General features: G+C 34.2%; 216 protein-coding genes, 5 tRNA genes, 6 rRNA genes, 1 other RNA gene, 3 pseudogenes, 1 riboswitch and 1 other annotated feature (2 of these 233 cut by a window edge). Of the genes and pseudogenes, 108 read left to right on the top strand and 123 right to left on the bottom strand.

What is annotated here, in order from left to right; translation table 11 throughout:
- Together htpG and BJL90_RS04845 are read right to left on the bottom strand one after the other, a co-directional pair.
- A protein-coding gene (gene htpG / locus BJL90_RS04840) for a molecular chaperone HtpG (protein WP_070964789.1) crosses the window boundary here: on the bottom strand, window positions 1-494 show its beginning. The gene continues 1,390 nt to the left of window position 1, outside the view; the window shows 494 of its 1,884 coding nt (coding positions 1-494); it begins with the start codon at window positions 492-494; its stop codon lies beyond the left edge, outside the window.
- A gap of 245 nt (window positions 495-739) precedes the next feature.
- Entirely contained in the window at window positions 740-1,393 is a 654-nt protein-coding gene (locus BJL90_RS04845; RefSeq protein WP_070964792.1) for a stalk domain-containing protein, read from the bottom strand.
- A gap of 450 nt (window positions 1,394-1,843) precedes the next feature.
- Between BJL90_RS04845 and BJL90_RS04850 the strand changes: the two genes are divergently transcribed.
- Window positions 1,844-2,026, top strand: a complete 183-nt coding sequence (locus tag BJL90_RS04850) for a heavy-metal-associated domain-containing protein (RefSeq protein WP_070964795.1) — start codon at window positions 1,844-1,846, stop codon at window positions 2,024-2,026.
- Between the two features lie 138 nt (window positions 2,027-2,164).
- Here the strand turns inward: BJL90_RS04850 and rarD are convergent, their stop codons facing one another.
- From rarD to BJL90_RS04870, 4 genes are all read right to left on the bottom strand, one after another.
- Entirely contained in the window at window positions 2,165-3,085 is a 921-nt protein-coding gene (gene rarD, locus BJL90_RS04855; protein WP_070964798.1) for an EamA family transporter RarD, read from the bottom strand.
- A 127-nt stretch (window positions 3,086-3,212) separates the two neighbouring features.
- Window positions 3,213-3,971, bottom strand: a complete 759-nt coding sequence (locus BJL90_RS04860; RefSeq protein ID WP_070964801.1) for a class I SAM-dependent methyltransferase — start codon at window positions 3,969-3,971, stop codon at window positions 3,213-3,215.
- A gap of 286 nt (window positions 3,972-4,257) precedes the next feature.
- A complete protein-coding gene (locus BJL90_RS04865) occupies window positions 4,258-5,019 on the bottom strand; it encodes a hypothetical protein (protein ID WP_070964804.1) in 762 nt (253 codons plus the stop codon).
- The gene (locus BJL90_RS04870; protein ID WP_205684274.1) at window positions 5,003-5,551 is read right to left on the bottom strand and encodes an RNA polymerase sigma factor; all 549 of its coding nucleotides are present in this window, start codon (window positions 5,549-5,551) and stop codon (window positions 5,003-5,005) included. Before BJL90_RS04870 ends, BJL90_RS04865 begins: the two co-directional genes overlap by 17 nt.
- Window positions 5,552-5,911: 360 nt before the next feature.
- Between BJL90_RS04870 and BJL90_RS04875 the strand changes: the two genes are divergently transcribed.
- A complete protein-coding gene (locus tag BJL90_RS04875) occupies window positions 5,912-6,859 on the top strand; it encodes a 2-keto-3-deoxygluconate permease (RefSeq protein WP_070964806.1) in 948 nt (315 codons plus the stop codon).
- Window positions 6,860-6,906: 47 nt separating this feature from the next.
- Window positions 6,907-8,181 (top strand): nickel-dependent lactate racemase, encoded by a 1,275-nt coding sequence (gene larA / locus BJL90_RS04880; protein ID WP_070964809.1) that lies wholly within the window; start codon window positions 6,907-6,909, stop codon window positions 8,179-8,181.
- 93 nt (window positions 8,182-8,274) lie between these two features.
- On the opposite strand, the gene pdxA is transcribed toward larA, so the two are convergent.
- The 4 genes from pdxA to BJL90_RS04900 all read right to left on the bottom strand — a co-directional run bounded on the left by pdxA (window position 8,275) and on the right by BJL90_RS04900 (window position 13,545).
- On the bottom strand, window positions 8,275-9,270 hold the full coding sequence (gene pdxA / locus BJL90_RS04885; protein ID WP_070964812.1) for a 4-hydroxythreonine-4-phosphate dehydrogenase PdxA: 996 nt from the start codon (window positions 9,268-9,270) through the stop codon (window positions 8,275-8,277).
- A gap of 6 nt (window positions 9,271-9,276) precedes the next feature.
- Window positions 9,277-10,563 carry a four-carbon acid sugar kinase family protein gene (locus tag BJL90_RS04890; protein WP_070964815.1) on the bottom strand — a complete coding sequence of 429 codons (1,287 nt, stop codon included), beginning with the start codon at window positions 10,561-10,563 and terminating at the stop codon, window positions 9,277-9,279.
- A 246-nt stretch (window positions 10,564-10,809) separates the two neighbouring features.
- Entirely contained in the window at window positions 10,810-12,156 is a 1,347-nt protein-coding gene (locus BJL90_RS04895; RefSeq protein ID WP_472235177.1) for a sodium-dependent transporter, read from the bottom strand.
- A 441-nt stretch (window positions 12,157-12,597) separates the two neighbouring features.
- Window positions 12,598-13,545, bottom strand: coding sequence for a vanadium-dependent haloperoxidase (locus BJL90_RS04900; protein WP_236905022.1), 948 nt, complete (start codon window positions 13,543-13,545; stop codon window positions 12,598-12,600).
- Between the two features lie 180 nt (window positions 13,546-13,725).
- Between BJL90_RS04900 and BJL90_RS04905 the strand changes: the two genes are divergently transcribed.
- Window positions 13,726-14,076 (top strand): molybdopterin-binding protein, encoded by a 351-nt coding sequence (locus tag BJL90_RS04905; RefSeq protein ID WP_070964817.1) that lies wholly within the window; start codon window positions 13,726-13,728, stop codon window positions 14,074-14,076.
- Window positions 14,077-14,349: 273 nt separating this feature from the next.
- Here the strand turns inward: BJL90_RS04905 and BJL90_RS04910 are convergent, their stop codons facing one another.
- The 8 genes and pseudogenes from BJL90_RS04910 to BJL90_RS04945 form a co-directional block, all read right to left on the bottom strand.
- Window positions 14,350-14,757, bottom strand: coding sequence for a DUF2000 domain-containing protein (locus tag BJL90_RS04910; RefSeq protein ID WP_070964818.1), 408 nt, complete (start codon window positions 14,755-14,757; stop codon window positions 14,350-14,352).
- A 67-nt stretch (window positions 14,758-14,824) separates the two neighbouring features.
- Window positions 14,825-15,613, bottom strand: coding sequence for an AraC family transcriptional regulator (locus BJL90_RS04915; RefSeq protein WP_070964821.1), 789 nt, complete (start codon window positions 15,611-15,613; stop codon window positions 14,825-14,827).
- A 178-nt stretch (window positions 15,614-15,791) separates the two neighbouring features.
- Window positions 15,792-17,180, bottom strand: coding sequence for an MATE family efflux transporter (locus tag BJL90_RS04920; RefSeq protein WP_070964823.1), 1,389 nt, complete (start codon window positions 17,178-17,180; stop codon window positions 15,792-15,794).
- Between the two features lie 774 nt (window positions 17,181-17,954).
- Window positions 17,955-19,127: an RNA-guided endonuclease InsQ/TnpB family protein gene (locus BJL90_RS04925; RefSeq protein WP_472235180.1), complete on the bottom strand. Its 1,173-nt coding sequence runs from the start codon at window positions 19,125-19,127 to the stop codon at window positions 17,955-17,957.
- 27 nt (window positions 19,128-19,154) lie between these two features.
- A pseudogene (locus tag BJL90_RS04930) lies at window positions 19,155-19,391 on the bottom strand (MerR family transcriptional regulator); the annotation flags it as partial.
- 749 nt (window positions 19,392-20,140) lie between these two features.
- A complete protein-coding gene (locus tag BJL90_RS04935) occupies window positions 20,141-21,502 on the bottom strand; it encodes a GntP family permease (protein ID WP_418219419.1) in 1,362 nt (453 codons plus the stop codon).
- A gap of 42 nt (window positions 21,503-21,544) precedes the next feature.
- Window positions 21,545-23,260 (bottom strand): dihydroxy-acid dehydratase, encoded by a 1,716-nt coding sequence (gene ilvD, locus BJL90_RS04940; protein ID WP_070972974.1) that lies wholly within the window; start codon window positions 23,258-23,260, stop codon window positions 21,545-21,547.
- A gap of 305 nt (window positions 23,261-23,565) precedes the next feature.
- Window positions 23,566-24,270 (bottom strand): FadR/GntR family transcriptional regulator, encoded by a 705-nt coding sequence (locus tag BJL90_RS04945; protein ID WP_070964831.1) that lies wholly within the window; start codon window positions 24,268-24,270, stop codon window positions 23,566-23,568.
- Between the two features lie 365 nt (window positions 24,271-24,635).
- On the opposite strand from BJL90_RS04945, the gene BJL90_RS04950 reads away from it, so the two are divergent.
- Together BJL90_RS04950 and BJL90_RS04955 are read left to right on the top strand one after the other, a co-directional pair.
- On the top strand, window positions 24,636-25,172 hold the full coding sequence (locus BJL90_RS04950; RefSeq protein ID WP_070964832.1) for an RNA polymerase sigma factor: 537 nt from the start codon (window positions 24,636-24,638) through the stop codon (window positions 25,170-25,172).
- Window positions 25,159-26,592 (top strand): hypothetical protein, encoded by a 1,434-nt coding sequence (locus BJL90_RS04955; protein ID WP_070964835.1) that lies wholly within the window; start codon window positions 25,159-25,161, stop codon window positions 26,590-26,592. The genes BJL90_RS04950 and BJL90_RS04955 overlap by 14 nt, the downstream gene beginning before the upstream one ends.
- 235 nt (window positions 26,593-26,827) lie before the next feature.
- Here the strand turns inward: BJL90_RS04955 and BJL90_RS21790 are convergent, their stop codons facing one another.
- Together BJL90_RS21790 and BJL90_RS04960 are read right to left on the bottom strand one after the other, a co-directional pair.
- Complete coding sequence (locus BJL90_RS21790; protein ID WP_156778707.1) at window positions 26,828-26,995, bottom strand: hypothetical protein; 168 nt, start codon at window positions 26,993-26,995, stop codon at window positions 26,828-26,830.
- A 132-nt stretch (window positions 26,996-27,127) separates the two neighbouring features.
- Window positions 27,128-27,946: a sigma 54-interacting transcriptional regulator gene (locus tag BJL90_RS04960; protein WP_236905023.1), complete on the bottom strand. Its 819-nt coding sequence runs from the start codon at window positions 27,944-27,946 to the stop codon at window positions 27,128-27,130.
- Between BJL90_RS04960 and BJL90_RS04965 the strand changes: the two genes are divergently transcribed.
- From BJL90_RS04965 to BJL90_RS04975, 3 genes are all read left to right on the top strand, one after another.
- Window positions 27,938-29,401 (top strand): trimethylamine methyltransferase family protein, encoded by a 1,464-nt coding sequence (locus tag BJL90_RS04965; protein ID WP_070964839.1) that lies wholly within the window; start codon window positions 27,938-27,940, stop codon window positions 29,399-29,401. The two genes, BJL90_RS04960 and BJL90_RS04965, sit on opposite strands and share 9 nt — an antisense overlap.
- 96 nt (window positions 29,402-29,497) lie before the next feature.
- A complete protein-coding gene (locus BJL90_RS04970; RefSeq protein ID WP_070964841.1) occupies window positions 29,498-30,781 on the top strand; it encodes an MFS transporter in 1,284 nt (427 codons plus the stop codon).
- Window positions 30,782-30,891: 110 nt separating this feature from the next.
- Window positions 30,892-32,340, top strand: a complete 1,449-nt coding sequence (locus BJL90_RS04975; RefSeq protein WP_070964844.1) for a sodium:solute symporter family protein — start codon at window positions 30,892-30,894, stop codon at window positions 32,338-32,340.
- A gap of 275 nt (window positions 32,341-32,615) precedes the next feature.
- Here BJL90_RS04975 and BJL90_RS23260 read toward each other — a convergent pair.
- The 6 genes and pseudogenes from BJL90_RS23260 to BJL90_RS05005 form a co-directional block, all read right to left on the bottom strand.
- Window positions 32,616-32,798: pseudogene (locus BJL90_RS23260) on the bottom strand (IS982 family transposase); the annotation flags it as partial.
- A 235-nt stretch (window positions 32,799-33,033) separates the two neighbouring features.
- On the bottom strand, window positions 33,034-33,279 hold the full coding sequence (locus BJL90_RS04985; RefSeq protein WP_070964849.1) for a pentapeptide repeat-containing protein: 246 nt from the start codon (window positions 33,277-33,279) through the stop codon (window positions 33,034-33,036).
- A gap of 47 nt (window positions 33,280-33,326) precedes the next feature.
- Window positions 33,327-34,424 (bottom strand): DUF4179 domain-containing protein, encoded by a 1,098-nt coding sequence (locus tag BJL90_RS04990; protein ID WP_070964850.1) that lies wholly within the window; start codon window positions 34,422-34,424, stop codon window positions 33,327-33,329.
- Window positions 34,417-34,983: a sigma-70 family RNA polymerase sigma factor gene (locus BJL90_RS04995; protein WP_070964854.1), complete on the bottom strand. Its 567-nt coding sequence runs from the start codon at window positions 34,981-34,983 to the stop codon at window positions 34,417-34,419. The genes BJL90_RS04990 and BJL90_RS04995 overlap by 8 nt, the downstream gene beginning before the upstream one ends.
- Window positions 34,984-35,666: 683 nt before the next feature.
- Window positions 35,667-36,332 (bottom strand): hypothetical protein, encoded by a 666-nt coding sequence (locus BJL90_RS05000; protein WP_081562220.1) that lies wholly within the window; start codon window positions 36,330-36,332, stop codon window positions 35,667-35,669.
- 24 nt (window positions 36,333-36,356) lie between these two features.
- Window positions 36,357-37,313, bottom strand: coding sequence for a DMT family transporter (locus BJL90_RS05005; RefSeq protein ID WP_070964860.1), 957 nt, complete (start codon window positions 37,311-37,313; stop codon window positions 36,357-36,359).
- Window positions 37,314-37,435: 122 nt separating this feature from the next.
- On the opposite strand from BJL90_RS05005, the gene pdxR reads away from it, so the two are divergent.
- Entirely contained in the window at window positions 37,436-38,845 is a 1,410-nt protein-coding gene (gene pdxR / locus BJL90_RS05010) for a MocR-like pyridoxine biosynthesis transcription factor PdxR (RefSeq protein ID WP_070964862.1), read from the top strand.
- Window positions 38,846-39,098: 253 nt separating this feature from the next.
- Here the strand turns inward: pdxR and BJL90_RS05015 are convergent, their stop codons facing one another.
- From BJL90_RS05015 to drt3a, 8 genes are all read right to left on the bottom strand, one after another.
- On the bottom strand, window positions 39,099-39,731 hold the full coding sequence (locus BJL90_RS05015; protein ID WP_335617819.1) for a class I SAM-dependent methyltransferase: 633 nt from the start codon (window positions 39,729-39,731) through the stop codon (window positions 39,099-39,101).
- Window positions 39,732-40,077: 346 nt separating this feature from the next.
- On the bottom strand, window positions 40,078-40,839 hold the full coding sequence (istB, locus tag BJL90_RS05020) for an IS21-like element helper ATPase IstB (RefSeq protein ID WP_070963417.1): 762 nt from the start codon (window positions 40,837-40,839) through the stop codon (window positions 40,078-40,080).
- Window positions 40,836-42,419 (bottom strand): IS21 family transposase, encoded by a 1,584-nt coding sequence (istA, locus tag BJL90_RS05025; RefSeq protein WP_070963420.1) that lies wholly within the window; start codon window positions 42,417-42,419, stop codon window positions 40,836-40,838. The genes istB and istA overlap by 4 nt, the downstream gene beginning before the upstream one ends.
- Window positions 42,420-42,752: 333 nt before the next feature.
- Complete coding sequence (tnpC, locus tag BJL90_RS05030; protein WP_081562221.1) at window positions 42,753-44,381, bottom strand: IS66 family transposase; 1,629 nt, start codon at window positions 44,379-44,381, stop codon at window positions 42,753-42,755.
- A 73-nt stretch (window positions 44,382-44,454) separates the two neighbouring features.
- Window positions 44,455-44,805, bottom strand: coding sequence for an IS66 family insertion sequence element accessory protein TnpB (tnpB, locus tag BJL90_RS05035; protein WP_070964865.1), 351 nt, complete (start codon window positions 44,803-44,805; stop codon window positions 44,455-44,457).
- Window positions 44,799-45,137, bottom strand: coding sequence for an IS66 family insertion sequence element accessory protein TnpA (gene tnpA, locus BJL90_RS05040; protein ID WP_081561990.1), 339 nt, complete (start codon window positions 45,135-45,137; stop codon window positions 44,799-44,801). The genes tnpB and tnpA overlap by 7 nt, the downstream gene beginning before the upstream one ends.
- Window positions 45,138-45,469: 332 nt before the next feature.
- Window positions 45,470-47,005: a P-loop ATPase, Sll1717 family gene (locus tag BJL90_RS05045; RefSeq protein ID WP_156778709.1), complete on the bottom strand. Its 1,536-nt coding sequence runs from the start codon at window positions 47,003-47,005 to the stop codon at window positions 45,470-45,472.
- Window positions 47,006-47,214: 209 nt separating this feature from the next.
- Window positions 47,215-48,519: an antiviral reverse transcriptase Drt3a gene (gene drt3a / locus BJL90_RS05050; protein ID WP_070964869.1), complete on the bottom strand. Its 1,305-nt coding sequence runs from the start codon at window positions 48,517-48,519 to the stop codon at window positions 47,215-47,217.
- A 234-nt stretch (window positions 48,520-48,753) separates the two neighbouring features.
- Between drt3a and BJL90_RS05055 the strand changes: the two genes are divergently transcribed.
- A complete protein-coding gene (locus BJL90_RS05055) occupies window positions 48,754-50,703 on the top strand; it encodes an RNA-directed DNA polymerase (RefSeq protein ID WP_070964872.1) in 1,950 nt (649 codons plus the stop codon).
- Window positions 50,704-51,073: 370 nt separating this feature from the next.
- Here the strand turns inward: BJL90_RS05055 and rlmH are convergent, their stop codons facing one another.
- Entirely contained in the window at window positions 51,074-51,553 is a 480-nt protein-coding gene (gene rlmH, locus BJL90_RS05060) for a 23S rRNA (pseudouridine(1915)-N(3))-methyltransferase RlmH (RefSeq protein WP_070964875.1), read from the bottom strand.
- Window positions 51,554-51,645: 92 nt separating this feature from the next.
- Entirely contained in the window at window positions 51,646-52,128 is a 483-nt protein-coding gene (locus BJL90_RS05065) for an IS200/IS605 family accessory protein TnpB-related protein (RefSeq protein ID WP_236905024.1), read from the bottom strand.
- A 100-nt stretch (window positions 52,129-52,228) separates the two neighbouring features.
- Here BJL90_RS05065 and BJL90_RS22305 point away from each other — a divergent pair, with 100 nt between their 5' ends.
- Together BJL90_RS22305 and BJL90_RS22690 are read left to right on the top strand one after the other, a co-directional pair.
- Complete coding sequence (locus BJL90_RS22305; RefSeq protein ID WP_169824191.1) at window positions 52,229-52,387, top strand: ribbon-helix-helix domain-containing protein; 159 nt, start codon at window positions 52,229-52,231, stop codon at window positions 52,385-52,387.
- Between the two features lie 105 nt (window positions 52,388-52,492).
- Complete coding sequence (locus tag BJL90_RS22690) at window positions 52,493-52,600, top strand: transposase (protein WP_236905025.1); 108 nt, start codon at window positions 52,493-52,495, stop codon at window positions 52,598-52,600.
- 333 nt (window positions 52,601-52,933) lie between these two features.
- On the opposite strand, the gene BJL90_RS05070 is transcribed toward BJL90_RS22690, so the two are convergent.
- The 11 genes from BJL90_RS05070 to BJL90_RS05120 all read right to left on the bottom strand — a co-directional run bounded on the left by BJL90_RS05070 (window position 52,934) and on the right by BJL90_RS05120 (window position 63,990).
- Window positions 52,934-53,479, bottom strand: coding sequence for a phosphatase PAP2 family protein (locus BJL90_RS05070; RefSeq protein WP_070964878.1), 546 nt, complete (start codon window positions 53,477-53,479; stop codon window positions 52,934-52,936).
- A 129-nt stretch (window positions 53,480-53,608) separates the two neighbouring features.
- Window positions 53,609-53,776, bottom strand: coding sequence for a CxxH/CxxC protein (locus BJL90_RS05075; RefSeq protein WP_070964880.1), 168 nt, complete (start codon window positions 53,774-53,776; stop codon window positions 53,609-53,611).
- Between the two features lie 220 nt (window positions 53,777-53,996).
- Complete coding sequence (gene htrA, locus BJL90_RS05080; protein ID WP_081562222.1) at window positions 53,997-55,223, bottom strand: serine protease HtrA; 1,227 nt, start codon at window positions 55,221-55,223, stop codon at window positions 53,997-53,999.
- A gap of 12 nt (window positions 55,224-55,235) precedes the next feature.
- Window positions 55,236-56,036 (bottom strand): MBL fold metallo-hydrolase, encoded by an 801-nt coding sequence (locus tag BJL90_RS05085; RefSeq protein WP_070964883.1) that lies wholly within the window; start codon window positions 56,034-56,036, stop codon window positions 55,236-55,238.
- Between the two features lie 40 nt (window positions 56,037-56,076).
- A complete protein-coding gene (locus tag BJL90_RS05090) occupies window positions 56,077-57,330 on the bottom strand; it encodes a UDP-N-acetylglucosamine 1-carboxyvinyltransferase (RefSeq protein ID WP_070964886.1) in 1,254 nt (417 codons plus the stop codon).
- Between the two features lie 268 nt (window positions 57,331-57,598).
- Window positions 57,599-58,474, bottom strand: a complete 876-nt coding sequence (gene yycI, locus BJL90_RS05095; protein WP_070964894.1) for a two-component system regulatory protein YycI — start codon at window positions 58,472-58,474, stop codon at window positions 57,599-57,601.
- A gap of 15 nt (window positions 58,475-58,489) precedes the next feature.
- Window positions 58,490-59,905: a two-component system activity regulator YycH gene (gene yycH / locus BJL90_RS05100; protein WP_070964897.1), complete on the bottom strand. Its 1,416-nt coding sequence runs from the start codon at window positions 59,903-59,905 to the stop codon at window positions 58,490-58,492.
- Window positions 59,906-59,925: 20 nt separating this feature from the next.
- Entirely contained in the window at window positions 59,926-60,435 is a 510-nt protein-coding gene (locus tag BJL90_RS05105; RefSeq protein ID WP_070964900.1) for a hypothetical protein, read from the bottom strand.
- Between the two features lie 114 nt (window positions 60,436-60,549).
- Window positions 60,550-62,352 (bottom strand): ATP-binding protein, encoded by a 1,803-nt coding sequence (locus tag BJL90_RS05110; RefSeq protein WP_070964902.1) that lies wholly within the window; start codon window positions 62,350-62,352, stop codon window positions 60,550-60,552.
- Window position 62,353: 1 nt separating this feature from the next.
- Window positions 62,354-63,043 (bottom strand): response regulator YycF, encoded by a 690-nt coding sequence (gene yycF, locus BJL90_RS05115; RefSeq protein WP_070964905.1) that lies wholly within the window; start codon window positions 63,041-63,043, stop codon window positions 62,354-62,356.
- A 143-nt stretch (window positions 63,044-63,186) separates the two neighbouring features.
- Window positions 63,187-63,990, bottom strand: a complete 804-nt coding sequence (locus BJL90_RS05120; protein WP_070964908.1) for a peptidase MA family metallohydrolase — start codon at window positions 63,988-63,990, stop codon at window positions 63,187-63,189.
- A gap of 263 nt (window positions 63,991-64,253) precedes the next feature.
- On the opposite strand from BJL90_RS05120, the gene BJL90_RS05125 reads away from it, so the two are divergent.
- Window positions 64,254-65,546 carry a S8 family peptidase gene (locus BJL90_RS05125; RefSeq protein ID WP_070964910.1) on the top strand — a complete coding sequence of 431 codons (1,293 nt, stop codon included), beginning with the start codon at window positions 64,254-64,256 and terminating at the stop codon, window positions 65,544-65,546.
- 28 nt (window positions 65,547-65,574) lie between these two features.
- On the opposite strand, the gene BJL90_RS05130 is transcribed toward BJL90_RS05125, so the two are convergent.
- Entirely contained in the window at window positions 65,575-66,969 is a 1,395-nt protein-coding gene (locus BJL90_RS05130; RefSeq protein WP_070964913.1) for a M23 family metallopeptidase, read from the bottom strand.
- A gap of 216 nt (window positions 66,970-67,185) precedes the next feature.
- Window positions 67,186-68,667 carry a M1 family metallopeptidase gene (locus tag BJL90_RS05135; protein ID WP_236905072.1) on the bottom strand — a complete coding sequence of 494 codons (1,482 nt, stop codon included), beginning with the start codon at window positions 68,665-68,667 and terminating at the stop codon, window positions 67,186-67,188.
- A 254-nt stretch (window positions 68,668-68,921) separates the two neighbouring features.
- On the opposite strand from BJL90_RS05135, the gene BJL90_RS05140 reads away from it, so the two are divergent.
- Together BJL90_RS05140 and BJL90_RS05145 are read left to right on the top strand one after the other, a co-directional pair.
- Window positions 68,922-70,004, top strand: a complete 1,083-nt coding sequence (locus BJL90_RS05140; protein WP_070964919.1) for a DnaD domain protein — start codon at window positions 68,922-68,924, stop codon at window positions 70,002-70,004.
- A gap of 12 nt (window positions 70,005-70,016) precedes the next feature.
- Window positions 70,017-70,988: an ATP-binding protein gene (locus BJL90_RS05145; RefSeq protein ID WP_070964922.1), complete on the top strand. Its 972-nt coding sequence runs from the start codon at window positions 70,017-70,019 to the stop codon at window positions 70,986-70,988.
- 168 nt (window positions 70,989-71,156) lie between these two features.
- Here the strand turns inward: BJL90_RS05145 and BJL90_RS05150 are convergent, their stop codons facing one another.
- The 24 genes and pseudogenes from BJL90_RS05150 to BJL90_RS05260 form a co-directional block, all read right to left on the bottom strand.
- Window positions 71,157-72,920 (bottom strand): ABC transporter ATP-binding protein, encoded by a 1,764-nt coding sequence (locus BJL90_RS05150; RefSeq protein WP_070964926.1) that lies wholly within the window; start codon window positions 72,918-72,920, stop codon window positions 71,157-71,159.
- Between the two features lie 87 nt (window positions 72,921-73,007).
- On the bottom strand, window positions 73,008-74,771 hold the full coding sequence (locus BJL90_RS05155) for an ATP-binding cassette domain-containing protein (RefSeq protein ID WP_070964929.1): 1,764 nt from the start codon (window positions 74,769-74,771) through the stop codon (window positions 73,008-73,010).
- A 310-nt stretch (window positions 74,772-75,081) separates the two neighbouring features.
- A complete protein-coding gene (locus BJL90_RS21800; protein ID WP_156778710.1) occupies window positions 75,082-75,279 on the bottom strand; it encodes a hypothetical protein in 198 nt (65 codons plus the stop codon).
- A 74-nt stretch (window positions 75,280-75,353) separates the two neighbouring features.
- Window positions 75,354-76,391: a radical SAM/SPASM domain-containing protein gene (locus BJL90_RS05160; RefSeq protein WP_070964932.1), complete on the bottom strand. Its 1,038-nt coding sequence runs from the start codon at window positions 76,389-76,391 to the stop codon at window positions 75,354-75,356.
- 15 nt (window positions 76,392-76,406) lie between these two features.
- Window positions 76,407-76,691 (bottom strand): PqqD family protein, encoded by a 285-nt coding sequence (locus BJL90_RS05165; RefSeq protein ID WP_070964935.1) that lies wholly within the window; start codon window positions 76,689-76,691, stop codon window positions 76,407-76,409.
- Window positions 76,692-76,913: 222 nt separating this feature from the next.
- Entirely contained in the window at window positions 76,914-77,579 is a 666-nt protein-coding gene (locus tag BJL90_RS05170; RefSeq protein WP_169824192.1) for a LytR/AlgR family response regulator transcription factor, read from the bottom strand.
- A 22-nt stretch (window positions 77,580-77,601) separates the two neighbouring features.
- Window positions 77,602-77,856 (bottom strand): accessory gene regulator B family protein, encoded by a 255-nt coding sequence (locus tag BJL90_RS05175; RefSeq protein ID WP_070964941.1) that lies wholly within the window; start codon window positions 77,854-77,856, stop codon window positions 77,602-77,604.
- The gene (locus BJL90_RS05180; RefSeq protein ID WP_070964943.1) at window positions 77,834-78,700 is read right to left on the bottom strand and encodes a sensor histidine kinase; all 867 of its coding nucleotides are present in this window, start codon (window positions 78,698-78,700) and stop codon (window positions 77,834-77,836) included. The genes BJL90_RS05175 and BJL90_RS05180 overlap by 23 nt, the downstream gene beginning before the upstream one ends.
- A gap of 12 nt (window positions 78,701-78,712) precedes the next feature.
- Complete coding sequence (locus BJL90_RS05185; RefSeq protein WP_070964945.1) at window positions 78,713-79,177, bottom strand: hypothetical protein; 465 nt, start codon at window positions 79,175-79,177, stop codon at window positions 78,713-78,715.
- Window positions 79,178-79,464: 287 nt separating this feature from the next.
- A tRNA-Glu gene (locus BJL90_RS05190) sits at window positions 79,465-79,539 on the bottom strand.
- Between the two features lie 60 nt (window positions 79,540-79,599).
- Window positions 79,600-79,675 (bottom strand) — tRNA-Lys (locus tag BJL90_RS05195).
- Between the two features lie 99 nt (window positions 79,676-79,774).
- Window positions 79,775-81,058 carry an adenylosuccinate synthase gene (locus BJL90_RS05200; protein WP_070964947.1) on the bottom strand — a complete coding sequence of 428 codons (1,284 nt, stop codon included), beginning with the start codon at window positions 81,056-81,058 and terminating at the stop codon, window positions 79,775-79,777.
- A gap of 470 nt (window positions 81,059-81,528) precedes the next feature.
- Window positions 81,529-81,738, bottom strand: coding sequence for a DUF1858 domain-containing protein (locus BJL90_RS05205; protein WP_070964949.1), 210 nt, complete (start codon window positions 81,736-81,738; stop codon window positions 81,529-81,531).
- Between the two features lie 202 nt (window positions 81,739-81,940).
- Window positions 81,941-82,576: a GNAT family N-acetyltransferase gene (locus BJL90_RS05210; RefSeq protein ID WP_236905026.1), complete on the bottom strand. Its 636-nt coding sequence runs from the start codon at window positions 82,574-82,576 to the stop codon at window positions 81,941-81,943.
- Window positions 82,554-83,897 (bottom strand): replicative DNA helicase, encoded by a 1,344-nt coding sequence (gene dnaB / locus BJL90_RS05215; RefSeq protein ID WP_070964952.1) that lies wholly within the window; start codon window positions 83,895-83,897, stop codon window positions 82,554-82,556. Before dnaB ends, BJL90_RS05210 begins: the two co-directional genes overlap by 23 nt.
- A gap of 172 nt (window positions 83,898-84,069) precedes the next feature.
- Entirely contained in the window at window positions 84,070-84,516 is a 447-nt protein-coding gene (gene rplI / locus BJL90_RS05220) for a 50S ribosomal protein L9 (protein WP_070964954.1), read from the bottom strand.
- Between the two features lie 99 nt (window positions 84,517-84,615).
- Window positions 84,616-86,517 carry a DHH family phosphoesterase gene (locus BJL90_RS05225; RefSeq protein WP_236905027.1) on the bottom strand — a complete coding sequence of 634 codons (1,902 nt, stop codon included), beginning with the start codon at window positions 86,515-86,517 and terminating at the stop codon, window positions 84,616-84,618.
- Window positions 86,518-86,540: 23 nt separating this feature from the next.
- The gene (locus tag BJL90_RS05230; protein WP_070964956.1) at window positions 86,541-87,476 is read right to left on the bottom strand and encodes a YybS family protein; all 936 of its coding nucleotides are present in this window, start codon (window positions 87,474-87,476) and stop codon (window positions 86,541-86,543) included.
- Window positions 87,477-87,497: 21 nt separating this feature from the next.
- On the bottom strand, window positions 87,498-87,821 hold the full coding sequence (locus BJL90_RS05235; protein ID WP_236905028.1) for a MazG-like family protein: 324 nt from the start codon (window positions 87,819-87,821) through the stop codon (window positions 87,498-87,500).
- Window positions 87,822-87,977: 156 nt separating this feature from the next.
- Window positions 87,978-88,999, bottom strand: a pseudogene (locus BJL90_RS05240) (FUSC family protein).
- A gap of 149 nt (window positions 89,000-89,148) precedes the next feature.
- Complete coding sequence (locus tag BJL90_RS05250; RefSeq protein ID WP_205684275.1) at window positions 89,149-89,415, bottom strand: pro-sigmaK processing inhibitor BofA family protein; 267 nt, start codon at window positions 89,413-89,415, stop codon at window positions 89,149-89,151.
- Window positions 89,416-89,585: 170 nt separating this feature from the next.
- Window positions 89,586-89,885, bottom strand: a complete 300-nt coding sequence (locus BJL90_RS05255) for a YaaL family protein (RefSeq protein ID WP_081562227.1) — start codon at window positions 89,883-89,885, stop codon at window positions 89,586-89,588.
- 267 nt (window positions 89,886-90,152) lie between these two features.
- Window positions 90,153-90,323 (bottom strand): aspartyl-phosphate phosphatase Spo0E family protein, encoded by a 171-nt coding sequence (locus BJL90_RS21360; protein ID WP_081562228.1) that lies wholly within the window; start codon window positions 90,321-90,323, stop codon window positions 90,153-90,155.
- A 6-nt stretch (window positions 90,324-90,329) separates the two neighbouring features.
- Window positions 90,330-92,387 (bottom strand): EAL domain-containing protein, encoded by a 2,058-nt coding sequence (locus BJL90_RS05260; RefSeq protein ID WP_070964963.1) that lies wholly within the window; start codon window positions 92,385-92,387, stop codon window positions 90,330-90,332.
- Window positions 92,388-92,692: 305 nt separating this feature from the next.
- Between BJL90_RS05260 and BJL90_RS05265 the strand changes: the two genes are divergently transcribed.
- Window positions 92,693-93,253, top strand: a complete 561-nt coding sequence (locus BJL90_RS05265; protein ID WP_070964966.1) for a tyrosine-type recombinase/integrase — start codon at window positions 92,693-92,695, stop codon at window positions 93,251-93,253.
- 959 nt (window positions 93,254-94,212) lie between these two features.
- On the opposite strand, the gene BJL90_RS05270 is transcribed toward BJL90_RS05265, so the two are convergent.
- The 9 genes from BJL90_RS05270 to BJL90_RS05310 form a co-directional block, all read right to left on the bottom strand.
- Window positions 94,213-94,998, bottom strand: a complete 786-nt coding sequence (locus tag BJL90_RS05270) for a DUF6602 domain-containing protein (protein ID WP_070964969.1) — start codon at window positions 94,996-94,998, stop codon at window positions 94,213-94,215.
- 73 nt (window positions 94,999-95,071) lie between these two features.
- The gene (locus BJL90_RS05275) at window positions 95,072-96,688 is read right to left on the bottom strand and encodes a hypothetical protein (RefSeq protein WP_070964972.1); all 1,617 of its coding nucleotides are present in this window, start codon (window positions 96,686-96,688) and stop codon (window positions 95,072-95,074) included.
- Window positions 96,689-96,780: 92 nt separating this feature from the next.
- Complete coding sequence (locus BJL90_RS05280) at window positions 96,781-98,814, bottom strand: ATP-dependent nuclease (RefSeq protein ID WP_070964975.1); 2,034 nt, start codon at window positions 98,812-98,814, stop codon at window positions 96,781-96,783.
- 166 nt (window positions 98,815-98,980) lie between these two features.
- The gene (locus tag BJL90_RS05285) at window positions 98,981-100,711 is read right to left on the bottom strand and encodes a TnsD family Tn7-like transposition protein (RefSeq protein WP_070964977.1); all 1,731 of its coding nucleotides are present in this window, start codon (window positions 100,709-100,711) and stop codon (window positions 98,981-98,983) included.
- Window positions 100,708-102,255 (bottom strand): ATP-binding protein, encoded by a 1,548-nt coding sequence (locus BJL90_RS05290; protein ID WP_070964980.1) that lies wholly within the window; start codon window positions 102,253-102,255, stop codon window positions 100,708-100,710. Before BJL90_RS05290 ends, BJL90_RS05285 begins: the two co-directional genes overlap by 4 nt.
- Window positions 102,248-104,374, bottom strand: coding sequence for a Mu transposase C-terminal domain-containing protein (locus BJL90_RS05295; protein WP_070964983.1), 2,127 nt, complete (start codon window positions 104,372-104,374; stop codon window positions 102,248-102,250). Before BJL90_RS05295 ends, BJL90_RS05290 begins: the two co-directional genes overlap by 8 nt.
- The gene (locus tag BJL90_RS05300; RefSeq protein WP_070964985.1) at window positions 104,371-105,216 is read right to left on the bottom strand and encodes a heteromeric transposase endonuclease subunit TnsA; all 846 of its coding nucleotides are present in this window, start codon (window positions 105,214-105,216) and stop codon (window positions 104,371-104,373) included. Before BJL90_RS05300 ends, BJL90_RS05295 begins: the two co-directional genes overlap by 4 nt.
- A 7-nt stretch (window positions 105,217-105,223) precedes the next feature.
- Window positions 105,224-105,502, bottom strand: a complete 279-nt coding sequence (locus tag BJL90_RS05305; protein WP_070964987.1) for a hypothetical protein — start codon at window positions 105,500-105,502, stop codon at window positions 105,224-105,226.
- A 110-nt stretch (window positions 105,503-105,612) separates the two neighbouring features.
- Window positions 105,613-105,810, bottom strand: coding sequence for a hypothetical protein (locus BJL90_RS05310; RefSeq protein WP_070964990.1), 198 nt, complete (start codon window positions 105,808-105,810; stop codon window positions 105,613-105,615).
- Between the two features lie 229 nt (window positions 105,811-106,039).
- On the opposite strand from BJL90_RS05310, the gene BJL90_RS05315 reads away from it, so the two are divergent.
- Window positions 106,040-106,327, top strand: a complete 288-nt coding sequence (locus BJL90_RS05315) for a hypothetical protein (RefSeq protein WP_070964992.1) — start codon at window positions 106,040-106,042, stop codon at window positions 106,325-106,327.
- A gap of 9 nt (window positions 106,328-106,336) precedes the next feature.
- Here BJL90_RS05315 and BJL90_RS05320 read toward each other — a convergent pair whose 3' ends face one another.
- Window positions 106,337-107,089: a DUF1444 family protein gene (locus BJL90_RS05320; RefSeq protein ID WP_070964995.1), complete on the bottom strand. Its 753-nt coding sequence runs from the start codon at window positions 107,087-107,089 to the stop codon at window positions 106,337-106,339.
- Between the two features lie 144 nt (window positions 107,090-107,233).
- On the opposite strand from BJL90_RS05320, the gene BJL90_RS05325 reads away from it, so the two are divergent.
- Window positions 107,234-107,512 carry a hypothetical protein gene (locus tag BJL90_RS05325; protein WP_070964997.1) on the top strand — a complete coding sequence of 93 codons (279 nt, stop codon included), beginning with the start codon at window positions 107,234-107,236 and terminating at the stop codon, window positions 107,510-107,512.
- 67 nt (window positions 107,513-107,579) lie between these two features.
- On the opposite strand, the gene BJL90_RS05330 is transcribed toward BJL90_RS05325, so the two are convergent.
- The 4 genes from BJL90_RS05330 to BJL90_RS05345 are packed head-to-tail and all read right to left on the bottom strand — an operon-like array spanning window position 107,580 to window position 110,186.
- Window positions 107,580-108,266 (bottom strand): hypothetical protein, encoded by a 687-nt coding sequence (locus BJL90_RS05330; protein WP_070965000.1) that lies wholly within the window; start codon window positions 108,264-108,266, stop codon window positions 107,580-107,582.
- Window positions 108,267-108,271: 5 nt separating this feature from the next.
- Window positions 108,272-109,399 carry a DUF7669 domain-containing protein gene (locus BJL90_RS05335; RefSeq protein WP_156778712.1) on the bottom strand — a complete coding sequence of 376 codons (1,128 nt, stop codon included), beginning with the start codon at window positions 109,397-109,399 and terminating at the stop codon, window positions 108,272-108,274.
- A 31-nt stretch (window positions 109,400-109,430) separates the two neighbouring features.
- A complete protein-coding gene (locus BJL90_RS05340) occupies window positions 109,431-109,712 on the bottom strand; it encodes a hypothetical protein (RefSeq protein ID WP_070965003.1) in 282 nt (93 codons plus the stop codon).
- Window positions 109,713-109,730: 18 nt separating this feature from the next.
- A complete protein-coding gene (locus BJL90_RS05345; RefSeq protein WP_070965007.1) occupies window positions 109,731-110,186 on the bottom strand; it encodes a hypothetical protein in 456 nt (151 codons plus the stop codon).
- Window positions 110,187-110,520: 334 nt separating this feature from the next.
- On the opposite strand from BJL90_RS05345, the gene BJL90_RS05350 reads away from it, so the two are divergent.
- Window positions 110,521-111,414, top strand: a complete 894-nt coding sequence (locus BJL90_RS05350; protein WP_070965011.1) for a tyrosine-type recombinase/integrase — start codon at window positions 110,521-110,523, stop codon at window positions 111,412-111,414.
- 82 nt (window positions 111,415-111,496) lie between these two features.
- Here BJL90_RS05350 and BJL90_RS05355 read toward each other — a convergent pair whose 3' ends face one another.
- Entirely contained in the window at window positions 111,497-113,116 is a 1,620-nt protein-coding gene (locus tag BJL90_RS05355) for a hypothetical protein (RefSeq protein WP_070965014.1), read from the bottom strand.
- 144 nt (window positions 113,117-113,260) lie between these two features.
- Between BJL90_RS05355 and BJL90_RS05360 the strand changes: the two genes are divergently transcribed.
- A complete protein-coding gene (locus BJL90_RS05360; RefSeq protein ID WP_070965017.1) occupies window positions 113,261-114,166 on the top strand; it encodes a helix-turn-helix transcriptional regulator in 906 nt (301 codons plus the stop codon).
- A gap of 254 nt (window positions 114,167-114,420) precedes the next feature.
- Here BJL90_RS05360 and brxL read toward each other — a convergent pair whose 3' ends face one another.
- From brxL to BJL90_RS05390, 6 genes are read right to left on the bottom strand one after another with little or no spacing between them, the layout of a single operon-like run.
- Window positions 114,421-116,469 carry a protease Lon-related BREX system protein BrxL gene (gene brxL / locus BJL90_RS05365; RefSeq protein ID WP_070965021.1) on the bottom strand — a complete coding sequence of 683 codons (2,049 nt, stop codon included), beginning with the start codon at window positions 116,467-116,469 and terminating at the stop codon, window positions 114,421-114,423.
- A gap of 22 nt (window positions 116,470-116,491) precedes the next feature.
- Window positions 116,492-119,047, bottom strand: a complete 2,556-nt coding sequence (pglZ, locus tag BJL90_RS05370; protein ID WP_070965024.1) for a BREX-1 system phosphatase PglZ type A — start codon at window positions 119,045-119,047, stop codon at window positions 116,492-116,494.
- Between the two features lie 15 nt (window positions 119,048-119,062).
- Entirely contained in the window at window positions 119,063-122,647 is a 3,585-nt protein-coding gene (gene pglX, locus BJL90_RS05375) for a BREX-1 system adenine-specific DNA-methyltransferase PglX (protein WP_070965026.1), read from the bottom strand.
- 19 nt (window positions 122,648-122,666) lie between these two features.
- Window positions 122,667-126,248, bottom strand: coding sequence for a BREX system P-loop protein BrxC (brxC, locus tag BJL90_RS05380; RefSeq protein ID WP_070965028.1), 3,582 nt, complete (start codon window positions 126,246-126,248; stop codon window positions 122,667-122,669).
- Window positions 126,249-126,268: 20 nt separating this feature from the next.
- Entirely contained in the window at window positions 126,269-126,847 is a 579-nt protein-coding gene (locus BJL90_RS05385; RefSeq protein ID WP_070965031.1) for a DUF1788 domain-containing protein, read from the bottom strand.
- Window positions 126,848-127,444: a DUF1819 family protein gene (locus tag BJL90_RS05390; protein WP_070965034.1), complete on the bottom strand. Its 597-nt coding sequence runs from the start codon at window positions 127,442-127,444 to the stop codon at window positions 126,848-126,850. It abuts the gene before it with no gap.
- A gap of 225 nt (window positions 127,445-127,669) precedes the next feature.
- Here BJL90_RS05390 and BJL90_RS05395 point away from each other — a divergent pair, with 225 nt between their 5' ends.
- Window positions 127,670-127,954: a hypothetical protein gene (locus BJL90_RS05395; RefSeq protein WP_070965036.1), complete on the top strand. Its 285-nt coding sequence runs from the start codon at window positions 127,670-127,672 to the stop codon at window positions 127,952-127,954.
- Window positions 127,955-128,031: 77 nt separating this feature from the next.
- On the opposite strand, the gene BJL90_RS05400 is transcribed toward BJL90_RS05395, so the two are convergent.
- The 4 genes from BJL90_RS05400 to BJL90_RS05415 form a co-directional block, all read right to left on the bottom strand.
- A complete protein-coding gene (locus BJL90_RS05400; RefSeq protein ID WP_070965039.1) occupies window positions 128,032-128,592 on the bottom strand; it encodes a hypothetical protein in 561 nt (186 codons plus the stop codon).
- A 132-nt stretch (window positions 128,593-128,724) separates the two neighbouring features.
- Window positions 128,725-129,834 (bottom strand): hypothetical protein, encoded by a 1,110-nt coding sequence (locus BJL90_RS05405; protein WP_070965042.1) that lies wholly within the window; start codon window positions 129,832-129,834, stop codon window positions 128,725-128,727.
- A 38-nt stretch (window positions 129,835-129,872) separates the two neighbouring features.
- Window positions 129,873-130,466 (bottom strand): hypothetical protein, encoded by a 594-nt coding sequence (locus BJL90_RS05410; RefSeq protein ID WP_070965045.1) that lies wholly within the window; start codon window positions 130,464-130,466, stop codon window positions 129,873-129,875.
- 66 nt (window positions 130,467-130,532) lie between these two features.
- The gene (locus BJL90_RS05415; RefSeq protein ID WP_156778713.1) at window positions 130,533-131,111 is read right to left on the bottom strand and encodes a hypothetical protein; all 579 of its coding nucleotides are present in this window, start codon (window positions 131,109-131,111) and stop codon (window positions 130,533-130,535) included.
- A gap of 218 nt (window positions 131,112-131,329) precedes the next feature.
- Between BJL90_RS05415 and BJL90_RS05420 the strand changes: the two genes are divergently transcribed.
- Window positions 131,330-132,457 carry a helix-turn-helix domain-containing protein gene (locus BJL90_RS05420; protein ID WP_081562229.1) on the top strand — a complete coding sequence of 376 codons (1,128 nt, stop codon included), beginning with the start codon at window positions 131,330-131,332 and terminating at the stop codon, window positions 132,455-132,457.
- A gap of 313 nt (window positions 132,458-132,770) precedes the next feature.
- Entirely contained in the window at window positions 132,771-133,091 is a 321-nt protein-coding gene (locus BJL90_RS05425) for a hypothetical protein (protein ID WP_070965054.1), read from the top strand.
- Window positions 133,092-133,137: 46 nt separating this feature from the next.
- On the opposite strand, the gene BJL90_RS05430 is transcribed toward BJL90_RS05425, so the two are convergent.
- Together BJL90_RS05430 and BJL90_RS05435 are read right to left on the bottom strand one after the other, a co-directional pair.
- Window positions 133,138-133,419 carry a hypothetical protein gene (locus BJL90_RS05430; protein WP_070965057.1) on the bottom strand — a complete coding sequence of 94 codons (282 nt, stop codon included), beginning with the start codon at window positions 133,417-133,419 and terminating at the stop codon, window positions 133,138-133,140.
- 5 nt (window positions 133,420-133,424) lie between these two features.
- Complete coding sequence (locus BJL90_RS05435; protein ID WP_070965060.1) at window positions 133,425-134,348, bottom strand: ParM/StbA family protein; 924 nt, start codon at window positions 134,346-134,348, stop codon at window positions 133,425-133,427.
- A gap of 319 nt (window positions 134,349-134,667) precedes the next feature.
- Here BJL90_RS05435 and BJL90_RS05440 point away from each other — a divergent pair, with 319 nt between their 5' ends.
- A complete protein-coding gene (locus tag BJL90_RS05440) occupies window positions 134,668-134,952 on the top strand; it encodes a hypothetical protein (protein WP_070965063.1) in 285 nt (94 codons plus the stop codon).
- Window positions 134,953-135,169: 217 nt separating this feature from the next.
- Window positions 135,170-135,568 carry a four helix bundle protein gene (locus BJL90_RS05445; RefSeq protein WP_070965065.1) on the top strand — a complete coding sequence of 133 codons (399 nt, stop codon included), beginning with the start codon at window positions 135,170-135,172 and terminating at the stop codon, window positions 135,566-135,568.
- 800 nt (window positions 135,569-136,368) lie between these two features.
- Here the strand turns inward: BJL90_RS05445 and recR are convergent.
- The 6 genes from recR to BJL90_RS05475 form a co-directional block, all read right to left on the bottom strand.
- Window positions 136,369-136,968 (bottom strand): recombination mediator RecR, encoded by a 600-nt coding sequence (recR, locus tag BJL90_RS05450; protein ID WP_070965069.1) that lies wholly within the window; start codon window positions 136,966-136,968, stop codon window positions 136,369-136,371.
- An 85-nt stretch (window positions 136,969-137,053) separates the two neighbouring features.
- Entirely contained in the window at window positions 137,054-137,398 is a 345-nt protein-coding gene (locus BJL90_RS05455) for a YbaB/EbfC family nucleoid-associated protein (RefSeq protein ID WP_070965072.1), read from the bottom strand.
- Window positions 137,399-137,455: 57 nt separating this feature from the next.
- Window positions 137,456-139,093, bottom strand: coding sequence for a DNA polymerase III subunit gamma/tau (gene dnaX, locus BJL90_RS05460; RefSeq protein ID WP_070965076.1), 1,638 nt, complete (start codon window positions 139,091-139,093; stop codon window positions 137,456-137,458).
- 103 nt (window positions 139,094-139,196) lie between these two features.
- On the bottom strand, window positions 139,197-139,880 hold the full coding sequence (locus BJL90_RS05465; RefSeq protein ID WP_070965079.1) for a CvpA family protein: 684 nt from the start codon (window positions 139,878-139,880) through the stop codon (window positions 139,197-139,199).
- A gap of 10 nt (window positions 139,881-139,890) precedes the next feature.
- Entirely contained in the window at window positions 139,891-141,003 is a 1,113-nt protein-coding gene (locus BJL90_RS05470) for a DUF5711 family protein (protein ID WP_070965082.1), read from the bottom strand.
- Between the two features lie 121 nt (window positions 141,004-141,124).
- The gene (locus tag BJL90_RS05475; RefSeq protein WP_070965085.1) at window positions 141,125-142,216 is read right to left on the bottom strand and encodes a YkvI family membrane protein; all 1,092 of its coding nucleotides are present in this window, start codon (window positions 142,214-142,216) and stop codon (window positions 141,125-141,127) included.
- Between the two features lie 127 nt (window positions 142,217-142,343).
- On the opposite strand from BJL90_RS05475, the gene yyaC reads away from it, so the two are divergent.
- Window positions 142,344-142,931: a spore protease YyaC gene (gene yyaC, locus BJL90_RS05480; RefSeq protein ID WP_081562231.1), complete on the top strand. Its 588-nt coding sequence runs from the start codon at window positions 142,344-142,346 to the stop codon at window positions 142,929-142,931.
- 427 nt (window positions 142,932-143,358) lie between these two features.
- Here the strand turns inward: yyaC and BJL90_RS05485 are convergent, their stop codons facing one another.
- From BJL90_RS05485 to BJL90_RS05505, 5 genes are all read right to left on the bottom strand, one after another.
- Window positions 143,359-143,619, bottom strand: coding sequence for a YkuS family protein (locus BJL90_RS05485; RefSeq protein WP_070965088.1), 261 nt, complete (start codon window positions 143,617-143,619; stop codon window positions 143,359-143,361).
- A gap of 64 nt (window positions 143,620-143,683) precedes the next feature.
- Entirely contained in the window at window positions 143,684-144,232 is a 549-nt protein-coding gene (locus BJL90_RS05490) for a DUF4446 family protein (protein ID WP_070965090.1), read from the bottom strand.
- Window positions 144,233-144,546: 314 nt separating this feature from the next.
- Window positions 144,547-145,689, bottom strand: a complete 1,143-nt coding sequence (locus BJL90_RS05495) for an aminotransferase class V-fold PLP-dependent enzyme (RefSeq protein WP_070965093.1) — start codon at window positions 145,687-145,689, stop codon at window positions 144,547-144,549.
- A gap of 301 nt (window positions 145,690-145,990) precedes the next feature.
- Window positions 145,991-146,872, bottom strand: a complete 882-nt coding sequence (locus tag BJL90_RS05500) for a ParB/RepB/Spo0J family partition protein (RefSeq protein WP_070965095.1) — start codon at window positions 146,870-146,872, stop codon at window positions 145,991-145,993.
- On the bottom strand, window positions 146,873-147,646 hold the full coding sequence (locus BJL90_RS05505; RefSeq protein WP_070965098.1) for a ParA family protein: 774 nt from the start codon (window positions 147,644-147,646) through the stop codon (window positions 146,873-146,875).
- A gap of 343 nt (window positions 147,647-147,989) precedes the next feature.
- Between BJL90_RS05505 and BJL90_RS05510 the strand changes: the two genes are divergently transcribed.
- The gene (locus tag BJL90_RS05510) at window positions 147,990-148,259 is read left to right on the top strand and encodes a TMEM165/GDT1 family protein (RefSeq protein ID WP_070965099.1); all 270 of its coding nucleotides are present in this window, start codon (window positions 147,990-147,992) and stop codon (window positions 148,257-148,259) included.
- An 86-nt stretch (window positions 148,260-148,345) separates the two neighbouring features.
- On the opposite strand, the gene BJL90_RS05515 is transcribed toward BJL90_RS05510, so the two are convergent.
- The 9 genes from BJL90_RS05515 to rpmH all read right to left on the bottom strand — a co-directional run bounded on the left by BJL90_RS05515 (window position 148,346) and on the right by rpmH (window position 155,593).
- Complete coding sequence (locus tag BJL90_RS05515; RefSeq protein ID WP_070965102.1) at window positions 148,346-149,143, bottom strand: ParB/RepB/Spo0J family partition protein; 798 nt, start codon at window positions 149,141-149,143, stop codon at window positions 148,346-148,348.
- Between the two features lie 132 nt (window positions 149,144-149,275).
- Window positions 149,276-149,992, bottom strand: a complete 717-nt coding sequence (gene rsmG / locus BJL90_RS05520; RefSeq protein WP_070965105.1) for a 16S rRNA (guanine(527)-N(7))-methyltransferase RsmG — start codon at window positions 149,990-149,992, stop codon at window positions 149,276-149,278.
- A 3-nt stretch (window positions 149,993-149,995) separates the two neighbouring features.
- A complete protein-coding gene (gene mnmG, locus BJL90_RS05525) occupies window positions 149,996-151,891 on the bottom strand; it encodes a tRNA uridine-5-carboxymethylaminomethyl(34) synthesis enzyme MnmG (protein WP_070965108.1) in 1,896 nt (631 codons plus the stop codon).
- A gap of 26 nt (window positions 151,892-151,917) precedes the next feature.
- Window positions 151,918-153,303 (bottom strand): tRNA uridine-5-carboxymethylaminomethyl(34) synthesis GTPase MnmE, encoded by a 1,386-nt coding sequence (mnmE, locus tag BJL90_RS05530; RefSeq protein WP_070965111.1) that lies wholly within the window; start codon window positions 153,301-153,303, stop codon window positions 151,918-151,920.
- A 191-nt stretch (window positions 153,304-153,494) separates the two neighbouring features.
- Window positions 153,495-154,115: an RNA-binding cell elongation regulator Jag/EloR gene (gene jag, locus BJL90_RS05535; RefSeq protein ID WP_070965114.1), complete on the bottom strand. Its 621-nt coding sequence runs from the start codon at window positions 154,113-154,115 to the stop codon at window positions 153,495-153,497.
- A 2-nt stretch (window positions 154,116-154,117) separates the two neighbouring features.
- Window positions 154,118-154,771 carry a YidC/Oxa1 family membrane protein insertase gene (locus tag BJL90_RS05540; protein ID WP_070965117.1) on the bottom strand — a complete coding sequence of 218 codons (654 nt, stop codon included), beginning with the start codon at window positions 154,769-154,771 and terminating at the stop codon, window positions 154,118-154,120.
- Window positions 154,772-154,790: 19 nt separating this feature from the next.
- A complete protein-coding gene (gene yidD, locus BJL90_RS05545; protein ID WP_081562232.1) occupies window positions 154,791-155,003 on the bottom strand; it encodes a membrane protein insertion efficiency factor YidD in 213 nt (70 codons plus the stop codon).
- A 34-nt stretch (window positions 155,004-155,037) separates the two neighbouring features.
- Window positions 155,038-155,379, bottom strand: coding sequence for a ribonuclease P protein component (gene rnpA / locus BJL90_RS05550; protein ID WP_070965123.1), 342 nt, complete (start codon window positions 155,377-155,379; stop codon window positions 155,038-155,040).
- Between the two features lie 79 nt (window positions 155,380-155,458).
- On the bottom strand, window positions 155,459-155,593 hold the full coding sequence (rpmH, locus tag BJL90_RS05555) for a 50S ribosomal protein L34 (protein WP_070965126.1): 135 nt from the start codon (window positions 155,591-155,593) through the stop codon (window positions 155,459-155,461).
- A gap of 593 nt (window positions 155,594-156,186) precedes the next feature.
- Here rpmH and dnaA point away from each other — a divergent pair.
- The 24 genes from dnaA (at window position 156,187) to BJL90_RS05670 (ending at window position 184,302) form a co-directional block, all read left to right on the top strand.
- Window positions 156,187-157,527, top strand: coding sequence for a chromosomal replication initiator protein DnaA (dnaA, locus tag BJL90_RS05560; protein ID WP_070965127.1), 1,341 nt, complete (start codon window positions 156,187-156,189; stop codon window positions 157,525-157,527).
- A 236-nt stretch (window positions 157,528-157,763) separates the two neighbouring features.
- Window positions 157,764-158,867 carry a DNA polymerase III subunit beta gene (gene dnaN, locus BJL90_RS05565; RefSeq protein ID WP_070965130.1) on the top strand — a complete coding sequence of 368 codons (1,104 nt, stop codon included), beginning with the start codon at window positions 157,764-157,766 and terminating at the stop codon, window positions 158,865-158,867.
- Window positions 158,868-158,925: 58 nt separating this feature from the next.
- The gene (locus BJL90_RS05570) at window positions 158,926-159,135 is read left to right on the top strand and encodes an RNA-binding S4 domain-containing protein (RefSeq protein WP_070965134.1); all 210 of its coding nucleotides are present in this window, start codon (window positions 158,926-158,928) and stop codon (window positions 159,133-159,135) included.
- Window positions 159,136-159,268: 133 nt separating this feature from the next.
- Window positions 159,269-160,381: a DNA replication/repair protein RecF gene (gene recF / locus BJL90_RS05575; protein ID WP_070965137.1), complete on the top strand. Its 1,113-nt coding sequence runs from the start codon at window positions 159,269-159,271 to the stop codon at window positions 160,379-160,381.
- An 80-nt stretch (window positions 160,382-160,461) separates the two neighbouring features.
- Window positions 160,462-160,761 (top strand): extracellular matrix regulator RemB, encoded by a 300-nt coding sequence (remB, locus tag BJL90_RS05580; protein ID WP_070965140.1) that lies wholly within the window; start codon window positions 160,462-160,464, stop codon window positions 160,759-160,761.
- A gap of 54 nt (window positions 160,762-160,815) precedes the next feature.
- On the top strand, window positions 160,816-162,741 hold the full coding sequence (gene gyrB, locus BJL90_RS05585; RefSeq protein WP_070965144.1) for a DNA topoisomerase (ATP-hydrolyzing) subunit B: 1,926 nt from the start codon (window positions 160,816-160,818) through the stop codon (window positions 162,739-162,741).
- A 15-nt stretch (window positions 162,742-162,756) separates the two neighbouring features.
- The gene (gyrA, locus tag BJL90_RS05590; RefSeq protein ID WP_070965147.1) at window positions 162,757-165,201 is read left to right on the top strand and encodes a DNA gyrase subunit A; all 2,445 of its coding nucleotides are present in this window, start codon (window positions 162,757-162,759) and stop codon (window positions 165,199-165,201) included.
- Between the two features lie 232 nt (window positions 165,202-165,433).
- Entirely contained in the window at window positions 165,434-165,751 is a 318-nt protein-coding gene (locus tag BJL90_RS05595) for an STAS domain-containing protein (protein WP_070965150.1), read from the top strand.
- Window positions 165,752-165,790: 39 nt separating this feature from the next.
- Window positions 165,791-166,216 (top strand): ATP-binding protein, encoded by a 426-nt coding sequence (locus BJL90_RS05600; RefSeq protein WP_070972993.1) that lies wholly within the window; start codon window positions 165,791-165,793, stop codon window positions 166,214-166,216.
- A gap of 32 nt (window positions 166,217-166,248) precedes the next feature.
- Entirely contained in the window at window positions 166,249-167,013 is a 765-nt protein-coding gene (locus tag BJL90_RS05605; protein WP_070972995.1) for a SigB/SigF/SigG family RNA polymerase sigma factor, read from the top strand.
- A gap of 412 nt (window positions 167,014-167,425) precedes the next feature.
- Window positions 167,426-168,955, top strand: a 16S ribosomal RNA gene (locus BJL90_RS05610).
- A 181-nt stretch (window positions 168,956-169,136) separates the two neighbouring features.
- Window positions 169,137-169,213: transfer RNA gene (locus tag BJL90_RS05615), tRNA-Ile, on the top strand.
- A 62-nt stretch (window positions 169,214-169,275) separates the two neighbouring features.
- Window positions 169,276-172,338: ribosomal RNA gene (locus BJL90_RS05620) — 23S ribosomal RNA — on the top strand.
- 260 nt (window positions 172,339-172,598) lie between these two features.
- Window positions 172,599-172,715: ribosomal RNA gene (gene rrf, locus BJL90_RS05625) — 5S ribosomal RNA — on the top strand.
- The 16S, 23S and 5S rRNA genes sit together here with 1 tRNA gene alongside, the layout of an rRNA operon.
- A gap of 167 nt (window positions 172,716-172,882) precedes the next feature.
- Window positions 172,883-173,725 (top strand): fumarate hydratase, encoded by an 843-nt coding sequence (locus BJL90_RS05630; RefSeq protein ID WP_070965153.1) that lies wholly within the window; start codon window positions 172,883-172,885, stop codon window positions 173,723-173,725.
- A gap of 13 nt (window positions 173,726-173,738) precedes the next feature.
- Window positions 173,739-174,281 (top strand): FumA C-terminus/TtdB family hydratase beta subunit, encoded by a 543-nt coding sequence (locus BJL90_RS05635; protein ID WP_070965155.1) that lies wholly within the window; start codon window positions 173,739-173,741, stop codon window positions 174,279-174,281.
- Window positions 174,282-174,385: 104 nt separating this feature from the next.
- On the top strand, window positions 174,386-174,541 hold the full coding sequence (locus tag BJL90_RS23035; protein WP_081561857.1) for a MerR family transcriptional regulator: 156 nt from the start codon (window positions 174,386-174,388) through the stop codon (window positions 174,539-174,541).
- Between the two features lie 110 nt (window positions 174,542-174,651).
- The gene (locus tag BJL90_RS05640) at window positions 174,652-175,851 is read left to right on the top strand and encodes an IS200/IS605 family accessory protein TnpB-related protein (RefSeq protein ID WP_070965158.1); all 1,200 of its coding nucleotides are present in this window, start codon (window positions 174,652-174,654) and stop codon (window positions 175,849-175,851) included.
- A gap of 458 nt (window positions 175,852-176,309) precedes the next feature.
- Window positions 176,310-176,828, top strand: a complete 519-nt coding sequence (locus BJL90_RS05645) for a transcription repressor NadR (RefSeq protein WP_070965161.1) — start codon at window positions 176,310-176,312, stop codon at window positions 176,826-176,828.
- 102 nt (window positions 176,829-176,930) lie between these two features.
- A complete protein-coding gene (gene nadA, locus BJL90_RS05650; RefSeq protein ID WP_070965164.1) occupies window positions 176,931-177,854 on the top strand; it encodes a quinolinate synthase NadA in 924 nt (307 codons plus the stop codon).
- Window positions 177,855-177,868: 14 nt separating this feature from the next.
- Window positions 177,869-179,386, top strand: coding sequence for an L-aspartate oxidase (gene nadB, locus BJL90_RS05655; protein WP_070965166.1), 1,518 nt, complete (start codon window positions 177,869-177,871; stop codon window positions 179,384-179,386).
- Between the two features lie 22 nt (window positions 179,387-179,408).
- On the top strand, window positions 179,409-180,251 hold the full coding sequence (nadC, locus tag BJL90_RS05660) for a carboxylating nicotinate-nucleotide diphosphorylase (RefSeq protein ID WP_418219420.1): 843 nt from the start codon (window positions 179,409-179,411) through the stop codon (window positions 180,249-180,251).
- 34 nt (window positions 180,252-180,285) lie between these two features.
- Window positions 180,286-181,335: a PTS sugar transporter subunit IIC gene (locus BJL90_RS05665; protein WP_070965171.1), complete on the top strand. Its 1,050-nt coding sequence runs from the start codon at window positions 180,286-180,288 to the stop codon at window positions 181,333-181,335.
- A 222-nt stretch (window positions 181,336-181,557) separates the two neighbouring features.
- Window positions 181,558-184,302, top strand: a complete 2,745-nt coding sequence (locus tag BJL90_RS05670; RefSeq protein ID WP_236905029.1) for a UPF0182 family membrane protein — start codon at window positions 181,558-181,560, stop codon at window positions 184,300-184,302.
- A 62-nt stretch (window positions 184,303-184,364) separates the two neighbouring features.
- Here BJL90_RS05670 and BJL90_RS05675 read toward each other — a convergent pair whose 3' ends face one another.
- Complete coding sequence (locus tag BJL90_RS05675; protein WP_070965174.1) at window positions 184,365-184,568, bottom strand: hypothetical protein; 204 nt, start codon at window positions 184,566-184,568, stop codon at window positions 184,365-184,367.
- 182 nt (window positions 184,569-184,750) lie between these two features.
- Window positions 184,751-184,965 (top strand) — a binding site (T-box leader).
- A 40-nt stretch (window positions 184,966-185,005) separates the two neighbouring features.
- Here BJL90_RS05675 and serS point away from each other — a divergent pair.
- The 23 genes from serS to BJL90_RS05790 all read left to right on the top strand — a co-directional run bounded on the left by serS (window position 185,006) and on the right by BJL90_RS05790 (window position 201,358).
- Window positions 185,006-186,283, top strand: coding sequence for a serine--tRNA ligase (gene serS / locus BJL90_RS05680; protein WP_070965177.1), 1,278 nt, complete (start codon window positions 185,006-185,008; stop codon window positions 186,281-186,283).
- A 185-nt stretch (window positions 186,284-186,468) separates the two neighbouring features.
- Window positions 186,469-186,545: transfer RNA gene (locus BJL90_RS05685), tRNA-Arg, on the top strand.
- 286 nt (window positions 186,546-186,831) lie between these two features.
- Window positions 186,832-187,281 (top strand): tRNA adenosine(34) deaminase TadA, encoded by a 450-nt coding sequence (gene tadA / locus BJL90_RS05690; protein WP_156778715.1) that lies wholly within the window; start codon window positions 186,832-186,834, stop codon window positions 187,279-187,281.
- 4 nt (window positions 187,282-187,285) lie between these two features.
- Window positions 187,286-187,374: transfer RNA gene (locus BJL90_RS05695), tRNA-Ser, on the top strand.
- A 20-nt stretch (window positions 187,375-187,394) separates the two neighbouring features.
- An RNA gene (ffs, locus tag BJL90_RS05700) (signal recognition particle sRNA large type) lies at window positions 187,395-187,659 on the top strand.
- Window positions 187,660-187,903: 244 nt separating this feature from the next.
- Window positions 187,904-188,506: a sulfurtransferase-like selenium metabolism protein YedF gene (yedF, locus tag BJL90_RS05705; protein WP_070965178.1), complete on the top strand. Its 603-nt coding sequence runs from the start codon at window positions 187,904-187,906 to the stop codon at window positions 188,504-188,506.
- A gap of 13 nt (window positions 188,507-188,519) precedes the next feature.
- A complete protein-coding gene (locus BJL90_RS05710) occupies window positions 188,520-188,786 on the top strand; it encodes a putative Se/S carrier protein (RefSeq protein ID WP_081561858.1) in 267 nt (88 codons plus the stop codon).
- A 12-nt stretch (window positions 188,787-188,798) separates the two neighbouring features.
- Complete coding sequence (locus BJL90_RS05715) at window positions 188,799-189,671, top strand: mechanosensitive ion channel family protein (RefSeq protein WP_081561859.1); 873 nt, start codon at window positions 188,799-188,801, stop codon at window positions 189,669-189,671.
- Window positions 189,672-189,700: 29 nt separating this feature from the next.
- Window positions 189,701-189,892 carry a DUF951 domain-containing protein gene (locus BJL90_RS05720; RefSeq protein WP_070965181.1) on the top strand — a complete coding sequence of 64 codons (192 nt, stop codon included), beginning with the start codon at window positions 189,701-189,703 and terminating at the stop codon, window positions 189,890-189,892.
- Window positions 189,893-190,207: 315 nt separating this feature from the next.
- The gene (gene rpsF, locus BJL90_RS05725; protein WP_070965184.1) at window positions 190,208-190,492 is read left to right on the top strand and encodes a 30S ribosomal protein S6; all 285 of its coding nucleotides are present in this window, start codon (window positions 190,208-190,210) and stop codon (window positions 190,490-190,492) included.
- A 22-nt stretch (window positions 190,493-190,514) separates the two neighbouring features.
- Window positions 190,515-190,940, top strand: a complete 426-nt coding sequence (locus BJL90_RS05730) for a single-stranded DNA-binding protein (RefSeq protein ID WP_070965187.1) — start codon at window positions 190,515-190,517, stop codon at window positions 190,938-190,940.
- Between the two features lie 18 nt (window positions 190,941-190,958).
- Window positions 190,959-191,192: a 30S ribosomal protein S18 gene (gene rpsR, locus BJL90_RS05735; RefSeq protein ID WP_044826336.1), complete on the top strand. Its 234-nt coding sequence runs from the start codon at window positions 190,959-190,961 to the stop codon at window positions 191,190-191,192.
- A 250-nt stretch (window positions 191,193-191,442) separates the two neighbouring features.
- Window positions 191,443-192,525 carry a YibE/F family protein gene (locus tag BJL90_RS05740; protein WP_070965189.1) on the top strand — a complete coding sequence of 361 codons (1,083 nt, stop codon included), beginning with the start codon at window positions 191,443-191,445 and terminating at the stop codon, window positions 192,523-192,525.
- A gap of 104 nt (window positions 192,526-192,629) precedes the next feature.
- Window positions 192,630-193,046, top strand: a complete 417-nt coding sequence (locus BJL90_RS05745) for a hypothetical protein (RefSeq protein WP_070965192.1) — start codon at window positions 192,630-192,632, stop codon at window positions 193,044-193,046.
- 159 nt (window positions 193,047-193,205) lie between these two features.
- A complete protein-coding gene (locus BJL90_RS05750) occupies window positions 193,206-193,805 on the top strand; it encodes a 50S ribosomal protein L25 (RefSeq protein WP_070965195.1) in 600 nt (199 codons plus the stop codon).
- 110 nt (window positions 193,806-193,915) lie between these two features.
- On the top strand, window positions 193,916-194,494 hold the full coding sequence (locus tag BJL90_RS05755; RefSeq protein ID WP_070965198.1) for a 50S ribosomal protein L25: 579 nt from the start codon (window positions 193,916-193,918) through the stop codon (window positions 194,492-194,494).
- 158 nt (window positions 194,495-194,652) lie between these two features.
- The gene (locus BJL90_RS05760) at window positions 194,653-194,835 is read left to right on the top strand and encodes a hypothetical protein (protein ID WP_070965202.1); all 183 of its coding nucleotides are present in this window, start codon (window positions 194,653-194,655) and stop codon (window positions 194,833-194,835) included.
- Between the two features lie 177 nt (window positions 194,836-195,012).
- Window positions 195,013-195,219, top strand: coding sequence for a hypothetical protein (locus tag BJL90_RS05765; protein WP_070965205.1), 207 nt, complete (start codon window positions 195,013-195,015; stop codon window positions 195,217-195,219).
- A gap of 357 nt (window positions 195,220-195,576) precedes the next feature.
- Window positions 195,577-197,106, top strand: a 16S ribosomal RNA gene (locus tag BJL90_RS05770).
- A gap of 128 nt (window positions 197,107-197,234) precedes the next feature.
- Window positions 197,235-200,297: ribosomal RNA gene (locus tag BJL90_RS05775) — 23S ribosomal RNA — on the top strand.
- Window positions 200,298-200,489: 192 nt separating this feature from the next.
- Window positions 200,490-200,606, top strand: a 5S ribosomal RNA gene (rrf, locus tag BJL90_RS05780).
- Window positions 200,607-200,739: 133 nt separating this feature from the next.
- Window positions 200,740-201,042, top strand: a complete 303-nt coding sequence (locus tag BJL90_RS05785) for a metal-sensitive transcriptional regulator (protein ID WP_070965209.1) — start codon at window positions 200,740-200,742, stop codon at window positions 201,040-201,042.
- Between the two features lie 100 nt (window positions 201,043-201,142).
- Window positions 201,143-201,358, top strand: coding sequence for a heavy-metal-associated domain-containing protein (locus BJL90_RS05790; protein WP_070965212.1), 216 nt, complete (start codon window positions 201,143-201,145; stop codon window positions 201,356-201,358).
- 128 nt (window positions 201,359-201,486) lie between these two features.
- Here the strand turns inward: BJL90_RS05790 and mltG are convergent, their stop codons facing one another.
- Entirely contained in the window at window positions 201,487-202,503 is a 1,017-nt protein-coding gene (gene mltG, locus BJL90_RS05795; RefSeq protein ID WP_070965215.1) for an endolytic transglycosylase MltG, read from the bottom strand.
- Window positions 202,504-202,676: 173 nt separating this feature from the next.
- Between mltG and BJL90_RS05800 the strand changes: the two genes are divergently transcribed.
- From BJL90_RS05800 to BJL90_RS05915, 25 genes are all read left to right on the top strand, one after another.
- Window positions 202,677-203,690, top strand: coding sequence for a ThiF family adenylyltransferase (locus tag BJL90_RS05800; protein WP_081561860.1), 1,014 nt, complete (start codon window positions 202,677-202,679; stop codon window positions 203,688-203,690).
- Window positions 203,691-203,714: 24 nt separating this feature from the next.
- Window positions 203,715-204,380, top strand: coding sequence for a TVP38/TMEM64 family protein (locus BJL90_RS05805; RefSeq protein ID WP_070965218.1), 666 nt, complete (start codon window positions 203,715-203,717; stop codon window positions 204,378-204,380).
- A 118-nt stretch (window positions 204,381-204,498) separates the two neighbouring features.
- Window positions 204,499-204,680, top strand: a riboswitch (cobalamin riboswitch).
- Window positions 204,681-204,794: 114 nt separating this feature from the next.
- Window positions 204,795-205,178 carry a sirohydrochlorin chelatase gene (locus BJL90_RS05810; RefSeq protein WP_070965221.1) on the top strand — a complete coding sequence of 128 codons (384 nt, stop codon included), beginning with the start codon at window positions 204,795-204,797 and terminating at the stop codon, window positions 205,176-205,178.
- A 21-nt stretch (window positions 205,179-205,199) separates the two neighbouring features.
- Window positions 205,200-206,456, top strand: coding sequence for a glutamyl-tRNA reductase (gene hemA / locus BJL90_RS05815; RefSeq protein WP_070965224.1), 1,257 nt, complete (start codon window positions 205,200-205,202; stop codon window positions 206,454-206,456).
- Window positions 206,457-206,562: 106 nt separating this feature from the next.
- A complete protein-coding gene (locus BJL90_RS05820; RefSeq protein ID WP_070965227.1) occupies window positions 206,563-207,201 on the top strand; it encodes a precorrin-2 dehydrogenase/sirohydrochlorin ferrochelatase family protein in 639 nt (212 codons plus the stop codon).
- Between the two features lie 48 nt (window positions 207,202-207,249).
- Complete coding sequence (gene hemC, locus BJL90_RS05825; protein ID WP_070965230.1) at window positions 207,250-208,170, top strand: hydroxymethylbilane synthase; 921 nt, start codon at window positions 207,250-207,252, stop codon at window positions 208,168-208,170.
- Between the two features lie 14 nt (window positions 208,171-208,184).
- Window positions 208,185-209,690: a uroporphyrinogen-III C-methyltransferase gene (gene cobA / locus BJL90_RS05830; protein WP_070965232.1), complete on the top strand. Its 1,506-nt coding sequence runs from the start codon at window positions 208,185-208,187 to the stop codon at window positions 209,688-209,690.
- Window position 209,691: 1 nt separating this feature from the next.
- Complete coding sequence (gene hemB, locus BJL90_RS05835) at window positions 209,692-210,669, top strand: porphobilinogen synthase (protein ID WP_070965235.1); 978 nt, start codon at window positions 209,692-209,694, stop codon at window positions 210,667-210,669.
- The gene (gene hemL, locus BJL90_RS05840) at window positions 210,669-211,967 is read left to right on the top strand and encodes a glutamate-1-semialdehyde 2,1-aminomutase (RefSeq protein WP_070965238.1); all 1,299 of its coding nucleotides are present in this window, start codon (window positions 210,669-210,671) and stop codon (window positions 211,965-211,967) included. Before hemB ends, hemL begins: the two co-directional genes overlap by 1 nt.
- A 1-nt stretch (window position 211,968) precedes the next feature.
- Window positions 211,969-213,348: a cobyrinate a,c-diamide synthase gene (locus BJL90_RS05845; RefSeq protein WP_070965241.1), complete on the top strand. Its 1,380-nt coding sequence runs from the start codon at window positions 211,969-211,971 to the stop codon at window positions 213,346-213,348.
- Between the two features lie 11 nt (window positions 213,349-213,359).
- Window positions 213,360-213,863 (top strand): ECF transporter S component, encoded by a 504-nt coding sequence (locus tag BJL90_RS05850; protein ID WP_070965244.1) that lies wholly within the window; start codon window positions 213,360-213,362, stop codon window positions 213,861-213,863.
- A complete protein-coding gene (locus BJL90_RS05855) occupies window positions 213,863-214,606 on the top strand; it encodes an AIR synthase related protein (protein WP_070965247.1) in 744 nt (247 codons plus the stop codon). The genes BJL90_RS05850 and BJL90_RS05855 overlap by 1 nt, the downstream gene beginning before the upstream one ends.
- Before the next feature lie 317 nt (window positions 214,607-214,923).
- Window positions 214,924-215,814: a GHMP family kinase ATP-binding protein gene (locus BJL90_RS05860; protein WP_070965251.1), complete on the top strand. Its 891-nt coding sequence runs from the start codon at window positions 214,924-214,926 to the stop codon at window positions 215,812-215,814.
- 27 nt (window positions 215,815-215,841) lie between these two features.
- Window positions 215,842-216,462, top strand: a complete 621-nt coding sequence (locus tag BJL90_RS05865) for a precorrin-8X methylmutase (RefSeq protein ID WP_070965254.1) — start codon at window positions 215,842-215,844, stop codon at window positions 216,460-216,462.
- Window positions 216,463-216,475: 13 nt separating this feature from the next.
- A complete protein-coding gene (cbiD, locus tag BJL90_RS05870) occupies window positions 216,476-217,591 on the top strand; it encodes a cobalt-precorrin-5B (C(1))-methyltransferase CbiD (protein ID WP_070965257.1) in 1,116 nt (371 codons plus the stop codon).
- The gene (gene cbiE / locus BJL90_RS05875; RefSeq protein ID WP_070965259.1) at window positions 217,588-218,208 is read left to right on the top strand and encodes a precorrin-6y C5,15-methyltransferase (decarboxylating) subunit CbiE; all 621 of its coding nucleotides are present in this window, start codon (window positions 217,588-217,590) and stop codon (window positions 218,206-218,208) included. The genes cbiD and cbiE overlap by 4 nt, the downstream gene beginning before the upstream one ends.
- Complete coding sequence (gene cbiT, locus BJL90_RS05880) at window positions 218,201-218,794, top strand: precorrin-6Y C5,15-methyltransferase (decarboxylating) subunit CbiT (protein ID WP_070965262.1); 594 nt, start codon at window positions 218,201-218,203, stop codon at window positions 218,792-218,794. Before cbiE ends, cbiT begins: the two co-directional genes overlap by 8 nt.
- A gap of 58 nt (window positions 218,795-218,852) precedes the next feature.
- Window positions 218,853-219,566 carry a precorrin-2 C(20)-methyltransferase gene (gene cobI / locus BJL90_RS05885; RefSeq protein WP_070965265.1) on the top strand — a complete coding sequence of 238 codons (714 nt, stop codon included), beginning with the start codon at window positions 218,853-218,855 and terminating at the stop codon, window positions 219,564-219,566.
- Window positions 219,559-220,317, top strand: coding sequence for a precorrin-4 C(11)-methyltransferase (gene cobM / locus BJL90_RS05890; RefSeq protein WP_070965268.1), 759 nt, complete (start codon window positions 219,559-219,561; stop codon window positions 220,315-220,317). The genes cobI and cobM overlap by 8 nt, the downstream gene beginning before the upstream one ends.
- Window positions 220,318-221,358, top strand: coding sequence for a cobalt-precorrin 5A hydrolase (gene cbiG / locus BJL90_RS05895; RefSeq protein WP_070965270.1), 1,041 nt, complete (start codon window positions 220,318-220,320; stop codon window positions 221,356-221,358).
- Window positions 221,359-221,362: 4 nt separating this feature from the next.
- Window positions 221,363-222,094, top strand: a complete 732-nt coding sequence (gene cobJ, locus BJL90_RS05900; protein WP_070965273.1) for a precorrin-3B C(17)-methyltransferase — start codon at window positions 221,363-221,365, stop codon at window positions 222,092-222,094.
- The gene (locus tag BJL90_RS05905) at window positions 222,091-222,861 is read left to right on the top strand and encodes a cobalt-precorrin-6A reductase (protein WP_070965276.1); all 771 of its coding nucleotides are present in this window, start codon (window positions 222,091-222,093) and stop codon (window positions 222,859-222,861) included. The genes cobJ and BJL90_RS05905 overlap by 4 nt, the downstream gene beginning before the upstream one ends.
- A gap of 176 nt (window positions 222,862-223,037) precedes the next feature.
- Complete coding sequence (locus tag BJL90_RS21805; RefSeq protein ID WP_156778717.1) at window positions 223,038-223,187, top strand: hypothetical protein; 150 nt, start codon at window positions 223,038-223,040, stop codon at window positions 223,185-223,187.
- A 287-nt stretch (window positions 223,188-223,474) separates the two neighbouring features.
- Window positions 223,475-223,684: a hypothetical protein gene (locus tag BJL90_RS05910; protein WP_070965279.1), complete on the top strand. Its 210-nt coding sequence runs from the start codon at window positions 223,475-223,477 to the stop codon at window positions 223,682-223,684.
- 64 nt (window positions 223,685-223,748) lie between these two features.
- Complete coding sequence (locus tag BJL90_RS05915) at window positions 223,749-223,973, top strand: sigma factor G inhibitor Gin (RefSeq protein WP_081561861.1); 225 nt, start codon at window positions 223,749-223,751, stop codon at window positions 223,971-223,973.
- 49 nt (window positions 223,974-224,022) lie between these two features.
- Here BJL90_RS05915 and BJL90_RS21810 read toward each other — a convergent pair whose 3' ends face one another.
- Window positions 224,023-224,193 (bottom strand): hypothetical protein, encoded by a 171-nt coding sequence (locus BJL90_RS21810; protein WP_156778718.1) that lies wholly within the window; start codon window positions 224,191-224,193, stop codon window positions 224,023-224,025.
- A gap of 228 nt (window positions 224,194-224,421) precedes the next feature.
- Here BJL90_RS21810 and BJL90_RS05920 point away from each other — a divergent pair, with 228 nt between their 5' ends.
- The 8 genes from BJL90_RS05920 to rsmI all read left to right on the top strand — a co-directional run.
- Window positions 224,422-225,864 (top strand): aminotransferase class I/II-fold pyridoxal phosphate-dependent enzyme, encoded by a 1,443-nt coding sequence (locus BJL90_RS05920; protein ID WP_070965284.1) that lies wholly within the window; start codon window positions 224,422-224,424, stop codon window positions 225,862-225,864.
- 42 nt (window positions 225,865-225,906) lie between these two features.
- Entirely contained in the window at window positions 225,907-226,539 is a 633-nt protein-coding gene (gene tmk, locus BJL90_RS05925; protein WP_070965287.1) for a dTMP kinase, read from the top strand.
- The gene (locus tag BJL90_RS05930) at window positions 226,536-226,865 is read left to right on the top strand and encodes a cyclic-di-AMP receptor (RefSeq protein ID WP_070965290.1); all 330 of its coding nucleotides are present in this window, start codon (window positions 226,536-226,538) and stop codon (window positions 226,863-226,865) included. Before tmk ends, BJL90_RS05930 begins: the two co-directional genes overlap by 4 nt.
- Before the next feature lie 17 nt (window positions 226,866-226,882).
- Window positions 226,883-227,878, top strand: a complete 996-nt coding sequence (holB, locus tag BJL90_RS05935; protein WP_070965293.1) for a DNA polymerase III subunit delta' — start codon at window positions 226,883-226,885, stop codon at window positions 227,876-227,878.
- Window positions 227,879-227,966: 88 nt separating this feature from the next.
- Entirely contained in the window at window positions 227,967-228,866 is a 900-nt protein-coding gene (locus tag BJL90_RS05940; RefSeq protein ID WP_070965295.1) for a PSP1 domain-containing protein, read from the top strand.
- Between the two features lie 5 nt (window positions 228,867-228,871).
- Window positions 228,872-229,405: a TlpA disulfide reductase family protein gene (locus BJL90_RS05945; RefSeq protein ID WP_070965297.1), complete on the top strand. Its 534-nt coding sequence runs from the start codon at window positions 228,872-228,874 to the stop codon at window positions 229,403-229,405.
- 34 nt (window positions 229,406-229,439) lie between these two features.
- Window positions 229,440-230,207 carry a tRNA1(Val) (adenine(37)-N6)-methyltransferase gene (locus tag BJL90_RS05950; protein ID WP_070965301.1) on the top strand — a complete coding sequence of 256 codons (768 nt, stop codon included), beginning with the start codon at window positions 229,440-229,442 and terminating at the stop codon, window positions 230,205-230,207.
- Window positions 230,155-230,686: the 5' portion of a 16S rRNA (cytidine(1402)-2'-O)-methyltransferase gene (gene rsmI / locus BJL90_RS05955; protein WP_236905030.1), read on the top strand. 359 nt of this gene lie beyond the right edge of the window; 532 of the gene's 891 nt are visible here — the first part of the coding sequence; its start codon is at window positions 230,155-230,157; its stop codon lies beyond the right edge, outside the window. The genes BJL90_RS05950 and rsmI overlap by 53 nt, the downstream gene beginning before the upstream one ends.

Consider the following 230,686-nt stretch of genomic DNA (forward strand, 5'->3'; position numbering starts at 1 on the left):
CTACTGTTTTCCATTTCAAACTCTGTTCTGCCGTCGCAACGCCATTTAACTGCTAGAGCATCTTGCTTATAGGACAAAGTATTAATTTCAACAGTTTCTGCTACCATAAAAGAAGAGTAGAAACCAAGGCCAAAATGCCCAATAATTTGATCTACATCACCTTTGTCCTTATAGGTTTTTAAGAAATCCTCCGCTCCCGAGAAAGCAATTTGATTAATATATTTTTTCACTTCCTCCTCCGTCATACCTATACCATTATCAATAAATTTCAAGGTTTTAGCTGTTTTATTTAAGACAACCTTTACTTGAAAATCTGTATTATCACCTAAATCTGCTTCTCCTAAGCTGCTTAATCTTTTCACCTTGGTGATAGCATCACAAGCATTTGAAATTAGCTCTCGGATGAAGATATCCTGATCTGAATATAACCATTTTTTAATGATAGGAAAAATATTTTCGCTGTGAATTGATAAATTTCCTTTTTCTTTATTCATATAATATCCTCCTTATCACTTCATATGATTTATGTAACGATTTATTTATAGATACAAAGTACAGCCTCGATTCTTTGTACAAATCTATATTACAACTATATGAATTTTTAGTCAATAGAAAATTAGCACTCACTTAGACTGAGTGCTAATTTTTCATTCGCTTCTTATAAAAATAGAAGCCTATCCTTATTAAAGGTAAGCTTCTATAAAAGAAGTATTATTTAGCTATTATGTTTTATTTTAAATTAGTATTTATAAACCCCTCTATTAAGAGCATCTCTAACAGCAGAGATAACTTTTCCAGATCTAAGGGTAGCCCCTGTAAAAGCATCTACATCCTCTGTAACAACATTCCCTGGTTCGTATAAATGATGTAAGCTTTCACGAATATCCTTCCCAACAAGATGGTGGATCAACTGTTCGTATTGTCCTCTTAAGCCTATCATGACTTCATCTTCTTTTTCTGTTCGATAATCCTTGCCACCGTGGTAGAGTTGCCTAAAACTAATGTCTGTCACAATATTGTTTTCAAGCTTAAACTCAACAGAGACCTGAATATCACCTCTATCTGCAAACATTCCTCTATAAGTTCCATCTTCATAATTATGTAAATGATTTATCTGTGTTTCTGTTGCCACCGTCTTCCCACCAATATGAATAGAAGAAGTATCTCCATCCCATTTTACTTCTTTTCCAAGAGTTTCTGATACAAACTTTAATGGTACATAGGTTCTTCCGTTGTAGATAAATCCAGCTTGGTCGGTAGGTGGTGCTTTTTCTATGCCATCAACATAATACTTTAGTGGTCGAAAAGAAACCTCTATTTGTGTTCCAGTAGCATAAGCTATGCCTGTCATCAAAGTAACACCTACCATTAAACCAGAAATAAACTTTTTCATCTGAATCCTCCTTTGCTGTCATCAAGTACTGGTTTGCACTTTAAATCTACTCCATGTAATCACATATTTCTGTGTTTTTTTCTTTTTTAGCAACCCCCTTTTTGAAAATATATAATATATGATAATGATAACCGTTGTCATATATTATATATTTTTGTTTCTCTGTTGTCAATATTTGTGTATATTTTAAAAATAAAAAAATTTTAGATGGTCTCTATTTTTATTTTATCAGCTTTAAGTAAATTCCCTTTTGTGCTTATTTACAAATTTCTTTTTTGAAGTTCTGTCAAGTGCGTACTTTCCACTTATTTCTATTTGGTTAAAATAATGCCTTTTCAACTACTCTGAATGCTCACCTAGTTTTTGAAAAAATTCTTAATATTTCTAGTTGAATAGATGATAGTAAATTTTTTTAAAAGTAAATACTATCTAAAGAGAGGAGGTGATACAATGAAAGCTGAAAAATTTAAGTTCAAAGGTGACGCAAAAGCTAAAGGTAAAGAGATTCATAAGTCAATTGCAGCGTTAGACGGAGTAAAGGCTGTAAGAGTAGATTCTTTTGCCAATACTGTAACTGTAGATTACGATGAAAATAAAATCTCATCATCAGATATAAAGTCTAAATTAACATAAAACAAATTTTTCCCAATAAGTAGCGATTCCTTTCTGACAGGACTTATAAGTCTAGTCAGAAAGGAATACTTTTACAATCATATCCTTAAAAAGGTTATTGGTATAAGAAAACATATGACCGTCATTATATTACAGTTTTTAACTGTGTAGCTCTTCTGGTTGAAGCTTTTTCATTCCTGCTATTTGAGATAAAGAAAATAGCAGCAATCCAGCCCAAATAAATCCAAAACTAATAAAGTGTGTCCTAGTAAATTCTTCATGGTATAGAAAAACACCAAGAATTAGGCTAATAGTAGGTGTGACATATTGAAAAAAACCCATCACAGATAACGGTATTCTTTTAGCCGCCTCTCCAAACATCATTAGAGGCGTAGCCGTAGCAACCCCTGCAAGAAAAAGAATCATCAAAGTATTAAAGGGAACCACTCTTAGAGAGCCTATTCCATGATATTCTTTGAAGAGAATATATCCAAGTGCTATCGGCATAAGCAACAAAGTCTCTAGCATGAGTCCTGTCAAGGAATCTGCTTTTGCCAACTTCTTGCACAAACCATAAAGTGCAAAACTTATAGCCAGCATCAAAGAAACCCAAGGCACTTGTCCGTATTGTATCGTTAAAATAACTACGCCTACCGCTGCCGCCATAATGGATACAGCTTGCCACTTATTTAACTTCTCCTTTAATACTACCGTCGCTAAAGTTACCACCACTAAAGGGTTAATATAGTATCCCATGCTGGCCTCTACTAAATAGTCAGAGTTAACAGACCATATGTACAGACCCCAGTTGATAGAGATTGTAACAGCACCCACCGCCACAATCAGCAAATTCTTTTTGTTTTCAGCCACTTTTTTGATGTCGGAAAGTTTTTTCTGATACGCTAAAATACAAAATAAAAAGGCACAGGACCAGAAAACTCTATGAGCTAATATCTCATCGGCGGGAATTTCCTTTAGCAGTTTCCAATAAAGAGGCAAAAGTCCCCATAACACTACAGCACCAAATGCCAAAAGCATTCCCATAAATCTTGTATTCCCTGTTATTTGCTTACTTTCCATAAAACATAACCTCCCACCATCTATTGTATAATATATCAATTATACTGCTGAAATATATTTTTGCAAAGAAGGAAGGGGCATGATATTTAAGTATCATGCCCCTTCCTTCTTTGCATATGAAACAAATTTACTTTTCTCCTGCAACCATAAACATAGGTGTAGAACCATAGTTTACAAGTTCTTCTTCATCCCATACTTTAGCGCCAATTTCTGTATCTATCATAATCTTTTTAAAACCAATTTTAAGGAGTTCTTTTGCATCCCATGCTGGTCTATGTTCCCTGCTCAAAGGAAGGTTTCTTGCTATAGCTTCCATTGCCTCCGTATTTGTACTGGTATAGTGATCCTCAAAGTTTTTTTCCAGTGTATTCCTTCTATCCTGTTCATATTCTTTTCTTTTCTCAGCATCATGCACATGTAGGTACCAGTTGGCATCAAAATTTAATAACTTTCCTCCCTCTGTCAGTACCCTATGCCATTCTCTATAGGCCTCCTGAGGTCTTTCAAGATTCCATGTTAAATTTCGAGTAATGATTAGATCAAATGTGTTGTCTTGAAATTCTAAACGATGGGCATCCATTCTTTTAAATGTAATGTTATCCCTATAGACACCTGCATTATTTTTAGCTCTTTGCAGCATTGTTTCCGTATAGTCAACAGCAGTAACTTCATAACCGCAGCTTGCCATGATGATTGCAAAAAAACCAGGTCCAGTACCAATATCTAATACCTTTAACTTTCTTTTTCTTATCTTTGGTGCATATTGATTAATTAAATTGATCCACGCTTCTCTTTTAAAGCTATTGAGTTCACTCAAATTTACTTGACAATAACCATCCGCTCTTTTATCCCAATACTTTTCTACTTTTTCTAAAAGTTCTCCCATGCGCTCTCCCCCTAGTTCATGTTAAGTAAAAGCCTCAAAGCAAATAAAAAAACCACGAAAATTAGCCGCAATACTTCTGTATCGCAGTAAACCTTCATGGTTATATTTCTCAATTATTCTTTTATGTATGGTTGATAATATAGAAATCACGAATATTGTAAAAACAGAATAAAACCTTCATTGCTTTATTCTTTATTAAAATTTTAACATAGTATTACAGAAGTGTCAACTTTAATCAACAAAAAAGACCAGCTTAGAATAAATTTCTAAGCTAGCCTACAAAAAACTATTCCTCTTCTGTAACAATTTCAAATTCCTTTAACATATTATAAAATCTATGTCCAAAGCCTTCTGCTGCCTCTAGAAAGTATTGCTGTTTGATGATAAAGGTCCCCCCTTGTGTATTATCCACCAAATAACATCTTACAACAATGTCATCCCAATTTTTCCCTTTCGTTCCATGTAAGACAATGCCTTTTACAGGGTCTTCCACCTCTTCTATATTGATAGTAATTCCATACTCTTCTTCTAAAGCATTTTTTATTTCTGGCGCAAGATTCTCAATCGTTTTTCCTTCTATCTGTTCTATTTCCATGAATACTTCCGGTACATAATCCGCTTGTTCTTTTGGAGCAATTTTATCTTTACCATCTATCGTTTCTAACACATATCTTTCCTCATCAAAATAAATAACATAGCCTAACTTACTCTTTTGCAAACTTACATCTGTCTGCTCTTCTTGGCCTTCTATCTCTTCTACAATGGTTTTCTCTGGCACAAATAATTCCTTAATCCTATCAATAGTAGCATGCCCTGGTGCCGTCCCTGCTAAAAACATCACAATCAGTGCAGCAGCAATTGTTCCTAAACCCCAAAATCTTTTTTTACTTGGTTTTTGCTTTTTCACGATCCCATGTTCCTCCTTATTGGCATTATTCTTATCAATGCTTTTTTCAATTCTTTTCCATATTTCCTCTTTAAGTTCTATAGATGTATCAGTCTGTTTCACCAGTGTTTCCTTTATTTTATCCTCAAAGCTTTTTTTCATTTTGGTTCCTCCCTTCATCAAATTTTCTCATCATCTTTCTTAACTTTTCTCTGCCTTTAAACAATCGAGACTTTACAGTATTTACATTAAGCTCTAATATATTTGCAATTTCAAGCTCTGTAAATCCTTTTAAATATTTTAATACAATAGGCACTTTATTTATATCCTCTAGTCCCTTGATGGCATCATATAACTCCTCATATTCCTGGAAATGATAAGCATCTTCTTCTATGATTGGAGGATGACTTTCTAAGTAGTTACTTATAGGGATGGTTTTTGATTGATTTTTTAAAATTCGATTACACTCGTTAATAAGAATTCTATAAAGCCAAGGTTCAAAGGGTTTATCTTCATCAAAACTATGAATATTGCTATAAACACGAATAAAGGCTTCCTGCACTGCATCTGCCGCATACATTCTATTTTTAGTAATCACTGTAGCCACCCTCAGTGCATAATCTGCATATTGATCGTATAGCATTCTAAAAGCTTCTTTATCTCCAGCTTTTATCTTTCTTATGTTTTCTTTCACTAAATCACCACCTTTTTTATCTCTTTATATAATATACCCTCCAATTAAGATAAAAGTTTTTTGAAACAAAATTTTTTTATGTATGTATCTTAGGAAAGCTTATCCTATTTTATAAAACGCTACAGAAAACGATTTTTGGAGATTCTCGTTATATTTTAAAGCAAAATAGATATATTTGATTTAAAAGCATAAAAGCTTTTCTTCTAGGCCAAAATACGGTAAGATATTAATAGAAAAACATGGTTAGTAAAAAGAAGAAAAACAAGAAAAATAAGTAAGGGGGAATATGCTTTAAGAAAGTAGCAGAAGAAAAAATCTATGATTACTGATATTTAGCGACAAAATAGGAGGAGAGAAAAAATGAAAATCTTAAAGTTTGTCAAAAAGGTTCCGGGCGGTTTAATGGTGGTTCCGCTTTTGCTAGGTGCACTAATTAATACAATTTTTCCCCAGGCATTAGAAATAGGTGGATTTACAACAAATCTCTTTAAGACAGGTGCAATGCCTATCTTAGCAGTATTTTTATTTTGTAATGGGGCACAAATTAATGCTAAACAAGTAGGTTCTCCCTTGGTAAAAGGTGTAGCTTTAACAGCTTCAAAGGTTCTTATCGGTGCTGTATTAGGTGTTCTTGTTAATAATTTATTTGGAACAGCAGGCGTTTTGGGGATTTCTTCCCTTGCAGTAATTGGTGCATTAACAAATTCAAATGGAGGACTTTATGCAGCTTTAGCTGGAGAATTTGGTGATTCAACAGATGTTGGTGCGATCTCCATACTTTCCTTAAATGATGGACCCTTTTTTACTATGTTGGCATTTGGTATAACAGGAATAGCTACTGTGCCTATTATAGCACTTGTGGCTACGATTATTCCGATATTAATAGGATTTATTTTAGGTAACCTAGATGAAGACTTAAGAGAATTCTTAGCACCTGGAACTGTTTTAATCATACCGTTTTTTGCTTTCCCATTAGGCGCAGCATTAAACTTTGGACAGATTATACAGGCAGGTATTCCTGGTATTATTTTAGGTGTTGCTTCTACATTATTAACCGGTATCGGAGGATACTTCACAATGAAGCTTCTTAAGGCTAAGCGTCCTCAAATTGGTGCAGCTATTGGTACAACAGCTGGAAACGCAGTTGCAACACCAGCAGCGCTAGCAGCAGTTGACGAATCCTTAGCAGCTATTGCCCCTACAGCAACCGTTCAAATTGCTGCTGCAATCATTGTTACCGCAATATTATGTCCTATCTTAGTAAACTATTTACATAAGAGAGAAGAAGCAAAAGCAGCTATACAATAGTAACTATAAATAAGCATATCTAGACTAGAGAATTGGAGGAATAAGTTATGACAACGATTAAATTACCCTATGGAAAAGAATACCTTGATGTTGAAATACCAGAAGAAAGACTCAATGCCCTTCTAGTATCTGAGATGCACGAGTATAAACCCCAGCTAAGCCAAATAGAACAGGTGCAACAAGCCATTGAAAATCCGATAGGTACCCCAAGGTTAAAGGAAATGGCAAAGGGTAAAAACAAGGTGGTTATTATCGCAAGTGATCACACAAGACCAGTACCAAGTAAGGTTATCATGCCTTTAATGCTGGCAGAGATCAGAAAGGGTAACCCTGATGCTGATATTACAATATTAATCTCAACAGGATGCCATAGAGAAACAACGAAAGCTGAACTGGAGGCCAAGTTTGGACCTGAAATCATAGCGAATGAAAAAATATATGTTCATGATTGTGATGATGAGAGTATGCTGGTTAACATAGGCGTGCTTCCTTCTGGTGGTTTATTAATTATAAACAAACTAGCAGTAGAAGCAGATCTCCTTGTTTCAGAAGGATTTATTGAGCCTCACTTTTTCGCTGGTTTTTCTGGTGGAAGAAAGAGTGTATTACCTGGAGTCGCCAGCAGAGCTACCGTTATGTATAATCATAATGCAGAGTTTATAGATAATGAAAAAGCAAGAACTGGTATCATTGATGGCAACCCTATCCAAAGGGATATGCTTTATGCTGCAAGAGCTGCAAGATTAGATTTTATCGTAAATGTTGTCATTAACTCTGAGAAGGAAGTCATTTTTGCAGTAGCTGGGGATTGTGACTTGGCTCATAAAGAAGGCTGTAAGTTTTTAAATGATTACTGCAAGGTTGACAGTGTTCCTTCAGACATAGTAATTACAACAAATGGAGGTTATCCTCTAGACCAAAACATTTATCAGGCAGTAAAGGGCATGACAGCAGCAGAGGCCACTGTCAATAAAGGTGGCGTCATCATCATGGTTGCAAAGTCCAATGACGGTCATGGTGGAGATCACTTTCATAAGACATTCAAGGAAGAAAAGGATGTACATAGGATGATGGATGCCTTCTTAGCCACACCAAGTGAAAAGACGATTCCTGATCAATGGCAGTCTCAAATCTTTGCTCGAGTTCTAAAAAATGCAAAAGTTATCTATGTATCAGATGCTCCAGACGAAATGGTTTCTGATTTACATATGATTCCTGCACATTCTGTAGAAGAAGCAATTGCAAAGGCAGATGAAATTTTAGGCAAAAAAGATTCAAAGATTACTGTTATACCTGATGGCGTATCTGTAATCGTTCTTTAAACTGTCAAGCAATTTATTGCATTTCTTCTAAACTAATAAAAAAAGTCACCTTCTGTTTTTTCATCAGAAGGTGACTTTTTTTAGGATAAGAACTTACTTACCTGACAATATTTTGGCCAATTCAATAGACTGTAGCATGCTTTCTTCATTAGCGATTCCCTTCCAGGCAATTTCGAAGGCAGTACCATGATCTACTGATGTTCTTATTATAGGAAGTCCTGCGGTTACATTGACGCCACTATGAAACCCTATTAACTTAAGAGGAATATGTCCTTGATCATGATACATAGCTACTACAATATCATATTCTCCTTGCTTTGCTCTTAAAAAGATAGTATCTGGTGAAATAGGTCCTTCTACACTTATTCCCTCACTACGTTTTCTATTGATAGCAGGTATAATTTCCTGTTCTTCTTCGTCTCCAAATAATCCACCTTCACCGGCATGAGGATTAATTCCTGCCACAGCAATTCTTGGATTTTCATAACCCAGCTTTTTTAAGGTTTCATGAGCAATATCAATAACAGAAGCTATACGCTCTTGGCTTAAGGTATCAATAGCTTTCCTCAAAGAAATATGGGTAGAAACATGAATTACTTTTAATGCCTCATCATAAAGCAACATCGCGTAATTTTTAGTGTTTGAATAGTGTGCTAGAATTTCTGTATGCCCTGGAAAGTTGTGGCCTGCCGCCTTCATGGCCTCTTTATTTAGCGGTGCTGTTGCAATAGCATCTATTTCCTTGTTTAAAGCCAGTTCCACTGCTTTAACTACATATTCAAAAGCAGCATTTCCTGCCATAGCTTGTACTTTCCCTGGAAGAAGCTCATGAATTTGAATATTATCAAGATGCAGTACGTTGAGCACCCCCTCTTGAAACTTTGCTTCCGACACCTGATTCACTTTATTTAACTGAATACCTTCAATACGAATAATATCTTTCACTTTGTTCATGACATCTATATTACCAATGACTACTAAGTTACAATCTTCTACTTTGTTATGCTTAAAGCTTTTTAAGATAATCTCAGGACCTATACCTGCTGGATCTCCCATTGTGATTCCAATAACTGCTTTGTGTTTTGTCATAACATATCACCCTTTCTTCAAAGACGCGATAATTTTTGAAATTGCGTCCTCTTCTCCAAATCCACCTGCTTTTGTTACAATAGCTATATGCCCATATTCCTTACTAATAAATTTTCCTACGGGGATAGCAGGTAGTAATTCATCTTCAATTAATGTCCCAGAAACCTCCATAAGTCTTGCTGCTTTAATAGCAATGTCTCCACCTGTTAATAATAATCCTTTTATTTTTAATTTTTTACAAAGGTCCTTTGTGACTTCTCCTAAAAACTCAGCAATCTCTCTACTTATATCATTATTCGTCCACCCTTTTTCTCTGCCTACTTGCCGAGCATATTCAACATCTTTCCTGGTTTTAGCTGATCTAATAATAACATCCTTCTCTTCTTTTATGTAATTATCTATCATTTTCATTATTCTTATTTTTTCCTCTTTAGGATGATCAAAGGCATTTTTTATATTAATATCAATCACCTCTACAGAAGGGTCTTTGGCAGCAAAATTCACCTGTGCTCTAGTAATGTCGCTGACACTTCCTGCAACAACCACAACATTCCCCTTTTTCATCTTTAAAGTATCTTTCCTTACTATGCCTAAAGCATCAGGAAGAAATTCGGCTAGCCCAGCAGAACCAGCAAAAATAAGCTTCTTCTCTATTCCTGCGGTTGCAGTAGAAATGTTTATTAAATCTTCACTACTGATAGCATCTATAACAATAATTTCAATGCCTCTTTCAGCAAATTTTTTAATCTTTTCCATAATGGCCTCAGGGCCTTTTAATACATTTTGAAGATGAATAATTCCTATTTTCCTATCCGTCTGTAAAGCAATAATATCTGGAATATAGGAATAATGTACTGGATTCATAGGATCTTTAGCAAATTCTGTTTTTTCTAGGGGAACATGTTGAACTAACTGGATCCCCCCCACAACAGTTCTGCCGTTTTTGGGTAAGCTAGGAACCACGATAGCTAGATTTGTCTCAGTAGCTTGCATCACTGCTTCAATCTCTGCCCCAATGTTTCCTCTAAGGGTAGAATCTAACTTTTTATAAATATAATCAATCTGGTTAGCCTGTAGTACCTTAGCCACCTTGTTTACTTTTTCATAAGCTATTTCTTTTGCATCAAATCTACTTTCCGTATCTACCACTACTACATCTAAGTCCTCAAGAGCCTCTTTAATGTTATCTATATTGGTCAGAACACCGGTCTTTAAACCCTTTTTTGTGAACTGGACCCCTGTGTCATTAGATCCTGTAAAATCATCAGCAATAATGGCGAGTTTTTTATTCATTCTATCAGCTCCTAATTCTTCATCTTAATAATTTTACCATATTCGTATACATATTATCTATTCTATTGTTATCCTATTTTCTCCTCCCTATGCAAAGACCAATTGGATCAGACTTAGTAGCATACTTTGCGAAAACTATATTCTAAATACACCCATAAATAAAGAAAGCAGGCACAGACCAATTTCCTGCTTTCTTATGAAAACCTAGATAACTGTCATTTAACTAAACAAAAAATTTAAATCTAACTAACCAATACCTCCATACACAATCCCTAAAATAATCACGATAACTGAAACCAGCACAAATACATATTTCGCTAAAGGTTCAAACCACTTACCTAAAGGTTTTTCTGCTCCACAATTTATTTCATTTCTGACCTTCTCAATACCATATACCCAGAAGAAAGTTACCGCTGCAATAAGTGTTCCTAATGGAGCTATATAAATCGTAACAATATCAGAAAAATTTCCAAATAGATTCATGTTTAAGCTTAGAGGAATAGCTATGAAAAAAGATATTATTCCTATGAAAATCACGCTCTTCTCTCTGCTCCATTTAACTTTTTCCATAAAGGCTTCCGAAGTTGCCTCCATCATGTTTATCGTAGAAGATATAGCTGCAAATACAATGCTTCCAAAGAATATAGCACCAAATAAATGTCCTCCTGCCATAGATTTAAATATGGTAGGTACTGTTATAAATAAAAGCGTTGGTCCTGCAGCTGGATCCAAACCAAAAGCAAAAGCTGCTGGTATGATAATAAAAGCTGCTAATATTGCTGCTAAGGCATCATAAAACACTGTATTAAATGCTGATGATGGTATATCTAAACTTTTATCTGCATAGCTCCCATACACTACCATGCCTGCCCCATTTAAAGATACAGTGAAAAATGCTTGTCCCAATGCCATTACCCAAGTTACTGGATCTAGTAGATAAGACCACTTAGGTATTAACAAATATTTAATTCCTTCAGATGCACCCGGCAATGTCAGTGCCCTTATTAACAAAACGATAAACACTAGAAAAAGAGTGGGCATCATGACATTGTTAGCCTTTTCTATACCTTTACTTACGCCAAAGGTTAATATGATGGTTGTTATCGTTATAGCTAATGCAAGCCAAACAATGGTCTGGTTACTTCCTAAAAAGCTATCTAAATAGGTTTCTACATCTATATTTCTAAAATTATTAACAACACTCATTGAAAAATATTTTAGAACCCATCCTACTACTACATTATAAAATAAAAAAATACCGCATACACCCAAGGTAGGTATTATAGATAAAATAGATGCTCCAGCAATTTTTTTATCATCTAGTATTTCCTTAATCCCTGCCATAGAACCTTTGCCTTTAGCTCTACCTAATGCAAACTCACCCATAAGTCCTGTTGTTCCTAGTATAAAAACAAATAGTAGATAAGGTATAAGAAAAGCAGCCCCTCCATACCTGCCCAATCTCCAGGAGAACATCCATACATTTCCTAATCCTACTGCTGAACCTACGCAGGACAGTATAAATCCAAGTTTACTATTAAACCCCTCTCTTTCTTGAATTTGATTGATTCCCTCGGTTTCAGTAACTTTCATTTTACTAGCCTCCTTATTCTATTTATAAAACAAAAAAACCACACAGACTTTATATCATGTGGTTTAACCTTCTCATAATAAAAAACCACATAGAAGAATCTACGTGGTTTTTTGCACTACCAATATACCATCATAGATACAAACCGTATTTTAAAAACAATTTACAAGTTTGCATCTATGAATTTTTTCATTTCAGCAAACTTTATCTATAATAGTAATAATAATATTTATTTGTATACATTACATTCAACATAGTGACCATAGTAAAACTCCTCCAGCAAATAATGAGTAAATTATATCATGACCGCAAAAGAAATACAATCAAATTTTATAACTGAATTTATCTGCCATATTATGCAATAGCAGTTGCTCCGAAACCCATTGAAACGAATGCCCTAAACGCTTTCTTCAGAGAATCAAACTGGTTTTGCGGGTGGTTTCTTATTCCTCTGGCAAAAGTGGTAAATCACACGCTCTAACTCTAGCAGGATAGGGAATAACCTGATCATATGGCGGTGGATTTAAATTAGCATATAAATCCTGTTTTACCGGTATATCTATAGGATTTCTGTTGCTATCCAGCTGATTTCTTAAAATATCTACAATAAACCTTCCGATCTGCCGTCCAAGTCGCAGCCCCTCGCTTAAATCCACTGAAAAATGTACACCTCCATATAGACGTGAAATAGAATTCTCTTCTGCTAATTTTTTTAATCTTTCAGCTTCTGGAGGAAAAAAGTAGCTTAGAATAACCTCAGCTGTTCCTGATATAACAGAATGTCCTGATGGATAAGCAGGAAATTTTGGCGTACAAATCGCTGTAAGAAGTTTTTTGTCCAACTGATTTGGGCGGGGAACATCCCAAAGGTACTTATAATACCAAGTGATTACAAATGCATCGCTAATTCCTGCCTGAACTGCTGCAAGTACACGAGCCGATTGTACTGGAGTAAACTCATAGGTGTCCAGCAGCCGATCTATAATAGGTGTCCATTGTTTTGTGGCTGGACCCTCCCCCCAATATTCTGCAATCTTTCTTTGCTGCAAGGTAATGTTATTTAGTACATCCTTAACAATGGATAACTCTTTACAAAAATCTATGTTACCTGGATGTTGTATAGTAAATCTAATGTTCTTTCCGTCTAGCGAAACAAATTCTCCACCTCTACTTCTTTTCATGAAGTATAACGGCCCTGAACCAGCAGTTGGGTCAATTCCCTTAGGGAGTTCTACTTCTCCAGCATAAGGTAATTGGGACCACTTTTTTTGAAACTTCTTTTGCTCTTTTTGATTGTTGTATTTATTTATCTTTGCATCTTGTATGTTTTTATTATGAAATCTTATATATTCTACCACTTCACTTGAATATACATATATTGCTTTCTTCACAATGACTCCCCCATTACTATATAACCTGATTATTATAGTATATGAAGGAGAAACGATTTGCGTTACCTAATAAATATTTTTGCGAGGTTAAACTGTATCTTTACATGTAAAATTATTTATACACTCACTTAGTTATATAGAATGTTTAACCGCTAACCCTGCAGCATATCCTATAAGTGCATGGCAATCAAAACCTCCCCAATACAACAACCATTGGACTATTCCATTTTAGATACTGGGGTGCATGAAATTTTTGGAATTGCCTGGACAGGTCAAGGAACTATATACGAAGTTGAAATAAGCCTAAATGGTGGAAACAGTTGGGGACAAACTACGCTACAGCATAATATAAAAGAACCTTACTCTTGGGTTTTTTGGACATATACATGGAATGCTGTCAACCCTGGGGAATATTTAATAAAAGTTAGGGCAAAGGACACCACAGGAAGAATTCAACCCCCTGTAGCAGAATGGAATCGAAAGGGCTACGGCTATAATGCTGAGACAACCTTGAACCTCAAGGTTGAATAAATTTATGATCAATACGACAGCAATGCAAAGGAACGGTTTTTGCTGTCGCATTGGCCTATTAAATATTCATAAAGTCTTATCAGGTACTGATTTCCAATCGCATCCTAAACCTTCTTCTAAGTACTTAATAAAATTTATCCTTTGATGTATTGCTAAAACCCCACTTCTAGGTCAACAAACTAAGTGGCTGACACCAAATCAAAGTTTTGGGTTATCTACTTATACAGGTGGGAGATCAAGCACTACATCCTCCAAATAAACTCGGCTACCCTATCACCTTAGCATTTTTAGGTTGCCTGTTAATTTATTAATCTTTTTCTTTGGCCCATAGAGACATAAGCCTAGATAGTTAATTAGATTTTTGTTTGTTGAAGATAGCTTTATTTCGTAATCATCATAATTTAAAGATTTCTGTGCCACCTCACTGAAACCAATGACCCTAATGTCCGGATCATTATTTTCTAGCAAAATATCATATTCTTTCTTAATTTCTTCTCTAGATAAAGTTAGTATAGGAATAGGTATGTTTGTAATACCTTCATGAATCCTACCATCCCTATCTACCACTTTCTTACCGATTAACTCCCTTGCTTCACTAGCTAGACTAATTCCTAATGCTGCAGTGGTATTTGCGATTATACCCACTGGTAAACTTCCATCAATAATCATCACACATTTCATATATAAATACCTCCTTTATAAAATGATTATAGAGGTATTTTCTATTTCTTTATTGTATAATATTGTCTTATAATTTTAACGATTTATGATATTGAAGGGGGGTTATCCCATAGGCTTTTTTAAATTCCTTTGTAAAATGAGCTTGATCATAAAAACCCGATCTTAGAGCAATATCCACTATATTGCTGCTACTTTTTAAGAGATATTTTCCATAATCAATTTTAAGCTGTAACTGGTAGGCATTAGGAGTAGTATTAAACTTATCCTTAAAACCTTTGATTAATGCAAATTTATTAATGCTAAAACGATCCTCTATATCCTTCAAGTTTAATGATTGAAGAAAATGTTCCTCTATGTAATTTTTGATTATATTGATTTTTCCATTACTTTTAAGTTTAATAGCCACATCACATGTGGTGAATAGCTGAAGAAGTGTGTTTATCAGTTCAATTTCCTTATCAAACCTGCTGACATCACTTTTTAGAACATCAGCAAAATGTTTAATCTGATCAAATTCGTGCTTACCTAGCTTTTTTATACCAATGGAATGCTTTCTATCTAGATCATCAAATATCTCTTTACAAAACTCATTCTCTACATAGATCATCGTAAATTGCCATTCATTAATATTTAAAGGCTGGCACTTATGGCTTACATAGGGATATATAATCACTGCATCACCAGCCCTAATGTCATAATTTTTTCCGTTTACATGTAATACTGTTGCTCCTTTTTCTATATAGCCTATTGATAATTCTTGATGAATATGATCTTTATATGCATGTACATCATTAGCACAGGTTTTAATCTCAACCATATTACATGCCTTTGCTCGATAATAATGTATACCTTTCATAAACACCATCCCACATAAAGTATATAATTTATTATATCACTGATTTAGCCCTTTGAATTATAAATCATATCAGATTAGCGGAGTTGAAGAATCTTAGAATTAAGAAAATGGCAGTTGGCGAGGGAATCTTAGAAATAATAGGGTTAAGTTAACGCCTATGATTAAAGTTTAGTCTTTTCTATGGTAATTGTTTTTTACAACCATATCTTTTAGAAAAAAAGTATAAAAACCAGTATCTAGACACAAACCCAAAAAATATGTTTGAAATAGATAATCCCAGCCATATTCCAATGGTTTCAAGCTTAAATAAGTAGGCTAGTGTATAACTTAATGGAATAGCTAAAATAAAAAAACGAATGGCTGTTGTTATAAACGTAGGTATTCCTCTTCCAATTGCTTGGAAGGAGGCATTACTTACCATTCCCATCCCTATAAAAATATAGCTTAGAGCCATGATGCGTAGATAGCTTGTACCTTGCCTTAATACTTCGCTAATTCCATCTCCAGAGTCCTCTAGAAAAATCATTAATAAGGGCTTTGGGAAAATCCAGACTAAAACTGCCAGTCCTCCCATCACCACCACCGCATAAACCGTTGCTTTTCTAAAGATACCCTCTACCCTATAGTAGTTTTTTGCACCAAAATTTTGTCCTAGCATAGCAATGGTAGCTCCTCCAAAGGCTACCCCCGGTAAAATAGTAATACTATCTATTCGAAAACCTAAAGCATAGGCTGCAACCGCCTCCTGAGAAAAATCCATGGCGAATTTATTAATAAATACCATTGTAAAGGCTATAGCTCCCTGTGCTACAGAAGAGGGTAGCCCTACTGCTAAGACATTTCTTATATACTCCCATTTCCATCGGAAATGATAAGATTTTAATATTATACTGCTTTTATTCTTTAAAATAAATAGAATACCTATACTTACTCCCACTGTCCAAGCAATTGCTGTTGCTATAGCAGCACCAGCTACTTCTAGCCTGGGAAAAGGGCCTATACCAAAAATAAGTAAAGGATCTAATATAATGTTTACAACTGAACTGCTTATTAAAGCAACCATGGAGAGCTGTGTTTTTCCTTCCCCTCGAAAAATACCATCAATGGCAGCTAACAGAAACTTAATAGGCATAGTCATAGCTATAATCATTATGTAGATTTTTGCCATCCTAAAAACTTCCCCTTCTGCTCCAATAAATCTTAACATGGGATTTACAATCGTTATACCGAAAACAAAGAAGAACAATCCCATGGCTACTGCTAGTAGCAATCCATTAGCTGCTGCTAAGAAACTTTTTTCTCTCTCCCCCGCCCCTATATTTCTAGCTATTAAAGAGCTAATCCCTATGGACACACCTGACCCTAAAGATATGCTTAACATAAAAATAGGAAAAGTCAATCCCATTGCCGCAATAGCATCTGTTCCTAATCTTGACACAAAATAAGTATCGACAATATTAAAAAAGGTCTGCATTAACATAGCCATTAAGATCGGTATGGCAAGCAAAATGAAAGTTTTCCCAATCTTACCCTCTAATAAATCTAAGGTTTTTCTTTTATCCTCCACTTTATTCACCCCTAGAGATGCTATAATTTTCTTGTCTAAATTCAAGAAGCCTTACGAATACCTTGTATACCTTTTTCAACGAGAAGCCATTCTTCTTTATCCTTGTTTTTTCTATGTATTCTCATGAAATATTATGTGCCCTTCATTTTACTAAGCCTTCTATATTTTACTATTTAACTCAAAAACCTCGAATCTGCCTAGTCTAGTCAAGTTATTTTTTATCTGTACCTAGCACTGCTATCTTTTTAATTATTATATCCTCTTTAGAGCTAGATACTTCTCCAGAATAAGAATTTAGCTCTAAAGGTATATCTGCTATTTTCTCTAGGGTTGCTTCTCTCTATTTAGCAAATATATATTTTTATGCAATATAGGAAGATATTAGGCCCAACAAAACTGGGGTTTAATAACAAACTGTTTCCTATTTTGATATATTCCCACTTTCTGTTTTAAAAAACATACTCCCTCCGATACGAAAAATATATACATTTCTATGAAAATGTAGACATTTATACTATGGTATGGCTTATATCTTTCAATTTTCGCTTCATACCTTCCTGCTTCTGCGAGTCTAGTTTTGCATAAGCTACTCCTATTTGATATAACTCTGGGTGAACCAACAAAGCGATTCACTCAAAAGCAAAGCTTTTGGTTCTAGATGAACCAACTAAGTGACTGACACCAAATCAAAGATTTGGGTCATCTACTTATCTGCTTTTCCACAGGCTTAAATTCCGCAGTATCGTTGCGTACACATTCAAAGCTTAGTTAGGTTTAAGCTCTTTGAATTTGATAATTTGCTAAGTTAATGCTTGCGTTTAAATCTCTATCTATTTTAAAACCACATTCACAAAGGAATAGTCTATCTTTTAGTTTTAAATCAGATTTGATTTCTCCGCAACAAGAACAAGTTTTAGATGATGCAAACCACTTATCAGCTTCTACAAATTCGATTCCATATTTTTCACATTTGTACTTGATTTGTCTTTTAAATTCATGTAGTTTTTGTTTCGCAATAGCCTTAGCTAAGTGTCGATTTTTCATCATTCCTTTTACATTCAAATCTTCCATTACAATTCGAGATGGCTTGGTTTTCACAATCTCACTTGAAGTTTGGTGTAAATGATTTGTTCTAATATTATTAAGTTTTTTATATAAATTACGAATTGTTTGATTTTGTTTTTGAATGTTTTTCATGTTTTTTAAAGGCTCTTTATAGATTGGTTTTCTATTCTTGTCATAATTTTTTGTGTTGTCTTCAAGTTTACGGCTTAATTTACGCTGTTCTCTTTTTAGCTTTTTCTCTAGGCGTTTAATATTTTTTGTTTTGTTAATGTTTTTCTTAAACTGACTATCAGAGCAAACCGCTAATTCTTTCAATCCAACATCAATACCAAGACTTTTACCAGTTGATTCAAGTGGTTCAAATTCCTGCTTATATCCAATAGATAAAAACCAGTTTCTCCCATCAAAACTAATCTGGGGGTTTAAATATATTTGACCATCTTGCAATTTTGGTAATGGTTGATATGTTTTTACTATGCCAAGTTTTTCACCTCTAAATCCTTCTTTTGTTTTCTTCAAACTTTCATAATTTACATAAAAACTGATTTTGCTTCTTCGTCTGTTTTTGAAACTTGGTTTTTCTGAAATACCTTCAAACCATCTTTTTCGAGCCATATCAGCGTCTTTTACAGCCCGTTTCATTACATTGCTCCCAACTTCACTTAGCCATGTATGTGTGGTCTTTTTTAGGACATTGTTAATATGCTTTCTGACTTCCCTCTCTTTGATAGTTTTTGTATCTCTATTACCTTTAAGATATTCGTTATAATGATTTTGACTTTCTGATAGAAAGTAATTATAAGCCCATCTTGCAACCCCAGCAGACTTCCAAAACAAAACTTCTTGTTCTTTAGTTGGGTTTAGTTTTATCTTTGTCGCCATGATCATTATTTCTCACCTCGTCAATCAAACCTTATTTTCTAAATCATCTTTTTGACTTGGTGTACTAACACGACAGTAACCAATAACCAACTTTTGTACGTTTGATGTTTTACTGAATTGTTTTAATTGTTCAGTAGAATAGTATCTTGTCCCACCAGAGGATACATGGGCTGGTGTAAATTCACCCTTTGCCTCCATTCTTCTTAACGTAACAACATTTACACCAATACGCTTAGCAAATTTACCAATAGACATTAATTCCATGTGTATCACCTCTCTTAATTAATGATATAATATCACTAATTAAGAGATATGTCAGCATTCTTTAGTTTTGTATATATTTTTCTTGTTCACTATAAGTCGCAACCTTATAGCAGTCTTTCTCTTGCGAGTAGACCTCTCATGCTTTCACATGAGCGCAGACTATATCTTCATCTCAATATCTTTGAGATGCGGCATTTTTCTTCCACCATTAGCTTGTGGCTTTACTCTCCCTCAAGGAGATAGTCGTTGAAGGTTTTCCTTATCTACTGACTTAGGGCTTTCCCTGCTAAACATCCATTATCTAAGCACTTAGCGCCCAACGTTTCCTATGTGTCACGATTATCCATTCATAGGTTCTAATTGGATTTTATTTCAGCTTATGCCATCCTTACTGTTTTTTCTGCTTTCGCACCTTTACGTCTACCGTTTCCAGTTCCGCTTTGGTCGTAAGGCTTTAGGAGTTAAAAGCAATTAACACCGAGTCCGCACCGCTCACACGATACGGAGGGTATCCTGTTGAAAATCTATACTTCTATATAGATTTGTATAGTTTTGTTTAAATTTATCGTAACAGTTTTGTTGCCCAAATTCTTTGCACCATTATAATATAACGTTGGAAGGGGCCTGTAAAAGTCTCTTCCTCCATTAAAATCCAAACCCTCCCAATGGATATAGAAGACACTTTTACAGGCCCTTTTTATTTTTATATTCACTTATGATTTAAAAAATTAATCTATAGGTCTTTTCTATTATGCAAACAGAGAAATAGTAAGGGCTATCACGAATCCTACGCCTCCAACCAATGTTTCCATAACAGTCCAAGATTTAAGCGTGGTTTTTTCATCAATATCAAATAAAGACTTGACCAGCCAAAAACCTGAATCATTAAAATGGCTCATAATCGTTGCTCCACCGGCTATCGCTGCAACCATTGCTGCCAAATGAATCTGGGAAAGGTTTGCAATCTCCGGCATAGAAGCCATAACTCCCGCTGCCATGGTCATCGCAACCGTTGCAGAACCTACAGATATTCTAACCAGCGCTGCTACAATGAAAGCCACAACAACAAGAGGCAAGCTGCTTACAGTTACCATGTTACCAATCATTTCTCCAAGACCTGAATCCTGCAGCATCCATCTTAGTACGCCCCCTCCTGCCGTAACAAGTAAAATCATACCTGTAGGTGCAAGGGATTTTGTCATAATCTTTTCTAACTCTTCTTTTGTATAACCGTGCTTGATGCCAAGAATCAGCATAGCCACAAGCGTAGATATAGTTAATGAAATAAATGGTGTTCCTACAAACTTAAAGAATGGTGCTACACCAGAAAGAGCTGGCACTACTCCTGAAACGGTATTTAATAAAATAAGCACAAGCGGAATAAATATAATCCCTACGACTGTCCCAAACTTAGGAAGCTTGGATTCATCATAATCCGGTGTCTCTTCAACACTTTTAGGCACAGGCACATGTATTTTGTTTCCTATATACTTACCAAACATAGGCCCCGCTACAATCATCGCACAGGTCCCAGTTATTAATCCAACAGCAATAACTATTCCTAAATCTACATTCAACATTGTCGCCACCAGCACAGGCCCTGGCGTAGGTGGAATAAAAGCATGGCCTACAGCAAGACCTGCAAGCAGCGGAATACCATAGTAAAGCGTTGATTTTTTCGTGCGTTTTGCAAGGCTAAATGCAAGAGGAATCAAAATAATAATTCCTGCATCAAAGAATACCGGCATAGAAATAACAAGTCCTGTAATACCTAACGCCCATGCTGCTTTATTTTCTCCAAACTTATTAACCATTGTTAGGGCAATACGCTGGGCACCCCCGGATATCTCTAAAATTGCCCCAAACATTGACCCAAGTCCTACCAACAAAGCAATTCCCTGTAGTGTGCTCCCAATACCTTTTTCAATCGTTGCCGTAATCATAGGATACGGCATTCCTACACTTACTCCAATTACCACAGCACTAATAACAATCGCAATCACTGCCTGCATTTTGAAAGCAATAATAAGTATCAATAATACAGCCATGCCCAATAATGCTGCCATAATTAATCTCTCCGGCGATGCTACAAACTCCTGTACCATATTCATTCCCTCTTCCTTTCATGATTATTTAGCTATCTCATCTATGCTCTACTTCATATAACCACCCTTCATTGGTGATACCGCATGTTTTGCAAAGATATTCAATACACCAGAAGTGTATTTTTCTGGTTTAGGCTGCCACTGTTTTTTACGGGCTAATAACACTTGTTCTACTTCCTCAGGCGTTTTTTCCAAACCTTTGATTCCAATAATCCGTAAAATTCTTTTTTTAATATTAATCTCAATTAGATCGTCTTCCTCGACCAATGCAATCGGTCCTCCCTCTGCCGCCTCTGGAGAAATATGACCAATAGCTGGCCCCCTAGAAGCACCTGAAAATCTCCCGTCTGTCAGAAGCGCAATCTGTTTTCCTAACTCTTCATCTGTTGAAATTGCCTCTGTTGTATAAAACATCTCTGGCATACCACTACCCTTTGGTCCTTCATACCTAATAATCACCGCATCCCCCGGACGAATGACTTTTTTAATAACTGCCTCAAGAGCCTCTTCTTCCGAGTCAAAAGGTTTTGCCTTTAAAACAGCCTTATGCATCTCTTTTGGGACTGCACTATGTTTAACAACAGCACCATCTGGAGCAAGATTGCCTTTTAGAATAGCCACTGTTCCGTTTTTTCCGATCGGTTCATCAAAGGGGCGAATCACATCTTCCCGCTTTAAGCCTACTTTTTCAAGGTAAGAGTTGCACTTTTCATAAAATCCGTTTTTCTTTAAATCTTCCAGATTTTCACCAAGGGTTTTTCCTGTTACGGTCATCACATCTAAATGAAGCATACTCTTAATTTCCTCCATAATAGCTGGAACGCCCCCTGCATAATAAAAATACTCCGCTGGCCATTTACCTGCCGGGCGAATATCTAGCAGATAGTGTGCATTTTGATGAAGTTTATCAAACATCTCTGCATCCAACGCTAAACCGAATTCATGGGCAATGGCTGGTATATGGAGTAATGAATTTGTTGAGCCAGAAATAGCTGCATGTACCATGATGGCATTTTCAAAGGATTTCATTGTCACCATGTCCCTTGGTTTTAAACCCATTTCAGCTAATTTAACGGCTTGAGCCCCCGCCCTTTCTGCTATTAGGTTTAAATCCTCACAGGTTGCCGGCATCAGTGAACTTCCTGGCAGCATCAGCCCCAGAGCCTCTGCCATAATCTGCATTGTGGCAGCTGTTCCCATAAATGAACAGGCTCCGCAGGACGGACAGGCGTGATGCTTATAGTAGGTTAGCTCTCCCTCTGTAATTTCACCCCTCTGCTGCATGGCACTGTATGCCCCGATCTGCTCCAATGTCAAAAGGTTAGGGCCAGCTTCCATGACGCCGCCGGTAATCATAACAGTAGGAATATTAATTCTGCCAATAGCCATAAGATGTGCTGGAACGCCTTTATCACAGCTTGCTACAAATACTCCGGCATCAAACGGCGTTGCTCCTGCGTGAATCTCAATCATGTTTGCAATTGTGTCCCTAGATACAAGGGAGTAATTAATACCGTCATGTCCCTGCGCTATTCCATCACAAATATCTGTAGTAAAATAACGAGCGGCTTTGCCCCCAGCTTCATAAACAGCCTTGGCTGCAGTATCTACAAACTTCAGCAAATGAGCACTTCCAGGGTGGCTGTCTCCAAATGTGCTTTCTATAATAATTTGAGGTTTAGCCAAATCTTCTACTGTCCAGCCCATTCCTATTTTCAGTGGATCCATCTCTGGTGCAATTTTCCGTACTTTTTGACTATGCATAGCTACTCTCCTTTTCTCAGCATACATTTTTATATCATCGTTTTCAAAATACATCAGACGTATTTTATGTTGTTATCATACCACCTTTCTTACTTCAAGTCAATAACAGGTCAGTTTTTTCCTATTTATAGAGCATTACCCATTATTGCATTATGGTTCATTCCTCTTTTTTCCTCTTATCCTCGCATACTCATCACACGTATTTTGGATTTTACAGTTAATTTTAAAGTTATAGAAAGTTATAGAATGTTAAAAGCCATCAGATGACTTAGTCGTCTGATGGCTTTTAACATTCTAAACTATTCTTATCTATTGTAATCTAACATTCTTTTCTCTAGACTTCTTCGGTTATATGCTAGATGCAGAAGCATCGCATCATGAGCCTTATTGGGCTGATGTGCCTTGATAGCTTCAAGAATTTCCCGATGGGTCTGGATGGTTTCCTGTTTTAAAATACTATGGGTTAGATCTATAAAAAGAGCAATAGCCGTATTAATAATCGGAATCAGATTCGGCATTACTAAATTTTTACTGCTGCTTGCAATACACGTATGAAACTCTACATCCTTAGCCACATGATTTTCGCCGGCATGAATAAGCATTTCAACCTCATGGCACAATTTAGTCATGCACGCTATCTCCTCATCGCTGGCATTCATGGCTGCCAGAGATGCGATACGCGGTTCTATCATAAAACGAATCTCTATCAAATCTAGTGCCAGCTTATGTTTATCTTTAAAAAAGGTCAGCCCAAGGGGATCATCAGCTACTCCCAATTTCTGGGATACGAAGGTTCCAGCTCCCCTTCTGATTTCTAAAACATTTCGCGATATCAGGGCTTTAATAGCTTCTCTTACAGTACTTCTTCCTACACCAAGTTTTGCTGCCAACTCAAACTCATTAGGCAATTTATCTCCTACATTTAGATTTTCATTTATAATAAAATTGATAATTTCCTCAGAAACTGTTTTTGCCAGAGACTTACTGCTATGGTTTATTCCTTCAGCCATTCTCCCACCTCACTTCTATCTCTTATTATATCGAAATACCATACAATTACAAGAGCCTCTTGTATTCCTTGATATTGAAAAATTTCTTTTCATTTTTTATTATCTGTATTGGGTAAAATGAAAACTCCATTACAAGCAGACAGAAAAAAATATTACTCTTTTAGTTATCTAGGCTAAAGGAAGGATAAAGAATGGAACAAATATATCCTAATTAAAAAGAAAAAATGTCTTAGATATGATACAATGGCGCATGAAATAAAAACTCATGAAAAATATTTATTAGTTTGAGATTTTATGTCACAAAACGGTTATTTAAATTGTTATAAGGGTACAGTCGGCTGATAAACAAGCAAAGGAGGAAACGCATGAGCGATACAGATCTGGGACGGCGGTTCGCCACCGGCGGAGAGGATGAACTGGAAGAAATAATTAATCTCTACGGCGAAAAACTACTTCGCTATGCTACCGCAATTTTATGCGACTATCAGGAAGCGGAAGATGTGGTACAGGATGTTTTTCTTTCAGCCTATCAAAACCGCACGGCTTTTGACGGCGAGAATCTGTCCGCCTGGCTATATAAAATTACTTATAACCGAAGCCTAAACCAACTGAAAAAACGCAGAGTACTTTATTTTAGCGAAATCCGAAATGAGGCGACTTCGCCTGCTGAAGATATAGGTCTGAGTGATGAGACACTCCGCGCCCTGCGACGACTCAAGCCAAAAGAGCGGGCGCTGCTTTATGGACGGATTATGGAAGGGCAGAGTTATGAGGACCTCGCTCTCCTCTCTGGGCGCTCGCCCGTCGCCCTGCGCAAACAATACCAGCGGGCAAAAAAGAAGCTGGCGGCCTATCTGACCGCTGGGCACTATGGAAAGGAGCAGAAACATGAGTACATTTGACCGAGACGAGCAGAATATACATGAAGCGCTTTCCCAAATAACCGTTGACGCAGCCGGGCTTGCTGGGCAGGTTAAAAACCGGCTGAATAAAAAAACCTTCTACGCAACGCCACGACGGCAGGTGCGCTGGTCACTGGCCGCAGCCATAATTGTAACGATGTCTGCGTTGTTGGTCATCACTGCGGCGGCTGCAGCACTGGGGAGCTTTGATTGGCTTATTAAGAAAATCAATCCTTTCTTTGGTGAGATCGTCGAATTGGTTGAGGTCTATTGTGAAGATCAGGAAATACGCATGGAGGTCATCGGTGCCCAAAAGTATGCCAATATGGCGATTGTCTACCTGTCCCTCCAAGATATAAGCGGGCAGAAGCGATTGACGAAGCAGACAGACTTCCGCGATGGGTTCAGCGTAAAGATGAACCCGCAGACGCAGAAGACAGACGGGCAGTCAACCGAGGAAGCCTTCAGTTTCGGGTGGGGGCAAAAACTGCTTTATTTTGACGAGGTAACCAACACTGTTTACTACGAGTTTAATATTACGGCCGATTCGAATTCTCCGCTGTCTGATCCACTGGAATTAAGCAGCTTCCTTATATACTTCGATGAAAAAAAATATGAGTATGAGCCGATTTCTCTGTCGCTGTCCGACCTTGGGGAGGCGGAAACCACTCCCATACAGCAAAAGCATATTATCGGCGGTACGAATGTCCCGGATAACCTCAGCGAGCTGACAGCGATCCTTACTCCAGGCCATTATGCCCCTATGCCCCATGGAGAAGACGATCAGTGGATTTCGAATATCGGTATCTTGGACGGAAAGCTGCATGTTCAGATAGGTAACGCTTTTAATAAAGAGTTTGGAAGTAATGATGCATCTCTCTTTCTTATGACCTCAGACGGCAAATTGATTGAATACGACTATACATTGATGTTCCTCAGTGATGAGGATCATCACCTGCTCAATCTCGAAGAAAACGGTTATGTTGACGCGGTTTACAAATACAGTGAAGCTGTCTTTACTGTAAATACTGAAGAACTGAGTGGCTACACCCTTTGCTTTACCGGTTCAGTTCATTCCGGTGTTGAAGGCCGCTGGAAGGTAACGACAAATCTAAGCGACACCAGCCAACAGATGCGTATATGGACAAATGATGTTTCTGTTGAAGGTCATCTCTTTGAGCATTTGACCCTCAGTCCTTTAGGGCTTCAAGTCATCGGTACCTACGAAGGAGAAGAGTGCATGGCGAGCAAAATGTCTCTGGCAGTTGAGACTGTCGATGGCATTATTCCATTGAGAGGTGGTGGCGGAAGCTATACTCAAAAACAGTCCTTCAATTTGCATTGGAACACAGAAACCCCTCTTGATGTTACAACCGTTACTGCCGTCATTATAAATGGTACTCGTATTCCGGTCGAATAGCAAAGATGTCACCGGACTACTTATAGCGGAAAAGCTGAAACCTCTTATTTATCAAAACAAACAGAGGAAATAGGAAAAACCTATTTTCTTCAGAATCTTGCTTGATTTTTTGATTATTAGGATTGTCCACACAAAACAGCAGGACTGCTCTAACCAAATAGTCCTGCTGTTTTTACACCCATTCCGATGAGACGATCTTTTTAAGCCAAGGGGACGTTTTGTTTGCCACCTTTGTTTATCTAGGTAAGCCAAGGGGACGTTTTGTTTGCCACCTTTGTTTATCTAAATTTTGTAATACAGAGATATCATCTACTAATAAAGAGATTATTTCTTTTAATCTCTCATCGATATATCTCTTCTTAGGATCGTATTCTAAACACTTATCCGTTGTTTTTTCTTTCATATAAACTTCAAATTTTTGTATGACTTTAAACCTATTTAAATATATATGCCTTGATAATAAAATAGAGACTTAAAAACAGATAGAATAGCAGTAATACCATCCTATCTGTTTTATTTTATTTGAAAAACGTGTCTAATCTTCTTTATCACAGTATTTTCTAATTAACCGGCTAGCCTTTGACTGAGAGATACCGAGCTCTTTGGCAACGGCAATCGATGTTTTTTTACGGCTGTAGCTATCCTGTATAATATAATTCTGTACTTGATCTAACAATTGATCATACGAATAGTAGAATTTTTCGTCTGTTTTTGGAACGTGCATCCTTATTTCTTCTGGAACCTTGCTCTCATAGATAATTGAACCGGTGGTTAAAACATACATGCGTTCAATAACGTTTTTCAACTCGCGGACGTTTCCAGGCCAGTCATAGTTTACAAGGGCCAAGAGCGTTAAAGGATAAAACACTTTATTCGTACCATATTTTAAATTCTGTTTTTTCAAAAAATGCAGCGAAAGCGGGATAATATCCTCCTTGCGTTCCTTGAGCGGCGGAATATAGCTAATAAAGGATCCGATACGCCAGTAAAGGTCTTCTCTAAATGTTTTTTCAGCCATAGCGGTTTTCAAATCTTTGTTTGTTGCGGAAATGATCCTGACATCCACATGAATGGGTGTAGTCCCGCCTACAGGAAGAAAGGCTTTATTTTCGATGGCATGCAGTAATTTAACCTGAAGATTTAATGGCAAATCACCAATTTCATCTAAAAAAACAGTTCCCTTGTCTGCTGATTCAAGCAATCCCTTTTTTCCGCGGCTGCTTGCTCCAGTTTTTGCTTCAATAAAACAGCAAGTAATCGGAATACCGATACTTCCGTATTCTGCAGAATGATGGAAACAGTTAAAGAATAAGTAACGAGGATAGAGGGTAAAGGAGGAGAAAGAATGTACCAAAATCGTAATTTGTTTGAAAAGTATGTTACAAAAGATGAAATTGAGTTAATGCATGAATATACCTTGAAAGTTTTATCAGAAGTGGGTGTCATTATTGAAAGTGACATTGCTGTTGAAACTTTCAAGAAACACGGTGCGCGTGTGGAAGGTCAGAAAATTTTTATTGATGAAGATCTATTAAAAAAGGCTTTGTCAACAGCGCCGAAGGAATTTGATATTTACAGTCCTTCCGGTAAAATTACCTTAGGTGAAAGCGCTCCAACCATATGTGCGGGTCCGGTTGCGCCAACGACCATCCAGGATTTTGCAAAAAAGATCTACCGCCCAGCTAACCTGAAGGATGTTGAAGAATACTATATTTTACAGGAAACCAGCGCTGTGATCAATATGCCGACACATGCCTGCCAGAATACGGATGACCTGGACAAAAGCGGGGATGACTTCCATACACCGCAAGTTGCCATGGGACTCAAATACTGTCAGAAACCAATCTATCAAGGAAACACCATTACACCGATTAACTATAAAAAAGGTTCTTTAGTCGAAGCAAACCGTAAGTTAATCAAGCTCCACCAGGAATTTTACGATATCTGGGATAAACCAGTCACCATGTCAAATTGCTGTGTGCTTTCCCCGCTAGCCATTGGTGGTGAAGTTGTTGATACCATTATCGCAGCTGCTGAAGAAAATCAACCCGTTGTCATCATTGCCTGTTCCATGACCAATTTAACCTCTCCGCCGTCACTTGCAGGCGCTATTGTACAGGATAATGCCAATATTCTTGCCGGAATCGCCCTGGCACAGCTGATTAAACCTCGTGTCGGTACAGTTTATGGCTCGGTCACCTCTCCCACCGATATGCGGACTGTCCAGCTTGCGACGGGTTCGCCAGAGGCAGTTCTCATGCAGCTGGGGTTAACCGCCATGGGAAGGTACTACAATTTACCGGTGCGTTCAGGTGTTTCAGCAACTACTGCTATTGACCTTGATTTCCAATGCGGAGCTGAATCCATGATGACTTTGATTACAGGCATGCTTGGAAAAACTGATTTTATTTTAAACGCAGCCGGTAGTTACGGCGGATATAATTTAGGTTCCCTTGAAAAATTTGTTCTAGATGAGGAAAATATCGCTTATTTGAGACGCCTTAACGAAGGGCTGAACATTACGGAAAAGAAACTGAATTTTGACCTGATCAAGAAAACAGGCCCAAGAGGCAATTATTTAAGCGGACGTACGCCGCAGGATTACAGACAGGAGCATTATTTATCGAAGGTGTATGTCCGTGAAGGTGGATCACCCATTGATATTATTGAAAAGAACGGGGATCTTGTAGCGCGTGCCCGAAAGATCATCAATGAACGACTTGAAAGCTATCAGTTACCGGATGTCACAACCACTCAGAAAAAAATATTAAATAAATATTTGCCTGAAGGATACAAATACGAACTCTAATAAGCATGTGGATACATTATTTTCAGAAGCGTCTGCCGGCGGTATCCGGAAATATACGGAGGCAGGCTCTTCTGCTACCCATTGAGGAGGTATAATATGGAAAAGAGTAAAGGGAAAACCGGTATTATATTTTTGATTTTAAGCTTTTGCGCTGGTATGGCGTACTTTACACCGCTTTTAAAATTTACTTTTTATGATCAAATGATGTCGGCTTTAAGTCTTGATGATATTCAGATCAATATGTTGTCATCTGTATATGCTCTGGTGAACACACTTGTATATCCGGTGTCTGGTGTGCTTGGCGACAAGTTCTCTGCTAAAAAACTGATTGCCATTTCCATGTTTGGCCTGGCGGTGTTTACCGTTTTCTACGCTTTAACAACTGACTATGTAACACTGATCATCATCCACGCATTCTTTGGTATTTTTGCTGTCGGTACCTTCTGGGCAGCTTATATTAAATCAATCCGAAATCTTGGTCCTGAAAAGGATCAGGGCAAGCTGTTTGGTATGAGTGAAGGAACAAGAGGAATTGGCCAGGCAGTGGTTGGTTTTATCGCTGTCTGGATTATCGGTATGTGCACTGGCATTTCTCAGGGCTTCAAGGCTATGCTGCTTTTTACTGCAGTTGTTTATGCCCTACTGGGGATTTTAGTATTGTTTTTTGTCCCGGATACAAAAGCAGAAGTAAAAGAAAAAGCGGCTGGAAAGAAAGAAAATTCCTTTATTACGGCTTTTAAAATACCTGGAACCTGGATTGCAATACTCCTGCTGATGAGCGGATTTTCCCTCTGGCTGCTGGCGAACACCTATTTAACCACCTACTCTGTTCGTGTTCTGGGTATTTCACAGCAAACAGCAAGCACGCTTGGAATTATAAGAAGCTATATTATTGTATTGGCTGCCGGGTTTGTGGGTGGTTGGTTAATGGACAAATTTACCTATAGAGGAAAAGTCTTTTTCGTAGTCTTTGGTCTTTGTATTATGACCATTGCTGGGATCATGGGGACCAGCCAGCTGGTGACATTATCGATTGCACTGACCATTGTGCTGACGCTGATTACCAATATTATCAAGTCTACCTATTGGTCAATTTTAGGACAGGCCGGCATTCCGCCGGAAATGACCGCCATGTGTACGGGAGTTATTTCCTTCGTGGCCTTCATTCCGGAAGCGATCATCACCGTTATCTGTGGTTCTTGGCTAAAATCAGCTGAAGCGGCCGGCAACATTGGCTCTGGATTTACAAAGATCTTTACCTTCATGGTCATGTGGGCCGTTCTGGGGCTTATTGCCGGTATTTTATTAACAAGACGTACCAAAAAATTAAAAACAGCCGATATGCTTGAAGAAAAAAATGAATGTACAGAAATATCCTAATTGATTTCAATCAATTAGGGCATTCCCAATTATCGTAAAACGCTTTTTTAGAATAAGTGGCTGGGCGATCGTCCAGCCAGAAAAAATGTTAAAGTAAGGAGGGAGGAAATATGGAAACCAGGTTTGTTATTATTTCAGGTGCTTTAATTATTTTAGATTTAATTATCTGCGTTTTTATCGGGGTTCGGACAAAGGGTAGTGCCCGTAACACTGAGGATTATTTTATTGGCGGTAAAAAAATAGGATCAGTGCTGCTTCTTTTAACAGCTTGGGCTAGCTTCAGCGGCGCCGGCAATTTTATCGGCCAGGCCGGAAGAGGCGCAATCTATGGCCTGGAAGCGTACTGGCTCTGGTTTGGAGAGGGGTTGCTTGGCGGTATTGTAATGGGATTTATTTTAGCGCCTTATTTAGCTCGCTTTAAGTATGTTTCCATGCCCCACTATGTTTCTGATTATTTGTGCGGCGGCGACCATTATGTCAGAAGAATCGGAGGACTAGCAGCTCTGATGCCAAATGTTGTCTGGCCTGGAGCACAAATCATGGGTGTTGCCTATGTTTTAGCTGAGGTTTTTAGCATTGATTACCGGATTGCGGTTATTGCCTGCGGTATCGTATTTGTTTTTTATACGGTCAACGGAGGATTGAAAGCGGTTATTTACGCCGATGCGCTTCATGGGAGCATCCAGATGTTTTTTGCAGGTTTTGTGATTTTCTTTGGACTCAAGATGGTTAACTTTGACTTTAGATATCTTAGCGAGCAGATTTCTAAGATTGCTCCTGAAAAATGGGATTTGTTTGTTGATAAACCCTCTGTAATCATTACAAGCTTTTTGACAGGGCTGGTAGGAGCAACATCAAATCCGATTTTTTGGAACCGGGTCTTTGCGGCAAAGGATGTTAAAACCGCCCGAAAATCCTATGGTTTGACCTTCTTTTTTAACATTTTAATGGTGTTTTTAATTATTGCCATTGGTATTGCCACGCTGATTTACAATCCGACGGTTGGTGACCAGGCTCTGCTTTGGACGATCTTAAACAAAATGCCGCCCTTTGTTGGTGTATTCCTGGCTGTCGGTGTAGTAGCAGCCTGCATGTCCTGTGCGGATACACATCTTAACTGCGCAGCTGCGAATATTATTTCAGATATTCTTGACCCGGAGGAAAAGCTGCCGCCGGAAAAGGGTGTCAAATACGCTAAAATTGCAACCTTGATAGCAGGTATCATCGCAATTTTTTCAGGACTTTACGCACCCTATATTTACGCGTTGGGAACTTATGGCTATACCATCTGCGGAGGCGTTTTAATACCCATGTTTGTGGTTGGTTTAATCATGCGTGACCGGCAATCCGATGTATCCAAATCAGAAATGGATATCCGGTCAGCCAGAATCGGCATTACCATTGGCGTCATTCTGACGCTGGCCTTTGAACTCATTCCCTTATGGAAAGCGGTATTCGGCGGCGGTGTCATTCCAGCAATTATCGGTACAGTGTTAGGGATTATTATTCCTAACTTTTTCTACAAAGCTGCCTTAAATAAAAATGATCTATCTTCCTAAAAATCACAAAGAGACAAAGTATCTGCTAAATTATAAGCATTGATAAACAACTGCTCTTTCAGATACAAGGCAAAATAAATATTTTAAAAGGAATATTATGTAAGTCAAGAAAGCTATAATATTCTTTAAATCCCAGGTTACTTTAATTGAATGGATATCTTATCTAAATATTAGGTCTTTAATCTTTGCTGAATCATTGGTTTTACCTAGCACGCTATTCATAAAATGAGAAAGATTATAAACTAAAACCTTTGTTTTGATTCTTGTGGTCAATCCCCATAGGCTGCACCATGCCCCCTAAAGACTTTGTGAAAATGGGTTCTGCCAAACTTGCAGACAGGCATTGGAATACTATTGATAATTCTGCAAGAATTATTAGTAAAATCAAGCATAGTAGCAATTTTTTTACGGATTTCATTAATTATTGCATGTAATCCCCTACGAGTTCTGTTGAAACGCAAACTATTTCCGCACCTGCAGCTGCTTTCATCGTAGCAAGTTCAGAATAGCTGTTTATTCCAAGTTCATTAGAATTTTTATCACCTATTCGAATTGCATATTTTATACAAGTTGACGGTTTTTTCATTTGCTTTCAAAAAATCGCCGTTACTTATGGTAAGGTTCCCCGTATCAATGTATCTATGGTCCTGTACTTAATGTGCCATATTTAAAATTTTCTGAGTATGTACTATATTACTTGAGCCAAAACTTTGGATAATCTATCCATACCGGTAGCTTTGTGTTAGAGTCTCCCTTCACAGTATTAACTTGAGATTGTGTAACAAATAGGCTTTCTCTAAGATTTGCCCCTCTGATATCTGCATCACGCAAATCAGCTCCAATAAGATTTGTACCGTTCAAGTTACTTCCTCTTAGATCTGCTGCAATAAGAAACGCTCCTCTTAAATCCTCTGCCACCACAGGCTGGACAGTCATCATCTGCATCTCCCCTTGTAGGAAATTATCGTTTGTTCAGCAGTCTCTAATTATAAAACTATCTTTGTATCATTCAAGGTTATGCTTTTTACTTGATCCACATCAATCAACTTTTTCATCTGCATATTGAGCACACATTTTGTCCCCCTCGTAGAAATGCCCCACATAGATGCATCCTTTTGTGTCAGCACAGTACCATCCTTTAATTCAATTGCTGTAATTTGGATCAGTTCCTCTATTCCAGGCTCTAGGGGCTTTAAGTCATGCTTCTCAATATAACTTCCGCTTATTTGTACATTTAATGCAATCGGCGAAATAGATACTGAATCGATATTAACTGTTTCTCCATCTACCATCAAAATTTTCTCTATGGAATACTTTGTTGAAATATCTTCATAATCCAGCTTCCATTTCAGATTCCATTCACCTTCAATATCCGTAACCCAATCTCCGTTTATATAATGTCTTAAATCTTTAAACTTAAGGCTGATCATTTTTCCATTATTTATTTTTTCATTGGCATCCATATATACCAAGATAGTTGCCTTATTGTCATTGTCATTTTCATTATCGTCATCTAGCATGTCAAAACTGTATCCGAGACTTGTAGCCCCTTCAACCTGAAGATATAACGCATCAAATCCTGTATTCGGATAGATAACCTTATCTTCAGGAGCCGTAATATCAAGTAAAATGTACAAATTATTTGCATCACCAATTGTTTGAACTGCTTCGATGGTCACTCCATTATTTTCAGCACTTATACCAACATTCATTCCGCCACCTGACAGGTCTGCACTATTGTACTCTTCTATCCCAAAGTAGTTGGAAATTCGGGCATCCCACTGAAATATCTCCGCTGCAAAAGCTGTCGTTACAAAAGCAACTATTGCTATTAATGCGACAGTTAGAATTTTTCTTTTTTTCTTTCTTGGCTGAAGAGATATTGTATTTTTGTCTTCGCTCTCCACTCCGATCTTTCCAATTGCCATTTTTAATATCCTCTCCTTTTCCTCTTTTATAAGATCATCCTGTAAAAGGTCTGAACCATCCAGGATGTTCATAGTCTCCGTTTCAAGGATCTCACTGAACATTTTATCTATATGGTATTCTCCTTTTTTTTGATTCGTTTCATTGTTATTATTCACACTGGACACCCCTTCCTAGAAGCTCCCTCTTTAGCTTACTCTTTCCTCTGTACAAATGGTTTTCTACAACCTTTGGTGTCAGACCAAGCCGCTTTGCAATAGCATTTACCTTTTCATAATAAAAATATCTCAGAATGAAAACCGATCGTATAGGCTCTTCCATGCTATTTACAGAATCATGGACAATATTCTCATTAAGCTTTTTTACATAATCGCATTCCAAATCAACCGCGGCTTCAACAATTACTTCTTCCACCGGTAGTACAAAGGTCTCCTTCTTCATCACTCTTCGTTTATCAAGTGCAGTATGCCTCGCTATCCCGTAAAGATAACTTTTCAGTGAGTAATTCCCGTTGCTCTTAAACTTGTCAATAGATTTCCATAATCCTACGAAGCTGTCTGCCACCGCTTCCTCAATATCCTCCCGACTGCAATCGAATAAAATGTTTTTACAAATTGTTTTTACAGCACCGCCATATTTATCTATTGCCATACTGATTCCTTCACCCGGGGATTTTTTCAGCATAAGCAGGATACGTTCCTCATTAATATCTTGCATTCTAACTTCCTCACAATTCTTTTAATCTATATTGTTGTTTTATATTTGAAAAACGTCTTTCATAATACTATTCGTAAGATTGTAGGTTTTTCACTCAAATTAATTTTTATTTCACAAGTTATATTTTTGTCTGCATGTTTTCTGTTTCAACTAAAAATATACCAATTTTTTAAACTGTTATGAGCAATTAGGTGACCTAGTATACATCAGAAGATAGTATTCTTTTTTTGTACAAATGACTTTACGATTATTTATTCCAAGCATTCTGCATTCTAAGTATTTTTCCAAGCTTATGAATCAGTTCATAAAGAGACCAATGACTTTTTATTTAATCACTATTAACAACTAACTGTACCATCTTTTATCTTTATAATTTAATCAGAAACATATACGATTCCTACCACCACTTCTCTATGCTCAACATATGTATTGAAAACAAGGTTCCTTTACTTGCCTACGATTAGCTAGCCGTATGTTTTGAAAATGCTTGATTTTGTAGAAAACTGCTGTCATTTTGGTACGATTCGCTGTAAGGGGTATAACGGCGGTTCTCAATATCTAACTTGGAGGGGTTAACAATTAATGCTACAATATCTACAACTGGGACACTATACCTGTCCTCTTGTCCCCATATTTTAATTTTTCCTCAATACAATTTCATAAACAGGTAATAGATTTTCATTCTATGAAAAAACCTGCAACAATTCTGTCCTTGAAAAAGGCGCAAAAGCTCCGATTCTCTTTTCCAGCTTCTCAAGATTTACTTTAATATAATTACCATCAACGAATGGAGGTGCATAAATCGAAAACAAAAATTCCATGGTTGCTGATGTGATACGGCTATTATAATCGGGGCCCCGCAAAATGCTGGATATTGTGCTGCTACTGTCGCACAGCATCATATCTCCATTTACTGTAGTCACTTCCTTACCGCAAATTGATTGGTAGACCTCCGTACCGGTTGCGATTTTTAATTGTAATGGCAACCGAAGCTTACTTAAATCATGGCCTGCGGTAAGCAGCATACTCTCAAGTTCCGAAAAAAACATTGCCCGTAACACCCCAGATTTCGTATTCAGTGATTTTTTCCCTTTTAATACCGATTCCAGTTGTGCCAAAAGATGATAGCTTTGTCCAAATTTCTTGTAATAAGCGACATAAGTATTAATAGGATTTCGCTCTTTTAGTTCTTGTCTGTTGAAGTGGCCATATCTATGTTGCAGTTCATCCAGGAATTCCGCTGTGTCCCATTCCTCGTATGAACCAGGGCAAGAAACTTCTTTCATGACCAGAATTCCCATTTTTGTTCCGGGATAGGCAGTACTAATACTTTTATCAATTGTAAACATAATAACCTCCTGAATTCTTATACTTTATTTGTTGTGGATAGGTGAAACGGCAATTGCTTTTTCTTCCTTGGCGCCTTGCTTTCTTCCAAACAACAGCATGCTGAGGATAATCAAAAATCCCCCGCCCCATTGGGTATAGCTTATCGATTCTTTCAAAAGAAACAACGACAGGAGCATGGAAGTCAAAGGAATCATCCCAGAAAACGCGGCAATCGTATACGCATCGCAGCGTTTGACACCTGCATAGAAAAACACAAAGGCCAAAGCTGTTACAATCAAGCCGTACCACACCAAGGCTAACCATTCCTTCAGCCCGATCATTTGTAACGCCGCAAAAGACTGTTCCCCAAAAGCCGGTATGATGGATAAAGTAAAAGCGATTGCGGATACCAGCAAGGTTTGTACCATCGGATGAATTTGTATATCTGTATCATACTGTTTCTTGGCTCTGTGCCTTCTTGAAATGATGTTAAAGGCAGACTCACTTGCCGCAGCACAGAGAATGAACACATTTCCTCCAATATGCTTTATAGAGAACTGAAGAAAACACAGGTTAACTTCCTGTAACAGAACAATACCGAAAACGGTACAGACAATGCCAAGCGCCGCCCAACCTGTAAGTTTTTCTCTAAGAACAAAGAAAGCCAGAATGGATGTAATCGCAGGTGTGGTTCCGGTTAGGATTCCTGCCTCCACGGTACTTGTTAAGCCCACTCCTAACAGCAGGAATGTGCGGAATAAAAAGATTCCAAATACGGCTTGCAATATGAGCATTTTCCAATCACTTTTTTTGAGCAAATGAATTGTGTTTACTGTTTTAGCTCCGTAAAATGGAGATAAACACAACAGCACGATTCCTAAACTAACGGCGGTTATTGTAAAGTTGTTTAACTTTTCAGAAAGAATATATCCTGTAATTACCGAAGTTCCCGCCAATGAAAAAGCAAGTAGCAAGTATATTTTTCCCTCAATATTTTTCATTTTTGACCTCCTTCCACGGTATTGTAATAAAGCTAATATTTGTTATAATTATATCGTGGAAACTGGATTGTTTTAAGTGCCACTTTGTCTATATTTTTAGAGGGCCAGTTAAAGGAGGAACTATGTGGGGAATTGAATTACAGAAAAGGAATAAAATCAGTCTGGCACGTCAAATTTTTTTATCACTTAAACAGAGTATCCTCATGGGACAGATTTCCCAAGGGGAAGTGCTTCCCTCCACACGAGAATTGGCAAAGGGCTTAGGTGTTTCCCGTAATACCGTTTGTGATGCGTATGATATGCTTTTGACGGAGGGTTTTATTGTCAGTCGACAAGGTGCGCCATCGCACGTTGCGGAAGGGCTACATATTACACAAAAAGAGGTTGTGTCTCCAAAGGAACATAAAAGAGAACGTCCTCCTATTCGATGGGATTTTAAAACGGGTCAGCCGGACTTATCTCTTTTCCCATGGCCGCTATGGAGTCAAATGATTCGTCGTGCAACCAACACTCTGTCTGCCCAACAATTGGAGTACAGTGGCCCTAAAGGCTACGAACCCTTATGTGAAGAAATTGCCCATTGGTTGATGCGCAGCAGGAGTATGGACGTAAACCCGGAAGATATATTCATTACGTCAGGTGCGACACAGGCCTTTCATTTACTCGTGGATATTCTTCACAAAGAGGGTCATGCTTTCGCCTTGGAAAGCCCGTCTCACCCAGGAATCCGCACAGTCATTCAGGACAGAGGGCATCTATTGCAATGGATGCCAGTGGATCAGCAGGGTGCGGACATTTCATGTATTAGGGACAAAGACATTTCCACAGTTTATGTTACCCCTTCCCATCAATTTCCACTGGGTGGTATTTTCCCTGCCACACGTCGTGCGGCACTGATACGCCTTGCATCTGAAAAAGATTTTTATATCATTGAAGACGATTATGACAGCGAATTCCGCTATTCCGGCGCTCCTGTCAGCCCTATCTATTCCATGGATTCTTCGCGGGTGGTTTATGTGGGAACTTTCAGCAAAACACTTTTCCCTTCTCTTCGGATAGGGTTCACGGTACTGCCCAAGCCTTTGCAAGCCAAATGGAAACATTACAGAAATTTTATGGATGTACAAAACCCTGTTTTAGAACAAGTTGCTCTGACTGAATTCCTGCGTAAACGGAAAATGGATAAACATATTCAGCATATGCGGCGAGTATATGCTGAAAAAAGAAATGTTCTATTGAATGCCATAGAGCATTCTTTTTCCAATGCTGTACAGTTTTGGGGGGATGCCTCGGGCTTACATGTGGCACTTCAATTTCCAGGGATGGAATTCGGAAAGCAATTTATGTTGAACTGCCGAAATGCAGGCATAAGAATACAACCTGTATCGCAGTATTGCTCTGTACAGGATAATCATAAAGATAAACTCCTGACGGGCTATGGGCATTTAAGTGATACACAGATTCGGGAGGGAGTTCAGGCCCTATTTGAATTGATTGCAAAAAATAGCAGTGGAAGTTTAGAGTTCAAATGATTTCATTGCCCAAATAGAACAGATAAAGAGACAGTTTGTCCATCTTTTATTGTCGGTATTCCAAGGGGTCGTGTTTTTCCATTTCCCTTTGGTATATTGACTCTTTTTACCAGATTTTCTTAGCACACTAACGTTCCTGAAGTTTACGAAGTTCATGAACCTTAGATAGCTCTTATCTTAGATTCATGAATTTGGGTGTCGCGACAGCGGAACCGTAAACCTTCATATTAGATGAAGTTCTTCCACTCCCGCTTTAAATTTTCCCTATATAATTAAATCCATTAGACTTATTTCCATTCATAGTGGTATATACTACTTTTTCATACTCTAATGTATGAAAACCTTTTGTCAATTCTTCAATTCTTTTTTCATCATAGTGTCTTAATATTGCTCCTTCATCTAATTCAAATACTCCATAACAATTATATTTATCTTTAAATTTATTATATCTATTTATATTTCTTTCATCATCATTAATCAAAAAGTCATTAATATAAATAACACCACTTGGTTTTAATACTCTTTTTATCTCCTGTATTATCATTTCTTGCTCTTCATTATTAATTACACAAGTTAGTACTGCTAATAATAAAACAGCATCAAATGAATTATCTTCAAATTCTAACTTGTTTTGCTTTATAACTTTATACTGCATTGAGGGGTTTTCTTCTTTAGCTCTTTCTATCATTTTTTCTGACAAATCAACACCGAACAAGTCTAGATATCCGTTTTTCCTTAAAAGGTTTAATGTTCTTCCATATCCGCATCCATAATCTAAAATTTTATTATTCTTCTCAACATGATTTTCAAATAACTCTAACTTAAATGGTGTTGTAAATTCTTTTTCATATGCTACTTTATTCCAATATTTATCTTGCTGTATCACTTTTGATCATCTCCTTGTTTAATCTTTTATTTTAGACAATTTCATCTAACCTTCCCGTGTTTACAGCGTTCCTAAACCGAACCCACAAAGCTATTCTTCGCAGGCGGTGCTTGCTGCCCGATGAAGGAGTGTGGCAAGTCCTTGTGGGAAACTCCGAGAAGCCTAGACACCACGAACGGTGTCGCCCTTAGCAAAACCTTTACAATCTCCTATCTCTAAAACTCTGTGCGGCTAAAGCCGACAGATTCTTAAGTGCTAAAAAGCTACCAATTATTGTATTGATGTATTTGTCAATCCAAAATTCCTCTATATACTAATTGAAATTTCCCCTAGGGGAGTAAAAAAATTATTGTTCCTCAAGCCATCGTTTGGTTTCTTTTAATCTGTAAGAATTACCATTCATATTTACTATATAAGATTTATGGGTTAATCTATCTATCATAGCTGCTGTCATAACTGGATCTTTAAATATTTCATCCCACCTTTCAAAGGAAAGATTGGTTGTGATAATGGTTGATTTTCTACCCGCTCTCAAAGATAAGTATGTGAAAAGTAGCTCGGAAGCCTCCTTATCAAAGGAGATATATCCTAATTCATCGGCTATGATTAAATCATACTTTTCAAACCTTTTTTCAAAGGCACGAAGGTTTTTTTCTGACCTACTTTCCTTTAATTCATTCACCAATAGGGGAATGGTAGTGAATAGGACTTTATAGCCTACATTACAGGCTTTTATGCCCAAACCAATAGCCATATGGGTCTTCCCCGTGCCTGGGTTACCTGCAAGGATAATATTTTGACCCGTTTCAATAAATTCAAGGGTTGAAAACACCTTCACTTTATTTCTTGCATCTTCTGGCAAATCTTCTATGATTAAATCTTCAAGGTATTTTTTATATGGAAATCTTGCACTTCTAATCCTGCTCTTCCTCCCATTGTCTTTTCTAAGGTCATATTCTTTTTCTAAAAGATCGTAAAGGAAAGTGTCATAGGTTTTAGAGTCTTTATTGGCTTCGGTAAGTTCTTCTTTAAAATGCCTTAGAATATATGGCAGCTTAAGTTCTTTAGAAAACAATGCTATTTTTTCATAGATGTCTTTATGGTTCATATGATTTTCGCCTCCTTCTTAAAGGCTACACAGGAACCTTTAAGAAGATTACCATAATGGCTTAATATTAATTTAGATTGTTCTTCTATTTGAGTAGTCCTTTCGCGATTAATGACTTTTCCTTCGTCTTCATTTCTGTTACAAAGCATTTTTATCTTCTCTGTATTAACTCCTATGGGACTGAGCTTTTCCAAATCTTTAATGATATTCTCAACTTTTTCTAATCCTTTTTGACCAATTAATTCAAGAAGGTCTATGAAATCCTTAGGATTTTCGGTATAATATTTATTGTATATGGTTTGAAGCGTGGGGTTCATTTGTCGCATGGCTGTGCTGGAATGAAGTGACCCAGGCTTCTTTTTTATGGTTTTTATGTAATGCTCTATCTTAATATTCCAAGTGTGAACACCATAGTTTCTGTTATGCTGAGCTATGAGCTTATTTTGATGGTAGACAAAGATTGTTTCTGGATATATTTTTACAAAGACGAACTTACCTACTAGATCATCGGGAACAGAGTATTTGTTTTCATCAATGCTTATGACAGAATATTTATTGACTCTAAGCTCTGCCGTTCTAGCGGTATCATAACTAGGCATTAATTCAAGAAGATATGGTTTCTCTTCCTCAAGGACATCTCTAGGACTTTTACCATCGTTGTACTCTGTTATGCGGTTATTCAGTTTAACTAATACTTCTTGAAGATATTCATTGGCTTCATCAAGGTTTTTAAAGGTATCTCTTTTGCCAAAAACCTTTCTCCTTATGTACTCGATACTTCTTTCCACATGACCTTTTTCATTGCCGCTACAGGTATTGCAAAATCTATATCTAAACCCGTAATACAAGGATAACTTCAAAAGATCTTCTGTAGGTTCCTTTTCTGTTTTACTGACAAACCTTTTTACAGCTACCTTCATATTGTCATAAACTACTGTTTGATAAACCCCTTCAATTTGGTTAAAAAACTTCACATGGACATCTAGAAAGTGCTCCATCCTTTGGTTATGATACAACCTAGCATAACGATAGTTGCCTTTAGCACTGGTGAAGGCTGCCATTTGCAGAGTCTTAGGCTTGCCATCTATGATAAGATTCACATAACCCCAATCAAATTCACATATTTCCCCTAGATGATACTCTTGTCTTATGTAGGCTTCTTTGGTTTGCTTACAATTCTCCCTGATGTAGGTACATACTGTTGGATAGCTTATATCATAACCTTCTTCAATTAGAGCTTCATAAATATCAATCTTTTTCTTCTGTTGTTTACTCCTTCCTGTAGCTTTCTTTATCTCATTTTCCTTGAGGAAAAAGTGAATCCTCTCTATTATCTCATCTGTTAGCTTTCTTCTAATCCTATTGCTGCTATCATACTTTGGTGCTGAGATAATATCTGTTATTAGTTCCTTATCTTCCTCCTGAGAGTTGAGTAAATCTCTTTTTTTCTTTTCATACTCCCTAATATATTTTCTTATGGTTTTTCTATCAATTCCAGTTCTCCTATGAATCTCCCACTGGGACTTTCCCTCCCTGAAATGTGATAGAATTATTTCTTGTTTTTCCACTAAACTGATCATCCCCTTAGCCCCCCTATGAAGTATCATAGGGTTATTTTATATTTCCTCTAGGGGAATTTTCAACTATTCTATTAGGGTATTTTTAGATTATCATAAACAATTGAGCGGTTTTTACCCTATAGGTATCAACTTCTTGGTATAGTCCACCTCTAGCTTGTATTTTAGATGCTAGGAGCTTTATTCCCTAAGGATTTAGCTTACCTTATACCTTAATAGATAATTCATTCCACTGTAAGCGCCAAGGAATTAACGTATAGAAATCCAATTTAATAGCTGATAAAATAAATCCAGTAGAAGTTAGATATGTTACTAACTCTACTGGATTTTATATTTTTACTTAGCTTGAACCTTTAAACTTTCAGGTAGTTCCTTTGAAAAGGGTAGTAGTTTTAACAAGCTTCCCTTGTCTTGAGGGTCTATATTTGAAAAGTTGTTCATTAAGTAAAGTAAATATTTTTCAACAACTAAATTATTGTTCTTAGCCGTTTCAGTGATGCTATAGATTAATGCACTAGACTCTGCACCTTTGGTTGAAGCTGAGAAAAGCCAGTTGCTACGACCCACTACAAATGGTCTTATGGATCGCTCTGCAGAGTTATTATCTATTTCTAAAGATCCATCTTCTAGAAATACTTTTAAAAAACTAGGAAGTAGTGGTTTGGTATATGCTAAGGCTTTACCAAGGGCACTTTTGGGAACAGCATCTTTTATTTCTTTATCTACATAATCTATAAATTCTTCTATTATTGACTTGGATGCGTCAAGTCGCTTTTTATAACGCCTCTCATAGAAATCTTCTTTTTCACCATGCTGTTCTTTTAGGTCTTTTTCGATTTCATAAAGCTGGGCACAATAATTAAACCCTATCAATGCTCTTGAAGACTTTAGGGCTTCTTCGTCTAGATTCACTATTATTTCATGGAATTTTCTTCTTATGTGGGCTAGGCAATAAAGTCTTTTCACATTTTCAACTTTATTATATCCAGCATAGCCATCTGTTTGAATATATTTTGAAAATCCACTTAAAAAACCCTTAGGACAAGAACCAGATCTTGTCTTTTGGTAGTCGTAGATGATAATAGGTTGATCTTTATCTGGGCATTTATAGAGCCACATATACTTTTGTTTATTGGACTCCTTGCCCCTATCATCTAAAACTTTAACAACTGTTTCATCAGCCTGGATATAGTCTCTTTTTAGGAGCTCTTCCTTCATAAGCTGATAAATTGGATCTAGTTCATGGGCTGCACCAATAACCCAGTTGGCAAGGGTTTGTCTAGAAAGATTTGCCCCCATCATCTTGAAGTAGGATTCTTGTCTATTTAAAGGCAGTGCATGCTGGTATTTTAAATTTATGACATGACTAAGAAGCTCGTTAGATGTCATACTTTTGTGTAGTAGGGTCTTTGGAGCCTTTGTTGTAATTATATTTGCTTTATCATTATTTTCTTCACATGATCTGCAGGCATAGCTGTAGGTTAGATGTTCTTCTACATACAGCTTTGCAGGTATATACTTTAACACTTCCTTTGACTTCTTACCTATAACCACTAAATCACTGGAACAATCTCTGCAGGACTGTTGATCTTCATCAAGCTTATGCTCAATTACTATTTTTTCTAGGTTTGCTAAGTTATCTTTTTTTCCAGTATTGCTGGTTGGCTTCGTTCTCTTGTAAGTAATTTCCTCAATAGTAGGCTCAGCTGCTTTTAAGTTACTATCTTTTTCAGCTTCATCAAAAAAAGATACCTGTATAGTATTAGCCTGTTCACTGGAAGAGCCAAATATTTTTCTGTTTTTATTAAGTACTTGATTTTTAAGATAAGCTAACTCATTTTTCAAGTTTTCTATTTCCTTATCCTTTGCTTCAAGCTCTTCTTCCATTTTTAAAATTAGTTCTTTCGTCTTTTCGTCCAGTTGGTTTTGTAAATTTACCTTCGTCATTTTCATCCCCGTTTTCATTTTATTTACAAAACAATTATACCATAAAATCCTTGTAATTTGAATGCATACAAAGGTTTTATGGTATCTTTTTCTAAAAGTAATTTCTCTCTTTAACGGGCTTGAATTTTGATATAGTTCTTACTTCATACCCCTTAAGCAGCCACCTTAGTTCTTCAATGGAAACCTTTAAAGCTTCTTCCTTTGACATAGGCCATCTGAATTTATTTCTTTCTAGCCGATGATAGTATAGCCAAGAGCCATCATCAAAGTGAAGTATCTTTAGTTTATTCATCTGCCTATTGCAAAAGACAAATAGTGCCTTTTCAAAAGGGTCCAGCTTAAACTCGGTCTGTACAATCATACTTAGTCCATCTATATTTTTCCTAAGATCCGTTACCCCACAAGCCAAATATACTTTATCCACTTTATCTATATTTAGCATAATGCTATGATTTCCTTAAAAACATTAGATAGAGATACCTTATCATTGCTTGGTATATATATCTTAGCTTTGCCTATTTCAATTTTTATAGTTGATGCTGAGACAGGATTAGGTGGAATAATATTTTGATTTACAGCCTCATCAGCTTCCTTATCTTTAAAGCTAACAGCATGAAATACAGGAGTGTTATTGTTTTGTAATTTTTTTCTCCTGTAGTAAAGCTGATGGGCACTTATACTATTCTCTTCACAAAAGGCCTTGATGCTTCCTTCATGAGAAGAGAATTTATCTAAAATATCTTCCCAGTCAATGTTCAGTGCTTCATTTGTCATAACAGATACCTCCCTATTGCTTGTTATCTGTTATTCTAGCAAAGCTTCCTGGTACAATCTAGGTAGAAATTCTTTGGCGTTTACTAGGGTTTCACTGGTAGAGGCGAACCATATTTAGCCTCTATCAAAAAACCGCCGTTACTTATGATAAGGTTCTCGGTAACGGTGATAACGGCGGTTTGTTTATTAGGATAGTAGGTAAACTCTTCACAGTTTGTAAAGTTAAAAACAATTTCAGTCTTAGGAGAATAATCCTAAGACTGCTTATATAGGATTAGATTTATTATTTGTTTTTATGAGAATAAATTCATAAGTTTTATTCAATATCTATTTTAGTCAAAAAAACTTATCTGGCTTTTATATTTTTCAACATCTACTTGACAATTACTACATATGCTCTTATTATTAATATCCCAATCTCTAAACAGCATTTCGCCACACTGCTTACATTTATAAGTTTTGGTTTCTATGAACTCAAAAATATCTAAGTTAGAAAATATATATTTACCCACTAATAGACTTTTAATAATGTATAAATTACTTGGTTTTGCACCTATTGTATCTTGTATTGTGCCTATTTTCTCTATAATTCCACTGTCTTGCCATATCTTTACTTTGCTGATTCCAGCCTGCTGAGTAAATTTAAATACATCATTATATATATATCTTACAGTAAAATCTAATCTATTTACTTTTATTAGGTCATTTATTACTCTTTCGTCAATACTCTCATGTGTATAATTTTTGGAGAATACTTCTATACCTTTTACAAATGCCTCCTTAGTTATTTTATTATGAGAGTAATTAATTTCACTTTGTTGATCTAATATCTCTTTACAGATTCTTATTATATTTCTTGGAGAACCTTGTGATAACAAAATAATTATATCATCAATACCTAGGCCTGAATTATTATTTACTTCAAACTCACATATATCTTCTAATGATTTTATTTTTTTGTCACTATATGCTTTTAAGCGTTCTGATAACATACTTTTAAGTTGATTCTTTTTCCAACTTAAATTGTAGTATTTTATTCTATCGGGCCTAGCCTCAATCTGATAATCTTCTAAAATCAAATCCCATAAAAAGAATTTGAATCCTATTCCTTTTATCTCTAAAATATTAAGATTTGTCAATAAGTCCTTTATAAATTTATATGAGTTCGTTGCATTACCAGTAAAGGAATATTCATCTACCCTGTCAATCAGTACATAGATACTATTATGTCCAATTTTACTCGATAATCTTTGAAGTATTTGTAGTTGGTATTGAGGTCTTCCCAAGCTACCACCTTGTCTATCAAATTTTTCAATTTCTACTTTATCAATGCCAATTCTAGTTAATAAAACATTGATAACTATTCCTATAGGCCCAAGAAACTTATTCCACCATTCTTTGGCCTTATCTGAGAAGTTTTTTACAGAATCTATTGAAGACTCCAACTCTATTTGTTCAATGTCCGATAAATAATTTTTAACAAATAAATACAAGTAGTGTCTGTCGGTTTCTGAAAGCTTAGACAACCCCTTTTCTTCTATTGAGGTTATTAGTGCTACAACTATTAATCTTATTATATTAATTAAATGGTAATCCATATCAATTTCTTGTAACTTAAGTTTACCAATATCGAAGTTATTATAACTTATACATAATAAATTATCTTCTTGACTTTTATTTTCAATCATTTTTTTTAAAGCAGTTTTACCACTACCTCTAGGAGCAAATACTATCTTAGAATCAGCTTCATCTGGATTACCATAAACAGCGTTATAGAAAGGTGGCTCAATAAAATACATTCGTAATCGTTCTTCATCATCTGCATTTGTTTTAGCAAATGGATCTGCATCAAATCCGATATTATTCATAAGTTTATTGTAACTCATAGTATCCCCCTTTTAAAAATTTATGTTAATTATTCTTAATATGTCACTATAGCAAATACTGTAGCAAAGACCCCCTGTTAGCTGTTGCCAAGCACTTATTTTGTTGTATACATGAAATGATACTTAGTTATACAAAACTTCGTGCCATTTATAATATGTTCATCTTAATATAGGCACCAAAAAATTTTGTATTAATTTAGATTTACTATTTTAAAATACTTTTCTAATAATTCTCTTTTTGACATCCTCAGAATAGTTGAATATGGTATTGGTTTGCTTATTTCATATACTTTTTTTCTTAGATTTGTAAAGGGTATGCATGAATAAATAATAACTCTATTTGGATTACATACTGATACTGAGTACAGCATTCTTCGGTTATTATTCTTTATAACTATTGGATATAACTTATATATTTTCCTTTTTATAAATTTTGTAACTTTATCAAAACTATTGTCATTTACATATTTATAATTCTCTGGTAATCCATAAGTAACAGAATATAGCATATATCCAACTGAAAAATCTTTTTTTATATATGTTTTAGTTTTCTGAATTTTATTTTTACTTGTTAAAATTAATAGTCTCTCATATAATTTTTCAAAATTTCTATCTTTATAATACTCATAAAATATATAGTTTATTTTATTAAAAATTTTTGTTAGTTTATTATCAGAAATTCCAATATTAAGATTGTTTTTTTTAGCATCATAAGTTCTTTGGAGCTTATATCCTAGATAATCAAATGATTTACTATTTTTATTAATTTCATAATCAATATATTTAGTTTTTGATTCGTTCTTTTTTAGGTTTAAACTATTAAATGTTTCTTCAATGAGATGCTTAATATTTTCTTTTTCCCTGTCGGAAGGTCTTCCATTTATTACGATTATAATGTCGTCTACATACCTAGAGTAAAAGGCAACTCTAGAATGTACCTTCTTTAATTTAATGTCAAAACTTTCTAGATATAACTCAGAGAGATAATTACTAATAGATAACCCTTCTGGTAATCCAGAAGGAGTTTTTTTCAATAAATTATATAAAATATGATATTCAACTGAATTAAGTAATGAGCTTTTTTCAATTTTTTTTAATAATTCCTCAGTATTAACAGATGAAAAAAACTTATTAATATCGAGTTTTATTATAAAATAATCTATTTCTTCTGATAAAAGGTTTGCTAAACTCTTAATAATTTTATTTCTATCTTTTATATATAGCTTGTACTTTTTCTTGATTCTATCTTTTAAGTACTCTATAACAATTTGATCCCTAATAGTTGGAATATAAACAATTCTATTTCCTGCATTTACTTGTTTGAGCCGTGAAAATTCATATGAATTATTTGCGACTTTCCTGCAAACAACATCAAGATTATCATCTAGGTGCCTTTCAAAATTTGATAAAGTAACTTTATCGACACCTGTTTTCAATTTTGGTTTCAAATAATTAAAATAATTTTTTAAAGTATCTTTATCTAATCTTGTATTCATAAAATTACACCACTTTTACATATAATAAGTATAGGTCTAGTCCATAAAAATCTATCTTGTGTATTGCCGACATAGTCAGGTGTTCCATATAGAACTTATATACGTAAAGTCTTATAGTTATCTGCAGAAATCACTAGAGGATCATAACTATATACTTTACTTTTTATATGTACTAGACCTACATAAATATTATATAATATATGTGTAATATTTTCCACATAGGATGTGATAAAAATGGATAAACATGTTTTTTTACTAACAGATACTTTACCTAATGAACTTCCACTTATTTTTTCTAATAGGAGATTATATGCTTTTATTACTTCGAACCTAAGCCTATGGAAGGGGCTAGAGATTAGTAAAGATAGTAAAGATAGCAAAGAAAAAGAATATGATCGTTTTTTCCAATATTCAATTCCATTACAATTTTTTATAGCTAAGAATGAAAATGAAATTAGAAAGATGAGTTTACTTCATCCATATGCCCAGTTACAGATAACAAAGTTTATTGAAATCTATGATGAGCATATAGTAGATTACTTCCAACAAAATGTTATTTACTCTGTAAGAACACCAATATCGATAAATGATATCTTCAATAACGCCCCTGACAAATATAAGCAAGAACTAAAATGGATGTTAAACTCAAGTGAAGAAGATTTGGGAAGTGAAATAGAAGAATTTGTTAAGAATTATTTCGTCTTAAATAGATTTTCAAAAATAACTGATTTTTATAAATCTTACAAAATGAAAGATTTAGAAATGAAGTATACTTACTTAATAAAACTAGATTATCAAGAATGTTTTAATAGTATATATACGCACTCACTTGACTGGGCTTACTTGGGAGATAGGGATATTGCTAAAAATTATATTTCTAGCAAATATAGGTTTTCTGCACTTCTTGATAAAGTTGCTCAGACAATAAATTATAATGAAACTAACGGTATAGTTATAGGTCCTGAATTTTCAAGAACTTTAGCAGAATTTATACTTGTAAGAATTGATAATTTAGTGTATCAAGAATTAGATAAACAAGACATCATATTTAGAAAGGATTATGAAATAGTTAGATTTATTGATGATATATTTATTTTCTTTAATGATAATAATGTTGGCTGCACTATAGAAAAAACAATTAGCAAATTATGTTTAGACTATAAAATGACTATTAACAACAAAAAAAGAATGTATGAGGTAAAACCCTTCCTAAGGAATCAGCTTTGGATTTCTAAGGTAAAAAATGAATTAAATATATTCTTTGACTATTTTAGAAAAGATGAAGTAAGCAAAAAAAGATATCCTTATGACAAATTTTTTGAAAACGTTAGATTAGTCGTTGTTGAATATGAAACTCATAAAAGGTATATTATCTCATATATATTAAGTGCAATTGAAAGAAAGCTCACTTTAGTGATTGAAGAGATTACAAAGACAAAAGAAATAGATATTATTGAATATAATTTTTCAAAACTTCTTGATCTGCTAATATATATTTTAAACCATTATATTGGTACAGAGAATGTAATAAGAATAAGTAGGATAATTTTAATGTTACAAAGAGCTGCTGATATGAATAATCTTTCTATAGACGATCTATTATTTAAGAAAATTTATAATACATTAAAGTATAATTTAGATAAGTTTACTGAACTACATAATTTTATTATCGTATTAACATTCAATTTAAACCATCTACCTGAACAATTTATTGTACAATGCTTAGGTAAATATAGAGACTACTTTAGCTTATCTGTGATAACATATTATATTATAAAAAAATCTAGTGATACTATTAACTACAATTGTGCTCGGAAAATAATAAATAATATCATAGCAGATACTATTTATGAAATGAAAAACAAATATAACTTAAATAGTGGTAAAGCAAGTAATCAGTCAAGTTTTGATAAATTTGACAAGGCACTATTATCTGACTTTTTTTATATTATTCATGATTTCTACTCCTCCGGAATCCTTAACAATCAAAATCTTGATGCCATTAATAAAATAAAAAGAAAACTTTCTAAATCTAAAGATAGTAGAGGTATGGAGTTATATAATATATTTTTAGGCTATATCGATAACTTTGATAAGCCTTTTATGAACTGGGATGCTAGTTATGAAGATATTACTAAAGAAGTCTTTGCAAAAAAATATAAGGTAATAAATGTTTATGAATAGATAATATATCGATATTGTAGTTACATCATATAATCTTTACATATGTTTAATCTTTTTCCTCCAAATAGCGAGAAGCTATTTCTGACTTCTCATTTATAAGAATGACCATTCCTTTAAAGTGCTGTTGTTTTTGTTCCGTAAAGTTCTTTTGTATTGACTTTTAATTATTTTGGTTATCCCTTGCTTCTACTTTTTAATTATTTATATTTAGGTTATGATACGGTCTTGAAACCGTATCATAACCCAAATAATCATACCCTAGGCTATAACCTACTTTTCCTTACTTCATATAAGACAATACTTAAAGTATACTTATATATACACATTCTACACATCAGTATTTACAATAGTTCCAATCAAAAAACCGCCGTTACTTATGATAAGGTTCACCCTTAATAATCCGAAACCCCCTATAAACCTGCTCTAACAAAATAAGTTTCATCAATTGATGAGGGAAAGTCATGGGAGAAAAACATAAGCGGTAATCGGCCCTGTCTATGACTGATTTTGAAAGACCAAGAGATCCTCCTATCACAAAGGCAATGCTACTATTTCCCTGTATGCCTAAGTCCTGTAGTTTTTGTGCTAATTCTTCAGAAGCAAGCATTTTTCCCTTTAAGTCAAGAACCACTACATACATGCCTTCTTTAATGTTTTTTATGATGTTTTCTCCTTCTTTGTTTTTTACATTTTCTTCTTCTGCTAAACTTAAATTTTCTGGTGCTTTTTCGTCTGCTACTTCTATAAAGTTCAGTTTACAGTATCTAGATAATCGCTTACTATACTCATCAATTCCTAACTTCAAGTATTTTTCTTTTATTTTTCCTACGCTAATAACTGCAATATTCAAGCATAACACTTCCCTATATTTTTTAATGTGTGAACTACCACCGAGACAAGCAACGGTGGCTTCATGAGAGGTTTGATATTTAAGTTTCCACCTCAACAGGCAACCCTTACTCTCAACGGGGAGGACACACTCCCTTTATCCCTCATAGCTTGCACTATTTCAGGAATACATTTTTCTTCTTTTCTTAATATATTTAACGAGCCATTCACGTCACTATTGACTAATCCAAAGCTTGATTTGAATAACCCTCTAACTACTCTGCGGGTCTTATTATAGTAGTTTTTATCTATTGGCTTTAAATCCAAGGCACTACAACCACTTGTATAGCTTTCTTCTTTAAATTTAACTTCAATGCCTTGTAGTTCAGCCTTGTATTTTATTAATTCAGTAAGTCTTTGTATAGGTATTTGAACAAAGGACTTATTGTAATTCATATCTTGCTTAATGCCTTTAATTTTACCTATAACTATTTTCTTTACTTTATGTTCTATTGCTTTATCAATAATATTTTTACTTGTTTTATGAAGATAATCATTAACATAGTTATTTCTATATCTTCTTAAAGAATTAATCATTTTCTCACCTCCTTAACATTTTTATCTATGTGTTTGTTTTAACATATTATTGCTACATAGTCAACTATGTGTTAAAATTAGCTTGTAGGAGGTGTTAAAAGTGGCAAGAAAAAATATTAATACCACAATAGACGAAGATTTATATACTGAAATTAAAATATTGGCTATCAAATTAAAAACAAATGCTAATGACTTAATCGAAGAAGGTATGAAGTATGTCATTGAAAAACACAAAAACCAAGACGACAAGTCACAGTAGATAGAATATCAATTACCCTATCATTTTCTGTCCCAAGTATCGACACAATATTTTTAAAGACCAACTAGAATACCAGTTGTCAAAATGCTTTAAGGTGATATGTCATTGTTATGGGGTAGTGGATTATGGAGCAGGGGATATTATATCGGTACTGCTGGAACTGTAAGTGCTGAAATAATTCAAAAGTATATTCAGAATCAGAAGTTCGTGTAGTATAAAATCAAGGTGGCATCGAACCACCTTGATTTTATGCCCTTTCATCCTCCGATATAAACAACGGAGGTTTTCGGGCATCTTTTATAAATTACTGCTGTTAATTTTTTACATATCAAAAACAACTTTATTTTGATTTTGGGGTAAAGACTCCCACCTCTAAGCGTTAGCGTAGGTGGGATTTTTAAATCAGGTGGAGTAGATTCTCCACCTGATTCCCCGATGTTTCAGCTTGCTGAAACGAACTCACTATCTTCTTCTTTGCTATTTTTGAAATCCTTCAACCAAGTCCATAGTTTTTCTACTTTGCATCTGCTTATCACATCTTTAGGACTACTTATACATTTCAGCCTTTTTTCTTGTTTCTCTCCAGCTAAACACTTTATAAACAACAAAGGCTATTATGACTCCAAGAATAACACCTCCCAAAATATCCGTAGGATAGTGAACCATAAGGTATATTCTAGAAAAAGCCATCAACGTAGCCAATGCTATTAATCCTATTTTAAGAAATCTATTTTCTATTTTCTTTACAATAACGCCTGTTGCCGCAAAAGCGATCAGTGTATGTACTGAAGGAAATGAAAAAGATTGTGGTGCAGCTATGCTTAAGATAATATTGTCTAATACTAGAAAAGGCCTTGCTCTTTGAATCAGATTTTTTAAAATGACCTCTCCAACAATAAATCCTAATAGTATTGAAGAAAGACTCATATAACCAATGTTTCTGTGCTTTTTGCTAATAATCAATCCTATAGAGATCACTAACCACAATAAACCCTTATCTCCTAACCTAGATAATATCACCATAAATACTTGAAATGTTGGATTCTGCAAATGTTGATATACAAACTCTATAATCTTTAAATCTAGTTTCATCAAATTCCCCCTTTGCTTATCCCTAAATCTCCTTCTTTAATTTATTACAAACTATACAACAATTTTTTTCATAACAAAAAAAGCCTCTATTATTGAAACATGGTTTGTTTTAATAAAAGCTTTTTCCATTTAGACGATTAAATATTTTGGAACATGATCACAAAAATCACAGGTTTTGGGAGCAGCCCAATCTGTAAAAGACACTGCCTCCAGCTCATATAGATCTGGTGGTTGCTCATATACCTCCACAAACTCGTCTATAGCGTTATCTAAATGTTGATTGCATACAACATACATTTTTTTCACTCCATCTTTTCAAGTAGCTATATTGTTAAATATAGTATTTGTTTATTTTATTTAGTTCATACATTATATACCCTTTTATCCGTTGCTTAACCTTCAGTTTTACTCATTATATACCAAAATATGTATAATTACAATGAATTTATAGCTTTTCCACGTGAAACACCCCAAGCCTAGGTTCGGATTACTATCCTCTGCTAAGATGGGGGTGCTTTTATAATACTACTTCTATTTCCATTTCTCTTTCGTTTCTCACAATTTGTATTGTAGTAGCATCCCCTGGACGATAACGATAGAGTTCTCGAATTAAATGTCCCATGGTTTCTACTTTATGTTCTCCTATACCAATGACTACATCTCCTGGTCTTAAGTCATATCTTTCTGCCACAGAATTAGCTTCTATCTCCACCACATATACACCGGTCTCTACTGCTAACCTTGTTCCAGTAAAGCCTTCAAAAGCATCAGCATTAATGCCTCGAATACCTAGAAGCACTCTTGTAAATTCACCTTTTTCTATAAATTGGTCTACAATGGGTTTTGCTGTATTAATCGGTATGGCAAAGCCTAGACCTTCACCAGTTTGGATTTTAGCAGTGTTGATTCCAATAACCTGTCCTAGTGCATTCAATAGGGGTCCTCCACTATTACCAGGGTTAATAGAAGCATCTGTCTGGATCAAATCTTCTATTGTCTGTCCTTGGCCTAAGGGAATACTACGATTCAATCCACTTATGACTCCCTGTGTTAAAGTTCTTTCAAAGTTTAAACCTAGAGGATTTCCAATAGCTACTGCAATTTCCCCTACCTTTAATTCATCACTATTACCTAGTTCTGCAGGTGTTAAGTTTCCACCTTCTACTTTAATAATAGCTAAATCTAGTGTTCTTTCATACCAAAGAACCTCCGCTGGCAGTCTAGTCCCATCATGTAAAAGTACCATTACTTCCTCTACATCCCCATCCCCCACTACATGAGAGTTGGTCAAAATATATCCTCTCGCATCTACAATAACCCCAGTACCTAAACCAGATGCTCTTCTTGTGCCAAAGAAAACATCTCTTTGTAGTGTTACTGTTGTAATACCCACCACTGAAGGCATTGCTTTTTCTGCTACTGCTGTATATACTGTAAGATCCTGCTGAGGTTCTATCGTAACATTGGGTGCTGGTAAGTTAATCGTACCCCCCTGTTGTAATATCTCCGGCAAATACATATAGGTAACCGCTAAAGAAATAGCACTCCCCAAAACAGCTCCCATCAATGCTACAATAAAATATTTTAGCTTAGAAGCTTTCTTTGGTTTAGGATATCTTGGCGGTGGGGGCGGGGCTTGTCTAAATTCTTCCTTAGGGAATACATTCGTCTTCTCTAAAAAGTCTTGATTACTTATCTCATTATTTTCATTTGATTCTTTGTGTTGATCATCATAGAAATTCATTAATCTCCCTCCTTATCCTCCAAAAGCATAAACACCACTTATTTTATCTCTATGGGCTAAATCTATACAAATATCTTCCCCCATATTAATTCTATGACTTTCTAGTATATTTTTTATCGTTACCATTGCTAGCTCAGGGAAGTTATTTTCTTTGCTCAGATGGGCCAACAAAACAGTTTTTACATTCTTTTTTACTAGGTCTACAATAGCGTTTCCTGCCGCCTCATTAGACAAGTGTCCAATATCCGATAATATTCTTCGTTTTAAGTAATAAGGATACTTTCCTGCCTTCAACATATCCTCATCATGATTAGCCTCCAACACTACCAAATGAGAATCCTTTATTTTATCTATTATACCCTTATTTATAAAACCTAAATCAGTAGCAACACTGATCTTTGCATGGTCGCTTTCCAAAGTAAAGCCTACTGGTTCTGCTGCATCATGAGAAATACTATAAGCTAAAATCCTTAAGCTTCCTATACAAAACGTCTCTTCTGTTTGGAAAACTTTTATGTTTTCTGCTACAATGTTTCCTATTTTCCCCTCCATAGCTTTCCAAGTGGCCTCGTTAGCATAAATAGGAAGATTAAACCTTCTAGACAATATCCCTACCCCACAAATATGATCATTATGTTCATGACTTACTAAAATCCCTGTTAACTTTTTTGGATCAAAACCAGTTTCCTGTAACCGACTTTGAATTTGCTTTCCACTTAGTCCTGCATCTATCAACAGATAGTCTTCCCCATTTGTAAAGAAGTGACAATTTCCGCTACTTCCACTTGCTAACGAACAAAAATGAGTTTTCATAAAAATGCCTCCAACGCAATACACACCTAAAAGGTGTGTATTAATATGTCTTGCTTATTTTAGCGCCCAATGTTGTAAATTTCTCGCAAATTTGATCATACCCTCTGTAGATATAATGAACATTTTCAATTTCTGTCTCACCCTCTGCCATTAAGGCTGCTACGATCAAAGCTGCTCCAGCCCTTAAGTCGGAAGCTGCAACCTTTGCTCCCATCAATTTTTTTACGCCCTGAATAATCGCCACTCTTCCTTCAACCTTTATATTCGCTCCCATTCTTTTTAATTCGTCCACATGCTTAAATCTTCCTTCAAAAATGGTTTCTGTTATAACACCTGTACCTTTTGCAATTGTTAGCAAACTGCTCATAGGCTGTTGTAAATCTGTAGGAAATCCAGGATAAACCAATGTTTTTATATTAACATTTTTTAAAGGGTGCATTGCTCTGACACGAAGAGATTCTCCGTTTTCTATTACCTCTACTCCCATCTCCCTCAGTTTTGCAGTAATGGCTTCCAAATGTTTAGGAATAACGTTATTTATCAACACGTCTCCTCCCGTAGCAGCAGCAGCAATCATATAGGTCCCTGCTTCTATCTGATCCGGTATAACACTATGCTGGCAACCTCCTAGCCTTTTTACACCTTGTATTTTAATTGTATCGGTACCAGCCCCTCGAACCTTTGCTCCCATACAATTTAAAAAATTGGCAACATCTACTATGTGCGGTTCCTTTGCAGCATTCTCAATAACCGTCACACCCTCTGCCATGGTAGCTGCTAACATAATATTAATAGTAGCGCCAACACTAGCCACGTCTAAATAAATCTCTGCTCCTACTAGCTTTTCAGCTTCTACAGAAATAATGCCGTGCTCAATATGAACCTTCGCTCCCATTGCTTCAAATCCTTTAACATGTTGATCTATAGGCCTGTTACCTATACAACACCCTCCTGGGTATACGACTCTTGCTTTTTTAAAACGCCCCAAAGCAGCTCCTAAAAAGTAGTAAGACGCCCTTAAATCTTTGGCGGATTCATAGTCTATAAAACAGTTACTTACTTCTCTAGTATCAATTTCTAAAGTTCTTGGCTCTTTTTTTACAACTTTTGCTCCTAAATCTACTAGCAGTTTCGACAATATCTCGACATCACTAATGTTTGGCAGGTTTTCTATAGTACAAACATCCGCCGCTAATACTGTTGCAGGTATAATTGCTACTGCTGCATTTTTAAAACCACTAACTTCAACTTTTCCCTGTAGTTTCTTCCCGCCTTCAATGATTAATTTTTCCATAGAGCTTCTGACAAACGTCAGTGGTCACCACCTTCTAAGTATATTTTAACTACTTATTCTATCTCATTCAATAAATTTTGTTATTTTCTTGTCTTATAAAGCCAAAATATTTTCAACTGTTATCCATTATAGCATTCTTAGAGGAATTTGATAAGAACCTTTACTATGGAAAATATAGTTAATGGCCTTATCAACAAAAAAGCAGAAAAAGCACTAATAATACCTTTTCTACCTTTTTTATAAAAACCCTTTATTTTTTTGTTTAATTTTAATCTTTTAAAGCGTCTACATAATAGGTTTTTCCATTATCTAGCACAATTTTCCACGCTGGGAAAGCCGTTCCAGATATAATGGTATCCCATGTAGCAAAGTTGAAATCTGCAGGGTTAAAATAGTATCCTATTTCCATTTCTTTTACTGTGATATTTTTATCATATACATTATCCTGTAAAATTTCATTCATTTTTCTTAGAAGAGCTTCTGTTGCTGGTATCACTCTTTTCTTTTGACCATAAACATTTTCTTGCTCCAGCAGCATAGCTTCTATTCCTACAACTTCTTTATGCCTAACATAAACATGAATATAACTTTCACCTAAAAACCTATTTTTATAGGTTTGATGATATACTAGTTTATATAGGGGCATCTCTCCAAAATCTTCAACAACACCAAAGTATATCTGTTTTAATACTAAACCATGCTGAAGAAAGTTGTGCTGTTGGAGAAATTGATTGCTTATGTCAATAGCCGCTTCTTCGGCAAGGGCATAGTTTTCTTCTTCAACAACATTTTTATAAATAAACTTTTTGTTGCTAATAATTTGCAGTTGTTTATTCCCTGCTCTATAGATATTTTCCTCCAGCACCTCGAAGTTTTCCCCTAGAAAGTTTTTAGCTAATTCATAAGGATCAAAAACTTTATATTTTACCATCAACACCGGTAGTGAAATAATTTCTCTAGGAATTTCTATAGCCAACTTTAATCCGTTGTCTACTAAATAACTTTCTGCATTTTTTATGTAGGTATCACTGATGATCTGAAGGTCCCCTTTATTAAACATATCTTTTTGTATATGATAAACAAGGAAGATATTTGTTAAAATAAAGGCAACAATCAATGCATTTTTTGCCTTTGACCAGTCCATAATATTTCACCGCCGTTAATTTACAAGGCCACTATATAGTAATTCACCGTCATAAGTATTAAAGTAGTATTCTCTTTCAGCTATTTTGATTCTCCACGCAGGTTCCAATAATTGATTTCTATTGTTTTCTACCGTATCATAGTAAAGAATCTCAACTTTTGTGATATTTCTCTCTATGTAGCTCAGTATTTCCTTATCATCCCTTTGTTCTTCTATATTATTATCCTTTAAATAATTGTTCTTTAATAAATCAATATGTTCTTCAATAATCTGTTGAGGTAATAATACGTTACCCTTTATTGGAGCGTCGGGAAAATTCATCTTTCTTCTGATAAAAGTTCGATAATACCTTACTTTATTACCATAAACCTCTACTTCTATGGGATGTACTATATTATTACTATGAAAGGCAACTGGCAATCCATTCATCCTATAACCAAACCCAAGGTAATACCCTTTGTTGTCTTGCCTAATTTCTTTCAGATATGCCCCCTCTGGAAAGTCTCTCTCCTGTTGCAATATAAACTCAATAGCAGTATCCAAAGCGGTCATCACGTTACTGCTAGAGATAGAACCTATTTCTTCACTATACTCTAGTCGACCTCTACTATTAATTCGAACACCCTTCTCTCCATATCCATACATAAATACAATGGCCCCGCTGGTTTCTTTTATGGTTTTGACAAAATCTAGATTGTCATCAAAAAAGCTCTTCACCTTTTCAGTAATCATGGTTTCATTCGTGACATCTATTTGGCTTTCTACAAAAATTTCAGGGATAGGATTCTCGTAGCTCAGAGGCATCAAGGTAGGGTTTTCTACATCAATAAATAGAGGATAATATCTTATATAATTCATGCTTTGGAGTTCATCTAAAAAATTAAATAGTTGTCTACTTTCCTGATAGGCTTGTGTTCTAACCTCAAAAACATTGTTATCCTTACCAATTATATAAATAACGCCTCTGTTCAAACTAGGTATTAAAATTTTTCTAATTTCCTTAATACCATTAACAATTTTATTATCTACTGTATCAAAAATAGAAGCCACTAAAACGGAAGGTATATTTTTTCCAAACTCCAATTCTACAGACTTCAGTCTGCTATTTTCTTTGTATTTTTCTAAAGTGATAGGAATCACTTCTACCTCTTCCGTGAAGTACTGAGACAAAATATTTTTACTAGCTTCCCAAATCTTTTCTATATCAGAAGAGATCGTGGTATAATAGCTATTTCCAAAACTAACTTCAGCTCTTTCTGGTACAATTAGCTGGTTGCGGGTTTCTATGATTTTTGCTGTTTGTTGTTCTTTAAATGAAGCTTCTGATTGTAGTATTTTTATAGGAGAATAAAACCATATTTTTTGAGTGAATACAATGCTCATTATAATCAACATGGCTAATATAAGGGTTTTTGTTTGTTCCCTATTCATTATAATCACTCCAAAAACCATTACTCATTTTCTGTATTCACAATACTCTTTAATCTCTCAGTAGAAGATGTGCTAGCAATACTTTCTTCTACTTGTTTTTTTACATCATTCATATCCTTTACCTCTACGGTACGACTTATAGTATCTTCGCCACCATCTTTGTAAACTGCAGTAAAGTCTATTTTATTTAGTCCTTTTCTCAGTTCCACTTCTGCCCAACCCCTTTGCAAAGCACCTATTTTTACTTCAATAGGATCATAAGCAGCAACGTAATTTTGCTTGCTAGTGGCTACACTAGCATTGTAGTATACGTCTATTGTTACAGTTGTACCTTCAGGAGCAGTAAAGGATAAAACCATATTTTTATCACTGGTCACAACAGCTCTATTAGGCGTTAAGACTTTTAAGGTTTCTTGCTCTACTTTTGTCTCCTGTGTAGTTGATGCATCTGTAGGATTACCATAAACTACGGCACCAGATCCACCAATTATTAAAAGTACCACTGTACTGATGAGTAACTTTTTTATCATATGGACACCTCCTGTCAAGCAGCTAAATGTGTTCATAATTATTATACAAAATTTATATTACAATCATATTACATGGAAATTAAAAATAAATTACATATTTTTTCCTAAGCAGGCTTAATTCAATGCTAAACCCTCATTTGTTGTTGGTAAAGTAATCACAACCCTTGTACCTTGTTTTTTTTCTTCACTAAAAATTTCTATAGCACCTTTATGCGCCTCTATGATTTGTTTTGCAATAGACAAACCTAATCCTGTACCTCCCATTTCTCTTGAACGAGCCTTATCTACACGATAAAATCTTTCAAAAATTCTTGGTAAGTCTTCTTTAGGTATACCAATGCCATTATCTCTGATAATGATTTGAACATAACTACTTTTTAGTTGAACCTGTACTTCTATTTTTCCCTCTTCTGCAGTATATTTAATGGCATTACTAAGAATATTTAAAAGCACTTGTTCCATTTTATCCTTATCAGCAAACACATAGATCTCATCATCGTAACTGGTATGCACAAAGTGTTGTCTTTTATTTTTGGCTGAAACCTCTAGTTTTAGTACCGCACTTTTTACAATATCATTTATATTGATTTCCTTTTTGTTCCACTTCCCTTGCTTATAATCCAAATTAGATAATTGTAATAAGTCCTGTACCAACCTCGTCATACGATCAGCTTCACTTACTACGACCCCCAAAAACTGTGTTGCTAAGCCCTTATCCTCCATTGCCCCATCTAATAATGTCTCTGTATAACTTTTAATGGTTGTTAAAGGAGTTTTTAGTTCATGAGATACATTTGCAACAAATTCTTTTCTCATATTTTCTAATTTTTCATACTCTGTAACATCCTGTAGTAATACAACAATTCCTTCTAAGTAATCATCTTCTCTTATAATCGGGGCATATTTTGCCCTAAGCTTTACGCCTTCTTGCATATCAATGATTTCGTTACCATACCATTTTTCCTGCGTACTTAAGTAATTTAACGTTAATTTATTATTTAAGGGTAAAAAAACTTCATCGAAGCTTTTTTTCTTCAAAGTTTTTCCATCTATCTTTAACATTTCTATAGCCACTGGATTCGCATGAATAATTTTACCTTCTGCAGTAGTCGCTATTAATCCGTCTGCCATATTGTTAATAATTGTATCCATTTTTTTCTTTTCATTAGATATTTCTTGCAGTACAGCCTTTAAACGGGCGGTTAAATGATTAAACATATTAGCAAGTTGTCCTATTTCATCATCAGACTTTACCTCTACTACCTGATCGAAGTCTCCTTTTGCCATTTTTTCTGCCTTGATAGTTACATCGTTAATAGGCCCTGTGATGCTCTTAGCTATAAAATAGCCCAATATAATGGTAATCAGTAGTGCTAATATGGTTGCTCTTGTTATAATAAATTTTGACTGATCTAACGTATTATAGATATCTTCAAGGTTTTGTCGTAGATAAATAATTCCTGTAATACGGCTATGTTCATCATACAAGGGAAATACCATATTTTTTGAACTTCTCTGTCCTTCTTGCTGCGATACAATATCGCTCTCCTTAATTTCTCCATGAAATGCTGCTAATATCAAATCAGATTCTAGTATATACATAGCATTTTGATTCCAGTAAGATAAATTGGTACTAGAAATAATCGTAAAATCATTGTTTTTTTCTATTACATAAATTTCCATGCCCATTTTTTCATAGGGAGCAATATTTTTTTGTATTTCCTCCTTATTATTCTGCCAATCTATTTCCTCCAATGTTTTCATGACACTATTCGCTATTTGCGTAAGATTTCCCCTAACAACCCCTAAGTGATACTGTTCAAACTGTTGTATAATAAAAACACCTACAATCACCATTGCAATAAATACTAATAAAAAATATATCGTAATCGATTTGAACCTTATACTTTTAAACATGTTATGCCCTCCTAAAGTAATAACCCACTCCTCTTTTCGTCAGTATATACTTAGGACTACTAGCATAATCTTCCACCTTTTCTCTGAGTCTTCTTATCGTCACATCCACCGTTCTTATATCTCCGTAGTATTCATACCCCCATACCTCTTTTAAAAGCTGTTCCCTAGAAAACACCTGCTCTGATTGCATAGATAAAAACTTTAAAAGCTCAAATTCTCTTGAAGTTAATTCCACCACAAGATTATCTTTTTTTACCTCGTATTTATTAAAATCAATCACTAATCCCCCTGATGTAATGATTGCGTTGTTTTTTTCACCAATCTTTGTGTCTTTGCGTCTTAGATTCGCCTTAACCCTAGCTAATAACTCCCTCATGCTAAAGGGTTTTGTTACATAATCATCTGCTCCCATCTCTAAGCCCAGCACCTTATCTACTTCTTCCTCTTTAGCCGTTAACATCAATATTGGTGTTGAAAAACATTCCCTAATCTTTCTGCATACTTGGAAGCCATCTAGTTTTGGAAGCATAACATCTAATAAAATAAGATCCGGATTTTTTTGCGTTACTTTATGTAAAGCTTCCTCTCCATCATAGGCTATTTCAATCTTGTAACCTTCCTTCTCTAGATTATATTTTAAAATGTCTGCTATCGGTTTCTCGTCTTCTACGATTAATATTTTTGCCTCCATACTAAATCCCCCTACACAGTATTATAATGTTATTAACTTCTACTTCTTTCTTTTTTTTCCTGCAAAAATTTTACATGCATGTACGGAAAAAATCTAGCCCATGCATAATAGCGGAGAATTTATGCCCTCCGCTATTGCAGTCATCAAAACAAGTGGATGAAATTTTGTAAATGTTTTCCTTCACCTAAAGATTTTATGACCTCTATTAAAGCTTCTTCTCCATGGTTTTCTACAAAATTTCGCACGATTCTAAAAGACTGGGTATATGCCAGGTATTCATCCAATGCATAAAATTCATCCCTCAGCATTTCTATTGTATAATCTAATTCTACAACTTCTTTACCCCATTCGTAACCATCCACCCTATACTCAAAATAAAGACTTACACCTTCCGTAAACCAAACTGGAAAATTTCCCTTTCCAACATGGTCAGTAAATAGGTGCACTAATTCATGCAATAAAGGTCCTTCAAAGTAAAAAGTTGCTTCCATATCTTCATCATCTTTTATCCAGTGACTTGGGTTTAAAAGATGAATACTATTCCCATAATAAACACCCATTGGAGGTATTCCCCTTCCCAACATCGTTATGTTCATGAGAGCTTCCACATCATCATATAATACGATCATCACTTTTTCTTCAAGTTTATATTCAAAAGCCTTTATAACTTCTGCATATTTATCTTCCGCTGTCATTGCTACTAAATCTACAACCTCCTGATGGATACCATCGTCATATCGAATAATGAAATGGTCTGTGGTAATAAAATCATAGCTACGGGTTCTATAGGAGATTACTTTATTTTCAACATTTCTCAGCATAGGACGAAAAGCAGTTGTTATATTATTTTGTTGTTGAAGATAGGATAAAAATCCTATTCCTAACAAAGCTATACAAAAAACTAAAAATTTTATAGAAAGATTTTTCTTTTTTTCTACACGAGTCATACCTATCCCCCCTATTTCTAGACATTCTAACAAACGTACTTGCGGGGTAAGCTGCCCTTCTATTATACCATAAAGGCCTGTAAAATCCTATGGACTTACCCTTGAGAATTAATGGTATTTCATTGCTTTAGACTATCACTTTTTTTAGTTGTTTGCATAGCTTAGTATAGAAAGAATATTTTCTTTTCTACTGAAGATATGCATTTAGCCAAAGTAGCTGGTTACGTTTATATTTTTATTAATAGGTTAAAGGGGGACATAGTGTGTTTAGTTATTCAAATATTGTGGAAGATCTTGTCATTGAAAGGTTAATAAATTCTAATGGAGAACACATCCCTGTTATTATCACTGGAGATGCCTGTGAATGTGAGGATTTAGAAAAATGTATCAAAGAGCTGGGTGGAGTTGTTAAACATAAACTACCTATCATTAACGCTGTAGCTGCCTATATTCCTCCTGTTGGCGTAAGAAGTGTTGCTAGGGAGAAAACCATCAATAAGGTTCATTTTGATGATATGGTATTTAAGTTAATGGATGTGGCCTCAGTTACAGTAGCTTCAGACTATGCCAACGAGCATGGCCTTACGGGTAAAGGTGTTACAGTAGCTGTAGTAGATACCGGGGTACACCCCCATAGTGATTTAACCACGCCTAATAATCGTATCATAGGGTTTGTAGATTTTGTGGATAAAAAAACAACGCCTTACGATGACGATGGCCATGGTACCCATGTGGCAGGAATTGTTGCCGGAAATGGATTTTCCTCTCAGGGAAAGTACATGGGTATTGCTCCTGATGCCAACATTGTCGGCGTTAAAGTATTGAACAAAGATGGAGGAGGTAATATTTCCGATGTCATTGCTGGTATACAATGGGTCATTGATAATAAACAGCGGTATAATATTAAAGTAATGACGTTATCGCTAGGTACTAAAGCCAAGGTTTCCTATAGAGAAGATCCTTTATGCCAGGCTGTTGATAAAGCTGCAAGTCATGGTATTACAGTGGTTGTAGCTGCTGGAAATAGTGGTCCTGAAGCTTCTACTATTAATTCTCCTGCTATTAGTCCTAACACGATTGCAGTAGGAGCATGCAATGATCGTACTGCAAAGATCCCAAGTGATTGTAAAATCGCTGACTTTTCCAGTAGAGGTCCTACACCAGATGGCTTAAAGAAACCAGATATTTTGGCCCCTGGTGTAAATATTAACTCTTTAAGTAATAAAGGTAATGGTTATCACAGCTTATCAGGAACTTCTATGGCTACTCCTATTGTAGCTGGCTGTGCTGCTTTACTATATGAAAACAATGGTAATCTTACCCCAGCACAGGTTAAAAGAATGATGACAGAAAGCTGCGTAAATCTAGGTTATGGCTCAGAAGTTCAAGGGGCAGGTTTATTAGATATTAAAGACATCATGAATAGATCAAATATATCCCCTCAACCGCCAAGAAAAGTACCTCAAGATAGACAGCAAAGCTCAAAAGGCATATTTTCCATATTTGACGGCTGGTTTTTTGTGATCCTAATTGTGATATTGATTTTGATCTTATAAACGAAGAAAAGCGACCTTGCGAGGTCGCTTAATATTTTACAAACTGTAATGGATTAGTAGGTACACCGTTTTTTCTTACCTCAAAATGCAAATGAGGTCCTGTACTTCTTCCAGTGCTTCCTACCTTAGCAATTTCCTGTCCTTTAAACACTCTGTCACCTTTTTTTACTAAAAGCTTACTGGCATGAGCATAATAAGTTTGATATCCATTTTCATGATCTATAATCACAAGATTTCCGTAAGCTCCTTGCATTCCTGCAAAAGAAACCCTTCCTGCATCAGCAGATGTTATAGGAGTTCCAGTAGATGCACCAATATCAATGCCTTCATGCCTTCTTCCCCATCGTGTCCCAAAACCAGAGGTTAAAGTACCTCTCGTTGGTCGTATAAAGCTTCCTGTGGCGACGGTAGCTGGTCTTTCCTTTACACCCTCCGCTATTACCCTTGTAGTAGGCTCTTGTAAGATAATCTCTTCTATGATCTCTTGCTGGGTAAAAACACCATTTTCTTTTACCAAATAACCCTTGATCTCTTTCTTGCCTTCTTCTCCCTGTACAGTAATCTTCTTATCCCCTTTATAAAGAGATTCTGTCTCTACATGTTCTGTTTCAAAGGGAATGGTTTCTACTAATTCAATGTATTCCTTTGTTACTACTGTTACATAGGGTTTCGGCACAACCAAACTGATTTCTTGACCGATTTGAAGACGCTCTGGATTAATATTAGGATTCGCTGCAGCAATATCTTCTATTGACAGGTTATATCGCTGTGCTATAATCCAAGCGCTTTCTCCAGAAGCCACTTCATGACTTTTTACTTCATCCGTACCTTTTGTCATCAGTTGAAAAACTTCTTCTTTGTTTTTAACATCTGCAAGGTTTACGCCAACTTCTTTAAGCTCTACCTTTTCATTAAATCCGATATAATTATATTCCATCTCTTTATCAGCAAATAGGTTCTTTACTTCCCCTAAGATAGCATCGGCAGTTAATTCATCTCTCACAAAAGCTACCTCTGTTCCATCAATGACGATAGCAATTGCCTTTACCTTCATGTCCAGCAGCCTTTTTATGTTATTGATAATAGCTTCCTTATCTGTCAATGCTTGTTTTTTAGCTTTCGTTTCTACCCATTCAATATCGTTTGGAACAAGAAATTCATGGCCATATAAGGTTTGAACTTCTTTTTTTACATCCTCTATAGCTTCAGTAAATTCATCTTGATGCTTTACAACAGCTAATACCTTACCATTTAATTGTGCCTCGTAAGCCTTTCCTGCAGTCAGCATAAACCCTATAGCGATGATAGTGCATATAATTACCGTATATGTAGCAGCTTTTTTATCGACTTTATTTTTAAGTAAATTTTCAGCACGATGCCTTGTTTTTTCACAAATACTTACAATTCTTTGGTAAATTTCCATCCTGAGATCTCCTCTCGTGGGTCGAATCCTGTGTAACAGGATAGTTTCATCATTTGTTTATACTTTTGTAATATTATTGTAAAAATATCCTTTACTATTATATACTAATATTTTGCTGTTACACAACCCCGAACTTATGTTCTTTGAGCTATTTTTTTAGTATTATAGCCTTTTTTGTAGAATATTATTACAATTTATCAAAGTTTTATACTTAATTTATAACCATTGGTTGAATAAGTCACTTAAATCCTTCTGCGTATTTTTTTTACAAATAGTATAGAAGCCTTCTGTGGTAGCGTTTTTAAATTTAAAGGTTTCAAAATATTCCCTTAGCGCTTTAAAAAATGCCTCATCCCCCATGTGGTCTCTTAGTTCTTTGATAAACATGGCACCCTTACTATAGACAATACTGCTGTATTGCCATGAACTATCAAATTCCTTGAGACTTCTCAGAATCCCTTCCCCTTTATCTGATTCAAAATCTATATAGTTTTCGTATTGTGCCTTAATCATTTTTTCAAAAATTTGATCTTTTATATGGTGCCCATATTTTTGTTCAAAATACATTAAAGTTGTATATTCTGTCAAAGCTTCATCTAGCCAAGGCTCTCTGATTTCATTATTCCCTACAATACCATACCACCACTGATGAGCTACTTCATGGGCTATTACATATTCCAAAGGAAAGTTTTCTTCCATTTCATATAGTTCTTGACTGATCATAACAACATTAGGATATTCCATTCCTCCTATAAAAAAATCACTAGCTACAATAGAAAGTTGTTTGTAAGGGTACAAGCCAAAAAGCTGATTAAATATTTTTACAGCATCTACTCCATACTGTAGTGCCTCTTCTCCTCTGTGTCCATTAATAGAATAAGAGATAATTTTTGTATCATTTAAATTCTCTTCTTCTATTTCAAAAGACTTGCTTAAAATCATCACAAAATTTCTCACGAAACTAGCCTCTATCTTATAAATGTTTTTTTCTCTTTTTTCTTGTTTTCTTATAATTTCTCCTGTTGTGGCCATTTTATAGTCTTTTGGTATAGACATCGTAACATTGTATTTAGCCACTTCACTATAAAAAGGATCCCCTATGGCGTAATAAGGGTCTAGATTCCATCCTTTTTCATCATATACCGCTGCGATAGGAAACCAATTGGTAATATTAATAGTATTTTCTCCGTAACCCATCCTACCCACAGTATTTGGAAGCTTTACTATAAAGTCTATAGAAAAATGCAATGTATCTCCTGGCTTCAAAGGTTTTCTAGGGGTTATTCTTAAGATCGTGGATGCTTCCCCCATAACTTTATAGTCAATATTTTTTTTTCCTTCTTTTATACTCACTATTTCTATGTACCCTGGATTAAATCCATTGGGATAAGCTCTTTTCATCTCTTTTTCTTCAAAGGGAACAAATTCTTCCTGCTTAAAGGCATTTGGATAAAGGTGAAAATAAATATCCGCAAGTTCCCCTTCTTGTTGATTCCTATAAATAACTTCTTGACTACAAGCTATCATCATATTTTCTTCTATCAATTCTGCTGCCATTGTATACTCCGTTAATTTTTCTTCTTTACCATAAGAACTCGTAACTTTTTGTGCTTGTCTAGTATCCCACGCGTAATGCAGAGATACGGTAAAAAACAACACACTAAATACTAAGATGAGTAATTTAAACTTTCTATTCACCTTCAACTTTTTACCTCCTAATTCAAGACTTGATAAGCTACTAAAATTTTATTTTAGATTCGCGATTTTATTACAAAAATCCACCTATTGTTATACTGATAATTACATCTTGCTTTTTATAAGTGTTCCTATATAATGTTATCTTAGGCGTAAATTTATTTCAGTTAAGAAATAAGACCTTTAGTGCCTAAAAGAAAATTTATCATAAATATGGTATAATAGCTTTAGCAAGAAAAATTTTTGGAGTGATGATAATGGGTTTTATAAAAACCACAACTTCTATAGATTTAGGAGATACCCCTATAGAAAATATTTTTATCGATGTCTATATGCCAATCGCCAATGGTACCTTTGTAAAAGTCTACCTACTAGGCTATAAGTATGCCTGCGATGGAGATATAAACAAAAGCATAAATAACACAAATATCGCTAAAAACTTAAATATACCTTTATCTGACGTATTAGCCGCCTGGGATTTTTGGGAAAGCAAAAAGATTATTAAGAAAATCCCTATATCCTCAGAAGATGAATGGGATTACTCAGTAGAGTTTCTTAACCTAAAACAACTATATATAGACAACAACTATAAGTCCCTTCAAGCTTTAAGTCAAGAAGATGTAGAGCCAACCTCTTATAGCTGTTCTACAAGAGAACTTATAGAAGCCAATAAGGTTCCTGAGATTAAGCAAATGTTTATAGAAATCAACAAGATTATTAACCGCTCTCTCGTTCCTAATGAAAAAATGCAAATATTAGAATGGTTTCATCAATATAATATTGATCCTCCTCTCGTTATTAAAGCCTATAGTTACTGTCGCCATAAAAAAAATGTACGGAATGTAAAGTATGTGGCAGGGGTTATCAGAAACTGGTATGACCAAAATATCACAACTGTAGAACAACTTCAGGAGCATCTTTCAAAGCAAGGGGAAAGATATAGCCTCTACGACCGTGTATTTAAAGCCATGGGTTTTATGTACAGGGAACCTTCAGAAGCCGAAATGAAAATCATGGATAAGTGGGTAGATAACCATCTATTCAGTATAGACATTATACTGAAGGCTTGTGAAAATTGCAGTAAGACATCGAATCCTAACATTAATTATATTGATAGCATTTTATCAGATTGGCATAAAAAGGGTATTAAAAAAGTAGATGATCTTGATATAGAAAAAGAAAAGCAGAAAGAGCAGAAAAAAGAACCTTTGCCCATTTCCTCCCCTAAACCACAACATAAAATAAAAACCAAGTTTCATTTATCAGAAAGCAGGGGATCAAGGTATGATGCTAAGGAACTAGAAGAACTATTGTTAAATCGTTCTAAAAACAAACAATAGAGGTGAATCTTTGTGAAGAACCAATTTATTAAGGATATTTTAAAACAATATGAAAGAAAAAGAGATCATAATCAACAAGAAAAAGAAAATCGTCTTCAAGAAGTGTATTACAAAGTACCGGAGATTAAAAAAGTAGATGAAGAAATAAAAAAAGCAGCAATTTCTTTATCTAAAATATTGATCAATGAACCTAAAAATCCGGAGACGGTACTTCTTGAATTGAAAACTACCTTAGAGAAATTAAAACAGGAAAAAGCAATTCTTTTAACAGAAAACAACATCCCCTTAGAATATCTGCAAGATCAATTTCACTGTAAACATTGTAAAGATACGGGATTTTTGACTTCCGGGGATAAATGTACCTGTTTTAAGCAACAACTTATTAACTATACCTATGCCATGTCAAACCTTACAAAGGTATTAGAAAAAGAAAATTTTCATACCTTTAATATTTCTTTGTTTAGTGAAGAAGCCTTTGAAGGTCACCAACAATCTCCTAAAGAGAATATGCTTCATGTTTTAAACATCTGCGAAGGATTTGTTTTTAACTTTGACGAAGATAATGAAGAAAACCTCCTCTTCTATGGTGCTACAGGTTTAGGGAAAACTTTTTTAGCCAACTGCATTGCAAAGGCCCTATTAGATAAGGGCAAGGTCGTTGTCTACCAAACAGCCTTTAAAATCTTAGAAATACTAGAAGAGCTTCGATTCCATAATGCTACTGATAAAGAAAAGGTACAACTTTTGTTTGAAGCAGATCTTCTTATTATCGACGATTTAGGTACAGAAATGACCAATACCTTTACAAATAGCGAACTTTTTAATATTATCAACAGTCGTCTTTTGGCGAATAAAAAAACTCTTATTTCCACCAACTTAACGCCCAAGGAAGTTATAGATCGATATGATGATAGGATTTCCTCTCGGCTCTTCTCAAAATACACCATACTAAAGTTCTATGGTAAAGATTTACGTTGGGAATAATCTTCAAACGATCATTAAGGTATTTCTCAATTCTCTCTCTTTACGCCTTCTACTATAGGATATTAAAAGTACATTTAAGTTTTGCATAAGCACTTATTGTTATAAAAATAGTCCGTAAAGCCTCTGAGATAAACAGTGGAGGATTTACGGACATTACTATAAGATAATCTAAACATATAAACTTTGTTGTGCTTTATACATTTTATAATACTTTCCGCCCTTCTTTATTAATTCTTCATGCGTGCCATTTTCTATTATTTTACCTTTATCAAAGACATAGATTCTATCACAGACTTTTGTTGCTCCTAATCTATGAGAAATCATTATTGCTTGTTTGTTTTTACATAAATCCCTAAATTCGTGATATAAATCCGATTCAACTTTTGGGTCTAATGCAGACATTGGTTCATCCAAAATAATTAGTTTTAAATCTTCCCTACACAAAGCACGACAAATTGCAATCTTCTGCCACTCACCACCTGATAATTCTATTGAACCGTTTTCTAATTGCCCTAATTCAGTATTATATCCAAAAGGTAGTTTGTTTACAAAATCTAAAAAAGTCTTTGCATAAAAAGATTTTAGTCTATTTTTTTGTCCAAAATTACCTGCGTTAATATTTTCTTCAACTGTAAATTGATATCTTATAAAATTTTGGAATATACATACTGACTTCTTTCTAAACTCATTAATTATAGTAGGCAGCTCTCTATCACCTACATAAATTGCTCCCGATGTCGGTTTAAATATTCCAAGAAGCAAATTTATAAAAGTTGTTTTACCGCTTCCATTCTCCCCTACAATTGCTATAATCTCATTTTCATTTATCGTTAAATTGATATTATCAAGGCTCTGATAGCTTGTATTAGGATAAGAAAAAGAAATATTTTCACAAACAATTTTAAAATTAGAAATAGATTTTTGCAAAGTATCTTCTTCTTCTGGCATAAGAATAAATTTATTAAAGTCATTTATATAAAACACCTGTTTATTAATCTTTGCAATATATTGCATAATAAATGTTGCACTATAAATCATATTCTGAATAGCACTAATAACTAAAACAACACTTCCTAAACTAGTTCTTTTCTGTATAACATCGATACAAGTAATAAAAAGGCATATGCCTATAGAAATATTTTTAAGTATATTAATATAAATAGTCCATCTACTATGTTTATAAATAAGCTCTATTTTTTCATCCCATATGGTTTTTCTTATCTTATATATCTTTTCAACGAGAAAATCAATTAAGTTAAACGTTCTTATTTCTTTTGAGTACACTCTATTCGTTAATATTTCAAATAAATAATTTAACTTTCTTGTATTTTTGTTTTGAGCAACCTGCATAATATATGTATCAAATCCCTGCTTTGATAAAACAAATAAATATGGAATTGAAGTTAAGATACTTACAATCGGAAAATACCATTTAATATTAATTAAAACAAAAGAAAAACTTATAATCTTAAATATATTTAAGAATACATCTATTATAAGTAATATTGTATCTGCTATACCAGTTGGAACATTACTATTAACCCTATCGAGCAAATCATAGATTTCAATATTTTCCATTACCTCTACTTTTATCTTTGCCATTTTATCAGTTATTCTTTTTGATATAGTATAATCAATTCTATACTTTATTATAGTTTTTATATAAGCTGATAATTCATTAAAAACCAATATAAAAATTTCAAGTATCCATAAAACAAATAATGTTTTAAAAGCTAAATCCATATTAATAGGGATTTTTGACACAGTATCTATTATTGTCTTATGATAATAAGTAGATAATGCCAATTTTGTAGAAATCAATATATTTATAAAAATAATTAAAAAGAAATACTTTCCAATACCTTCTTTTATTAAATTTAACATTTTTACATATATATTAGCTTTTTCATATATATTTTTTATTTTTTCCATACTCATAACCTTTCCTTATTATTTGGCTCAAAGCACAAAACGATTGAAATTCACCCATCTCCTAGATAGTTTATTTGTCTTGTTTTTTTAACTTGTACTTTCTGCAAGTGTAGTTTCAGATTTTACCTTCTCATACCATTTGGATTGCATACAAAAAAATTTTTTATACTTAGAATCCATTCCCATTAACTGTTCATGTGTACCTTCCTCAATAATCTCTCCTTGTTCCATGTATATAATTCTATTTGCCATTCGTGCTAAACCTACCCTGTGAGATATTAAAACTGCTCCCTTATCCCTTAAATTGTTTTTTATGTTTTCAAACTGTTTTAACTCAGCTAGAGGATCTAAGTTAGCCGCGGGCTCATCAAAAATAATAAGGGTCGAATTATTCATAAATCCTCTACTGATAGCAATCCTTTGCCATTCTCCACCCGAAATATCAGTTCCACCTTCTTCAAATTGTTTTCCTAAAATTGTATCCAAAGAATTATTTGTTTTACTCATAATCTCTAAACTATCTCCATTAGATAACGCTTCTTTTATCTTATAATCATTATCTAAGTTTCTAATATCTCCAAATCCTACATTCTCTCTAAGTGAAAGTTCAAATTTTGCAAAATCTTGAAAAACAGCACTATAATCTGAGCTTGCTCTATATACCTTACCACTAGAGGGTCTAAGGATGCCTAATATAATTTTAGCAAGCGTGCTTTTTCCACAACCATTTTCTCCAATCAACGCAACAATTTCACCTTTATTAATTTTCAAATCTATATTTTTCAGCAGCTTATTATTTTCATTATAGTTAAAGTTTAGATGTTTAAGTTCTAATATTAATTGTTCATTTTCAACATTATTATGGTTTTGTAAAATTTTATCCTCAGAAGCTTCCGTTAAAACCTCCCTCAGTTCTCTTATATATGAAGAATCTTCAAATATAGTAGATATTTGTGTAAATATGCTATTTAATAAATGCATTATAGAATTTTTTGCCTGATAAATAAGTACAAATACACTTATATTTATTTTACTATTATGTAGGTCATAAATTAGCAAAAGCAAAATTGCTTTATCTGCAATGCTAGTAAATATACCTAAGCATACTTTAATTTTTGACCACTTAATTAAAAAATTAATACGCATTTTTTTGATTTCAATAAACATTAGTTTCCACTTTTCAAATAACCAATCAAACAGCAAATATGTTCTTACTTCTTTTATACTTTGTCTATTTGTCATTAAGTTCATTGTATATGCCAATTTCCTATTTTTAAAATCAATATCTCTCCTAAGGCTAAGCTTTTCTTTAGAATATTTTTTTATCGTTATATTATTTATAATTGCAATTATTATAAAAAGCATTAAATATATCCAGTTATGAGTTATTATGATTACACTAACCGATAAAAAACTGATTATAGTTCCTATAAAATGCAAATTATCATTCAATACATTTGATAAGTTATACCAAGTTGTTTCCTTTGCACGATTTAACTTTGTTAAATACTCGCTATTATCTAGATTAATGTAGTTGGTGCAATTAACAGCATAAAATAACTTTTTTTGCAAAGTATTTGAAATTATATGCTCCATTGATTCAATAAATGGTAATGAAAATGCAAATTGAATATTATTAATAGCGTTGACAAATATAAATCCCAAAACTAAATAGATAATTAAATTTAAGTCATTTGAGGAAGTTTCTAAAACGAATATAATTTTTTGTGTAATGATTAGGCTTATCGGCTCTATTGCATATAGAACAACATAACTTAATATAATAAATAAAATTAAAAAAGGTTTGCTTTTAAAGCATATTTTAAATGTCCATAATATATTGCTTATCATATACACCTCCAAATTTGTAAAATCACAACAAAATTTTAAGAAAAGGCATTTCAAAATATGAAGTGCCTTTTCTAATAATAAAGTTATCTATTAAAACGGTGAAAATATCTCTCTTTATTAAGCTTCTTTGCAGGTTAATTCCTACCAACTATATCCTGCACAATACGAACCTGCACAATAACCTGAATTACAATAAGTACGGCAAGATCCAGCATTTGCGAAGCTTATTTTTTCAGTACTCAATGAATTAAATGTTGGTTTTTTGTATACCATGTTATCACCTCCTAGATAATTAGATTATTACTAGTTCTTAAGAACTATATGAAGAACAATATCCTAAACTACAATAACTGCCACAATTCTGTGAATCATCCGGAGAACTATATGCTGAAACACAATAAGTTTCTGGACAACTCATTTCTCCACCACCTATCGTTGGTATTGGTGGTATTGGTGGTTCGGGTGGTATAGGAATTGATTGAATAAGCGGTCTATTATATTTTCCCATTGTTGATAACCTCCCCTAATCTTAAATAGATAAAGAGTATATTTTGCACCATCTTAATCAAAATAATAAAAAATTTAAATACAACTTTTTATACCCATTAAAAACTGTTTTTTTCTTAAGGAACAATATCCATCAGTAGTTTTTGTGGATCCTCTCATTAATGAAATTGCAGGACATCCTCTAGGACACATTTTTTGCCAAATACATAATTTACATTCCTTCATATTATCTCGATCGTCCTTTAATTCCTTTATTACATTAGCTAAACGAATGTTGTTATATATAATATCATAAAGAACATTCTCTCTGATATTTCCAATAATATGGGCGTTAGACTCAAAACTTTGACATATATGTACATTTCCTAATGAATCAATTCTAGGATTTATTTTAATAGCTTCTGTACTATCATCTGAAAGCAACGGGCAGCCATTAGAGTATTGCGGGAATCTAATCTTAATATCTTTTTTCTTCATTTTTTGAATATATTCATTACGACTCCAAGTATTGACTAATTCATCTATTTCCATTATATCTAGAGCTATCTCTTCTTTATTATCTTCAGCTCGTCCTAACATATTAATTGAAGATATCTCAATATTAGTAATTCCTAACTCAGTTATAATTTTAATTATATCAACAACATCATTTGCATTGTTTTTATTTAATACAATATTTATTGATATATCGCTAGTACCCATACTTATCAAATTTTTGATTCCTGCTATTGTTTTATTAAAAGTACCTGTCCCACATATACTTTCATGTACTTTCGCACAAGAACCATTTAAACTTATTTGGAAAGAACATTTATATTTTTTGAGTTTTTCACAAATTTTCTCGTTTATTAATGTTGCATTTGATATAACATTGGGTTTTATGTCATTTTTATTTAATAGCTCAATTATTTCAAATATTTGCGGATGCATGAATGGTTCTCCCCCAGATATTGCAAATCCATGATTTTCTGATTTTTTAATACTATATACTAGGTTTTCAATTTCATTTAATGACAAAATATTATCTTTACTACCAGATTCGTTATAACAATGCAAACATCGCAAATTACACTTTGAAGTTATTTCAACATATACTCCACCTAAAGTAAACATTTCTATATCACCTGCCTAATCTGAAATAATGGTTATAAGACCTTTATTTACCATTTCCTCGATGATCGGTATACAATCTTCTTTAACTTCTTCATATTTTATTTCATCTTTATTGACACAGGTGTTGTACAAAAAAGTAATAAGCTCTTTAATTGTTTTACCATCACAATGATCTAATAAAAACGTTGCTGTTTCATTTAAAATATGAAATTCATCCTTATCATCACTTAGAATAACTGTTTCATCATCTGTCTTTTCATATATCAAATCTTTTTTCTGTAATATACTTGCTAAATTCATGTAAATCTCCCTCCATCACTTAGCCATACACAGTGTAACTACCTAAGTTTTGTACAAATAACTAAGCTGTATTTAGAAAATCATGGAAACTTAGTTTGTTCAAGTATATATTAATACTTTTTTGTCTATTTTTATACCAATTTCCCTTATTTAACCAAATATCCGTCCTATTTAGCCAATTTTGAGGTGTAAATAACCATACAAAAAGACTTTCACTTCTATTTAAAAAGTGAAAGTCCCTTTTAGCTTTTCAAACCTATACCTACTCATATAAGCTGTTTTTTTAGTACCATTAAATTCAATACGGTAGGATCTATCTCCCATATCCTGGATTTTAGCGGTTTTGTCGATATTTATTATGAAAGATTGATGCACCCTTAAAAAATTACTGTTTAACTTATTTTCTAGTTCTGTTAAAGTCTTATTTATAAGATATTCCTCTTTGTTAGTATGCACAACTGTAGCTTTATCTACTTTTTGAAAATAAATTATCTCTTTTAGGGAGAGCATACATGTATTATTTTTGTCTTTTACAGTGATCATGCTTATACTGGATTGTTTGGGTTCACTCGTTATGCTCATTACAAGTTCATTTATATTGTCTTTAAAAACTGAGATATCTATTGGTTTAAGTAAATAATTATAAGGATGAACAGCAAAGGAATCAATAGCATAGTCCATATGAGCGGTAATAAAAACAAATTTTGTCTTAGGAGACATTTTACTGATAATTTTTGCTGCTTCTATCCCATTTAGATTAGGCATATCAATATCAAGTAGTGCAATATCAATTGTTTCTTGTTGTACTATCTTCACTGCCTCTAGACCATCTTCTACTGCAAATATTCTGCTGACAAAAGGATTTTCTGAGGCTATTTTTTCTAGCATTTTTCTTGTGTATTGATAATCATCACCTATTAATATCGTTATCATAGATAACAAACCTACCTTCTATAATTCGTCTAAAAAATACAAAGGATAAAGATACTACCATTGTAGATTTAAAAATATTAAAAACATAGGAAAGAATGCATATCGTTAATACTTTAACTAATGTGCCTAGAAAAATTTGAAGCCCATAGGAAAGTATTTCTCTCTTTTCGTCATCATAATTTAATTCATCACACAAATAAGAAGAAATATTATGAGATAGCTTTTGTATCATAATTATTTTCTCCCCTTGGTAATCTAACCGTAAAAACCACAGTATTCTTTTTTGTATTCTTAAATTCTATAGTTCCGCTATATTTATCCACTATTTTTTTGCAGATATGAAGACCATATCCTCTTCCTACTGAATCCTTAGTAGAAACGCCCGGTTCATGCAAGGTGTCTATAACTTCCTGTTCTATTTGACCTGGGTTTTCGATCTCTATCATATAACTATCATCCTGATCATCCATGGTAAGTCTTATCCACTTTTCACCAATAATAGATGTAACAGCCTCTATTGCATTTTCTATTAAATTAGAAAACAGACTACATAATTCCCAAGAGGTCCATTCAATAATATCAATTTTATGCCTACAATCAATATGAAAATAAATGCCCTTTTCTTGCACTATTTCTCTTTTAGAATTTAATAAAGCTGTTAAAGCTGGATGTCCCACACGAATAATTTGACTGGTTACTCTATATTCTGCTGCTATCCCTTTTATATATTCGTCTAACTCTTTATATTCTTCTAGATAGAGCATTGCTTGGATAGCTTGGATATGGCTAATATAGTCATGTCGTTCAGTTCGGAGTAATGTTATTAATTCTTCTATTGCCTTCATATTGGTTTTGACTAATTTTAATTCAGCTTGTTTAGTCTCATAATCACCTAGTTTTTTAAAAGAAATAACAATAAATACCGTTATCATAACGATGATCACATTAAAAAAGGGTATATTTTGTTTAAGGTCTTCTAAAGAAGTTGTCCCTAAAATAGATGTATTAAACATTAAAATGATAGTAGCTTGAAATAATATTGTAAATAATACAATGTATTTTTGTAAACCTTTCAATATCTTTACCCTCTAGGACTTGATATCACAGACATGGAATCGGCTCTTTGTAATAATGACCAACATCATTATTGATAGTATAAATACAGGAATATAACATAAGATAGCACTTTGAAGGTTTTCTCGTAAAGCAACTAGTTCGATGTTAAAAGCTTTGCTAATCATAGGGAAAACAATACTTTGCAATCCTCCTTGTAAAAAGCTGCCTATCAACACAGGAATTATTGCTTTATAATAAGTGAATTTCAAGAACATTAAAACCAATAGATACATAGAAACAATCTGTATCAAAGGCCTAATGGTAATTGATATCATAGTTAGCATTAAAAGAAAAGCAATAATTGACTGGATCAATGCCATGATTAACAGTTTAGATATGTTTATATTCCTAACATTTGAAAGATAAAAACCCAATAGAAATATAAGTAAAGCTTCTGGAAAAGATATTAATAGTGCAATATAGATGTAATTTAACATATAATAAGCCCTCCGAAATCTCCTTAGGTATATCCATGTAACATATATTACCATATTTTTGTTGAAAAATTTGTAGGAATTTGTAGGAACTTTTATATGAAGAAATTGTGATAAATAAACTCAAGTTGATCTATATCGGTCTCATCTAGTTTGAATGATATACTTTTCATAGGTGAGAAATCACCTTTCATAGAATTTTTTCGCGATAAAAAGTACTTCTATGGGCGGACTATTCTCACCAATTGAAAAAAACCTTACATCTTATTAGATGTAAGGTTTTTTTCAATTGGTGACCCCTAGGGGAATCGAACCCCTGTTACCGCCGTGAAAGGGCGGTGTCTTAACCGCTTGACCAAGGGGCCAATAAAATTCAGCAAAACCCAGTTTCCCTCAACCAAGCCCTGCCGAATACGTTGGCTTAATGGTGACCCATCCGCGACTCGAACGCGGGACACCCTGATTAAAAGTCAGGTGCTCTACCGACTGAGCTAATGGGTCAAATGTTACTCACAGTTATATATGATAATATAAAATAAGAGATCTGTCAACGATTTTTGTCGAAAAAAGAAAAAGCACTTTATAAAGTGCTTCTTACCCTTAAAAAATAGTTTGTCTTACAATGGTTTGATTCCTTTTAGGCCCTACGGAGACCATTTTTACTGGTAAACCTACGTATTCTTCAATTTTAGCTATATATGCTTTGGCATTTTTCGGTAAATCCTCATACTTTTCAACCTTGGTAATATCCTCTTCCCATCCATCAAGTTCTTCATAAACCGGTTTACTTTTCGCCAACATCTTTAAATTAGCAGGAAAGTTTTCTGTTACCTTTCCTTCAATCTCATAACCTGTACATATCTTTATTTTCTCAAAACCACTTAATACATCTAATAACATAAGAGAAATGCCCGTAAGCCCATTCACTCTCGTGGTATACTTCACCATCACGCCATCAAACCAGCCACATCTTCTTGGCCTTCCAGTGGTTGTCCCAAACTCATTTCCTTTTACTCTAATAAGGTCCCCTATTTCATTATCTAGTTCTGTAGGAAAGGGTCCTAATCCAACTCTTGTGGTGTATGCCTTTACTACACCAATAATCTCCTGTAACTTATTTGGCCCAACACCAGCCCCTACACAAAATCCTCCAGAAGTGGGATGAGAAGAAGTCACATAAGGATAAGTCCCTAAATCAATATCTAATAGAGTTCCCTGAGCACCCTCAAACAAAACCTTTTCTCCAGCATCTAAGGCCTCATGCACCAAAATCGTAGTATCTGCTACATACTTTTTCAATCTCTCTGCATATTCACAGTAGGTTTCATAAATAACATTTTTATCAAAACCTTCACTGTCATAAATTTTTTCAATAATTTTATTTTTTCTTTCTATCTGAGAAAACAAACGATCTTTAAATACGTCTTTATCAATCATTTCTCCTAAACGAATCCCAGAACGTTCTATTTTATCCATATAACAAGGGCCTATTCCTTTTTTTGTTGTCCCTATCTGAGCTTCTCCCCTCGCCTCTTCTTCTAAGGCATCTATCTTTTTGTGATAAGGGAAAATAACATGCACTCTTTCATCTATTCTTATATTAGAGGTGTCGATTCCTTGCGCTTCTAAAACCTCTACTTCCTTTAGAAAACCCTCAGGATCAAAAACTACACCATTTCCAATAACATTCAACTTATCCTTATACAATACACCAGAGGGCAGCAAATGGAATGCATACTTTTTATCTTCTACAATAACTGTATGTCCAGCGTTATTTCCTCCCTGAGCCCTCACAACTACTTGAGCTTTACCTGCTAAATAATCAATAATTTTTCCTTTGCCTTCGTCACCCCACTGGGCGCCTACTACGACAACTGATGGCATATTTTCCACCCCTATATCTCTTTATTTTTTTATAACAAACAAGAAATTATGTCAAAATCTTCCTTCATAAGACCTGTCACCGACTTTTTTTGTTTTTAAATTTTTTATCTTAATATTTTTAATAAATAGAAAATTGAAGGCATTATAATGTTTTCCTGCTTTATCAAATATTTCGTGATAGCGATTCGTCTTATTAAAAAGTTCAACGTATTAAAATTTTTATTTTTATTGTTCTTTATGTATCGAACAACACGTATTAATATTAACATATAATAGGAGGGTAGTCAATAAATATACGAATGTTAATACGATGATATATAATAACATTCGAATTTATAACTACGGTTTCCTAATATCTATAAACACACTTTCTTAAATTTTAATATAATAGAAGCTGCACCTTTATCCACAATGTGGATAACAAATAAAAAAACCTAGATGTTTATCCACCTAGGCTTTATTTTTTGTTATTATTTCTCTTTTGATTCAAAAAACTTATTTAAATCTTCTACTAGCTTCGCTACGTCAATTCCATGTACTTTTCCAGCGTCTGCAATGCTCTCCATAGTAGCACCAGGACAACCAAGGCAATGCAAGCCATACTTCATAAAAATAGCAGCGCTTTCTCGATCTTGTTGTAGCACTTGCATAATTGTCATATCTTCTGTTATTTTAGCCATAACTTACTCCTCCTTAAACTCCCATTAATTGTATAAAAATGACACTTTTGTAACCTCTTATACTATATACCTCTTAATGTTACCATTTTTGACATCCTTTATCAACTATTATGTGGATTTTTTTCAATATTCTTGTTATGTTGTCCACATTTCCCATAATTATACACATTTGTTTGGTGGATAATGTGGATAATTATGTTATTTACTTTATATATCTTTCCTTTGTTATACACATATGCTTATATTGCGTTAATAATATTGTTCCCTCTTTTTTAAAAAACTGTTGATATTCTTTTAGCTCATCTTTTTCAAAAACTGGAAATTTTTGATCTTCAAATTCATCATACTTTATTTCCTGCAACTGAAATCCACAGTTTTCATAGCACTTTTCTGCTCTCTTATTAAATATCGCTACCTTCAAATTTAGCTGTTTCATTTTCATATTCTCAAAATAATATTTCAAAAAACATTTTAAAGCATCTGTACCATATCCTTTGTTAATATGATTAGGATCAAATACGATTCCTAATTCACTTATTCTTCTAATCCATCTGATATTTCTTAATGCAATATATCCCACAAATTGATGTTGTAAATTGCTGACACCAAAACATTTTTTAGACAAAGTATATTTTTTATTTCGATACCAATATTCTCGCTGTGCCTCATTCATAACAGGAAAATTATAGCTATCAAATAAAGGGTCCTTATGTTTTCCCCAAAATTGCATAGCATTCACCTGTTGTCTTTGAATTTCTGTAATGTAGGTTAATTTACCCCTAGCAATAACGATCATCTCTATCCTCCGTCGAAAGTCACTCTTCTGACCTATAGCCATCGTAGTTTAAAAACTTTTGGTATTCTCCCGCCCAATAAAGTTCTACAGAGCCTGTTTCACCATGTCGATGCTTTGCTATAATAACCTCTGCAACATTTTTTTTATCACTATCAGGGTGATAGTATTCATCCCGATATAGAAACATAACCAAGTCTGCATCCTGCTCTATCGCTCCAGATTCCCTTAGATCTGATAGGATAGGCCGATGGTCTGCCCTTAGTTCCGGTGCGCGAGATAACTGAGATAATGCAATAACAGGACAATCCAACTCTTTTGCCATTACCTTTAGATTCCTAGATATAGCTGAAATCTCTTGCTGGCGATTTTCTATTCTCCCATCCCCCTGCATGAGTTGAAGATAATCTACCAATACTAAATCTAATCCTGTTTCCAGCTTCAATCTTCTACATTTTGAGCGCATTTCCATGATACTGATACCAGCAGTATCATCAAAGTAGATATTAGCTTGAGACAAGGGCAGCATGGCTGCTGCAAGTTTTGTCCATTCTTCTTCATTTAAATTTCCATTTTGTATTTTATTCAAGCTTACCATCGACTCTGCTGCCAACATTCTTAACATCAGCTGTTCTTTAGACATTTCTAAACTGAAGATAGCTACAGAGGCAGATGCTTTAATAGCAGCATTTTGAGCTAAGTTTAAAGAAAAAGCAGATTTACCCATAGCAGGTCTAGCCGCCACCAACACTAAGTCGGACTTATGAAAACCACTTAGCTTTTTATCTAAATCGGCAAAACCTGTTGTCAATCCAGTAATACTTTTTTTGTTTTCGTAGAGTTCTTCAATCTTATCAAAAGTTTGTGATAACACAGTTTTGATTGGGGTGAAGCCTTCTTGATGTCTGTTTTGAGAGATATCATAAATATGCTTCTGTGCTAATTCCAGAACTTGAGGCACCTCCATATCAGGATTAAAGCTCAAGTTGATAATTTCTTCTGAAGATCGGATAAGTCTTCTTAAAGTAGCCTTCTCTTCTACAATATCTGCATAGTATTTTGCATTGGCAGTAATTGGTACACCTTCTGATAAACTATTGATATAAGGTATCCCACCAATAGCTTCTAGTGTTCCTCTTCTCTTTAATTCTTCTGTTAACGTAATTAAATCTACTGGTTCTTCTCTATTAAAGAGGGTATAAATAGCTTCAAAGATTTCTTTATGTGCTTCCTTATAAAAGTCCTCTGGCTTAATGATTTCTAGAATAACGATAATAGACTCTTTATCCATCAACATAGATCCTAAAATCGACTGCTCTGCTTCTATACTATGGGGTGGTACTTTAAATGTATTCATTCCCTCCATAAAAATTCCTCCTAAATAAAATGAGACTTAATTCAAGGGAGTTTTTATTTCCTCCTGAATTATAGTGGAATTTACTTCGAGGATGTAATGCTTGATCATCCACTTTAAGAAGTGGAGACCTTAGCAATACACCGAAGGATAAAGGTTGGAGAAAATCTCCAACCCTTAAACTTTACTCTTCCATCACATGAACTTTTAATTTTGCAACAACACCAGGCTGTATCTTTACTTCCAAGTATTTTACACCTAATTCTCTTATTGGATCTGGTAAAACAATTTTTTTCTTATCTAATTTAATGCCATGCTTTTTATTTACCAGTTCGCTAATATCCTTAGAGGTTACGGAGCCAAAAAGTCTTCCACCTTCCCCTGCTTTTGCTTTTAATTCCACAGTAAGTTTTTCGATTTTTGCGGCTAACTCCTTTGATTTTTGTAGTTCTTCTTGTTGCTTCTGTTCTCTGGCTTTATTCTGTTGTTCCAATGTTTTCATATTTCCACCAGTAGCTTCTACTGCTAAATTTTTAGGGAATAAAAAGTTTCTTGCATAACCATCGCTAACATTAACGACATCTCCTTTTTTTCCTTGGCCTTTTACATCTTGTAATAAGATAACCTTCATGTTATTCTTCCCCCTCGTCAAAATATTCTTGTATAGTAGTTTCTAACTGTTTCAATGCTTCTTCCATAGTAACACCCTCTAGTTGAGCACCTGCCACTGTTAAGTGACCCCCACCCCTAGCTTTTCTAAAATCACCTGTACATTGATATCTCCCATAGACCTACCACTTATAACTATCATTGTATCATCTTTTTTAGCTAAAACAAAGGAAGCTCGTATGCCCTTTATATTAAGAAGTTCATCTGCTGCTTGCGCTGCAATAAGTTGAGAATCTTCTCCCTCTTCTTCACAGGTAGATATAGCAACCGTATCTCTAACAATCACAGCTCTCTTGATGACTTCTCCTTTTGAAATAATCGTATTTAAATCATCTTGAAACAATTGTTTTACAGAAGTAGTATCTGCTCCTGCCCTTCTTAATAACGCAGCAGCTTCAAAGGTCCTAACACCTGTTTTAAAGGTAAAATTCTTGGTATCAATAGCAATACCTGCTAAGAGGGCTTCTGCTTCTAATAACTCTATGTTTACCTTATCCTCCATGTAAAAGAGTATCTCTGTTACCAATTCACTAGCGGAGGATACATAGGTTTCATGATAATTTAACACAGTATTTTCAATAAAATCTGTTCCTTTTCTATGATGATCTATCACTACGATTTTATCAGTTTGTTTTAACAGTTCAGGGCACTCTGTAAAGTTGGGACGATGGGTATCTACTACTACTACTAAAGAAGTAGAATGTACCCTTAACTTTGCTTCTTCACAAGTAATAATATTCTTTCTATATTCTTCACTTTGTATAATTTTATCGTAAAGACACCCAATAGCAGGATTGTTTCCATTCAACACAATATAAGCCTCTTTATTCCTATTTTTAGCAGCTCGGTAAATTCCCATAGCAGATCCTAGAGCATCTAGATCCGCATATTTATGTCCCATAACAAAAACATTATCACTTTGTTCTATTAATTGTCTTAGTGCATAAGCAATAACACGGGCTTTTACCTTCGTTCGTTTTTCTACTGCCTTTGTTTTGCCACCATAAAAACTTATTTTATCGTTTTTCTTAACCGTTGCTTGGTCTCCCCCTCTACCCAGGGATAAGTCTTTTGCTGCATTGGCAAATTCAAAATTCTGTAAAGGCGTTTCCCCCTCTGTTCCAATTCCTATACTTAAAGTAATGGGGATTTTATTTCCTATATTGATTTCTCTAATCTCATCTAGAATGTCAAATTTCTTGGTTTCTAGTTTTTGTAAGTGTTGCTTTTCAAAAACTGCGATAAACTTATCATTAGCATACTTTCTTAAAAACCCATTTACTCGGTTGGCCCATAAAGTAAGCTTATGATCTATCTCTGCAATAACCAAAGGCCGACGAGCGTCTTCTGTACCTTGCATTACTTCATCAAAATTATCAGCTTGTACTAAAGCTATTACCATTTTTTCCTCGTTATATTTTTTCTTTAAAATCTCATAGTCAGTTTCTTCAATCCAATAGAGCATGATTACATAAGTAGAGATATGATTTTTTTCTGATTTTATAATATTATACAAAACATTGAAACTTCTACTGTTAATATTTGCCTTTTTGGTCATCGTATTTTTTGATTGTAAAATATCCTGAAGTTCAAACCCAGGTATGATATCTTCAATATTTTTATCTAGCAAGCCTTGGCTATCCATAACCTCTAAAAACTTCCTATTATACCATTTAATTGTTCCATCAATTTCTACCATTGTTAGCGGTATTGGCATGTTCAAAATAGATTGCTTTGTAACTGAATCGATATCTGAAGACAGCCCTTCAATATATCGGGTCCACTCTTCCCTTCTTATATTGGTAGTTTTTAGATTATAATAAATTAAATAAGTTAGTACAAGTATACCCACTAAACCTATGATATGATTATAGAAGGAAATAATTGCAATAAGAAGTCCTATAATAAAAATGTATATTCGCGTGTCCGGCACTAACATTTTAAAAAATCTTGGGTTTTTCATCTGTCTTTGCCTCCCACAAAATATTAATCGTTTCTTTTCCCAATCCTTCTTATATCTATCATAGCGTCCAGTAGTCCTATAATGGCTACCAGCGTCATTAAGGGACTAATAAAGACAAACAGTATTAAGATAAATATTCTTAAAAATTTAGGAAATTTTCTTTTCTTCAGCAAATAATTTATAAAGGATATACCTTGTAGAAAAAATACTACTACAAAAATAAGGGTAGCATTTGCAATCAAACTATTATGATCAATGCCCGGTACGTATCTTGTCAATAAAGATAAGATAAAAATGATAAAGGATCCTAGTACAATATTCGCTGGAAGTTTAAAGTCCTCAAATCCATCAAACTTATAAGAAATAAATTTAAGTCTATTCATAATAGCTACTGCTAAATAGTAGTTAATGAAAGCTCCTATCATAGACTGAACAATAATTAGACCCGGTAAAATCATCATAAAATAATTTATTGCCTCTTGGATATCTAGTGAGCTGACATTGACCGTATGCAACATTTCTACTTGATGATCTAGCACTTCTCCAATCATTCTGCCCATTTCTTCAATAATATGAACACCACTAACCATAGAAACAATTTGTATCATTAAAAAAATAGAAAATACTGATACTGCTGTACCTACCCCTATGACTTGAAAGGGTTTTTTATGATGCTTCATATAATGCCCCATTATAAGAGCAATTGGTGTAATAATAACAAAAATAAAAACTGTATAAAGTACACCTGTTAATAAACCAATAAACAAACTAGCTACAGCTAAAGAAATTACTGTATAACTTGTACTATAGCGAAAAGACAAAATAATAAAGGGAACCGGTAAAAAAAATAGTAAAACAGATAAAATTGGGATATATAAAGTAGCTACTACAAAAAAAGATGTAATGGTTACCATTAATGCAGCTTCTATAAATGCCTTTTTATTACTATAATCCTTCACTAAAAAATCACTCCTAATGGCTTACTTTCTATGATTACTTATATGTTGATTTAGTTCTGATAAATCTCCATACCACTTCTCTAGATGATGTTCTTCTAATATACTGGTCTTAATTTTATCCTGCAACTTTTTATCAAGCATGTCATAATCAAATCCTAATCTTCTTCCTAACGTATATGTAGCTAAAAGAAGATTTACTAAACATTCTACCACTAATTCTTGACTATTTTTTACACCTTTTATCATCGTTTCAAACAATAAAGCTATCGTATTTAACAGCTCACACTTTAAAAAATCTATCATTTTCAGATTTCTGCTAATATCATTATTATTGTTTTGTGCCACCCCTCAATCCCCCTTATCTTCAGTACTTAAAAAATTATACGCTAAACCTTTGTCTATTATATGTATTATACAAATATTCTATTTAAATATCCATTTTCCTTCGTATTCTCCTGGACTTTCCTATGAAAAAAAGAAGCACTCGAAGGATTTCGATGCTTAACAACAGATGATTGTATTAAACTTTTGTAAAGTTTCTTGTAAATTATATATAAAAACCAGCATTTTAACCACTTCATCTGTAGGATAATTATTAATATCTTCTTTATTTTTCAACTGTGCTTTTACCTTTTTTATATTTTCTATAATAGGCTCTAGACGCAAATTCTCTTTGATCTTTTTACTAGATATTTCTGTCTCTTCACTTTCTTGAAAGTAGAAGGCTGCTAGATCCGCTTTTATTTTATAGATATCCGCTTGAACCAACTCAACGATTTCCTTATCTATTCCTTTTTGCAAAACATTTTGTATGTTTTTAAGGTGTTCAAAGCTTTCTTTTTCTAGTTTAAAACTAATAAACATCTCCTTATGTTTTGTATCTCCATACCCCTTCATTTTTTCTTCTTTTTTTTTCAGCTCTAAAAACTTTTCTGATTCCTCTAACTCTTTTTCTATTTCCTGGATTTGTTCCTCTAACAAACCTATATTTTGATCTTCTTGTAATAGGATTTCTAAGCTTTTTATATTATACTTTAAAATGTTTTTAGATATATTTTTTATTTCTCCAATAATTTTTGAATCATAAGTAGGAGGATAAATCGTATAATTAATGGCTACTGCAACCACAATACCTATAGAAGTATCCAATAACCTATGTAGCGCATAAGTAGTATGATTTTCATTGGTATTTAAAAAAATACCTATAAAAACAACACCGCCTATAGCAATAGCCTCCCGCCAGCCAAGCTTGTTCATTATAAGAATAAGGCTAATAACACCTATCCCCCAAGCAAAGGGTTTCCTGGTGATAATGCCACAAAAATAGCTCCTACAATAGCACCGATAACCGTCCCTAATATCCGATTTACGCCAGTTTTCCAGGAGTCGGATACAGTAGGCTGCATCGCAATTATAGCTGCAATGGCTGCAAAGAAGGGGCTTTCTATTCTTAACATATTGCTAATAACCAAAGATACTGTAACTGCAATTCCTGTTTTTATGGTCCTAAGACCAATCTTCATAATTCTCACCTTTCTTCTTGAATAACTTATATAGACACTAAGATGTAACTTCTTTACTATTATATACTATTTTTTAAAACAATCCTATATTTTTCTAAGTGTCTTCTATTATTTATCCAAAAGATAAAAGAGAAACTAAATTTTTCAAACTATAAGATATACTGAAGTACCAATAGCAACACCACACCAGGCACGCCTAGAAACCCCGCTACTAAAGCAGTAATGGGATTAATAACAATAGCTATCCCCAAAACACTCCCTACTAAGTTTACTAGGAATAGCATAATACCTCCTATAACACCATTCCATATAAGCTTTATAATCAATCGAATAGGTATTAATAAAATCCACCCCAAAATATATAGTAATATCAATCCAAAGGCATAAGCCAGTATGATACTTAATTCAAACCCCATAATCATCCCACCTTTATCTATATTAAAATTATTAAACAACTTAAATGGAGTAGTAATATATACTACTCCTTACATTATATCATATACTGATAAATATTATGACCAATGGAATAAGTTCTGTATTTTATTCCCATATACCATGTACCTTATCAAAAACTATCGTAAAGTTATTAAAGATTCGTTTTAATGCCCATTTCTTTAGCTCTTTTTAGCAAGTAGATATATTTTGCTTTTGTAGCTTCTACATTATATATCGCGTAATCTATAAGGTCTGGATCTGATACACTATGAAAGGTTTTTTCTGCACTTTCCCATTCTGCACGGGCTTTCTTAATAACATCAATAAATTCTTGATTTTCATCCTTCTCAGTTTCGTAAAAGTGCTGAAATTTATTATGCAGTCCACTAAAAACGGTAGAAATTCCTTCTAGGATACCTTCTCTTTTAGTAACTTGGTTTTCTTCATTCATCAATACCCCCCCTTCACCATTATAGTTTACTTATTATGCTATCCATTTTTTGTATTTTTATACCTATGATTATAAAAGCTAGAAATATTACTTCTTTAAACTATAATATGTTGATTTAAAGGGTTCCATACTAGATATATCTTTTTAAAGGAATTTTTATTATAGACATACTTATGAAATCTACCGAATTTTTTCGTAAAACATATAAATTTACAATAAATTACATCTATAAATAACACAAGCTAATAAATATAAAACAGGATAGCGCTAATCTATCCTGTTCTTCTTGTTTTTTGCCTTTTCATAGGCATTTAATGCTTTATCCAGTTTTTGACTTAATGCTACTACTTTCGGTGAAATAAGGTTTTTTTCCTTATCGATAAGCCTATGCAATTCATTTCTTAACTTATCTAATTCATCTCTACGCCATTTTTCCATCGATTTCTAGCCATCCTTTAATTTTTTAAGTCTAAAAGAATTCATCAGTTCATTAACTTTTTCTTGAGATAAAGGTTTACTTAACAAGTATCCCTGCCCATTCTCGCAAAAACATTTTTTCAAATATTCCAGTTGTTCTCGGGTTTCTATTCCTTCGGCAATTACTTCATACCTCAAATCATGCGCTAAAGATAAAATATGTTTAATAATCACTGTATCTATACTGTTCTTTGGAATTAGCTGAATAAAACTTCTATCTAGTTTTATAATATTGATGGGAAATTTTTTTAAATAAGTGAGAGAGGAATAACCTGTCCCAAAATCGTCTAGTGCAATTTTCAGTCCTTTCGCTTTTAGTCTGTTTAATCGTCTAATTACTAGGTCAACATTAGATATAATTGCTGTTTCAGTTATTTCTATTGTTATCTTTGAATAGTCTACATCAAAAGTTGATAATAATATTTCCAACTCTTGAAAATTAACGTCACTTGTTAATGTTTTGCCAGATAGGTTAATAGATAATTCTACATGACCAAGCCCTTCTTTTTCCCATTGCTTTTTCTGTGCCAAAGCAGTTTTAACAATCCACCGTTCTATACTATAAATTTGTCCTGTATCTTCTGCTACTGGAATAAATTCTACAGGTGAAATAAACCCTTCTTCATGATGATTCCATCTAATTAATGCCTCCAGACCTACTATTTCACCAGTATTAAGTTTAAACTGAGGTTGATAAAAAAGCATAAATTCTTCATTTTCTATAGCTGATTGCAATTTGTTAGCCATTTGTACATGATTCAAATTGTTTGTTTGAATATCTTTTTTATAAAAGAGAATTTTATCCTTTCCTTCTTGTTTTGCAGCATACATGGCTATATCAGCATTTTTTAAAAGCTCAGTAATGTTATGTCCATGATCAGGAAATTTAGCAATTCCTATACTCATAGAAACAAAGAATTGATGATTTTTGATAGACCATGTCCTACCAATTTTTTTCTTTATCTCTTCTATAGTTTCTATCAATATTTCATTTGATTGTAACTCTGTAAATAAAATTGCGAATTCATCTCCTCCTAGTCGTGCAACTAAATTAGGAATTTTAATTTCAGTATTAAGCGTATCTCCTATATACTTTAAAAACTCATCTCCTGCTTGATGACCCAATGTATCATTGATATATTTAAAATTATCAATATCTATATAGATAATAGCAACTTTATTTTTTTCTATTTTTTGATGAAGAAAGTTTTTTATTTCATTTTCAAACATAATTCTATTAGGCAACCCTGTAAGTGTATCGTAAAAAGCAATACGACTAACATTTTCTTCATACTTTTTTCTTTCTGTAATATCTACACCAATAGAAACAATTTTATTATTACTACCGCTATAGTTTAGCATACTACTATTCCACAGTATATCTATAGGGCTTCCATCCTTTGACATAAATTGACTTTCATGATTTTTCAGTTCTTTATTTTTCTTAATTTCTTCGAATACATCATTCATTATTGTTTGATTTTCCTTTGAAATTAATAAGTCTAACCACCTTTTATTTATTAACTCATCTTCTCTATATCCAAATGTTTTTTGACCAAAGGGATTTACACTTATTATTTTTCCTGTCTCATCCCATACGCCTATGATAACATGCGCATCATTAATGATATTTTTCGTAAAATGTTTTTGATATTCTAGCTCTCTCTCCATGCTTACCAGTTCTTCATGGGCTTTTCTTAATTGCATATATGCTTTTATTGTCTTGTTGTTAGCTCTCTGCATAAGACGCATTGTTTTTTGAGTCAATATATATGCTAAACCCATTGTTACAAAAACATATAACCAACCTTTATACGTCTGTAATTGTTTATAAACTACAGGATTATCAGTTAAAAAATCCAAAATTCTATCTGATAATAAAATCCATATCGCGCCAAATATTCCATAGGTTATAGCAATGATAAGAGGAGCGCTGTAGGGACTTAGTTTCTTCGCTTCTTCTGAATCATAAAACATTTCGCTTTGGTCGTTTAAACTTTTTATTTTGTCGTTATATTTTGCCATGGCTTATCCATCCTGTGTATTATATTCTTTTCTATGGAGTCAACAGTATAAATAAATGTTACTGTCACTTAACTGTTCCTAATAAAAGATATGGTGAAATCTTTTAATTTTAGCTGAAATGCTTTACATTACTATTCGATGTAACAATATGGTTAAAATGTTACATATAGTTTTATGCCTAGGCCTTTTATTTGTTGCTGTTTATGTTATATGCAATATCTAAGTATTAAAAATCAATTGAACTATAATGTATCTTTTTATATAATATATTTAATAAACATTACATTTTGGAAGGAAGAATATTTATGACTGTTGAGCCAATCAGGGATAAAACGAAAATTAAACAAATGTATCAATATTTAAATGGAAAAGATCCAAAATATGGTTTATTATTTAAATTTGGTCTTAATACTGGACTAAGAATTAGCGATATATTACCAATAAAAGTGAAAGACATTCTAAATAATGATGGACAATTTAAAGACTATTTAGTTTTAAGAGAAAAGAAAACTGGAAAAGAAAAAAAAATCAAATTAAATGAGACGCTTCGTAAAACCATCCTTATATACATAAAAAACTATAGTCTTTTGCCTGAAAGTTATTTATTTTCAAGTGTCAAAGGAAACCATATTGGTAGAGTTCAAGCCTATCGTGTGCTTAAGGAAGCAGCAACTGTGCTAGGTATTGAAAACTTTGGTACCCATAGCCTGCGTAAAACCTGGGGCTATTGGACGTATAAGATATCACGTTATAACGTTGGACTCATAATGGATACTTTTAATCATAGTTCACAAAATATCACGCTCCGTTATATTGGTGTTAATCAAGATCAAAAAGACGAACTGTATTCGTTAGTACAATTTTAATTTAATAAAAAAGGCCGGGTATTTTTTCCTACCAGGCCTTTTTATATTTCACAAATATAATATAAAATTTTACATTTTTACTAATTTTGTGCAGGAAATTTACCATTTGTGTCGAATTATTTCAAGATATGTATTAAGTAACATTTTAACCATATTGTTACATTAAAAAACTAAAAAACCTCTATTCCTTGATTTAACTTCATAGTTTCTAATAAATAAGACATGGTTTAAGAAAGGATTTTTGCCTCTCTACAACCATGTCCTATGACAAAACTTTATCCTTCGGTGTATTGCTAAGACGCCCACTTTAGCAAGTGGGAGATCAAGCACTACATCCTCGAAGTAAATTCGGCTACAATTCAGGGGGAGTTTTTACTCCCCCTGAATTGTAGCCGAATTTTATTTTCTTTAATAGAACTTTATTTGATACATACATTTCATGTATACACCAAATAAACATTTTTCACCCTGCAAATAAACATTTATCATAATTCTCCCCACAAGCCCCTACTCAAGCCAATCCCCATTTTTATCCATTTTATCATCCATTCTCAATTCCATTCACTTTTCCCTTAAATCTTAGGCCTTAATCCTGCTGAAATGCAAATAAAGTTGTTTCAGAATTAAGGGTTAAGGATCAAGGGTTAAGAGATGTTTTTATCCATTTTTCTTTTCCATTCTGTTTTCCATTTAGGGGCTTCAGGTCTTTATTTCAGGGCTTTTTAGGGACTAGGTTTAAGGTACAAGGGGGTAAGTCCTAAAAACGAAAAAACATGGTACAGGGAGGTTTTTACGCTTCCTGAAACCATGTTTATGATAGAACTTTCGTGTTGAATTTGATTTTTGATATAAGTTTATTTGGGTAATACATAGTAAGAATTCATGTTTTAAGGGCTATGAATTAAGATTTCATAGAATCTTTTAAATATATGTTTATTTGTGTGATTTAAATAGTAATATTACCTTATTGTTATTTCAATATTGTTCTTTCGTTGAGTTTCTTTTGTGCCTTCAATAGGATACAAAAACCAGCCTAGATTATCAGTATTATCTTGATAATCTTTGCTTAGTAAATATGTAATCTCAATACAATTAGTAATAAAATACGAAAATGATAGATTAGATAATTCATATAAACTCATACAAGGATTTCCATTATTTAGACTTGGATTTCCTTCTTCCCAAAACTTAATAAACTGATTTTCTCCTATAGCAATATGATTAACCTTGCCAACTGTATTTTGCAATACATTTCTGAAGTTTAGATTTATTTCTTCTTCTTCAAAATATACCCCTTGGTTACTCTCATAATAAAAAATTCCATTAAAAATCCTTCTATTTATTAATTGTCCAATTTCTTCTGATTTTTTTATTACACTTTCAAATCTTGAATTATCAAACTTACTTTTAACTTCTATTACTCCAACAACATTTGCTGAATTAACAACTACAAAATCACCTTCTTTAAATAGTATTGGATAGGTATTCTCGTATATTATTATATCTATCTGCGTTGAAATAGATTCATAATCATCATTGTTCATGATAAATCCAGTACCAACTGAAAAATTCTTTGGTAGATACTTCTTCAAAACATTCATTAGTATTATTTCCTTGTATCTTCCATCTTCTCCCCAATGACTGTCTCCGATTAAATATCTAACTCTATCTTTTATAATATTAAACTCAAGAGATATAGATTTATGATAATCTTTTATTCTTAACTCTAATCTATTTCTAGGCATTCACGACCCACTTCCTTAACTAATTTGCTTTTTTAAGATACCTCAATGTTATTAGAACTTGAATTAAAATTCTCTATATCTTATATGGATTACTTGTCCTCTTGATTTCATAACTTAATAAATCTATTTTATAGTTTAAAATCTCGACTCTTTTCCAGCATTCTTCAACTTCATCACTATAATATTCTCGCTTACCTTCTCTAATTATTTCAAATAAATGATTCATCCCATTATTCAATAGTTCAATTAAATGATCTACTGTAATAACAGGATCACATAAATCACATCCATTCCCCGAACCAATAGATTCTTTTATTGCAACTAGATATTCAATATCGCTAGGTTTAACTTGTTTCCATTCTTCTCCAAAATATTCTTGTAAGATTGTATCTAGGTTATGTGCAACATATTTCTTTGCATCACTTAATCTTTCCACCCCTTTTTTAACTTTTTTATCTATCCCTATAACCTCTTTAATATCATAGGGCGGAATATTCCACTTTAACTCAACTACCAATAGTTTCAGACTATGGGTATCAAAAATCAATAGGTCCATACCCGGTCTTACTGACTGTTCCTTTGTTTTTTCTTTGTTATAAATTATGGATCTATTGGTTACAAAATTTTTGATAAGGCTTTCTTGCATATCTTCACAATCATTTGATAGATTATTAAATTTCTTTTCATATAGTTTGGGGATAAGGTTGAGAAAGTTTCTCTCGGGTCTTACCATTAGATTAACAAATCGAGAAGAAAGCATCAGTTTATCCTCAACGGGAATAAAAAACTGAAACGATATTTCCGTATTTTTTATGTCTGGATTATAAGTCAGGTCATCAATTATACTCGTTATAATTTCAATATTTAAACCTGTTTCCTTTAACAACAATGATGTCCACCAATCTTTCTTCTCATTAATAATATACCTTTCTGAATCCTCTCTTTTTAAACTAATCGTTACTAAACCATCTTTTTTAGCCTTTTCAATTTCTTTCATATTTAATCGAGTTAAATAATTGTCTAATGCAGAACTAAATTTCTTGAAGTCACTCCATGTATAACCATTTATTTCCCATTCGTTCATGATTTCAAAATCACTCTCATGTGCCTTTTGCATCGCCTTATAAATATCTTCTCTACAGTCTTTTATATTACCTAATATTTGGTTTTCTCTACATACTTTCCTCCAATTATTATATCCTATAAAGTGTTTCTCATCTGGATTTTTACTTACAAACTTAATATGCTCACCATCAATAATTACATCAGTTAGTTTATTATAGGTAGCATACCAGTTTAAAAAAAATAGTTCATATGCAAATGCATAATTCAAAAATTCAACTACTTCGATTAATTTTGGCACAAAATTCTCACCTTGCTTTTGATTACAATAATCATATATCCACCTAATTCCCCATTTTATTGATTCTTGTAAAACAGTTTCATAAGTGAAATCACTTATATCAAATTTGATAGGGCTATTCTTAAATACCTCTTTTAAATTTAATTGCTTATGCATATAAAGTAATATTAAATCAGAATGTCTCAATAAAGTCTCATGTACAGCGTCTTTAAAGGATAACTTAGTTATAGAAAACTCCTTAATATGATCCTCTATTTCTCCTTTAACTTTATATATATGTTCCATTGCCATTTGTCTTTGACTATCTATTGATGAATCTAAAAGCATTGTATTCCCACCTTAACTTTTCTAATTTTATTCACTAAACCTTTATATCTTATATATCATTTAGAGTTCTGACCTCATTATCCTCTAAAACTCTAATTCCTTATCTCATCAATCAATCCTTGAACCAATTGTATTACCTCATTAAGTTTGCTTTCCTTTAATATATCTAAAGAATGTTTGTTTATTATGTATTTAAAAAAACTGTTTTCTGATATATAAATCCTTTTAACATTTTCAATTATTTCATCTCTCACCTTTAAATAATTATCTATTTTATATTTATTTTCACATTGACAATCATCAGATAACCTTTCCCATCTATCTTTAAATGACTTTTCTTTATACTCTCTATCTCTTTCTTTAGCATCAGGATAGCCCTTTAAAAATCGTTTTGGTTGGAAATACGCCTCAAAATTATTAACTTGGTTATTTCCGTTTAATGCTTCTCTCAACTGCTTTCTATACTGACATTCATAACATTCTATAGCACAGTTAAGTTCTTCTAAATCAGATGCGAATTCATATAAAAATTTATCTTCAATAAAATAATACTCAATAGAATGTTCTAATAAAACATATATACTTGATTTTAATTTATCTTTTTTGTTTGTTAATTCTTCTTCTTCAAAATCCAAAAATTGAGGTTCTTCTAGTAATGTTGCTGCTATCTCCCCATACAAACTTTCTTTTAAAACATTTGGATCTTTTACATCTGAATCTCGTAAAATTAAAACAGGGATATTGAAATTAATATTCATTAACAATTCAGCATTAGCATAAAACTTTAGATTTTGACATGAATGTGCTTGTATTACATTTATTTTATCAATCAAATTGTTGTCAATCTTATTAATTAGCGACACTACTACTTCATAATCATCTTTTCCTTCTACAAAAATAATGCCCTTATAATACAAGATATCATCTGGCTTTATTCCTAACTCATTAATAATTTTTTTGGGACTAATACACAAAATTCTTGCTTCTCCATTTTGTTTCTCAACAAGTTTAATATTATCTCCTGCTAACTTGCTCACTGTTATAGGGGAATGAGATGTGAAAACAACTTGATTATTGTCTGAAATTCTTATTAATGTATCTATCATTCTTCTTTGAAGTTCTGGGTGTAAATAAACTTCCGGCTCCTCTATTAACAATATATATTGAGTTTGCGATTGCGAAATTTGAACATAAGTTTCAAGAATTGATAATATTATCATGCTTTGATATCCTGTTCCACAATTTAATATATCATTTGAAATGCCTGTAGTTTGATCAGTTATAGTTGTATAATAAGTAGTTCCTTTAGATATATTAACAGATGCATCAATAACTACTTTAAACTCATTACCTCCTACTGCTTGATTATAATATGAAGTTATTGATTCCGCTAAGGAATTACATCTTCTTTTAGTTTCTTCTGATAAAACTTCATTAATCTCGTTATATGAAAGAATATTTCCTTCTAATGTAATATTTGTTTTTGATTCTTCATCTAGCATTTGTATTAAATCTTTTAGGTAAGAGTTATTTCCTGCTGTACTCTCTGTTTTGGGATCTCTTAACGCTGGAATAACTTTAATTTCAGGTAAAATCTTATTTAAATCAGCATCTTTTAATTCTTCATCTTGCTTATTATAGTACTTTTTAGTTATTTTTCCGCCTTTACTTGCTACCATATTAATATATAACTCATCATCATAGATTTTATATTTATCTACTGCAGAACTATATTCTGTACTTTTTAACTCGTCTAACTTTTCCTGTTGTTTTTGTATTTGAGATAGTATTTTTTCATCTTGTTCATTTTCATATTTCTTAAATAATTCTTTTATTTTTATATTTTGCTTTTCAATTTTATCATTATATACAGTTGATGCTAAGTAATCTTCATCTACTCCTCCAAAGCAAATTTCTATATTAATATCTTCAGTAGTATTTTTATGAAAATCACCACCTGCTATTGTCTTTTTACATTTTGGAAAAAAGACCTGAATAGAGTCTAAGATCGCTGACTTTCCTGTATTATTCTGACCTATGAAGGCAAATATGTCTTTTTTAACCTCTATTTCCCCTGAATCTAAGAATGACTTATAATTTTTTATTCTTAATCTCTTTATGTACATCTATTTCTCCCCCTAATACTTATATACATATCCCTTTATTCATAAAATTCGTCATATTCCTACTTTTTCCTTTTTAAATTGGAATAAAGTGATGTTATTCTCCAATAAAAAAACTTATAAACACTAAGTAACTCTTTTTGTGTTTATAAGTTTTTATTTTAGCACCTTATTTATCTTCATAATTTGGAAAATCACATTCATATCCTTTTTCTAATAATAACTTCTCTATATCTGTCTTAATAGCATTCATGTATTTAGGCTTGACTCCTGCTGTCTCCACTAGATTCCATAGAGTTATTTCCATATCTTCTTTTTCTAATTGTTTTATTCCCCACTTAATTTTGCGGACTTGAAACTCCTGAAGGCTCTCTTGTACCGATTCTATATATTGCTTTGTTAAAGGCAATTTATCTTTTTTCTTTGACATCCATCCACTTACCCCTAGTTTGCTTCCTACAGTTGTCCATGTAATTCTTTCTGGCTTTCCTTCCTGCATCTCCTTTACCACTTGTTTTACCTTTATCACAAGTTCCTGATCCCTTTGTTGCCAGTCCACAGCATTAGGTCTTTCTACATTCCTTCGTGCATGTTGCCGAAGCCAATCAATATCATATCTTGTAAGCCATCTATATACTGCCTGATGCTCCTGACGAATCTGATTACTGCTCTTATCTGGGTATTGTTTAAGTAAGTCAAGCCACTGCTTTCTTAAATCTCCTCTTTTGGCCTTAAATTCTTCCGTATCTATATATTTATTCTTAATATACTTACCTCCACCATTGTACTTCCAAAATGGCTTAATATCCAATTCAGCAATAACCTTTCTTATGGTTTTTGTAGAAGAACCTAGAATGGAAGCAATCTCTCTTATAGACAAATTTAGTTGTATTAGTTCTTTAAGTCTTTCTTCCCATAGCCCTTGATAAGCATCTATTGCATTTTCAGGAATATCAGTATTGTTGATTAGGCCTATTTTATTATTAAACAATGTATCTAAAGGAATCTCCAAAAACCTTGCCAACAATAAATATCTTAATGCATATGTAACTCTATTATTGTTACGAACCATTGTAGATAACCAACACTGTGATGAATCAGAAAGTGGAGATTGTACAATATCTAGGTACTCTTGTCCATAAAATTCTTGAAAGCCTTGTTTTAATTTCTTTTGATGAATGTAATTATTCATCCTTGCATACCCTTTTTTAATCAACTTTGCTCTAAATTGACTTTTGAACCATTCCTGATCTTTATGCTTAAATCCTCCTTTAAGGAGATTGTCTATATCTTCCGCAATCCAAAGCATCTTTTCCATAACTTTATCTGTGTACTGTGTCTCTTTTTCTACTATACAGTTATCACTTGTAGGATTTATAAACCTTTGCCTATTTCCTGCTCTTATTAATTCTTTACTATTATAAATAGGAGTTTTATGCTTAGGACATATAAAAACCCCAGTTATTTGATGGATTCTGTGCCAATAAGGCTCTCCATAGATTTTAATATCTTCCTTAAAACATTGAGGACAAAACTTAAAATATTGATTTAGATTAATGGAGTAAGAGATAAGACCTAATTTTATATAAGGTATTGAACCATTTCCATTTCTCATAGTACCTCTGATTTCTTCAGCCCTTTCAGGAGAGATAAAGGCTGCATAATATGGAAAAAGAGTATGATACTTAATAAAATACTCCGCTGTATATAATGTATTGATCGGCATGTTTTCTATTAATGCGTCCAGTTTTACAGGCAACTCTAAGGTAGCAATACAACTTCTAGTAGAAAATAAATCCTCGAAATTATGTATCTCTTTTAGATTGCCACTTCTTATGCTGTAACGCCCAAGAGTGCTATACAGTATTTCATCTGGATAGGGAGTAGGAAAAAAGTTCATATAATCCCTCCAGTAAAAATATCACTTTTAAAGTCCTTAATATATCTCTTTTCCTTTAATATCTCATAAACACTCTTGTTATCTTTTTCTCCTTGTTGCACAATATAACGAATATCGTGGGGATTTATCTGCTCTCTTTTTTCCTTTACCTTCTGCTTAGACTGTTTTTTATTCATTACCACTTCTTTATTTATAGTTTCTTCTATACTCCTATCATTCTCTTTTTCTTTTATCTTATTTAGCAGTTCTTCAGCAGCAAAATTAAGTTTAACCTTTTCTTTCGTACTCACTAAAACATCATTTAAATCTATATTAGGAATATATACATCTTCGTATTTAACCATTTCCCGAATACTACCACTTCTAAGAGCCTTAACCATAGGTTGCACCAACTGTAAGTTCTCTTTTGCAACTTTTCTAAGTATACTCGGAGTAATGTCCTCTTTCCCACTGGAAATGGCATAGGCCTGTGCAGTTGCGTAAAGTTTTATTAATAAATCCGGAATTCCCTGTGTTTCATGATAGAGCGTGTCTATTAGTTCATCTGTAAGTTGGATCTCTTTCTTAGTCCATTGATAATGCCAAATACTTTGTACTAACAAATTCCATACCTTATCCTTTTTTAAACGGTCACATATCATATCTCCATCAATTCCTATGCCCCTTCGTGCCTTTCTAAACTCTCCTTGTAAAACTCCCATGGCTTTAGGTGTTCCTACCATAATTACAGGTAATCCTACATTGTTCACAAGATTCACAAAGAAGTTCAACATCTTTTGGCTTCCACCGGATTTGGCTGTACTTAAATGCTGTATCTCGTCTATCACCAGTAAGCCAAGATTTGTATTCCGTACTACTTGATTCATAACAGTAAGCATCATATCTGTTGTAGGTCTTGTCTTAACCATTTTCTGATGATAATTTGTTCCTAATAATCTATCTATACTAATAAAAAAGTCATATAGCAATCCTTTAATAGAACCATCATAGGGACATTCTAGTTTTAACCACACCACCTGATATGTGGATAAAGGTGTTTCATAATAGCCTTTATGAACGATTACCTGTGGATATAATCTTAATATGTGGTTAAGTGCTGAAGTTTTCCCTAATCCAGATACTCCTAGCAAAGTAAACCCACTGGAAGATGGATTTACCATCCTACTATCATCAACAGCCCCATTGCCTAAATGTTCATAATCCTGACGAAACCCTTGTGCTAACTGCCATCCGTAAGGATTTCTAGTGATATATCCTTGCCGTATAGACCTTGAAATTCTACTTTCTAGTTTTATGCTCATTGGTAACGGCTGGAACACTTGAAATATCCGGTTAATAAGATGTATCCTATGATGGCTATCTAGTTTTCTTTCTTCTACATTATAAGAAGGATAAAAAGCCAATTTTTCTATTACCTCACTAGCAGTAAGCAGTGGGGGGAGGACTTCTATAAAAGGATTGTTTTTATAGTCAGGTATAATCTGCTCTTTATATTCTGCTACTTCTGCACTACATCCATCAGGAATTAGTATCCTATCAGTCACTTTGTAATCCCTCCTTTTGCTTTATTAGAAGCAATTCTATGGGATCTACTTCTTCTTCATGAAAATCACTATCTTCTACAGGCTTTTCTTCAACTTCTAACTTAAATGCTTCCTTTACCCTATTAGCCGTCTTTTCAATTTTTCTGTTTTCTCTTATATTTTCAATTCTTTTTTTATCGCTTTCTTCGCTTACAGGCTCCTTATCAAGTTCTTCTTTCGCTTGTTGTACAATATCTTCTATCTCTGCTATCAATTGCGTTTTGGCTTGGGCATCTATATCTTTCATCTTCTTTTTCTGCATTTTCTCTGCTGTCAATAGATATTCTATTTCTTCAATTGTTTTATCTTTGTACCTGCTATTTGCATCAGTTAAGTAGCATACTTCATAATCCTTCGGAGAATCCCCATGAACATATATATAGTTTAGATCCCTTGGATCATAACTAATCTTTACCTTCCAAGTTTTCTTTCTGGCATTTACAAATGTTTGGTTCTTTAACATTTCCTTTGAAACATAATACATATCTTTATATTTTACACCTTTAGCAGTTACAGTGGCTTCATCTGAAGGCATCAGGGCTAACTTGACTACATCTTCTGAAACAGTTCGTAGCGTACCCCCTCTATTTGCAATGCCCCAATTAAATATATCTCTTGGAACACATGGTATATTATCTGCTATCATCATCTCATCACGCTTGAAGTTATTAAGGATATGATAGTTGTTATAATACAAAACAGCCTTTATTATAATAATCATCAGTTCTTCTATAGTTATTAAACTGTTCAATCTGTAATCTTTGTCTCCCCTTTCCCTTCCATCCAAGTCTATCACTCCGGGAATATGAGGTTTTATAAAATTATTATTAAGGCTAAAGAAATTTTCAATATACGGTTTTATATCTGCCCTATATGGGGGGGCTAGGGTTGTCTCTATATTAAGCGTATTTATTAAATTATTAATGTTGGTTCCCTCAAGTTCACCTCTATCTGCGATTATTTTGTTTGGAAGGTGATGTACAGGCCAATCTTCTTCTTTAATGTGTATACCATACTGTTTACAAAATTCTACTTTATTTGCGGTTGCATTCAAAAGGGCCATCATTGCACCAGCATATGATCCAGTTTCCAATCCTACATAGACACCGCATATAAGTCTACTGAACCTGTCGATAACAAAATATAACGCACTCCGTCCGATCACCCAATTTCGATTATACCTTGATACTAAATATATATCTCCAATTTGACAATCTATTTCAAATGTACCGGGCTGCATTACTCCATCTGATGCATTTCCGGTAATGGCTCTATACTGCTTTTGAAACTTCTTATTACTATAGCGGCTTGTAATTTCTTTTTTAATATTTCTCTGCTTTTCAAACCAATAGCGGAACTGACCAAAGGTCGGAACCTGTGATTGTGGTTTTATGATAGGTACTTTCACTCCATTAACCATCTTATGTCCATCTACAAAATATTCTTTCCGCATTAATTCATAGGTAAGTACCAGTGAGTTTTTTGCAGTAGTATAGTAGAAACGATTAATAGATATGGTAAATATCTTTTTTATTTCTTCTGTTATATTAATTCCTTCTCCTACCACATCCTGATGTTTTCTAGGCCTTCCTCTTTTAACATCACCAACTACTCTTTCTTTTCCCCGTCCTCCGCAATTTAAATAGTCAGGTAGCAGGGCATTAGGCACTTTCCCTCTTTTCCAATACCTCTTTAAGAAATTCATAATACTTAACTCACTTACATTATTCTGTTGTGAAATCTCTTTAACATGTTTTCTTCTAAAGGTGTTCTGAAATATATGTGGCTCCTGCACAACAATTTTCTTAATCATACTCCAATTCTTATCTCTTATATCTTTATATCTTTGAGGAATATCTTCTTCCTTATATACAATTATCAAAGGGTCTGGCTCTATAAGTGCAGCAGTTTTACTTACTAAAGATGTTTCCAAATCTTCTATTTTCTTTATATAAGGAACATTATTTTTATTAATATCAATTACATATGTCCATTTTTCATCCAGCCAAAGAATCCGTTCAAGAATAGGTTGTCCATCATCTATTTTAGTCTCAATAATAGAATTTACACTATACTTCACAGATTCACCACTCCTTCCTTTTTAAATTGAGGAAATATCAATGTGCTACTGTTGTTTTTAAGATTTATAGGTTTATCCATATCAATCTTTACTATTTTATTGGCTATCATATATTTGAATAATAGAAGTCCTGATCCTTTATCTATATCATAATCTTGCTCGTAGCCAAATATAATATCTCTTATAATCCCCTTACTCTCAACTAGTCTATATAACAAACCTTCTATGAGTCCCTCCACATCACTTTTACTAAAACCAAGATACTCACTACTATCTATAATCGAACGAATCCACTCTATATTTTTTGCTCTTACAATATTGATATCTTTATTAGTAACAATTCCCCAATCTATACCCTTCCCTTCTTGCCAGTATCTCCTTTCTATCTCAAGTTTCTCTTGTGTAATACTTTTAGAAAGTTCGGATGCATATTTTATCGACCTTGCAATGCTCCTTGTATTTCCATCCTTATCTAGTAATGTGATTAAAAAAGAAGTTGCAAATATATATGAAGTTCCATTCTCCTTGTTTTGAAATTTATTGAGTTTCAAATCTGATGTATCTTTTAGAACTTCTTCTAAATCCAGTAGTGGATAATGCTCTCGTATGTCTAACACTGCATCTTCCCACTCTAGTAAATAAAAGTAGTGTAGTTGAGTATTGGAAAAGAAATGATGCATACGGTTTGTTTTTTTACTAAATGTTCGGGTAGTCATACCCATAGACGGAAAGTCCTGCGTATTAAGCCAAGGTTTATAATTCTCCCCTTCTCCAGAGCCTCGTCCTTCTTTTATAAATTCTTTTATCTTATTTTCATTCCATACTAATTTTCTCTTAGCCATACCTACTCTACCTCCCGTTCCTGTTGGTATGTGCCTCATAGATTACATAAGCACCGTATGTTAACGAAATAATCCAGTTTAAATAAGGTAGAAGCAGCAGTAATATAACTGCAATTAACAATAATGTATTCTGAATTGGATCTGACAAGTCTACTTCTATATTAATCATTGGTTTTTTATTCTCATCTTCCTCAAACATTTCTGGAAACTTATTTTGTACAACTACACAAAGTATGAATAATGTAATACTTAAAAGCGTTGTACTTGCATATAACTCCTCACTCATTTATTTCCTCCTATTCGTCCTTAATTAAAAAACAAAATTTCCCCTATAGTATGTTTTAAACTGTAGGGGAAATTGTTCTTAAATACATTAGATTATTAGGTATGTAGTGTCTAAATTACTGTTTGCTGTACTTTTCTTAGTTCTTTGTAATCCTCTTTTATCAAGTATCCTATTAGGATTGCTAGTGGAATCATGAAATATTGCTGTACCAATGGAATATCCATGGAAACTCCAAATTGATACATTAAATAAAATACCATTAATGCAACTGCATTGGATATAAAAAGTCTTATCATTGTTTTTCTCATTATTTATCCCTCCAGTTATCTATAAAAATTAATAAATGTTGTTTCATTTTTATAATAAAATTATATCATTTTCAGGGCTAAAAGTGTTGATATTGCTGTATTTTTAACACAAATGTAAAAATCTGTATACATAACTTTTCAACTTAACTTTCAAAATAATATCCTCCAAAATTTGACTTTACTTACTTTTCTAAATAAAATACTTGAAAATTTTAGAGGAGTGATGCTAATGAAAGAATTCGATATTTTAAGGTTAGAAATAAACTATTTTCTATGTATTGTAGATTCAACCCTTTCAGTAACAGATAGCAATTTAGCAAAGGATGCACTTAGTTCACTTATTATCTCATTTCTATTTGGCAACCTGCATAACTTTTATGAGTATCATATACAGGTCATTGAGGAATATATATCATTTATATCTAATCTTCCTGAAGAAGAATATTGCTATATAAAAACAAATGTTCCACATGTCATCAATTTACTAAACTTGATCAAGCAGGAAATAATAAAATAGCCCTGGGGGCTATTTTATTACCTTTAAGATATTCTTTTTATCTGTATATTCATATATTCTATTTCTACATCTATATACTTCCTTCGATATCTTATGTGGGTCTGGGTCTACATCAATAAGCATTTTTAATAAGTCAATGTATTTAGGGTGATATCTCGCAACAAGAAAAGAAGTAGAACTAGGTATGGCTAATAAATAATCCATTCCAACCTTTCTTTCTATTTGTTTCTTCATTGATTCTAACAAAATAAACGAAGGAGAATAATCATTTAAAAAGGCTAATGAATATATTTCAAGATCTTTATCTAACTTGGTTAAAGGGCTAAGTGTGCTTTCTAAATTCTTATAAGCACTTTCCTTTAACCTTTTATAATCAAATATATCATCAGTTAATATAAACCTCATGGTTTCTCCCATATCCGTAGCATATAAAATATCCAGATTTAGAAATAAATCATCTCTTATAAACTTTATTGGTTCCTCTATACCAAAATCCTTAGATTTTATTAAGGGGTATACCTTCTCATAGTCAATTTTGAACTTTCTTTTCACAAATTCTTCCTCAAGTGTTTTTTTAAACATTCCACTAATAAACTTGAAATCTCTAGCAAGTTTATATTCTTCATAAGCATCCTGTAATGAAATTGTAGCCTCCAATGTACCTGTTTGTATTATAAGATTGTCTTTGCTCAATAGAGTATCTCCATATTCCTTTATAAATTCGTTCAACATCTGTAATTTAAATTCCTCAAACTTAAACATTTTATGTCCTCCTTCTATTCTCAAATTCCAAATTTCTTTTCGTAGACTTTATATAGGAAGAAGGCTTGGCTTTTCAACTTTTTCCTTGAAATTATGATAAGAGATTCAGTATAACAAGTGAAGAAAATATTAGGAGGAGTTTAAATGATTGAATCATATATAGAAGGAATCTTCATTTCATTGATTGTTTATATTACCATTTTTAACATTTTAACAGGACACCTTCAAAGAAAATGGTCTATAGAATTTAAAAGAAACTTAAAGAGAATTTATTTTTCTGCATGGGTGCTCCCATATCTTATTTACCTTTACTGTGTGTGGACCACCCCTTCTACTAGGCCGTTTTTATTGCAACATATTTTATTCGGTATTATCTTGCATATGATTATGGCTGCGTTTGGCTATCGGGCAACTTTTCACTAAATATTAAATCCTAAGCAAACTTGCTTAGGATTTAATATTAATAAAGTATTTGTTTCAACAGCCTTATTTATATATGCTTTAAAAGAGTATTTCTAAACTCTCTAAAAGAATCTCCGGTATTTCCGTAATACATAAAGTGTCTACACACAAACACTTTACAATTATTATTTTCATTATAGTTGAATGTAGTGATTGGGCTAGTTCTTTCTAACTGATCAATTGGATCATCAATATCAATCTTAGTTTGTAAACTAAGATTCTTATCTTCTGCAATCTCCAAAAAATATTTCACTGTTTTTTTACCATATAAAATGATTGCTTCTGGTTTCATTTCGTTCAAAATATAGTAGAAATTATCCTTCCCTTTGCTAATAACTTCTTTTGGCTCTTTTTTCAATTCTTTTACTGAAGGCGTTGGATATGTAATGATATCTGTTTCTACTACTTCCATACCTATTTCACTGCTTACCCAGTTTACAAAGGAATTAATTCCTTGCCGTGTTCGGGATATCTCACTTTTATCGTTCTGGATTCTACTATTGGAATAAAACTCAATAAATTTTTGATAGTTACCCAATAGTTCTACATATTCCTCTATGCTCATCTGATTTGGATATATGGGCGTTGCAGGATTTATCCCTACTAAAAATATCTTTGCATTACTTATATCACCTTTGCAAATAAATGGTCTAAAATAAGCCTTACCAACACCAATAGGTCTACATAATTCTTTAAAACACACTTTATCAAGCATATAACTTACCCTCTATCATATTTTTTAACAAAGTATTTTCCGTCTTTCTCTTTAATTTCCCACAATCCATGTATATCAGGGTTATATTTTTCTAAGTGTCCATTTCCTTTGTCATAAAGAAAGTCATATCTACTATTTGAAATTCTCTCTTTTTTATTTACCTGCCAATTAACCCTAGACTCTCTATTTACAGTTCCAAGAATGGTTTGGCAATTAATTGTTCCTTCATTTATTTCTCCATATTTACTGAATATGTAGTCTTTTATATCCTTTTTTGTAAACTCTCCCTCCATATTGTCTACTGCCTCTATTACCATATCCAAAACTGATTTGGATTTAGACTTCTTTTCATCATCATTGATCTTTTTAGGAATTGATACTCTGCCTTTCTTATCTGCTTGTTTCATTTTCTTCCATTCCAAACTACATTGTTCTATTATTGAAAATTCTTCAGGCTGGAGTTCATTACTTGGGTCCAATGAATACCCCACTTGCCAGAAATACATATCAATGAGTTTCATTTGGCTGTATCTTAAACCATTGGCTTCTGTTATTTCCTGTAATTTATTAAATTCAAGACGGTACCTATCATAGAATTTACATAACTCTAGCAGCGAATCCTTGCTAAAGTTGGTATATCTAAATCCATGGTATTTTAAACCGTCTATAAAGTACCGGTCATAGGCAGGTACACACCCTAGTACCCCTAGTAATATCTTCGATACCAAAGTATCTGTAACATTAATATCTTTCTCTTTACCTTTTACAGTACTTATATTATCAGAGTAAGATTTTATTACTTCGTGCTTTAATTCTATAATTAAGTCAATATGTTCAATATAAGATTCCTCAAGTCTATTAGTCCATAGATTATCATATTTTTGCTTCCCTAGTACCTCTAGTGCATACTGGTGAACTTTATAGTCCTTTTGCAATAAAAAACTTGAACCTCTATACATGCCCCAACTTGCTAAATAAAACGCTAAGTGAAGTGCTGCTATATCCTTCTGTTCTACAGAATTAAATATCTCTCTATTTTTAAAGAATTTGTAGCAATGTTCCCATGACTTAAACCTGTGGTGTTTTTCATTATTTATTTCCAAATAATACTTCTCAATAATTTTAGTTATCACCTGATTATCCCCCACTATACTTAATCTCCTCTTATCTTTGCAATTGAGTTATTCTAGGCATCTCAATACCATTCTTAAATTTATAATATTTTGCAACTGCATTATATAAATTCCCCGGTGTACTTCCTTTATCTCCATAACTTTCATAGATCTTTTGTCGTACTTCTATCATATTTTGTTCACTTTGGATTACTACATCTAAATTCACATTAAATTCTCTTTCAACTCTATTAGCCCGTGTTAATCTTGAGTTAATTGCTTTATCAGTTAAGCCTTCACCCTCTAAAAAATCTCTAAATCCTCTATCGTCCATACTTTCCCTCCTAAAATTCTATTTAAATTTGTTCATCATAATATCAATGCTATATTGGCTCAATAATCCTAAGTTTTTTTGCGATAAATTTATTCCCCATTCTGGTTTACTTTTTAAACCCTCATAATCTTTACCTTTTAGTAAATTATTAGGACTTTTCCACTCTATAGCAGGGATAAGAAATACATCTGGCATCTTATTATCCTCAAATAACGCAAGTACAAGAATTAAACTTTCGTTATTAATATCAAATTTATCTTTTCTCATAAAGACATAATTTAAGTCCCTAGATGATTTAACCTGCATCTCATAGAATTTTCCTGATCCACTTTTAATGACAAAATCTACTCCTTTATCATCTACCTCCGTATTAAATACATCAAACCCATAGGATAAAAACTCCATCTTCATTAAATACTCTGCGTACTTGCCAAGTTGTAAGTGTGATAACTCACTCCATATCATTCTAGGCATAGGCACTCCCCCTTAAATTACAAATAATTTATTTTCCTATATATTACATCTATTATATCTTTTCTTTAAATTTCCTTCTAGGGAACATAATTATAAAGCATAAATTGAATTCTGTTTCCAATCTGTTAATTCTATAAAAAAGTTAGATTCTTATAATCCAGTAATATAGTCATTGTAAAATATTTCCTTCAATCTCTATCCCTAAAAAATTGGAACAAGAACTTTATATGGCCTGTTTTTATAGGATTTTATATATATAACTCAAAGATTTTCTTGAAACAAGATTTACTTTTTCTATATACTTCTACAAATATTTATATGGAGGTATTTAGACATGGTTAAAAGGGATAATTTTATAGATAAATATTACTTGAAAGAATACAAGACTTATTTGGAGAACTTAGATAAATCCGAATCTACAGTTAATACTTATTTAGATAATGTAATTACATTTATAGAATGGTTTAATGAGGCAAATTCAGATTCATTCCAACCCGGAACTTGCACCACAATAGATTTAAGAGATTTTCGTTCTCATTTACTAACAGTAAAAAATGCAAAAGCCAATACCATTAATCTAAAGATAATGAGTTTAAAAAGTTATTTTTACTTCTTGCATTCCTATGATTATATTAAGCAAGATATTGCTCGTAATTTAAAAAAGGTAAAGACACAAGGTCCACCTATCGTGAAGTCTATAGATGAGCAGACATTCCGAAAAATAAGGAGAGAAATATATAGAAGTGGCTATAAACACCATATTGCGTTAATAGCACTGCTTAACCACGCTTTGCGTCTCAATGAAATTATCACACTAAAAATCAATAATGTTCATCTCAAAGAAAAAGGTTCCTTTATAATGGTCTACGGAAAACAAGGAAAGTATAGGAAAGTTCCCATCAACTCTGACTGCCGTAATGCTATAAATGATTACTTGGAACTACGATTAAAAATTAAGAGTCCTCATGATAATCTATTTTTATCCGAACGAAAAGCACCTTACACTAGGTCTGGGCTTTGGAAAATAATAGATAAGTATTCTGCTAAGATCGGTACTCATATATCTCCCCACCAGTTTAGACATTACGCAATCAAAAAAATGGTTGATGAAGGTGTGCCTCTTACAGTCATAGCAAACTTGGTGGGTCATTCTTCCATTCAGTTACTGTCAGATGTATATGCAGTACCGCTAGAGGAAGATAAAGAAGCCGCAGTTGACCTGCTATAATCATACTTATATTTTTAAACTAAAGGGACTGTTTTTAAACAGCCCCTTTAAAGTTTAAAAGTATTTTTTATAAGTGTCCAAACTATTCCAATAAATCCTCTAAAAATCCTCTATATCTTTTTTCTTTTTCTTCTATAATCTCATAATTCTTATCCTCAAGAAGTGTTTTCTCTTTAGTGTCCAAATTTTCTAACCATATTTCTTTTTTACTTATGTCCTTAATATCCACCTTGTCTACTTTACTGTATAAAAACTCTAATAGAAATGAGGATTTATAATCTTCTATATGGAAAATATAAATATGTTTAAATCCAATTTCAGCAAGTTTCATGGCATTTTCTTTTACATATTCACTAGAATTCGGCTCTCCATCCTTCAAAGGTAAGTAAATTTTTAATTTGCCTCTTACATCCTTAAAGTGCTTGTACAGCAAGTATAACTGTCCCTTACTTAATACATCTTGCATAATACTCACGGCCTTCTCGTGATTAAACTCCTTAACCATTGAGATTACCTCATCTGGCGAATTCCATATAAACAGTCTATTCAACTCTGATTTAGCAGCCTTATCTATATTATATAAAGCAAAAGATTTATTAAAACCTATGTTGGTTTTGTATTCATTATAAGGTGTTGTACGATCTATAACCTGTAATTTTTGTTCATATGATACTCCCTCAATAAATTTTCGTTTGGTCAACTCATTTTTGTAATGCTCCTCTTTGCTAATTACATTTTTGCCCATTACTCCAACCACTTGTCCAGTTTCATCTTTTACAGGAAAGCATACTCTACCTCTTAAATAGTCATCAGCATTATCTCCTGCATACATAAGTTGAAATCTTTCAATATAATGATCAGATAACTTTGCATCTTTAAAAAACTTTGCTGTTGCTTTGCACTTTTCTAGCCCCAATGTACCTAAATCAGTAGGCTTCATTCCCTTATATTGCAGTAATATACAATCCCCTTTTTTATCGTTTGTTTCTTTAATGTCTAATATATCAGTTTCATCTAAATCTTTAACATCAGTATCTACACCTAAGTATTGGGCTAATTTATAAACTACTTCCTTTTTACTCATTTGTAAATAGTGGGATAAGAAACTTATAATACCTACATTGTATCCACAATCCTTACATTCAAAATATGCATTATTATCCTTGTCTCTTTTAATAATTCCCTGCCACCTATTATTCTTTGCTAATCCACAACTAGGACATTGCTCAAATATATTTATATTTAATATATCTTTAAAAACTGAATACACTGCAATTGCAATATCGTGAGAACTATTTTTATTAATTTCATGGGTAAGATAGGCTATTTTGCTATACGCAGCACTCATAAAATTTATAGAAGATCCTTCTGTTCTACAGTATTTTAAATAATATTCCGCAATTCTTTGTATATTGGGTTCCCTATCCTTATGATTTAAGAATTCCTCTATATAATATGGATCTATATCATCTATTTCTTTAATTGTTTTGCCTCTATATTTTTTTGAGAAACTAACAATATATTCTCCAGCATAATTTTTTAAGCAAAACTCTATCTCCTCTTTAATTGTGTCAGTAGCACTATTGTCTAACATCCAAAATAAGTAATCTAATCCCTTAATACCTTGATAAATATTATTAGCATTTAATACTTCAACCATATCCATTTTTCTTACTATCCCAAAAGTAAATGTTTTACTCATAAATATCACCCTTTCAACTTTTGTTTTAGCATTTTACACAATCCATTCATCAAATCAAATTATAGGTGAAAATTTTTAATTAAAAATTTGATTTTTCTCTCGGAATTGAGTAAAAAGTTAAAAATTTGCAAAGGAGTGATTTTAATGGGTAAGGTATTTTATGATTTTAGTACCATTAATTTTAAGCGGGAGCATGACATTAAGTATAATCTGGAGAACTACTTTAACAATGGAGATATGGATAGCCTACTAAATGTATATAATCTCATACAACATAAATTACGCTTAGTCCTGATAGATCCATTATATATATTTACAGAGAGTATTAAATCTAAGAAAAGGCACTTTCTAGTAAATAGGGTTCACAAATTACAAGATGAAGGCAAAATTCAAAATAATCTCCAAGATGATGGAGATACTCCAAAGTTTAATAATAAGATTTTCTTTGACTATGCTAGAGATCAATTTGTTTGGGAAACATTAGGCCTCACCAAATACACTATGCAAGAACTAAATTTATTTACACCTTTTTGGGAAAGCCTTCATCCTATAGTTAGAGGTGAGAAAATAAAAATTACTGCTGATACAGTAAAGTCCTACATTTTTAAGTATGAAACCACTTATGAAAAATACTTAATTACTAAATTTGCAGACCATTATTGGAAGTATCTTCAAAGTATTTTAAGAAAGCACTATGACCATGATTCTAAAGTAAGCACCGAGATATTTACTTTTTCACAAATTACTAGCAAAGATGATGAAAGTTTTGATTTTCTCGATTCATTGTTATATAAAAGTAACCATTTTAATGAAATACACCCTTTTAATGTGGATGATGAATTTTACAATTTGCTGAAAAAGATCCTTACTTTAAAACAGTATGAAATATTTTGCTTATGGCTCAACAATTATAATTTGAAAGAGATATCTACAATTACTAAAACTTCTTATAGTGCTGTAAAGACCCATTATCAAAGAAGTATTGCTTCTATAAAGAAATATTATTTAAATCAAAATGAATGTAGTAATAAAATTGAGGCTATCTGTTAATTAGATAACCTCTTTTAATTTTTGAATAGTATTTAGTTTGTTTTTTAAATTAAAGTTAAAATAGTCATCTTGCATGAGAAGCATTATATTTTTATTATTTATAGAAATCCACCTTACCTTTTAAGCAAATCATACTATTTGTGGATACTTAGTTAAATTATTTTCTCTCTAATAATACTATACTGTTAAATCTTATAGGAAAGACTACAAGACTTAAAAATTTTATTAAAAATTTTTATAAATATTAACTGTACTTATTCAACCCCCAAAGCCTTAAATACAGCATCTTCTACATTCTGATAGAAAGATATCTGAAACTTTGCAAATAACTCTGGTGGCACAGTTCCTATATCTGCTGCTGAAGCCATTGGAAGCAATATCTTCTTTGCTCCTGCGTCAAAGCACACTTGCAGGGTACTTGCTAATTCCTCTACTTTGGTAATTGTGCCTCCTATACTCATAGATCCTAATACAACCATTTGACTTTGTATAGGTTTCTTTAAAGCCCCAGAACACATGGCAATAAAGGCTGCAAGGGACAGTTGAGAAGTTACTCCTATGCCTTGTAGATCCTGAATATGCATTAAGTAATCAAAATTCTGAACAGAAATGGTTCCACTGATATTCTTTTTATTAGCCTTAAAGTAGTTAAATGCTGTATTTATACTCTCTTTGGCCTCTCTATTAGAGCCAAGTCCCGTTCTCTCAAACTTACCTGAACCGGGTACAACTTCTGTCTCAATTTTAAATACGCCAATCATACCTGTTTCTCCGTGACCAACAAGATAAATGTGTCCCGGTTTTCCCATTCCTTCAGGGATTAACTTTCCTCCTCCCTGTTCTGGAACAGATACAAATTCTTCTTCAAAATTTTCTTTGTGTATATAGGAGAAGTGAACATCATAGAACTCCATACCACCAATTTTCTTTAATTGCTCCTTGACACGCCTTCTGCCAACAAGAGCATATCTTAATATTTCTTCAATATCGTCCTTGCTATATTCCCCATTTGGATATAATAATTTAACAAGTCCTGAAACAGTCTTTCTTACAGCAATTACATCTCTTTGATTAAGGTTATTTCCAAGATTAAAGTATTTGTCAATTGAATCAGAGAACGACCTTTTTCTCATTTCACGGAAAAACTCTGCTATGTAATCCGTAATAAAACCGTATTCATTCGTAAAGAATTCTGGTCTATACTTCGGTATCTCCCATCCCGGTAGATAATAGTGCATACGATCAAAAAATGCTGAATCGTAAGCCATGGCTTCTGGAAAAGGGTCGAAAAGATGTGATGTTTTCAATAGTACATCTACACTTTGATTGATATTTCCTACAAAAACCATAGATGCTGAAGCATTCTTTTCTTCTCGTCCTCTAGCAAAAGAGCCTGAAGCCATGTAGTCCTTCATGATTTGTATGCCATCTTTATCCTTGAATGTAATACCCGCAACTTCGTCAAAAGCAACAGCATCCCATAATCCTACAAGACCAACTTTCTTACTGGCCATATTATAGAATAGGTTTGCTACAGTAGTCTGACCACCGGATACCAATATAGAGTTTGGCGATATCTCCTTATAAATATGGGATTTACCTGTACCCCTTGGCCCTAACTCACAAAGGTTATAATTGTTTTCCACTAATGGAATCATTCTTGCTAATAGATGCCACTTCACATTATTTTCCAGTTGGGTTGGTTCCATACCAATAGACCTTAGCAAAACATCTATCCATTCTTCTTTTGTAAACTGCCTTCTTCCATTAAATATTTCTTCCATATCCAAGTTTGGCATCTGAATAGGAGTTAAATTTGATATATTAAAAGGACTGGCATCTCTTACTTCTTCATCATAGAAATAGTTCATCTTCAATATACACCAAATTCCACCTGCTAAAAGTTTTTCAAACTCTTTTACATAGTGAGAAGATATTGCAACTCCTTTAAGCCCTAAATTAGAAAACTCTGCTTCGTAGAAATCTTTCTTTTCATTGAGTTTTACTGTGAGTTTGTCTATGACTGTATATTGTCCTAGTTCTCTAATCTTTGATTTTATTTTTTCTGCTTCGTCTGGTCTTACGAAGTTGTCAGAGAGGATTTTTTTTACCCTCTCAACACCTTCATTAATACTATCTTCATCATCTGTGGCACAGTACATCCCTAACAAATACTCCAGTACATATACTGGTACATTTGCACCTTCTTTTATTTTCTTCGTTAAGTCTTTTCTCACCACTCTACCTGCAAAGTGGGTATTTAACTTGGCATTTAGACTTATCTCTTTATCTATACTTTCCATGTAGTTCACCTACTTATCTTTACTAAAATCCAAAGTCATTTACAATTGCTAAATCAATCATAAATGGTACTCTGTCATAAATCTTTTCTACTGATTCTTCATCATCTTCCATTACTAGGTAATACTTCTGTCCTTTATCATAAGGCTGATCTTTTAATGTAAACTTCTCTCTAAATGTACGATCTTCAGGTTTTGATGATCTACTATCTGCAATAATAATATTTTCGTTGGAAATGCGATTGCCTTCATCATCTTCAAAGTAAAGTTTCAGCGTCATAGGAATCTTTTTATCCTCTACCTTTTCCGTCTGGAAGAACTCCAAATATGTAATTCTATTTGTAATCTTTCTGGATATATTGGTTAACTTCACTTCTACTTTGGAAGATTTAAATTCATCTTTTCTAATATTTTTAAACTTTACCACCGGTATTACAATTTCTTGCAGGGCTGCTCCACCATGCACATAGTTGGCTCCAGCACCCTGTACTTTAAACCTTGTAACTCCTTTAGGTATAATTGCATTAAGTTTTGCATCCTCTCCTAGTAAATAATTCATTGGTATTGTAAGGATTCCTTGTTCATCTTTCTTTTCTTCTGCTAAAATAAATCTTCTTCCTTCATCAATTGCTTTCACATCAGCCTTACTAATCTTATCGTACTCCTGTAGACTAGATCTTCTATAAATAAATCCATGGTCTGCTGTAATATAGATATTTGTCGCACTTACATTATTCACAAGGTTTTTAATCAAGGTGTTTAAATCCTCAAAAGTCTTTTCTACTGCTTCAAAAACATCTCTTTCTGTTGCAGCCTTATCTCCTATAGCATCAATAACATTGTGGTATATATATACCAGTTTCTTTCCATCAAAGTTTTCTTTGTATTCAGGTCTTTTCATATCTTTCATGTCATTGTATGATATAGCAACTACATCAGTGGAATACTTAGAAAGTATCTTTTGTCTATTCTCTGTTCCCATAGAGTTAATACCGTCAACGATAACCTCTGCCTTATCATTTATTTCGATTTTTTTATGAGGCAATAATGTTGCCATACCTAGTTTTGTATAGGAAGGGACTACCCCTTGCATAAAGGATAATTCTGCTTTGCCTCGTCTTTCTTTATTTAAAATATCCATAAACTCTTTAGCAGCCTCATATCTCAACGCATCAGATATAATAACAAAAACTCTTTCTTCATTTCGCATATGAGGGTAAATATATTGATTGTAAAACTCCTGTTGCTTAACGAGTCCATTGATCCTTATATCATCTATGAGTTCATCTTCTATCATACTGGACCACTTGATTGAAAGTTCTTCTAGGTACCAGTGCGTATATGTATTCTCAATGACTTCAACAAGTTTATAGAACACATCTTTATTATCAACTTTGTCATAAGATAAATAGAATTTTCTATAAAAGTAATCAAATAAATAATAATTCTTGGTATAGTTCTCCATGATTTCATAGGCACTGGAGCCTTTTATAGTTTTCTGTAACTCTTGCTCTAATCTCAAGATCTCCATAGCATAATAAATAGATTCATATTCATTATTTAATTTATTAAACCAATGGGTCGTTCTTCTTCTATTAATAACTTTTCTATACTTCTCAAACTCCCCTATGTTTCCAACTAGATTCGTTATAAGCCATGTTATAATTTCTTCATCAAAAGCCTTAAATGTATCGCATAGGATATAATCTTCTATATCCCACTTACTTAAATATTCCTTTAGGTTTAACTTTCTCTCTGTTTGATTTGCCAATACATCAAACATTTCATGGTCCACAGAATGGCTCATAAAGTGATTAGTAAATACTATTGCATCTGCCTTTTTAGGAGATATAAACTTCTCCCATGTATTAGGCATCTTTGCTTCAAGGTTGTAACTAAGATTCGTAATCAAAAACATTATGCTCAATTGTTCTAAACTCTTTTCCTCTAAATGGTATCCATATTTCTTCTCAACCAAATTCCAGAAAGTATCAATGTCCCCGAACTTTACGATTTCTTCAATATACTTGTTTTCACCCTTTGCTGCTTCCATGAGTATAGTTTTTACAACTAACTCAAAGTCTGCTACTGACAATTTACATAGTGTAGATAATATTGCGACATTCACCTTTTCTTCTGTAAACTCCCCCATACTGTAGGAAGCAAATTTCTTGTATCGTTCTTTATTACCAAAGAACCTGATATACTTCTTAAATACACCTCGTAGAGTTTCATCCTTAACACCTAAATCCCTCATAATAACCGTTGCTTTATCAGTTGAAAACTCCTGACTATATTTTTCAATGTCTAAAAGCCAGTTTTCTCTTGCCATAGGCTTAGAATTAGGTGAATAAATCAAATAGTTAGACTCTGTATCTTCTTTTTCTAGTAAATGCTTTATATAGAAACTATTGTTTCCATCAAGATGTAAAACCTTAGTATTTTCTAATTGTAAGTCATTAATATCCTCTGCAAATTCACATTCTTCATCATACCAAAAGATGATATTTCGTAGCCTACCATCTGAAGATTCTTTGTTTAAGTTTTCTTCTAGTATTTTTTTTATTTCTGCTAAGTTCATTTCTTCACCTACTTTTTATATCTTAGCCAATAAATTTGCCTTTAATGGCTTCTTTCCATCACCTTGAGGTATTTGTACGCCTTGGAATTTATCGTAATTAACTGCTACTCCATCATCTAAGTCTATATCAATCTTTTGGTTGGCAACATGGGCTATCACCTGATCATAAGCCAAACATTCTAATATTTGTTTATTGATACTGTCTTTTTTCTTCATTGCAGCAGCCTTTTCTCTTGCAGACAAATCAGATTCAAGAAGAATATCTAATCTTTTCACTTCTGCTTCATACTTCTTTTGTAATTTATGAAGATAATCAGTTCTAACCCTTGCCACTGTTGAAGAATCATATCGGTGCATGTAGATAAGAGCCTTGAAACCATTTTGTTTTCCACTATCAAATAGCCAGTAAATAGGTCTTTTACTGTAAGTTTTTACATGATCGGTATAGAAATCTTTTAAGAAGTATCTTCTTATAGTTTGCCTTGAAGTTTCACTAGCCTTTTTACCTAATGTTTCTGCAATATAATCAAGGTTTTCTTCTAATGTTTTTTCTCCAAAGGTTACTTTTACAAACTCTACAAACCTATTCACAATATCATCTTCAAAATAATCATCATCTGCTATAACAAGGACATTATCTTTTGTTGGAACTAATGTTTTATATCTATTGATATCAAATTGCCCACCTGCATAAATTAAGCCTTCTTCATCTAATGAGTATCGACCAAACATACAGCCAACTGCATAAGATATGAAAGATTTTATATCTGTTTGTCTATCTGCCTTTGTGATAGTTATATCATTTTCTTCTACCTCTGGAGTGAGTTCGTTTTGAAGTCCATAAATTTCAATAAACTTTTTATTTAATGTTTCTTCATTGGTCTTTAATTGTTCAAACTGGTTACTTGTAAATTCTAACCAACTCCTAAACGATTGTTCAACCATACTGTTATTGTGCTGATGCTCTAGTAAAGGATGTCTCTTAAAATTCCAAGATGTTTCATATGAGTCCCAATTAGTTTTTGATATCTCAATATTGTTTTTACACAACTTATTAATTACCATTTTTTCACTCACATCTATATTCTCTATTAATGGTAGACTAGCGACATTTCCTGCTTGAAAGTTTAGAGTAGGATTTTCAAGTAGTAAGAACTCAAATGCAATTTTAGAGCATAAAAATGCCGTTATAAAAAATATATTTTCAGTATTATTAGCAAAAACAGATGATCCTGCAATATCAAATATAAACCCCTTTGGATAGTATCTCACTCCAAACTTAGATGAACTTACAAAGGACCATGAGATACTCTCTCTAAAAAAATACTCTTGTCCGGGTAAAGAAAAGGATTGACCTCTATCTTTTCTATACTCTCTTACTTCTCTCCCGTCATTCATATAGTTAATGACATACTCGTGATTACCATACCATTTCCTGAATTCTCCACCCTTATTGTATGGATACCACTTTACATCATTGTTTATGGCTTCTTCAGTGTTTTTACATTGGAGATTAATTTTTTTTCTATTTACTTCATACCACATTTTTAAAAAGTAATTATTATTGCAAGTAAACATACCATTGGTCACAACACTAAAATTATCTATTGGCTTATATTTGTTGAATATATCTTTCACATCTCTACTCATAGAGTAAGCGATTGGCATATCTTCAATAACTTTATAATTATCTTGACAGTTATAGTATTGGTTTAAATTTTCAAAAAACCATTTTTCTTTCTGCTCTATAGTATCAACTGCACCTTGCTTCAAAAATAATTTTCTATATTGACCTAAATACTTATCAACATACTCCTTTTTAATAACAAATGATGTGGTCCCAAAATCAGATCCAAATATACCTCTTCCCAAGTGCAACATGTTTATAATAGTATTCTTATTAATAATATCTTCTCTTAATTTTTTATAAGTAGATAAGAACATCCAAGAAGGTATATTTATCATAGCCATTAACCCATTTGAACTACAAAGTCTTATACACATTTCCATAAATACTGTACTCATATCACCTTTTGTATCTGGAAAATTAATTTTTAAATACTTAGTTAATTTTTCATCCATTCCTCTATTACCCATATATGGAGGGTTGGTGCAAACTACATCATATTTATCACTCATAATCTTTGCCTGTTTGATAAGTGGGGGCATTTTTTCTAATATAACTTCTCTATGCTGAAACTCAAATAAATCAATTGTTTCTCCATCTTTAATTTCTTCTACCCTTTTATCAATTGCATCAAAGTCAATTTTCTTGATTTCTAATATAGAACCATACTCTTTGGCATCTTTAAAGATTTCAACTAAATATTCAATATCTTCTCTGCGGATAGTCTTTTCAATGGCAGTATCTTTTGGGCTAACTAAGTATTGAATTGCTTCCGTTGGAATCCCGTTACTTTCTTGGATTGAACAAACATTTAACTCTATTCTTTTTCTAAATATCCTTCTATTTTTACTCCTTGCTTTCATCATTAATGCAAAGGCTGCAAGTTGCCCTGCTCTATCATCTATATCCAAGCCGTATAGGTTATTCTCTAATATTAACTGTGGTATATCTCTTTCAGAGTAATTTGCTTTTAAATAGATATCATAAAGAACATCAAATGCATATACGAGAATATGGCCCGATCCCATGCTTGGATCTAGTACCTTAATATCTTCAGGATTTAAACTAGGATCTTTCAGTTCATCTAGTTTCTTTTGAACCTCCGGATCTTGCTCTGCTTCTTCTAAGTAATACTTCCACTGTGCCTTTAATTCATCATCCGGATGAGATTCCAGCCAAAGTCTACCTAGTGTATTTTCAACCATATATCTTACAATCCATTTCGGTGTAAACAACTGTGTTGCAGCAGGTATATTTTCTTTTGTAATCTTTTTATTTTTCTTTAGATCTGCAAATACTTCATCTTTCTTTTCAGATATATAGTATTGATATAACCATCCAATAATTTCAACTTGATCTTTATAGTCACCTTCTTCAATGGATTCTACTAAGTCCCTTATTACAGAGCCTTCTGCTAGTAAGTTATCAGGCAAGAGCAGTTCTGTGTAATCAGATATTTCTTCAAACACCATAGGCATGATCTCACCTAATTGATTGCATTGCTTAATAATTAGGTATTTATATAAATCCTCTGTATCATTTTCATCTATGAGTTTATAGACAAGTTCTTTATCAATATCTAAATCAATATTTAATGCTTCCTTTATAATGTCTGGTTCTGTTTTTCCTTCTTCTACAGAAGATAATACCCTAACACCGGTTGGAAGATATTCATTGACCTCCATAAAACGAAGGGCAATGAATCTATTGAACCATGTGTAGGCTACTTCCTCTATTACTTGTTCAAATCCCTTTTCTCTTATATTTGAGACTAATTTTTCTCTTTGTTTCGCTTCATATTTTTTATAGGTTTTGCTATTGTCTAAACCTTTTATCTTAAAACCGCCTTCAAAGGTTTCGATATCTTTTATCTCGTTCTTTGTTATACCTAGTTCGTAGGCTTTTTGAGTGATATCTTCGATAAGTCTATTTCTTGCTCTTACAGCAAAGTTTTTTATAGCAGATTTATTCACTTGTACTTCCTCCTAATTTTTAGATTAGTTTCAGTTTGGTATCTTCATTTAATTGTTCTTTTAATCTCTTTCTGATTTCCCCAACTACTTCTTCTATATCATTATCCGTTTCAATTACCTTCACCCCATGCAATATATTGGCTATACTAATATTTTTAACCGTCTTAACTTTATATCCCACTTCCGGCTTATCGTCATGGAATACTTCTGGTGTCTTTTCTTCAGGCTTAGGTTTTCTTTTTGCCTTTTCTTTTTCAAATTCATCAAAACAACGAATTTTTAATCTATCAGATTCTTCCTTCATGGCAATGGCTTCATAAAAGTTATTTGCACTGTCTAAACGATCAAGTAAGTTATCAAATCTTGTCTTAAATTTACTTCTTAGTTCTTCTCTAAAATCATATAACTCCAATTCATCCAATACTCTTTTAGCGTCACTTTCAATAACACTTCTGACCGGTTTACATTCTATCTCTAATAGTTGCCCGAATTTATCTATAAATTCTTCAATTAGATTTGGTAGCCTATGAATTTCAGAGTATGGTTGTTTGGACTTAACTATGCCCTGAATTTCTTCTACGATTTTAATGGTATCTCGGTCTACTACATAAGTCTTGTTTTTCTCATAAATCTCTAACTTGTGAACTGCCTTATCGAATTGTTCTTTTTGATTTTTAAAGAACTTTTTCACATCAAAGACATCTTCTTCATAATCTAACAGTTCATCCTGTAACTCATATATCTTCTCATAGAATTCTTTCGTATCCTTGATTTTTAATATTTCTTCAAATAGTTTCTGACCTCTCTCTAAAACTTCTTTTCCGGGATAGAATTTGTTATTCTTGTATTCTTCCAGTAGGAAGTATATACCATAGTCATTTGTATCTGTGCTTCTTCTATTTAATTCATGCTCACACAACTTCTTAAATCTATCCATCAATCCATCTTCATCACTTGGTACTGCCGTGAATCCGAATACTTCCTTGGCTAAATTCTTTACATTATTAATGTACTTTGCAGGTGTTTTCGTTCTCTTTTTTATAATCAATCTGTCTTGGTAATCTCTTTTGGTTAAATAGTTGATTAAATCTTTATCAGATGCAGTCAAATATTCATTCCCCAATTGTAATTTAATTTCTTGCACCTTAAATAATCTAAGTATGATTCCAGTTATATCTAAGTCCTTCCATCCATAAGGAGCCTTGCCGTATAGCGTAGTAATGGATTTTATAGTCATAGGTATATTTCTTTCTGTATTTCTCTCAATATAACCATCTATTTCATCCACCGCCAATTTATTTGGAACATCATCCGTCAATTTCACCTGCATATTATCTTCTAGCAAAATATCATTTAGATCTTTATTACTCTCTACAAAGGTTGTAATATAGTTTAATTTATTGTACATGCTCTCTATAAGGAGTTTAAACCCTTCATTGATTCTTTCTATAGGATTCTTAGATTTAATATCCAACTTTTGAGAATTGGCATAGATATCTGCCGACTTTAAGGCCTCAACTACTAGAGTTTTAACTCGTTCTTTTCTTTCCGCCACTTCTCTGGACTTTCTAATTTTTATTTCTTCGATTTCAGAAGTAGATGCTGATCCACCTTTTCTTAATAAGTAAGTCTGGATCTTTAATACTTCTTCCATTTCTTCTAAAAAGGTAGTATCCATAGGAAGTTTCAGTATTAAGTTATTTTCTCTTGTAGCCATCATTTTCAACTCTTGATCTGTTAGTTCTATCCCTGTATCATAGTAAGGAGTTATAACTTTAAGACCAATATCGTGTTTTTGCGGAGACAAGAATCTATCATCTATGATTTTATTAAAATCAAAATGATATCTAGCATTATATCTGTATTTCTTTTCATTATAAATTCCTTCAAAAATTTCCTCCCCAATTTTTAATATGGTCTCACCCATATCAATTGGAATATTTTGAATTTCTTTATTAACATCCTGTTCTTCATGGGTAAGAAAGATATACTCATTTCCATTCTTTTGAATGAGTGTTTCTTTTAGCAATCTTTTTAATGATTCTTCAATCTGCTTCTTGAGTTCTATTTTGTCATCATCAATATGGCTTACCATTAAAGTGGCTATATTTTCAATGTTTGAAGGTATTTCTTTAACATACTTAATCATGAATAATACCTTTAATACTTCTACATCTTCTTTAGTCAGACGATCATTATCCTCTGCTCTTATAATCACTGTTCTAATATTTGAGTCTAAGAATGCTTCTACAGTTTCATAAAAAGTTGCAAATGGTATTAAGGCTCCTGCTTCTTTATCAGCATAAATAATAGCCGACTCTTGGAATGCACTTAATAAGGATCTTTCTCCTTCAGATAAGTGTTTTCCACTAGCCCCGTGTAGTCTAATACCTGTAAACACAGATTGTAATAGATTAAATTGGTATGGTATAAATGGATAAACTGCCACAAAATCTTCTTCAGATTTATATGTTTTCATTTCTGCTGTATCAGCAGAAAAAGTAATTAAGTTTTTCAGAATTGCTTCTTTATCTTGATATAAAAGTTTTAATGTATCCTTTGCTACATCACTTTTACGCAAAATTCTTCTTTTGATTACTTCATCTACATTGGCAGATGATAGATTGAGTCTAGTATTAAATCTTCCTTGAATTTTGGAGAAGTCATTCCCCTTTACTTTAGTAATAGAGTCTATATCCTGTTGAGATGTTACAATAACCCATGCTCTACCTCCACAATAAGTACCCAAATCCTCTACTACTGTTTGAAGATTAAGCATAAGACCTACATCATCACCAATGTACTGGCCAATTTCATCTACAAGGAAAATAACATGATGATTGTTCCCTTTGGATTCTATGTATTCTTTCACCCTGTTAGCAAATTTCTCAATGCTTAGTGAGTAACTCTCCTCTGCCTTGTTATACCAACTTCTTGCAGCATCTTCACTCATTTTTGTGGTTGCTGCTAAGGCTTTTACTATGTTATCTTCCTCAAAGTAGAAATCCTCTCTAGCGTCAGTCCACTTATTCCCTGATAATTCTTCAAATTTTGATTTAAAGGCTTCATATGTACCGTCTTTAACTAACTGTCTTTCTAATTCCGCAACCCAAGGCAGGGCAGCACAAAAGCCTTGTATTTCGTTAAATACTTTCATAAATACTTTTACAATAGCATCCTTATTGGTTTTGGAATTGGAATCTGACTTTGAATCTATATTAAATAGAACAACATCAGCACTGGTATCTCCGGCCATCTTTATATCAGCCAACACCATAGAATCTTCTAATTTATCATCAAAATAAGAGATTGCTTTTTTGCCTTTAACTTCTTTGTTCTCTAATAGGTAAGATAGAATTTTCAAAAAGTGAGACTTACCAGAACCAAAGAATCCGGAAATCCATACTCCCATCTTATCTGTATAGTTGTTTATTCCTTTTTTATATGCTTCAAAGAATTCGCTAAAGTGTTTAGATAATTCTCTTGTAACTACATACTCCTCCAGTTCCTGATAAACATTGGTATCATCTTCTTGGCCAATTTTAATAACGCCTTTGATATCTCTATCAATTTCCTTATAAAACATTTTTCTTAATTGCATAATAATCTCTCCCTTCCCCTCTACCTTTCAATCATCTTAAATGCTCTATAGTAATTATCATCCTTTATCTCACCAAATAACTTCAATTCCAAGCCATCATATATTCCCGGAAAAAACATAACAAGGGGAACATGGTCAATGACCGCATGTAATGTATTTAAAATTGTATGAGATCTAATGATAGGCCACGCCTTACCTACTCCCGTTAAGAAAACTATATCATTGTCATTAACCCTGTTTCTTATATACTCTACGACTAAATCATTGTTATGGGTAAGTCTTAAAGTTTTCTTCACAGCATTGATAATATATTCAGTTCCTTTTTGTTTCTCCATTTCAAAGACTTTATTCAGATAGCCTTTTTCCTCTAATATTTCTAAGATAATCTCATACAGATCAAATTCTTTAATTTGAATCTCTGAATCTTCATTATTAATTTTCTGCTTCAAGAACTTAATATGTTCTCTAACTATGAGTTCATCTGATGGATCATAGTCAAAGATGTAAAAACCTATTTCATTTCCCAATCCTTTGTTTTCTCTAAATCGCTTTTCTTGCAATCTGGGAAGGATTTTATCTAGTCTTTCATAAATCTGCATCTATATCTCTCCTAACATCACTTCTAGGTAGGGCATATCCCCTATATTCTTTAAATGTTGAACTACTTCTTCCTCCATTATTTGAGGAATGATTTCAACTTCTTTCTTAGAATTCTTAATAAACCCGGCTTCAGATAAAACTCTCTTATAAACTTGCTTTAACTTATAGAAAGTATAATCCTTCCATTCCGCTATTTGATCACTCTGTTCTGCTTTTCTTCTAAAAAACACATTGAAGTCTTTATCTGTTATAATGAAATCCTTTAGTAATAACTTTTCTTTATAAACTTCCTTCATGAACTCGAAGAATAACCGATCTGTTTTGAGGATACTATATATTGCCAATTGCTTACTAGTTTGCAAACTTCCATTCACGATTTTATCTAATATATAATTATCTAAACCTTCAATTCTATTGATTACCGTTGAAGCAATTTCCCTTTTTCGGGCTTCTGTATTAACAGCAAAAATATTTTCTTCTATCGCTTTACTTCTTATAGTTTTTTCGTCCAACCCTTGATTTTTCAACTGCGAAGCCTTTTTAAGTTCCAGATATAAGTATGGTCTGGACTTTAATATTGAAGTATACTGTAGCATATTTTTCCATCACATCCTCTCAAATGGTCCACTTTAGGTTTTATTATATCACTAACAATTTTTTTTGTCTTTAAATTTCCAAATTATTTATTGACAAGCATATTTTTATATAGTAATATAGCATTTAATATAAAAGCATAGTATGTCAATTATTACATTGGCCTACTATGCTTTTTTGTTTTTAGTAGACCAATGTAATAATAAAATTTATGGAGGTCTATGATAATGAATTATTCTTTTGAGATTGTGTATAGTGGTGATATGGCTGAATTGCTTGAGGATGAAGGGATTACAACTTCTACATTGAAAAAGATTTTTGAAAATTTTGTACAAGAAAAACTGGAATTGATTGATAATGAGAATGTTAACTTTATACTTCCTTTTGTAAATCCTATATCTGACAAAGGGTACACACTTTACGGAAACTATCAATTCAAAAACTCTCATATAAAGTTCAAGGTTGAACTTCTTGGTATTAGCCTTAAAACAGTAAAAATTAAGCCCTGCTAGTTTCAGCAGGGCTATCTCATTTCTTCAAATTTTCAAATATATAAACTTCAGGTACTTTGGCTGTCTATATATATTTACTACACTTCTTCTGCATAAATAGTATACTCTACAAAAAGTTGCACTCTAAATTTTATAGATTTATCATCTAATTCAAAACAGACTGTTTCGTTAGGTACAATAAAAAGTGAATTAAGTATACTTATAGCCTCATGTAAATCAATAGATCTTACTTGTATTCTTTTATCATTATCATATTCTTCAGTTTTCTCTATATATTCTAGTCCTATTCTTTTTTTAATCTCCTCTTTGATTCTTAACCTTCCTTTAGATGATAATTCAACCAACTCCAATATTACTTCTTCTTTATATAGATATCTTTTTCTTTGAGGTTTAATTTCAACTATATGGTTGTTATTAGTAATTATTTTTATCGTATTCTTCTTCTTTACTGCCTCTCTTATCCCATTTTTTATTAAGAACATTTTAAGGGGTATCAATTTATGCACATATGATCCTAATCGGAAATGAGGCATTGGCTCCTCTTTTAAGACTCCATTTATGTAAACATCTATTATTCCTTCTGTTAGAATTATTTCCTTTTCAATCTCTTTTCCTTTTAGTAAAGTAATAGTTTCCATACTAACTCCTCCTACCATTGTAATTACTTGTTGTTTAAATTGAGTTTTGATATAGATATTGCATCCCTCATACAAACAGAAGGATGCAATAATAGTAAATAACTTTGCCAAACAAGGATTAATTGACCATGCTCAATTAACTTTCCTTACTCTTTTGGCTTTTGGCAATTTCTCTCTGTATACTCGTTTACATTCTGTAATTACTTCAAACCATTTACCTGCATCCAATTTATAATAATACTCGCAGTTTCTTCCCCATCCTGTACTTACTAAATAATATCCATCTTTAAATTCATATTCATTCTTAATAAAATACCGTGCATATTTTCTTTTACTGTCTATAAACTCGTAATCTGTAATTTTATTTGTTTCTTTTAGTTGCTCATCAACTTCTGCGATATAGCAATAATTATTAGTTTTACGAGTTTTTCCTTTATCCATGAATTCTCGCATTAGACTTGGAAAGTTGACTTCTTCAAATCTAACAATTTCTTCTATAAATTCACATTCACCGATATTCACTTTTATTCCAAGTTCTTTAGCCTTTTCACAATCAATATTTAGTGCGTAATCCAAATTGGGATCAGGACAATCTAACTGCAAAAGTTTTATGCTTCTTTTATATAGATCTCTGTCTACTTCTTTGGGATACTCCAGTATAAATGAATTAAAGGCATTATTTTCACTTGTATAAATTCCACCTATAGTTTTCAAATAATTGATAGCCTTGTTTCTTTCTTCCATAAGGACATTTTTTAAATATTGCTTATATGATTCTACATCTTCATTAATATCTGGAATCTTTATGTCATTAATATTAAATTTTACTAGAAAGTTAAGATACTCTCTTAATAACCCCATTATTCTATCTGATTGCTCTCTTTGTTTTAACCTTTCTTCTTCAACAGATGCCAAAATTGAAAGGTAATCTAGTTTGTTCAGAATCTCTATTAGTGACCTTTTATGTTCATCCTTAACCCATTTTATATAGTTGCTCATCCAAGTTCTATACTTAGTAATAAAAACTGTTACCCTTATTTTATGTTCTAGGTTTTCAACTCTATACTTCTTATCCGTTATATCCATATATTGAGATAAATCGTCTATAATCCCCCTAAGAGTCTTAAAGCCATCTTCATAATAATAATCTCTTTTATTGCAATACTCTAAATATCTTCTATACTTATCTAATTGCTTTTCTATATGTTGCTTTATTCGCTTATCCATTTTTTCCTGACTCATTTTTCATCATTCCTTTCCATGCTCTGCATTAAACTAACTTATAAGCCAATTATTCCAAATATCTGTTTCATTTTTTCTCTTTCATCTTTATCTGGAATTTCAATTTTTTTATTTATTTTAACTTTGATGATGTCCTGATCAAATCTAAGTCCAATGTTTCTATCATACTTGAATTTATGGATTTCATTGCAATACGGACAATACCAATAATCTGTTTTAGGATTAATAGGTACAGGAAACATTCTAATGAACCAATCACTATTTAGCGGTACCTTTAATGTGAAATAACTTTCCAAACAAGGAGTAAATACCTTGTTATCTAAGTTACACTTATAGTTATCATCTAAAATTAGCAGTACATATCCACTGCTCCCGCACTTATGACAAACCTGTCCATATCCGACATCATTAATGATGAAGTAGTTTGTTATTCCGGGACTAAAGATACTAGCAACTGTAGAAGAAGATAACCTACCACTATTAAGAATATCCATTACCCTTTGCCTCTCTCCTTTATTCTGCATCTCTTTATAAAACTGCTCTAAAGAATACTTCATTGTAATTCCATCTAAATCATTAATTTTTCCCCAAATTTCTTCTGCTCTTTGTTGATACAAATCTATACTAAACATATTAATCATCCTTTCTTATGTTTTTATAGTTTAATCACTCTTTTCATAGATGGATATATCCTTGTATTACTCTCCACCTTTTCCTTCATATGCAGCCATATTCCAAAGTTCATCCAATGTATATCTATAGAGACTGTTGATCCATTGAACATAAAGTCTACTACAGTCCTTCATATTTATCATAGAATTCCATGAACTTAGCCATTTTGTTCTTAATCTTTTGGGTGGCGTAATGACTCTTAACGCCCTGACATTCATATTTCTAGTGTCAATTCCCACTAAAGTTATAAGATTACTCTTTTCTAATGCAGCAATCTGGCCTCTTGCTCCTTTATATAATGTAGGGTCAAAAATGATTTCAAATTGTAGCCTACTGCTAATACCCACCAGTGTTAATAAAAAACCTGTTTCTCTTTCTTCAATGGTTTTGAATGTAATCTTACTACTTCTTAATGCTTCTACTTCCTTGTTAGTCATTCCATCCAAAAACACAAGCAATAAATAATTTCCATTGTCATGAACTTCCAATTTTGCACCGCTAAATCTTCTATACCTTTCTATATTCTTTATAATAGGTGGGCAAGGTTGCCCTACTTCTAAACAAGTAAATGTCATAGCGATCACACTCTCTTTCTTATTATTCATAATTTATTTACTGCGTTTAATATTTTATGTTACATTTAATTAAATTTATATTACTAACAGTAATGTTTGTGTTTATATTTTATTACTAGAAATAATAATTGTCAACATAATTTTTCAATATAACTTTACTATTTTTAATATATATTACTATCAGTATAAATATTACTTTATCTTACTTAATTTTATATTAATATTGTGCTATAATACTGATATAGATAATGGAAGGATTGATATTTATGTCTCTAGGGAAATTAATAAAAAGTGTTTTAGAAAAGAAAGGATTGCTGATCAAAGACCTTTGCCGTATGGCTAATATAAAACAGGCTTATGCCTCTAGGCTAATAAAGGATGACTTAAATCCAAGTCCAGATATATTAAAGGCAATTTCACAGGCGTTAGATATAAAATATGAAGTTCTTTTAGTTGCAGCAGGTATTTTAGAATCAAATAGTCTCCGACATATAATTGTTCCTGATACATTAAAATCCTTTCTAGCAGAAGCAATTAATCTTAATCCTGCAAATGATAAAAACTTAAAATTAATATTTGACTACATGAATGAAAAACAACAATTTTTAGAAGATAAGATGGACTTTGATACTTTAATGTCTACAATCTTAAATCTAAAAGATGATCTTATATTGCCTGTAGATTATAGTGAAATTGATTACTCTGACCAAAGAAAAATAGAAATTAACGATAATAATTTAGATTACTTACGAATAAAAAATGCCTTATATATTTCTTCTAAGGATGATAACAGGCCTATAGAACTTCCAGTTATATATGACTTCGATAACAATAATACACCTATTGATTCTGGGCTGAAATATCAAATAGATCCTATGTCTGTTGCTGCTTTTCGGCATAATAACAAGTATTGGTTTTCACCACAGACAAATTTAAGGCATCTTTATTTAGTTATTACGGATATTAAACCAACTGATTTTTCTATTGTATTGTTTAAACATGGACCTCTAATCTCTTTTGGACAATACAGAAGTAAAACTTTAGGGAAATCGAGTATTGTGACAATTGATATATGCGATTTCTTTAATGATATTAAAGAACTTAATTACTGTCCTACTTTATATAATGAAGAAATAAAAAGAAACTATGTTGAATTTTGTAAAGGTAATGACCAAGAATTAAAAGATAATATTCAATCATTAAAAGAACAACTTCAGGGTATAGATAATAAAAATATAAACCTTATTTTAGAATCACTATATAAGGATTTTGAGAAAAAATGCTCTTATATTCAATTTGACAATAGTAACCCCCCTAATGATCTTAAAATTTTAGGTACTATTGTTACTGCTGTCTCTAATTTCACATTTAAGTAGGTAAGGAGTCTCTTTCTATTGAGGCTCTTTTTTACTTATCACCTAATTTAATAATTCTAACCCCCTCTTTAATTTTGGATTATATATATAGATTTCCATACACTTCTCTAGTTTAGAAACGACTTCGTATATACCTTCTATATAAGGGTTTTGAAAGTAAAAGTCATTCTGTCCTATCCTTAACACGAACAGGAACCTATAAATTCAATTCCATCTTTGTTTGTAAACTTTTTAGTGCATAAATGACCTTTTTTCTTGACACTGTATCTGTAGATTTCTTATAATACTAAAAATTTTAAAGAGGTGATGTGATATGAATAAAATAACAGTAAATTTAGATCAGTTCTTAAATATATCATTGGAGGAGTGCTTAAATTATACGCCCTATTCTCAAATTGAAAGTATAGTAAAATCTAACACAGAATCTATTGTTAAGAGTATTAAAACAATTAAGTATAAAAACTTACCTGATAATGAAAAGTTGTTAGTTTTTCTAAAAAGTATCTTGTTAAAGATTACTATCCATAGGAATTGGATAGACATGCGGGATACCTATGATTTAGATCAACAATACCTTTACACAGTTATAAAAAGATATTTGTACATTAATTATCCTGAATTATTGGACAAATAAAGTAAAAATGAGTAGGATATCTTACAAAGATACTCCTACTCATTTTTTATAAATTTGTAATCATATTAAAAACATCATCGGGTATCTCATTACTTTCTTGTTTACAAGTATTTTTAGCAACCCCTAGGTTATAATCCATCTCTAAAAATGCTTCCTTTACGGCTTCCTTTATTATACTTTTATCAATAATCGTATTATCTTTATATGCTAAAACAGCATCTACTATAAATGCTGTTTTAGACATACTATTAAATATAATTTCATAGGCTTCTTTAGTTTTTGCATTATCTAAATTAAAGTATAGATTAAGCCTTTTTATATTAGACATAAAAATCACCTTCTTTTTAATGCTTGACTAACTAACATCTCATAGCCTAAAGCATTTGCTAACTGTGCTTGAGGAAGTAACTCATAATAAGAAATTTCACTACCATTTTGACTCGCATCTAAGGCTGTCTGTATTATACTGGCCCCTCCGCCCATAAATAAACTCATAGTGGCTTTAAACTCGAAAAAATTCTCACTCAATTCCCCAATCATCTCATGAACAAACTCTATTCTTGTAGTTTCAATAATTTTTTCAATATCATCCTCAAAGTATATAGACTTCTTCCCTTGAAGGCTAGATTCAATTTGCACTTCGCTTATCTCAATACCATTTTGTTTCCTGATATTCTCTTGTATTCTTTTCACCAGTTTTAACATTCCATAATTTAAACTTATAGCCGATTCTAATACTGGTTTACCATTATAGATTTTTACAGCATCAACTGTTACTTGTCCAATATCTATCAAATTTAAGAAATCAATATCTTTGTATTGTTGATAATATAGCATAAACCCTGATAAGGCTTGAGGGAAGCAGAAAACTTCTTTAATATTACAAAAATATTTTTTGTTTTTATATGCAAATGCTATCTCATCTCTCTTAAAATAAGTTATATACTTTTCCTTTAGTTGCAAATGTGAAAGTGGCAATCCAATACCTAAAATAATATCTGCTTCATTAACTCCTTCTTTTTCCATTCTTCTTGCTATAGCCGGTAAAGTCAGAATAAAATATGTATCATCAACAGTTTTATCATATTTGTACTTTGCTCTACCATCAATACAATAATATTTTCCATTATATTTTAAATACTCATCCACCCCCACCGGTGCATTGCGGTACACCATATAACCACAGGTATACATTCCATCTCCACTCTTTATCATCCTATTACCATGGTCAATACCAATTACTAAATTCTTATTCATATACATCACTCCTCACAAAATTAATATCAAATCCAATAGTCTTAGTCAAATATCCTTTGTTTTGATTCGGGTGCATTTTAGTAACTGTTGGATGATGATTGCAAGTATTTTTTTATAAAAAAATAAAAGCCTTTTATTTGGCTCCTACTTTTCTTAAATATAATATGTATATTAGTCAATCAACTTCAATTCTTTGTATTACAAGGCTTCAAGATTATTTTATAGTGACAAAATTTATAACATAGTCTTGAAAATAAAATACTTGAAACCAGAAATTATCTATATTTATCATGATATAAATTTTCTAGGAGGGATCTAAATGAATAATTATATGGTAATTCTGGAATCAAATGAATCTATGTTTATACAGACTAACACAGGAAAAGAAATTACTGCGAAGATATTAACTAGATACTTTTTATTAAAACAATTTAATGCAACCTGCAAAAGTGTTTCTCAATATTTTATCGAATATGGCTATATAGCCAATGAGTTTATTGAAGTTGGTATTAGCCTCTACAATACCCTTGCTTCTAAAAACTACAAAGTTATTGATTTATCTAAGATTAAGCAATGTATTCAAAATCAATTGCTATCAAACTAATTTGACATACTATTTACAACATACACTCCTTTAAAGCAACTGCCTTAATGAGCAGTTGTTTTTTTGTTTCCTTCCTTAAATTGCTACAAAAAAATCTTTCTAAGCCCCTGATTACTCACTCTCATGTGTTATGTTAATCCCATAAGGGAGATTGAGATATATTTAGTCTACATCATCTCCCCCACCAAATAATTCAGATATCGAAAGGATGGTCAACATGAATAACACTCAAACAACTCACATTAGGGATTTTACACAATTGAAAGTCTGGAACAGAGCCATTGATTTAAGCGATCATATTTACGGGGTGCTTGACAAATTCCCACAGTATGAAGAATATGCAACTAAGACACAAATTATTAAGTCTGCAAATTCAGTTTCCGCTAATATAGCAGAAGGAAATAGCCAGTGTTCTGTAAAGAGAGAACTATACCATATCAATATTGCAATTGGGTCTACAATGGAGACTAAAAGTTGGTTATTACTAAGTCTTAGACGAAACTATATTACTCAAGAGCAATTTGATCAAATTAATCTAGTGATAGAAGAAATAATAAAGATGCTTCATGGATACAGAAAAAAACTATTTATGTATATTGATAATGAAGAAGAATAGGGTGTATCCTATTCTTTCTTTATCGTAATAAAACTTAATTTTCATTTTGATACAACTATTCTTTCCCACTGTTTTTAGAAGTTTTAATTTAAAGTCATTTTTAGAAACAGAAAAAAAGGGCATGTTTTATCATTATGCAAATGAAGTTCTATCATAAAAATACTGTTTTTACCACTATTCTAATTACACTAACCCTACTCAAATCCAGTATTATAAAGGTACTTGACTCTTTCTTTCACTTTTCTTACTTTACAAGTAATACAACTTTATTTTGACTTTGATATAAGTTTTTAAGCCCCTCATTTCTTTTTTATCTTTTTCTTAAAACTTATGCCTTTATCGTTGATTCTATCTATGTATACACCAAATAAACATTTTTCACCCTGCAAATAAACATTTATCATAATTCTCCCCACAAGCCCCTACTCAAGCCAATCCCCATTTTTATCCATTTTATCATCCATTCTCAATTCCATTCACTTTTCCCTTAAATCTTAGGCCTTAATCCTGCTGAAATGCAAATAAAGTTGTTTCAGAATTAAGGGTTAAGGATCAAGGGTTAAGAGATGTTTTTATCCATTTTTCTTTTCCATTCTGTTTTCCATTTAGGGGCTTCAGGTCTTTATTTCAGGGCTTTTTAGGGACTAGGTTTAAGGTACAAGGGGGTAAGTCCTAAAAACGAAAAAACATGGTACAGGGAGGTTTTTACGCTTCCTGAAACCATGTTTATGATAGAACTTTCGTGTTGAATTTGATTTTTGATATAAGTTTATTTGGGTAATACATTTCACCGAAGGGTTTTATATCTCCCTCCTACCTTCTAATGCTTTAGACAAGGTTACTTCATCGGCATATTCTAGGTCTCCACCCACAGGAATGCCATAAGCAATTCTCGATACCTTGATACCCATGGGTTTTAACAGCTTTGCTATATACATAGCTGTGGCCTCTCCTTCGATGTTAGGATTCGTTGCCAAAACTACTTCTTTTACCTCATTACTCGCTAACCTAGCCAACAGCTCTTTAATCTTTATTTCTTCAGGACCAATCCCCTCCAACGGAGAAATAACACCATGCAGCACATGGTAATAACCATGATATTCCTTGGTTTTTTCCATTGCTACAACGTCTCTTGGGTCCTCAACAACACAAATAATAGAGGGATCTCTTTTTTTATCTATACAAATGCTGCAGACATCTTTATCGGTAATATTTGTACAAATATTACAATACTTTATACTTTTCTTGGCTTCAGTAATAGCTTGAGCCAGCATTTCTACCTCTTCATGAGAAGTGGAAATAACATGAAAAGCTAACCTTTGGGCTGTTTTTCTCCCTATACCTGGTAATTTTGTAAATTCATCAATTAGCTTAGCTATTGGCGTTGAATAATAGTTCATATTGTCACCTTCATTTTATAAATAATCATCTTTATAGATATAAAGACTCCCACCTTCAATCATTGGCACAGGTGGGATCTTAAACTTAAAATAATCCTGGGATATTCATATTTCCTGTTACTTTAGACATTTCCTTATTCACCATTTCTTCGGCAGAACGTATTGCCTCATTAACAGCAGCGATGATTAAGTCTTGCAGCATTTCTACATCATCAGGGTCTACTACTTCCGGTTTAATATCTATACTTATAATTTCTTTTTTTCCTGTTACTTTTACCACAACTGCGCCACCCCCAGCGCTGGCTTCAACCTCTTTTTTTTCTACTTCAGCCTGCATTTCTTGCATTTGTTTTTGCATTTTTTGTGCTTGTTTAATCATATTATTCATATTAGGCATTCCTCCCATACCTGGGAAACCTTTTTTACCCATGATTTTTCCTCCTTCTTTTTTTCTTTTTTTATTATATCATAAATCTTCTATTAATCATTATTCATCATAAATTTCTAAAATACCTTCTGGTACTGATTTTTTAAGTTTTTCAATAAAGTTTTCTTCTTCGCTTTCTCCTTTTCCTTGGAGTATCTCATCTTCCATTACCATAGAAAGTTTTAGTTTTTGTCCAGTAACTTTTTCAATAACCTCCGCAATGTATTCCCTGTTCTTTTCTCTGTCAAGGGTATCTCTATGAAATCCATAGCCCTCTTTAAAGCTAATAATTAAAGTGTTTTTCCTTATATCTACAAGTTCTCCCTCTTTTAACATTGCTTCTATTTGAGCTTTTTTATCTTTTCTTATAAAGTCCTTAATTTCATTCCACTTGTTTTTTATTTCTAAATAATTAACCTCTTTATAGGGTTCTATACCCTCTGATTGTGGTAATTGTTTTTCCTGAAGCTCTGCTTCTTTTTGAATTGGTTTGGTTTCTCTCCTGATTTCTACAGCTTTAGTTTCCTGTATTTGCTCTTTTACTATTCCTTTTTTTATCATATTTTCTAATTGATTTACTTTTTCTCTTAACTCTTTTAGCAAATCTTTCTCTCTATTTTCACATAAAGAAACAATCGCTACTTCTAATAAAATCCTAGGCTGGTGTGCATACTTTGCTTTAACCTCTACCTCTGACAAAATATGTATCGCTCTCGTCATATCTTCTACAGAAAAAAGGTTGCTTTGATCTTTAATTTTCTTTAAAACCTCACTAGATAAACTCAGCAAAGTCTCTAACGGGACTTCTATTTTCGCCATCATTAGATTTCTATAGTGATTGATTAAATCCTTTATAAGTTGGTGAACATCTTTCCCTTCACCTATAATATCTTGAACAAGCCCTATTGCCTGAGATATATTTTTATCAGCTATATACTGTACTAAGTTAAATAATATTTCATAATTGACAATACCCAGGGTATCTACGACATCTTCATAAGTAACTTTGCCTTCATTAAAAGCAATACATTGCTCTAAAATACTAAGGGCATCTCTTAAAGCACCTCCAGCATTATTGGCTATCGTTCTTAAAGCCTCTTCTTCTATTGTCACCTCTAACTCCGCACCTATTGTTTTTAATCGCTCCACCATATCCTCTGTAGTCACTGCCTTAAACTCAAATCTTTGGCATCGAGATAAAATAGTAGGTGGTAGTTTTTGAGGATCTGTGGTAGCTAGTATAAAAATAATATGATTCGGTGGCTCTTCTAGGGTCTTTAATAAAGCATTAAATGCCCCTGAGCTCAACATGTGTACCTCATCAATAATATATACTTTGTATCTTCCTTTAGAAGGAGGATATTTTACATTTTCTCTTAGTTCCCTTATATGATCTACACCATTGTTAGAGGCAGCGTCTATTTCAATAACATCCATTATATTTTCTGTTAAAATTCCTCTGCAAACCTCACACACATTGCAAGGATTAAAGTCCTGAGGGTTTAAACAATTTACTGCTCTAGCAAAAATTTTAGCTGTGGAAGTCTTCCCTGTCCCCCTTGTACCCGAGAATAGATAAGCATGAGAGATATTAGAGGACCTTATTTGATTCTTTAAAGTCGTCGTCACAGGGCCTTGGCCAACAACATCTTCAAAAATTTGAGGCCTAAATCTTCTATATAGTGCTTTGTATGCCATGGAATCACCTTCGTTAATATTTAAATATTAAATAAAATAAGACTTAATTCATACCTTTTTGAAATATTTATTATTATAACATACTTCTTTACCTGCAGCTATTTTAATATAGCATTGAAAAAAAGTCAGACAATATAGGAAGAAGTACAGATTCATTCATACCCTTTGCGATCGTTCCCTCTAAATTTATCATAGCCATCATCGTCATAACCAATACAATAACAACCATCAATATTCCTCCTTTAAGGGCACCTAAAAATCCTCCTCCTAATTTATTTACTGCTCCCAACACGGGAATTTGAAAAACACCATTTAGTAGATAACCTATTAACAAAACCAGCATTCTAATCAAAATGAATAAAGCAACAATACTAATGACATTGACAAAAAAGTTAACGAACATATCTTGAAAGTGCTCCTTTACTATTTCTGCTGTTTGTTGTGCATAGGTTTCTATGGATGCTTCCTTTAAAAGATAGTCTTGAATAAAACTGGGAAGTTCTACTTCTTCTATCAGTTTCTCACTTAAAGTTCCATGATTTAATCCTAATATTGTAGATAAACGCAGACCTACTTGACTTTCTACAAATGGTTGTATCCTATGAATAAACAAAGGAAAATTCTTTATCCAAGTTGCTAATTGTAAATAGTAGGTTTTTGTAACCAGTACTGCTACAATATAACTACCTAAACTAAACAGTGTTAGCACAAGTCCTCTTTTATACCCAATTATTGTATTCACTAGTAGTATGACTATTATCAGTGCATCAAACCACTTCATCTCCATACATCGCCCCTTATGCTTCTAATATTCTCAGAAACGATAATTTTCCTTTTGTTACTACTGCTACATGTCCTTTTGAAAAGACAAAGACTTCTTCTATATCGCTAGAATACTTATATTCTACTAATACATTTGCTTTTTTGTCTATTAAATAGATCGTTCTTAAAGAGTAAAGAAGAATCTCTCCATTATAAGTATCTATACCTAGTAAGGCTTCTTCTGTTTTAGTTTTTCCAGCAATTTTTCCGTCGTATTGAACAACTTTTACTCCTTCTCCTTCCTTCATATAAATTAATCTATTTCTACTTTCCTCTCCGCTATAAACTACCATGTGCTGTAACGGAGAATCTTTGAATAATTTTACTTTCTCTAGAAAGACATTCCACACCACTTTATTGTCCCTATTGATACCAATAATTTCCTTTTCCTTTACAGCAATTAAATTCCCTTTTGCATCATAGGAAAAATCCAATATAAATTCCTCTTCTAAATAATTAGAAGCTATAAGCTGCCCCTTTAAATCATAGGTTAAAAGATGACTCTCTAAGCTGTTTTTTGTCATAATCGTATTTATTGCTATTAAATCATGGGCTTTCGAGATAGACATATTTAAAACTTGACCTTCTCCCAACAGAATACTTCCATGCTTTCTCCCCTCATCATCTAAAATTATCAATTCTGTCATATTATTTTTTGTAGGATACTGAAGGAGAACATAGTTGTCTTCCTCTACTTTAAAATTACTTAAAGCGTCTTCCATAGTATATCGATAGACAACTTCGCCACCTTTACCTACCCTGATAAGCTGATTTTTGTTGTTATCTACTACATATATGTCTTTCATATGGGCTTTTAATATAGGATTAACAATACCTAAATGAAGGTTCCACTTTTGTACCCCCGCTGTGTCATAAAAATACAATATGCCATCCCAATACTGGACTACACCATCTTCTAGTTTTCCATAAACAATGTCACTACTATGGCTGGTTTCTATTTCCTCCATTAAATATACAACTTTTTCAGAAGAAGTCATTGCAGTTCTTATGTTTTTTATTATTTGAGGACTAAGCAGCACTAAAATCATTACAATTAATAAAGATAACTTTTTTCTTCTGTTTATCATAAACTACCTCCCCGTTTCACGCGAAACAAATATATTGCCCTTTGATCCCTTCTTAATCACCTATCTATATATTCCTCAAATAATTGAAAATTCCTTTTTCTATTTCCAAGGAAATGAGTACTTATCTGCCTCCTTTTAATAAAATTGCACCAATAAATAAAAAACCAATGTATCCAAAAAGTGGATAAAAGAGCATCACAAGATTTTTAAATCCTAAGGTTGCCAAAGGTATAGCAATGATACAAATAAAAATCGTTATCCACTTCTTTTTAATTCCTGTTATAAAAGAAAACCGCTGTATACTACCATATCCATTAGCAATAGATGTAGTAAACATTGCTAAAATTAAAATAATACTATAAATTTGCTTATGTATATTTCCCAACGAGTGTGCTACAGCAATCATAGGGATTTCTAATCCCAAAATATCTGTATATAAAGTTAACAAGCTAGTTAAAATCAATAATGCCATAAAGCACAAGCCCACACTTCCTAGTATAATTCCTTTTTTAGCTGCTTTTTCATCGTAAATAAAAGGTAACAAAGATGTTATTATAACAATAAGTGTTATACTGTTATAAGAAGCATAGACTACAGCTGACCAAATCCACCCTAGCTTCACCAAAAAAATTTCTTTTCTACTTACCTCTATCCCCATGACTTTTATTTCCGGTAAATTTAAAAATGTTTTTGTATGTAAACTACTAAATAAAAAGCCATTTTCTTTTATAACAAAAAAAGTCACAAAAAAGATAACGACAATCATTAAAGGAACAATAAAACTATTTGCTTTTGTAATTCCCTTCATCCCAAAAATAAAAACAATAAAGTTTAAAAAAGACATCAGTAATATTCCATAGATAGCTGAAATTTGAAAATGTTCTTCAACAACAGCGCCACTTCCCGCCAACATAACAATATACATAGCGATCAAAAAAAAAGCAAGCATTAGGTTGATCAAACCACAAGATTTTTTAGGAAAGTAATAAACCAAAAATTCTTCAAAGCTATAAATTTTTTTATAATATACACTTTTTAATACTTTAAAGGTAGTAAAGCCTAGTAAAGTTGTTGAAAAAACGATTCCTAAAATTCCAAATTTTCCATACTTACAAAAAAATTGTAATATTTCTTGCCCCGAAGCAAAGCCTGCTCCAATAATTGTTCCTATATATATATTTGCTAAGATACAGATGGATCTTCTTCTTTTCACCAAACCCCCTCCTTTAAAACATTATATTTGCATTTGTTAGGAAGATATTCTCAACAATATTGTATTGAATATGATTTTTTAGGGAAAACTTCTTTTAAAGTAAAATAAACTTACAGGAGGAGATGAGGTGTCTTTATTTCATCGTGAAACTTCTAGTTCTATCAATATAAATAATGCCATGGCTTCTATAGATTTTAGTAGTAGCTTTACAAATTATATAGAAAAACATTATCGCTACCCTTATAAAGAACTTGTTTTTTTATGTATAGGTACAGATCGCTCTACAGGAGATTCTCTAGGTCCTTTAATTGGTTATAAACTTGCAAAACCACTGGAAAGACATAACAATATCCATGTGTATGGAACATTGGAAGAACCTGTTCATGCAAAAAATCTACAAGACCAAATTGACTTTATTCATACCAATTTTTCTCATCCTTTTATTGTAGCTATCGATGCTTGTTTAGGCAAAGTAGATAGAGTAGGTTATATTACCATAGGATCAGGCCCTTTAAATCCTGGAGCAGGTGTAAATAAACAATTACCCTCTGTTGGGGACCTACATATCATGGGAATTGTAAATTTAGGTGGTTACATGGAGTATATGATTTTACAAAATACTAGACTTCAATTGGTAATGAAAATGGCAGACACGATTGCGGAAGGTATCAAGTTCTCCATTTGGAAACTTCAAAAACAAAAACTATTATCATAAATATACTCACGAAAGCCTCTCTGAGGTGTTTTACATCATAATGTAACATCACCTGTAAGCCTTCGTTTTAACCTACACAAAATATTTCCTAAATAACACAAAAGCAAAAGTAGCATAAGTAAATCACCGAAAAAAAGATTTTTGTCATTTTAAGCACTAGCAAAGGGCCTTTAAAATCTAAATACTTCACTGTGCTCAAAATGACAAAACATGATAGCATCATAATAATAAGACTTAATTCATAAGTAAATGGCCATAAGTAGATGACCAAAATCTATGATTTTGTGGCAGTCACTTAGTTTGCTTATCTAGGGGGAGTTTTTACTCCCCTTGAATTGTAGCCAAATTTACTTTGAGAATGTAGTGATCGCCCATTTTTTTAAGTAGGCATCTTAACAATACACCGAAGGATAAAGATCATGTGCTTCTAACTAAATAAACTGCCGTATCTTCTTGTCTCAATAATATAACGTATCTCTTCTACTGTTTTATTTTTTGCATTGATAAGTATAGCACCGTAAGTATTCGTTTCACCCATATCATTTAAGTTTTTAAATCCTCCATAATCGTCGGTATAGACAATAGCATCAATATGCCCTTTGTCCTGAAAATCAACTACTTCGTAACCATTATTTTCTAAATCAAATTTTAATTGCTCTAAACCATCTTGGATAGCAATTCTTTTCAAAAGCAAACACCTCCTTGGATTATTATGTCAAGAAGGTGTTTTTTTCATTCTTAATAAATTAAATTTAGTCAATATCTTTATTACTTCTACCGCCCTTGATATTTATTTTATCAAGATCATTAGATTTCGCTCTCTCTAAAGCCTGTAACTCCTCAACTGAAAGGTGATAATTAGATTTTCCATCCTTTATAGGTTTTGCGTAGGAAACTGTTTCTACCCTGCTGTGTATTCCTGTTAAAATAATTCCATTATTATTATCATCCAATAAAGCGATAGAATAGCTTAAATCACTTCCTACATCTTCAAAGGCATTGTACCGAACAATTCCTATTTTTTGTATAGAAAAACTAATACGATTTTCCAATACATCTATTTTAGAGTATAATTGTTTAAACTCCTCCTGTATTCCTTCTACCCTTTCTATGTGATCCATCAGTATACTTTCTATATTTTTACCACTGGACCCCTTTACTAGACGCTTATACTTTTCTCTTAAGCTATCGGTAAGATTGTAGTTAATAATCAATAAAATAAGCAGCACCAAATTCATTATTAAACTAGTAAAAATAAAGGTTAAAGAGTTGGCATCTATCATTGATAAAATTTGCTGCATAGCAATTCTCCCTTCTTCGTTTGATGTAGTAGTAGGTATGCCTTAACGCTTTTTGTATGTAAACCGAGTAGCTCAGATGTATTCCCAACACCATATGGTAGAGGGATCAAGGGAGTGCATCCTCCCGGTTGAGAATAAGAACTGTTTGGTATTTTATAGTTTATTATTATTCTACAACCATAACCTTTTTCCTGTCTAGATTTTAAATTAAAGTTTTGTAATTTTTCCCTAAAAAAAGCGACTAAGTCGCTTTTTTATCATCAACATATTCCTCAAAAGGAGTCATTGTTTCTATCCTACTTAAAGAAGTTCATCTATATCTGCTCACATATACTTTTTATTGCTTCAAGAGCCTTATCTATGTCCTCCTTAGTATTGAAGTAGCCGAAACTAAACCTTACAGTTCCTTGTTCGAAGGTGCCTATTGTTTTATGAGCCATTGGTGCACAGTGCAGACCTGGCCTTACGCCTATATCAAACACTTTGTCTAAAATATAGCCTATTTCTGAAGAGTCTTCTTCTTCTATATTGATAGATACAACTGATGCCTGTTTCTTTGCATCTTGTGGTCCATAAATTTTTACTTTTTTCATTTCTTTTAGACCTTCTAGAAAGTAGCTGGTAAGTTCTTCTTCATGTTTTCGAACTTTATCTAAACCTTCTGCTAATATAAATTCAATACCTGCAGCTAACCCTGCTATACCTGGCGTGTTGGGTGTACCACTTTCATATCGATCCGGCAGCATTAAGGGTTGAAACAATTCTTGGGACTTGCTTCCTGTTCCACCCTCTTTAAAATGTCTTACTTCAATGCCTTCCCTGATATATAGCACGCCTGTTCCTTGAGGGCCCATCAAACCCTTATGACCTGCCATAGCCAACAAATCAACATTCAATGCATTTACATCTATATCATAGATACCTGCAGTTTGAGCTGCATCTACTAAAAACAAAATACCGTGTTCTTTCGCTATTCTACCAATCTCCTCAATAGGCATAATCGTCCCTGTTACATTAGAGGCATGCGTTGTCACAATTAGCCTAGTATTCTTCTTGATAGCCTGCTGTATAAGCCTTGGGTCTAGTACGCCTCTTTCATCACATTGTATAAGCGTATTTTCTACACCGACTTTTTCTAAGGTTTTAATAGGTCTCAATATAGAATTATGCTCCATACTGGTAGTGATTACATGATCTCCTTGTTCTAATATTCCTTTAATAGCTAAGTTAAGGGCTTCTGTCGCATTGGAGGTAAATATTATTTGCATTGGGTCATCTATATTGAATAACTTACAAACCATTTCTCTTCCTCTAAATATGGTTCTTCCCGCTTCTAACGCCATCTTATGCCCAGAACGTCCTGGATTCGCACCGAAGTTTTTCATATTATGCATAACAGCTTCATATACTGCTTCTGGTTTTGGGAAGGAAGTAGCAGCGTTATCTAAATAAATCACAATAGATCTCTCCTTTATGTTGAGTTGTAAAATCTAACTTATCCTTCAGTGTATTGCTAAGACTCCCACTTCTAGATGAACAAACTAAGTGACTGCCACAAAAGTTAAAGTGCAAACTTGCACTCTGTATAAGTGACTGACACAAAATCATAGATTTTGGTCATCTACTTATGGCCATCTACTTATGAACGAAGTCTCTTTTTATATTATATCATACTCCTGTTGCTATATTATGTTATCTACTGATAAAAAGATTATTTTATTTTTGTTGTTTTTTGCTGTCGAAGTTTCACATGAAACATTATTCATTTGCTTCTAATAAACTTAGTATTCTTTCTAAGTCTCCCTCGTTATAGTACTCAATTTCAATTTTTCCTTTCTTTTTTCCATTTGTAATAGTAACTTTTGTTCCAAAAAAATTCTTTAAGTTTTCTTCTATTTCAAAGATTTGAAAATCTTTTTTCTTGGTGATTTCTTTGCTTTTTTTACTAGATTCAGTCATATTCCTCACCAATTCCTCTACTTGCCGAACATTAAAATCTTCTTTTTCTACTTTCAAAGCAACTTCATATTGTTTTTCTAAATCTTGTATACTTAAAAGAGCCCTTCCATGTCCCCCTGTAAGCTTCCCTTCTTTAATCATATCTATAATTCGAGGATCTAGCTGTAATAGTCTTAAGATATTGGCTATATAAGGTCTACTTTTACCTACAGCTTCTGCTAATTGATCTTGTGTAACTTGGTATCTATCAATTAAATACTTATAAGCCCTACCTTCATCAATAATATTAAGATCTTCTCTTTGAATATTTTCTATAATAGCCACTTCCATTAGCTGTTGCTCAGTGTATTTTTTTATAATACATGGAATTTCTTTTAAACCTGCAATCCTAGTAGCCCTCCATCGTCTTTCACCAGCAATAATCATAAATCCTTTTTCTTTTTCTGTAACAACGATAGGTTGTATTAATCCATATTTTTCTATAGACTCAGCCAGTTCTTGCAGCGCTTCTTGATGAAACTGCTTTCTGGGTTGGTTTTCATTAGGATAAATACTGTTGATATCTACTATTTGCACCCTATCCTCTTGAAGGGCTTCTTCTACAATATTCGTTGTGTTTATTTGAGGTATAAGAGCCTGCAGTCCTTTACCTAACCCTTTTCTTTTTACTGGTTTAGTCATTTAAATCACATCCTCTTCTAGTTCTATAAATTCTTCTGCTAATTCTGAATAAGCTTCTGCACCTTTAGATTTTTTATCATAGTAAATAACTGGCTTTCCGTGGCTAGGCGCCTCTGCAAGTCTTACATTTCGAGGTATGATGGTGGTATATACTTTTCCTTTAAAATAATTTTTTACTTCGTCAACCACCTGTATCGATAGATTTGTTCTTCCATCAAACATACTTAGTACTACCCCCTGGACCTCTAACTTAGGGTTTAAACTGGTTTTCACTAACTGTATTGTATTCATCAGCTGGCTTACCCCCTCCAGAGCATAGTATTCACATTGAATAGGTATAAGTACACTATCTACAGCGGATAAAGAGTTAATGGTTAATAAGCCTAGCGAAGGGGGACAGTCTACAAAAACATAATCATAATTATCTTTAATTGTAGCAACAGCTCTTTTCAGTATGGTTTCTCTTTTTTTTGTAGCAACCAATTCTATTTCTGCCCCTGCTAATTCACTGCTAGAAGGTATTAAATCTATATGATCATATTCGGTTTTTACAATAACTTTTTTTATATCTATTTGGTTTAACATAACATCATAGATACTATATTCCAACTGATCTTTGTCTACACCAAAACCACTGGTACTATTGCCTTGAGGATCAATGTCTATAACACATACTCTTTTCCCTTTGCTAGCTATACAAGCGCTAAGATTGACGTTTGTAGTCGTTTTCCCCACGCCCCCCTTTTGATTAAAAACTGCTATTACTTTAGCCATTCATCTTTACCCCCTTTAAACGATTATTCAAACATATTTCTATCCCATAGAAAATTATGTGTTTTACAAATAAATGAAACAACAACGCCATCTAAGTCCCTCCTATAAAACTTTAGATGGAAAAGTTTACTCTCTATTAAATTTCTAAAAAGTTTTGAATTTTCCTTTTAATAATGAAGAGTTTTTATATATTTTTTTGTTTTTTTATAATAAAACCTAGAACATTTCACTAATAATACAAATTTTAAAAGAATATAATGATTTATAACAATTATCCGTTCAGAAAAATAGAATGAAGTAAAAAGTCATTATTATAAGGCTATTTATTGAGGAGGCTTGCCCGATGCTGCGTATGATTATAACAACCTTTTTTATTGTATTTATTGCAGAATTAGGGGATAAAACCCAACTCCAGACCATGCTGCTGGTAACACAATGCAAATCTGTATGGCCGGTATTTATAGGGGCTTCTTTAGCACTAATATTTAGTTCTCTCATTGGTGTCTTTGCTGGAGCATTTTTAACAAAATATATTCCCACCTATTATTTGCAAACAGCTGCTGGTGTTGCTTTTGTTGTTATAGGTGTTCTTACCTTAACAGGAAAGATTTAGTTAAAAAACAGAATTTCTTTATGCAAAAAAGATTACTAAATATATTCTAGTAATCTTTTATCGTTAAATTATATTTTGCGTTAATACTAGCCTTTAGGTATCTTAACGGTTACCTCTATAAAATCTCCTTTATCTACCTGTTTAAACTCCGCTTTCTCCTGCTTATCTTTGATAGCATCGTAAGCCTGTTTAATGGTATTAATGTATATTTTATAGTTCATAAAACTTTTAATTTTTTGTTGTCTCTTAGGTTCTTCTTCTGCCGTTATTTCCTCTAGCATACTTTGTATAAGCTCTTCAGTTTTTTTAACATTATAGTCGTTTTTTATTACCTTTTCTAAAGCTAAAACCCTTAATTCATCATCAGGAAGCTTGAGTAAAGCTCTAGCATGTCTTTCTGTCAAATGACTTTCTAGTAGTTTTTGTTTAATATCTTCTCTCAATCGAAGAATTCTTAGCTTATTTGCAATGGTGGATTGGTTTTTTCCTATACGTATAGCTAATTCTTGTTGTGTTAGACCGTGATCCTCAATTAAATTGAAATAACCTTCTGCTTCTTCTATAAAATTCAAATCTTCCCTTTGAAGATTTTCTATAATCGCTAAAATAGCAGAATCCTTATCACTAATTTGATGATTAATAATAGCAGGTATTGTTTTGAGATTAGCTAATTTTGCTGCTTTTACTCTTCTTTCACCAGCGATTAACTCATATTTTCCTTCCCCGATCTGCCGCACGCTTATAGGTTGTAACACACCATATACTTTTATAGATTGACTCAGCTCTTGTAAACTTGCCTGAGAAAAAGTTTTTCTAGGTTGATAAGGGTTGGAAATAACAGAATCTATACATATTTCTAGAACTTTTCTTTCAGTAGCACTCATCCCGATCCCTCTTTTCTTTAAATAAGGAAATTTCATAATACTATTTTTATTCTATAAAAAGTCTTTGACTCCTTCTACTGCTACATAGAAAAATATTTTTTTGTTTTACAAAATATTTCTTTTTATCTTTTTTTATAGAGGGTTTTTTGTGGGTTTGCCTGCTTTTCTAGGATATTTTGTTGGAATTTGTTTTGTTTTTTCTATGACTAAAATACTGTGGGTGATATCGCTAAAGGGTAAGGTGATATGTTGTTGATCTACTACTTTACCTCCCAGTATCTCAATAGCTCTTTTTCCTTCATGTAGTTCTTCATCTAAAGCTTTACCCTTCTGACAAATAAAAAAACCTCCTACCTTTACAAAAGGCAAGCAATATTCCACCAAAATATTTAAAGGAGCTACTGCCCTAGCTACTGCATAATCATAAACTTCTCTATGCTTCTTATCTTGACCAAAATCCTCAGCTCTTCCATGAATAAATTCTACATCTTTAAGTTCTAGTTGAAGACATACTTCCTTTAAAAAATTAATTCTTTTATTTAAAGAATCTAATAAAGTTACCTTCAGTTCAGGAAAAATCACTTTTAAAGGAATGCCGGGAAAACCTGCTCCCGTACCTACATCGATCACTTTTCCTATTGGCTTTAACTGCTGAACCTTTCCACAGGATATGGAATCTAAAAAATGTTTTATAACAACTTCCTTCTCTTCTTCAATCGCTGTTAGATTCATTTTTTTGTTCCATTCCAATAATATATCTTTATAATTCAATAATTGGTTGATTTGTTTTTCATTGAGCTCTACTCCTAATGCATTGCTTCCTTCTTTTAACAGTGCTGTTAATGTCATTTTTTACTCTTTTCCCCCTTTTTGTCTTCTTTTTTGCTCTAGGTAAACCAGTAAAACAGAAATATCTGCTGGCGAAACACCAGAGATTCTAGAAGCCTGTCCTACGGAAAGAGGTTTAATATTATTCAGTTTTTGCCTTGCTTCTAACCGTAATCCTTCTATTTGATTATAATCAATTTCTTCATTTAGTTTCTTATTTTCTAATTTTTTAAACTGGTCAATTTGCTTTAGTTGTTTATCTATATAACCCTCGTATTTTATTACAACTTCACATTGTTTTACTGCATCCTTTAAGATTTCTTCAGGCCTATGAATATCAATTGCTGTTATTGTTTCATAAGAAACCTCTGGTCTTTTTAATAAATCATAAAGCGAAACCCCTGTTTTTATAAGAGAACTATTTAAAGTTTCCAATAGAGGATTTGCATTATCTGGAGAAACAACTGTTGTTTTTAATCTTTCCATTTCTCTCTCTATTTGCTCTTTCTTGTTTAAATACCTCTGATATCTTTCCTCTGTAACCAAACCTGTTTTATAACCCTTTGGCGTCAACCTTAAATCCGCATTATCTTGTCTTAATATCAGTCGATATTCTGCCCTAGAAGTCATCATACGATAGGGTTCATTGGTTCCTTTTGTAACCAAGTCATCAATCAGTACCCCAATATAAGCTTCTGACCTATCTAATATAAGAGGGTCTCTTTCTTGAATTTTCAGAACAGCATTGATCCCTGCCATCAAACCTTGAGCCGCTGCCTCTTCATAACCAGATGTACCATTAAATTGCCCTGCACTAAATAAATTTTGAATATGTTTTGTTTCTAACGAAGGTTTTAGTTGGGTAGGATCAATACAATCATACTCAATAGCATAGGCTGGCCGCATAATTTTTGCATTTTCTAAACCTATCACTGTTTTTATCATTTGTTCTTGAACTTCTTCTGGCAAGCTAGTGGACATACCCTGGAGATACATTTCCTTTGTATCCAGTCCCTCTGGCTCAATAAAAAGTTGATGAGAAGGTTTATCATGAAAGCGAACAATTTTATCTTCTATAGAGGGACAATACCTTGGACCTATACTCTCCATATCTCCTCTATACATGGCAGAACGATTAATATTTTCTGTAATAACTCTTTGGGTTTCTGCTGTCGTCCTAGTTAACCAACAAGGATGCTGTTGTATCTCTAATTTATCATTTAAGAAGGAAAAAGGTACGATCTCTTTATCTCCAGCATGTACATCCATTTTAGAAAAATCAATAGTATCTCTATGGATTCTAGCAGGCGTTCCTGTTTTAAACCGTCTCATATTACATCCTAAAGCCACTAATTTTTCTGAGAGATATTTCGCAGGAAATAATCCATTGGGTCCAGACTCATAATTTACCTCACCCATATATACCTTACTTCTAAGATAAACTCCTGTTGCTAATATAACAGCTTTACTATAATATACCGCACCTGTTCTAATAACAACTCCTTTTACCTGATCTTCTTCTACAAGCAAATCTACAACTTCTGCTTGCTTTAAATCTAGGTTATCTTGATCCTCTATGGTTTTCTTCATTTCTACATGATATTTTAATTTATCTGCTTGGGCTCTTAAGGAATGTACTGCTGGTCCCTTTGCAGTATTTAACATCTTGCTTTGAATAAAGGCTTTATCAATATTGATGCCCATTTCTCCTCCTAGCGCATCAATTTCTCTAACTAAATGACCTTTTCCTGTACCTCCAATAGACGGATTGCAGGGCATCATAGCAATAGCGTCTAAGGTTGTTGTTAATAGCAAAGTTTTTTGCCCCATTCTAGAAGCAGCAAGAGCCGCCTCGCAGCCAGCGTGACCTGCTCCTACCACAATAACATCATAGCTTCCCGCATTATATCGAATATTCATCTTTTATCCCTCCGCATAACTTATCTTTATTTTCCAATACAAAAATTCTTAAAAATATGATCAATGATATCTTCTGCCACTGTATCTCCTGTAATCTCTCCTAATCGTTCCCAAGTATTTTTTATATCTACTTCAATAAAATCTAGAGGCATTTTTTTCTTGATGGCTTCAATGCCATCTTCCATAGCTTCTAAAGCCTTTTCAAGAGAGTTTTTGTGTCTTACATTGGTTACTAAAAGTCGCTCCTTTGCTTTAATTTCTCCTTTATAGACTAATTCCTCAATAGCTTCTTCTACTTCCTCTAATCCTTTTTCTTCTATCAAAGATATTTTTATCACCTTTTTATTTTCCATTAAGTTTTTTATCTTCTCTAAATTTGCCCGCTGAGATAAATCTATTTTATTGATAAGAATAAGCGCTTTTTTATTTTGAATTAATTCCATAATTTCTATATCTTCTCTTGTTAATTCTGTTGAAATATCCAACATAAAAATAACCAAATCTGCTTTATTAAAAAATTCTTTAGATTTTTCAACACCTATTTTTTCAACAATATCTTCTGTTTCTCTTATACCAGCAGTATCCATAATTTTTAAAGGTATTCCTCTTATATTCAACTGTTCTTCAATAACATCCCTTGTGGTACCCGGCACTTCAGTAACAATGGCTCTTGATTCTTTTAATAGAGCATTTAATAAAGAAGACTTTCCTACGTTGGGCTTCCCTACAATAACAGTATTTAGCCCTTCCCTTAAGATTTTACCTGCATCTGCAGTTTTTAGTAGGTTTTCTATCTCCTTTTTAACCTCTACACCCTTATTCAATAAATAATCCAAGGTAACTTCATCAATATCTTCTTCTGCAAAGTCTATAGAAACCTCTATATGCGCTAACATATCTAAAAGTTTTTTTCTTGTATGATCTACCTTTTTTGACAAAGTCCCCTCTAACTGGTCTAACGCCACATCAAAACCTTTGTCTGTCTTAGCACTGATTAGATCCATTACTGCTTCTGCTTGTGCCAAATCTATTCTTCCATTAAGAAAAGCTCTTTTTGTAAATTCTCCGGCATCAGCTGCCCTAGCTCCCTTCCTTAACACCAACTGTAATATTTTTTTGACAGGAATTACACCGCCATGACAGTTGATTTCTACCACATCTTCCTTCGTATAAGTGTAGGGACCCTTTGTATAATAAGCCAATACCTCATCTATTTTTTCTCCTGTATCAGGATCAATAATATAACCATAAGTCATTCTTCTAACAGGAAAATCACTTAACTTTTTTCCTGGTTTTGATTGAAAAATCTTATCCACAATACTTAAAGCACGATCCCCACTAATTCTAACAATGCCTATACCCGCTTCTCCGGGAGCTGTAGCTATAGCAGCTATTGTATCATCTATGTACATATCTATTTCACCTCTGTGCCAATATATTTTATTCGCTTAGATTTTCATTAATTGTTATTATACCAAATTTTTCATGCTACAATACAGTAAAAAAATGAACCCAGTAAATAAACTGGGTTTTTCTTATAAGCTATTTGAATTCAACTGTGATAGGATGTCATCCGAATCCTCAATCTTCAGCTATGCTGATCTCACTTCCTAACGGTAATTGCTACCTTTCTATAGGGCTCTTCCCCTTCGCTATAGGTTTGCACAAAAGGATTTCCCTGTAGTGTAGAGTGAATAATTCTTCTTTCGTAGGGGTTCATAGGTTCAAGCGTAATGGTTCTTCCGATTTTTTTCACTTTTCTAGCCATTTTATTGGCTAATTTCACTAAAGTCTCTTCTCTTTTCCTTCTATAATCTTCTGTATCAATAAATACTTTCAAATAGTCTTCTCTATTCTTATTTACTACTAGGCTAGCTAAATACTGTACCGCATCTAATGTTTGTCCTCTTCTACCAATAACAACACCCATATTAGGACCCTCTAGATAAATATTTAAAGTATCTCCCTTAGCTTCAATTTGCATTTGTACTTCTAAGTCCATTCCCTTAAATAAGTCCTCTAAAAATATTTTAACATCATCTTCCGGACGATCAACAACCGTTAATCTTACTTTTGCTAATTTTGTACCAATGAGACCTAAAAACCCCTTAGATGGTATGTCTATAATTTTTACTTCTACCTGTTCCCTACTTTTTCCTAATTCATTAAGACCTTGCTGAACAGCTTCTTCAATTGTTTTTCCAGTTGATTCTATTGACTTCATAATTAATTGGAACCCTCCTTTATTTGAGAATAGGGTTTATTAATAATTACCTGCTGCACTACCTGGAACACGTTACTTACTACCCAATAAAGAGTAAGTCCAGATGGAAAACTTCTTCCCCATATGAAAATCATCACTGGAAAGAAATATTTCATCATATTTTGTGTTGGATCTTGCTTACCACCAGCTGAAGTCATTGTTACACTAGATAGATAGGTAGTAAATCCTGCCAACAAAGGTAGTATAAAAGGATCTGCTTGAGATAAACTTGGTAACCATAAAAAACCAGCCTCTACAACTTCTTGAGCAAAACCATGGTTTACAGGATTTCTTAGTACTGAAAACAAACCAATGATAATAGGAAACTGAATTAATAAAGGTAAGCACCCTCCAAAGGGGCTAACATTATATTCTTTATAGAGTTCCATCACTTTGGTATTCATTTTTTCTTTATCATTTTTATACTTTTCTTGAATTTCTTTTATTTTCGGTTGAACTTCCTGCATTTTTTTCATAGACTTTGTCTGTTTAATCGTTAGCGGAACCATGATTAACTTCACGACAACAGTAAAAAGTATAATCGATAAACCATAATCTCCTACTAACTGATAGATCAGTCTCAATAATGCACCTAACGGTTGTGCAATAATGTCCAAACGTAAAACCCCCTATATTTTATTTTTTTAAAGGGTCATATCCTCCTGGATGAAAAGGATGACACCTTAATATTCTTCTCAAAGTTAAATACGTTCCCTTAAAAAAACCATAGGCATTGTATGCCTCTATACTGTATTGAGAACAACTGGGATAAAACCTACAGGTTGGCGCTTTTAGAGGAGAAATCCATTTCCTATAAAAAGATATCACCCATATACAAAATTTTGTCATCATATACTCTCCAGATAAAATTAAATCGTTTTCTCTACCTTTTTCGCAATAATTTCTTCATTCCTATTAAATGAAGTAACGCACTCTGTATTTCCTGAAAAGAGGCTCCATTACATCCCTGTCTAGCAACAAAGACCAAATCATAACCTTGAATTATTTTCATGTCGTTTAGTCGATAACTTTCCCTCATCTGTCGTTTTACTGTGCTTCTTACAACACTTTTTCCTACTTTTTTCGAAACCGTGAAGCCTGCCCTATTATAAGTAAAACCATTTTTCTTTATATACAAAATAAGCAACTTATTCGCTATAGAGTTTCCCTCTTTATATACTTTGCGAAAATCTTCATTTTTTCTTAATCTATTGGCAGCCTTCATATTTCTCCTCCAATTCTATTTTCCTCACAAATGGCTGGAAAATAAACATAACTACAGAAAAAGGCCACATAGTGCGGCCTTATGCTGTCAATTTCTTTCTGCCTTTTAATCTACGACTTTTTAATACATTTCTACCATTTTTCGTCTTCATTCTCTTTCTGAATCCATGCTCTTTACTTCTTTGTCTCTTTTTTGGCTGATATGTTCTTTTCACAAGTACACCCCCTCTTTAAGTACTAATGAAGTACTTCTATATAATGAAATAAGCTAGTAGGCATATGCAATTTAGTACATGAAAAACCTATTTTTGAACATACTACAAATAGATTATAACGATATTGTTGAGATGTGTCAAGAAAAAGCTCTCTAATAAACTGTGAACAATCTTATTCACATTTTTTGATTATGTGGATAATTTTATAGTTTTTGTTGAACTTTTTTTCTATATTTGTTATTATAGTTTTGTTTGTGAATAACTTTGATAAGTTTATTCACTTTATTCTTTTTTATACACAGATTGTGGATAGTGTTGTGAATAACTTTAAGTTTTCCTTTAACTTTACTTCTCAAATATTTATTTTACTATTTTTTTGCCTATTAAAAATATATGTTGATATTGTTGATAACTCTTTATATAATATATAGGAACAACTTTTTACTTATTTATCCACATCTTTATTAATAACCATGTTAGCAAAATTTATTACTTATTTTTTTATAAATTTTTATTTTTTTTTGTTATTATTGTGGACAAGTCTTAGGATAACTTTTTTGTATTAAATTAATAAATAGGAGGACATTTGGGCTATGAAGGAAAATCTGCCTCAAATCTGGGAACACACCCTGAGGTTAATAAAAGCAGAATTAACAGAAGTAAGTTTTAATACCTGGATCAAGACAATTGAACCTATTTCTTTGCAAAGTAATCAAATTATTTTGGGCACACCTAATGATTTTATTAAAGACATCCTAAACAATCGTTACATTACCTTGATTAGTAATGCCTTAAAACAGGCTACCTCTAAGCAATTTGAAATTAAAATTATTGTACCAACAGAGGATACGATTAAAAGCTTAGAAAAAAACAATCGACAACATAATAGAGCACCTTTAGAAAGTTTATCTAATCTACAGTTAAACCCAAAATATACCTTTGATACTTTTGTTATAGGGAACAGCAATAGATTTGCTCATGCAGCCTGTGTAGCAGTAGCAGAGTCTCCTGCAAAAGCTTATAATCCTCTCTTTATCTACGGAGGTGTTGGTCTAGGTAAAACTCACTTAATGAATGCAATAGGTCACTATATATTGCAGCATAATCCCAATACAAAGGTAGCCTATGTCTCTTCTGAAACTTTTACAAATGAATTAATTAATTCTATAAGAGATGATAGAAATGTAGAATTCAGAAATAAGTATCGCAATGTTGATGTTCTTTTAATTGATGATATTCAATTCATTGCTGGTAAAGAAAGTACTCAAGAGGAATTTTTCCATACTTTTAATGCATTACATGAATCTAGTAAACAAATTATTATCTCTAGTGATAGACCCCCAAAGGACATACCTACCCTTGAAGATCGCCTTCGAACAAGATTTGAATGGGGCCTTATTACAGACATCCAAGCACCTGACTTTGAAACAAGAACAGCTATACTAAGAAAAAAGGCTCAAATGGAAAACATTGATGTTCCTGATGAGGTGATGCTCTATATCGCTAAAAAAATCCAATCAAACATACGAGAATTAGAGGGAGCCCTTATTCGTATTGTTGCTTATTCCTCCCTTACAAATAGTGATGTAACCATAGACTTAGCTAGTGAAGCATTAAAAGAAATTTTTTCTTCTAAAGCAAGACAGTTGAACACATCGCTTATTAAGGAGGTAATTTCTAATAAATTTCATATAAAATTAGAGGATTTGGATTCTAAAAAACGCACAAGAGCGATTGCCTATCCTCGTCAAATTGCTATGTATCTCACTAGAGAATTGACAGATCTATCTTTGCCGAAAATTGGAGAAGAATTTGGTGGAAGAGATCATACGACAGTCATGCATGCTCACGAAAAAATATCAAATGATATAAAAAATGACCCTGATTTAAAGGAGAAAATAGAGAAAATTATTAGTGATTTAAAAGGCAATTAGAAGGGACTTATTTATCAACAGGAGGTTGTTCACAGTTTTGAATAACTCTTAGTCATTTATTTTTTTACTGAATATGTGGACAACTCTCACCAGGTACTTAACATTTTATACACATGTGGATAAAAGAATTTTTAAACTGTTTTATCTACTTATCCACAAAAACACAGGCCCTACTACTATTACTACTATATTTTTTTATTTATTATATCTATTTTTAAAAGGGAGGATATCCACAGATGCGTTTTTTATGCGAAAAAAAAACACTAGTACATAGTATTAGTATTGTTCAAAAAGCTGTTTCTTCTAAAACAACTTTACCGATCCTAAAGGGGATTCATATAGAGGTTATAAAAGACTACTTAAAATTAGTAGCTACAGATTTAGAAATAGGGATAGAACATACAGTAGAGGTAAATACTTATGAAGAAGGATCTGTTGTAGTAGATGCAAGATTGTTTAGTGAAATTATTAGAAAGTTACCAGACGCAGAGGTAGAAATAATTTTAAAAGAAAATAATCAGCTTTACATCAAGTGTGAAAATAGTGAATTCAATATTATATGCTATGATCCCCAAGACTTTCCTGAGTTGCCTTCTATAGAAGAAGAATATTCTTATGAAATTCATCAAGATTTATTTAAAAATATGATTCGTCAAACAGTCTTTGCTGCATCACAGGATGAAACAAGGTTGGTTTTAACAGGTGCTTTGATGGAGATAGAGGAGAATACATTAAACATGGTGGCCTTGGATGGATACCGTTTGGCTTTAAGAAAAGGAAAAATAGATGCATCTATTGATAATAAAGTTATCTTGCCAGCGAAAGCTTTAAATGAAATCAATCGCATTCTTACAGATGAAGAAGAAACAATCCATATAACCTTGACAGAAAACCATGCTTTGTTTATTATCGGTAATACAAAACTGATTTCTAGGCTTCTTGAAGGAGAATTTATCAGTTATAAACAAATTATTCCAAAAGAATACAAATCTAAAGTTAGAGTAAAAACCAAGAGTCTATTAGATAGTATTGAAAGAGCTTCTTTATTAGCTAGAGAAGGAAAAAATAATTTGGTTAAATTTATGATCGATGATGATAAAATGACGATTAGCTCTAACTCCGAATTGGGGAAAGTTCAAGAGGAAGTTGCTATTTATCTAGAAGGAGAAAGTATAGAAATTGCTTTTAATTCAAAATATTTTATAGATGCCTTAAAAATAATAGAAGATGAGGAAGTTTATTTAGAATTTACTACAAATTTAAGTCCTGGTATATTAAAACCAGTCACCAATGATTATTATATTTATTTAGTTTTACCTGTAAGGTTATCTGCCAACTAATCTAACCCAGCATTCTATGCTGGGTTGCTGTTTTATAAAAAAACAAGGAGGTATAAGCATGTTAAGATCGTTTAAATTAGAGGGAGAATATATAAAATTAGATCAATTATTAAAATCTACAGATGTAGTAGGTAGTGGAGGACATGCTAAAATTATTATTTTAAACGAAGAAGTAAAGGTCAATGGAGAAGTTGTCACTCAAAGGGGAAAAAAGATTAGAGCTGGAGACCTTGTGGAGGTAGAAGGCATAAAGATTAAAGTTATTTAGCTTACATTGTGTGATTTTTTAATTTTCTCTGGAAATAGTTAGAGAGTTGCGCAAGATCAGTGTGCAAACTGCAAGTATTGTATAAATAAAAGGATGAAGTGATAGAACTAGGGTGAACATGGGAGGAAAAATTATGTTAGTAGAGGAAGTAAAGCTACTGGATTATAGAAATTATAAACAATTACAGCTACAGTTTCATCCTAAGTTAAATATATTCGTAGGGGAAAATGCTCAAGGTAAAACGAATATTCTAGAAGCCCTATATGTATGCGCTATTGGAAAATCCTTTAGAACCAATAAGGATCAAGAAATGGTGAGAATGTTAAAGGAACATGCTTATATAAAAACTAGCATTCTTAAATCGACAGACAAAGTAGAAATTGAGGTATTAATCAATAGAGAAAATAATAAAAGAATAAAAGTAAACAAGCTATCTTTGACAAAATATGGAGATTTACTTGGTAATTTAAATGTTGTTTTGTTTTCTCCAGAGGATTTAAAAATTATTAAAGAAGGTCCTAATGAAAGAAGAAGATTTATCAATAATGACATTTCTCAAATACTACCAAGGTATTATTATACCTTAGTTCAGTACAATAAAATTTTACAGCAGAGAAATAAAGTGCTGAAAAACTATAAAGGGAAAACCATTGACTTAGAGGTATGGGATGAACAATTAATTGATCATGGTGCATGGCTGATGATTTATAGAAGAAATTTCATTAAAAGAATAGCTATTTTAGCTAAATTAATGCACAAAAAAATAACAGACGGTTTAGAAATATTGGAAGTTCAGTACGATAGCAGCATAAAAATTAAGGAAGAAAACGAAATTAAGGATATTAAAGAAAAATTTAGAGAGGCGTTAAAAGAGGCACAACCTTTGGAAGAAAGAAGAGGTTTAACGCTAATAGGACCTCATCGAGATGATTTGATTTTTAAAGTCAATGGTTTAGAGATAAAAAAATATGGTTCTCAAGGGCAGCAAAGAACAGCAGTACTTTCCTTGAAATTAGCAGAATTAGAGTTAATGAAGGGAGAAGTAGGAGAGTATCCTATCTTATTGTTGGACGATGTTATGAGCGAATTAGATAAAAAAAGACAGAATTATTTAATTAAAAATCTAAAAAATGTTCAAACTTTTATTACTACCACGATGATAGAGCCTTTAAATATAAATAATCAGGAAGAATATAAGTTATTTCATGTATATGATGGAGAAATCCACAGGTTTTCCGCAAAATAATAGTATTCTCTTTTATTAAAGTTTAATAAAGGTTATAATAAATAAATGTAGCAAAGAAAACCATGAAAGGGAGAGGAAAAATGTTTCTTCATCTTGGAGGAGAGTTCGTTGTAAAGATAAAAGATATTATTGCAATTTTAGATATAGAGTCTGCTTTAAAATCAAAAGATAGCAAAGCGTTTTTAAAGGTTTGTGAAGAAGAAGAATTTATCCAAAATATATGTGAAGAGGAACCTAGATCGATTGTTATTGTAGAAAGAGTGGAAAATAAAAATAGGTGTCATAAAGGGGCCCATAAGACTGTCATATACAAGTCTCCTATTTCTGCATTGACACTACAAAAAAGAGCAGGATTTATTCATACACTTCCACTTTCCTAGTGGGAGTTTCATGTCTTATATATATTTTTTTGTTCCTTATAGGAGGTTAGAAATATGGAAAATGAAATACAAGATAAAATACAAGAATATAATGCAGAACAAATTCAAGTATTAGAAGGACTAGACCCTGTAAGAAAACGACCTGGAATGTACATAGGGAGTACTGGTTTAAGGGGTTTACATCATATTGTTTATGAAGTAGTAGATAATAGTATAGATGAGGCCTTGGCAGGTTACTGCGATGCAATTGAAGTCATCATCAATGAGGATAACTCTATAAAAGTAACGGATAATGGTAGAGGAATTCCAGTAGATATCCATCCACAGACAGGGAAGTCCACCTTAGAAACAGTACTAACAGTATTACATGCTGGTGGTAAATTTGGCGGAGGGGGCTATAAAGTTTCGGGAGGTTTACACGGGGTAGGTATTTCTGTTGTAAATGCTTTATCAGAGTTTTTAGAGATTGAAGTTAGAAGAAATGGGAAAACTTATTTTCAGAGATATGAAAGAGGAAATCCTTTAGATGATGTCAAAGAAGTAGGAGATGCAATGGATACGGGAACAACTGTATTATTTAAACCTGATGCAGAAATCTTTGACGAAATGATTTATCGTTATGATACATTGGAACACCGCTTAAGAGAATTGGCTTTTTTAAATAAAGGAATTAAAATAACCTTAATGGATAAAAGAGAAGGCCAGCAAAAAGAAAATATTTTTCATTATAGCGGTGGTATTCAAGAGTTCGTGAAACACTTAAATAAAAACAGAGAGCCGCTACATGATAAAATCATCTATTTCGATAAATCAAAGGATGGTAGTGTGGTAGAAGTAGCTATGCAATATACCGATGCTTATACTGAAAATATCTTTAGTTTTGCTAATAATATCAATACGCAAGAGGGTGGAACACATTTAAGTGGCTTTAAATCTGCCCTAACAAGAATCGTCAACGATTATGCAAGAAAGAATGGTTTTTTAAAGGAAAAAGACGTTAATCTACTGGGAGAAGATATCCGAGAAGGTCTAACAGCTGTTATTTCTGTAAAGTTATCAGATCCGCAATTTGAAGGACAAACGAAGACAAAACTAGGAAATAGCGAAATGAAAGGTTTAGCAGAGTCTATTACCGGAGAAAATCTAGAAGCCTTTTTAGAGGAAAATCCTACAGAAGCTAGGCTTATTGTAGAAAAGGGCTTAAAAGCTCAAAGGGCTAGAGAGGCTGCGAAGAAGGCAAGGGAATTAACAAGAAGAAAAGGTGTTTTGGAAAATACAGCTTTACCTGGAAAATTAGCAGATTGCTCAGAAAAAGATCCCGCCTTAAGTGAAATCTATCTCGTAGAGGGAGATTCCGCGGGAGGGAGTGCTAAGCAAGGACGAGATCGTGCTACACAAGCAATTTTACCTTTAAGGGGTAAAATTTTAAATGTTGAAAAGGCTCGATTGGATAAAATACTAAATTATAATGAAATTCGAGCTATGATTACAGCCTTTGGTACAGGCATAGGTGATGAATTTGATATAGCAAAGCTAAGATACCATAAAATTGTTATTATGACGGACGCCGATGTAGACGGTGCTCATATTAGAACATTGTTACTAACTTTCTTCTTTAGATATATGAAACCTTTAGTAGAGCTTGGACATATTTTTGCTGCTCAACCACCTTTATATAAAATAAAAAAAGGTAAGGCAGAACATTATGCTTATTCAGATAAAGAACTGAATAAGATATTAGATGATTTAGGAAGAGAAACGAAAGCAGATATTCAAAGATATAAAGGTCTTGGAGAAATGAATCCAGAACAGCTATGGGAAACCACTATGAACCCAGAACATAGAACATTACTTCAAGTAACAATAGAAGACGCTGCAGCAGCAGATGAAATATTTACTACTCTGATGGGAGATAAAGTAGAGCCTAGAAGAGAATTTATTGAACAAAATGCCAAATATGTTACAAATTTAGATATATAATAGGGGGAATAACCTATGACAGAAGAAAATAATAAAATTGTCCCTATAAGTATAGCAGATGAAATGAAGAAGTCTTATATTGATTATGCTATGAGTGTTATCGTGGGAAGAGCCCTTCCCGACGTAAGGGATGGACTAAAACCTGTTCACAGAAGAATATTGTATGCAATGAGTGAGTTAAATCTTACGCCCGACAAGCCCCATAGAAAATCAGCGCGTATTGTTGGGGATGTTTTGGGTAAATACCACCCTCATGGAGATTCGGCTGTATACGATGCTATGGTAAGATTAGCTCAAGATTTTTCTACAAGATATTTACTTGTGGATGGTCATGGGAACTTTGGTTCTGTTGATGGAGATAGTGCTGCGGCGATGCGTTACACAGAAGCAAAACTTTCTAAAATTGCCATGGAAATGATTAGAGATATTCAAAAAGAAACAGTAGATTTTATACCTAACTTTGATGAAACCATAGATGAACCAGCGGTATTGCCTAGTAAATTTCCTAACTTACTGGTAAATGGTTCAAATGGTATCGCTGTAGGCATGGCCACATCTATACCACCTCATAATTTAGGTGAAGTTATTGATGGTGTTATCACCTTGATAGATGAACCAGAAGCTGGTATAGAAAAGATTATGGGAGATGTTAAAGGACCAGATTTCCCTACAGGTGCTTATATTTTAGGCAAAGAAGGTATAAAGGAAGCTTACAGGACTGGACGAGGAAGAGTAAGAGTAAGAGCTAAGGCAAAAATAGAAGAAGCACAAAAAGGAAAACAACAAATTGTTGTAACAGAAATACCTTATCAAGTAAATAAATCAAGATTAATAGAAAAGATAGCTGATTTAGTAAGAGATAAAAAAATAGAGGGTATTTCAGATTTAAGAGACGAAAGTGACCGTACAGGTATGCGAATTGTTATAGAATTAAAACGAGATACCAATGCTAATGTGGTGCTAAATAAGCTATACAAGCATTCCCAAATGGAGGATACCTTTAGTATCATTATGATTGCTTTAGTAGATGGTCAACCCAGGGTGCTTAACATTAAGGAGATATTAAGTCATTATATAGAACATCAGAAGGATATTATCATTCGTAGGACAAAATTTGATTTAAGCAAAGCGGAAGCGAAAGCCCATATTTTAGAGGGTTTGAAGATAGCTTTAGACCATATTGATGAAGTGATTAGTATAATAAGAACATCAAAAAACGATCAGATTGCAAAAGATACATTAATGGAGAGGTTTCATTTATCAGACAAGCAGGCCCAAGCTATCTTAGATATGAGACTCCGTCGCTTAACAGGCTTAGAGAGAGAAAAAATTGAAGAAGAGTATGAAGCAACAATGAAACTGATTCTTGAATTAAGAGAAATTTTAAACAGTGAACAGTTAGTGTTAAATATTATAAAAGAAGAGTTATTAGAGATAAAAGAAAAGTACAATGATGATAGAAGAACACAAATTATTTTTGATCCAGAAGAGATTAATATAGAAGATATGATTGAAGAAGAAGATGTAGTAATTACACTAACACACTTTGGTTATATAAAACGTCTACCTATAGATACCTACAAGAGTCAAAAAAGAGGGGGAAAAGGAATTTCTGCTGTAACTACCCGGGAGGAAGACTTTGTAGAAAAGCTGATTACTACTTCAACCCATGATTGTTTATTGTTTTTTACCAATAAAGGTAAAGCATATAAACTAAATGTTTATGAAATTCCAGAAGCGAAACGACAAGCAAAAGGAACAGCTATTGTAAATTTACTGCAATTAGCGCCAGATGAACAAATAGCTGCAACAATACCTGTCGGCAGAGAATGGGGATCACAGTATCTTATCATGGCAACAAAAAAGGGAATTATCAAAAAGACCCAATTAAATCAATTTGAAAACACGAGAAAAAGTGGACTAATTGCCATAAGTATAAGAGAAGATGATGAGTTAATCAGCGTAAGATTAACAGATACTGGACATGAAGTGATGATGATCACAGCGAAAGGAATGGCTATTCGATTCAAAGAGGAAGAAGTTAGAGATATGGGACGAAGTGCTATGGGGGTAAAAGGCATTACTTTATCTGAAGAGGATGAAGTTGTAGGTATGGATATCATAGAAGACAACAAAGATTTATTAGTTGTAAGTTACAAAGGTTTTGGAAAGAGAACTGATCTTAAACAATACCGTCTACAATCACGAGGCGGTAAAGGAATAAAGACCTATAATACCACAGAAAAAACAGGTTTATTGGTTGGTGCTAAAATTGTAACAGATAAGGATGAAATTTTGCTAATAAGCAATGATGGTGTAGTCATAAGACTAAATGTAGACAACATTTCCAAGATGGGAAGAAATACAAAGGGCGTTACTCTAATGCGAACCGACGACAATAAAAGTATTGTATCTATTGCTCAAATACCTCAGCACGAAGATGAGGATAATGACGAATAAAATTAATAAAATGATGTTTAAATTTTATCTAGAGGGGAAAAAATATAATAGAAGCCAAAAGCTTTTGAATTCAACCCCCATATTAATTAAAGCAAAGGTGTGTACGGTAGCACCTTTGCCCTTTTGTTTTTTTGGATAGATTTTCTTAGTAGGATAGTACAAAGTGAAAAGATTTGTTATAATAAAAATTAAATAAAAAAATTTTCTATATTATAAAGTGGGGGGGAAAAATATGGCGCTTATAGTAGATAAACAATATGACGAGGTAAATAGCCAATGGAATATGCAGTTGGCAGGAGAAGTAGATATTTATACAGCGGGACAATTAAAGGAAAACTTTATGCTTATGTTGGAAGAAAGAAAAGATACGATAAAAATAGATGCTAAGAATTTGGACTATATTGATAGTACCGGCTTAGGGGTATTGATAGGTGTATTAAAACAATTAAAAGAAGAAGGCAAAGATATTATTATTATAAATATAAAACCAAGCATAAAGAAACTTCTAAATATAACAGGATTAGATAAGATATTTATTATAGAGGGGTGAATTATGTATACTATGTTAAATGCAAAGGAGCAGATGAATATGAATAAAAAAAATAGTGATATAATAAAATTATCTGTACCTAATAAACCAGAGTATGTCAGTATTATTAGACTGACTATCAGTGGAATTGCGAATAGAATGGGTTTTGATATTGAAGAAATTGAAGATATTAAAGTAGCGATCTCAGAAGCATGTACAAATGCTATTACCCATGGTATTTGTCAAGAAGAAGAAAATTTTAATGTAGACTTTTACACAGATGAAGAAAAATTAGTTATTTCTGTTTATGACAATGGAAAAGGCTGTTTAAGTCACAATATAAAGACCCCAAATATAGAGGAGTTAAAAGAAGGAGGGTTGGGGATCTTTATTATAAAATCTCTAATGGATGATGTAGAGATTTCATCTAATTGCGGGAAAGGTACGATTATAAAAATGACAAAGTATGTGGGGGATGATCTTTAATGAAGAAAGCATCTAAGACTCCTAAACTAGCGATGAAAACAAATAAACCCCTAAAGGAGTTAACAGAAAAAGAACTTTTTAAACAATATTCAGAAACAAAAAGTATAGAAATTCGTAATGAATTGGTAAGTAGATATATGTATATTGGAGAGATCTTATCTAGAAAATTTATGAACAAGGGTATCGAATATGAAGATATTTACCAAGTGGCTTCTTTAGGTTTAATTTATGCAATAGAAAGATTTGATATAAACAAAGGGTTTGAATTCTCTAGCTTTGCTACACCTACAGTAATTGGTGAAATTAAAAAGTATTTTAGGGACAAAGGGTGGTCTATTAGAGTACCCAGAAGAATTCAGGAATTATCAAAGAAAATAAATAATGCTAAAAATACTTTGCAACAAAACTTACAAAGAACCCCTAAGGTTAAGGATATAGCAGAGTACTTAGACTGTTCAGAAGAAGAAGTAATAGAAGCAATGGAGGCTAGTCAAGTTTATACGCCGAAGTCTTTAAATTTAACCTATGAAAATGATGGAGAAGATAAAGACGTACAACTGATGGATTTAATAGGGGAAATTGATAAAAGCTTTATAGATATCGAAAATAGAGATTTTATTAGAAAGGCTATGGAAAAACTCAATGCATTGGAGCGGAAAGTTTTAAAAGATAGATTTTTTGATATAAAGACACAAATACAAGTAGCTAAAGAACTAGATGTTTCACAAATGACAGTATCAAGAATGGAGAAGAAAATTATTGAAAAACTAAAAAAGGAGTTTAATAAAAGTGCATAAATATTATATGCCATAAATAACCATAGTAAATCCTGTTGACATGATACAAAGATTTTGATATTGTAGTACAAGTCGTCGTTAAGAGAAATTGATGGCGTAAGATATAAGACACTTGAAAAGTACTTCTTTTTTATTTCTTTTTATAGAAGAAAGCTTAAAAAAATTTGACAAACAATAAAGAATATGATATAGTAGTAAAAGTCGCCGCCAGCAAGGGGTGACAGGAAAGAAGAAAGTTCGACACAGATGAAAAAGAAATTTTTTAAAAAAGTGTTGACATAAGATAGCGAAGTATGATATAGTAGTTAAGTCGCCAAACGAGGGCGGCGAAAAAAAGGTCTTTGAAAATTAAACAGTATAGATATTAAGCCAGCAAAATACATCTATCAATATTGATAGAACCCAGAAATTTTTTATTAAGAGTTTGATCCTGGCTCAGGATGAACGCTGGCGGCGTGCCTAACACATGCAAGTCGAGCGAACCGATTTATCGGAAGCCTTCGGGTGGAAGATGATGAGGTTAGCGGCGGACGGGTGAGTAACGCGTGGGTAACCTACCTTGTACAGGGGGATAACAGTCGGAAACGATTGCTAATACCGCATAAAGCTATTTTAAGGCATCTTAGAATAGCCAAAGATTTATTGGTACAAGATGGGCCCGCGTCTGATTAGCTAGTTGGTGGGGTAAAGGCCTACCAAGGCGACGATCAGTAGCCGACCTGAGAGGGTGACCGGCCACACTGGAACTGAGACACGGTCCAGACTCCTACGGGAGGCAGCAGTGGGGGATATTGCACAATGGGGGAAACCCTGATGCAGCGACGCCGCGTGAGCGAAGAAGGCCTTCGGGTCGTAAAGCTCTGTTTCGAGGGAAGAAAAATGACGGTACCTCGGGAGGAAGCCCCGGCTAACTACGTGCCAGCAGCCGCGGTAATACGTAGGGGGCAAGCGTTATCCGGAATCACTGGGCGTAAAGGGTGCGTAGGCGGCCAATAAAGTCTAGGGTGAAAGGCTACGGCTCAACCGTAGTAAGCCTTGGAAACTTATTGGCTTGAGTGCAGGAGAGGAGAGTGGAATTCCTAGTGTAGCGGTGAAATGCGTAGATATTAGGAGGAACACCAGTGGCGAAGGCGACTCTCTGGACTGTAACTGACGCTGAGGCACGAAAGCGTGGGGAGCGAACAGGATTAGATACCCTGGTAGTCCACGCCGTAAACGATGAGTGCTAGGTGTTGGGGGTCAAACCTCAGTGCCGCAGCTAACGCATTAAGCACTCCGCCTGGGGAGTACGCACGCAAGTGTGAAACTCAAAGGAATTGACGGGGACCCGCACAAGCAGCGGAGCATGTGGTTTAATTCGAAGCAACGCGAAGAACCTTACCTGGACTTGACATCCTTATGACCGCTTTTTAACAGAAGCTTTCCCTTCGGGGACAGAAGTGACAGGTGGTGCATGGTTGTCGTCAGCTCGTGTCGTGAGATGTTGGGTTAAGTCCCGCAACGAGCGCAACCCTTGTCTTTAGTTGCCAGCATTTCGGATGGGCACTCTAGAGAGACTGCCGGGGACAACTCGGAGGAAGGTGGGGATGACGTCAAATCATCATGCCCCTTATGTTCAGGGCTACACACGTGCTACAATGGCCGATACAAAGGGCAGCGAAGGAGTAATCTGGAGCGAATCTCATAAAGTCGGTCTCAGTTCGGATTGTGGGCTGAAACTCGCCCACATGAAGTTGGAGTTGCTAGTAATCGCGAATCAGAATGTCGCGGTGAATGCGTTCCCGGGTCTTGTACACACCGCCCGTCACACCATGGGAGTCGGAAGCGCCCGAAGCCAGCTACTTTAACCGAAAGGAGAGAGCTGTCGAAGGTGAAGCCGATGACTGGGGTGAAGTCGTAACAAGGTAGCCGTATCGGAAGGTGCGGCTGGATCACCTCCTTTCTAAGGAGAAAGGCTTTTACTATACTGTTTAATTTTGAGGGACTTTTGTTTCTCAATAAGCAGACAACCAAAATCTTAGATTTTGTGTTAGTCGCTTAGTTAAAAATTCTGTAATTCACGACAATGGTTTTAAACCAACAAAAAATGAATGGAAGAATTTTTAACATCCTCTTAGATAAACGGGCTCATAGCTCAGCAGGTTAGAGCGCACGCCTGATAAGCGTGAGGTCGGTGGTTCGAGTCCACTTGAGCCCACCAAATTGTTCTTTGAAAACTAAACAATGTTATGAGAAAGAAAAAAGCTGAAGTAATTCACTAAAGGTCAAGTTATTAAGGGCAAAGGGTGGATGCCTTGGCACTAGGAGCCGAAGAAGGACGTGGTAAGCTGCGAAAAGCCACGGGGAACCGCAAGCAGGTTTTGATCCGTGGATATCCGAATGGGGAAACCCACTTGGGGTAATGTCCAAGTATCTATTACTGAATTCATAGGTAATAGAAGGTAGACCGGGGGAACTGAAACATCTAAGTACCCCGAGGAAGAGAAAGAAAAATCGATTCCCTCAGTAGCGGCGAGCGAAAGGGGAAGAGCCCAAACCAAAGACTTAAGTTTTTGGGGTTGCGGACATTCTCATAAGAAGATTGGTAAGGGTAGTTGAAGAGAGTTGGAAAACTCCACCGTAGAGGGTAAAAGTCCTGTAAGCGAAACCCTGAAGATCTTTGAGGATGATCCAGAGTACCACGGGACACGTGAAACCCTGTGGGAAGCAGGGGGGACCACCCCCAAGGCTAAATACTACCTAGTGACCGATAGCGCATAGTACCGTGAGGGAAAGGTGAAAAGAACCCCGGGAGGGGAGTGAAAAAGAACCTGAAACCTTTTGCCTACAAGCTGTGGAAGCACTTTATATGTGTGACCGCGTACTTTTTGTAGAACGGGCCAACGAGTTATGGTATGTAGCAAGGTTAAGTACTGAAGGTACGGAGCCGAAGGGAAACCGAGTCTTAATAGGGCGACAAGTTACATGCTATAGACCCGAAACCGTGCGATCTACCCATGGGCAGGATGAAGCGGAAGTAAAATTTCGTGGAGGTCCGAACCAGTTGACGTTGAAAAGTCATTGGATGACCTGTGGGTAGCGGAGAAATTCCAATCGAGCTCGGAGATAGCTGGTTCTCGCCGAAATAGCTTTAGGGCTAGCCTTGAAATGAGAGTGACGGAGGTAGAGCACTGAATGGTCTAGGGGCCTTCACCGGTTACCAAAACCTATCAAACTCCGAATGCCGTTAACTTATTTTCAGGAGTCAGACTACGAGTGATAAGATCCGTGGTCAAGAGGGAAAGAGCCCAGACCATCAGCTAAGGTCCCAAAGTATACGTTAAGTGGGAAAGGATGTGGAGTTGCACAGACAACCAGGATGTTGGCTTAGAAGCAGCCACTCATTTAAAGAGTGCGTAATAGCTCACTGGTCGAGTGATTCTGCGCCGAAAATGTCCGGGGCTCAAACGTATCACCGAAGCTATGGATGCTGACGTAATCATTAGTACTTTTATAGAAGAGAAATTAAAGGACATTAAGCCAAAACTAACCGATAGGTTAGAATAAAGTTTTGGCCAAATACCTTAAGCTCAAACGTATCTATGAAGGTAGCAATGATTACGTCAGCGTGGTAGGCGAGCATTCTATGTGGGTTGAAGCTATACCGAAAGGAGTAGTGGACTGCATAGAAGAGAGAATGTTGGCATGAGTAACGAGAGGTAGGTGAGAATCCTACCCGTCGAAAACCTAAGGTTTCCTGAGGAAGGTTCGTCCGCTCAGGGTTAGTCGGGACCTAAGCCGAGGCAGAAATGCGTAGGCGATGGACAACAGGTTGAGATTCCTGTACCACCTAGAATCGTTTGAGAGATGGGGTGACACAGAAGGATAGGTTGAGCCCACCGTTGGTTGAGTGGGTCTAAGCCAGTAGGGAGCTAAGACAGGCAAATCCGTTTTAGCAACATCCTGAGAGGTGATGGGGAGCGAAAAACAAGTAGCGAAGCAACTGATTCCACACTGTCGAGAAAAGCCTCTATTGAGAAACTAGGTGCCCGTACCGCAAACCGACACAGGTAGGTGAGGAGAGAATCCTAAGACGAGCGGGAGAACCATTGTTAAGGAACTCGGCAAAATGACCCCGTAACTTCGGGAGAAGGGGTGCCGAAGGGTGTGAAGGCTTTTGCGCTGTAAGCACACTTCGGTCGCAGAGAACAGGCCCAAGCGACTGTTTAGCAAAAACATAGGTCTCTGCAAAGTCGAAAGACGACGTATAGGGGCTGACGCCTGCCCGGTGCTGGAAGGTTAAGGGGAAGTGTTAGGGCAACCGAAGCACAGAACTTAAGCCCCAGTAAACGGCGGCCGTAACTATAACGGTCCTAAGGTAGCGAAATTCCTTGTCGGGTAAGTTCCGACCCGCACGAAAGGCGTAACGATTTGGGCGCTGTCTCAACAATGGACCCGGTGAAATTGTAATACCAGTGAAGATGCTGGTTACCTGCGACAGGACGGAAAGACCCCGTGGAGCTTTACTGCAGCTTGACATTGGATTTTGGTACTAGATGTACAGGATAGGTGGGAGACTTAGAACCTAGGACGCCAGTCTTGGGGGAGTCGACGTTGGGATACCACTCTTGTAGTACTGAAGTTCTAACCATGAACCGTAAGCCGGTTTTGGGACACTGTCAGGCGGGCAGTTTGACTGGGGCGGTCGCCTCCTAAAAAGTAACGGAGGCGCTCAAAGGTTCCCTCAGCACGGTCGGAAATCGTGCAAAGAGTGCAAAGGCATAAGGGAGCTTGATTGCGAGACCAACAAGTCGAGCAAGGACGAAAGTCGGACTTAGTGATCCGGTGGTACCGAGTGGAAGGGCCATCGCTCAACGGATAAAAGCTACCCCGGGGATAACAGGCTTATCTCCCCCAAGAGTCCACATCGACGGGGAGGTTTGGCACCTCGATGTCGGCTCATCACATCCTGGGGCTGAAGTAGGTCCCAAGGGTTGGGCTGTTCGCCCATTAAAGTGGTACGCGAGCTGGGTTCAGAACGTCGTGAGACAGTTCGGTCCCTATCCGTCGCAGGCGTAGGAAATTTGAGAGGAGCTGTCCTTAGTACGAGAGGACCGGGATGGACGTACCGCTGGTGTACCAGTTGTCTTGCCAAAGGCACCGCTGGGTAGCTATGTACGGAAGGGATAAGTGCTGAAGGCATCTAAGCACGAAGCCCCCCTCAAGATAAGATTTCCCATCCGAAAGGAGTAAGACCCCAGAAAGACTATCTGGTAGATAGGTCGGAGGTGTAAGTGCAGTAATGTATTAAGCTGACCGATACTAATAGGTCGAGGACTTGACCAATATACTCATACATTGTTTAGTTTTGAGGGAATAATACCTCAAATTAAATAAGACATAGGTCATAAGCTGATGTTAGCTTATTCCCAACGGAATTTTCATTAGAAAAAACCCAATGAAATTCGTCGTGAAACGCTAACTAAGTGACCAACAAAGGATGTTAGAAAGTCTCATGATTCCTTCTGATGAAAAGAAGGAAAGGAATCAATCGATTTCTAACTAAGTGACTGACACAAAATCAAAGATTTTGGTCATCTACTTAATATCGTGACAATAGCGAAGGGGTCACACCTGTTCCCATACCGAACACAGTAGTTAAGCCCTTCAGCGCTGATGGTACTTGGCGGGAAGCTGCCTGGGAGAGTAGGTCGTTGCGATATAAAAAAACTTCTACAAAAAACGTAGAAGTTTTTTTAGTTTTTGTTATGATTAAAAGTTGCACAATAGATAAAAAACATTACGATAAAAAGTCAGTAGCTATAGATATTTCAATATACATATTGTTATAATAAGATAACTGAAGTAGTTCTAAAAGGAGTGATAGAATTTGAGAATTATTGATACAAAAGAAGTTATACCTATAATAAAAAACTTATGCAAAAAAGCCTGCTATGCGTTAGACGAAGATTTTATAGAAGTGCTGAAGGCATCTTTTGAAAAAGAAGAGTCGCCATTAGGGAAAGAGATCTTGGAATCCCTCATAGAAAATGCAATTTATGCAAAAAAAGAACAAGTAGCCTGTTGCCAAGATACTGGAATCACCATTGTCCATATGGAGATTGGACAAGAGGTAACCTGGGAGGGAATCCCTTTAATAGATGCTATCAACGAAGGTGTAAGACAAGGGTACGTAGAAGGTTATTTGCGAAAATCCGTGGTTCAAGACCCTATTCTAAGAAAAAATACTGGTGATAATACACCAGCAGTGGTTAGAACAGAAATTGTCGCTGGTGATCAAGTAAAGGTTACCATTATGCCAAAAGGCGCTGGTAGTGAAAATATGAGCCGCCTTAAAATGTTGACACCAGCTGATGGTATAAAAGGTATTAAAGAATTTGTAATAGAAACAATAGAATTAGCGGGTGGAAAAGCATGTCCTCCCTATATCGTGGGCATAGGTATTGGTGGTACGATGGATTTAGCTGCTTGGCTGGCTAAAAAATCTTTGGAAAGGCCTATAGGAGATAGAAATAAAGCAGAGCATTTGGCGGCCCTAGAAATAGAGCTTCGGGACATTATTAACGACTTAGGTCTTGGACCATTAGGTTTAGGGGGAAGGGTTACTGCACTAGATGTTCATATTGAAGCCTATGCCTGTCATATTGCTAGCTTACCTATTGCTGTAAATCTGCAATGCCATGCAAATAGACATGCAGTAGTGACGATTTAAGGGGGAATTAGAGATGAAGGTACAACTTCCTTTTACAAAGGATTTAATAGAGAAGTTAAATATAGGTGAGGTACTAGAGCTAACAGGATATATTTATACAGCTAGAGATGCTGCTCACCAACGTATGGTGGAAACTTTGAAAAAGGGTGAAAAATTGCCAATAAATTTACAAGAAGAAACGATCTTTTACGCTGGACCATGCCCTGCTCCACCAAAACATGCTATAGGAGCAGTAGGTCCTACTACCAGTGCAAGAATGGATCCTTATGTAGAAGATTTGTTAAAAGAAGGACTTATCGCTATGATTGGCAAAGGAGATAGATCCTCTTATATACCACCTTTAATGAAAAAATACAAAGTTATATACTTATTAGGCATAGGTGGTGCTGCAGCTATTACAGCTCGACAGGTAAAGTCAGTAGAAGAAATTGCTTACCAGGACTTGGGCCCTGAATCTATTAAGAAGTTATATGTAGAAGACCTGAAGGTAATTGTAGGGATAGACACAAAGGGTAAGGTTCTTTCAGAGGAAAACATTAGGAAATACAAAAAATAAAAAATTAAAAGAGGGAGGTATAGACAGTTTTAAAAAACATATAAAAATATGTACTAATCTATACAAATGTGCGGCACGATATATCGTAAGGAAGGTGATATGTTATGCCACAATTATTTTCTATAGGAAAAGCAGCTAAACAATTAGGAGTAAGTATCAAAACTTTAAGAGACTGGGACAAAAAGGGGTTAATCAACTTCACAACAACGCCTGGTGGCCATAGAAGAATAGAAGAGTCTGAGATTAACAGGTTCTGCTAGAATTTATGGGAAGAGAGGTGGCAAAAAAGTAGCTAAAAGGGTTGAAAATATATTAAAAGAAGAAAAAGCCTAAAAAAACTGATTTAGAAACATGTTTAAAGGGTTTATCTATGCGTTTAGAAAAGCTACAAAAAAGAGAATTATACTTAAGGGAATGTCAAGAAAAAGGCATTATTCCAAAGGTTATATTTGGAGGTAGGAAAAACTTCTTTAAAAGAATGGAAGGCAAAATTTCTAATAAAGAGTGGAAAGAACTTCGCTCAAACCATATATACTCTAGGGGAGATAAGGCTAAATCAGGTAATCTTAATATTAGGCTTGTTTATGAAAAAGATAAATTTTATATAGAAATAGCTGATACGCTTAAAACTAACGATAAAAATAACCGTAGTCCTAGAATTAAAGCAGAGGTTAGCATTCCTGATAAATTCTTTAATAAAGTGATAGATACAATAATTCCAGATAAGGGCTATAATGTTAAGACTAAAAAACAAGTAGACATCTATAAGCCATATACAATACAAATAATAAGAAAAAAGAATGAATACTATGTTCACTTAACTATTGAAGAAGAGGTTTCAGGTAGAGAGCTTGGATTTAGTGAACTTTCTGTAGATGATAAGGTTGCGGGTATAGATATTAATATAGACAGGATCGCTTTAACTATCCTGTCTAAAGAGGGAAATTTCTTAAAAAGCAAAGTTTTTTATTATCATGAGATGGAATATGTAAAGTCAAACAGAAGAAATAACTTAGCGGGTGAAACCGCTAAAGAGGTTATAGATGATTTACTTAGTGAAAATATTGGTGCTATCGTAATTGAAGATTTAAAGTTTAGCCAAGATCACGATACAAATAAAAAATTTAATAGACTAACTAGTAATTTTGCTAAGCAAAAGTTAGTGAATGCACTTACTCATAGAGCATTAAGACATGGCTTTTTAATTAAAAAAGTAAATCCTGCTTATACCTCTGTAATAGGTAAATACAAATATTCAAAAATTTATGGGTTATCGGTGCATGAGGCAGCTAGTTTTGTGATTGGCAGAAGAGGTCTAGGTTTTGTTGAAAAACTACCTAAAGAGTTAATTAAAATACTTAAAAATGAAGTAAAGCCACATATCATTAAAACATTGGGTTCAATGGAAGAAACCTATAAAAAAAGTGAAAGTGGCAAATCTCAAAGAAAATTTTTAGGTATGCTATTAAGAAATATTGATGATTTCAAGCAAAATCATGCATGGAAAACATGGAATGTTGTCCAAAAAGCATTAAAATATAAAGAGCATAAGTTAGTTTTAGCTCTGTAACACCGCTTGGCATGGGGTTACTTGTGGAAAGAATGCCTTATGTCAGCACAAAACCCTCCCTAACAGGGAACCACAGATTGTATCTTCTGCAATAGGCAGATGATAAGGCTTTGGCGTTTCTGATGGAATGGAGTGAGAATCTTCAGGGTAAAACAATGTTTTAGTATGCACAAATCTCATAGTTTAGTAAAAGTATATATTTGTGCAGATTTTTTAAACCAGGATTATCCTTCTTTTTGTTTTATGTGAAACAAAACTATGCTAAAATAGCTTTAACATTTAACTACAAGTATTTGCTTAAACAAATTATTAAAAAAAGTCTCCTCAGGTTATTATACTGAGAGTAGCCAAGGATTTTGCTTGTCCTTAGATTAGATGATAGAAAGGTTGTTAGCTTATAAATTATGATATAGGTTAGGGCTAATGGATATTTAATATAGCAGAAAAGGGTGATTTATATGAATAGTAAGGAAAGAAGAAAAGCTATAGTAAAAGCGCTGAAGGAAGAGAATAAGCCCAAGAAGGGAACAGAACTGGCTAGTTATTTTGATGTATCTAGGCAAGTAATCGTACAAGATATAGCCTTGCTAAGGGCAGAAGGAGTAGATATCATAGCTACGCCCCAAGGATATGTAATTCCTAGAAATGATACAGATAAAATAAAAAAAACCATTGTTTCAAAACATACTAGTTATAAAGATATGAAGGAAGAGTTGAAAATTATGATTCATCATGGTGCAAGGATTTTAGATGTTATCGTGGAACATCCAATTTATGGGGAAATAAAGGGAATATTGGATATTAGTTATAGAAAAGAGTTAGATGAATTTATGGATAAAGTAAAAAATTATAAGGCTGAGCCATTATCCTCTTTAACAGAAGGTGTTCATATTCATACAGTGGAGGTACCAGATGAGGAAACATTTAAAAAAATGCAGGCAGCTCTTTTAGAAAAAGGTTACTTGATTAATGAATAAAAATGTGATATATTTTTTAGAAATAGGTGACAAGACAGATGTAAAAACATTTGTAAAAACATATATAATCAAGATAATATCCCTATAGAAAGGATTAATTTTATGTCTAAACAAATAACGGAAAGAGAAATGATTGAAGAAATAAAACGCTTAAAAAAAGAAAAAAATGCCATCATACTTGCTCATAACTATCAAATACCAGAAATACAAGAAATTGCGGATATTGTAGGAGATTCTTTAAAATTAAGTCAAGAGGCGGCAAAAACAAGTGCAGATATAATCGTTTTAAGTGGTGTACACTTCATGGCAGAAAGCGTAAAAATTCTTTCTCCTGAAAAGAAGGTTTTATTACCAGTTTATGATGCAGGATGTCCTATGGCGGATATGATTGATGTAGAGAAGCTAAAAATCTTTAAACAACAGTATCCAAATATTCCTGTTGTATGTTATGTCAATTCTTCTGCTGAAGTAAAGGGAGAAAGTGATATTTGTTGTACTTCTTCTAATGCGTTAAAAATTGTGAAAAGTCTTAAGTCAGATCGAGTCCTTTTTATTCCCGACAAGAATCTAGGTAGTTATATTGCAAAGCAATTGCCAGAGAAGGAAGTTATTTCATGGGAGGGGTTTTGTATCACCCATCATCGTGTAAAGCCAGGGGAAATAGATGCTGTTAAGCAAAAGCATCCAGAAGCTCTTGTATTAGTACATCCAGAGTGCACGCCGGAGGTGGTAGAAAGGGCAGACTTTGTGGGAAGTACTTCTCAAATTATACAGTATGCTACTGAGGGGGAAAATAAAACCTATGTTATTGGAACAGAAATGGGGGTATTACACAAGCTTAGGAAAAGTAATCCTGATAAAACCTTTTATTTACTATCTCCTGCACTAGTCTGTTTTAATATGAAGAAAACAACCTTGAGAGATGTTTATTTAGCATTGCAGAATGAAGAAAAGGAAATTGTGGTGGAGGAAGAAGTAAGAAAAAAAGCATTAAAAGCATTGGAAACAATGATAAATATCTGTTAAGGAGATAAAAAACAATGAAGGATAAATCTATTATTGATGGTGACGTCATTGTTATAGGCACAGGTATTGCAGGAGTGTTTACAGCGTTAAATATAGATACTAAATATAGTGTAATACTAATAAGCAAAACAACAATAGAAAAGAACAATAGTCGATTAGCGCAAGGCGGTATAGCTGTTTCTGTAGATAAGGATATCCATTTTCAGGATACTTTGAGGGCGGGCTGTTACTGTAATAATCAGGAAACCTTAAAAATTCTTGTTGAAGAATCTAGTGAGAATATTGCAAAGCTTATGGCCTATGGTGTGAATTTTGATAGAGATGATCGAGGAATATTAAAATTTACCAGAGAGGGAGGACATAGGCAAAATAGTATTCTTCATGTAAAGGATGCTACAGGCAGAGAAATTGTTAAAATACTAGATGAAGAAGTAAAAAAGTCTACAAATATAAAAATTGTAGAAAACGTTTTTGCTGTAGACCTTATAACAGAAGAAAATAAAGCAAAGGCACTTTTGTGTATAGATAAAAGAGGAAAAAAAGTGATTTGCCGAGGAAAAGCTTTTGTGATGGCTACTGGAGGTATTGGTCAAATTTATAAAAATACAACAAATGATGTTATAGCTACTGGTGATGGCATAGCTATGGCGCATAGAGCTTCAGTAGAAATAAGGGATATGGAATTTGTACAGTTTCATCCTACTGCCCTATATAACCCAAAAGGAGGGCAATGCTTTTTAATTTCCGAAGCTGTAAGGGGAGAAGGTGCTATTCTTAAAAATTTTCAAGGAGAAGCCTTTATGGGAAAATATCATGAAATGAAGGATTTAGCTCCTAGGGACATTGTAGCAAGATCTATTTTCACTGAAATGAAAAAAAGTAATAGTCCTTTTGTTTATTTGGACATTACCCATCAGCCTAAAAGCTTTATTAAAGAGAGATTTCCAACAATTTATCAGTATTGTTTGTCACAAGGAATAGATATGACAAAACAGTATCTTCCTGTAGTGCCGGTAGAGCATTATGTTATGGGGGGAATTTTGACAGATATAGATGGAAAAACAAGTATGGAGGCCTTGTACGCCTGCGGAGAGTGTGCTTGTACAGGCGTTCACGGCAGTAACCGACTAGCTAGTAATTCTTTGCTGGAGGGCATTGTATTTGGTAACAGGGTAGCTAAAGCCATTAGTAAGTATCTTTGTGAATATAGTATAAACAACAAAGTTAGTGGTTTGTCTATAGATTTTTACCCTATAGAAAAGATAAATAAAAGCAACACTTCCATAGCTATAGATAATTTCAAAAAAACCCTGAAAAATATTATGCAGAATCAAGTTTCTATCATAAGAAATAAAACAGAATTACAAAAAGCTCTTATAGAAATCAAAAAAATGAAGGAAGCTTTAGAAAAGAATCAAAAAGAAATTATTTCTTACTATGAATTAAATAATATGCTTACAGTGGCATTATTGATTATAGAAGCTGCTATCAAAAGAAGAGAAAGTGTGGGTGCTCACTACCTCGTAAGTTAATAAGTTCTTTGGAGGGATGATATTGTATAACAAGTTTTTGCTAGAGAAAATTATAAAAAATGCATTGATTGAAGATATAAACTATACAGATCTAACAACAGACACTTTATTAGAGGAAAGTAATAGAGGAAAAGCTATGATGATAGCTAAAGAAGAAGGTGTAATTGCGGGGATTTCAGTAGTAGAGATGGTATTTAAATTGATTGATCCTACAATGGAAATAATACCTATGAAAGAGGATGGAGATTGTGTAACAAAGGGAGAAAAAATTATTGAAATAAGGGGCAAAACAAAAAATTTGTTGAAAGGAGAGAGAGTAGCTTTAAATTTTTTGCAGAGAATGTCGGGGATTGCTACAAAATCCAGAGAATATAGTGAGTTTGTCAAGGGTTATGCTATAAAGATTGTCGACACAAGAAAAACCACACCGGGGCTTAGAGTTTTAGAAAAATATGCTGTTAAAGTAGGTGGGTGCCATAATCACCGTTTTAATTTGTCAGATGCAGTATTAATCAAGGACAACCACATCAAAGCGGTAGGCAGCATTACACAAGCGATAAAGCAGTGTAGAAAGAAGGTCTCCCACACTGTAAAAATTGAGGTTGAGGTGGAAACAATACAACAATTAAAAGAAGCTTTAGAAGCCAAAGCAGATATTATTATGCTGGATAATATGAGTACACAGACTATGAAGGAGGCTGTAGCTATCACCAATAAAACAGCCATTTTAGAAGCCTCTGGCAATATTACAAAGGAAAAGTTAATAGAGATAGCTGAGATAGGAATAGATATTATTTCAGTAGGCGAATTAACACATTCTATAAAAGCTATGGATATAAGTATGAATTTGGTTAAAGAAGGATAGTTTAACAAAAATTGTGTAAAGAGAGGGAATACAGATGAAAATAAATGGTGAAAGGGCTTCTATAAGGGAATATTTTACAAAATCATTAAACGGTATGGCTTTAGGCTTGTTTTCTTCTTTAATTATCGGTCTTATACTAAAGCAAATAGGTGAATTAATGAATATCCCTGTACTGATGTCTTTTGGGCAGATTGCTCAGTTTTTAATGGGGCCGGCTATAGGTGCTGGAGTAGCTTTTGCAGTAGGGGCACCTTCTCTAGGAATATTTGCTTCAATAGCTACAGGGGCTATTGGTGCAAATACCATATTCTTAACAGAAGCAGGAGCTTACAGTATAAAAACAGGTGAACCAGTGGGAGCTTTTGTTGCAGCCTTAATAGGGGCAGAGGTAGCAAAGCTAATCGTAGGAAAGACAAAGGTGGATATTGTTTTAATTCCTGCCCTTACAATTGTAGCGGGAGGACTAGCAGGGAACTTTATAGGCCCTGCGGTAGCAGCCATTATGACAGGTTTAGGGCAAATTATTAACAGTCTCACAGTGATTCATCCGATTCCTATGGGTATATTGGTAGCTGCTTTAATGGGGATGATTTTGACATTACCTATTAGTAGTGCTGCATTAGCTATATCCCTAGGTTTAGACGGTTTAGCAGCAGGAGCTGCTGTGGTGGGCTGTGCCACCCAAATGATCGGATTTGGTATAGCAAGTTATAGAGAAAATGGCTTTGGGGGATTTATTGCTCAAGGTTTAGGCACCAGTATGTTACAAGTACCTAATATTATAAAGAATCCTTTTATATGGATTCCGCCTACATTAGCTAGCGCCTTGTTGGGGCCTTTAGCTACCACGTTATTCTCTATGGAAAATAACAGCATAGGGGCTGGCATGGGCACCAGTGGTTTAGTAGGACAGTTTGGTACCTTTGCAAAAATGGTTACAGAGCAGGGTAATCCTTCCTCTGTTGTGCTAATAAAGGTAATAATTCTACATTTTATTCTTCCGGCAATATTGACACTTATTATTGCAGAGTATATGAGAAAAAAAGGATGGATTAAATTTGGAGATATGAAGCTAAATCAGTAAGTTTACAAACCCATTGCCTTTAAACCTGAGAATTTTTTAATGGATTTGTTATTTCCAATTGTTACAATACTTTCAAATGCTCTCACTTTATATGTTTGGTTTTCTCTCGAAATAATTAGGGAAATTTCATAAGTTGAGTTAGTAATTTGTAAAAATAAGATACCCATAGTATAATAAATAAAATACTATGGGATTTTGTTTTTTGAAAAGGAGGGGAAAACAGTGACAAAAAGTAAGAAAATCTTGATGCTTTCAATTCTTGCAGCTGTTTTTGTTTTTGTTGGTTTTTTCAATGAAATTATCAATTTTATTGTAAACTACCAATGGTTTAGTGAATTAGGCTATAATGAAGTTTTTTTAACAAAATTGAAAACACAGTTTCAATTAGGTATTCCTATATTTTTTATTTCTACACTATTTTATTATATTTATTTGATTATCTTGAAGAAGGATTACTATAAAAAAACCCAGACCTATGAAGCAGGGATAAGCGAAAAAAGGATTAATCAGATGATATTGATTCCATCAGTATTCCTGGGTTTTATCACTTCCACTTCTATTGCTGGAAAGCTGTGGCTGCGGCTTTTAATGTACTTTCATGCAGAAGGATTTGGTATAGTTGATCCTATATTTAGCAAAGATGTTTCTTTTTATATATTTAAACTACCAGTAATACAGCAGTTGTTAAGTACTATCATAGGGTTATTAGTAACTTTAGTTTTTATTACTTTTGCTTTTTATGCTGTAATGTTTTTTATAAAAAAACCCACCTATTATGCGTCAGAGGAAGAAATTAAGTGGAACAAAGGTATTTTAAAAAACTTTACAGATATAGCAGTCAAGCAATTAACCATGATTGGTGTCATCTTTTTTATGATTTTAGCAGCAAACCACTATTTAGCAGCCTATGATCTATTATATTCTTCAACAGGAGCTGTTTATGGGGCAGGATATACAGATATTCATGTGAGTTTGATTTTATATAGAATACAAATGGTGATTTCTCTATTATCAGCGATGGCATTGGTTTTCGGCTATTTTAAGAAATCATGGAAAAAAGCGTTACTGCTTCCCGCTGCGTTAGTGGTTGTCACGATAGTAGGAAATATAGCAGCGTTAGGGATAGAAAAGCTGGTAGTAGAGCCTAATGTTATTGCAAAAGAAACTCCCTATATACAAAATAATATTGAATATACAAGAAAGGCCTATGGACTTCAAGATGTTACTGTTAGGGAATTTAATGTAGAAAATAATTTAACAGCAGAAGACTTGGAGAATAATCAAGAAACCATTAAAAACATAAGAATCAATGACTATAGACCTACGATAGAGTCCTATAACCAACTACAAGCTATAAGACCTTACTATCGTTTTGTAGATGTAGATATTGATCGGTATGTAATTAATGGAGAATATAAGCAGGTTTTTTTAGCACCTAGAGAATTGGATCAAGACAGATTAAGTGAGAATGCTAGAACATGGGTGAATCAACATTTAAAATATACCCATGGTTATGGTGTGTCATTATCTCCTGTAAATGCTGTTACTAGTGAAGGGCAGCCAGAGCTTTTGATTAGAAATATACCGCCCGTAAGTAGTACTGATATAGAAATAGAAAGACCAGAAATTTACTTTGGAGAGCTAACAAATCAATATATTATCGTAAACACGAAGGAAAAAGAATTTGACTATCCATTAGGGGGAGATGCAAATGCAGAGACCATGTATGAAGGAAGGGCTGGAATTTCTTTAAGTGGCCTTAACCGATTGCTGTATACCCTTCATGAAAGAAGTTTAAAAATCTTAATCTCTAATAGTATTACATCGGATAGTAGAATTGTCCGAGATAGAAATATATTAGATAGGGTGAACAAGATAGCTCCTTTTATTCATTATGATGAAGATCCTTATATCGTCATTGATGAAGGAAGACTTTATTGGATTATAGACGGTTATACCATTACAAGTAATTATCCCTATGCCACTCCTTATATGGCAGGGAGAAATAATTATATTAGAAATGCTGTAAAGGTGGTAATTGATGCCTATGATGGAGATACACAGTATTATATATCAGATAATGATGATCCTGTTATTCAAACCTATAGGAATATTTTTCCACAACTTTTTAAGGATTTAGAAGAAATGCCAGAGGGATTAAAGGATCACATTCGTTATCCTCAAGTATTATTTGATATTCAAGCAGAGGTATATGAACTTTATCATGTTACTAATCCATCTATATTCTATACAGAAGAAGATGTGTGGAATATAGCTCAGGAAAAATATGCCGCAGGACAACAAAATGTAGAATCTCAATATATGATCATGAAATTACCAGGAAAGGAAAAAGAAGAATTTGTTTTATCCGTTCCTTATACCCCGAATAGAATGCCAAATATGACAGCTATATTAAAAGCTAGAAATGATGGGGAATATTATGGAGAGCTTATTCTTTATCGATTACCAAAAGATCAAAATATTTATGGTCCTATGCAAATAGAAAATAGAATTGATGGAGATTCACAAATATCTCAAAACCTAACCCTATGGGGAGAAGGTGGGTCTTCGGTTATTAGAGGAAATCTTTTAGTTATTCCTATAGAAGAATCTTTACTCTATGTAGAACCCCTCTATATAAGGGCTTCTACCCAAAATAGTCTTCCAGAGGTGAAAAAAGTTATTGTAGCTTATAAAGATCAAATTGTTATGGAAACAACCTTAGAAATTGCTTTGGAAAAGATATTTGGAACAACTGCTCCGAGAGAAACAACACCAGAAGTTCCATCAGAAACTCCTCAGTTAGAGAGCCCTTTAGATGATATCCAAAGCCTTATTCAAAGGGCCAACAAGGCGTTTGAAAATGCTAATCGTTCTTCTCAAGAAGGGAACTGGGCGGAATATGGAAAATATATTAAGGAGCTAGAAGAAATATTAAAGCAAATGAATGCTGAGATGAGTAATTAGAATAAAATGCACCCTTTTCAAAGGGTGCATTTATTTTAAATAAGAGCTCCTTTTTATGAAATCTAAAAACGAGTTCTTAATTGCTTTAATTCTTCCAGAGACATATCATCTAACCGTTGGGCTTTCCGAGCAAATTCTTGTCGTGTAATAATATTTTTTTCGATAAGTAGTTCAACCAAGGTGGCGATAGCTAAAGTATTTCTGTAATCAATATTTTTCATATCACTTATCTGCCCTATTAAATCCACATCATTTATTTTCTCCATATAAAATTCCCCCTAATCGTGTATTTTATTTAAAGTATTGACCTTTTGTGTAAATTTTTATACATAGAGAGGAAATAGAAGAATAGAATTTTTGTAATTTACCAATAATAAAATAACAATAGGATAAAAATTATTGAAAATAAGGAAAATCTATGATAAACTAATTTCAAAATGGGAATAAACATAAGGCAAGGAAAAGAAATAGTAAACAGGTAGCTTTTTTAGAGAGTCGGTGGTAGGTGAGAATCGATAAAGTCAACTGTTGAATCCCTCTTGGAGCTATATACTGAAATAGAGTAGGTATCATCGGTTTGCAACCGTTAAAAAGCAGTAGAGTGAATTAGTCTATACTAATTAACTAGGGTGGCAACACGGAAATAGAGCTTCCGTCCCTTTATGGGGATGGGGCTTTTTTAATTATATAGAGGAGGAAATTTATGTTAGATATTAAAAGAATAAGAACGGATTTAGATGATATAAAGGAAGCCATGGGTCGAAGAGGAGAAAAGGATTTCGATCTGGATCAGGTAGTGAAATTAGACGAAAAGAGAAGAGAAATTTTACAACAAGTGGAGCAAATGAAGAATCGTCAAAAAACAGTTTCTAAGGAAGTACCAAAGCTTAAAAAAGAAGGTAAAGATGCTACAGAGATTATGAATGAGATGAAGGAACTATCTAGTACGATTAAAGAATTAGATAATGAAGTAAAGGAAGTAGAGGATAAAATTAATTATTTGCTTTTAAGAATCCCTAATGTACCTCATCCTGATGTGCCTCAGGGGGATACAGATAATGATAATGTAGAGGTAAGGCAATGGGGAGAAATAAAAAACTTTGATTTTGAAATCAAGGCTCATTGGGATATAGGAGGAGACTTAGGCATACTAGATTTCGAAACTGCTTCTAAAATTACTGGTTCTAGATTTACCCTATACAAGGGTTTGGGAGCAAGATTAGAAAGAGCTCTGATTAACTTTATGTTAGATTTACATACGGCGGAACATGGCTATACAGAAGTCATGCCTCCTTTTATGGTAAACAGAGACAGTATGACAGGAACTGGGCAATTGCCAAAGTTTGAAGAAGATGTCTTTAAAGTACCACAAAAAGACTTCTTTTTAATCCCTACTGCTGAAGTCCCTGTTACTAATATTCATAGAGATGAAATTTTAAATGAGGAAGAGTTACCAGTATACTATGTAGCCTATACACCTTGTTTTCGTTCTGAGGCGGGGGCTGCTGGCAGAGATACAAGAGGTCTTATTAGACAGCATCAATTTAATAAAGTAGAGCTAGTAAAGTTCACAAAACCAGAAGAATCCTATGAAGAATTAGAAAAATTAACAAATAATGCAGAAAAGGTATTACAATTATTAGGAATCCCCTATAGGGTAGTAAAGATTTGCACGGGAGATTTAGGTTTCACAGCTGCATTTAAATACGATATTGAAGTTTGGATGCCTAGCTATGGTCGTTATGTAGAGATTTCTTCTTGTAGCAATTTCGAAGATTTTCAAGCAAGAAGAGCAAATATTCGTTACAGAACAAAGGGGAATAAAAAAGTAGAATTTGTCCATACTTTAAATGGTTCTGGTTTAGCAGTAGGAAGAACCTTGGCAGCAATTTTAGAGAATTTTCAACAACAGGATGGAACAGTGGTTATACCAGAGGTATTGAGAGGATACATGGGAAATATCAATAGGATATCAAAATAATGGAGAGGAAGTTTTTCCTCTGTCTCCATTGATTTTTTAAAAGTTATATGCTAAACTATGTTTTGTAGAAAAATTATATTTTTATAGCGTAATGATTTCAAACAAATAACTTTAATGATACATGTTGACCAAATGTTGACCGAATTGGGCAACATCTGGTCAACATGATATATTAAATAATATAGGTTTCCGTAGCTCAGTAGGATAGAGCAACTGCCTCCTAAGCAGTAGGCCGCTGGTTCGATTCCAGTCGGGAACACCATTTAAATAAAAAGAAAGTCTTGCAGAGATCATTTGCAGGGCTTTGTTTTTAGCAATAGGAATAATTCCTTTTATAAGATAGACTTATCCTGCAAATGCAAATTGCTTGTATTTTAGTAAGATTTGTAGTTGACCATCTATGTAATAATATTAAGGCAAAAATGGAATACTTTATATAGTAGAGAAAATGCAGTGAACTATAGACAAATTTCATAGAATAGGCTATAATAGTACAGTAAGTTTACAGGATTTATTTGTTTACAGTTCATAAGGTGGAGGCAAAGCGAGTGGATCAGTATTATATGAGGCTGGCTCTTGAAGAAGCTAAAAAAGCTTATGACAAAGGGGAAGTACCTATTGGTGCCGTTGTTGTAAGAAAAGGTGAAGTAATAGCCACAGGTTATAATTTGAGGGAAGCATTAAAGGAAGCCACCGCCCATGCAGAAATTATTGCCATTCGTAAAGCTTGTGAAAAAGCTGGGGGATGGAGATTGACAGAGAGTGCAATTTATGTTACAATAGAACCCTGTCCTATGTGTGCAGGTGCTATATTGCAAAGCAGGATTGATAGGGTTGTTATTGGAGCAATGGATTCTAAAGCAGGGGCTTGTGGATCTATAGTAAATCTTTTAGACAATAAAGCTTTTAATCATCAAGTAGAAATAGTAACAGGTGTATTAAAGGAAGAATGTTCTGATATCATGAAAAAGTTTTTTAGACAGTTAAGAAAAAAATAAAAATGGAGAGGTGTCCGAGTTGGCTAAGGGGCACGCCTGGAAAGCGTGTAAGGCCGAAAGGCCCCGCGGGTTCGAGTCCCGCTCTCTCCGCCATTAAAAAGTTTATAAGTTTGCTGTGCTAGACGGGGAGGTAGCGGTGTCCTGTAACCTGCAATCCGCTATAGCAGGGTTGAAGTCCTCTTAGAGGCACATTGGTTGTAGGGCTGGCTTAAGTAAGTGATGATGATAGTTGGGTCCTACGCAACGGAAAGTCATGAACCCCGCCAGGTCCGGAAGGAAGCAACGGTAAGTGATCCCTTTCGTGTGCCGTAGGGCAGCCTAATTTGAGTTAACTGCTTGGGTAACGCCTATGACGGTATGTCGAAGAGAGGTGCACAGCTTAAATTTTAAATATAAAACATGAGATAAAATCTCATGTTTTTTTAATAATATTTTTTAATAGTTTATTCTAGATCAATAGAAAAATTCAATAGCAGGTTGGGCACAATAGATTGAAGATAGGCATTTCAATTGATATACTTAAGTAGACACTAAAAAATCTAACAAAGATCAAGAGAATAGGATATCTTTTAAGTATTAATGTTAACATCTGTTTATATAAAAAATATTTGGAGGAATGAAAATGTTTAAAGAAGTCGATGCAAGAGGCATGAACTGTCCTCTACCAGTGATTAATACAAAAAAGGCACTAGAATCTATTAACACCGGTAAAATTACTACAATTGTTGACAATGAGGTAGCAAAGGAAAATGTATCAAAGCTAGCAAAAAGTTTAGATTTTAGGGTGAATATTCAAGAAAATCAAGGCACTTACTATATAGATATTTTTAAAGATCATGCTATTCAAGAAACCCCATCGCTGGACATGCAGTGCGATATAAATCCTAAAAAGGATCTGGTAATATTAATTTCTAAAGATCGATTAGGAGAAGGTTGCGAGGAATTAGGAAAAGTTTTGATGAAGGGTTATATCTATACACTAACAGAGGTAAATCCATTACCTAAGGCTATTTTATTCCTAAATAGTGGCGTTAATCTGGTGGTAGAAGGCTCAGAAGTTATACAACACTTAAGAAAACTAGAAGCTAACGGGGTAGAAATACTATCCTGTGGCACTTGTTTAGATTACTTTAAGGTAAAAAACAAATTAGTCGTTGGTGGCATTGGAAATATGTATACAATTGTTGAAAAACTTAACAACGCTAAAAACACATTGAAATTATAGCAGGGAGGACAACATGAAGATTCAAGAAATGTATGTGATTGTATTTGAATCAACACACTATGCAATAGCAGCAGAAAAACTACTAAAACAAAAAAAATATGAATTTGATACGATACCGACCCCAAGAGAAATTACTGCTAGCTGTGGGTTATCCATTATGTTTGATGAAACTTTACTAGGGTATATAAAAAAAGATATAATGGAAAGTAATATCAAAATAAAGGGCATTTATGAGATAAAAAAGACAGCTAATGAGAAAACGGTAAAACAAATTAATTAAGGAGAATTAAAAATGTTTTTATTTATTCATCGTGTTGAAACGTCTTTAAGAGAAACCTTTGAATTTTTGAGGAATCCAGAACAGCTTACAAAATTTTTGGGACTCTTTCTTAATATTATATTTATTTTAGTAATTGCTAAAATAAGTATAAGAATAATACACTCCATTGTAAATAAGTTCTTCCAATCCCAGAAAAATTTGAAATTTAAAGTGGATGCTGCTCGCATGGAGACACTGAAGGGTCTAATAAAAAGCATGGTGAAGTATGTTATCTATTTTATAGCCTTTACTTCTATTATAAAATCTTTTGGTGTAGAGGTTGGAGCACTAATTGCTACTGCTGGTATAGGAGGTTTGGCCTTTGGATTTGGAGCTCAAAATTTAGTTCGTGATGTCATTACAGGATTTTTTATTTTATTTGAAGATCAATTTTCTGTAGGGGATTATGTAGATATAGACGGTATTGGAGGTATTATTGAGGAAATGGCTCTAAGGGTTACAAAAATAAGGGACTTTAATGGAGACTTACACACCATCCCCAATGGAGAAATTAAAAAAGTAACAAATAAAAGCACAGGAAAGATGAGAGCATGGGTGAATATGTCTATTGCCTATGAAGAAGATATAGATTATGCTATAAAGGTATTGAATGAAGTTAGTGAAACATTGAAAAATGAAAACCCCAATATTGTAGAAGGACCTACTGTTTTGGGTGTAACAGATTTAGGTGATTCAGAAGTAGTTATATCAGTAATTGCTAAGACCGTGCCTATGGAGCAGTGGGCAGTGGAAAGATTAATGAGGAAAAACTTTAAGCAAGCCTTTGATAAACACGGTATAGAGATTCCCTATCCTAGGAGAGTTGTTATAAATAAGACGCCATAAAGATCAAAAGAAAGGTAGGTGTTGATAATATGCCTATGGACTTAAAGGTAGGAGATATAGTAGAGTTAAAAAAGCAGCATCCCTGCGGGAGTAACCATTTTGAAATTATACGGACAGGAGCGGATTTTAGAATTAAGTGTACAGGTTGCGAAAGGCAACTTTGGATAGCTAGGCCTAATTTAGAGAGAAGAATTAAAAAAGTTACAAGTAAATCTGAATAAAAAGACATAAAAAGTTGCGAGTGGTTTTATAAACCACTCGCTTCTATTGTAAGGGGGAGATTGGGATGAATAAAATGTTGTATTGTGGGGGCTATCTACTAATAGGATAGCCAGGAAAGTAAGAATATATACAACAAATTCAAAAAAAATATAAAAAAATTTTTATAGGATGAATATGTGCATAGAATTTCTTCTAATATAAAAAAATATTTGCAAAAAATATAGTAAAATGATATAATAGCATAATGTGATGAGAAAAGTCATTTCTCTGCCCTGTAAAAACAGGGCCGCTAAAGTCCAGAGGGAGGTGAAATAATGAATAAATATGAATTGCTTTGTATTTTTGAACCAAATACAGATGAAGAAAAAAGAAATCAGCTTTTAGATAAGTTCAAAGGAATTGTTGAAACTGATGGTGAAATTGAAAATGTTGATGAATGGGGATTAAGAAAATTAGCCTATGAAATCAATAAAGTAAAGGAAGGGTACTATGTACTGATAAACTTTACGACAAACCCTGATGTTCCAAAAGAACTTGATAGAAACTTAAAAATTGCTGATGAAGTAATTCGTCATATGATTATTAGAATAGAAGAATAATAATAAAACAGGTGGTGTAAATATGAATAGTGTTGTTTTAATTGGACGCCTTGCAAGAGACCCAGAATTACGTTTTACTGCAAGCGGAAAAGCTGTAGCCACCTTTAGTATTGCAGTTAATAGACCCTTTTCAAAAACAAATGAAGCAGATTTTTTTAACATAGTAGTATGGGGAAAGCCTGCTGAAAACTGTGCAAATTACTTAGCTAAAGGAAGATTAGTAGGGATTGAAGGTAGACTTCAGTCTAGATCTTATGAAAGCCAAGCTGGTGAAAAAAAGTACGTTACAGAAATTGTAGCAAACCAAGTAGAGTTTTTGGAATGGGGTAATAAGGAAAACAAGACGAATAATAACAACTCATCTGATAGGGTAGATGAGTTTGGAAGTGTAGATATAGACTTAGATGATTTTCAAGCTATTGATGAAGAAGATGGCGTTCCATTCTAAAAAGAAGGAGGGAGTAGAATGGTTAATAACAGAAGAAAGCGTAAAAGCAAGAAAAAGATTTGTGCTTTTTGTGCAGATAAAAATAATCGTATAGAGTACAAAGAGATACAAAAACTTAAAAAATACATTACTGAAAGAGGCAAAATATTGCCTAGAAGAATCTCTGGAAACTGTGCAATCCATCAAAGAGATTTAACGATAGCTATTAAAAGAGCTAGACATATGGCGTTACTACCATATACAGTAGAGTAAAAAAAGAAGTAGCAAAAGCTACTTCTTTTTTTTATGGTGAAAACTTTGTCTTTTTGTACATAAATCATTTATTTTATACTTCGGTGTATTGCTAAGACTCCCCCCTGAATTAAGTCTCATTTTATCTTAAGTTAGCTTAAGAACTTTTTAAAGAAAGACTTTTTTTATAATATATTTTTAGACTGATTAATATATATAACCTATAAATATTTGTTGATAAAACATAGAATCTACATTAGGAGGACAAGGAATGATAGTTAAAAAGAATAGGTTCATTATATTAACAGTTTTAATATGTATAAGTTTTTCCTTTGCTTCTTTTGCTGCTGCAAAACCTCACACGGACACCTACGAAAAAGTAAGAGGGCTTGTTTTAAGAGAAGATATCCTACAAGATAAGGCACTTCAAGTACAAATTGTTGAAGCTAAACTGTTGGAAGGACCTTTTAAAGATCATATAGTACAGTTTAAACATCCATTGGTAGAAGGATCTAAATATAATATCTCTCTACATAAAGATATGAAGGTTTTTTTAACAATACATATTAGAAATAATGAGTTGATAGCTGTAGGCTTTATTGATATTGTAAGAGATTTTTACCTAAAAATAGTGTTTTTTTTATTTGTTGCATTATTAATTTTATTTGGGGGATTCCAAGGCGTTAGGTCCTTCTTTGCACTATTGATAACAGCATTTTGCATTATTTATGTTTTTATTCCTTTAATATTGAAAGGACATAATTTTATTCTATCCAGTATTTTTGTAAGCTTCATTATTGTTATTACTAGTTTTATTCTCATTAGTGGATTTACTCGAAAAAGTCTAAGTGCAATCATGGGAACAATAGGGGGAACCATTACATCAGCTATTTTAGCAATATACTTTGGAAACAAGATATATCTCACAGGAATATCAGATGAAATGTTAGAGATGCTAGTTGCTTACTCGTCTTATGCAATTGATTATAGGGGACTTTTATACAGTGGGATAATTATAGGTGCTTTAGGGGCAGTTATGGATGTGAGTATGACAATTACTTCTATTATTTATGAAATAAAAAGTAAGACGCCTAATATAAGGATGAGAACCTTATTTTTTTCAGGATTATCAGTAGGTAGAGATATTATGGCTACAATGACAAATACATTAATTCTTGCCTATGTAGGAACGTCGCTACCTCTTTTATTAATTTTTATTTTTAGCGACATGAGTTTTTCTGATATTATCAATTCTCAGTATATAGCTTCAGAAATTATAAGGTCTTTATGTGGAAGTATTGGTTTAATTATGACCATCCCTATCACTTCTGTTGTAGCGGCAATTAATAGTTAGTTAAGTGTTCAATATAAGCAGGAAGCAGGAAATACAAAGTAGAATATTGAAAAATAGGTTAAAATAATAGAATAAATATTTTAATTAATAAAGGAGAGGAATATATGAGTTATGTAGTTGTTGGAGATAAAATTATAGATAGTGAAGAAATTTTAAAAGATATTGTTCGTGAATTTGAGTTTAAAGAAGTAAAGGATTTAAGTAAAGGTTCTAAAAGAGAAGATACATTAATATATAAAATTGTACAGGAAGAGGATGATTTAAAAGAACAACTCGTGTTGCAGGAAATGGAAGAAAATTTAACGACAGAGGAATTCATAGAAGAACTAATGGCGCTAGCTGATGAAAATATAGTTTTTATTGAAGACGTTATTCCAGAAGGCTTTATTTGCTATGGATATTCCTATCATTACGATGAAGGATTAAAAGAGGTAAAGTCCATTTTTGTTGCAATAGATGAAAATGTTGGTGAAAAGAAATTGAAAGAAGTAGTAAATAGAGTACTAACTTCTGTAGATTAAAAAGTAAAATTTCTTAAAGACTTCCTATGGAGAAATTTATTTCATAGTAGAAAAAAGAATAATCAAAAACTAACTAAAGGTTTGAAATATTCTAAAAAATCTGGTTTAATGGTAGTAAGATTAGTTTTTAATTATTATTTTGAAAGGGGAGAGTAGAAGATGAGTACACCAATGTTAAAGGTAAACCTAAGGGAGGCTACAGGAAAAAATAAAATGTCTAAGGACAGAAAGCAAGGCAGTATTCCAGGAGTAGTATATTGTAAAGGCCAAGGAACAAAGTTAATTTATCTTAATGCAAAGGAAATGGAAAAGCTCCTATCTCATTATGGCATAGGCACAAAAATATCATTAGATTTTGAAGGAGAGAAAACCTATGCTATTATAAAAGAAATTCAAAAAAATACATTAAAAAACAACTTACTTCATGTAGATTTACAAACGTTAGATGATAACGAAAAAATTAAATTGACAATGCCTATCTATATTTTAAATAAAGAAAAGGTAGAGTCTTCGTCAGAAATTCTGCAAACGCAATTAAGTGAAGTAGAAATTCAAACCTATCCCAAATATATTCCAGAAAAGATAGAGATAGATGCATTAAAAATAAAAGAAAAAGACCATCTAACAATAGCTGATTTAAATATAGCAACAAATGAAAATATTGAAATATTAAATGATAGGAATAGTATAATAGCTGCAATGGTTTACGCTTCTAAGATGCAAGAAGCAGATGAGACAGTAGAAGAAAATTCTCTTTAATACATAGTTGTACAAAAAAGTGATTCAATATCTAATGAATCACTTTTTTGCATAATTATAGATATGGTTGGAGATAATGGAAATAACAGATTAAAGAGGAGGGTTTAACTTTGATAAGTTCTATTAGCAGTAGCATTAGAGATAATCTAGGTACCAATTCCAACCATCGTTTAAGAAAATCAGGCTATGTACCAGCAGTGATTTATGGTAAACATATGAATACACTGCCTATAGAGGTAAATCAAAAAGAATTGGATGCTTTTATAAGACAAGGGGGAGAAAACTCTCTTATAGAAATAAATATAGGTGGCCAATCCTATACAGGATATATTAAAGAAATTCAAAGAGATCCTTTAACGAAGAAAGCTATACATTTAGACTTTCAGCAGGTGAACCCAGATGAAAAAATACATATTTCTGTACCAGTAATTTTAAAAGGAAGAAACCTTGTGGAGAAAAGTGGTGTTGTAGTGCAACAACAGTTGAAAGAAATAGAAATTGAATGTTCTGCGGGGAATATTCCTAAAAAAGTTGAATTCGATATTTCTTTCTTTAAGCCGGGAGATGTGGTAAAAGTAGCTGATGTGGAGTTTGGAGAAGAAATTAGCATCGTAGATGGGGTAGAGTCAATAGTGGCATCAATAGCAACCGTTGAACGAGTGATAGATGATGAGGGTGAAGCCCTTTAAAGCAAAAAATTCTTAAAAAATAGCTATAGAAAAGAAGGAGTTTTGAAAATTAAATAGAAAATAATATTAGGTATGTTAAGAAAATATTAATAAGAAAAACACTGCTCAAAATAATATAGAAGAATAGCATTAAATTATCATTGGGAGAAGTGGTTATTTTGAATAAAAATATGATCATTGATATAAATGAATATATAAAAAGAAAAAAGCTAGACAAAATAAAAAATAAAAACTCCTATGCAAAAAGAGATAGATATATCTTAGAAGAGGAAGAGCGAAGAAAGACATTTAATTTATTTATGAAGGTTCTAGCAAGCATGGAAAAAGAGTCTTATAAATAAAACCAAAATTCTTCTTAAATTTAAGTATTTAGGAAGAATTTTGGTTTTTGAAGAATTATAAATCTTTATAGTAGACGTATTTATTTCGTTTAAAGTTTATTGAGCTTATGAATAAAGTTAAAAAATTTGGTGATTCTATTTATATATTTATTATAAAAAGAGAAGGGACTTGATTTTATGTATGGAGATTTTGATTCTCCTGTTATCAAAAACTTTAAAGATTTATATGATGAAGGTTATAGATGTATACTATATGAAGTAGATAAGAAAGACAACCTCTTCACAGTTCACTTAAAAAATTTTCAAAATGAAGACGCTAAAGTATTTAAATGCAACCCTGACGAAGGAGCAGTGTTACAAAACTATATAGATAGACTTTCTTAAGAAAAAAACTTCAAAAAAAATTGACAGCAGTGCATTAGTTTGATAATATAATACAAGTCATCGCCAAATATTAAAAAACACTTCTTTTGAAAAAACTTTAGAAAAAGTATTGACAAGAGCAAGGAAGTTTGGTATAGTAGTAAAAGTCGCCGCCAGCAAGGGGTGACAGGAAAGAAGAAAGTTCGACACAGATGAAAAAGAAATTTTTAAAAAAAGTGTTGACATAAGATAGTGGAGTATGATATAGTAGTTAAGTCGCCAAATGAGGGCGGCGAAAAAAAGGTCTTTGAAAATTAAACAGTATAGATATTAAGCCAGCAAAATACATCTATCAATATTGATAGAACCCAGAAATTTTTTATTAAGAGTTTGATCCTGGCTCAGGATGAACGCTGGCGGCGTGCCTAACACATGCAAGTCGAGCGAACCGATTTATCGGAAGCCTTCGGGTGGAAGATGATGAGGTTAGCGGCGGACGGGTGAGTAACGCGTGGGTAACCTACCTTGTACAGGGGGATAACAGTCGGAAACGATTGCTAATACCGCATAAAGCTATTTTAAGGCATCTTAGAATAGCCAAAGATTTATTGGTACAAGATGGGCCCGCGTCTGATTAGCTAGTTGGTGGGGTAAAGGCCTACCAAGGCGACGATCAGTAGCCGACCTGAGAGGGTGACCGGCCACACTGGAACTGAGACACGGTCCAGACTCCTACGGGAGGCAGCAGTGGGGGATATTGCACAATGGGGGAAACCCTGATGCAGCGACGCCGCGTGAGCGAAGAAGGCCTTCGGGTCGTAAAGCTCTGTTTCGAGGGAAGAAAAATGACGGTACCTCGGGAGGAAGCCCCGGCTAACTACGTGCCAGCAGCCGCGGTAATACGTAGGGGGCAAGCGTTATCCGGAATCACTGGGCGTAAAGGGTGCGTAGGCGGCCAATAAAGTCTAGGGTGAAAGGCTACGGCTCAACCGTAGTAAGCCTTGGAAACTTATTGGCTTGAGTGCAGGAGAGGAGAGTGGAATTCCTAGTGTAGCGGTGAAATGCGTAGATATTAGGAGGAACACCAGTGGCGAAGGCGACTCTCTGGACTGTAACTGACGCTGAGGCACGAAAGCGTGGGGAGCGAACAGGATTAGATACCCTGGTAGTCCACGCCGTAAACGATGAGTGCTAGGTGTTGGGGGTCAAACCTCAGTGCCGCAGCTAACGCATTAAGCACTCCGCCTGGGGAGTACGCACGCAAGTGTGAAACTCAAAGGAATTGACGGGGACCCGCACAAGCAGCGGAGCATGTGGTTTAATTCGAAGCAACGCGAAGAACCTTACCTGGACTTGACATCCTTATGACCGCTTTTTAACAGAAGCTTTCCCTTCGGGGACAGAAGTGACAGGTGGTGCATGGTTGTCGTCAGCTCGTGTCGTGAGATGTTGGGTTAAGTCCCGCAACGAGCGCAACCCTTGTCTTTAGTTGCCAGCATTTCGGATGGGCACTCTAGAGAGACTGCCGGGGACAACTCGGAGGAAGGTGGGGATGACGTCAAATCATCATGCCCCTTATGTTCAGGGCTACACACGTGCTACAATGGCCGATACAAAGGGCAGCGAAGGAGTAATCTGGAGCGAATCTCATAAAGTCGGTCTCAGTTCGGATTGTGGGCTGAAACTCGCCCACATGAAGTTGGAGTTGCTAGTAATCGCGAATCAGAATGTCGCGGTGAATGCGTTCCCGGGTCTTGTACACACCGCCCGTCACACCATGGGAGTCGGAAGCGCCCGAAGCCAGCTACTTTAACCGAAAGGAGAGAGCTGTCGAAGGTGAAGCCGATGACTGGGGTGAAGTCGTAACAAGGTAGCCGTATCGGAAGGTGCGGCTGGATCACCTCCTTTCTAAGGAGAAAGGCTTTTACTATACTGTTTAATTTTGAGGGACTTTTTTTACTGAAGTCTTTTCTAAATTGTTCTTTGAAAACTAAACAATGTTATGAGAAAGAAAAAAGCTGAAGTAATTCACTAAAGGTCAAGTTATTAAGGGCAAAGGGTGGATGCCTTGGCACTAGGAGCCGAAGAAGGACGTGGTAAGCTGCGAAAAGCCACGGGGAACCGCAAGCAGGTTTTGATCCGTGGATGTCCGAATGGGGAAACCCACTTGGGGTAATGTCCAAGTATCTGTTACTGAATCCATAGGTAACAGAAGGTAGACCGGGGGAACTGAAACATCTAAGTACCCCGAGGAAGAGAAAGAAAAATCGATTCCCTCAGTAGCGGCGAGCGAAAGGGGAAGAGCCCAAACCAAGAGCTTAAGTTTTTGGGGTTGCGGACATCTTTATAGAGGACGAATAAAAGTAGTTGAAGAGAGTTGGAAAACTCCACCATAGAGGGTAAAAGTCCCGTAAGCGAAACTTTGAAGGTCTTTGAGGATGATCCAGAGTACCACGGGACACGTGAAACCCTGTGGGAAGCAGGGGGGACCACCCCCCAAGGCTAAATACTACCTAGTGACCGATAGCGCATAGTACCGTGAGGGAAAGGTGAAAAGAACCCCGGGAGGGGAGTGAAAAAGAACCTGAAACCTTTTGCCTACAAGCTGTGGAAGCACTTTATATGTGTGACCGCGTACTTTTTGTAGAACGGGCCAACGAGTTATGGTATGTAGCAAGGTTAAGTACTGAAGGTACGGAGCCGAAGGGAAACCGAGTCTTAATAGGGCGACAAGTTACATGCTATAGACCCGAAACCGTGCGATCTACCCATGGGCAGGATGAAGCGGAAGTAAAATTTCGTGGAGGTCCGAACCAGTTGACGTTGAAAAGTCATTGGATGACCTGTGGGTAGCGGAGAAATTCCAATCGAGCTCGGAGATAGCTGGTTCTCGCCGAAATAGCTTTAGGGCTAGCCTTGAAATGAGAGTGACGGAGGTAGAGCACTGAATGGTCTAGGGGCCTTCACCGGTTACCAAAACCTATCAAACTCCGAATGCCGTTAACTTATTTTCAGGAGTCAGACTACGAGTGATAAGATCCGTGGTCAAGAGGGAAAGAGCCCAGACCATCAGCTAAGGTCCCAAAGTATACGTTAAGTGGGAAAGGATGTGGAGTTGCACAGACAACCAGGATGTTGGCTTAGAAGCAGCCACTCATTTAAAGAGTGCGTAATAGCTCACTGGTCGAGTGATTCTGCGCCGAAAATGTCCGGGGCTCAAACGTATCACCGAAGCTATGGATGCTGACGTAATCATTAGTACTTTTATAGAAGAGAAATTAAAGGACATTAAGCCAAAACTAACCGATAGGTTAGAATAAAGTTTTGGCCAAATACCTTAAGCTCAAACGTATCTATGAAGGTAGCAATGATTACGTCAGCGTGGTAGGCGAGCATTCTATGTGGGTTGAAGCTATACCGAAAGGAGTAGTGGACTGCATAGAAGAGAGAATGTTGGCATGAGTAACGAGAGGTAGGTGAGAATCCTACCCGTCGAAAACCTAAGGTTTCCTGAGGAAGGTTCGTCCGCTCAGGGTTAGTCGGGACCTAAGCCGAGGCAGAAATGCGTAGGCGATGGACAACAGGTTGAGATTCCTGTACCACCTAGAATCGTTTGAGAGATGGGGTGACACAGAAGGATAGGTTGAGCCCACCGTTGGTTGAGTGGGTCTAAGCCAGTAGGGAGCTAAGACAGGCAAATCCGTTTTAGCAACATCCTGAGAGGTGATGGGGAGCGAAAAACAAGTAGCGAAGCAACTGATTCCACACTGTCGAGAAAAGCCTCTATTGAGAAACTAGGTGCCCGTACCGCAAACCGACACAGGTAGGTGAGGAGAGAATCCTAAGACGAGCGGGAGAACCATTGTTAAGGAACTCGGCAAAATGACCCCGTAACTTCGGGAGAAGGGGTGCCGAAGGGTGTGAAGGCTTTTGCGCTGTAAGCACACTTCGGTCGCAGAGAACAGGCCCAAGCGACTGTTTAGCAAAAACATAGGTCTCTGCAAAGTCGAAAGACGACGTATAGGGGCTGACGCCTGCCCGGTGCTGGAAGGTTAAGGGGAAGTGTTAGGGCAACCGAAGCACAGAACTTAAGCCCCAGTAAACGGCGGCCGTAACTATAACGGTCCTAAGGTAGCGAAATTCCTTGTCGGGTAAGTTCCGACCCGCACGAAAGGCGTAACGATTTGGGCGCTGTCTCAACAATGGACCCGGTGAAATTGTAATACCAGTGAAGATGCTGGTTACCTGCGACAGGACGGAAAGACCCCGTGGAGCTTTACTGCAGCTTGACATTGGATTTTGGTACTAGATGTACAGGATAGGTGGGAGACTTAGAACCTAGGACGCCAGTCTTGGGGGAGTCGACGTTGGGATACCACTCTTGTAGTACTGAAGTTCTAACCATGAACCGTAAGCCGGTTTTGGGACACTGTCAGGCGGGCAGTTTGACTGGGGCGGTCGCCTCCTAAAAAGTAACGGAGGCGCTCAAAGGTTCCCTCAGCACGGTCGGAAATCGTGCAAAGAGTGCAAAGGCATAAGGGAGCTTGATTGCGAGACCAACAAGTCGAGCAAGGACGAAAGTCGGACTTAGTGATCCGGTGGTACCGAGTGGAAGGGCCATCGCTCAACGGATAAAAGCTACCCCGGGGATAACAGGCTTATCTCCCCCAAGAGTCCACATCGACGGGGAGGTTTGGCACCTCGATGTCGGCTCATCACATCCTGGGGCTGAAGTAGGTCCCAAGGGTTGGGCTGTTCGCCCATTAAAGTGGTACGCGAGCTGGGTTCAGAACGTCGTGAGACAGTTCGGTCCCTATCCGTCGCAGGCGTAGGAAATTTGAGAGGAGCTGTCCTTAGTACGAGAGGACCGGGATGGACGTACCGCTGGTGTACCAGTTGTCTTGCCAAAGGCACCGCTGGGTAGCTATGTACGGAAGGGATAAGTGCTGAAGGCATCTAAGCACGAAGCCCCCCTCAAGATAAGATTTCCCATCCGAAAGGAGTAAGACCCCAGAAAGACTATCTGGTAGATAGGTCGGAGGTGTAAGTGCAGTAATGTATTAAGCTGACCGATACTAATAGGTCGAGGACTTGACCAATACTCATACATTGTTTAGTTTTGAGGGAATAATACCTCAAATTAAATAAGACATAGGTCATAAGCTAACTAAGTGACCAACAAAGGATGTTAGAAAGTCTCATGATTCCTTCTGATGAAAAGAAGGAAAGGAATCAATCGATTTCTAACTAAGTGACTGACACAAAATTAAAGATTTTGGTCATCTACTTAATATCGTGACAATAGCGAAGGGGTCACACCTGTTCCCATACCGAACACAGTAGTTAAGCCCTTCAGCGCTGATGGTACTTGGCGGGAAGCTGCCTGGGAGAGTAGGTCGTTGCGATATAAAAAAACTTCTACAAAAAACGTAGAAGTTTTTTTAGTTTTTTTGTTATTTTCTGTCTTGCAATGTATTTATTTTTTTACTTTACATACACTAGAGGGGTATGGTATATTATTTATAAGGAGGTGCATATAGCGTGGAACAAAATAACGGTCATGAAAAAAAACCTACGGAGCAGTCGTTGAAGATTCAAAAATCTTTATTAGATAGATTAAATAGAGTTGAAGGACAAATAAGAGGAATAAAAAAAATGATAGAAAAAGGCACTTACTGTGATGATGTTATTAATCAAATAGAAGCTTCTCGTTCTGCCTTAAGTGCTATAGAGTTAATTTTGTTGGAGGGCCATTTTAAACATTGTGTTGTAGAACAATTAAAAAATGGAGAGAATGAAGTAGTAGAGGAAATACTGAAAACGATTAAAAAGCTTATTCATTAATCTTATAAAGTTTGAAGATACTATAGATATACTTCTATGGACTTTATAATGTATTAGTGACTATATTTACAATAAAATTAAGATAAGGAGTGAACGCTTCATGAAAAAGAAAATCTTGATTGAAGGCATGAGCTGTGGTCATTGTGTAGGTCATGTGGAAAAGGCTTTAAAAGAAATAGGAGAACTGATAGATGTGAGGGTAGATCTATCAGATAAAAGTGCTATTGTTGAATTGAAGGAAGAAGTAACTGATGAAAAGTTAAAGAAAATTGTAGAAGAGGCAGGTTATGACGTAGTAACAATAGAAAGTTTATAAAAAAAAGGAGATAGAATTTTATCTCCTTTTTTTGCAAAATACTCATTAGCGTTAACTTAACCCATAATTCGAGAGAATTTTGGAAATAATCGGGTTAAGTTAACGCTTATGATAAAATACTATAGTTTTTAATTTTGATTTACCATTTTGCGATAGTTTGCAACATTAATTTCATGTTCTCTATAAGTTTTACTGAAAACATGTCCACCTTCGCCTAAAACATAGTAAAGATAATCATGGTCTTCAGGATATAAAGCTGCATGTATAGATGCCTTAGATGGTGCAGCGATAGGTCCTGGAGGGAGGCCCTGTGCCTTATAGGTATTGAAGGGAGAAGCATCCTCTAAGTGAGCAAAAAGCACACGATTAATATGTTCCTTGCCTTTACCAATACCATAGATCACAGTAGCATCAATTTGTAGCAGCATATTTTTCTTTAATCTATTATAAATAACACCACTAATTGCAGCTCTTTCTCCATCATGAGAAGCTTCCCTTTCAATTAAAGAAGCAATCGTTAGCACCTCATGCAATGATAAGCCCATTTCTTCAGTTCGCTGCCGGTACTCTTTTGTGAAGACACCCTCCATTGTTTTTGCTAAAATACTGACAATTTCTAAAACAGTCTGTTTTTCACTGAAATAATAGGTATCAGGATATAAATAGCCCTCCATCTCAAAAAAGACTTCTGTTGTATCAAAGGTATGCTCCTTTGTTTTAAAATACTGTTTTGTAGCTTCTACAAATTCTTCTGCCGTACCCAACCCAGCCCCTTCAATTCTAGTAGCTATCTGATAGAGGGTAAATCCTTCTGGTATTGTAACGATGATAGGTTTTTCTAACGTACCTCTTTGTAATAAAGAGAAGATTTCTTCAAATTTAATGTTAGGAGGCAAAGTATAACTACCAGGTTTGATATTTCTATCAATTCCTTCCTGTTGTGATCGATATTTAAACCATAATTTACTTTTAATGATTCCTTCTTGATACAGAAGTTCTGCAACATAATTTAAAGAAGCTCCACTAGGAACAGTAATTTTTATGTCTTCAATATTAGATGTTGTTGATAAGTAGGAGGGTAGATAATAGTAAGCACTAAAGGACATGATAATAAAGATAGATAAAACACAAATAAATTTTTTCAACAAAAAAACCCCCATTAAGTGACAAAAAAACTATGTTTTTTCTTTTTTTACTTCTATATATTATTTTATCATCATATTATAGAAATTGCATTAGTATATTCTGCAATTTTAAAGCAGGATTTTAGGGAAATTTGTTGAAAAGTAGAGTAAAACTAATGTAAGGGGTGGTCAGTATGGAAGAAAGATATATTAAGCAAATAAATTTTCAAGGGATAGGTGTAGAAGGTCAAGACCTATTAAAGAAATCAAAGGTATTGGTGGTAGGTTGCGGAGCATTAGGAACTGTAGTAGTGAATAACCTGGCTAGAATAGGCGTGGGCTATCTACGAATCGTGGATAGAGATTTTGTAGAACTTAGCAATCTGCATAGACAAATTTTATTTGATGAAGAGGATGTTAAAGAAAGTATACCAAAGGCAGAGGCAGCCGCAAGAAAGTTAAAGAAAATTAATTCTGCTATAGAAATTGATAGTATCATTAAAGATGTTAACAGTGTCACTATTGAAAAACTAGCGGAGAACATGGATATTATTTTAGATTGTACAGATAATTTTAAAACAAGATATTTAATTAATGACCTTGCTTTTTCTAAGAAGATTCCATGGATCTATGGAGGTGCTATAGGAAGCACAGGTACAATGAAAACTTTTCTTCCGGGAGAAGGGCCTTGTTTAAGATGTATGATGGAAACCCCTCCACCCATAGGAAGTACACCTACCTGTGATACTGCAGGGGTAATCAATACCATAACAGGAATTATAGCTATGTTCCAAACCAACGAAGCAATAAAATATTTGACCAATCACAAAGAAGAAATTGATAGAAATTTATTGTTTATTGATCTGTGGGAAAATAGCATAGAAAAAATTGAGCTAGTAAAAAAAGAGGAATGTCCTTGTTGTGGTAAACAAGAATACAATTACTTAGAAAATAAAACCCCAGAAGCAGTACATATTTGTGGAAATAATAGTGTGCAGGTAGACTTTCAAAATACACCTATAAAATTAAATAGCTTGTATGAACGGTTAAAAGCAGCAGAATTAGATGTTAAATTGACACCTTTTTTATTAAATTTGAAGGTAGAGGGCTATGATATGAAAATTTTTGACGATGGTAGAGCTATTATTAAAAATGCTAAAACCATTGAAGAAGCTAAAAGTATTTATGCTAAATATATAGGATATTAACCTTATTTTTGAAAGGAAAGAATTATGAGAAAGAAAAAAGTACTGATCGCCGCCAGTGCTATAACTATCCTTATCATTATTTTAGTTTTACTTCTCAATAAAGATAGGCTTATGGGCTTAAATTCACAATGGGATATTGAAAAATTTCAGAGGATGGTGGAGAGCTTTGGGGCTTGGGGGATACTAATTTTTATAGGAGTTACTTCTATAAGACCCTTCCTATTCTTTCCTAATGTTTTTATATTTATTGTAGGGGGACTTGTTTATGGTACAATTTTAGGAAGCATAGCTACACTCATTGGTGTGATGATATCTTTTTCCCTTTGCTATTGGCTTGGTGGTAGGTTTCATCATGTTTTCATAAGGTTTGTAGGCAAAAAATACATGATTAAATTACAAAGTTTAAAGGAGCAAGAAACAGTGAGAGCTTTATTTGTCATGCGGGTTACTCCAGCCTTTCCTATTGACGCTATAAGTTATGGTGCGGGATTAGCAGGAGTACCCTATAACAGATTTTTTTTAGGAAGTCTGCTGGGGATAGCTCCTAAAATTGTTTTATATACTTTTCTAGGGGATAATATCAACAATATATTTTCTATGCAGACGGCAACAGTATATATCTTATTGATTTTATTGGCAATTATACCAACCTGGATACAGAAAAGAAAAAATAAAATTGAAGACCAGTGAGTTAGTTTCAACAGGTAAAAACGTGATAAAGCCTTAAGATATCAAAATCTTGTTGAAATACTAGAAAAACTTTGATATGATGATTATGATAAACTTATAACAGGTTGTGTAAAAATAATAAAAAGATTATATTTTAGGTGTTTCATGGGAAACTTAAATGGGAAAGCGGTGAAACTCCGCTGCAGCCCCCGCTACTGTAAGTGAGGATGAAATCGACAATAGCCACTAATTTATTTTGGGAAGGCGTCGAAAGTAAAGTGATCCACAAGTCAGGAGACCGGCCTAAAATTTGCAGCAGACTTCGGAGGGAAGAAATGTTTGTGGTGCTGTAATAACACAGGTTATTTTAGTACAAACAAATTTCCACTTTCATGTGGAAATTTTTTTATAACTAATAGCGAGGAGGCATTTGAATTGGAAAAAGGATTATTTGTGCTAGCACATGGTAGTAAAGCGAAGGAAGCAGATGAAACATTGATGGAAATTATGGAGATGGTAAAAGCAAGGGATCCCAAGGAGTTTTCTTTGGTAGGCTTTGGTTCTTTACAGTTTTCAACGCCAAGCTTTGAGGAAGGTATCCAAGACCTAATAGAAAGAGGAGCAAAGGAAATCGTTATTGTGCCTATGTTTCTTTTTAAGGGAAATCATATTCAAATGGATATACCAGAGGAACTAGAAGCGCTAGAAAAAAAATATCCTGATGTTACTTTTATTATAGGAAAGCATATAGGAGCTGACAAGAGAATTGCAGAAATTATTGAAGAAAGAGGAAAAGAAGCACTTAGTGCTACACTTTAGTAAGATAGAAGGTGAGAAGAAATGAAGGTCGTTGTATTTGGTGTTACCCATAAGAATTCTACAATAGCCATTAGAGAAAAAGTAGCTTTTTCCAAGAGTAAGCTTCAAAAAGCCTATAATATTATGGAGAGCGATGCCTTTGTAAAAGAAGCGGTGATCTTATCTACCTGTAATCGCAGTGAAATTATAGCGGTGGTGGAGGATACAAAGAAGGCAGAGACATGGTTTAAAGATTTTTATATAAATTTCTTTCACCTGCAGGAAGAGGAAATTGAAGATTATTGCTTATTTAAAAAAGAGAGGGAAGCTGTAAAGTATTTATATGAGGTTTGTTGTGGCCTTGATTCCTTGGTTTTAGGGGAGGATCAGATCTTGGGACAAGTAAAAGAAGCCCATCAGATGGCTATAGAGCTAAAACATAGCGGCAAAATACTAAACAAGCTATTTTTAGAGGCGATTACAACTGCCAAAGAAATTAAAACAAAAACCAGCATTTCTGAAAACCCTTTGTCCATTAGTTATATCGCAGTAAAACAAGTAGAGAAGCAATTAAACAGCCTTAAAGGTAAAAGTGTGTTAGTTGTAGGTTTTGGAGAGATGAGCAGACTAGCTGTAGAACATCTTTTAGATAAGGGTATTGGAAAAATATATATCTGTAATAGAAGAAGTGAGACAGTAGAAGCTTTAATAAAAAAACATGATCATATTCAGTATATTGATTTTGACAAAAAGTATTCTGTGTTGAAAGATATAGATATACTTATTAGTGCGACGGGAGCTCCTCACTATGTTTATTATGCAAAGGAGTTTGAAGCCTGTTATCAAAACAATAAGCCTCTATGTATTGTTGACATTGCTCTGCCTAGAGACATAGACCCTGCTATTGGAGAGATACAGGGCATAAAGCTATTTCATATAGACCAATTAAAGGATATTGCAAATGAAAATTTAGCTTCAAGGCAAAAGTTGATTGAAGAAATACAAAACTATATTGAAGTCGCTATTAGAGATTATGAAGACTGGTATCAATGTTTACCGGTTTACCCTAAAATCGAAGCTATAAAAAATTATAGTCAGCAGTTAGCAGATGAAGAACTAAATAAGATGTTTAAAAAACTTTCTCATATCCCCCAAAAAGACAGGGAAACCATTGAAATTATTGTAAGAAGCCTTGTAAAGAAAATGTGGAGAAAGCCTATCCTGCAACTTAAGGATGCTGGAGTGAGGGGGAAGGGAGAAGAAATGGCTTCCTTTGTAGATGAGTTTTTAGGGCTATAGGTTTACTATAGACATACGTCTATGAACTTTAACATACTAAACCATAGACCGTGAATATTAAAGTTTAAATTTAAAGGCTTATACCTATAAAGTGAGGAGGATAAAATTGTCTCTATATTATCCAATGATGCTGAAGATTCAAGGGAAGCTTTGCACAGTAATTGGTGGAGGAGAAGTTGCAGAGCGTAAGGTGAAGACACTGCTAAGGTATGAGGCAAAAGTAGTCCTTATTAGCCCTAAGATAACAGAAGGACTACAGGCGCTGGTAGAGCAAAAGAAGATTATCCATAGAAAGAAATATTATGAAGAAGGAGATTTATTAGGAAGCTACTTGATCTATGCTGTTACTGACGATGCAGAGATTAACAAAAAGTGCAAAGAAGAGGCAGAAAAATATCAGATTTTAATTAATGTAGCGGATTCTCCGATGGCTTCTGATTTTATTGTACCTTCTTCTATTGAAAGGGGAAGCTTAACAATTGCCATCTCTACAGAGGGGAAAAGCCCTATGCTTTCGAGTAAAATAAAAAAGGAGCTAGAGGTCATTTACACAGAAGGTTATGAAGAAATTTTAGATACTTTAGGAGAGATAAGGGAAAGGGCTTTGAAGGAGATTGCTTCCATAAAAGATAGGAAAAATCTTTTTTATCACTTAGTATATGAAATCTCTTATGATATAAATTCCCCAGAAAAGCTTGAAGCTACAAAGAAAAAAATGTGGCAGGCTTATGAAAGTTTAAAATAGTTAGAAGAATACAAAAAACAAGTTGAACTTAATAGAAGGCGTGATAATATGAGAAAAATTAGAATTGGTTCTAGAGCTAGTGAATTGGCTTTAGTACAGGCAGAAATGATTATGAAAATGCTGAAGGAAAAGTTTCCTCAGTATGACTATGAGATCATAAAAATCAAAACATTAGGTGATAAAATTTTAGATAAAACCTTAAGTAAAATAGGGGGTAAGGGACTTTTTGTAAAAGAAATTCAGGCAGCGTTGTTAGAAGAGAGTATAGATCTAGCTGTGCATAGCATGAAGGATATGCCGGCAGAATCACCAGAGGGCTTGATGCTGGCAGCAATAACTGAAAGAGAAGATCCCCGTGATGTACTTGTAATAAGAAATGGAAAAACATTGAAGGATATACCCCTTAATGCTTTTATTGGTACCAGTAGTTTAAGAAGAAAAGCGCAACTATTAAATTTGAGAAAAGATGTGGTGTTAAAGGATATACGAGGAAATGTAGCAACACGTTTAAGTAAGATAGACACAGAAGGTTTAGAGGCAGTAATTTTAGCAGCAGCAGGCTTAAAAAGACTGGGGTACGATGATAGTAAATTCTACTATCTAGATATAGAAACCTTTACGCCAGCTGTAGGCCAAGGAGCCTTAGGCTGTGAAATAAGAAGAAGTGACAAAATGCTTTATGATATGTTTCAAGAGATTAACCACCAAGAGACCTACAACTGTGTTATGGGAGAGCGTGTTTTCTTAAAACTGCTAGAAGGAGGATGTCATGTTCCTATAGGTGCCTATGGAAAGAAGGTAGGAGAAGAACTGTGGATTACTGGTATGGTAGCCTCCCCTGATGGTAGTGAAATTATTCGTCATAGAGAAAAAGGAAACTTTGAAGACTTCCTTCAAGTAGGCAGGAAGCTAGCAGAAGAAATGGAGAAACTCGGAGCCAAGAGGCTTTTATCATCATGTAGAAATTAGAGAGGAGAGATTTTGTGAAGAAACCCTATGTTTATTTGGTAGGGGCTGGTCCTGGGGATGAAGATTTAATTACCGTTAAAGGGTTGAAGTGTATTGAAAAAGCAGATGTAATTTTATACGATCGCTTAGCAAATGAAAACCTTCTTCAACACAAAAAATTAGAGGCGGAAACCATCGACGTAGGCAAAGCTCCTCATCAGCATCAATATACGCAAGAGGAAATTAATCAATTGTTGGTTGATAAGGCTAAAGAAGGGAAGGTTGTTACCAGATTAAAAGGGGGGGATCCTTTTGTATTTGGCAGAGGAGGAGAAGAAGCATTAGCTCTGTATGAAGAAAACATTCCTTTTGAAGTAGTTCCAGGGATTACTTCCGCGATAGCAGTTCCTAACTATGGAGGTATTCCGGTAACCCACCGACATATGAGTACCTCCTTTCATGTTATAACAGGACATGAAGACCCTACAAAGGGGGATTCGGATGTCAATTATGAAGCTTTGGCAAAGCTAGAAGGAACTTTAGTGTTTTTAATGGGCGTAGCACATTTGAAGGAAATTACAGAAAAACTTAAGCTTTATGGAAAAGATAAAAATACACCAGCAGCTTTAATCCATAGGGGTACCACCGCTAGACAGAAAACTGTAACAGGTACCCTAGAAAATATCGTAGAGGTTGCAGCAGTCAATAAAATCAAGGCACCTTCTATCATCATTATAGGAGAAGTAGTAAGGTTAAGACAACAGTTAAACTGGTTTCAAAGCTTACCGTTGCAGGGAAAACGAATACTGGTTACTAGAACAAGACAGCAAGCCAGTGATCTATCTAGACAGCTAAAGGAATTGGGAGGGGAGGTTATAGAATTTCCTACCATATCTATAGAAGCGCCTGAAGACTTTACTTCTATAGACAAGGCCTTGAAAAATCTAACTGTTTTTCAACATATTATTTTTACTAGTGTAAATGGCGTAAAAGCGTTTTTCAATAGATTAAAGCAGCTAGAAATAGATATTCGGTCTATAGGATTAGCAAAGATTACTGCCATTGGTTCCGCCACCAAAGAGACATTAGAAGATAAGGGCGTCTTAGTGGATATTTTGCCGGAGGTTTATACAGCGGAAGGCATTCTTGAGGCGGTTCAAGGAAGGGTTAAAGAAGGGGAAAGGGTACTTTTACCTCGAGCAGATATTGCTAGAAGAGCATTAACTACAGGGCTTAAAGAGATGGGGGCTATTGTGGAAGAAGTCGATATCTATAGAACCGTCATACCCACCTGTAGAAGAGAGGACTTAATAGAAATATTAAAAAATCCTCTTGATTATATTACCTTCACCAGTTCTTCCACAGTAAAAAATTTCCTGGAAATACTAGGTGAAGAAAATAAGTCCCTAATAGAAGGAAGGAAAATAGCTTCTATAGGCCCTATTACAGGAAAAACCTTAGAAAATTTAGGTTTATCTGTAGATATACAAGCAAAGCATTATACCATAGAAGGCTTAGTAAGTAGTATAAGGGAGGGATAAAATGCAAGATTTTAAAAGATCTAGGCGTTTGAGAAGTAGCGCTGAAATAAGAAGCTTAGTGAAGGAAACCAATGTACATATATCTGATTTGATTTATCCTATGTTTGTAGTTCATGGGGAAAATATAAAAAAAGAAATCACGAATTTACCAGGACAATATCATTACTCAATTGACCAACTAAAGGATGGGGTACAAGAAGTTGTAGACCTAGGTATAAAGGCTATCGTACTCTTTGGATTACCGGAAAACAAGGATGAAGAGGGTTCTGAGGCTTATGATAGCAATGGTATTGTACAGCAGGCGATAAGAGAGGTTAAAAAACATTATCCCAATCTACTAGTGATTACCGATGTATGCCTTTGTCAATACACCAGTCATGGTCACTGTGGCCTCGTGAAGGAAGGAATTGTTGTCAATGATGAGAGTTTAGAAAAACTAGCTCAAACAGCATTATCCCATGCTGAGGCGGGAGCCGATATGGTGGCACCCTCTGACATGATGGATGGAAGAGTAGGAAAAATTAGAGAGGCATTAGACAAAAATAACTTTAAGCATATACCCATTATGAGTTATAGCGTTAAATATGCTTCGGCATTTTATGGTCCCTTTAGAAGTGCCGTTAACAGTGCACCTCAATTTGGAGATAGAAAAACCTATCAAATGGACCCTGCAAACCGTATAGAAGCCTTAAGGCAGGTAGAGGCAGATATTCAAGAGGGGGCAGATATTATTATGGTAAAACCTGCCTTTGCTTATTTGGATATTATTAGAGAGGTAAAAAACAGTTTTCCTATGCCGGTGGCTGCTTATCATGTAAGTGGTGAATATGCTATGATAAAAATAGCTGCAAGAGAAGGATTATTAAAGGAAGAGGAAAGCATGGTAGAAACCTTGACTGCCATAAAAAGGGCTGGAGCAGATATGATTCTAACTTACTTTGCTAAGGATATGGCAAAGTGGATAAGGAGGAATAGCTAATGAAACTGGAGAGATCTAAACAGCTTTTTGAAGAAGCCAAAAAAGTAATGCCAGGAGGGGTAAATAGCCCCGTAAGAGCCTTTTCATCGGTACAAATGGACCCTCCTTTTATAAAAAAAGGTGAGGGTACTTACATTTATGATGAGGATGGAAATAAATATATCGATTATGTAGGTTCCTGGGGACCGCTGGTTTTAGGGCACTGCCATCCAGAAGTCGTAAAAAACCTAAAAGAGGTAGTGGAGACGGGCACTAGTTTTGGTGCACCAACAGAAATAGAAACCAGAACCGCGCAACTGATTGTAGATACCATTCCTTCTATTGATATGATCAGGATGGTAAACTCTGGAACAGAAGCTACTATGACGGCTTTAAGATTAGCAAGGGGCTATACTGGTAGAAGTAAAATTGTAAAGTTTAACGGTAATTATCACGGCCATTCGGATAGCTTATTGATTAAGGCGGGATCTGGTGCTTTAACCCATGGTGTTCCTAATAGCCCAGGGGTTCCAGAAGATGTTGTGAAAAATACCATTACTGCTATATACAATGATACAGAGAACATAGAAGAAATTTTTAAAACCTATGGAGAAGATATAGCGGCTGTGATTGTAGAGCCTATAGCAGGAAACATGGGGGTTGTGCCCTTAACACAGGAATTTGCTGACAAACTTAGAAGTATTACGGAAAAATACGGTAGTCTATTGATTTTTGATGAGGTCATGACAGGTTTTCGTGTTGCCTTTGAGGGCGCGCAAAGTTTATATAATATTATACCGGATCTTACTTGTTATGGAAAAATCATAGGGGGAGGACTACCAGTAGGCGCCTTTGGGGGAAAAAAAGAAATTATGTCTAAGTTATCACCTATAGGACCTGTATATCAAGCAGGAACATTGTCTGGTAATCCTTTAGCAATGATGGCGGGCTATACGACTTTGAAAATTTTAAAGGAAAATCCAGAAATCTACAAAGACATGGATCGCAGAGGAGAAAAGTTGGCAGAGGGATTAAAAAACATTGTGGAGGAACTAGGCATCAAGGCTTCTTTTAATCGTGTAGCTTCCATGCTCTGTATGTTTTTTACTGATCAGCCTGTAGTCAACTTCGAAACAGCATTAACCTCTGATACAGAGAAATATGCCCTTTACTTTAGAGAAATGTTAAAGAGAGGGATTTATTTAGCACCTTCTCAATTTGAAGCTACTTTTATCAATGCTGCCATGGGAGATGAAGAGATTATAAAGACGCTACAAGCAGCGAAAGAAGCCTTAATGGAAGTAAAGAGGTTAGGGTAGCATGAAGACTTTTCGTGGTTTTTTATTGGCAGGAACGCAAAGTGGTGTAGGAAAAACCACAATTTCTACAGGAATTATGGGGGCATTAAAAAAAAGAGGCATGTCAGTAAAGCCTTTTAAGGTGGGTCCTGATTATATAGATCCACAATTTCATCATTACGTTACGGGAAACCCTTCAAGAAACTTGGATGGCTATATGCTGAAAGAAGAGACTATCAAAACTTTATTTTATAAAAACTTAGTAGATTTAGATGTCGCCGTAGTAGAAGGGGTAATGGGGCTTTATGATGGTCGAGGAACAGAAAAGGATCAAGGAAGCTCTGCCCATATAGCAAAAATTTTAAATCTCCCTGTAATTTTAGTAATAGACGGCAGCGGAATGTCCTCCAGTGCTGCAGCTATGGTACTAGGCTACAAGATGTATGATAGAGGTGTAAATATACAAGGAGTTATTATTAACAATGTTTCTGGAGAAAAACACTATGCTATTTTAAAAGAAGTCATTGAGAGGGATACCGCTACAAAGTGTATTGGCTACTTAAACAAAAACAGAAACATTGAACTAAAAAGTAGGCATCTAGGGCTTATTCCTTGTGGAGAAGTACCAGAGCTTCAGAAAAAAGCAGATGAAGTCGTTGCTATGGTGGAGGAAACCATCGACATAGAAGGTTTACTAAGTTTAGTAAGCTCCATGGAAGTGGCTGGGATTCCTATAAAAACTTTGGATAAAAAACTAGTCATTGCATACCCCTACGATGATGCCTTCAACTTTTATTATCAAGATAATTTAGATTTACTAAAGGAGTTAGGCTGTAGCTTAGTTCCCTTTAGTCCTTTGAAGGATAAAAATCTACCAGAAAAGATTCATGGACTTTATATAGGGGGAGGATTTCCAGAGGTTTTTGCAGGAGAACTAGAAAAAAATAAGGAAATCCGCGGAAGAATTTACCAAAAGGCTCAAGAAGGACTTCCCATCTATGCTGAATGTGGGGGTTTCATGTATCTAACGAAGGGCATTAAAACCTTTGAGGGGGATTCCTACGAGATGGTAGGTGTTTTTGATGCAGTAGCAGAAATGACGAAAAGATTACAACGTTTTGGCTATTGTGAGGTAACGCCTACAGAAAAGAGCAGTTTTTTTAAAGAATCTTTTACAATAAAAGCTCACGAATTTCATCGAGCTATTGTAAAAGGTAGGGAGGAAAACTATGTCTACCATGTAAGAAAAATAAAAGGCGACAAAGTTATTGATCGTTGGTGTTGTGGACAAGAAAAATACAACTGTATAGGAGCTTTTCCACATATACACTTTTACAGTCACCCTTCTTTTGTAGAAGGTTTTATAGAAAAGTGTGAATCTTATAAAAAAACGATGGACTAGGGGGAATTTCCATGCTTCAACAGCATACCAAAAAAAAATACAATATTAAAACAATGACGCAAATCGCTATGCTAATTGCTTTAAGCATGATTGGTGCCACGATAAAAGTTCAAGGCAGCATTGCTTTTGACTCTATGGCAGGGTTTTTCGCTGCCCTATATATTAGTCCTCTAGCAGGAGGCATGGTAGGTTTATTAGGGCATTTGTTGTCGGCTACAACCGCGGGATTTCCTATGACGATACCTATGCATATGCTGGTAGCTTTTCAAATGTTGGTTTTTATTTACATATTTGGGTGGGTATATGAAAAAACCTCCAGTTGGATTGCTATTTTAGTAGGGACTTTTTTAAATGGCCCTGTGGGAGCACTTCTAGCAGTACCTGTTTCTTTGATGTTGGGTTTTGGAGGTTGGCCGCTATTTTTAATGCTTTGGATGCCTTTAACCATAGCATCTTTTATCAATATTGTACTGGCTACAGTTGTCTATAAGGGTATTTTAAGAGGTACAAGATAATGAAGGTCAAGCGATTCAGGGACTTAACCATTATTGATCATATGGTGGATAAGCTTCTTGTCATTGCCTGTGACTCCTGTGGTGCTGTAGGCAATAAAGAAAAGGATATTGTGAAGGTTATGCCGGAGATTGTAGGCTACTATACAACCCGCGTAGCGCTTATGGAGGTTTTATCAGTAGGGGCTGAAATTACTACGGTTATCAATACTTTGTCTGTAGAAATGGAACCTACTGGAACACAAATCATACGGGGCATTGAAAAGTTGTTAAAGGAGGCAGGTATTGATACTATCTGTTTAAACGGTAGTACTGAAGAAAATTTTAAAACCTGCCAAACAGCGATGGGTATAACGATTATAGGAGAAGTGCAAAAGGATAAGATCAGGGTAAATACCTCTCAAAAAGGTGACTACGTGGTGGTTGCGGGCATGCCAAAGTTTGGAAATGAAATAACTGGGGTGTATCACCCTGATATTTGTAGCATAAAAGACCTTCAAGTACTTTTAGCAATGAAAGAAGTGAGGGAAATTTATCCGGTAGGGTCAAAAGGTATTTTATATGAGAGTCAGTATTTAGCTGAGGAAAATCATTTAAACTTTCAAATTGCTGATGATGTTTCGGTAGATATTAGAAAGTCAGCAGGTCCTGCTACCGTTGTTATATTTACCATAGCGCCTAGAAAGCTCTCATTCCTTCAGGAAAAAATTAAAACGCCCCTACAAATTATAGGGAAGCTAATTTAAGTGCCATTAGCGTTAATTTAAATCATAACTTGTCGTCCTGAAGGCTAGGGCTAACAAGAATCTTTGTTATTACAAGATCCTTCTCTATGCTCAGGATGACATTTGGAGAGAATCTGGGAAGTAATCGACTTAAGTTAAGCTATGATAGTTATATAGATGCGCGCTTCTAAAGTTAAATTTTAATATACACGGTCTACGGTTTCGCCCCAAAACCGTGGGCTGCAAATGTAGCCCTTAGTATATTAAAATTTAAGGGCGCACATCTATATATAGTAAGGATAATAAAGTTTATAGTATGTGGAGAGCAGGGTGATGACATGACGATTGAGGCAATCTGTCCCGCTTCTTGTGGTGAATTGCTGCAGGGTTATATAGAAGGGGGAGAAAAGCTGATTTCCTATAGCATCAACTTATTTAGCAAAGTAACCATTAGAGAAGAACAGAAAAAAAGCATAGGGAAAGCATCAAAAAATGATTCAAAGGCTTATCAAATGTTAGAACAAGTTTTTCAGTATTATGGATACCATCAAAGAGATGCTATTAACCTTTGTTTACAAATTGATTCCTCTATTCCTATCGCTAAGGGAATGGCCAGCAGCACAGCAGATTTGGCTGCTACTGCGGTAGCAACTGCTAATTATCTAGGAAAAAAACTTTCTGAAGAAGAAATCGCTAAGCTATGTATCAAAATTGAGCCTACCGACAGCACCATTTTTTCTTCAATCACCCTTTTTGATCATCTAAAAGGAAGTTTTAAGAAACAGTACGGTAGTATTCCAAAGTGCAAGGTGCTGCTTTTGGAGGGCAAAGAAAGAATTGATACCATAGATTTTCGAAAAACCGATCATTCCAGTTGTCTTAAGGAAAATGAAAGTGCCTTAAAGGAAGCACTAAAGTCTTTTGAGGAAGGGATAAAAAGCAGTGATTTAAAAGAAATAGGAAAAGCTGCTACCATAAGCGCCTTTGCTAATCAAAAAATTCTTTATAAAGAAGGATTAGAGAAAATTGGAGAACTAAGTGAAAAGCTAGGGGCCTATGGTATCAATGTGGCACATAGTGGTTCTGTTGTAGGTATATTGTACAATGAAGAAAGTTTTGATAGGGAAAAATTCTACCATATGATAAAGAGCCAGCCTTATATGAAAAATTACTTATCTATTGTAAGTTATGATATTATTCCTGGTGGAGGAAAGATAATCAACATATAATATGGAAACTTAAAGGGAGAGAGAACAGTGGAATATATTAAAGATCCAATGGAAATTGAAAAAAAGAGCTTTGAAATCATTACTGAAGAATTAGGGGAAAAAACCTTTCCTGAGAGGGAAGGAAAAATTATAAAAAGAGTCATTCATACAACTGCTGACTTTCAGTATGGTGATATTACAAAGATCAATGAGTATGCCATTGATTCAGCAATTAAAGCATTAAAAGAAGGTTGTAGTATCTATACAGATACAAAAATGGCCATGGCAGGAATCAATAAAAGAGTTTTAAAGGATTTAAATAGTGATATCTATTGTTTAGTGGACGATGCTGAAGTAAGTAAGGAAGCTAAGGAAAGAGGTCTTACCCGTTCCATGGTAGGGATGGAAAAAGCAGTGATGGACAAAAGAACAAAAATATTTGTCATCGGCAATGCACCTACCGCTTTATTTCAACTATGCCAGTTTATAGATGAAGGAAAAGTCCAACCTCATCTTGTGGTGGGTGTACCAGTGGGCTTTGTAGGAGCGAAGGAATCAAAAGATGAGCTATTGAAGAGAAAAGTTCCTTATATTACTACTGTGGGAAGAAAAGGTGGTAGTACAGTGGCAGCTGCTATAATCAATGCCCTTCTATATATGACAAAATAGGAGAAGGAGAATCATGGAAAAATATGTTGTAAAGAATGGAAAAAAGCTGCGATATGGTTATACTACCGGTTCCTGTGCAACGGCAGCCGCCAAAGCAGCAGCCCAGATGCTTCTAGAAGGAAGAGATATAGAAACGATTTCTATCTCTACACCAAAGGGTTGGGATTTGACGCTAACTGTTTTAGAAAGAAAAAGAGATGGTGAAGATGTATGCTGTGGTGTAAAAAAAGATGGTGGAGATGATCCCGATGCTACGAATGGCCTTATTATTTGCAGTAGAGTTCAATGGAGAGAGGATAATAAAATCAATATTGATGGGGGTATAGGGGTAGGGAGAGTAACAAAAAAAGGTCTACCTATCTCTGTTGGCAAAGCTGCCATCAATCCAGTACCTCTGCAGATGATAGAAAAAGAAGTAAGACAGGTTATAGGAGAAAATAGAGGAGTAGATGTAGAGATTTTTATTCCTAAGGGAGAAGAGATTGCAGTCAAAACCTTTAATCCGCGATTAGGTATCATAGGAGGAATTTCTATACTAGGAACCTCTGGTATCGTAGAACCCATGTCAGAGGAAGCCTGGAAGGAATCCTTAGCATTGGAAATTTCAGTGGCAAAGGAAGAAGGGCTAGAAAAACTGATTTTTGTTCCAGGAAACTATGGTAGGGATTTAATCAAAAACAACTATAATTTTGATGAAAAGTATGTAATAAAAACCAGTAATTTTATAGGATTCATGCTGGACCAAGCTCTACACCATAAGATAAAGAAACTTCTTCTAGTAGGTCATATAGGAAAGTTGATTAAGGTGGCAGGAGGAATTTTTCACACTCATAGTAAAATAGCTGATGGCAGGAGAGAAATCCTAGCGGCTTATCTGGGGGTATTAGGTGCTAGTCCTCTTGAAATAAAAAGGGTTTTAGAAAGTAACACAACAGAGGAAGCAGTGACGTTGATTCAAGAGATGAAAAAAGAAGAGATTTTCTCTCTATTAGTTGAGAAAATTACAGAAAAAGCACTAGAACGAACATTTGAAGAAATTGAAATAGGAACGATTATTTTTTCCATGGAGCATGGGGTACTGGCTACCTGTCAAGAAGGTAAAAAGCTATTGGAGGAATTTAAGCGATGAAGAAAATATGGGTTGTTGGCATAGGTCCAGGCCATAGAGACTATATATTACCGGCTGCCTATAAGGCTGTAGAAAATAGTGATATTTTAGTAGGGGGAAGACGGCATCTGGAGATTTTTCATGAATATCAAGGGGAAATCTGCCCCATTACCAAGGATTTAGAATCTGTTATAAATTATATCAAGGAACATAGAGAAGAAAAACGAATCACTCTAATTCTTTCAGGAGACACAGGATTCTATAGCATGTTAAGCTATATGAAAAAGCATTTTTGTGAAGAAGACTTAGAAGTAATACCTGGAATTAATTCTTTACAGTACTTATTTAGCAGAATAAAAGAAACCTGGCAGGAGACGCCTCTTTTGAGTCTCCATGGACGAAAAGAGAATTTTATAGAAAAGCTGAAGGTGTATAAAAAAGTAGGGCTTCTAACGGATCATCTAAATACACCAGAGGTTATTGCAAAAAGCTTGATGGATTATGGGCTTAAAGAGGCACGTATGGTGGTAGGAGAAAATCTATCCTACGAGGAGGAGCGAATCATCAAGGGTAAACCAGAGGAAATTATAAGGAATGCTCCCTATAAAATGTCAGTGGTGGTGATTTTTTATGAATAAAAGATGGGAATACAGTGGCTTTGGCATACCAGATGATTTTTTTGTAAGGGGAAAGGCCCCTATGACGAAGGAAGAAGTAAGAGCTGTAGTGCTAAGTAAATTAAGATTAAAAGAGGACCACATTTTTGTAGATGTAGGAGCAGGCACTGGGTCAGTATCTATAGAAGCGGCATTAAAACTCTCTAGGGGAAAAGTCTATGCTATCGAATATAAAGAAGAAGCTTTAAGCCTATTAGAGGTGAATGCTAAAGCCTTTGGGGTAGAAAATTTAGAGGTTTTAAAAGGAAGAGCTGAAGAAGAGCTAAAAAAGATTAAAGGTTTTGATAGAATTTTTGTTGGAGGCAGCGGTGGGGAGATCCATTGGATTTTGGATTATGCTTTAGAACATCTCTCCAAGGAGGGAAGAATTGTTATCACTGCTGTCACCCTCGAAACCTTAACAGAAGGATTTAAAGCTTTAAAAAAGAAAGAATATAAGGATGTAGAGGTAGTATCGGTAGGCGTTTCTAAAGGACGTTCCACGGGAAACTATACCTTGATGGAGGCCCAAAATAATATTTATGTTCTTTCCGCTACAAAAAATTAGATTAAAACCTTAACGAAACAGGTGTTAAAGGTTTTCCAACAGGATAAGGGGTGACTTTATGAAGGGTAAATTATATGGAATAGGTGTAGGACCAGGAGATCCTGAGCTACTGACCTTAAAAGCAGTAAAAGTATTAAAGGAGGCAGATCTTGTCATTTGTCCCAAGGGAAAAAAAGAAGAAGATAGTATTGCTTTAAAAATTGCAAAAGAGCATGTAAATGCAGCAGCAGAGATAAAAGCTTTGGTTTTCCCTATGGTATATTGTCAAGAGACTTTGGAAAGTCATTGGAATGAAAATATCAACATCATATCTGATGCTTTAGATAGAGGAAAAAAAGTAGCTTTTCTAACTTTAGGGGACGCTTTGTTATATAGTACTTATATTTATATATTAAAAGCATTAAAAGAAAAAAACTATGCTATAGAAACAGTACCGGGTATTACTTCCTTTAGTGCCACCGCCAGCAGAGTGAACCTTCCATTGACAGAGGGTGACGAAACCTTAACCATTCTTCCCCTTATTAAGGAAGAGGAAAAGGTTGAAAATGTTCTGAGTGTTTCTGACAATTTGGTGGTATTAAAGGTATCCCATGATCCCAAAGGTTTGGCAGAGAAATTGAAAAAACAAGGTTTAGAAAATAATTTTGTGATGATATCCAAGTGTGGACATGATGACGAAAAAATTACCACAGATATAAGAGACTTAGAAAAAGAGAGAGTCCCTTACTTATCAACGATTATTATCAAAAAAGGAGAGGGTTTTCATGGCTAATGTCTATTTTATAGGAGCTGGACCGGGCGATCCAGAATTAATTACCTTGAAGGGACACAAAAGGGTTCAGGAAGCAGATGTGATTATCTATGCTGGATCTTTAGTAAACCCAGAAGTGATAGGAAATAGAAAAGAAACAGCAGAGGTTTACAATAGCGCCTCTATGACGTTACAAGAAGTGATAGAGGTGATAAAGAAGGCGGTTAAGGAGGGAAAAACCGTTGCTAGAGTACATACAGGGGATCCAAGTATTTATGGAGCCATTCGGGAACAGATAGATCTTTTAGAGAAGGAAGCCATTACTTATGAAGTGATTCCTGGTGTCAGTTCCTTTGTTGCTTCAGCGGCTCAGTTAAAAAAAGAATTTACATTGCCAGAAGTCTCCCAAACAGTAATCCTGACAAGGATGGAGGGGAGGACACCAGTTCCCAAAAGAGAAAGTTTAGCATCTTTAGCCAGCCATCAAACCTCCATGGCGATTTTTTTATCAGTACAAGCCATAGAGGAGGTAGTAAAGGAACTGCTGACAGCTTACCCTTCAAATACACCAGTAGCAGTAGTGCAAAAAGCTACTTGGCCAGATCAACAAATTGTTGAAGGAACCTTAGAAAATATAGCACAAAAGGTAAAAGCTGCGGGAATCAAAAAGACAGCACAAATTTTAGTAGGGAACTTTTTGGGAAATGAATACGCCCTTTCTAAACTGTATGATGAGAACTTTACCCACGAGTATAGAAAAGGTAAAGAATAAATGAAAGTAGCTATTTTAACTGTAACAAAAGGGGGAAGGGCATTAGGTTTGCGGTTAAAACAGCTCCTTCCTCAAAGTCAACTATATGTGCTTCCTAAGTTTTATGAAGGGGAAGAAGATGTACACCTTATAGATCCAGATTTAAAAACCTTAGTGGAAAAGCTTTTTCCTATAGTGGATCAGTTGATTTTTATTATGGCTACAGGAATTGTTGTTAGGCATATTGCTCCTCATTTGAAGGATAAAAGACAAGATCCAGGCGTAGTAGTAATAGATGAAAAAGGTACCAATGTCATCAGTTTATTATCAGGGCATATCGGCGGCGCCAATCGTTTTACCCTTAAGATAGCTGGTCTGCTAGGAGCAAATCCCGTCATAACTACGGCTTCTGATGTAAAAGAAACGATGGCAGTAGATACCTTGGCACAAAATTTAGACTGCAGGATTACTGACTGGCAGTTAACAAAAAAAATAACTGCTTATATTGTTAATGGTGGAAAAGTGGGGATTTATTGGGATAAGCCTTATCTTATAAATCTTCCATCAAATTACGAAATACTACAAAAACTTGATGATTTTCACCACCAAACCTATGGGATCTATGTTGGAAATCGGTGTATAGAACCTCAAGGGAATAATATCCTGCAGCTATATACACAAAATTTAGTCATGGGTGTGGGGTGTAGAAGAGGGATTGATGCAACCACTATTTTGGAGACGATAAAAGTCTCTCTTAAAGAAACAAATAAGAGGATAGAAAGCGTCAGAAAACTGGTAACAGTAGACGTGAAAAAGGATGAAGAGGGACTGCTGGAAGCTGCCAGTACACTGAAGATTCCTCTAGAAATTATTGAGAGACAGAAAATAGCAGAGATAGAAAGGTTTTTTGAAGCCTCTCCCTTTGTTAAAAAAACCATAGGGGTGGGGTCTGTCAGTGAACCCTGTGCTTATTTAGGCAGCAGTGGAGGGAAGTTGATTTTAAGGAAAAGAAAAAATCAGGGTGTGACCATTTCAATAGCTGAAGAGGAAGAAGGGAGATGAAAGAATGGGAAAAGTATTTGTAATTGGTATCGGTCCGGGAGAAGAAAACTATATGACACCTGCTGCTAAAGAAGGAATAATATCTAGTGATATTATCATAGGTTATAAAACCTATATAGATTTAATTCGTCCCTTTACTGAAGGGAAAAAGGTCATTGATAGTGGTATGAAGAAGGAAATAGAAAGGTGCAATTTAGCGGTTGATTTGGCTGAAGCAGGATCTACAGTTGCGTTGGTAAGCAGTGGAGACCCTGGTATTTATGGTATGGCAGGGGCACTACTAGAGGTAAAGCATGAACGAAAAAGTCCTATAGAAATTGAAGTGATTCCAGGGGTGACGGCTGTCAGTGCGGCGGCGGCAGTATTAGGTGCTCCTCTAATGCATGATTTTGCAGTAATTAGCTTAAGTGATTTATTGACAGATTGGGAGGTTATTAAAAAACGACTTGCCTTAGCAGGAGAAGGGGATTTTGTTATTGCGCTTTATAATCCCAAGAGTAAAGGAAGAGTCACCCAGATTGAAGAAGCAAGAAGTATACTATTGCAACACAGAAAAAACAGCACACCAGTAGGCATTGTACGAAATGCAAAGAGACAAGGGGAAGAAATGACGATTACTACGCTAGAAGAAATGTTACTACATCCTATTGATATGTTTACGATGGTTATTATCGGCAACAGCAATACTCTTGTTCAGGATGGAAAAATGATTACCCCTAGGGGATATCATCTATGATTCTAGCCTTGTGTGGCACTAGTGAGGGGAGAGCACTGGTGGAAAAGCTTCTTGAAAAAAAACTTGAAGTAATAGCTACTGTTACTACTGCTTATGGAGGACAATTATTAAAAGAAGATTCCAGGGCAGAAGTATTAGAAGAAAAGTTAGATGTAGCGAAGATGAGGGAATTAATTGAAGAAAAAAATATTCAGCAGGTAATAGATATTACCCACCCTTATGCTGAAAATATTTCTAGGTTGGCGATGGAGGTATGCAGAGAAAAAGAACTTTCTTATTTTCGATATGAACGGCCAGAAACTCAATGGCAAGAAAAAGAAAACAATCATCTCTATTGGGCCAAAGATTTTTCTCATGCAGCTACGATGGCAAAGAACTTTGAAGGGAAGATATTTTTAACGATAGGAAGCAACCAATTACCTATTTTTGTAGAAACAATAGAAGTAAAACGGTTGGTAGCTCGTGTTTTGCCTTTATCTTCAGTAATTAGAAGTTGTGAAACCTATGGTTTTACACCTGATAATCTTATTGCTATGAAGGGCCCCTTCAATAAAGAACTGAATAAACAAATGTTTAAAAGTTATGGAGCAAATGTTGTAATAACAAAAGATAGCGGAAAGGCAGGAGGAACAGAAGAAAAAATACTTGCTGCGCAAGAATTAAATATCCCTATCATATTAGTAAAAAAACCCACAATTTCCTATGGTGAAGTAGACGACGATATAGATGTATTGGTGAATAAAATTGCCTCTATTTATTCAAAATAACTATAGATATACGTCTATGAATTTTAATATACTAAGGGCTACGTTTTTTAGCCAAGACAAAATCGTAGACTGTGTATATTAAAATTCAAGTTTAAAGATGTATAGCCTATATACCAAAGTAATTCATTAAGAAGAGATTACTTAGTAAAATATTTTGTACAAAGGGAGGTAAAAAAATGAATGAAGAAGTAAAAAAAGATATGGGTCAAATGAGTTATGCTAATTTAACCGAAGATCAGCTAAAGAAACTGATGATGATAGAAGATGAAATCAATCAAAATCGTCAAGAAAAAGTATATTTAATGGCTTTTGCAAATAAACTTTAAACATCGAAAGAAGGATAATTTAAAGCAAAAGGGAAGTTTTTCCTTTTGCTTTTTCAATGTATTTGAAAATGCTTCTATAAAATTGAGCAGATTAAACTTGTTTTTTTAGTACTATTTTACCACTCAAAAAAAGTAGGATTTTTGAAAATTATGTAGAATAATGAAGAATGTGCAGAATAAACAATAAAAAAAGTGTATTTTTCAAGAAGTTTACGGTTTAAAAGAAGGAATTCTGTTAAGTGTTGACGAAGCTATTACAAAGCTACTTTGAGTGGGAGAGATAAAACATGTTTAATAATACAATTAATATAGCTTTTTTAATTATTTTACTAATACCCATACTGATTTTTATTTTAACATTGATGAAAATTGTAGGAGAAGATATGAAAAGCTCTACAAAAAAAACATCTTCATCTCCTTATACGACAAAACATTCTTATACTAAAAAACAAGTAAAAAAGCAGAAGAAAATCCATTACCTAAGAAAAGTAAAATAATCTTTTTTTCTAATGGTTAACAATGTACTAGGATTGTGAATAGAATAAAAAGTATAAGGCTACAATGAAAATAAATAAATTTTTTATAAGGCTGGTGAAAAAGATGACAGAAGAATTACAATGTTATATGTGTAATGATGAGACCAGTACAGGTATTCTTCTATTAAACCAATATATATGTAGGAGATGTGAGGAAGAATTGGTAAGCACACCAGTAGATCAGCTTAAGTACGAAATATTTAAAAGAAAAATAAAAGATATTTGGCAGCAATTTTTGCAGGAAGCCTAAGAAATAACAAAGGGACTAAACAGTCCCCTTATTATTTTTTGAAACAAAATTACTTTTTGTGTTGCTCTATTTTTGTCAACATTGTATTTCTACAAACTTCTTTTCTATGACTTTTCACCTCATCAATAGAAATATCTAGCATATGAGAAATTTCCATATCAGACTTTTTATGATTATAAGCCTGTAAAAATGTTTTTAAATTAGTAATTTTATCTTTCATTATGCCACCATCCTTAATATTTTTTGTTTGTGGCTTGTTAACATGATTTTTATAAAATATTTCCCACAGACAGATATTGTCTATAGTTATATTATTTCTAAAAGTGAAATCTTTTATTCAAAAATAGAGGAAAAGCAGCCTTTTTTCTAGAAAGAATAACAATTATATTTGTAGAAAATAATTTTAAAGAAGCATAAAATTATACATATACAGAAAGAAGGAATTTTTTTGAAAGAAACACCACTTTTAGATAGATTATTAGAACTACAGGAAGAAAAAATAGTATCTTTTCATGTACCAGGACACAAAAATGGAAAAATATTCAATACTACTCATTATAAAAATTTCAAAAAATTTCTACCGGATATAGATACAACAGAGATTATAGGAACGGACTACCTTCATAATCCAAAGGAAGTTATTCAAAAAGCGCAACAGAGGGCTAGCGAGGTTTTTAAAAGTGATGCCACCTTTTTTTTGATCAATGGCAGTACTTCTGGCATCTACAGCATGATTATGGCGGTAACATCCCCAGGAGATAAAATCATTGTGGCAAGAAATTGCCATCAATCTGTTATTAATGCTACAATTTTAGGAGACTTAGTCCCCGTGTACTTATATCCTGAAATGGACAGCTATCATGGGATTCCCCTAGGCATTTCACCAGAAGAAGTAAAAAAGAAGCTAATAGCATGCCCTGATGCTAAGGCTGTGATGCTCACTTATCCTACATATCATGGATTCACTAGCGACTTAAAAAAAATAGCAGAAATTGTTCACGGTTATGGAAAAATTTTGTTAGTAGATGAGGCCCATGGTGCCCATCTAGGACTAAATGAAAAATTACCTATGACAGCTTTAGAGTGTGGTGCAGATGCTGTGGTACAAAGTACCCATAAAACTTTACCTGCATTTACACAAAGCTCCATGCTTCATGTACAGGGAAATAAGATAGATATAGATAAATTAAAGTTCATGTTGAAAATACATCAGAGCAGTAGTCCCTCCTATATACTAATGGCCTCCTTGGATTTAGCTACCACGATTTATCAGGATTTGGGAAGCCAATTAATGGAGGCGCTTCTTGAGCATATAGAGGAATTTAAAAGTAAGATAAAAGGAACAAAAGGAGTAACTGTGTTAGAGGATACTTCCTTGGGTAAAAATTCTATAAAGGGAATGGATGCTACAAAATTATGGATAAGTATGGAGCAAAACCAAATCAATGGTTATCAGTTAGAAAAGAAACTTCGAAACAAGTATGGTATTCAAATGGAGCTATCCAATATGTATGGTATACTAGGAGTAACTTCTATTGCTAATGACGGGGAAGATTTTGAAAAGCTTTACGAAGCATTAACGGATATTGCAAAAAAAGAGGGAGAAGGACACTTGGAAAAGAGGCAATTCTTTTCCTATCCTATACCTAAACAAATGCTTACCCCCAAAGAAGCGCTATACAGAAAAAAGAAACAGGTACCCATAGAGAAGAGCATAGGGTTTGTTAGCGGTGAATATCTTATTCCCTATCCCCCGGGTATTCCTATATTGATGCCGGGAGAGGTGATTGAGGAGGAGATAATCACATATATCAGGGTTATGATAGAAAGTGGAATGGAGATACTAGGGTTGAAGGATCATCAGTGGAAAAATATTGAGATTTTGGTGTAAATAACATCAAAGGTTAGACAGAGGATCAGCGGAGGTGTCATGATGAAAAAAGGTTTATTTATATCCATAGAGGGTTTGGATGGAGCAGGCAAAAGTACACAGATGCAGTTTATGAAAAGTTTTTTTCAAGAAAAAGGCTTGGAGGTATTGATAACAAGAGAACCTGGAGGAACGATCATAGGGGAAAAAGTTAGAAGTATCATATTAGATAAACAACATGAAGAAATGGCAAGTACTACGGAGGCATTATTATATGCTGCTTCTAGGGCGCAACATGTAACACAGGTCATTTTACCAGCTCTTAAAGAAGGTAAGGTAGTATTATGTGATAGATTTGTAGATTCCAGTATTGCATATCAAGGAGTAGGTCGACAGTTAGGATATCATGTTATAAAAACCATTAATGATTTTGCTACGCAGGGTTTATCACCAGATTTAACGATCTTTTTTGATATCCCTCCAGAAGTAACCCTACAACGAATTAATAGGGAGGAAGTAGACCGATTGGAACAGGAGAAAATAGATTTTCATAGAGCGGTATACGATGCCTATATAGACCTAGCAAAGCAGGATTCAGCTAGAATAAAAGTAATAAAAGCAGATAGAGCTATTGACGGGATAAAAAAAGATGTGGAAAAACTATTAATAAAAATAATCGGGGAGGGGATTTTATGAAGTTAATTATAGCGATTGTTCATGATGAAGATGCGGCACGGCTTATGGAGGAGTTAACCAATAACAATTTTAGGATGACAAAGCTTGCGACTACAGGAGGATTTCTAAGGGCAGGAAATACTACGCTTTTAGTAGGTACAGAGGATGAAGATGTAGACAAAGTCATTAGTATTATAAAAGATAATTGCGAGGCTAGAAAAGAAATTGTTTCTTCACCTGCACCAGTTTCCGGAACGGCAGGTATCTTTATACCCTATTCTATAGAGGTTATGGTGGGAGGAGCAACAGTTTTTGTCGTGGATGTGGAGAAGTATGTTAAGTTATAGAAAAGAGTGATAAAAAAATGGTTTTAGAAGCTGTATTAGGGCAGGAAAAACTTATGAAAAATTTTATAAGGGCGCTGGAGCAAAACCAATTGGCGCATGCATACTTGATAGAGGGTCAGCATGGGTTGGGAAAAAGAAATGTTGCACGACAGATGGCAAAGGGTATATGCTGCAGAGCAATCCAAGGGAAACCCTGTGATGAATGTATTAGTTGTAAAAAATTGGATCATGATAGTCACCCAGAAGTAATTTGGGTACAAGAGGAAACCTCCATAAAGATAGAGGCAGTAAGGGATTTACAAAAAAACATTCAAATGAAGCCCTATGAGGGCAGCAAGAAAGTATATATTATCTGTGATGCAGAAAAAATGACGTTACAGGCACAAAATGCTCTTTTAAAAACTTTAGAGGAACCACCAGAATACGTAACGATAATTCTTCTCACCACCAATAGCAATAGCTTGTTGACTACCATTATATCAAGATGTCAAAGACTAAAATTACTGCCGGTAGCGTTAGAAACAATAGAAAAATATTTAATAGAAAAAAAGGCTGTAGCGAAGGAAGAAGCAAGGGTATTGGCCTCTCTTTCTAGGGGAATTCCCGGCAGAGCAATACAACTTCTAGAAGATGAAGCTTTTCAACAGAGAAGACAAAAGGTAATAAAACTGACGAGACATCTTGTTGACAAAAAAACCTTCTACTTACTAGAAAACCTTCAGGACTTTTATGAAGAAAAACAATTTATTGAAGAAAGCCTAGAACTGATGATGGGATGGTATAGAGATGTACTCTTATATAAACATACCAACAAAGCGGATATTATTATAAATATAGATGAAATAGAAGAAATTATCTATCAAAGTGATATTCTTTCTTTGGAGAATATAAAGGAAATGATTTTTATTATTGAAGAGACAAAAAATAACTTTAGAAGTAATGTTAACCTTCAGCTAAATTTAGAAACAATGCTCCTGCAATTAAAAAAAAGAGTGAATGAAAGCATTCTTTAGGAAAAATGGTATATTTTTTTCAGCATAGCATATTACCGTAAAGTTTGATAAAATAAGAAAAGGTCAATATTTATTAGGAGGAATTTTCATGGTAACAGTTGTAGGTGTGCGGTTTAAAAAAGCAGGAAAAATCTATTACTTTAATCCTGGAGAAATTAACGTACAGAAAAACAGTTGTGTCATTGTAGAAACCGCAAGAGGTATAGAATTTGGGGAAGTTGTAGTTGGTCCTAAGGAGGTTCCAGAGGAGAACATTGTAGCACCGTTAAAGGACGTAATCAGGGTTGTGACAGAAGAAGATCAACAACAACACTTTGAAAATAAAGAAAAAGAGAAGGAAGCCTTTGAAGTATGTTTGGAGAAGATTTCCAGCCATCAATTAGATATGAAGTTAATCGATGTAGAATATACTTTTGATAATAATAAAGTAATTTTTTACTTTACTGCAGATGGCAGAGTAGATTTTAGAGAGTTGGTAAAAGATTTAGCAGCTATTTTTAAAACCCGTATAGAATTAAGACAAATTGGTGTTCGGGATGAATCTAAAATGCTGGGAGGTATTGGCACCTGCGGAAAACCTCTTTGTTGTGCAACATGGTTAGGAGATTTTGAACCAGTATCTATTAAAATGGCAAAGGAACAAAGTCTTTCTTTAAACCCTACAAAAATATCCGGCATTTGTGGGAGACTTTTCTGCTGCTTAAAATATGAACATGACATGTATCAAGAAATTTTTGAAAAGTTACCAGGAATTGGTTCTATTGTACAAACACCCTACGGAGAAGGAATTGTCATAGAGACCAATGTGCTATTAGAAAAAGTAAAGGTAAAAATAAAAAATCATCAAGACAATACAGAAGAACTAAAAGTATGTAATATGGAAGAGGTTACAAAAATAAAAGAAAAGCGCAGTTTGAAGGAGCAACTGGAGATTGTGGAAGAATTACAAGACGGTCTTGAAAAAGAATTAAAAGAATTGGAGGACTAAAAGTAATGTTAAAAAGCAAATGGCTTGTTTTTATAATAATACTGGTTTTAGTCCTACAGGTGGGATGTAGTGAAAAGTCGCAAGAAATAACACAAGAGAGTCCTCCTATCGAGAAGGAAGAAAACCTAAAAGAGGAGATACCTATCGATACCTATGAAGAGATAGATTCCTTAGAGGAAATTATAGCTGATAGACTAGCTATTCTGGCTTTTTGGGTCTCTTGGAGTGAAGAATCTAAACAACAACTGGAAATACTAGAGAATGTATATAAGCTAGTAGAGGAGGATGTTGTTGTCATAGGCGTCCATGCCACCGCTTTTGATACAATTTCTAAAGAGGAAATTCTGCAGGATATAGAGGCGTACCCTTTTGAGATGCTGCTGGATGAAGGCGGAGAAATGAAAGAAGCCTACTATGTAGGTAATTTCCCTACAATGGTTTTTTTAGATAAAAAAGGGAAGGTAGTTCATACCTACACAACTTTAATAGAAGAGGATGTTATTTTAGAGAAATTAACCCTCCTATTGGAAAGTTTATAACAAATTCAGATTATGGAGGTGGCAATCTCTATCAATGAAGGATTTACTAAAACAGTCAGAACGAATAGATGATTTGCAGATCAATAATTTAAAAATTATTCAGGATCCTGAAGGGTTTTGCTTCGGTATAGACGCTGTGCTATTAGCAAACTTTGTAACACTAAAGAAAAACGCAAGAGTCATAGACTTAGGAACAGGTACAGGCATTATACCGATACTATTGGCAGGAAAAAGTAAGACAAGTCATATAACAGCGCTAGAAATACAAAAAGAGGTGGCGGATATGGCAAGTCGTAGTGTTCAACTAAACCAACTGGAAGATAGGATTCAAATTCTACCAGTAGATTTAAAGAAAATAGGAGAAATCTTACCTGTCAATAGTTTTGATGTTGTTACATCTAACCCCCCTTACATGCATCCAAAGGGGCTTTTAAATCCTGAAGATAAAAAATCTATTTCAAGGCATGAAATAAAGTGTAGTCTAGAGGAGGTTATTGCCGTAGCCTCTAAACTATTAAAACATTTGGGGAAATTTTTTATGGTACATCGCCCCCAAAGATTAGCAGATATTATGTACTACTGCAGGCAGTACAAGCTAGAACCTAAGCAACTTCAGTTTATTCATCCAACCTATGATAAGAAACCAAACCTACTGTTATTAGAGTGCAGAAAAGCCGCTAAAGCGGAGTTGAAAATCATGGATCCCCTCTATGTTTATGATAAGGAAGGAAACTACACAGAGGCGATTCATGAAATATACGGTAGAAAAGTATTGGAGAAGGATGGTGAAATCCTTGAATAAAGGAAAACTATACATATGTCCTACACCTATAGGAAACTTAGAGGACATTACTTTAAGGGTTTTGAGAATACTGAAGGAAGTAGATACAATAGCAGCAGAGGATACCCGTCATACCATAAATTTACTGAGGCATTTTGATATCCAAAAACCTTTAACCAGTTATCATGAGCATAACGAAAAAAACAAGAGTCAATATCTCTTGAACAAACTGTTAGAGGGAGAAACCATAGCCCTGGTTTCTGATGCTGGTATGCCAGGAATTTCTGATCCAGGGGAAGTACTAGTGAAGGCATGTATAGAACACGATATTCCCTTAGAAATTTTGCCAGGAGCTACTGCTGGTATCTTGGCTTTGGTAGCTTCAGGATTACCTACAAGAAGATTTGCTTTTGAAGGATTTTTAGAGCGGGATAAGAAAAAAAGAAGAGAAAGACTAGAAAAGATAAAATTAGAGGATCGAAGTCTTATCTTTTATGAAG

Source organism: Clostridium formicaceticum (assembly GCF_001854185.1).
Lineage (GTDB): Bacteria > Bacillota > Clostridia > Peptostreptococcales > Natronincolaceae > Andreesenella > Andreesenella formicacetica.

Bases quoted from the DNA above. Each gene is read 5' to 3' on its own strand.
- BJL90_RS05150 (WP_070964926.1), bottom strand. From the start codon at position 72,920: ATGGAAAAAATAAAAAATATATATGAAAAAGCTAATATATATGTAAAA.
- htrA (WP_081562222.1), bottom strand. From the start codon at position 55,223: ATGAATTTCTATGATGATCAACACAAAGAATCAAATGAAAATAATGAG.
- BJL90_RS04890 (WP_070964815.1), bottom strand. From the start codon at position 10,563: ATGAATAAAAAACTCGCCATTATTGCTGATGATTTTACAGGATCTAAT.
- BJL90_RS05850 (WP_070965244.1), top strand. From the start codon at position 213,360: ATGCTTCAACAGCATACCAAAAAAAAATACAATATTAAAACAATGACG.
- BJL90_RS05675 (WP_070965174.1), bottom strand. From the start codon at position 184,568: ATGGAGAAAATAAATGATGTGGATTTAATAGGGCAGATAAGTGATATG.
- BJL90_RS05710 (WP_081561858.1), top strand. From the start codon at position 188,520: ATGAAGATTCAAGAAATGTATGTGATTGTATTTGAATCAACACACTAT.
- dnaA (WP_070965127.1), top strand. From the start codon at position 156,187: ATGAAGGAAAATCTGCCTCAAATCTGGGAACACACCCTGAGGTTAATA.
- brxC (WP_070965028.1), bottom strand. From the start codon at position 126,248: ATGCAATTAAGAAAAATGTTTTATAAGGAAATTGATAGAGATATCAAA.
- BJL90_RS05360 (WP_070965017.1), top strand. From the start codon at position 113,261: ATGGGTAAGGTATTTTATGATTTTAGTACCATTAATTTTAAGCGGGAG.
- BJL90_RS05055 (WP_070964872.1), top strand. From the start codon at position 48,754: ATGGATAAACATGTTTTTTTACTAACAGATACTTTACCTAATGAACTT.
- BJL90_RS05160 (WP_070964932.1), bottom strand. From the start codon at position 76,391: ATGTTTACTTTAGGTGGAGTATATGTTGAAATAACTTCAAAGTGTAAT.
- tnpA (WP_081561990.1), bottom strand. From the start codon at position 45,137: ATGACAAATGAAGCACTGAACATTGACTGGGAAGATATTTTAGATAAA.
- BJL90_RS05090 (WP_070964886.1), bottom strand. From the start codon at position 57,330: ATGGAAAAATTAATCATTGAAGGCGGGAAGAAACTACAGGGAAAAGTT.
- BJL90_RS04845 (WP_070964792.1), bottom strand. From the start codon at position 1,393: ATGAAAAAGTTTATTTCTGGTTTAATGGTAGGTGTTACTTTGATGACA.
- BJL90_RS04975 (WP_070964844.1), top strand. From the start codon at position 30,892: ATGGAAACCAGGTTTGTTATTATTTCAGGTGCTTTAATTATTTTAGAT.
- BJL90_RS04950 (WP_070964832.1), top strand. From the start codon at position 24,636: ATGAGCGATACAGATCTGGGACGGCGGTTCGCCACCGGCGGAGAGGAT.
- BJL90_RS05720 (WP_070965181.1), top strand. From the start codon at position 189,701: ATGCCTATGGACTTAAAGGTAGGAGATATAGTAGAGTTAAAAAAGCAG.
- dnaX (WP_070965076.1), bottom strand. From the start codon at position 139,093: ATGGCATACAAAGCACTATATAGAAGATTTAGGCCTCAAATTTTTGAA.
- BJL90_RS05645 (WP_070965161.1), top strand. From the start codon at position 176,310: ATGAATAGTAAGGAAAGAAGAAAAGCTATAGTAAAAGCGCTGAAGGAA.
- nadB (WP_070965166.1), top strand. From the start codon at position 177,869: ATGAAGGATAAATCTATTATTGATGGTGACGTCATTGTTATAGGCACA.
- BJL90_RS05445 (WP_070965065.1), top strand. From the start codon at position 135,170: ATGAATAACACTCAAACAACTCACATTAGGGATTTTACACAATTGAAA.
- BJL90_RS05845 (WP_070965241.1), top strand. From the start codon at position 211,969: ATGAAGACTTTTCGTGGTTTTTTATTGGCAGGAACGCAAAGTGGTGTA.
- BJL90_RS05205 (WP_070964949.1), bottom strand. From the start codon at position 81,738: ATGGCTAAAATAACAGAAGATATGACAATTATGCAAGTGCTACAACAA.
- BJL90_RS04860 (WP_070964801.1), bottom strand. From the start codon at position 3,971: ATGGGAGAACTTTTAGAAAAAGTAGAAAAGTATTGGGATAAAAGAGCG.
- rsmG (WP_070965105.1), bottom strand. From the start codon at position 149,992: ATGACATTAACAGCACTGTTAAAAGAAGGAAGCAATGCATTAGGAGTA.
- BJL90_RS05730 (WP_070965187.1), top strand. From the start codon at position 190,515: ATGAATAGTGTTGTTTTAATTGGACGCCTTGCAAGAGACCCAGAATTA.
- BJL90_RS05070 (WP_070964878.1), bottom strand. From the start codon at position 53,479: ATGAAACTAGATTTAAAGATTATAGAGTTTGTATATCAACATTTGCAG.
- BJL90_RS05300 (WP_070964985.1), bottom strand. From the start codon at position 105,216: ATGGCTAAGAGAAAATTAGTATGGAATGAAAATAAGATAAAAGAATTT.
- BJL90_RS05800 (WP_081561860.1), top strand. From the start codon at position 202,677: ATGGAAGAAAGATATATTAAGCAAATAAATTTTCAAGGGATAGGTGTA.
- BJL90_RS04945 (WP_070964831.1), bottom strand. From the start codon at position 24,270: ATGGCTGAAGGAATAAACCATAGCAGTAAGTCTCTGGCAAAAACAGTT.
- BJL90_RS05415 (WP_156778713.1), bottom strand. From the start codon at position 131,111: ATGAATAATAAGAAAGAGAGTGTGATCGCTATGACATTTACTTGTTTA.
- ilvD (WP_070972974.1), bottom strand. From the start codon at position 23,260: ATGCATAGTCAAAAAGTACGGAAAATTGCACCAGAGATGGATCCACTG.
- BJL90_RS05640 (WP_070965158.1), top strand. From the start codon at position 174,652: ATGCGTTTAGAAAAGCTACAAAAAAGAGAATTATACTTAAGGGAATGT.
- BJL90_RS05265 (WP_070964966.1), top strand. From the start codon at position 92,693: ATGACTGTTGAGCCAATCAGGGATAAAACGAAAATTAAACAAATGTAT.
- BJL90_RS05605 (WP_070972995.1), top strand. From the start codon at position 166,249: ATGAAAACAAATAAACCCCTAAAGGAGTTAACAGAAAAAGAACTTTTT.
- BJL90_RS05595 (WP_070965150.1), top strand. From the start codon at position 165,434: ATGGCGCTTATAGTAGATAAACAATATGACGAGGTAAATAGCCAATGG.
- BJL90_RS05940 (WP_070965295.1), top strand. From the start codon at position 227,967: ATGGTAACAGTTGTAGGTGTGCGGTTTAAAAAAGCAGGAAAAATCTAT.
- BJL90_RS05500 (WP_070965095.1), bottom strand. From the start codon at position 146,872: ATGACTAAACCAGTAAAAAGAAAAGGGTTAGGTAAAGGACTGCAGGCT.
- holB (WP_070965293.1), top strand. From the start codon at position 226,883: ATGGTTTTAGAAGCTGTATTAGGGCAGGAAAAACTTATGAAAAATTTT.
- BJL90_RS05270 (WP_070964969.1), bottom strand. From the start codon at position 94,998: ATGCCTAGAAATAGATTAGAGTTAAGAATAAAAGATTATCATAAATCT.
- BJL90_RS05255 (WP_081562227.1), bottom strand. From the start codon at position 89,885: ATGAATGAAGAAAACCAAGTTACTAAAAGAGAAGGTATCCTAGAAGGA.
- BJL90_RS04965 (WP_070964839.1), top strand. From the start codon at position 27,938: ATGTACCAAAATCGTAATTTGTTTGAAAAGTATGTTACAAAAGATGAA.
- BJL90_RS21805 (WP_156778717.1), top strand. From the start codon at position 223,038: ATGAATGAAGAAGTAAAAAAAGATATGGGTCAAATGAGTTATGCTAAT.
- BJL90_RS05740 (WP_070965189.1), top strand. From the start codon at position 191,443: ATGATAGTTAAAAAGAATAGGTTCATTATATTAACAGTTTTAATATGT.
- BJL90_RS05570 (WP_070965134.1), top strand. From the start codon at position 158,926: ATGTTAAGATCGTTTAAATTAGAGGGAGAATATATAAAATTAGATCAA.
- BJL90_RS05085 (WP_070964883.1), bottom strand. From the start codon at position 56,036: ATGAAAACTCATTTTTGTTCGTTAGCAAGTGGAAGTAGCGGAAATTGT.
- BJL90_RS04910 (WP_070964818.1), bottom strand. From the start codon at position 14,757: ATGAAATGTGTGATGATTATTGATGGAAGTTTACCAGTGGGTATAATC.
- mnmE (WP_070965111.1), bottom strand. From the start codon at position 153,303: ATGTACATAGATGATACAATAGCTGCTATAGCTACAGCTCCCGGAGAA.
- BJL90_RS05440 (WP_070965063.1), top strand. From the start codon at position 134,668: ATGAATAATTATATGGTAATTCTGGAATCAAATGAATCTATGTTTATA.
- BJL90_RS05185 (WP_070964945.1), bottom strand. From the start codon at position 79,177: ATGTTAAATTACATCTATATTGCACTATTAATATCTTTTCCAGAAGCT.
- BJL90_RS05355 (WP_070965014.1), bottom strand. From the start codon at position 113,116: ATGAGTAAAACATTTACTTTTGGGATAGTAAGAAAAATGGATATGGTT.
- BJL90_RS04985 (WP_070964849.1), bottom strand. From the start codon at position 33,279: ATGATGACTGTCCAGCCTGTGGTGGCAGAGGATTTAAGAGGAGCGTTT.
- yedF (WP_070965178.1), top strand. From the start codon at position 187,904: ATGTTTAAAGAAGTCGATGCAAGAGGCATGAACTGTCCTCTACCAGTG.
- BJL90_RS05425 (WP_070965054.1), top strand. From the start codon at position 132,771: ATGAATAAAATAACAGTAAATTTAGATCAGTTCTTAAATATATCATTG.
- hemA (WP_070965224.1), top strand. From the start codon at position 205,200: ATGAAGGTCGTTGTATTTGGTGTTACCCATAAGAATTCTACAATAGCC.
- BJL90_RS05930 (WP_070965290.1), top strand. From the start codon at position 226,536: ATGAAGTTAATTATAGCGATTGTTCATGATGAAGATGCGGCACGGCTT.
- cbiE (WP_070965259.1), top strand. From the start codon at position 217,588: ATGAAGAAAATATGGGTTGTTGGCATAGGTCCAGGCCATAGAGACTAT.
- BJL90_RS05385 (WP_070965031.1), bottom strand. From the start codon at position 126,847: ATGCAGATTTATGAAAGACTAGATAAAATCCTTCCCAGATTGCAAGAA.
- BJL90_RS05000 (WP_081562220.1), bottom strand. From the start codon at position 36,332: ATGTTTACAATTGATAAAAGTATTAGTACTGCCTATCCCGGAACAAAA.
- yycI (WP_070964894.1), bottom strand. From the start codon at position 58,474: ATGGACTGGTCAAAGGCAAAAAATGCATTGATTGTTGCCTTTATTTTA.
- cobI (WP_070965265.1), top strand. From the start codon at position 218,853: ATGAAGGGTAAATTATATGGAATAGGTGTAGGACCAGGAGATCCTGAG.
- BJL90_RS05140 (WP_070964919.1), top strand. From the start codon at position 68,922: ATGGGTTTTATAAAAACCACAACTTCTATAGATTTAGGAGATACCCCT.
- BJL90_RS04925 (WP_472235180.1), bottom strand. From the start codon at position 19,127: ATGGCGACAAAGATAAAACTAAACCCAACTAAAGAACAAGAAGTTTTG.
- cbiD (WP_070965257.1), top strand. From the start codon at position 216,476: ATGGAAAAATATGTTGTAAAGAATGGAAAAAAGCTGCGATATGGTTAT.
- yidD (WP_081562232.1), bottom strand. From the start codon at position 155,003: ATGACAAAATTTTGTATATGGGTGATATCTTTTTATAGGAAATGGATT.
- BJL90_RS04905 (WP_070964817.1), top strand. From the start codon at position 13,726: ATGGCAATCAAAACCTCCCCAATACAACAACCATTGGACTATTCCATT.
- BJL90_RS05405 (WP_070965042.1), bottom strand. From the start codon at position 129,834: ATGAGTCAGGAAAAAATGGATAAGCGAATAAAGCAACATATAGAAAAG.
- gyrB (WP_070965144.1), top strand. From the start codon at position 160,816: ATGGAAAATGAAATACAAGATAAAATACAAGAATATAATGCAGAACAA.
- BJL90_RS05915 (WP_081561861.1), top strand. From the start codon at position 223,749: ATGAAAATAAATAAATTTTTTATAAGGCTGGTGAAAAAGATGACAGAA.
- BJL90_RS05280 (WP_070964975.1), bottom strand. From the start codon at position 98,814: ATGTACATAAAGAGATTAAGAATAAAAAATTATAAGTCATTCTTAGAT.
- BJL90_RS05175 (WP_070964941.1), bottom strand. From the start codon at position 77,856: ATGATACAAAAGCTATCTCATAATATTTCTTCTTATTTGTGTGATGAA.
- BJL90_RS05635 (WP_070965155.1), top strand. From the start codon at position 173,739: ATGAAGGTACAACTTCCTTTTACAAAGGATTTAATAGAGAAGTTAAAT.
- BJL90_RS05400 (WP_070965039.1), bottom strand. From the start codon at position 128,592: ATGGAAACTATTACTTTACTAAAAGGAAAAGAGATTGAAAAGGAAATA.
- yycF (WP_070964905.1), bottom strand. From the start codon at position 63,043: ATGGAGGCAAAAATATTAATCGTAGAAGACGAGAAACCGATAGCAGAC.
- BJL90_RS05285 (WP_070964977.1), bottom strand. From the start codon at position 100,711: ATGAACTTTTTTCCTACTCCCTATCCAGATGAAATACTGTATAGCACT.
- BJL90_RS05250 (WP_205684275.1), bottom strand. From the start codon at position 89,415: ATGGGGTTTGAATTAAGTATCATACTGGCTTATGCCTTTGGATTGATA.
- nadA (WP_070965164.1), top strand. From the start codon at position 176,931: ATGTCTAAACAAATAACGGAAAGAGAAATGATTGAAGAAATAAAACGC.
- BJL90_RS05340 (WP_070965003.1), bottom strand. From the start codon at position 109,712: ATGGACGATAGAGGATTTAGAGATTTTTTAGAGGGTGAAGGCTTAACT.
- rnpA (WP_070965123.1), bottom strand. From the start codon at position 155,379: ATGAAGGCTGCCAATAGATTAAGAAAAAATGAAGATTTTCGCAAAGTA.
- jag (WP_070965114.1), bottom strand. From the start codon at position 154,115: ATGAAGTCAATAGAATCAACTGGAAAAACAATTGAAGAAGCTGTTCAG.
- BJL90_RS05790 (WP_070965212.1), top strand. From the start codon at position 201,143: ATGAAAAAGAAAATCTTGATTGAAGGCATGAGCTGTGGTCATTGTGTA.
- BJL90_RS05325 (WP_070964997.1), top strand. From the start codon at position 107,234: ATGATTGAATCATATATAGAAGGAATCTTCATTTCATTGATTGTTTAT.
- BJL90_RS05855 (WP_070965247.1), top strand. From the start codon at position 213,863: ATGAAGGTCAAGCGATTCAGGGACTTAACCATTATTGATCATATGGTG.
- BJL90_RS04970 (WP_070964841.1), top strand. From the start codon at position 29,498: ATGGAAAAGAGTAAAGGGAAAACCGGTATTATATTTTTGATTTTAAGC.
- larA (WP_070964809.1), top strand. From the start codon at position 6,907: ATGACAACGATTAAATTACCCTATGGAAAAGAATACCTTGATGTTGAA.
- rpsR (WP_044826336.1), top strand. From the start codon at position 190,959: ATGGTTAATAACAGAAGAAAGCGTAAAAGCAAGAAAAAGATTTGTGCT.
- BJL90_RS05005 (WP_070964860.1), bottom strand. From the start codon at position 37,313: ATGAAAAATATTGAGGGAAAAATATACTTGCTACTTGCTTTTTCATTG.
- tnpC (WP_081562221.1), bottom strand. From the start codon at position 44,381: ATGAAAACGGGGATGAAAATGACGAAGGTAAATTTACAAAACCAACTG.
- BJL90_RS05465 (WP_070965079.1), bottom strand. From the start codon at position 139,880: ATGGAGATGAAGTGGTTTGATGCACTGATAATAGTCATACTACTAGTG.
- BJL90_RS05420 (WP_081562229.1), top strand. From the start codon at position 131,330: ATGGAAGGATTGATATTTATGTCTCTAGGGAAATTAATAAAAAGTGTT.
- BJL90_RS05745 (WP_070965192.1), top strand. From the start codon at position 192,630: ATGAGTTATGTAGTTGTTGGAGATAAAATTATAGATAGTGAAGAAATT.
- BJL90_RS05455 (WP_070965072.1), bottom strand. From the start codon at position 137,398: ATGGGTAAAAAAGGTTTCCCAGGTATGGGAGGAATGCCTAATATGAAT.
- hemL (WP_070965238.1), top strand. From the start codon at position 210,669: ATGAAACTGGAGAGATCTAAACAGCTTTTTGAAGAAGCCAAAAAAGTA.
- BJL90_RS05410 (WP_070965045.1), bottom strand. From the start codon at position 130,466: ATGTTTAGTATAGATTTGTATCAACAAAGAGCAGAAGAAATTTGGGGA.
- BJL90_RS05435 (WP_070965060.1), bottom strand. From the start codon at position 134,348: ATGAATAAGAATTTAGTAATTGGTATTGACCATGGTAATAGGATGATA.
- BJL90_RS05275 (WP_070964972.1), bottom strand. From the start codon at position 96,688: ATGCTTTTAGATTCATCAATAGATAGTCAAAGACAAATGGCAATGGAA.
- dnaB (WP_070964952.1), bottom strand. From the start codon at position 83,897: ATGGAGGGAATGAATACATTTAAAGTACCACCCCATAGTATAGAAGCA.
- mnmG (WP_070965108.1), bottom strand. From the start codon at position 151,891: ATGAATATTCGATATAATGCGGGAAGCTATGATGTTATTGTGGTAGGA.
- istA (WP_070963420.1), bottom strand. From the start codon at position 42,419: ATGATCAGTTTAGTGGAAAAACAAGAAATAATTCTATCACATTTCAGG.
- cobM (WP_070965268.1), top strand. From the start codon at position 219,559: ATGGCTAATGTCTATTTTATAGGAGCTGGACCGGGCGATCCAGAATTA.
- BJL90_RS04935 (WP_418219419.1), bottom strand. From the start codon at position 21,502: ATGAATATGGTACAGGAGTTTGTAGCATCGCCGGAGAGATTAATTATG.
- BJL90_RS05130 (WP_070964913.1), bottom strand. From the start codon at position 66,969: ATGGAAATTTACCAAAGAATTGTAAGTATTTGTGAAAAAACAAGGCAT.
- BJL90_RS05765 (WP_070965205.1), top strand. From the start codon at position 195,013: ATGTATGGAGATTTTGATTCTCCTGTTATCAAAAACTTTAAAGATTTA.
- cobJ (WP_070965273.1), top strand. From the start codon at position 221,363: ATGGGAAAAGTATTTGTAATTGGTATCGGTCCGGGAGAAGAAAACTAT.
- gyrA (WP_070965147.1), top strand. From the start codon at position 162,757: ATGACAGAAGAAAATAATAAAATTGTCCCTATAAGTATAGCAGATGAA.
- BJL90_RS05430 (WP_070965057.1), bottom strand. From the start codon at position 133,419: ATGTCTAATATAAAAAGGCTTAATCTATACTTTAATTTAGATAATGCA.
- pdxA (WP_070964812.1), bottom strand. From the start codon at position 9,270: ATGACAAAACACAAAGCAGTTATTGGAATCACAATGGGAGATCCAGCA.
- BJL90_RS21360 (WP_081562228.1), bottom strand. From the start codon at position 90,323: ATGGAAAAATGGCGTAGAGATGAATTAGATAAGTTAAGAAATGAATTG.
- BJL90_RS05210 (WP_236905026.1), bottom strand. From the start codon at position 82,576: ATGGCTATAGGTCAGAAGAGTGACTTTCGACGGAGGATAGAGATGATC.
- BJL90_RS23035 (WP_081561857.1), top strand. From the start codon at position 174,386: ATGCCACAATTATTTTCTATAGGAAAAGCAGCTAAACAATTAGGAGTA.
- BJL90_RS05075 (WP_070964880.1), bottom strand. From the start codon at position 53,776: ATGTATGTTGTATGCAATCAACATTTAGATAACGCTATAGACGAGTTT.
- istB (WP_070963417.1), bottom strand. From the start codon at position 40,839: ATGAACCATAAAGACATCTATGAAAAAATAGCATTGTTTTCTAAAGAA.
- BJL90_RS05860 (WP_070965251.1), top strand. From the start codon at position 214,924: ATGACGATTGAGGCAATCTGTCCCGCTTCTTGTGGTGAATTGCTGCAG.
- cbiT (WP_070965262.1), top strand. From the start codon at position 218,201: ATGAATAAAAGATGGGAATACAGTGGCTTTGGCATACCAGATGATTTT.
- BJL90_RS05320 (WP_070964995.1), bottom strand. From the start codon at position 107,089: ATGTTTAAGTTTGAGGAATTTAAATTACAGATGTTGAACGAATTTATA.
- BJL90_RS05260 (WP_070964963.1), bottom strand. From the start codon at position 92,387: ATGGCAAAATATAACGACAAAATAAAAAGTTTAAACGACCAAAGCGAA.
- brxL (WP_070965021.1), bottom strand. From the start codon at position 116,469: ATGGAAAGTATAGATAAAGAGATAAGTCTAAATGCCAAGTTAAATACC.
- rarD (WP_070964798.1), bottom strand. From the start codon at position 3,085: ATGGAAAGTAAGCAAATAACAGGGAATACAAGATTTATGGGAATGCTT.
- pglZ (WP_070965024.1), bottom strand. From the start codon at position 119,047: ATGAACTTAGCAGAAATAAAAAAAATACTAGAAGAAAACTTAAACAAA.
- yycH (WP_070964897.1), bottom strand. From the start codon at position 59,905: ATGAATAGGGAACAAACAAAAACCCTTATATTAGCCATGTTGATTATA.
- BJL90_RS05490 (WP_070965090.1), bottom strand. From the start codon at position 144,232: ATGCAGCAAATTTTATCAATGATAGATGCCAACTCTTTAACCTTTATT.
- BJL90_RS05065 (WP_236905024.1), bottom strand. From the start codon at position 52,128: ATGATTAATTCTTTAAGAAGATATAGAAATAACTATGTTAATGATTAT.
- BJL90_RS05105 (WP_070964900.1), bottom strand. From the start codon at position 60,435: ATGATAAAAAAGTTACTCATCAGTACAGTGGTACTTTTAATAATTGGT.
- pdxR (WP_070964862.1), top strand. From the start codon at position 37,436: ATGTGGGGAATTGAATTACAGAAAAGGAATAAAATCAGTCTGGCACGT.
- BJL90_RS05305 (WP_070964987.1), bottom strand. From the start codon at position 105,502: ATGAGTGAGGAGTTATATGCAAGTACAACGCTTTTAAGTATTACATTA.
- BJL90_RS05945 (WP_070965297.1), top strand. From the start codon at position 228,872: ATGTTAAAAAGCAAATGGCTTGTTTTTATAATAATACTGGTTTTAGTC.
- BJL90_RS05200 (WP_070964947.1), bottom strand. From the start codon at position 81,058: ATGCCATCAGTTGTCGTAGTAGGCGCCCAGTGGGGTGACGAAGGCAAA.
- BJL90_RS04995 (WP_070964854.1), bottom strand. From the start codon at position 34,983: ATGCAAGATATTAATGAGGAACGTATCCTGCTTATGCTGAAAAAATCC.
- BJL90_RS05120 (WP_070964908.1), bottom strand. From the start codon at position 63,990: ATGACTCGTGTAGAAAAAAAGAAAAATCTTTCTATAAAATTTTTAGTT.
- BJL90_RS05950 (WP_070965301.1), top strand. From the start codon at position 229,440: ATGAAGGATTTACTAAAACAGTCAGAACGAATAGATGATTTGCAGATC.
- BJL90_RS04875 (WP_070964806.1), top strand. From the start codon at position 5,912: ATGAAAATCTTAAAGTTTGTCAAAAAGGTTCCGGGCGGTTTAATGGTG.
- BJL90_RS05750 (WP_070965195.1), top strand. From the start codon at position 193,206: ATGAGTACACCAATGTTAAAGGTAAACCTAAGGGAGGCTACAGGAAAA.
- BJL90_RS04865 (WP_070964804.1), bottom strand. From the start codon at position 5,019: ATGAAAAAAAGCTTTGAGGATAAAATAAAGGAAACACTGGTGAAACAG.
- recR (WP_070965069.1), bottom strand. From the start codon at position 136,968: ATGAACTATTATTCAACGCCAATAGCTAAGCTAATTGATGAATTTACA.
- BJL90_RS05395 (WP_070965036.1), top strand. From the start codon at position 127,670: ATGAATTATTCTTTTGAGATTGTGTATAGTGGTGATATGGCTGAATTG.
- recF (WP_070965137.1), top strand. From the start codon at position 159,269: ATGTTAGTAGAGGAAGTAAAGCTACTGGATTATAGAAATTATAAACAA.
- BJL90_RS05505 (WP_070965098.1), bottom strand. From the start codon at position 147,646: ATGGCTAAAGTAATAGCAGTTTTTAATCAAAAGGGGGGCGTGGGGAAA.
- BJL90_RS05665 (WP_070965171.1), top strand. From the start codon at position 180,286: ATGAAAATAAATGGTGAAAGGGCTTCTATAAGGGAATATTTTACAAAA.
- hemB (WP_070965235.1), top strand. From the start codon at position 209,692: ATGCAAGATTTTAAAAGATCTAGGCGTTTGAGAAGTAGCGCTGAAATA.
- BJL90_RS05165 (WP_070964935.1), bottom strand. From the start codon at position 76,691: ATGAATTTAGCAAGTATATTACAGAAAAAAGATTTGATATATGAAAAG.
- BJL90_RS21800 (WP_156778710.1), bottom strand. From the start codon at position 75,279: ATGGGAAAATATAATAGACCGCTTATTCAATCAATTCCTATACCACCC.
- cbiG (WP_070965270.1), top strand. From the start codon at position 220,318: ATGAAAGTAGCTATTTTAACTGTAACAAAAGGGGGAAGGGCATTAGGT.
- BJL90_RS05805 (WP_070965218.1), top strand. From the start codon at position 203,715: ATGAGAAAGAAAAAAGTACTGATCGCCGCCAGTGCTATAACTATCCTT.
- BJL90_RS05155 (WP_070964929.1), bottom strand. From the start codon at position 74,771: ATGATAAGCAATATATTATGGACATTTAAAATATGCTTTAAAAGCAAA.
- BJL90_RS05515 (WP_070965102.1), bottom strand. From the start codon at position 149,143: ATGAGTGCTACTGAAAGAAAAGTTCTAGAAATATGTATAGATTCTGTT.
- BJL90_RS05170 (WP_169824192.1), bottom strand. From the start codon at position 77,579: ATGCTAGAAAAAATAGCCTCAGAAAATCCTTTTGTCAGCAGAATATTT.
- BJL90_RS05470 (WP_070965082.1), bottom strand. From the start codon at position 141,003: ATGATAAACAGAAGAAAAAAGTTATCTTTATTAATTGTAATGATTTTA.
- serS (WP_070965177.1), top strand. From the start codon at position 185,006: ATGTTAGATATTAAAAGAATAAGAACGGATTTAGATGATATAAAGGAA.
- BJL90_RS05225 (WP_236905027.1), bottom strand. From the start codon at position 86,517: ATGAAAAACCCAAGATTTTTTAAAATGTTAGTGCCGGACACGCGAATA.
- BJL90_RS04850 (WP_070964795.1), top strand. From the start codon at position 1,844: ATGAAAGCTGAAAAATTTAAGTTCAAAGGTGACGCAAAAGCTAAAGGT.
- BJL90_RS21790 (WP_156778707.1), bottom strand. From the start codon at position 26,995: ATGAAAGAAAAAACAACGGATAAGTGTTTAGAATACGATCCTAAGAAG.
- BJL90_RS05600 (WP_070972993.1), top strand. From the start codon at position 165,791: ATGAATAAAAAAAATAGTGATATAATAAAATTATCTGTACCTAATAAA.
- dnaN (WP_070965130.1), top strand. From the start codon at position 157,764: ATGCGTTTTTTATGCGAAAAAAAAACACTAGTACATAGTATTAGTATT.
- BJL90_RS05345 (WP_070965007.1), bottom strand. From the start codon at position 110,186: ATGCCTAGAATGATATGGAGTGAGTTATCACACTTACAACTTGGCAAG.
- BJL90_RS05330 (WP_070965000.1), bottom strand. From the start codon at position 108,266: ATGCTTGATAAAGTGTGTTTTAAAGAATTATGTAGACCTATTGGTGTT.
- rplI (WP_070964954.1), bottom strand. From the start codon at position 84,516: ATGAAGGTTATCTTATTACAAGATGTAAAAGGCCAAGGAAAAAAAGGA.
- BJL90_RS05110 (WP_070964902.1), bottom strand. From the start codon at position 62,352: ATGTTTAAAAGTATAAGGTTCAAATCGATTACGATATATTTTTTATTA.
- BJL90_RS05045 (WP_156778709.1), bottom strand. From the start codon at position 47,005: ATGAATAATATCGGATTTGATGCAGATCCATTTGCTAAAACAAATGCA.
- BJL90_RS04955 (WP_070964835.1), top strand. From the start codon at position 25,159: ATGAGTACATTTGACCGAGACGAGCAGAATATACATGAAGCGCTTTCC.
- drt3a (WP_070964869.1), bottom strand. From the start codon at position 48,519: ATGAATACAAGATTAGATAAAGATACTTTAAAAAATTATTTTAATTAT.
- tnpB (WP_070964865.1), bottom strand. From the start codon at position 44,805: ATGCTAAATATAGATAAAGTGGATAAAGTATATTTGGCTTGTGGGGTA.
- BJL90_RS04915 (WP_070964821.1), bottom strand. From the start codon at position 15,613: ATGAAAGGTATACATTATTATCGAGCAAAGGCATGTAATATGGTTGAG.
- BJL90_RS05910 (WP_070965279.1), top strand. From the start codon at position 223,475: ATGTTTAATAATACAATTAATATAGCTTTTTTAATTATTTTACTAATA.
- BJL90_RS05510 (WP_070965099.1), top strand. From the start codon at position 147,990: ATGCTGCGTATGATTATAACAACCTTTTTTATTGTATTTATTGCAGAA.
- remB (WP_070965140.1), top strand. From the start codon at position 160,462: ATGTTTCTTCATCTTGGAGGAGAGTTCGTTGTAAAGATAAAAGATATT.
- BJL90_RS05390 (WP_070965034.1), bottom strand. From the start codon at position 127,444: ATGCTACAGTATACTTCAATATTAAAGTCCAGACCATACTTATATCTG.
- BJL90_RS05350 (WP_070965011.1), top strand. From the start codon at position 110,521: ATGGTTAAAAGGGATAATTTTATAGATAAATATTACTTGAAAGAATAC.
- BJL90_RS05715 (WP_081561859.1), top strand. From the start codon at position 188,799: ATGTTTTTATTTATTCATCGTGTTGAAACGTCTTTAAGAGAAACCTTT.
- BJL90_RS21810 (WP_156778718.1), bottom strand. From the start codon at position 224,193: ATGAAAGATAAAATTACTAATTTAAAAACATTTTTACAGGCTTATAAT.
- rpsF (WP_070965184.1), top strand. From the start codon at position 190,208: ATGAATAAATATGAATTGCTTTGTATTTTTGAACCAAATACAGATGAA.
- tmk (WP_070965287.1), top strand. From the start codon at position 225,907: ATGAAAAAAGGTTTATTTATATCCATAGAGGGTTTGGATGGAGCAGGC.
- BJL90_RS05905 (WP_070965276.1), top strand. From the start codon at position 222,091: ATGATTCTAGCCTTGTGTGGCACTAGTGAGGGGAGAGCACTGGTGGAA.
- BJL90_RS05310 (WP_070964990.1), bottom strand. From the start codon at position 105,810: ATGAGAAAAACAATGATAAGACTTTTTATATCCAATGCAGTTGCATTA.
- BJL90_RS04895 (WP_472235177.1), bottom strand. From the start codon at position 12,156: ATGAAAGTTACTGAAACCGAGGGAATCAATCAAATTCAAGAAAGAGAG.
- hemC (WP_070965230.1), top strand. From the start codon at position 207,250: ATGAGAAAAATTAGAATTGGTTCTAGAGCTAGTGAATTGGCTTTAGTA.
- BJL90_RS05315 (WP_070964992.1), top strand. From the start codon at position 106,040: ATGAAAGAATTCGATATTTTAAGGTTAGAAATAAACTATTTTCTATGT.